This window comes from Limnohabitans sp. JirII-29, from assembly GCF_003063395.1.
In the GTDB taxonomy this organism is placed as follows: Bacteria; Pseudomonadota; Gammaproteobacteria; order Burkholderiales; family Burkholderiaceae_C; genus Limnohabitans.
This window is the reverse complement of the sequence record NZ_NESB01000008.1, coordinates 1-188,526: the sequence shown is the minus strand read 5'-3', so window position 1 is coordinate 188,526 and position 188,526 is coordinate 1. Positions and strand designations below refer to the sequence as shown.

The following is a 188,526-nucleotide window of genomic DNA, read 5'->3' as shown; positions in this document are numbered from 1 at the left end:
GTGTTGGCTCGCATCCACAGCCACCCAAATGCCCGCATCGAAGAGTTACTTCCGCACTGCTGGAAGCCCGCAAGTCCGACCGTGTGAACACTCGCCCACAAAATAGGTGGGAAGACCGGACGCTCACGATAAAAGCACACAGTGATGCAGGAAAGAAGTGATATCAAGTTTCGTGGTCAATCGCTGCGCGATTCAACCACGATGGATTTCTGTTTGACAAAGGTGGAAAGCCCTTGTAGTTTGACATGAGCGGCAGACGCCGGCTTGCCGGTGGCTGTCCGCTCGATGGAAGGGTTAGGCCCCAATCGCGTCACGTTACTTCGGCAATGAACTGCGCGCTCGTTCGACAAGATTTGCAGCCCTTTCCAGTGCCGTTAGGTCCAGACTCGTCGGCTCAGGCTGAGTAAACGCGTTTGTCCCGGTAATATTCCAGTGTTCAAACGCTTCCTTCACTTGCCCCCAGTCAGCTGCGGCGCCGTACGACTCCAAATAGAACTTGCCAAAGTTGATTGCATGCCGTCGGTCCGCGTTCTTTAAGGCCTCCTGCATGTAGGACCTGCTGAACAGAAACGCATACTTTGCTAGCCCAGCAAGTAGTGCGGCCACGATGAAGCCCTTGAGTGCTGAAAAGACTATGAACTCCCAAGTAACTTGCGTCGGCATTGTGATTGCTGTGCTGAAGGTTAGATAACCCAGAAATCCAATTGCGGCAACAAGACCGAGCGCTCCAACGACGCTCCATCGTTTCGAAATCGAGTGAAACTCAGTCTCCTTATTTGCAAGAGTTTGTAGGGCGTCAGCAACATAGTCCTTGGAAGTCTTCTCGATTTTCTTACGGCTCTCCTCGTTGTATCTCTCTTTCTCTTGAGTGAGATTCACCATCGCGGCGTGAAGTTGGGCTTCGCGTTCTGCAATCTCGCGTTGCAGGCGATCTCTTAGAGCCTCCGTTTCGATTTGCCGGCGAGTCAGGTGATCTTCGAACTCTCTCTGTCTTGCCATGAGTTTCTTTTCGCGCTCAGCAAACATGTGCTCCCGTTGTTCCAGCTCTTGGCGGAAGCTCACTTCGCGCTTGAGCTGTTCTTCCTGGGTTCGCTTGCGATACTCATCGAACTCCTTCTGCTGCATCTCGATCAGTTCTCGATACTCCAGCAGCTCTCTCTCTCGAGCGAAAAAGCGTTCCCGTTCTTCCTGAACGCTCATGCGGTGCTTCGATTCTTCGATCCGGTCTTGCATGGAGTCTCCTGTGGGGCCTAACGTTCGAGGTAACCGGGCACCAACGGTGGGACGCCAGCGCACGGGCGGTGAAAATGTAGCGCGTACCACCGGGCGGGCACTGGTGGCCCGCCGTTGGTGCTCCGATTGAGAGAGGGGTTAGGTGTCATCGCGGCAGCGCGGCTTCCGCGTTCGCAAGAAATACTATTGCTGCGGCGGTCTGGTGCAGCGCAAAGGCCACGAAGTGCTGCGGAACCGTCACGACTTCAGGACCTTGGCCATGTCCACCAAGTCGGTTCCTCGCTGTCGGCACACCGCTTTCGAGCATTCCGCGCAAGCCCGAGAAGTGCTGAGACCATAGCTGTGGAATCAGCTGCTTTTCAAACATGAGATCAAGCAGCGGCTTCGCGGTGGCGTGTGGGTCATGCTTCCACTTTCGATGAGCCGCAACTGCCTTCATCGTGCTTTCCAACGACTTCAAACAATCGGCTAACGCTTCTTTTGTCCTGCCATGGCGATGGTGTTCAAAGGCTTTGTGAAATTCCGCCTCCGCTCCCCTGTACTTCGTGTCGTGTAGAAGTGCCAGCGCAGGTTTCACTACTTCTGCATGCACTACTTCCGAATCGATCCGAATGATGTTTCCGGTTTCGAAGCGGAATCCAAAGCCATGCTGCTGAAATCGGGCGTTCAATTCAGCAAGTGCTGCATCAGCTTCATCAGCTGCGTCCTGACGGTGCCTGTATTCCCACTTTCTTGAGTGGACATCAATAATCCGGCTACCCAGTTCAACGGCGTCAAGTACCCTTTCGGTGCTTTTCTCACTGAGCACGAAGTTGAACAACTCGGTGACGTAATCTCTGTCCCCATATTCTCTCGCGCTGGGGAGTTTGAAGATGCCGTACTCGCGGCAGAGAGTATTGACAATGAACTCGTAGGCACCGGACACAAGGCCGTTGCGTCTATATACCTCAGTCTCGTTACCAAGGTAGTCTTTGAATATGTGGACCACCTGTACGCGCAGTTCCTGTGGCATCTTGTCGTATACGAATACGTCTGGCACTTCGCCGCGAAGCTTTGCTTGACGCTTAGAGAAGAGGTCAGTGATTCGCATGCTGATGGGGGTGGGTTATGACGCCTAACGTGGAGGTCACCGGCGCCGCACGGCTTTATCGCACAGCGTCCGGTGGACCGCAGAGTTAGGCTTCATGTGTGCCACAGCTACTTGAAAATGCCTTTCAGCATTTTTGATATTTCTTCTTTAGCGTATTCGGCTGTAACTGCCTTTCCTTCCTCGACCGCGACATCCATCAAAGAGTCATAGTCATTTAGCTCGCCACATTCTTGGCACTTGAGCATGTCTCCTGATTCGTATTTTTTCTCCGTATCGCCCTTCAAGTTGCAACCACAGAATAGGCACTTCAGAGTGATATGAAGTTCTCTGTCTTCCATTACTTAACCCCAAAAAACTTAGAAGCAAACGTGGCGAGGGCGACAAGGAAACCGAGGACCACAAATAAGCCTTTGTGATCTTCAATGTAGTCGGATGCCTTCTTAAGCCAGGTACGTGATGCCTTGATTTCTTCGGCTCTTGCTCTTGAGCGTGCAGCTCCAACGCCCCTTGTGGTGATGCCGAGATACTTGTATTTCTCGCCTAATGATCGATGATCCATCCACTCATTTGCGATACACCTATCTACCGCCTTTTCCAGATCGCTGACGGAATAGCTTGTCCCGTATTTTGAATTGATGTGGTCAGCGAACTGTTCGTCCACGGCGAAGGTCACTACCTTTGCGGTAACGCCATCGGCCTCCATGAAGTCAATGATATTGGCAAGAATCTTAAATTCAGGCACAAGTGCTCCTTGAACCTAACGTAGACCTAACCGGCGCTGCGCGGCTTTATCGAGCAGCGTCCAGCGACCGACGGGAGCGAGGTCGACCGCCATGTCAGGGGTTATGACCATACTGACCTGCGATTTTTAGCCGGTCACTTGGCACCCACGCGACTATGTCATTGCCGTTCTTGGCGATGAGCATGACGTTGGACCAACGCATGTGTTGTTTGTACATAGTGAGCGTGTTACCAGGCACTGCAAACGCTCCCTTGATTTTGCAACGGGCATTAGGAGCGCTGTAAAAGTAAAGCTCTTTCGTCCCAATGACCTTCACCTCAAGAGGTGGGCGAAAGTTATCCTCGGGGCCTTCCACGTCGGCGGCGTGCGAGGAGCAGGAAGGTTCGGCCGCAAACGCGGCATTGGTTGCGAAGGTGACCACCAGAACGACAAGAGTACGGATCACTAGAGAGCCTTAACTTTGATGTAGCCGACAAATCAACCAAAATGGCCGCTCAGCGGACAAAAAAACGATTGACATCATTGGCTTACCCTTTGGTACTGTGTTTATGTAAAGGCATAACAAATCTAAGAAAGTCGCCGTGCCACCTTTGGCTTCGAAGCGCCTGCTCGATCAGATGCACGAACGCATTCGTTACCTTCACTATAGTTTCAAAATAGAGAATTTCCACCTTTATTTGGTGAGTTTTTTTGTACTTTGGAATTCAAAACAAGGCAGCATGCGGCACCCCAAGGAAATGAGATCGGCAAGCGGCACGGCCAGCCCTTTGAATGCCTTGCTCAGCGTTTGAGCAAGGCGTCAAACGTCACAAGCGCACAGGAATGCCACGCTCACGCATGCGTTGCTTGGCTTGTTGCACGGTGTATTCGCCGTAGTGAAAAATACTGGCCGCCAGCACCGCATCGGCACCGCCTTGCTGCACACCATCGGCCAAGTGGTCCAGGTTGCCCACCCCACCCGAGGCAATGACAGGCACCGACACGGCATCGGCCACAGCGCGGGTCAAGGCCAAGTCAAAGCCAGACTTGGTGCCGTCACGGTCCATGCTGGTGAGCAAAATTTCGCCAGCCCCGTGCTCGGCCATTTGGGTGGCCCAAGCCACCGCATCCAAGCCCACATTTTTGCGCCCGCCATGGCTGAACACATCCCAACCGGGGCCCATCGGCAAACCGTTGGCGCCCATACGTTGTTCTTCTTCAGGGTTGCGGCGCTTGGCATCAATGGCCACCACGATGCACTGGGCACCGTATTTGGCTGAGGCATCACGAATCACTTGGGGGTTGGCAATGGCGGCTGAGTTGAAGCTCACCTTGTCGGCGCCGGCGTTGAGCAAGCGGCGCACATCGTCCACCGTGCGCACGCCACCGCCCACTGTGAGCGGAATGAACACTTGGCTGGCCACGGCTTCGATGATGTGCAAGATGACGTCACGCGCATCGCTGGTGGCCGTGATGTCCAAAAACGTCAACTCATCGGCGCCTTGCTCGTTGTAGCGTGCGGCAATCTCCACCGGATCTCCCGCATCACGCAGCTCCACAAAGTTGACGCCTTTGACCACGCGACCACCGGTCACGTCAAGGCAAGGAATGATGCGTTTAGCGAGCATAGGGGTCCAGCAGGTAAGTTCTCAAGAAACAGTCAAACGTTGCCAGCCCAGCCATTGGCCAGCGGCAGGCACAGCGATGGGCTCGTACACCTGAGCCGCCTCCACGCACAGCATGTGCGCGAAACCGTCAGGGGGCATGTCCGCCAGTGTGGCGCATTTCTCGGGGCCGGGGTTCCAAACCACCGATTGGCCCCAGGAAGGGCTTTGCTCGATGCACAGCACGCCACTGCCATCTTGCACGCGCAACGGGCCAGGCGCGGCGGCGTACACACGGTCAAACTCGCCATCAAAGTACAGGGCCTCATCGGCCACGCCATGCACATCGGCCACGGCATCCCATTCGGCTTGCCCCTGCAAACCGGTCACATCGGTCAAATCAATGTCATCCACCGCTAGGTAGGTGTGCAAAGCACCGGTGAAGCTCAGGGGCTGGGTGTCGGTGTTGTGCACTGACAAGTGCAACATCAGTTGCCCCGGCTGCAACGCAACACGCAGTTGGACCTGGAATTGATGGGGCCACAGGGCTTGTGTGTGCGCGTTGGCTTTCAGCACGAGCTCGATGTGGGCCTGCGCGTCATCGACACGTGAACCCGCCAACGCCCACGCCATGGTGCGGGCAAAGCCATGCTTGGGCAAGGTGCCGCGCTGGTTGAATTGTGGAAAGCACACCGGTACGCCACCACGGATGGCCGACTGACCACCCCACAGATTGGCAGGGCTCAGAAACAAACGCTCACGCCCCTGGCTGACCCACGACAGCACGTGTGCACCGTGCAAGGCCACCAACACGCTGTCGCCGCAGGGCAGCGTCAGGCGATGGCAATCCAGGCCTTGAAAAACTTCAGGAGTAGCGGTCAACATGCGGGGGCTTCAGGCGTAGGCAGCGCAACCCGCGCAGGTGTGCTTAGCCATTGAGCTCGTCAGCGCGGGCTTGGGCTTGTTCAAAATCCAAATCGCCGCTGTAAATGGCACGACCACAAATCACGCCTTCCACGCCTTCGTCTTCCACGGCGCACAACTGGTCAATGTCGGCCATGTTGGACAAACCGCCGGAGGCGATGACGGGAATGGTCAGGGCCTGTGCCAGTTTGACGGTGGCTTCGATGTTGATGCCGCTGAGCATGCCGTCACGCCCAATATCGGTGTAGATGATGGACTCCACACCGTAGTCTTCAAACTTCTTGCCCAGATCTGCCACTTCGTGGCCGGTCAGTTTGCTCCAGCCATCGGTGGCGACTTTGCCGTCTTTGGCATCTAGCCCGACGATGATGTGGCCGCCAAACGCACTGCATGCATCGCGCAAGAAACCTGGGTTTTTCACCGCAGCCGTGCCAATGATGACGTAGCGCAAACCCGCGTCGATGTATTTTTCAATCGTGTCCAAGTCACGGATGCCACCCCCGAGCTGCACCGGAATGTCCTGGCCCACGGCTTTCAAAATGGCTTTGATGGCCAGGTTGTTTTGCGGTTTACCCGCGAACGCGCCGTTCAAGTCCACCAGGTGCAAACGTCGCGCACCTTTGGCCACCCAGTTCAACGCCATTTGCGCGGGGTCTTCGCCAAACGTGGTGGCCTGGTCCATGTCGCCTTGTTTGAGGCGCACGCAATGTCCGTCTTTGAGGTCAATCGCAGGAATAAGTAGCATGGTGACAAAGGGCTTCAAGCAGGCCCGGTGAGGTGAAAGATCAGGGTGTCCAGTGCAGAAAATTGCGGTACAGGGTCAAACCATGTGTCGCACTTTTTTCTGGGTGAAATTGTGTCGCAAAAATATTATCGCGTGACACGGCGCAGGTGAACAAATCACCGTAGTCCGTTTGCGCGGCGCAATGGGCCAAGTCTTTGGGGCGTGCATAAAAGCTGTGCACGAAATAGAAGTAACTGTTGTCGGGCACGTCTTGCCACATGGGGTGGGCTCGGGTTTGCAACACCTGGTTCCAGCCCATCTGCGGCACTTTGAAGCGGCTGCCATCGGCCTGGGTGCGCCCGGCCAAATCAAACTTCACCACCTCACCCGGAATCAACCCCAGGCCTGGGGTGTCGCCTTCTGCGCTGTGGTCGAGCAGCATTTGCATGCCCACGCACACGCCAAACAAAGGCTTCTTGTGCGCAGCATCCAGCACGGCGTCCATCAAGCCCGACTCGCGCAACTCGCGCATGCAATCGGGCATGGCACCTTGGCCCGGCAAGACCACACGGTGTGCATCGCGCACCACCTGTGGGTCGGATGTGACCACCACCTCGGCATGGTCCACCACCGAAGCGGCGTGCATCACTGCCTGCGCCACCGAGCGCAGGTTGCCCATGCCGTAATCCACGACTGCGACTTTGTTGTTCAAAGCGAACCCTTGGTGGATGGAATCATGCCCACCGAGCGGGGGTCCAGCTCCAAGGCTGCACGCAAGGCACGGGCAAACGCTTTGAAGACTGTCTCGGCCTGGTGGTGCGCGTTCTCACCACGCAAGTTGTCAATGTGCAAGGTAACGAACGCGTGGTTCACAAAGCCCTGGAAGAACTCAAACGCCAGCTGGCTGTCGAAGTTGCCAATCATGCCGCTCTTGAACGGCACATGCATCACCAAGCCAGGACGGCCTGAAAAGTCCACCACCACGCGGCTCAGGGCTTCATCGAGCGGCACGTAGGCATGGCCATAGCGGCGAATGCCTTTTTTGTCGCCCACGGCTTTGGCAAACGCCTGGCCCAAGGTGATGCCCACGTCTTCCACCGTGTGGTGACCATCGATGTGCAAATCACCTTCGGCATGGATGTCCAAATCGATCAAGCCATGACGCGCAATTTGGTCCAGCATGTGGTCAAAAAAACCAATGCCAGTGGACAGCTTGGACTGACCCGTGCCATCCAGGTTGACCTTGACGGTGATGCGGGTCTCGGCAGTGTTGCGGCTGACTTCAGCGGTGCGGGCGGTCATGCGGGGCTTTCAAGAAAGGGCAGAGGTCAAGGCGGACAGGAGCTGTGCGTTTTCATCCGGCGTTCCCACCGTCAGGCGCAGGCAGTTGGCCAGCAATGGATGCATTTTAGAAACGTTCTTGACCAACACGTGGCGTGCTTTGAGCGCGGCAAACACGTGGCTGGCGGCGCTGTCTGTGTCGCCCTGTGGCGCTGCAAAACGCACCAGCATCATGTTGGCGTCACTGGCATAGGCTGTGACACCCGGCAACTGCTGCAAGGCTTTGAACAAATGCTCGCGCTCCGCGCGGATGGTGGCAGCCTGCACCGCAAACACATCGGCATGCTCCAGCGCAAACAAAGCGCACTCGGCGTTGAGCACGCTCACGTTGTACGGCGGACGCAGTTTGTCGACTTCATGCACCAGCGCCGTGGGGCCCACCATGTAGCCCAAGCGGATGCCGGCCAAACCGAACTTGGACAAGGTGCGCATCAACAACACATGCGCATTGGCCGCTGGGTGCTGGCGGATTTCATCCAACCAGCTGCGGCTCGAAAACGGCTGGTAAGCCTCGTCCATGACCACCAGGCCACCGTACGCGCCGACTTGGGCAATGAGGCGACGAATCACCGCGTCATCCCACAAATTGGCCGTGGGGTTGTTCGGGTAGGCCAGGTACACGATGGCCGGCTCGTGCTGCGCAATCGCGCGCGACATGGCCACTTCGTCCAACTCAAAGTCGACGGTCAAAGGCACACCGATGTAGGACAAGCCTTGCAACTGTGCACTCATGGCATACATCACAAAGCCTGGTTCTGGGGCCAAAATTTTGGCGCCTGGCACATCGCAGGCCATGGCCAAGAGCGAGATCAACTCGTCCGAGCCGTTGCCCAGCATCAAACTGTGACCATGGGGTAATCCCACATAACTGGTCAGAGCCGTCTTCAGGTCGTCGATGCGGGCCCCGGGGTAACGGTTGATCGCCACCTGCCCCAAGCGCTGGCCCAACTCGGCCTGCAAGGCGGGCGACAAGGAAAACGGGTTTTCCATCGCATCGAGTTTGACCATGCCCACCGAGTGCTGGATGGCATAGGCGTGCATGGACTGCACATCTTGGCGGATGAAACGCAATGGCGTGCTCATGCTCAATCTTTCTTCAAACGAAACTCGGCGGCCATGGCGTGGGCTTGCAAGCCTTCGCCATACGCCAACACGGCGGCAATCTTGCCCAGCGTCTGCGCACCCTGCTCGCTCACCTCAATCAGGCTGCTGCGCTTTTGAAAGTCGTACACCCCCAACGGCGAGCTGAAACGCGCGGTGCCGCTGGTGGGCAACACATGGTTGGGGCCCGCACAGTAGTCGCCCAGGCTCTCGCTGGTGTAGGCCCCCAAGAAGATGGCCCCCGCGTGCTTGAGCAACGGCTCCCAGCGGTGCGGTTCATGGCTCGACACTTCCAAGTGCTCGGGCGCAATGCGGTTGCTGATGGCACAGGCCTCTTCCATGCTGCGGGTGTGGATCAACACCCCACGGCCATTGAGCGATTTCTCGATGATGTCGCGTCGTGGCATCTGTGGCAGCAAACGCTCGATCTCGGCTTGCACACGGTCAATGTAGGCCGCGTCGGGGCACAGCAGCACGCTTTGCGCCAGCTCGTCGTGCTCGGCCTGGCTGAACAAATCCATCGCCACCCAATCAGGCGGGGTGGAACCATCGGCCAGCACCAAAATTTCGCTGGGACCCGCAATCATGTCGATGCCCACGGTGCCAAACACACGGCGTTTGGCAGCCGCCACATAAGCGTTGCCAGGGCCGGTGATTTTGTCCACCGCTGGCACCGTGGCTGTGCCGTAAGCCAGCGCCGCCACCGCTTGCGCGCCGCCAATGGTGAAGGCACGACTGACCCCCGCCACATAGGCCGCGGCCAGCACCAGAGGGTTGCGTTCGCCCTGCGCAGCATTGGCTGCATGTTTGTCGCGGGCGGGCGTGGGCACCACCATGATGATTTCGCCCACCCCGGCCACGTGGGCGGGAATGGCGTTCATCAACACGCTCGAGGGGTAGGCGGCTTTGCCGCCCGGCACGTAAATGCCCACGCGGTCGAGCGGCGTGACTTTTTGACCCAGCAAGGTGCCATCGGCATCGCGGTAGCTCCAGCTCTCGCCACTGGCTTTGCGCTGTGCCTCGTGGTAGCTGCGCACCCGGGCCGCCGCTGCCTGCAAGGCGTCACGCTGCTCGTTGGGCAAACCGTCGAAAGCGGCTTTGAGCTCGGCCTGCGTCAACTCCAGCGCGGCCATGTTCTGGGCCTTCAAACCATCGAAGCGCTCGGTGTATTCCAGCACCGCGGCATCGCCTCGAGCGCGCACATCGGCCAAGATGTCGGCTACACGTTGCTCAATGGCGGCGTCGGTGTCGGCAGACCAATGCAGGCGCGCTTTGAAATCGGCTTCAAAGGTGGGGCTTGCGGTCGAGAGACGGAGCGGTTGTGCCATGGCAGGTGGGTGTCAGAAGTTGAGGGTTAACGGGCGGTAGGCAAGGCGGCTTCGAACGCATCGATGATGCGGCGAATGGCAGCTTGCTTCAATTTAAGGGCGGCTTGGTTGACCACCAAGCGCGAGCTGATGTCCATGATGCGCTCCACCTCTACCAAGTGGTTGGCCTTGAGCGTGTTGCCGGTCGACACCAAGTCGACGATGGCATCGGCCAATCCGGTGAGCGGCGCCAACTCCATCGAGCCATACAGCTTGACCATGTCCACATGCACACCCTTGGAGGCAAAAAAGTCACGCGCAATCGCGGTGTATTTGGTGGCCACTTTCAGACGTGCGCCTTGCTTGACCTGGGCCGCGTAGTCAAAGTCAGCCCGCACGGCCACACTCATGCGGCACTTGGCAATTTGCAAGTCCAGTGGCTGGTACAGGCCCGTGGCCGCCACGCCGTTGGCATAACCACCGCCGTGTTCGATCAGGGTATCCAAACCGGTCACGCCCAAGTCGGCACCACCGTATTGCACGTAGGTGGGCACATCAGAGGCACGCACCAGCACCACACGCACGTTGGCGTGGTTGGTGGGCAAGATCAGCTTGCGCGATTTTTCAGGGTCTTCCAACACCTCAATGCCTGCGGCTTGGAGCAGCGGCATGGTTTCGTCAAAGATGCGGCCTTTGGAGAGCGCGAGTGTGATCATGTCGTTTGCTTTCATGGCGTAGGGGCCATTATTTGACTCGTTCAATGTCAGCGCCAATGGCGCGCAGCTTGGCTTCCATCTTGTCGTAGCCACGGTCGAGGTGGTAGATGCGATCCACCAAGGTTTCCCCCTCGGCCACCAAGCCGGCAATCACCAACGAGGCCGAGGCCCGCAAGTCGGTGGCCATGACGGTGGCACCCGACAACTGGGGCACGCCTTCGAGCACCGCCACCTTGCCGTCGATCTGGATGTGCGCGCCCAGGCGTACCAACTCGTTGACGTGCATGAAGCGGTTTTCAAAAATGGTTTCGGTCACCTTCGATGCGCCCCGTGCAATGGCATTGAGCACCATGAACTGGGCTTGCATGTCGGTGGGAAAACCGGGGTATTCGGTGGTGCGAAAGTTTTGCGCCTTGAGGTGCGCAAACGCGGGGGCTGCGCCTTGAATGCGAATGCCCTCAGGGGTGGCAGTGACGGTGGCCCCTGCATCGCGCAGTTTGTCGATCACCGCATCCAAATGGTCGGCACGGGCATGGCGCAACAACACATCGCCCCCCGTGGCCGCCACCGCACACAAAAAGGTGCCAGCTTCAATGCGGTCGGCCACCACCTGGCGGTGGCAGCCGTTCAAACGTTCGACACCTTGAATGTGGATACGGCTGGTGCCATGGCCTTCAATCTTGGCGCCCATGGCGATCAGCATTTCGGCCAAGTCCGGAATTTCGGGCTCTTGGGCCGCGTTTTCCAACACCGTCTCACCATCGGCCAAAGCAGCGGCCATCAGGAAGTTTTCGGTGCCCGTGACCGTCACCATGTCGGTGGCAATGCGTGCGCCTTTCAGGCGTGTCAAACCCGGCTTGAGCTTGGCCAACATGTAGCCATGTGCCACCTCAATGTCGGCCCCCATGGCTTGCAAGCCCTTGATGTGCTGATCCACAGGACGCGACCCAATGGCACAACCACCAGGCAGCGACACCTTGGCGTGGCCAAAACGTGCCAGCAAAGGCCCCAGAGTCAACACCGAGGCACGCATGGTTTTGACCAACTCATACGGGGCTTCGGGGTTGTTCAAACTTCCTGCATTCAAATGCACCGCGCCTGCGTCATCGCGCTCAGCCGTGACGCCCATGTTGCGAATCAGCTTGAGCATGGTGGCCACGTCTTGCAGTTGCGGCACATTGCCCAGCAGCACGGGCTGATCGGTCAGCAAGGCCGCGCACAGCTCAGGCAAAGCAGCGTTTTTGGCACCCGAAATCAGCACTTCGCCGTTCAAGGTGCGACCACCGCGAATCAATAATTTGTCCATACAGTTGGGGGCTCAGGCGCGGTCGGCAGCAGGCAGGGCTTGCCACTCGGCGGGGGTGTAGGTCTTCATCGACAAGGCATGCACCTCATCGGTGTGCATTTTTTGGCCCAGCGTGGCATACACCCGCTGGTGGCGTTGAATCAGGCGCTTGCCCTCAAACTCTGCCGACACCAAGGTGGCGTACCAATGGCGACCATCGCCATCAACACGCAGATGTTCGCAGGGCAGGTTGGCAGCAATCAATGCCTGAAGTTCTTGTGCGTTCATGTGCTTGTTAGCCTCGAATTTTGTAGCCCTTGCGCAGCAAATGCAGCGCCACGCCCGAGACCAGAATCAGGCATGTCAGCACCAGCCCTAGGCTCAACCATGGCGAGACATCGCTTTGGCCAAAAAAGCCGTAACGGAAACCGTCGATCATGTAGAAGAAGGGGTTGAGGTGGCTCACGCTTTGCCAGAAGCTGGGCAAGGAATGGATGGAATAAAACACACCGCTCAAAAACGTCATCGGCATGATGACGAAGTTTTGAAACGCGGCCATTTGGTCGAACTTGTCGGCCCACAAGCCCGCAATCAAGCCCAGGCAACCGAGCATGGCAGCGCCGCAAGCGGCAAACACCAAAGCCCACAGCGGATAAGCAGGCAGCAACGAAGCGCTAACAACGGTGGACTGCCAGACAAACACGCTGGTCACCAGCAACACGCCCAAGCCCACCACCAAGCCACGCACCATGGCCGACAAGGTGTAGGCAAAGAACCAGCTCCAGTGCGACAGTGGCGTGAGCAACAAGAACACCAAGTTGCCCATGATCTTGCTTTGCACCAAGGACGATGAGCTGTTGGCAAACGCGTTTTGCAACACACTCATCATGACCAAGCCAGGAATCAAGAACGCGGTGTAGCTCACGCCGCTGTAGACCTGCACACGGTCTTCCAGCACATGGCCAAAGATCAGCAGGTACAGCACCGCCGTCAGCACAGGTGCCGCCACGGTTTGGAAACCCACCTTCCAAAAGCGCAGCACTTCTTTGTAAAACAGAGCGGTCCAGCCGGTCATACGCGCACCTCGTCGGAATGTGCAGCCATCACGTCCAAGAACACGTCTTCCAAATCGGCTTTGCGGATTTCGATGTCTTCGGCCACCAAGCCCGCTTCACGCACCGCAGCCAAGTAGCGCTCAATCTCCAAGGCATCATTGGCGGGCAGTTGCACGATGCGGCCGGTGACACGCGCCTTGGTCGCCAATGCAGCGGGCAACTCGGCATCGAGCTTGAAGCGCAACACATTGCTGGACGCGGCCTTGAGCAACTCGCTGGTGCTCTCCAGCGCCACCACCTTGCCCTGCTTGAGCATGGCAATGCGGCTGCACAAGGCTTCGGCCTCTTCCAGGTAGTGCGTGGTCAGCAACACGGTGTGACCTTGCTTGTTGAGCTTGGCAATGAATTGCCACAAGGTTTGGCGCAACTCCACGTCCACACCAGCGGTCGGCTCGTCGAGCACGATGACCGGCGGTTTGTGCACCAGCGCCTGCGCCACCAAAACGCGACGCTTCATACCGCCCGAGAGTTGGCGCATGTTGTGGTGGGCTTTGTCGGCCAGGCCAAGGCTATGCAATAACTCGTCAATCCAGTCGTCGTTGTGCTTGACGCCAAAGTAGCCCGACTGAAAGCGCAAGGTCTCGCGCACATTGAAAAAAGGGTCAAAGACCAACTCTTGGGGCACCACGCCCAATTGGCGTCGCGCCTGAGCGGCTTGGGTGTTGACATCAAAACCATGCACGGTCACGGCACCTGCCGTGGCTTTGCCTAAACCGGCAAGGATGCTGATCAAGGTGGTTTTGCCTGCGCCATTGGGGCCGAGCAAGCCGAAAAACTCGCCGGGCTCGATGTCAAAGCGCACACCATCGAGGGCCTGGAACGGTCCTCGGGCGGTGACATAGGTTTTGGAAACGGATTGGAAAGAGATAGCTGGCATGGGAAGCCTTAGATTTTAAGGCTTTGCCAGTACCCTTCGGGCGGCAACGCTCAGTTGAGCAAATCGGTCACGCCATAGACGCGCGCCAAGGCCTGCGCACGCTCGGGCAAGCCCTGAACTTGAAGCTGTCCGCCCTGCGCCAACACGGCACGACGGCAAGCCAACACCACGGCCAGGGCCGACGAATCGAACTGCGTCAGCGCCGACGCATCGACCACCGCTTGGCCTCCTTGCGCCAAGTTGGCCAGCAAAGTTTTCACCAAACCGTCGGCGACTGACTGCGCTTGCGCCTGGGTCAAGACAGCAGGCAGTGCCACGGGCAAGACAGCAGCGGCAGTCATGGCTTACTTGGCGTCTGCTTTGCGCAGGCTGTTGGATTTGTTGCGCTCGACCAGGCTAGCGATCAAACCATCCACACCTTTGGCATTGATTTCCTGAGCGAACTGGGTACGGTAGTTGTCGACCAACCACACGCCCATCACATTCAGGTTGTAAATGCGCCAACCCGAGGGGGCTTCGGGTGCTTTCTCGACCCGGTAGTCCAGTTGAATCGGGTCACCTTTGCCACGCACTTCGGTGCGCACAATCACCTCTTTGTCGTCGGGTGCTGAGCGCAAAGGTTTGACCACGATGGACTGGTCACTCACTTGGTTGACCGCGCCCGCATAGGTCCGTACCAGCAAAGCCTTGAACTCTTCTTGCAAACGCTTTTGTTGCTCAGGGCTTGCTTGACGCCAGCCAGGCCCAACCGCAGATGCCGTCATGCGCTGGAAATTCAAATGCGGCATGACACGCTGATCAACCAGGACTGAAATTTTGTTGATGTCGCCAGACAGGATCGTCTTGTCGGCTTTGACGGTGTCGAGCAAATCAGTAGACAAACGTTTGATAAAGGCGTCGGCGGTGTCGTCTGCAGCGAAAGCCGCGGGGCTGACGCCACAAACCAAGCCCAGGATCAGCGCAGCGAATGCGCGTGTCCAACTGCGGCGGGTGATGGAGGAGCAGGTCATTGGTATGAATCCATGAAAGGGGTGAGTGGTTAACGGCTGAGCGCGTTATTTGGCTGACGCCGGGGGTTCCGCGCTGTAGTCGGGCTCGTCCTCGTCGGGCGGGTTGCCATCGTAAATTTGCGAACGACGGTATTGCAAATACGCATCACGTGTGAAGCTGTATTTGTCCAACGAGGCTTCTTCCAGCAAATTGCCTGCATTCAACAAACTGGCCCGTTTTTCAACAATGCGTAAAGCCATCGCGCTGTTGCGTGTAGGAATATGTTCTACCTGACGAACCGCATCCGCCGATGTGTCAAACGGCAAGCCCGCCGTGTCACGCACGGTGGATGGGCCCAGCAATGGCAACACCAAGTACGGACCATTCGGAACACCCCAGTAACCCAAGGTTTGACCAAAGTCTTCCAGATGCCGTTGCAACTTGATCTCGGTCGCCACGTCAAAGATGCCGTAAACACCAAACACAGTGTTCACCACCACGCGCATGAACGACTCGGCGGTGTCACGCCCCTTGAGCTGCAACCCACTGTTGACGGTTGACCACATGTCCGACAAGTTGTTGAACACATTGCGCACGCCTTTTTGTACCAGCTCTGGCGTGACATCACGGTAGCCGGTGGCGACGGGCTTGAGCACGTTGTCATCCAGGCTGTCGTTGAAACGCGTGATGCTGCGGTTCATCGGCTCCAGCGGGTCTTTCGGATTGGCGTTAGGGCCTGTGGCACAGCCGCCCAGAAACACCAGCGCACTGGCACACACCAGTGCGCGTGCCCAATGCTTGACAGAACGCACGCTCATTTGGCAGCGCCTTGGGCCGGGGCCGGGTCGGCCGCTTTGTTGTAGAGGAATTGGCTGATCAGGTTCTCCAGCACCACCGCAGATTGGGTGGACTGGATGCGGTCGCCATTGGCCAAGTTCTCGGCCTCAGAGCCGGCTTCAATGCCAATGTATTGCTCGCCCAGCAAACCGCTGGTCAAAATTTTCAAAGAACTGTCTTTGGGAAATTTGTAGCGACTCTCCATGGCCATGGTCACTGTGGCTTGAAAGGTTTTGTCGTCAAACGTGACCGACTCCACCCGCCCCACCACCACGCCTGAGCTTTTGACAGCGGCTTGGCGCTTCAGCCCACCGATGTTGTCAAAACGCGCTGTCACCGCGTAGGTGGACTGAAAATTCAGGCTCAACAAATTGGCCGACTTGAGAGCCAAAAACAAAATAGCTGCCGCCCCCAACAGGACAAACAAACCCACCCACAGATCATTTTTAGAGCGTTGCATTGCGTCGCCTCGAATTTAAATACTGAACATCATGGCGGTCAGAACAAAGTCCAACGCCAACACCGCCAAAGAAGCCACCACCACCGTGCGGGTGGTTGCACGCGACACGCCCTCGGGCGTGGGCTGCGCTTCGTAGCCTTGCAGCAACGCCACAAAGGTCACGGTGACACCAAAGACAAAACTTTTCACCACGCCGTTGCCCACGTCTTTCCAAACGTCAACACCGCCTTGCATCTGGCTCCAAAACGACCCTGCGTCGACACCGATCATGAGCACGCCGACCATCCAGCCACCCAGCACGCCCACGGCGCTGAACACAGCCGCCAGCAAAGGCATGGTGATGATGCCGCCCCAAAAGCGCGGACCCAAAATGCGACGCACCGGATCCACGGCCATCAAGTCCATGGCGCTGAGTTGTTCGCCCGCTTTCATCAGACCGATCTCGGCCGTCAACGAAGTACCGGCACGGCCCGCGAACAACAAGGCACTGACCACCGGGCCCAACTCGCGCACCAGGCTCAGGGCCACCAGCAAGCCCAGTGCCTCGGACGAGCCATAGCGCTGCAAGGTGTAGTAGCCCTGCAAGCTGAGCACAAAGCCCACAAACAAACCCGACACGGCAATGATGGCCAGCGAGTAGTTGCCCAAGAAATGGATTTGGTCACGCACCAAGCCAAAGCGACGCATGTTGTCGCCAAACAAGCTGACCAAGCGCACGAACAAACGTGTGCCCTGCCCCAAGTCGGCCAAGTAGCTGCGAATGGCGAAGCCGACATTGGCGATGAACTTCATAGCGAACCTCCCACGCCAAAATCTTGCGCCACGGAGGGGCCGGGGTAATGAAAGCGCACCGGCCCTTCAGGCGCTGCGCTGACAAACTGATGCACCAAGGGGTCGGTGCTGTGACGCACTTCGTCGGGCGTGCCCTGTGCCGCGATCTTGCCGTTGGCCAGCACGATCACCTGATCGGCAATGTGGAAGGTCTCGTCCAAGTCGTGCGACACGATGACACTGGTCAACCCCAAGGTGTCGTTGAGCTGGCGAATCAAACGCGCAGCGGTGCCTAAGGAAATCGGGTCCAAGCCCGCAAAAGGCTCGTCATACATCACCAGCTGCGGGTCCAAGGCCATGGCACGGGCTAAGGCGACACGACGTGCCATGCCACCCGACACCTCAGACGGCATCAGATCGCGCGCACCGCGCAAGCCCACGGCTTCGAGCTTCATCAGCACAATGTCGCGCACCATGGATTCGCTCAAGTCGGTGTGCTCACGCAAGGGAAACGCCACGTTGTCAAACACGCTCAAGTCGGTGAACAAAGCGCCAAACTGAAACAGCATGCCCATGCGACGGCGCACGGCATACAAGCCCGCTTGGTCGAGGGTGGAGATTTCTTGGCCGTCAAATGTCAAGCTGCCCGACTGGGCGCGGTACTGCCCGCCGATGAGGCGCAAGACCGTGGTTTTGCCGCCACCTGAAGCGCCCATCAAGGCCGTGACCTTGCCACGTGGCACGGTCAAGCTGATGCCATCCAAGATGACGCGCTCGCCATAGCCAAAGCGGATGTCGCGCAGTTCGACCAAAGCGGAGGAGTCGGTGGGGGTAGTTGGGATGGAGGTCATAGAAAACAAAAGCCGGTGAGTGCCGGCTTTTGCAATTTTAAAACCAAGTCGTTAAAGACTTGTAAAGATGGGTATTGGTCAACGGGGCAAGTCGCTTGCGCCCATCAAGAACTCATCCACCGAGCGTGCGGCCTGACGGCCTTCGCGAATAGCCCACACCACCAAAGATTGACCACGGCGAATGTCGCCCGCCGCAAACACCTTGGGAACGTTGGTGGCATAACCCCCCGTCACTTCGGTGCTGGCCTTGGCATTGCCACGTGCATCTTTGTCCACGCCAAAGGCGTCAAGCACGGTGGCCACAGGATTGACAAAACCCATGGCCAGCAGCACGAGGTCTGCCTTGATGATTTCTTCGCTGCCTGCCACTTCGACCATCTTGCCGTCTTTCCATTCGACGCGAACGGTTTTGACACCGGTGACTTTGCCGTTTTCGCCCACAAACTCTTTGGTCGAAATTGCAAACTCACGCTTGAGCAAACCTTTTTCAGCGCTCTCGTCGTGGCTGGAGCTGGTGCGCAGCTTCAGGGGCCAATAAGGCCAAACCAGAGGCTTGTTCTCTTGCTCGGGTGGCATGGGCATGACTTCGAACTGCACCACACCTGCGGCGCCGTGGCGTGTGCTGGTGCCCACGCAATCGCTGCCCGTATCGCCACCACCGATCACCACCACGTGTTTGCCATCGGCGCGCAACTGGTCTTTCAACTTGTCGCCTGCATTGACCTTGTTTTGCTGGGGCAAGAACTCCATCGCGAAATGAATGCCTGCCAAGTCACGGCCCGGGGCGGGCAAATCGCGTGACTGCTCGGAACCACCCGTCAAGAGCACCGCGTCGAAGTCTTTCTTGAGCTGCTCGGGGCTGATGGTCTCGACCGCCCAATTGGTGACTTTGGAACCTTTGGGCAACTCACCCACCATCACGCCGGTGCGGATGGTCACGCCTTCGGCTTCGAGCTGTTTGGCACGGCGGTCGATGTGTGACTTTTCCATCTTGAAGTCTGGAATGCCATAGCGCAGCAAACCACCGATGCGGTCGTTCTTTTCGAACAAGGTCACGTCGTGGCCCACGCGTGCCAACTGCTGTGCAGCGGCCATGCCTGCGGGGCCAGAGCCCACCACGGCCACTTTTTTGCCAGTCTTGTGCTTAGGCGCTTGGGGCGTGACCCAGCCTTCGGCCCAAGCTTTGTCAATGATGGCGTGCTCGATGGACTTGATGCCCACTGCGTCGCCATTGACGTTCAAGGTGCACGCTGCCTCGCAAGGTGCGGGGCAAATGCGGCCAGTGAACTCGGGGAAGTTGTTGGTGCTGTGCAGCACCTCAATCGCGTTTTTCCAATCGCCCTGGTACACCAAGTCGTTGAAATCCGGAATGATGTTGTTGACCGGGCAACCGTTGTTGCAAAACGGCGTGCCGCAGTCCATGCAACGCGCGCTTTGGTCTTTGGCTTGTTTGTCATCCAAGCCGATGACGAACTCTTTGTAATGCTTCAGGCGCTCAGGCACGGGCTTGTAGCCCTCCTCGATGCGATCAATTTCCATGAAGCCGGTGACTTTTCCCATGATGTATGTCCTTTTGCTCTAACGTGCTGAATGGCTTATTTGGCGGCAACGGCTTTTTTAGCCTTGGCCACGGATGCCTTCACTTCCTTGGCAGCATGAAGCTCGCCCAAGGCACGCTTGTATTCGTTGGGGAAGACTTTGACGAACTTGCCACGTGACTCAGCCCAGGTGTCCAGCAAGTCGCGGGCACGCTTGGAGCCGGTCCAGCGGTGGTGGTCTTCAAGCAGCTTTTTGAGCTGGGCTTCGTCGGTTTGGTCACGGTGCCAAATGGCACGTGGCAAAGCGGCTTCTTGCTCAGCAGCGGTCAGCACCTTTTCCAAAGACACCATGGCCGTGTTGCAGCGTTTGCTGAACTGACCGTCTTCGTCGTACACATAGGCCACGCCACCGCTCATACCAGCCGCAAAGTTGCGTCCCGTTTTGCCCAGCACAGCCACGGTGCCACCGGTCATGTATTCGCACCCGTGGTCGCCCGTGCCTTCCACCACCGCGGTGGCGCCCGACAGACGGACTGCAAAGCGCTCGCCGGCAACGCCAGCGAAGAAGGCTTCGCCGCGTGTGGCTCCAATCATCACGGTGTTGCCCACGATGATGTTGTTGACCGCTTCGCCTCGGAAATCGAGGCTCGGGCGAACCACCACACGACCACCCGACAAACCTTTGCCGGTGTAGTCGTTGGCGTCACCAATCAAGTACAAGGTGATGCCGTTGCACAAGAACGCGCCGAACGATTGACCGCCCGTGCCTTCGAGTTGGATGCGGATGGAGTCGTCAGGCAAGCCCTCTGGGTGTACCTTGGTCACCGCGCCAGACAGCATGGCACCGACCGAGCGGTTGACGTTGCGAGTCACGTCCATGAACTGCACTTTTTCGCCACGCTCGATGGCGGGCTTGGATTTCTCGATCAGTTTTTGGTCGAGTGCTTTTTCCAAACCGTGGTCTTGGGTGGACACATGCAAACGCGGCACATCGGCACCCACTTGCGGCACGGCCAGCAAACGGCTGAAGTCCAGGCCACTGGCTTTCCAGTGCTCGATGCCTTGGCGCATGTCGAGCAAATCGGCACGGCCAATCATGTCGTCGAACTTGCGGATACCCAGTTGGGCCATGATCTGGCGCACTTCTTCGGCGATGAAGAAGAAGTAATTCACCACATGCTCGGGCTTGCCGGTGAATTTCTTGCGCAGCTCAGGGTCTTGTGTGGCCACACCCACCGGGCAGGTGTTCAGGTGGCACTTGCGCATCATGATGCAGCCTTCCACCACCAGCGGTGCGGTGGCAAAGCCGAACTCGTCAGCACCCAACAAAGCACCCACGGCCACGTCACGACCCGTCTTCATTTGGCCGTCGGCTTGCACGCGGATACGACCCCGCAAACCGTTGAGCACCAAGGTTTGTTGGGTTTCGGCCAAACCGATTTCCCAAGGGCTGCCTGCGTGTTTGATGGACGACCAAGGCGATGCGCCCGTGCCACCGTCGTGCCCGGCGATCACCACGTGATCGGCCTTGCACTTGGCCACGCCGGCAGCGATGGTGCCCACACCAATTTCAGACACCAACTTGACGCTGATGTCGGCATGTGGTGCCACGTTCTTCAAATCGTGGATCAGCTGAGCCAAGTCTTCGATGGAGTAAATGTCGTGGTGCGGCGGGGGCGAAATCAGGCCCACGCCTGGCACGCTGTAGCGCAGCTTGCCGATGTACTCAGACACTTTGGCACCTGGCAGCTGACCGCCTTCACCAGGCTTGGCACCTTGGGCCATCTTGATCTGAATTTGGTCTGACGACGACAGGTATTCGGCGGTGACACCAAAGCGGCCCGAGGCCACTTGCTTGATGCGCGAGCGCAGGCTGTCGCCCGCTTGCAGCGGCATGTCGACTTCCACCACATCGTCACCGATCACGCTCTTCAAGGTCTCGCCCAGTTTGATGGGGATGCCTTTGAGTTCGTTGCGGTAACGCGCAGGGTCTTCACCGCCTTCGCCGGTGTTGCTTTTTCCCCCGATGCGGTTCATCGCCACAGCCAGGGTGGCGTGGGCTTCGGTGCTGATCGAGCCCAAAGACATGGCACCCGTGGCAAAGCGTTTGACGATCTCGGTGGCCGGTTCGACCTCGTCCACCGAAATGGCTTTGGCTGGGTCAATCTTGAACTCGAACAAGCCACGCAAAGTCAGGTGGCGCTTGTTTTGGTCGTTGACGATCTGGGCGTACTCTTTGTACGTGTTGAAGTTGTTCGAACGTGTGCTGTGCTGCAACTTGGCAATCGCATCAGGTGTCCACATGTGCTCTTCGCCACGGGCACGCCAAGCGTATTCACCGCCGGTGTCGAGCATGTTGGCCAAGATGGGGCTGTCGCCAAACGCAGCTTTGTGCATGCGAATGGCTTCTTCCGCCATTTCAAAAATACCAATCCCTTCCACCCGCGTGGGTGTTCCGGTGAAGTACTTGTGGACGGTTTCGGTGTTGATGCCGATGGCTTCGAACAGCTGTGCGCCGCAATAGGACATGTAGGTCGACACGCCCATCTTGGACATGATCTTGGACAGACCTTTGCCAATGGCTTTGACGTAGTTGTAAATCGCTTTGTCGGTCGACAAATCGGCTGGCAAGTCTTTGTGCATGGCAGCCAAGGTTTGCATGGCGAGGTAGGGATGCACGGCTTCGGCACCATAACCGGCCAACACAGCAAAGTGATGCACCTCACGGGCGCTGCCCGTCTCCACCACCAAGCCAGCGGTGGTGCGCAAACCTTCGCGCACCAAGTGCTGGTGAATGGCAGACAGTGCTAACGCCGCGGGGATGGCCACCTGGGTGGCGCTCACGCCACGGTCGCTGATGATCAAAATGTTTTTGCCACCTTTGATCGCATCCACCGCTTCGGCACACAAGGAAGCCAATTTGGCTTCCACACCGTCATGGCCCCAAGCCAAGGGGTAGGCGATGTTGAGGGTTGCGCTCTTGAACTTGCCTTGGGTGTGTCGCTCAATGTCGCGCAACTTGGCCATGTCGGTGAAATCGAGCACCGGCTGGCTCACTTCCAAACGCATGGGCGGGTTGACTTGGTTGATGTCAAGCAGGTTGGGCTTGGGTCCAATGAAAGACACCAAGGACATGACGATGGCTTCGCGGATCGGATCGATTGGCGGGTTGGTCACCTGAGCAAACAACTGCTTGAAGTAGTTGTAGAGCGGTTTGTTTTTGCTGGACAAAACAGCCAAGGGGCTGTCATTGCCCATCGAGCCAATGCCCTCTTCGCCATTGATGGCCATGGGGGCCATCAAGAACTTGATGTCTTCTTGTGTGTAGCCAAACGCTTGTTGCAAATCCAACAGTTCGGGGCTGGCATCTTCCAGCCCCACACCATGGGGCTCGGAGGCGTCCACGGGCAACTCTTGACTGCCCTCACCGGCCACAGGATGCTCCACATCGTCCAAGCGGATGCGGACGTTCTCGATCCACTGCTTGTACGGTTTGGTGTTGGTCAAGCCCGCTTTGAGCTCTTCGTCGTCGATCATGCGGCCTTGTTCCAAATCGATCAGGAACATCTTGCCGGGCTGCAAACGCCATTTGCGCACGATCTTGCTTTCGGCCACGGGCAACACGCCGGATTCTGAGCCCATGATCACCATGTCGTCATCGGTGATGCAGTAACGCGATGGACGCAAGCCGTTGCGGTCGAGCGTGGCACCGATCTGGCGACCATCGGTGAACACGATGGAAGCTGGGCCATCCCAGGGCTCCAACATCGCGGCGTGGTATTCGTAGAAGGCCTTGCGACGCTCGTCCATGGTGGTGTGCTGTTCCCAGGGTTCGGGAATCATCATCATCACGGCCTGGCTGATGGGGTAGCCCGACATCGTCAACAACTCCAAACAGTTGTCAAACGTGGCGGTATCTGATTGGTCGGCAAAGCTGATGGGGTAGAGCTTTTTCAAGTCGTCGCCCAGCACGGGTGACGACATGACGCCCTCACGAGCCTTCATCCAGTTGTAGTTGCCCTTGACGGTGTTGATCTCGCCGTTGTGCGCCACATAGCGATACGGGTGAGCCAGCGGCCACTCGGGGAAGGTGTTGGTTGAGAAACGTTGGTGCACCAGGCCCAAGGCCGAGACGCAGCGTTCGTCAGACAAGTCTTTGAAATACGTGCCCACTTGGTCTGCCAACAACAAGCCCTTGTAGATGACCGTGCGGCTGGACATGCTGGGCACGTAATATTCTTTGCTGTGCTTGAGGTTCAACCTCTGAATCGCTGCGCTGGCGGTTTTACGAATCACATACAGCTTGCGCTCCAAGGCGTCTTGCACGATCACGTTGTTGCCGCGACCAATGAAGATCTGGCGCATGATCGGTTCCTTGGCGCGCACCGTGGGCGACATGGGCATGTCAAGGTTGACGGGCACATCGCGCCAGCCCAGCAGCACCTGGCCTTCGGCCAGCACCGCACGCTCCAACTCTTGCTCACAGGCCAGACGGGATGCATGCTCTTTGGGCAAGAACACCATGCCCACACCGTATTCGCCCATGGTCGGCAAGGTCACGCCTTGTTTGGCCATCTCTTCCCGGTACAGCGCATCGGGCAGCTGAATCAAGATGCCTGCGCCGTCGCCCATCAAGGCATCTGCGCCCACCGCACCCCGGTGGTCCAGGTTTTCCAGAATCTTCAAAGCCTGGCCCACGATGGCGTGACTCTTGACCCCTTTGATGTGGGCCACAAAACCCACGCCGCAGGCGTCATGTTCGTTCGAAGGGTCGTACAAACCCTGATGTTGCAGTTGTGCTTTTTGGGCAGCCGTGGTCATGGCGCGTTCCTCTAAATATTCAGCGGGGGTGAGAGGATACTGCACTGCACCATCTATGCCAAGCAAATTAATTGGGGTCAGAACCCAATTAATTGACGCACCGAAACGACAAGAAATTAATTGGGGACAGGTTTATCGCCCTTGGAAAAAGGCCGTCCCGCCTTGGTTTTGCTCAAACGGCGTTCTGTTTGTACCTGCAAACTGGCCTTGAAGCGGTCGTCACCCAGCGCCCAACCACTGAGCGTGGCATCGGTCAATGCACCCTGTTGGTCCGCGCTGATACCGGCTCGCACCAATTCGGCGTACGCCGCCTCGCGGGCAAATGGGGTGTTACCCAAAGCCCAATACAAGGCATGGGGCGTGACCAAGCGGTCGCTGCGCCGCCCGATGTAATGCGCATGGCTGGACCACACATAGTCTTCGGGCTGCGCCACCATGTGGGCGCGCACAGGGTTGAGGTCGATGTAGGCCATGCAAGCCAGCAAATAACGGTCGGTTTGAATCAGCGTGGAGCGGTAACGCCCTTCCCACAGCGTGCCCGTGCGGCCATGGACTTTGTTGAACACCTGCACATAGCTGCGGCCCACCGCTTGCATCATCTTGGGCAAAGCTTGGTCTAGTTGGGGCGTGACCAGCAGGTGCAGGTGGTTGCTCATCAGCACATAGGCGTGAATGTCCACACCCTGCACTTTGCTGTGCTCGGCCAACAAATCAAGCATGCGCTGGTAATCGGCGGTGGCTTTGAAAATATCTTGCCGGTTGTTGCCACGCAAGATGACGTGGTGCGGATAGCCGGTGACGGTGAGACGGGGAAGGCGAGCCATGACACCATGTTAATTGGGTTCTGACCCCTATTAAATTTTGAAGCGCGTCTGAGCCAGTTCTTGCAAGCCAAATTCTTCCAACAGGGACTGCAAACGCTCCGCAGAACTGCGTTTTTTCTGGCCAGTGTACTTGGCCAGGATGAGTTCGTTTTTCATGCTGTGCTCCCAACCCACCAGCTCGGTGACGGTGACTTGGTAGCCCTGCGCCTCCAGGTACAAGCAGCGCAACACGTTGGTGAGTTGGCTGCCCATCTCGCGGGTGTGCAACGGATGACGCCACAGCTCCGCCAAGGGTGTGCGCTGCAAGTTCAGGGCTTTGTGCTGGTTGAGCACGCGCGCCAGCTCGGCCTGGCAGCAAGGCACCAGCACCATGTACTGGGCTGTCTTTTGCAGGCCAAACGCAATGGCGTCGTCAGTGGCGGTGTCGCAGGCGTGCAGCGCAGTGACCACATCGATGTGCGCGGGCAGCGCATCACTGTGCGCCGACTCGGCCACACTGAGGTTGAGAAACTGCATGCGCTCAAACCCCAAACGCTGCGCCAGCGCCTGAGAGGAGGCCACCAATTCAGCCCGAGTTTCAATGCCGTAAATGTGGCCCCGCCCCAGCGCCTTGAAAAACAGGTCGTAAATGATGAAACCTAAATACGACTTGCCTGCCCCGTGGTCGGCCAAGGTGGGCCCACTCTCGCTGACGGGCAGCTCTTTCAACAGCTTGTCGATGAACTGAAACAGGTGATAGACCTGCTTGAGTTTGCGCCGCGAATCTTGGTTGAGCTTGCCCTCGCGCGTGAGGATGTGCAGCTCTTTGAGCAGCTCAATGGATTGGCCGGGGCGCAGGTCGAGGTCGAGCAGTTTGGGGGCTGCGGCTGGTTTGTGTTTGGACATATTGCTTTTAACTGTTGCTTTGATTTTGTTCGGTCACCCAGCGGATGGCGGTCATCACATCCACCACTTCAATGCCCTCTTTCATGGGGTAAGTTTGCGCAACAGGCGCCACCAACAATTTGCGTGCTGGCCCTAAGTCTGTGGCAGCTTGATAAAAGCCTCTAGACACGCTGGGCGCACTGGAGCGTTTGATTTCAATCGTCCATGTTTCTTGATTTCGAAATGTCAGCACCAAGTCCACCTCGGCGCCGTTGCTGGTGCGGTAAAAGCTGGCCTCGGCTTGCGACGCTGCGTTGATCAACTGCTCCACCACAAACCCCTCCCAGCTTAAGCCCGCCACGGGGTGTCCCAGCACAGCATCGAGACTCGATAAACCCAACAAGGCATGCACCAAGCCACTGTCGCGCACATAGACCTTAGGCGCGCGAATCAAACGCTTGCCCACATTGCCATGCCATGCGGGCAGGCGGCGCACCAGCATCAAGTCGCACAGCAAGTCGATGTACCGGCTTACGGTCTGACCACTGATTGCCAACGCAGCGGCCAACTTGGACTGATCCAACAACTCGCCTTGGTGGTGCGCCAGCATGGTCCACAAACGCCGCAAGGTGGTGGCGGGTATGCGGGGGCCGAGGGCAGGAATGTCTTTTTCCAAATAGGTGGCAATGAACACCTCGCGCCAGGTCATGCTGTCTGCATCGGTTTTCGCCAACCATGACAAAGGAAAACCGCCACGCACCCACAATGCATTGAGGTCTGCCACGCTGTGAGTGCCCGTGAAAATTTCGGTCGCTTGAAGCGGCGGCAGTTCCACATAGGCCACGCGACCAGCCAAGCTTTCACTGGACTGTTGCAACAACACCCCAGTGGCCGAACCCAACAACAAGAACTGCCCGCTGGCTTGACCCATGCGGCGACGCTGATCAATCACACCACGCAAAACACCAAACAACTCGGGCATGCGTTGCACCTCATCCAAAATGACCAACTGCTGCGCATGTGCCATTAAGAAGGCTTCGGTGTCATCCAACTGCCTCTGTGCGGAAGGCAGCTCAAGATCCAAATAGAGCGCATCTGGATACAGCGCCTTCTGGGCAAAAGCCAACGTGGTTTTGCCCACCTGACGCGGCCCAAGCAAGCCTACGGCAGGAAACTGCTGCAAGAGTTGAATGAGTTTTTGCTGGGATTGGCGTTGATACATCCATGTATTTTATCTATTCGACAGAGAAAATACATGGTTATTTTCCATTTACTCCCGACAGTGCGCCCGCAACACCTTGATCGAGGCCGTCAAGTGGAACCATAATGGTTTCATTATGGATGGAGAGTGCTGTGCCCACCACTTTGACACTGAAGAATATTCCTGAAGCCGTGTATGACCGCCTCAAGCTTGCAGCAGAAATGCACCGCCGGAGCCTGAACAGTGAGGCTATCGTGTGCCTAGAGTCGGTACTGATGCCGACAAAGATGATGCCCAGCGAACGCATTGCCCGTGCACGGGAATTACGGGCAACCTTAGCCGCCGGCAAATTCCGCGCGCGTGACATTGATGCCGCAAAGCGCGAGGACCGCCCATGATCGTGGTCGATTCCAACGTGTTGGCGTATTTGTATTTGCCTGGTGAGTACACAGCCGCCGCCGAAGCGCTACTTGAGCATGATTCGGACTGGGCTGCGCCCATTCTCTGGCGCAGCGAGTTCCGCAACATTCTGGCGGGATACATGCGACGCAAAGCCATCACCTTTGAACAGGCGAACAGTCTCCAACGAGAAGCGGAGAGCCTGCTTGAGGGCGCGGAGTTCGAGCTTGAATCTGTTGCTGTTCTTGAACTCGTGCGCGACAGTGACTGCTCCGCATACGACTGCGAATTCATTGCCCTTGCGATGAAGCTCGACACGAAATTGGTCACCATGGACAAGAAGCTCCTACGAGCGTTTCCGAAGCGCGCCATTGCTCTTTCTACGGGCTAACGCCCAAGTTATCCGGCGTCCACGTTGAACCGACAGATCCCTGACGCGAGGCAGTTCCGATCGCGATGTTGCGCTCTCCCTGAGATAGAAATCAGCGCCTGGCCCACGCATCGACACAAAACTGACCCGCAACCCAAGCCGGGGTGGAGGCCTTCGCGTCCAAATGCAGCGGCGTCACCACACTTGATCCGCAAAGCCCATCGCTGGACCACGTCTACTCCTGCACGGGCTCGAAAATGCATCAGCCGCCCCCATATTGGAATAGCGTGAAATATCCGGGCTAGCCCTTGACACACCACAGCAGCTACCTAGCCACCCGCGCCCTCACCCCCAACGCCTGCCACCCCTCATGCCCCAGCGTGTTCAGCACCTCGATGTTGCGCTCAAAGATGAGCGACGCATCCGGGTAGGCCGCCACTGCCTTGTCGATGCTCGACTCGCGCAACAAGTGCAGCGTGGGGTACGGCGTGCGGTTGGTGAAGTTGCTGATGTCGTCCACATCCGTGCCGCCAAATTGGTAGCGCGGGTGAAAGTCGGCCACTTGCAGCACGCCGTCTAGCGCCAGGTCTTGCAACACAGCGTCGCAGTCGCTCAAGAAGTCGTTGAAGTCCAAAAAATCGGGCAAGGCATGGGGCGCAATCAGCAAGGTGGTGTCGAGTTGCTCCGGGTCTGCCTCAGCCAAGTGTTGCAACTCGTCGCGCAGCATGGCCAACAGGTCGGCAGGCTCGGCAGAGGAGCACACGCGGTAACGCACCCTGTCTTTGACCACCACGGCTTTGGCAAACGGGCACAAGTTCAAACCCACCACGGCTTGCATCAACCAGGTTTGGGTGTCTTCGATGGCGGTGCGTTCGGAGTCGGTCATGACAGGCCTTGTCCCGCACGCGGGGCCACCACACGCAGCGCACGGTCAATGGCCACGGCCAAGCCCATGCCCACCAGGCAACAACTGCCCGTGACCGCCCAGGTCCATTGCCAACCGCCCATGCTGGCCGCGACCCAAGCCACCACAGGCGGACCAAAGAACTGCCCGGTAGCCGACCACTGCTGCATCCACCCCACGGTGGTCGACAGCGTGTCAGGGCTCGGTGCCAAGCGCATGGCCAGCGCAAACAAGGTGCCGGGGATCAAGCCGCCGACCGCCGACAGCAAGATGACCGACACATAGCGCCCGGCCATGGGCAAGCCCCAACCCTGCCATTCGCCAAACGCGCCGACAGCCCCCAAGGCCATGCTGCCAAAACCAATGAACAACAGTTGACGTCCCTGCCAACCACGTTGCAACAAGCGCCCCGACGCCAAGTTGCCACCCATATTGGCCAGGGCCACACCCGCCGTGAGCAAACCCGACAAACCCTCGGCCACACCCAAGCCCGCATAGACCGTGGGCAAGAAGCCAATCACCGCCAACCACTGCGCGGCATAGACGCCAAAGGTGAGCGACAACAACCAAGGGCCGCGTGCGCGCAAGGTCTGGCGCAGACGTTGTCGCCAACCCTCGCTCGCGGCCACTCGGGCAGAGGGTGCACGGGGTACATCGGGCGCAATGCCGGTCCACACCATCCACCACGCCAGGGCCGACACACCGCTCAGGCACCACCACCAGACGGGCCAGCGCCACACCGACAGCACCCACGAGCCCACCAACAAAGCGGTGGCGGTGCCCAAGGGCATGTAAGCACTCCACTGACCCATGCGAGCGTTGAGCTGAGCCGCCGACACACAGCGGCGAATCAAAGCAGGCGCAGGCATGACCACCCACAAAAAGCCAAAACCCTCCATCGCACGCAAGACCAGCAAGGCGTCGATGCCCGTGGCAAAACCACCCAAGGCACTGGCCAGCGTGAGCAGCCCCAAACCTGCCAACATGCTGCGGCGCAAGCCGACGCTGTCCACACTCAAGCCCACCACCAAGCCCAGCGTCATGCCAGCCAGTTGCACCATCGAGAGCAAAAAGCCTGCTTGCACCAGGCTCAACGACAAAGCCGCTTGCAGCACCGGCAACGCGGGCGGAATTTTGCCCACATGCAAGGCCGCGCACACGCCAGCGAGCACCACCACCCAGGACGGGTGAATCCAAGAACGAGTGGAGGTCATGTGGTCAAGCGTGTGTGTTCGCGGGTGGCAAAACGGTCAGTCATGCCCGACAGGTAGTCGGCCACAGCACGCGGCACGTCCGGGCGCTGGGCGTAAGCAGCAGGCATTTCGTGGGGCTTGGCCAAGTAGGCGGCAAACAACTCGCGCACCACGCCACGAGCCCAGTCGGTGGTCTGCATCACCTGCGGGTGACGGTAGAGATTACGAAACAAAAACGACTTCAGCGCCTTGGACTGTGCCCGCATCTCGTCGCTGAACTGCATCAACGGTGGGCAGGCACGCGCCGCATCGGCACTGGCCGGGGCGTGCTGCGCCAGCGCAGCCTGGGTGGCGGCCACAACGTCATACACCTGATCGCTGAGCATGCGGCGGATGGTTTCGTACAGCACACGGCGACCTTGCAGTTGCGGGTATTCGGCCAAGGTCTGTTCGCAGTAGCGTGCGAACAGCGGCACCTCGTGCATTTGCTCCAAAGTCAGCAGCCCTGAGCGCACGCCGTCGTCGATGTCGTGCGCGTTGTAGGCAATCTCGTCGGCCAGATTGCACAGTTGGGCTTCCAGGCTGGGTTGCGTGCCGTTCAAAAAACGGGTGGCCACACCGTCGGGCTCTTGCGCCTCGATCAACTCGGCGTTGCGCCGCGCGCAGTGCTTCAAGATGCCTTCGCGGGTTTCAAAGCTCAGGTTCAAGCCGTTGAAGGCCGGATAGCGCTCTTCGAGTTCATCCACCACACGCAGGCTTTGCAGGTTGTGCTCAAAGCCGCCATAGGGCGCCATGCATTCGTTGAGCGCGTCTTGGCCGGCATGGCCAAACGGTGTGTGGCCCAGGTCATGGGCCAAGGCCACGGCCTCGACCAAGTCTTCGTTCAAACGCAAGGCGCGTGCAATGGAGCGCCCCAGTTGCGCCACCTCCAGCGAGTGCGTCATGCGGGTGCGAAACAAATCGCCTTCGTGGTTCAAGAACACCTGGGTCTTGTAGACCAAGCGCCGAAATGCGGTGGAGTGGACGATGCGGTCGCGGTCGCGCTGGTGCGGGTTGCGCACGTTGGGCGCGAGCAGGTGCGCTTCGACTTCGGTGTGTCGGCGTCCGCGCGATTGCGCCGGATCGCAGGCAAACACGGCGAGGCTTGAGGTGTTCATCCTTGGCAGCACGCGGTGATGACCTCGGCCACCACCGCATCGGGGGCACCACGCACCACGGCGCTGCCGGGCGGGTGGATCAGCACAAAACGGATATCGCCGGCTTCGGCTTTTTTGTCCACCCGCATGTGGTGCAGGTAAACGTCGGTGCCCAGTTGTGGCCCCACCGTGGGCAAGCCCGCACGCGCCAGCAAGGCCGTGAAGCGGCTGACAAACGCCGCATCGACCAGCCCCAGGCGTTGCGACAAGTTGGCGGCCATCACCATGCCGCAACCCACGGCCTCACCGTGCAACCAGACCCCAAAGCCCAAACCCGCTTCGATGGCGTGGCCAAAGGTGTGGCCAAAGTTGAGGATGGCGCGCAGGCCCGACTCGCGTTCGTCCTGCCCCACCACCCAGGCCTTGATTTCACAGCTGCGTTGCACGGCGTGTGCCAGTGCTTTCGGGTCACGTGCCATCAGGGCATCGAGGTGGGCGTCGATCCAGTCGAGGAATGCCATGTCGGCAATCGGGCCGTACTTGATGATCTCGGCCAAGCCTGCGCTCATCTCGCGTGCGGGCAAAGTTTGCAGGGTGTCCAAATCGCACACCACGCGCTGGGGTTGGTAGAAGGCACCCACCATGTTCTTGCCCAGCGGATGGTTGATGGCAGTTTTGCCTCCGACCGACGAGTCCACCTGGGCCAGCAAGGTGGTGGGCACTTGCACAAAAGGCACACCGCGCATGTAACAGGCGGCAGCAAACCCCGTCATGTCGCCCACCACACCGCCGCCCAAGGCAAACAGAACGGTTTTGCGGTCGCAACCTTGGGCCAGCAACAGGTCAAAAATTTGGTTCAGAGTTGGCCAGTCTTTGTGGCTTTCCCCATCTGGCAGCACCACGGTGTGGATGTGCGGGTACTGACCTGCCAAAGCCGCTTGCAAGCGCGCCACATAGAGCGGCCCCACGATGTCGTTGGTGACGATCACAGCGCTGCTGGCCCGTGGCAAATCAGCCCAGGTGCTAGGCTCATCAAGCAGTTGCGGGCCAATCAGGATGGGGTAGCTGCGCTCGCCCAAATCAATCGACACAGACACAGGAGCGAGGGGAGAAGCAGACATGGCAGACGCCTTTGAAATTTCAAGCAACAGAAGAAGACGGCGGGGGTGCCGTGACCGCGTCGAGCTGGCCTGCCAACTCCAGCTGCGACACGATCATGTTGACCAACGAGGCCACGGTGGGTCGCCCGGTTTCAATCACGTAATGCGAGGCTTCGCGGTACAGCGGATCGCGCATGGCGAACAACTCGCGCAAGCGCCCAAGTGGGTCGGCCACTTGCAGCAGCGGGCGGTTTTGATCATGGCGCAAGCGGCGAAACACTTCTTCGGGGCTAGAGCGCAAATAAAACACCTGACCGCGTTGACGCAAACGCTCGCGGTTTTCAGGGCGCAACACAGACCCGCCCCCGGTGGAGAGCACGCCATGTGGACGCTGGCTCAACTCGTCGAGCACCTCAGCTTCTACGTCACGAAAGCGGTCTTCCCCTTCGCGCTCGAAAAAATCGCGAATCGAGCAGCCCAGGCGCTGCTCAATCGCATGATCCGAATCAACGAAAGGGATATTGAGCCGTCGGGCAAGTTGTCGCCCCACGGTAGATTTGCCAGAACCCGGCAGACCAACCAAAACCAACAAGGTGTGCTTTCTTAACGTGCGGATGCACTTTGGTCGAGCATTTTAGGGGTTATGAACACCAGCAACTCTTGCTTGGAGGTGCTGCGGCGGCGGTTTTTGAACAGATAGCCCAGCACCGGCAAATCACCAAAGAACGGCACTTTGTACTCGTCGTCTTGTTCGCTGCTCTCGAAAATGCCACCAATCATCACCGTGCCACCGTTGTCCACACGCACTTGGGTGGCCACGTGTTTCGTATCAATCGCAAACCCAGCAGAAGTGGATTGGCCCACGCTGTCTTTGTGCACATCCAGGTCGAGCACGATGCCGCCTTCAGGGGTGATTTGCGGCGTGACCTCCAGCTTGAGGTTGGCCTTGCGAAAAGCAATCGACGTCGCCCCGCTGGCCGCAGCCACTTGGTAGGGCAATTCGGTGCCTTGTTCGATGATGGCTTTGGTTTGGTCTGCGGTGACCACGCGCGGGCTCGACACCACCTTGCCTTTGCCATCGGCCTCTAAAGCAGACAGCTCTAAATTCAAAAACTTGTTTTTGGACGCATTGAAGATCGACACCGCAAAGCTGGCCGAATCAAAGCCATTGATCGCAGCGGCTGGCAAGTTGACGAACTGCCCCGTGGTGTTGAGGGCTTTGTCGGCGATGTTGAAGCTGGTGCCTTGCAAGGCGGTGGGGTTGGCGTTGGCCAAGGCATTGGTGCTGGTGGGGCCCACCACGGTTTGAGAGCCGACTTGCCCCAAGCCACCCAAACGCACGCCCAAGGTTTGGCCAAAGGTGTCAGAGGCTTGCACAATGCGCGCCTCAATCATCACCTGGCGCAGCGGCACATCCATCTTGGCGATCATCTCGGCCACCTGGTCCAAGCGTGTGGGAATGTCAGTGACAAACAATTGGTTGGTGCGTGGCTCGGCCATGGCGCTGCCACGCACGCTCAAGATGCGCGCAGCGTTGCTGGTCGCACCACCCAGCGCCGCCGCACTGAACGCGGGATTGGCAAAACTGTTGCTGCCCGTGTTGCTGCCCCAGCCTGCAAATGAAGACGGCATAGGAGCAGAGCCTGTGCCTTGAATTTGAGCCACCACATCGACCGCCTTGGCGTAATTGAGCACAAAGCTGCGGGTCTGCAAGGGCTCTAGGTTTTGCAGAGCAAGGCGGCTTTCAAACTCCAGCTTGTCACGCGCAGCCACCTCGGCGCGGGGTGCCACCCAAATCACATTGCCTTGACGGCGCTGGCTCAGGCCTTTGGCCTGGGTGATGATGTCGAGCACCTGATCCCACGGCACTTGCTGCAAGCGCAAGGTCAAGGAGCCCGTGACACTGTCAGAGGTGACGATGTTGAGCCCGGTGAAGTCGGCCACGATTTGCAAAGCGGTGCGCACCTCGATGGTTTGAAAATTCATCGACATGGGCTGGCCGCTGTACGCAGGTGCGGGGTCTTGCGCCTTGGCTGAAGGCAAAAGCAAGAACCAAGCGCACACACTCAAGCACGCACAGTGCAAGAGGACACGGCAACGTGAACACAGTGTGTAGGTCAAGGCAAGGTCTCCATGAAAGGCAAACTCACCGAGCGGGTTTGCCAAGTGCCGCTGGCGTCACGCACCAGTTCTCGCACGCGCAGTTGCTGGGCATCCATCGCCTCCACCCGGCCAAAGTCTTGTCCGAGGTAGGCGCCCACAGCCACCGTGTGGACTTGGGTTTGCGTGGTCTGCCCAGGCTCGACCACGCGTACCACCGCCAGCATGCGTCCCGCCTGGGCAATGTGGCCGATGTAGCGCAAGTGCTCGCGCGCAAACCCCTCCAGAGGTTGACGCGGCCGGTTCAGCTCCGTGGCCATCCAAGGCGCAAAACTTGGATGCTGCTGTGCCTGTGGGAGCGGGCTGGCGGACAACGTGGCGCTCAACCGTTGGGGCAAGGCCATCGACAGTTGCGCGCTGACAGCACCGTCTGGGCGCACCTTGAGGTCGAGCACAGACAGGCTTGCGCCTGGCAACACATCCGGCCAGCGCGACACCCAAGCAAGCCAGTCTGTCCACGCCCCATGCAGGGCAAAAGTCACTGGGAGTTGTTGCCACGCCACGTTGTTTGTGCGTAGCACACGCACCGGCTTGCCAACGCTCAGCGCAGACAGTTGCAAGTGCTGTTCACGCGCGCCCTCGCTCAAGCGGGTCACGCCATCTGGCACCACGTTGAACCCAGGCGTGACGGCCATGCCGTCCTGCTGCTGCGCATTGTTTTTCGCCAACTGCTCCAAGTCATGTTGTTGCGCCGCCTGTTGATCGCGCGCTTCTTGAACGTCCCCCCATGTTTGCAGTGTCAGCACCGTCCAAGGCGACACCCACGCAGCGCCCAAGCACACGGCGGCCAGCCACGACGCTTTGGGGTGGGCGCAATGCCAAGCCCACAACTGACGCCACGCACCAGACCAAAGCTGAAGGGCCTCCAACATCAGTGGGCACCTTTCAAATCAGCTTCGATGCGAAAGTGCCAGACCCATGCACCTGCGCCTGAGGTTGAGCGCATGAACTGCAATTGGTGCAGCTCGGGCGCACGTTGCCACACAGACAAGGCCGTCAGTTGTTCCAACCACTGCTGAACGTGCGCAACCTCTGGGGCTTCGCCTTGAACCACCCAATGGGCATCTTGTTGTTGCACATGCGTCACCCGCAACGAGGTGCCTGCATGACCCAAGGCCGCATGCCACTCGAGGGTTTGCTGCTGCTGGCGTTGCTGGGTTTGGAGCCACTGGCGCTGTGCGTCCAATTGCCGCTGCGCCAGCGCAACATTTTGCTGGGTGCTGCGGGCATCGGCCAGAGCCTGCGTCAGTGTGGCTGGGTCACGCAGCAGGTGTTGTTGCGCCTGCGTGGCGGCACGAAGCGCTGCCGTCAGCACCAAGCTCAACACAGCACTGACCCCCATCACCCCCACCCATTGCTGAGCCCACGCACGCTGGCGGCGTTGCCGTGCCCAGCGGCGGTGGGGTAAAAAATTCAATCCTGTTTCTGCCCAAGCCGCCAGCGCCAAACCTAACGCCACGTGGGCCGAGGGCGATGCGGCCTCACCCATCCAACCCTGTGCCATGGGATGCACCTGCGCACGTTGGGTGGCCTCGGATCGGGGCTCGACGACCCAAGCCCGCACCCTTGCCGCCTTGGCCATGGCTTGCAAACGTGCCACCGGGTCCGGCGCCAAAAAGCCCAGCGCGTAAGACACCTGGGCAGCGCTCGCGTCAGGCCCTGCGGGTGTCACCACTTGGTAAGTCCAGCAGACTTGCGCAGGATCGACGTTTTGGGTGTGTGCCAACTCGGCAGCCAACTGGAACGCCACATCGCGGTCAGACAACTGCGCAGACAAGGTCACTGTTTGCCGCGTGAGCCAGGTGTCATCCAGCGCCAAACACACACCTTGGGGCTGCCAGCCATGATCGCTGAACCAAACCTGGAGCCACTGACCCAGGGCCAATGGATCCATCACATACGCACCCTGCACCAGCCCGTCGGGCAACACCAGCGGTTCAACACAACAGCAATGCTGCGCGGCCTCCAAGCTTCCTTCCAGGACCACCACCCAAGCCCCATCCACACCGAAGGCCAAACCGGCCACGCATTGGCGCTGTGGGCGGCGTGGCAAAAACCACAGAGGCAGGTGCATGAAATCTCCTGGGCGGGTCAAAGTCGCAGGATTTTGAGCACCAAAGGTGTAGGCTACGCGCGTGCCCCACTCAGGGATTTTGTGATCACAGCACGGTTTTTATAATCCCCTCTACTTATGGCCCACAAGCACCCCCCTGAAAGTTCGAAAGAACAAGCCGCTGCCCCCGCAGCGCCCCGCTCACTGGCTGGCCAATTGTTGCTGTGGGCCTTCGGCATTGCCGCTGCAGGTTTGCTGATGGTGGCCTTGTTGGTGGGGCTAGCCCTGGCCATGGCCTACCCGCAACTGCCGGATGTGTCTGATCTGTCGGACTACCGCCCCAAACTGTCCATGCGCGTGTACTCGGTCGAGGGCACACAGATCGGTGAGTTTGGCGAAGAGCGCCGCAACCTCACGCCGTTCAAAGACATTCCCAAGGTCATGAAAGACGCGGTATTGGCCATTGAAGACGCCCGCTTTTACCAACACGGTGGCGTGGACTACATCGGCTTGCTGCGCGCGAGCTTGGCCAACTTGGGACGTGCCAAAAGCCAAGGCGCTTCCACCATCACCATGCAGGTGGCACGCAATGTGTACCTGTCGTCGGAAAAAACCTTCACCCGCAAAATTTACGAAATCTTGCTGACCACCAAGCTGGAGCACATGCTCAGCAAGGACCAGATTTTTGAGATCTACCTGAACCAAATTTATTTGGGCAACCGCGCCTATGGTTTTGCGGCGGCCTCTGAGGCGTACTTTGGCAAGCCCCTGAAAAACATCACCATCGCGGAAGCCGCCATGTTGGCGGGTTTGCCCAAAGCGCCGTCGGCCTACAACCCGATCGCCAACCCCAAGCGGGCACGTTCACGCCAGCTCTACATCATTGAGCGCATGGAAGAGCATGGCTTCATCAGCAAAGCAGAAGCCGTTGCCGCCAAGCAAGAAGAGTTGAAAATTCGCACCGCCACCAGCAGCCTCAACACCCACGCCGAGTACGTGGCCGAGATGGCGCGCCAGCTGATGTTTGCGCAGTACGGCCCCGAGATTTACACCCGTGGTCTGAACGTGTACACCACCATCCGCGCCAGCGACCAGCAAGCGGCTTACTACGCACTGCGCCGCGGCATCATGGACTACGAACGCCGCCAGCACTACCGCGGCCCCGAGAAATTCATCACCTTGCCCACCAACCCGGCGGAGCAAGAAGATGCGATCGACGACGCCTTGATTGAACAAGGCGACAAGGGCGACTTGTTAGCCGCCGTGGTGCTGGAAGCCGGACCGAAAAAAGTGCGTGCTGTGCGCCAAAACAGCGAGGTGCTGGAGATCACTGGCGAAGGCTTGCAACCTGTGCAGTCGGGCTTGTCTGACAAAGCACCGCCCAACATCCGTTTGCGCCCAGGTGCGCTGATTCGCGTCACCAAGACCGCCAAAGGGGCGTGGGAGATCACCCAACTGCCCGAGGTGGAGGGCGCATTCGTGTCGGTGGACCCTCGCGATGGGGCCATCCACGCGCTGGTGGGCGGCTTTGACTTTGACAAAAACAAGTTCAACCACGTGACCCAAGCGTGGCGTCAACCGGGCTCCAGCTTCAAGCCATTCATTTACTCTGCGGCCCTGGAAAAAGGCTTCACACCCGCCACCGTGGTCAACGATGCGCCGCTGTTTTTTGACGCCAGCGTGACCGGTGGCCAACCGTGGGAGCCCAAAAACTACGACGGCACATTCGATGGCCCCATGACCTTGCGCAAAGGCTTGGCCAAGTCGAAGAACATGATCTCGATTCGCGTGCTGCAAGCCGTGGGCGCACAAAACGCGCAGCAGTGGATTACCCACTTTGGCTTTGAAGCCGACAAACACCCGCCCTACCTGACCATGGCCTTGGGCGCGGGCTCGGTCACCCCCATGCAAATGGCCACGGGCTATTCGGTGTTTGCCAATGGCGGCTACCGCATCAACCCTTATCTGATCACCAAAGTCACCGACCAAACAGGCAAGGTGTTGTCTGAATTCACGCCCCCCGAGTTGGACGAGTCCGTGCGTGGCATCGATGCGCGCAACGCGTTTGTGATGACCAGTTTGTTGCAAGAGGTCACCCGCTCAGGCACCGCCGCGCGCGCCCAAGCCACTTTGAAGCGCCCTGACATTTACGGCAAGACAGGCACCACCAACGACTCCATGGACGCCTGGTTCGCAGGCTATCAACCGACCCTCACGGCGGTGACGTGGATTGGCTACGACACCCCGCGCAAACTGGGTGACCGCGAAACAGGTGGTGGCTTGAGCTTGCCGGTGTGGATCAGCTACATGCAGCACGCCCTGCAAAACGTGCCCATCACAGAGCCCACGCCACCTGCTGGCCTCACCCATGAAGGCGGCGAATGGTTCTACAGCGAATACAGCCGTGGCGGCGGTGTGAGCAGCTTGGGGCTGGAGGGCCGGTCAGCGCCCAGCGAGTTGCCTGCCAATGACGAGAAAAAACGCATCCTCGATTTGTTCAAAAACTAAGGGGCTTCGCGCCGCCCTGGCGCGAGACCTCACGCCACAAGCCCCGTCGTCTTAAGCCGTGAAAACGAGCGTCATGCCCGATTGGGTGGTGGCGTCTTGCGTCAAACGCTGAAAAAACTCACCTTGTCCTTTGGTGTCGGCCCATTGCTGGCCGTCAAAGCGAAAGTGATAACCCCCTGAGCGCGCGGCCAACCACACTTCGTGCAGAGGCTTTTGCAGGTTGATGATGATTTGGCTGCGGTTGGCAAAGGTCAGTGTGATCATGCCGCCGGTACGCTGGTTGTCGATGTCGGCATCGCTCTCATCGTTGATGCGGTCACACGCCAGCTCCACCGCGCGCAGGAGTTGTTCAGCGTGGTCCAAGAATTCAAGATCGGTCATTACAATTTGCGCCATGGGTATTGAGCAAAAGATTCTAGTCAGGGCCAGTGCCCTTGGTGGCCGTGTGGCCGTCTATGCAAGCGCTGTGGTGTTGATGGCGGCGTGCGGTCAAAAAGGGCCGCTGCAACTGCCCAATGACCCCGAGTTTCAACAACGCGCCACCTTGCCCGACATCGTGCGCCGCCAATTGCCTGGCGGCAATGCAACACCCAACGCCCCATCCCCCATACCTGCCGCCTCGGCACCGGTCAGCCCCGCGTCGTCGGGTCGCTGATTTTTCTGTCCTCCTTCACGAGCTGTTCGATGTCACACCCCACGCTTGCTGGTGCGCCCTTCGTGGCCACCCAACACAACGCCCTCTACCTCGAAGGCGTGAAACTGGCCGACCTAGCTGCGCAGCACGGCACGCCTTTGTTTGTGTACTCCAAAGCCGCCATGCTGAGCGCACTGGCCGCTTACCAACGCGGCTTTGCTGGACGCAAGGCCCGCATCTGCTACGCCATGAAAGCCAATTCATCCTTGGGCGTGCTGCAAGTGTTTGCGCAAGCGGGATGCGGCTTTGACATCGTCTCGGGCGGCGAGTTGGAACGCGTCATCGCCGCAGGTGGCGACCCGAAAAAAGTGATTTTTTCTGGCGTTGGCAAAACCCGCGCCGAAATGCGCCAAGCCTTGCAAGCAGGCATCGCCTGCTTCAACGTGGAAAGCGATGCCGAGCTGGAAGTGCTGAGCGAGGTAGCACAAGTCATGGGCCTGCGTGCTCCGGTGAGCATTCGCGTCAACCCCAACGTGGACGCCAAGACCCATCCCTATATCTCCACCGGCCTCAAGGGCAACAAATTTGGCGTGGCCCACGAGCAAGCCTTGCGCACCTACCAGCGCGCCGCGTCGCTGCCAGGTTTGCAAGTGGTGGGCATTGACTGCCACATCGGCTCGCAAATCACAGAGGCCACGCCTTACCTTGATGCGATGGACCGTGTGCTCGATTTAGTAGACGCCATCGAAGCCGCAGGCATTGCCATTGCTCACATCGACTTTGGCGGTGGCTTGGGCATCAACTACAACGGCGACACCCCACCCGCCGCCGATGCGCTGTGGGCACAACTGCTGGCCAAGCTCGATGCACGTGGCTACGGTCAGCGCCAACTGATGATCGAACCCGGTCGCTCCTTGGTGGGCAATGCCGGCGTGTGCCTGACCGAGGTGCTCTACCTCAAGCCGGGCGAGCAAAAAAACTTTTGCATCGTCGACGCCGCCATGAACGACTTGCCCCGCCCCGCCATGTACGAGGCCTTCCACCAAATCGTGCCACTCGCACCCCGAACGGGTGACAGCGTGTGCTACGACGTGGTGGGCCCGATTTGCGAGAGTGGTGACTGGCTTGGTCGTGACCGCCAGTTGGTGGTGCAAGCAGGCGATGTGTTGGCCGTGCTCTCCACCGGTGCCTATTGCATGGCCATGGCCAGCAACTACAACACCCGTGGACGTGCCGCTGAAGTGTTGGTCGACGGCACCCAGGCCCATGTGATTCGCCGCCGCGAGTCAGCCGCTGAGCAAATGGCTCTGGAGTGCTTGGTCGGTCAGGTCAAAAACCTCACTGACTGAATGCGTTTGTGGATTGTTTGGCGTCGCCAAGCGAACCGCGTCGCTCAATCTCGTTGGAGCCTTTGCTTGATGGAAGTGGGGTTCTGGCGACAGTCGAGTACGCGCCAAACTTGAACCTCCGCTACACCGACACGGTAGTAGATCGCGTAGGGAAACCGTTTAGAGAGCGTGCGGTGGTAGCCAAACACCTTCTGGTGAACGCCTGCGTACAACAGCAACGAATCAATGTCTGAGAACAGCGCGTCAAGAAAATAGTCACCAAGCCCCGTTTGCTGGCTTTCATAAAAGCGGGAACCTGCGCGAAGATCGTCAATTGCGAGGGAAAGTAGGCGAATTTTCACGCTTGTTTACGAGCACGCAGATGATCTTTGGCTTGGTCCCAGTCAACCATAGTCGCCACACCCGCAGCCAGTTCCTGTTCGGCGTCCTTCAAGGCCTGCTCATGCCATGCGGGGGATTCAAAATCACCTTCCGAACTCACGCAGAGGGAGTCCCAAAGCGCCTCCATCAGCTTGAGCTTTTCTGATGCAGGCATCGTTGCAATATCAATGGTCGTCATAAATTCCTCGTTCTTGCAAACAGTAGGCTTATGGATACTAGCAAAAATAGCCGCTCACAGCCTGAAGTGTGACGCATCTCGTGACTGCGCCCGAGCTTGGTTGACTTCAAATCTTTAAGTGGTGCGCTTGAATCTGCGCACCAAGCGCCAGCCCAACAATCCAGCTAGCACGCCGCCATACACCCACACCTCGGCAAAGTTGTGCTTGCCCGCGCGCATCCAGTAAAAGTGCAACACCGCCAAGCCAGCCACCAGGTACACCGCCTTGTGCAAGCTTTGCCAACGCTTCGCGCCTAAACGGCGAATGGCCGCATTGAACGACGTGGCAGCCAACGGCGTGAGCAACACAAAGGCTGAAAAGCCCACCCAGATGAATGGGCGCTTGGCAATGTCGTGGGCGATGTCGCCCCACTCAAAGCCCATGTCGAGCCAGCTGTAACACAGCAAGTGCAGCACCCCGTAGCCATACACCGTGAGCCCCAGCATGCGGCGAAAACGCGCCAGCTCGGGCCATCCCAAGCTCACACGCAAGGGGGTCACGGCGAGTGCCAGGCACAAAGCACGCAAGGTCCAGTCGCCCGTGGCGCGGATGAGGTATTCAGCGGGGTTGGCCCCCAGTGCATCGTTGAACGCACCCCACAGCAGCCACGCAAAGGGCAGCAACACCAAGGCACACAGCACAGGCTTGGCGGCCGGATGGCGCAAGACAGCGCGCAATGTCACAGCGAGCGTCGTCTTTAGAAGAACTTGCTCAGGTCCATGCCCTTGTAGAGCTGGCCCACTTGCGCTTCGTAACCATTGAACATCAAGGTTTTGCGCTTCTTGGCGAACAAGCCGTCTTCGCCAATGCGTCGCTCGGTGGCTTGGCTCCAGCGTGGGTGGTCCACATTCGGATTGACGTTGGAATAAAACCCGTATTCCTGAGGCGCTGAGCGGCCCCACGAGTTGATGGGCTGCTTGTCGACAAAACGAATCTTGACCAAGCTCTTGGCGCTCTTGAAGCCATATTTCCAAGGCACCACCAGGCGCACAGGCGCGCCATTTTGGTTGGGCAGCACTTCGCCGTACATGCCAAAACTCAGCAGGGTCAACGGGTGCATGGCTTCGTCCAGACGCAAGCCTTCAACATACGGCCAATCGAGCACGCGCGAACCCACACCCGGCATGGTTTTGGGATCGGCCAGTGTGATGAACTCGACATACTTGGCGCTGCCCAAGGGTTCCACGCGTTTGATCAACTCGGACAAGGAGTACCCCACCCAAGGGATGACCATCGACCAGCCTTCCACACAACGCAGGCGATAAATGCGCTCTTCCATGGGGCTGAGTTTGAGCAAGTCGTCCAGATCGATGGGGCCCGGTTTTTTGACCAGACCTTCGATCTCGACACGCCAGGGCTGCGTCTTGAGGGTGTGGGCGTATTTAGCGGGATCGGCTTTGTCGGTGCCGAACTCGTAGTAATTGTTGTAACTGCTGGCGTCGGCGTAAGGCGTGACCTTCTCCATCGTATTGGCACCGGCTTGGCGACTCACAGCGCCCACCAGAGGGCTGAGTTTACCGGGCTTGGCGACAGCGGATTGGGCCCAGGCTTCACGCCCCGCCCAAGCGGCCAGTGCAACACCACCCGCACCCGCAGCGAGTTGCTTCAACCAGTCACGCCGTTGCACATACGCTGTCTGTGGCGTGATCTCACTGCTGTGGGGGTGAATAAATCCTGAATCACTGTGGGCTGAAAAGAGGTTGCGCGGCACGGTATCTCCTGGTGAGTAATGGGTGACATTGTGCGGTGGTTGATGCCGACGTGCAAAACCAGACCTCAAAGGCCAAGCCTGTGCCAAGGAGGTTAGTGCAAATTCGAGGCCAAAAAAAAGCTGGCACTGAGCCAGCTTTTCGAACGCGAGGCGTCAGATCAACGCAGACCAGCCATGTAGTCGGCCACAGCCTTGATTTCACGGTCGTTGAGCTTGGCGGCCACTTGGGCCATTTGCACGCTGTTTTTGCGCACGCCGTCACGGAAAGCCGTCAACTGCGCGGCGGTGTATTCGGCGTGCTGGCCCGACAGGCGGGGGTACTGCGAAGGAATGCCTGCGCCATTGGGCGTGTGACAACCGGCGCAAGCGGCAATTTGACGGTCGGCAATGCCGCCGCGGTAAATGCGCTCACCCAAGGTGACCAACTCTTTGTCTTTGGCGAAGCCAGTTTTGGCTTTCTTGGAGCCTACCCAAGCCGCGATGTTTTTCATGTCATCGTCGCTCAGCGTGGCGGCCATGCCGCTCATCACCGCATTGGCACGCTTGCCCGATTTGAACTCTTGCAATTGCTTGACGATGTAGTCAGGGTGCTGCTGGGCCAACTTGGGGTTGACCGGGGTGCCCGAATTGCCATCGGCACCGTGGCAAGCCGCGCACACAGCGGTGAAGCTGGCTTCGCCTTTGGCCAAGTCAGGCTTGGCAGCTTTAGCGGGTTCGTTGGCGTGTGCAGACACAACAGGAGCCACCAAGGCGGCAGCGATCAGCAAAGAGGCAAACAATTTCATAGATGTGCTTTGGTTAATGACGCGCAAAGACGCTGAAAAACTCGGCAGATTCTACAATGCTGTATGAATCAGCCAGACACACAAGCCACACCCTCCCCTGCCGACACCCCGGAGGAACCCGCGCTCACGGTCTCGGTTGCGCCTTCGCCCGCATCGTCCCCCCTGAGTCCAGCCGAACAAGCCAAGCACGCCATGGGCTGGTTGCACACCGCCCGGTTCTTGACCACCGCCGCTCAGCTGCACCACTTGCCCGCCTACGAATTGCCTGAAATCGCCTTTGTGGGGCGCTCCAACGCCGGCAAGTCCACCTGCATCAACGTGCTGACGCAGCAAAAGCGCTTGGCCTATGCCTCCAAAACGCCTGGCCGCACCCAGCACATCAACTTGTTTGCGTTGGGTCGTCAAGGCCAGACCGATGCGGTGCTGGCCGACTTGCCGGGTTATGGCTACGCCGCCGTGCCCAAGCAGGACAAGATTCGCTGGCAACAAGTGATGGCCAACTATTTGTTGACCCGCGAGAACCTGCGTGCCGTGGTGCTGCTGTGCGACCCACGCCATGGCTTGACCGAGTTGGATGACATCTTGCTGGACGTGATTCGTCCCCGTGTCGAAGAGGGCCTGAAGTTCTTGGTGCTGCTGACCAAGGCCGACAAGCTCAACCGCACCGAGGGTGCCAAAGCGCTGTCCATTGCCAAGTTGCAAGCCGGTGGCGGTCAGGTCAAACTGTTTTCCGCCCTCAAAAAACAGGGGGTCGACGAGGTGGCCACCCTGCTCTACGACTGGATGCATCCGTGATTCAAACACTCACCCACACCCTGCCGCACGGCATGGCCTTGAGTTGCAGGGTGAGCGGTGAGCCTGGACGACCCGTGCTGATGTTTTTGCACGGATTTCCTGAAGCGGCCTTTGTGTGGGACGCGCTGTTGACCTACTTCGCACAACCCGAGCATGGCGGCTACCGTTGCGTGGCCCCTAACCTGCGCGGCTACGAGCATTCCAGCGCCCCCACCGAGGTCAACGACTACCGCGCCAAACACTTGGTGCAAGACGTGCAGGCCTTGGCCGCCATCGAAAGCCCCGAAGCACCTTTGGCTGGCTTGGTGGCGCATGACTGGGGCGGTGCAATCGCATGGAACTTCGCCAACCAGCATTCAACCCAGCTGCGGCGTTTGGTCATCCTCAACGCACCACATCCCGGCACCTTGCTGCGCGAACTGCAAAACAACCCGGCCCAACAAGCCGCCAGTGCGTACATGAATTTTTTGATTCGCCCCGACGCCCAGGCGCTGCTGGCGGAAGACAACTACCGCCGCCTGTGGGAATTTTTCACCAGCATGGGCGCGGCCCATGGCAAGCACGCGTGGTTGACCGAGGCGATGAAAGCCCAATACCGCGCCATTTGGGACCAGGGTTTGAACGGTGCGCTGAACTACTACCGCGCATCGCCCATGCGGCCACCACGCTTGGGCGACCCGGCGGCATCGGCCCTGCATCTGTCACAAGACATGTTGACGGTGAACGTCCCCACTTGCGTGATCTGGGGCATGCAAGACAGTGCCTTACTGCCCGGCTTGATCGACGGTTTAGCCGACTACGTGCCCAAGCTGACCTTGCACCGCATCAAAAACGCCACGCATTGGCTGCTGCACGAACAACCCGAACGGGTGACGCAACTGGTGGCTGATTTTTTGGCTGAAGACAAAGCCGGTCGCACCGTGGGTGAACGCACGCAGCGCATCAGCGCACGCACACACGACAAGCATCAATAGAGCTCAGGCGCGCCGGGCGGGCGTGTTTTGAAACGTTTGTGCACCCAGAAGTATTGGGCGGGCATGGTGTCGATGAAGCCTTGCAAACGCAGGTTCATGGTGGCGGTGTCAACAGACACATCGTCGGTGGGAAAGTCAGGCCATGCCGGGTGTACCGTCACCTCATACCCCATCGGGGTCATGCGCGTGGTCACCGGCACCACACGGGCACGACCCAGTTTGGCAAAACGTGACAACGAGGGCACCGTGGCCGCTGGCTCACCATAGAACGGCACAAAGATGGACTCGCTCGGACCAAAGTTCATGTCGGGCAACAGGTAAAGCAATTGGTGTTGCCGCAGCGCGCTGACGATGGGCTTGACGCCGTCTTCGCGACGGAACAAGCGCACATGACCAAAGCGCTGACGCCCTTGCGCCACCCAGGCGTCCACCGTGGCGTTGGACTGCGGCGTGAAGATGGTGGTGAAGTGAAGGGGCAAACTCAAGGTCAACGCGGTCCACCCCACATCCAGCCCCACAAAGTGCGGCGCGAACAACACAGTGGGTTGTGCCTGCGACAAACCAGCCACATCGCCCATGAGCTGCACACGCGACTGAATGCACGCAGGCGAACGGTGCCACAACCAACTGCGGTCCAACCAAGCCTGCGCAAAGTGCACAAAGCTCTGCCGCGCCAAAGCCGCACGCGCCTGCAGACTCAGCGCAGGAAAGCAAATGCGCAAGTTGGTGAGCACCACATGCCGTCGATCAGCCACCACGGCATACAGCAACAAGCCCAAAGCAGCCCCCAAAGCTCGAAGGACAGGCAAAGGCAAATAGCCCACACCACGCAGCAGCCAGAGTCCCAGTGCAGAGAACATGACTTAGCCCTCGGCCCGTGGTTGCTTGTCACGGGCATAGCCCCACAAGTACTGACCAGGGGCCGCACGTACCAACATCTCCACACCTCGGTTCACCGCAGCGGCAGCCAGCTCAGGAGGGCAGGTGGGGTCTTTCAATTCGGGCGCATTCAAAGGCCGCATGTGCATGCAAAAGCCCTGTCCCGGTGCCAAACGCTCGCACCAAGTCAAGACCACCGTCGCACCGGTTTGTTGAGCCAACTTGGACAACAAAGTCATGGTGTACACCTCACGACCGAAAAATGGGGCCCACACACCTTGCCCTGAGGGAGGCACTTGGTCGGGCAAGATGGCGGTGTAGCCACCGGCACGCAAGGTGCGAATCAAGGTGCGCACGCCCGCCAACGATGTGGGCGCAGACGCCAGATAGGGGCGTGTGCGCGCTTGTGCCACCAAAGGCTCTAGCCAAGCTTTGCGGGCCGGTCGATAGAGCGCAACCAGCGGGCCAAAGCGAGGACCAAATTTTTCAGCAATGGCTTGCGCACCGATTTCCCAACACCCTAGGTGAGGCGACATCACAATGGCACCCTTGCCTGCTTGCAAGGCCGCTTCAAAGTGTTCGGCACCGTCCCAACGCACCACATTGCCCAAGGGCTGTGAGGTCGAACGCATCCACACCCACGGCAATTCGGCCAACATGGTGCCGATGGCGGCAATGGCGGGGCGTGCTGCGCTCCACGGCACACCCGCCGCTTGCACGTTGGCTTTGAAATGCCGGCGGTAACTCGGTGAAGACCACCACACCACCCAACCCAGCAACGCACCCACACGCTGCATCCATGACAGCGGGACACGCGATAACCAAAGGAACAGACGGGTGACAGGGGCCATGAGGCTGATTGAAACGATAAAAGTTGAAATAGAATATCGATTGTCGCTGAGTTAACAGAGCAACTTGCAGAGCGACAACCCCACCTTGGTGGGTCCTGGTTTGGTCAACACCGAACCATCTGCTAAAGCGTTCGCCGGGCTCCTTCGGGGTTGGCAACGCCAACTTATCAACCGAATGGAGTTTTTTTCATGTCTCTCGACTATCTCTTCACCTCCGAATCCGTTTCGGAAGGCCACCCCGACAAAGTGGCAGACCAAATCTCGGACGCGATTCTGGATGCCATCTTCACCCAAGACCCGCGTTCGCGCGTGGCCGCTGAGACCCTGACCAACACCGGTCTGGTGGTGTTGGCCGGTGAGATCACCACCCAAGCCAACGTGGACTACATCCAAGTGGCGCGCGACACCATCAAACGCATCGGCTACGACAACACCGAGTACGGCATTGACTACAAAGGCTGCGCCGTGTTGGTCGCGTACGACAAGCAATCCAACGACATCGCCCAGGGCGTGGACCATGCGTCGGACGACCACCTCAACATCGGCGCTGGCGACCAAGGCTTGATGTTTGGCTATGCCTGCAGCGAAACCCCTGAGCTGATGCCAGCCCCCATCCACTACGCCCACCGTTTGGTGGAGCGCCAAGCCCAGTTGCGCAAAGACGGCCGCTTGCCTTTCTTGCGCCCTGACGCCAAGAGCCAAGTGACCATGCGTTATGTCGATGGCAAGCCCCACAGCATTGACACCGTGGTGCTGTCGACCCAACACAGCCCGGACCAAAGCGAATCGGCCACCAAGATGAAGGCCAGCTTCACTGAGGCCATCATCGAAGAAATCATCAAGCCCGTGCTGCCCAAAGAGTGGCTCAAAGACACCAAGTACCTGATCAACCCCACCGGTCGTTTCGTCATCGGCGGCCCACAAGGCGACTGCGGCTTGACTGGCCGCAAGATCATTGTGGACACCTACGGCGGCGCTTGCCCCCACGGTGGTGGCGCTTTCTCGGGCAAAGACCCGTCCAAGGTCGACCGTTCTGCCGCCTACGCTGCACGCTATGTAGCCAAGAACATCGTGGCCGCCGGTTTGGCCAGCAAGTGCCAAATCCAAGTGGCGTACGCGATTGGCGTGGCCCGTCCAATGAACATCACGGTCAACACCGAAGGCACCGGCGTGATCAGCGACGAGAAAATCGCCGCCTTGGTGGCCGAGCACTTTGACCTGCGCCCCAAGGGCATCATTCAAATGCTCGACTTGCTGCGTCCTATTTACAGCAAGACCGCGGCCTATGGCCACTTCGGTCGCGAAGAGCCCGAGTTCACGTGGGAGCGCACCGACAAAGCGGCTGCATTGAAGGCAGCGGCTGGTTTGAAGTAAACGCCTTTTGGGTTTGCTTTGAAGGCCTCTCGTTGCTGACGGGGGGCCTTTTTTGTTGGTGTCGTTGATCCGCATCCTTACGCCGTCGATCCTCTTGCGCTTCGTCTTCCTCGCCCTCGGGGATGCGGATTGGAGGAGGCCGCTGCGGCTTACATCGCTGCGCGACGAATGGCGCCGCATCGGCCTCCCCCAACCCGCATGTTGTTGTGCGAAGAATTTCAGGCGAGAAGCGAAAGACGAAAGACGAAAGACGAAAGACGAAAGACGAAAGACGGAAAGCTAAAAGCGAAAAGCGGCAGGCTTAGGCCATAGCGCCAAGGCGCAAAGTTTCAGGTAGCAGAGGTCTCGGTAGCCTTCACCACCATGGAGGCCTTGAAGTTGTCCGGTCGCCCCAAGAAGCATGGGTGGTGTACCCCAATAAGGCGCCATTCATCGCGCAGCGATGTAAGCCGTTTGGGGTGCACCACCCGTGCTTCGGAGCACCGTCAAACGCAAAAACGAATGAGCGAAAACAGCAACGACAAAAGCGTCAAACCTCCGACGATTGCTGTAACGCCCACATCTGCGCATACCGCCCATTGAGCGCCAACAAAGCCGCGTGCGATCCGCGCTCCACAATACGCCCCGCGTCCAGCACCAAAATCTCGTGGGCATCGACCACCGTGGACAAACGGTGTGCAATCACCAAGGTGGTTTTGTTGTGCGCAGCACTCTGCAACTCCCCTTGAATGGCGCGCTCGTTGGCACTGTCCAAGGCTGATGTGGCTTCGTCAAAAATCACAATTGGTGGATTTTTGAGCAAGGTGCGCGCAATCGCCACGCGCTGCTTCTCACCGCCCGAGAGCTTCAAGCCCCGCTCACCCACCATGGTGTCGTAACCCTTGGGCGTGGCGACGATGAAGTCATGGATGTGGGCGGCACGGGCTGCTTGCTCCACCTCATGCGCGGAGGCATCGGTGCGACCGTAGGCGATGTTGTAACGCACGGTGTCGTTGAACAGCACCGTGTCTTGCGGCACGATGCCCAGGGCACGGCGCACGCTGTGCTGCGTGACGCGGCGAATATCTTGGCCGTCGATGGTGATGTGGCCACTGCCCACGTCATAAAACCTGAACAACAAACGCGCCAGCGTGGACTTGCCCGAACCCGAGGGCCCCACCACCGCGACGGTTTTGCCAGCCGGGATTTCAAAGCTGATGCCATGCAAAATTTCACGCGCAGGCTCATAGGCAAACACCACCGACTCAAAGCGCACCGTGGGCGGGCCGCTCACTTGCAAGTCGGGTGCACCTGGGTCGTCGGCCACTTCGCGCTCTTTCTCCAGCAAGCTGAACATGCGGTCCAAGTCGGTCAGGCTTTGCTTGATTTCGCGGTAGAGCACGCCCAAGAAATTGAGGGGGATGTAGAGCTGGATCATGAAGGCATTGATCATCACCAAGTCGCCCAAAGTCATGCGTCCCTCCACCACGCCCACGGTGGCGCGCCACAGCATGGTGACCAAGGCGATGGCGATGATGAGTTGCTGGCCGGTGTTGAGCAGCGACAGCGAGGTTTGCGACTTCAGGCGCGCACGACGCAGCTGGTCCAAGCTGGTGTCGTAGCGCTGGGCTTCAAAGCCTTCGTTGCTGAAGTATTTGACGGTTTCGTAGTTCAACAACGAATCCACCGCCTTGGTGTGGGCGGCTGAGTCAAACTCGTTGGCCTGACGGCGAAAGTGGGTGCGCCACTCGGTGACGCTGACCGTGAACACGATGTAAATGGCCAAGGCCAACAAAGTGATGCCCGCAAACCACACGTCAAACTTCACGGCCAAGATGGACAACACCAAGGCCACCTCAATCAAGGTGGGCACGATGCTGTAGAGCGAGTAAGAAATCAAGGACTCAATGCCGCGCACGCCCCGCTCGATGTCGCGCGTCATGCCACCGGTTTGACGCTCCAGGTGAAAGCGCAAACTCAAACCATGCAAGTGCTGAAAGGTTTCCAGCGCAATTTGCCGTGCCGCGCCTTGGGTGGCTTTGGCAAACACCAACTCACGCAATTCGGTGAAGGCCGACGCCGACAAACGCAACACGCCATAGACCAGCAACAAGGACACAGGCACTACCAGCACCGCTGTGGGGTCACTGGGTTTGAAAGACATGGTGTCGATCAGCTCTTTGAGCAACAAGGGCACGCCCACGTTGGCCAACTTGGCACCCACCATGAACAGCAAAGCCGCCATGACGCGCCACTTGTATTGCCACAGGTACGGGAAAAGGCGCTTGAGCGTGGCGCTGTCGGAGCGCGGGGTGCCGGCGTTGGCAGGGGATGGTGGAGTTGAAGGTGCGTGATGACGCATATTGCACAATGCCAAATAGTTAACCGTTGATTGTGCCTATGACTTCCAATTCCTCCGCCTCTGTGGTGACACTCCCAACCGACCAAGAGCTGGTGCTCAAGGTCATCCCCATGCCCGCGGACTGCAACGCCAACGGCGATATTTTTGGCGGCTGGGTCATGGCTCAGGTCGACTTGGCAGGGGCCGTGTTACCCGCCCGTTATGTGCGCGGCCGTATGGCCACTGTGGCGGTGAACGAGTTCATCTTCAAACAAGCAGTGAAAGTGGGCGACATCTTGAGCTTTTTTGCCAAGGTGCAACGCATCGGCCACACATCCATCAGTGTGGCGGTAGAGGTGTACGCCGAGCGTTTCAGCCGTCAGGGTGAATACATCAAGGTCACGCATGCCACCTTGACCTATGTGGCGATTGATGACCAGGGCAAGCCACGCCCCATTCCCAAAGACTGAGCTCAAGAGACGATGTAGGCCCCGCTACCTGCCGCCATCAACTGGCCATCGGGGCCGAAAAACTCCATCCGCGTTGACCCCACCCGAGAGCCCAAACGCAACACCTCGGCACGCATGTCAAAGTGCGTGCCAATGCCTTGGCGCAGGTAGTCAATGCGTAAATCGATGGTGCCAATTTTGAGGAAAAAGTCCAAGCGTTGTGTCGGCGTCTGATCCATGTGACGCGCTGCTTTGGCCACCAGACAAGCCAGTCCGCCCAAAGCATCCAATGACGCACTGATGACGCCGCCGTGCACACGGTTGTAGGCAAAGTGCCCGACCAGATCGGGCTTCATCTCCAAACGCGCTTTGACGACCGTGGGTGTGATCTCGCTCAGCTTGAGACCCAAGACTTGGTTGAAGACAATTTTTTCTTCAAAGATGGCACGCACGCCTTCGACGAACTCGGGCTCAAAGTGACCATCGGGTGACAGGCGCTTCATCAAAACAAGGCTTTCAGAGTTTGGAAAAATCAGGGCGACGCTTTTCCATGAAGGCACCAAACGCTTCTCGCGCAGCAGGCTCTTGCAGCATGCGACCAAAGCTGGCGGCCTCGGCCTCTATCTGCGCCATGATCTGTGCAGACTGGCCGCTCTTCATGAGCCGCTTGGTCTCCACCAAAGAACTCAGGGGTTTGGCCGCCAGTTTGCGCGCTTGCGCCTGGGCATAACTGTTGACCTCGGTGGGGGGCACCACGCGGTTGACCAAGCCCACCTCTTGCGCTGCCTCTGCCATGAAAGGCTCGCCCATGAGCAAGGCCTCTGCGGCACGGTGGTGGCCCATCATCTGCGGCACCAAGATGCTTGAGCCTGCTTCTGGACACAGACCCAAATTGACAAAAGGCATCGAGAAGGCGGCGTTGTCACCGGCGTACACCAAGTCGCAGTGGAACAAGAGCGTGGTGCCAATGCCCACCGCAGGCCCAGCCACAGCGGCCAGCAAAGGTTTGCTGAACCCGGCAATGGCCCGTAAAAAGCGAAACACCGGGGCGTCGTGACCTGACGGTGGATGGTTCAAAAAGTCAGCAATGTCGTTGCCTGCGCTGAAGATGGTTTCATGCCCTTGAATGAGCACCACACGCACCTCGGTGTTGGCTTGAGCATTTTCGATGGCATCGGCCAAGCTGGCGTACATGGCGGCCGTGATGGAGTTCTTTTTGTCCAAGCGGTTGAAGGTCAGCGTCATCACGCCTTGGTCGATGTGTTGCAGGATGTCGGTCATGACAAATCTCGGTTGGGTTTATTGAATACGCTGCCAAATTTGGGTGCGGTAAAAAGGGCCGATGTAGCCACGCAGTTGCAAGCGTTTGCCGCCGTCGAGCGGCACCATGCGCACGGTGTATTCCTTGCCGTTTTCCGGGTCGAGGATTTTGCCGCCACCGCCCCAGCGTTTGTCATCGGGCTCGTAGCGCACGCCACGGATGATCTCCATGCCCACAATGGCTTGGCCCTTGCGGTCGTCTTTGCAGTCATCACAGGTTTTGACGGCCTTGGGGTCTGGGTCCAGCGACTTAGCCACACGGCCAAACAACACCCCTTGGCGCTCAACGATGTCAATCTCGGCACGGGCCTCGCCGGTGTCGTCATCGATGGTGCGCCACAGGCCCACAGGCGTCATCTGCGCGTGTGCGGCGAGCACTGCGCCAGACATCACGCTTGCCACAAAAAAAGCACGCCAACTCAACATAGCCACTCCTTGAAATTGCTCAGTATTGTCGCTGGTCAACCTCAGGCAAACACCGCATCGGTGTCCATCAGCACCGCAGACCCCGCGCGTGCGGTTTGCATCAGAGAAGCCGTTTCAGGGAACAACTTGGCAAAGTAAAAGCGGGCGGTTTGTAGCTTGGCTTGGTAGAACGGATCACGGTCACCCGCAGCGATGCGCTGCAAGGCGACTTGCGCCATACGAGCCCAAAAATAGCCGAATACCAAGTGCCCGGCCACGCGCAGATAGTCCACCGCCGCGGCGCCCACCTCGTCGGCGTTTTGCAGAGCTTTGTAGCCGATCTCTCCCGTGAACTGGGTCATTTGCTGGCCCAACTTGGCCAAAGGTTGGATGAACTCAGCCATGTCCTCGTTACCCTGCTCAGCCATCACCAAGGCGGTAATCTGTGCGCCAAACTTTTTGAGCGAAGCACCTTGATTGCCCAAGACCTTGCGCCCCAGCAAGTCCAAGCTTTGGATGGTGTTGGTACCTTCATAAATCATGTTGATGCGGGCATCGCGTACGTACTGCTCCATGCCCCATTCACGGATGAAGCCGTGTCCGCCCAGCACCTGCATACAGGCCGAAGTGGCGATCCAAGCGTTGTCTGTGATGAAGGCTTTGACGATGGGGGTGAGCAAGGCCACTTGTTCGGCGGCCTCGGCACGCACGGCAGGGTCAGGATGGCTCAATTCTTGGTCCACCAACAAGGCGCAGTGCAAGCTCAGGGCGCGACCACCCTCGGCATAGGCTTTGGCGGTGAGCAGCATCTTGCGCACATCGGGATGCACCAAGATGCTGTCGGCGGGCTGATTGGGTGACTTCACACCGGTCAAACTGCGCGACTGGATGCGCTCTTTGGCGTAAGCCAATGCATTTTGGTAGGCCACTTCGGTCAAACCCAAAGATTGCATGCCCACACCGATGCGCGCCACGTTCATCATGACAAACATGGCCGCCAAGCCTTTGTGGGGCTGACCGACCAAGGTACCCAAGGCACCATCGAGCACCATCTGGCAGGTGGCGTTGCCGTGGATGCCCATCTTGTGTTCCAGGCCACCACAGTAGATCCCGTTACGTTCGCCCAAGCTGCCATCATCAAGCACCAAAAACTTCGGCACGGCAAACAGGCTGATGCCTTTGCTGCCCGCAGGCGCGTCGGGCAAACGGGCCAACACCAAATGCACGATGTTGCTGACCATGTCGTGCTCACCCGCACTGATGAAAATTTTGTTGCCTGTGATGCGATAAGTTCCATCAGCTTGCGGCTCGGCCTTGGTGCGCAGCAACCCAAGGTCGGTGCCGCAATGGGGCTCGGTCAGACACATGGTGCCGGTCCATTCACCGCTGGTGAGTTTGGGCAGATAGCACTGCTTTTGTGCTTCGGTGCCATGGGCATGTAACGCTTCGTAAGCGCCGTGCGTGAGACCGGGGTACATGGTCCACGCCTGGTTGGCGCTGTTGAGCATTTCGTACAAGCACTGATTCACCACAATGGGCAAGCCTTGTCCGCCATAGGCTGGGTCACAACTCAGCGATGGCCACCCCCCTTGCACGTACTGCGCATAGGCGGCTTTGAAACCATCGGGGGTTTTGACTTCGTGCGTGCGTGTATCCAGCTGGCAACCTTGTTCATCGCCGACTTGGTTGAGGGGAAAGATCACCTCAGAGGCAAATTTGCCCCCCTCCTCCAGCACAGCGGTCAAGGTGTCTGCATCCATCTCTGCATGGGGTGGCATGGCGTGCAATGCCTCGGTGACATGCAAAACTTCATGCAATAAAAACTGCATGTCGCGCAACGGGGGGGTATAGCTGGGCATCAGAAGCTCCTTACTTTTTGACAGATTTTTTTATCGTCGAACGCGGGGTTGGCACCGACGGCACGGCCGCGCCATAGCGCGCCAGAATGTTTTCAAACCCCACAGCAGTGTGCTGCAACGATTTGGCCGAGCGCAGAAAACGGGCTTCGTATTGCAGCGCCAAGATCAGACCGTGAATCTCGAACACCATTTGTTCAGCATCCATGTCGGCAGACAAATGCCCTTCATCGCGGGCCTGCACCACCGAGCGATGAACGGCAGCCAACCAGGTTTTGACCGAGCTGGCCAAGGCGTCACGCACGGGGCCGGGGCGGTCATCGAACTCAGCCGCACCGCTGATGTACAGACAACCTGAGTCAATCTCAGCAGAGGTGCGTTGGGTCCAGTTGGCAAACAGCTGACGCAATCTGGGCAAACCTCGCTCGGCCTGCAAGGCGGGGTAGAACACCTCAGCCTCAAAGCGCTCGTGGTACTCACGCACCACCGACAGCTGCAACTCTTCACGCGAACCGAAGTGGGCAAACACGCCCGACTTGCTCATGCGCGCCACCTCGGCCAATGCGCCAATACTCAAACCCTCCAAGCCAATTTGCGTGGCCAAGCCCAGGGCTGCATCCACGATGGCCGCTTTGGTTTGCTGCCCTTTGTGAGCGGCACGGCTTTCGGATGCGGGCGATTTTTGGGAACCGGTCATGAACCACCTAAAAAGAACGATCGTGCTATTTTGCATGAAAACGCCGAGGGCTTATTCCACTTCTAAACTCTGTCCCCATGCAAGCAACACGAATTTTGGCCATCCGTCATGGTGAAACCGCATGGAATGTGGACACCCGCATCCAAGGACAGCTCGACATTGGGCTCAATGACACGGGGGTGTGGCAAGCACAACGCGTGGGTCAGGCCTTACGTGACGAAGACATTCACGCCATTTACAGCAGCGACTTGGGGCGTGCCTTTCAGACCGCGCATGCCATTGCGCAAGCCGACACACGCACGCAGCCTGTGCCCCTGATACCCACCGCAGCTTTACGCGAACGCCACTTTGGCCATTTGCAAGGCCACACCTGGGCCGCCATTGAAGCCGACTGGCCCGCCGACGCCAAACTGTGGCGCACACGCGACCCACATTGGTCCCCGCTGGGGGGTGAGTCGTTGCTGGTGTTGCGCGAACGCATTGCACGCTGCGTGGACGCGTTGGCCAGTCAACACTTGGGCGAACAAATTGTGTTGGTGGCCCACGGGGGGGTGATGGATGTGCTGTATCGCCTAGCCACGCAGCAAGACATCCAGGCCCCGCGCACTTGGCATCTGGGCAACGCCGCCATCAACCGCTTGTTGTGGACGCCTCAAGGCTTGAGTTTGGTGGGCTGGGGTGATGTGTCGCACTTCGAGCGCACATCACGCGACGAATCAAGCGTCTGACAACAAGTCGCCGTTGGCGCTGGGTGGCGTCACCCCCAAGTGGCGGTAGGCCGCCAAGGTGGCAATGCGCCCACGGGGCGTGCGCTGCAAATAGCCTTGCTGGATCAGATAGGGCTCGATCACGTCTTCGATGGTGTCGCGCTCTTCGCCAATGCTGGCGGCGATGTTGTCCAAGCCCACAGGGCCGCCATCAAAGCGGTGGATCACCGCCTCTAGCAGTTTGCGGTCCATCAAGTCAAAGCCTTGCGGGTCCACGTCCAGCATGGCCAAGGCCTTGTGCGCCATCTCTTGTGTGATGCGCCCCGAGCCTTTGACTTCAGCGTAGTCACGCACCCGGCGTAACAAGCGGTTGGCAATGCGTGGTGTGCCGCGTGAACGACGCGCAATTTCAAAGCCACCTTCCACATCGGTGGGCGTGTTGAGCAAGCCGGCACTGCGCATGACGATGCGTTGCAACTCATCGGCGGTGTAGAACTCCAGGCGCGACACAATGCCAAAGCGATCGCGCAGCGGGTTGGTCAACATGCCCGCGCGGGTGGTGGCGCCCACCAGGGTGAAAGGCTGCAAGTCGAGCTTGATGCTGCGCGCAGCAGGGCCTTCGCCAATCATGATGTCGATTTGGTAGTCCTCCAGCGCGGGGTACAAAATCTCTTCGACCACAGGCGAGAGACGGTGGATTTCGTCGATGAACAGCACATCGTTTTTCTCTAAGCCCGTGAGCAATGCGGCCAGGTCTTTGGGCTTTTCCAGCACCGGCCCGCTGGTTTGACGCAGGTTCACGCCCAGCTCTTGGGCAATGATGTGGCTCAGGGTGGTTTTGCCCAGGCCCGGTGGTCCAAACAACAGCACGTGGTCAAGTGCCTCGCCGCGCTTTTTGGCCGCACCGATGAAGATTTCAAGTTGCTCACGTACCTTGACCTGGCCCACGTACTCTTGCAAGAGCTTGGGGCGCAACGCACGTTCAATGGCTTCTTCGTGAGGCGACACGGGGGCAGCAGACACCACACGCGGGGTGGGCACAAAGCCCTCGCCAAAACTGTCCGTTTGAATGCTCATGGATGCGCTGCCTTACTTGGCCAAAGCCTTCAAGGCCAGCTTGATGCCCTCGCTCACGCCGACATCCGCAGGCAAGGCTTTGAGTGACAGGGCTGCTTCTTTGTCGCTGTACCCCAGGGCCAGCAAGGCTTGCAAGATGTCGCTGTGGTGGTCGCTGTGCCCCGCTGTGCTGGGGGCCAGATCGGCGCCGAGCTTGCCTTTGAGTTCAAGCAACAAACGTTCTGCGGTTTTCTTGCCAATGCCAGGCACCTTGGTCAGACGACCCGCTTCTTGCTCAGCCACGGCACGGGCCAATTCATCAGCACTCATGCCACTGAGCACGCCCAGTGCGGTGCGCGGGCCCACGCCAGAAATTTTGATCAGCAAGCGAAAGGTGGCGCGCTCGCTGGCGGTACCAAAGCCATACAAGATTTGTGCGTCTTCACGCACTACAAAATGTGTCAGCAAGGTCACGCGCTCACCCGTGGCGGGCAGGTTGTAGAAGGTGCTCATGGGCACGTCCACTTCATAGCCCACGCCATTGCAGTCCACCAACACTTGGGGAGGATTTTTCTCGCTGAGGATGCCGCTTAATCTGCCAATCACATCTTGCCTATCATTGGGTAACCTTTTGCGAGATTATCGACTTGATTCTGCGACACACCTTCTCCCCACTGAACAACACGCGCCTGTCACATCTGTGTGGGCCACTCGACGAGCATTTGCGCACCATTGAGATGGCGCTGAACGTCAAGATCGCGCACCGCCATGAACAGTTCAAGGTAGACGGCCACAAAGCCAAAGCCACGCGTGCACTGGAGGTTCTGCAAGCGCTGTACGAACGCGCCGCACGCACGATTCCTGCCGAACAGGTGCAACTGATGTTGGCCGGCGATACAGGCGTGAGCGAAGCCGAAGACGGCAGCATGAGCTTGCACACGCGCCGCACCGACCTGCGCGCGCGCACGCCCAACCAAAGTGTGTACCTAGAGAACATTGCCAACCACGACATCACGTTTGGCATTGGCCCAGCAGGCACGGGCAAAACCTATTTGGCCGTGGCCTGTGCCGTGGACGCGCTCGAGCGCAGCGCGGTACAACGCATTGTGTTGACCCGCCCAGCAGTAGAAGCGGGCGAAAAACTAGGCTTCTTGCCCGGCGATTTGGGCCAAAAGGTCGACCCGTATTTGCGCCCGCTGTACGACGCGCTGTATGACCTGATGGGCTTTGACCGGGTGCAAAAAGCGTTTGAGCGCAATGCGATTGAAATTGCACCACTGGCGTTCATGCGCGGGCGTACCTTGAACAACGCCTTCGTCATCTTGGATGAAGCACAAAACACCACGCCCGAGCAAATGAAAATGTTTTTGACCCGCATTGGCTTTGGCGCCAAAGCGGTGGTCACAGGCGACGTGAGCCAAATCGATTTGCCCAAAGGCCAGTTGAGCGGCTTGATCGATGCCGAACGTGTACTGCGCCGTGTCAAGGGGATTGCGATTTGCCATTTCACCAGCGCCGATGTGGTGCGCCATCCCTTGGTGGCGCGCATCGTGGATGCGTACGACGCCAAGCGCAGCAGCGACACACCGGCCGTGTCACGCAAACGCACGTAAACCGAACCCTGTCACGCCATGCCCCTTCAAAAGCTCCAACTTTCTCTGCAATTTGGTGAGGTGCCGTATGCCGCGCGCCACCGCGCTGCGCTGCCGCGCCACAAAGTGGCACGCTGGATTCGTCACGCGCTGGCCCTGGACGCAGAGATCACGGTGCGCATCGTGGGTGAAGGCGAGGGCCGTGCGCTCAATCTGAGCTACCGCAAAAAAGACTACGCCACCAACGTGCTGACCTTTGATTACACACAAGCGCCCGTGGTGGTGGCCGACTTGGTGCTGTGTGCGCCAGTGGTGGCACGCGAGGCGAAAGAACAAGGCAAAACCTTAGAAGCGCACTATGCCCACCTGTTGGTGCATGGCACCTTACATGCACAAGGCTGGGACCATGAAACCAGCACCCAAGATGCCCAAGAGATGGAGGCCTACGAGATCGACATCTTGGCGGAGCTGGGGCTGCCCAACCCTTACTGAAGGCTCTTGGGAATTGGTGTGCTTGCCTGCGCGCATGGCGCATGGCGCATGGCTGTTTCAGCGACCTGCCGTGTCTTCCAGCAAACGCACTTTCACGGTTTTGCCTTTGACGCGACCCGCGCTCAAGCGTTGAACGGCCTCACGCGCGATGTCACGCGAGACCGCCACATAGGTGGAGAACTCGTTGACGTTGATCTTGCCCACCTGGTCTTTGGAAAACCCCGCCTCACCGGTGAGCGCGCCCAACACGTCACCAGCGCGGATTTTTTCTTTGCGCCCGCCCACAATTTGCAAGGTGGCCATGGGGGGTTGCAATAGGCCGCCTGCGGCGGGGGTCAAGCTGCTCAAGGGCTGCCACACCGATTCGCGACCTTGCAGTTGTTCGATCTTGCCCACAGAACCCATCTCGTCCATGCTCGCCAAAGTGAGGGCCAGGCCTTCGGCATCCCCTCGCCCCGTGCGCCCAATGCGGTGGATGTGCACCTCAGGATCGGGCGTCACATCCACATTGATCACGGCTTCCAACTGCGCCACATCCAAGCCACGCGCTGCCACATCGGTGGCCACCAGCACCGAGCAACTGCGGTTGGCAAACTGCACCAACACTTGGTCACGCTCGCGTTGTTCCAGCTCGCCATATAGGGCCAGCGCGCTGAACCCTTGGGCCTGCAACACCGCCACCAAGTCGCGACATTGCTGCTTGGTGTTGCAAAACGCCAAACTGGACTCGGGGCGGAAGTGGTTGAGCAGCAAAGACACGGCGTGCAAGCGCTCATGATCATTCACTTCGTAGCAAATTTGCTTGATTTTTTGCGCGTCATGCTGGGCTTGCACTTTGACGCTTTGCGGCTCGCGCATGAACTGAGCGGCCAGTTTGTCGATGCCCTCGGGATAGGTGGCCGAGAACAGCAGGGTTTGGCGCTGCGCCGGGCACTGACGCGCCACCTTGGCAATGTCATCAAAAAAGCCCATGTCGAGCATGCGGTCGGCTTCGTCCAACACCAGCATGCGCACGCCTTGCAAACGCAAGGAACCACGCTCCAGATGATCCAAGATGCGGCCGGGGGTTCCGACCACCACGTGGGCGCCATGCTCCAGGCTCACCGTCTGACCACGCAGCGCCACGCCACCGCACAGGGTGACGACTTTGATGTTGCCCACCGCACGCGCGAGGCGACGAATTTCTTGCGTCACTTGGTCAGCCAATTCACGCGTAGGGCACAGCACCAAGGCTTGGGCGTCGAATTGCGCGGGATCGAGTTTCTCCACCAAGGGCAGTCCAAAGGCTGCGGTCTTGCCGCTGCCCGTGCTGGCCTGCGCCAGCAGGTCGCGTCCCGCCAGGGTGAGCGGCAGGCTGGCCGCCTGAATCGGCGTCATGGCCGTGTAACCCAACTGGGTCAAGTTGCTCAGCGTGGCTGCCGACAAAGGCAGGGTGTCAAAAGTGGAGGTAGGTGCAGTCATGCACCGATTATCGTGAGCGGGATGGTGACGGGGCCGTCGTTGACCAAATGAACTTTCATGTCCGCACCAAACACACCCGTTTGCACCAGCGCATGGCGCTCGCGTGCTTGCACCACAAAGTGCTCGTACAAGCGACGGCCTTCATCGGCGGGTGCCGCGCTGGTGAAGCTGGGACGGGTGCCACTGCGGGTGTCGGCGGCCAGTGTGAATTGGCTCACCACCAACAACCCACCCGCCACGTCTTGCACGCTGTGGTTCATCTTGCCCGCATCGTCGTAGAACACGCGCAGCTTCAAAATTTTGTCGAGCATTTTTTGCCCCACGGCCTCGGTATCGCCACGCTCGGCGCACAAAAGCACCAACAAGCCTTGGGCAATTTCCCCCACGGTCTCACCGTCGACCATCACACGGGCTTCACTGACCCGCTGCAAAACGGCTTTCACAAGATGTCTCGACCGTCGTCGATGTGCGCTTCCACATCGCTGGGCAGGAGTTGGATGGTGGCGCGCAAGCCGGGCACATCGCTCATCAGCGCTTGCTCCACCGTGGTACGCAGGGCTGCTGCACGCCCGAGCGACCATGCCGCAGGCATGTGCATGTGCAAATCGACAAAGCGCCGCTGACCCGCCTTGCGGCTGGTGACATGGTCAAACCGAATGATGTGGTGCTCGCCGCGCTGATGCTCGAAACCTGCCAGGGTGGTTTGAATTTGCGCCATCACCTCGGGCTCAACGGCTTCGTCCATCAAGCCTTGCGAAGCGCGCCACACCAAATGAAAGCCTTCTTTCAAAATGTTCAAGGCCACGCCAATGGCCACCACAGCATCCAGCCACAACCAGCCTGTGACACCGACCAAGCCAATGCCAAAGACCACGCCCACCGACGTCCAGACATCGGTCACCAAGTGACGGGCATCGGCCTCCAGGGCAATGGATCGGTGTGTTTTGGCGGCACGAAACATCACCCAGGCCAACAAGCCATTGAGTGCAGAACTGACCACGGACAAAGCCAGGCCAATGCCAACTTGCTCAATCGGTTGCGGATCGAAAATGCGATGGCTGGCCGCCCACACAATGCCCAAAGCCGCCACCACGATCAAGATGCCCTCGAAGCCGCTTGAGAAATACTCGGCTTTATGGTGGCCATACGGATGGTCGTCGTCAGCCGGTCGCGCCGCCACGGTGACCATCATGAGCCCGAAGATGGCGCTGGCCAAGTTGACCAGCGACTCCATGGCGTCAGACAGCAAGCCCACCGAATCGGTGAGCCACCAAGCGAGGGTTTTCAAGGCGATGGTGACCACGGCCACGGCCACAGAAGTCAACAGCAAGCCTTGGGGAGAGAGCCATTTGGCCACGGTGGCTTTGTTCATGCGCGACGTCGTTTCTTTCAACATTAAGCCAAGGTGACGCGCGCGAACTTGCGCTTGCCCACTTGCACCACGTAGCTGCCAGCATCCAGCTTGAGGCCTTTGTCACTGATGACCACCGAATCCACGCGCACGCCACCACCATCAATCAAACGGTTGGCCTCACTGGAGGAGGGTGCCAAGCCCGCCGATTTGAGCAACGCCCCGATGCCCATAGGCGCACCGAGCAGCGCAACATCCGGAATGTCATCCGGCACGCCACCTTTGCTGCGGTTGATGAAGTCTTGCTCAGCAGCATCTGCAGCCGACGCACCGTGAAAACGAGCCGTGATTTCTTTGGCCAAGGCGACTTTGGCGTCTTTCGGGTTACGACCGTTGGCAACTTCTTGCTTGAGCAACTCAATCTGAGCTTCTGACTGGAAAGACAGCAAGGTGTACCAACGCCACATCAAGGTGTCTGAGATCGACAGTACCTTGGCAAACATGGTGTTGGGTTCTTCACTGATGCCGATGTAGTTGTTCTTGGACTTGGACATCTTTTCCACACCGTCCAAACCTTCGAGCAATGGCATGGTCAAGATGCACTGCGCTTCTTGACCGTATTCGACTTGGAGATGACGCCCCATGAGCAAGTTGAATTTTTGGTCGGTACCCCCCAACTCCAAGTCCGACTTCAAGGCCACCGAGTCGTAGCCCTGCATGAGTGGGTACAAGAACTCGTGCACGCTGATGGGCGTGCCGGCCTTGAACCGGTCGTGAAAATCGTTACGCTCCATCATGCGCGCCACGGTGTACTTGGCGGCCAGTTGAATCATGCCCATCGAGCCCAGCGGCAGACACCACTCGCTGTTGTAGCGGATCTCGGTTTTTTCGGGATCGAGCACCAAGGAAGCTTGCTTGTAATAGGTCTCGGCGTTGGACTTGATTTGTTCTGGCGTCAAAGGGGGGCGGGTGTTGTTGCGCCCGGATGGGTCACCGATCAGGCTGGTGAAGTCACCAATCAGAAAGATGACTTGGTGCCCCAGGTTTTGCAACTGACGCATTTTGTTGAGCACCACGGTGTGCCCAATGTGGATGTCTGGTGCGGTCGGATCCAGGCCCAGCTTGATGCGCAAAGGTTGCCCCGTCGCCTCAGATCGGGCCAGTTTTTTGACCCACTCATCCTCTGGAATCAGCTCTTCGCAGCCGCGCTTAGAAACAGCCAACGCTTCGCGCACGCGATCGGTGATGGGGTGAATAGGTAAAGATGCTTGATTCATAAGGATTTTTCGGTGGCTCGGCTATACTCCACCTTTTGTGTGATGGGCCAATTTTAGTTGGCCCCAGCACGCTGGGATGTGAGGGAGCCAAGCCCTGCCCACACCTTCTGCCGGAGAGCCCCCTTGCAGCAACACCTCGACGCGTTGGCCTTGCGCCTACAAACCCTGTGGACCACCCACCCCCGCCGCATCATGGCTGGCGTAGCCGTGGGCTTGTCGGTGATGGGTGGCGGCGCGTTCGCCGTGGCCAATTTGGGCCCAGACGCCAGCCAATTGCCATTGCGTGAAGTGGTGGAGAACGTGAGCGCAGCCCTTCCCATCTCCAGCACCAACAGCGCCCCCATGGTGTTGTTTCGCTCCGATGTCACCCGCTCCAACGACACCGCCGACAGCCTGCTGAGTCGTTTGGGTGTGAGCGACGAAGAAGCCGCCAGCTTTTTACGCAACGCCCCATTGGCGCGCCAGCAACTGCTGGGACGTGCCGGGCGCTGGGTCAGTGTCGAAGGCGATGAAGCACGCCGCTTAACACGCTTGACCGCGCGCTGGAGCACGGACAAATCAGACCAATTCACCCGTTGGGTGGTGGAGCGCAAGGCCGACGGCCTGACGCAGCGGCTGGAAAATGCCCCCTTGAGCGTGAGCACGCGCATGGCCAGTGGCGTGATCCAAAGCTCGCTGTTTGCCGCCACCGACGACGCCAATATTCCCGACAGCGTGGCCAACCAATTGGCCAATATTTTCTCGGGTGACATCGACTTTCATCGCTCACTGCGCAAAGGAGATCGCTTTTCGGTCGTCTATGAGTCGCTCGAAGCCGATGGTGAAACCATGCGCGCAGGCCGTGTGTTGTCAGCCGAGTTTGTCAACAATGGCAAAACACACCAAGCCATTTGGTTCAAAGAACCCCAGACTGCGGAGGGCGGCTACTTCTCCCCCGAAGGTGTGAGCCTGCGCCGCGCCTACTTGGCTTCGCCGTTGACGTTTTCACGCGTGACCAGTGGCTTCAAGATGCGCTTTCACCCCATCTTGCAAACCTGGCGCGCCCATTTGGGCGTGGACTATGCAGCAGCCACCGGAACCGACGTACACAGCGTCGGCCAGGGCATTGTTGACTTTGCAGGCACACAAGGCGGCTTTGGTAACGTGGTGTTTGTCAAACATGCCAATGGCCACACCACGGTGTATGCCCACTTGAGCCGCATCATGGTCAAACGCGGCCAAAGCGTCGCCCAAGGGCAAACACTGGGCGAAGTGGGTGCCACCGGATGGGCCACAGGCCCTCACTTGCACTTTGAATTTCGCGTCAACGGTCAGCACCAAGATCCCATCACGATGGCACGCCAAAGTGTGGCCACAGAAATTTCTGCCGCTGCACGTGACGCCTTCAAACGCCAAGTGACCAACGCCAAGCTCGAATTGACCGCCGCCGCCAGCGTGCAACAAAGCCGCGCTGAATAAATGCCATCGCTCTACATCGGCTTGATGTCGGGCACTTCGCTAGATGGCGTCGACGGCGTTCTGGTGAACTTTGAGACGCAGCGCCCCGAGGTTCTGAGTCACCAAACCCTGCCATTTGATGCGTCGCTCAAACACAGCTTGTTGGCCCTCAACACACCCGCCGACAACGAACTGCACCACGCGGCGTTGGCCGCCAATCAGTTGGTACGCGTGTATGCCCAAACCGTACACGCCTTGCAGCAAGCCAGCGGACACTCGGCCCATGACATACAAGCCATTGGCGCCCACGGTCAAACCGTACGCCACCAGCCGGGTGCATTTGATGGCACGGGCTACACCCTGCAACTCAACAACCCATCTCTGCTGGCAGAACTCACCGGGATAGATGTCGTGGCAGACTTTCGCAGCCGGGATGTTGCTGCGGGAGGGCAAGGTGCCCCCTTGGTGCCACTGTTTCACCACCACATGTTTGCGCACGATAGGCACACCGTGGGCGTCCTCAACTTAGGCGGGATTGCCAACCTCAGCGTGCTGTCCCCCTCAGGTGATGTGCAAGGCTTTGATTGCGGCCCTGGCAACGCCTTGCTCGATCATTGGTGCCAACAACACACCGGTCAGCCCTTTGACGACGACGGTGCTTGGGCGCGCACAGGTCAGGTGATTGCGCCCTTGTTGCAAGCTTTGTTGAATGAACCGTTTTTGCATCAAGCACCGCCCAAGAGCACGGGCCGTGACTTGTTCAACCCAATCTGGCTAGCGCAACAGCTTGAAGGCTTGGCGTTGGCAACGCCCGCCGATGTGCAAGCCACGCTGACAGAATTCACTGCACGGGCCTGTGTGAACGATGTCCTGCGTTATGCACCCCAAGCCACCGAGTTGATGGTGTGCGGTGGCGGTGCTTTAAATGGTTGGCTGATGACACGTTTGCAAAGCGGGTTGCCGCAACTCAAAGTCGTGTCCACCGCTGAGCGCGGGTTGCCGCCTTTGCAAGTTGAAGCCACGGCCTTTGCATGGCTCGCCCGCCAAACCATGTTGCGCCTGCCGGGCAACTCCCCAAAAGTAACGGGCGCACAAGGCGCCCGTATCTTGGGTGGTGTGTTTCCGGCCTAGAGGTCTGGAAACGATTCGTCCGTGAGGGACGGCGTGTTAAACCGAGAACGAAGAACCGCAACCACAGGTGGTTGTGGCGTTGGGGTTCTTGATGACGAACTGAGCGCCCTGCAAGTCTTCTTTGTAGTCAATCTCAGCACCCAACAGGTACTGGTAACTCATGGCATCGATCAACAAAGACACATTGTTTTTGGTCATGGTGGTGTCGTCTTCGTTGACCACTTCATCGAAGGTGAAACCGTACTGAAAACCTGAGCATCCGCCACCCTGCACAAATACGCGCAGCTTGAGATCAGGATTGCCCTCTTCCGCAATCAAATCTGCCACTTTGGCAGCAGCGCTGTCCGTGAAGACGATCGGGGTGGGCATTTCGGTTTGAATGTTTTCAGCAACTGCGCTCATGGGGACTCTCCAAATTCAAGGTTTAAAGTATAGCGCTTTAGTCGGGAATACCGATCACATTCTGAAGTAACTCGGTACTTGATGGGGGCTTTCGGTGCGTCATGCCTTGCCAACAAAAAAGCCGCAGCGGCGAACCGGTGCGGCTTTTGGGCACAACAGAAAGCGGATTAACGCTTGCTGAACTGCTTGCGACGACGAGCAGAGTGCAAGCCGACCTTTTTACGTTCCACTTCGCGGGCATCGCGGGTCACATAGCCTGCGGCTGACAACACAGGCTTCAAGGCTGCGTCATAGTCGATCAGGGCGCGGGTGATACCGTGACGCACTGCACCTGCTTGACCCGACTCACCACCGCCGTGCACGTTGACTTGAATGTCAAATGCTTCGCCGTTGTTGGTCAACATCAGGGGTTGCTTGGAAATCATGATCGAGGTTTGACGGCCGAAATATGCGGCGATGTCTTTGCCATTGATCGTGATCTTGCCAGAGCCTTTTTTCAGAAACACACGAGCGACGCTCGATTTGCGACGGCCAGTGCCGTTGTTCCATTCACCAATCATGTCAGCTCCTTAGATGTCCAGCACTTTAGGCTGTTGCGCGGTGTGGGGATGCTCAGCACCGCCGTACACCTTGAGCTTTTTGATCATGGCGTAACCGAGTGGGCCTTTAGGCAACATGCCCTTGACGGCCTTCTCGATGGCGCGGCCAGGGTGCTTGGCTTGCATGTCGCGGAAGTTGGTGGCTGTGATACCACCGGGGTAACCGGAGTGACGGTAGTACACCTTGTCCAAAGATTTGGTGCCCGTGACCTTGATCTTGGATGCGTTGATGATGACGATGAAGTCACCGGTATCGACGTGAGGCGTATAAATGGCTTTGTGTTTGCCGCGCAAACGGAGGGCAACTTCGCTGGCTACCCGTCCGAGCACCTTATCGGTGGCGTCAATCACAAACCACTCATGCACCACGTCAGCGGGTTTTGCGCTGAATGTAGACATAGTTAAATCCTAAAAGGAGAGTTGGTTTGCAGGGCCCTTTTCCACGGTCGGCGTTCTTCTGATGAGAACCTCTTAGGTGGGATGTGCTTTTTTCAAAGCCTCTGCCGCGGGACCACTCGTTCGCTGCAGAGCCAGAAATTATACGCAAAATCAAGGACTTGGCGCAAGTCAATCACTCCAAGAGCAGAAACGGCGGGTTACCATCCCTGCCTATGTTCAGTTACCGCCACGCTTTTCACGCCGGAAACCACGCCGACGTTCTCAAACACCTGACCCTGATTGCCACCTTGCGCCACTTGATGCACAAGGACGCAGGCATTCAATTGGTCGACACCCACGCGGGCGCAGGTCTGTATCGCCTAGATGGCGACTACGCGGAAAAAAGTGGCGAGGCCGCCGATGGGGTACTCAAGCTCAAGGGCTTGCCCGCAGATGAACAGGTCGAGGCCTTGAAAGACTACCTCAGCATCGTGGCCAGTTTCAACGACAAGGGCAGCTCGCGGGTCTACCCTGGATCGCCCTTCATCATCCAGCGCTTGATGCGCCATGAAGCACGCGATCGGCTCAAGCTGTTTGAACTCCACCCCACCGACCACAAATCGCTGACTGGCAATATCCAACAACTCGAGGCCGGCCGCACCATCAGTGTGGCACGACAAGACGGGTTTGAGGCTCTGAAAGCCTTGCTCCCTCCCCCGGTGTCATCCAGCGGTTCACGCCGCTCCATGGTGCTGATCGACCCCAGCTACGAACTCAAAACCGACTACTACCGCGTGTTGGAATGCATCCAGGATTGCCTGAAGCGCTTTGCCACCGGCACGTATTTGGTGTGGTATCCCATCATTCCTCGCCCTGAAGCGCACGATTTACCGCGCAAACTCAAAACCATGTGCAGCCAATTGAAAAAGCCCTGGCTGCATGCCACCCTGGCCATTGGACGCGCCACCGGCGGAGACGACACAGGTTTGAGCGCGAGCGGTATGTTTTTGATCAACCCGCCCTACACCCTCAAACCCCAGCTCAACGAGGCCTTGCCCGTTGTGGAGAAAGCCCTGGGTCGCGGCCCAGGACAGGGCTGGAGCGTCGAGTCGGGCGGCTAACCCCCTCAGGAAAACCACTAGGCATTGCGCCCAATTAACCGACCAATCGGTCGGTTAATTTCTTATACTGCCCTCCGGCGCCCCATTTGACCGGCGCAGGAGTGGTTCATGTACACCCAATCATTCAACGTTCCGGACAAGACGGACGAAACCCCTGGCGCCGCACTCAAAGCGGTGGCCACACCTTTGCACACCAACGACGCCGCATTGCAAGCGGCATTCGATGCACGCATAGATGCTGATGGTCGCATCGAGCCACAAGACTGGATGCCCGAGGCCTATCGCAAAACCTTGGTGCGGCAAATCAGCCAGCACGCGCACAGCGAAATTGTGGGCATGCTGCCCGAGGGCAATTGGATCAGCCGCGCGCCCAGCTTGAAGCGCAAAGCAATTCTGATTGCCAAGGTGCAAGACGAGGGCGGACATGGCCTCTATCTCTACAGCGCAGCCGAAACCTTGGGCACCAGCCGCGACCAAATGCTCGATGCCCTGCACAGTGGACGCGCCAAGTACAGCTCCATCTTCAACTACCCCACGCTCACTTGGGCCGATGTGGGCGTGATCGGTTGGCTGGTTGACGGTGCGGCGATCATGAACCAAATCCCACTCTGCCGTTGCTCCTACGGGCCTTATGCCCGTGCCATGGTGCGCGTGTGCAAAGAGGAGTCGTTCCACCAGCGTCAAGGCTACGAGGCTTTGCTGGTGATGATGACGGGCACACCCGAACAAAAGGCCATGGTGCAAGACGCGGTGAACCGCTGGTGGTGGAAATGCTTGGCCATGTTTGGCCCGCCCGATGCCGACAGCCCCAACAGCGCACAAGGCATGCGCTGGGGCATCAAGCGCATCAGCAACGACGACTTGCGTCAAAAGTTCGTCGACGCCACCGTGCCCCAGGCCAAGGTCTTGGGCGTCACATTGCCTGACCCTGATTTGAAGTGGAACGAAGAACGCCAGCACCACGACTACGGTGCCATCGATTGGGACGAGTTTTGGGCCACCGTCAATGGCGACGGCCCTTGCAATAAAGAGCGCTTGGGCACCCGTGTGAAAGCATGGCACGAAGGCCAATGGGTACGCGATGCAGCCCTGGCCCACGCCCGAAAACAACAAGCCAAACAGATGAAGGAGGCGGCATGACCACCACCCCAAACACCAAGGCCCTGAGCGAGTGGCCGCTGTGGGAAGTTTTCATTCGCAGCAAACAAGGCCTGGAGCACAAACACTGCGGCAGCCTGCATGCCAGTGATGCAGAGCACGCCCTGCAAATGGCACGCGACGTGTACACCCGCCGCCAAGAAGGGGTGAGCATTTGGGTGGTGCCCTCCAACACCATCACCGCCAGCGCACCCGATGACAAAGCCGAGCTGTTCGACCCCGCCGGTGACAAGATCTACCGCCACCCCACGTTCTATGAGATTCCCGACGAAGTGGGGCACATGTGATGCAGGTTACGGCCTCCACCGACTACCTCTTGCATTTGGCAGACAACGCCTTGGTGCTGGGCCAGCGCAATGCCGAATGGTGTGGGCATGGCCCCATCCTGGAAGAAGACATTGCCATGTCCAACATCAGCCTGGACCTGATTGGTCAGGCGCGACTGCTTTACCAGCACGTGGCGACGCTCAAAAACGACGGTAGCACCGAAGACCGTTTGGCCTACTTCCGCGATGCGGCTGAATTTCGCAACTACACCCTGGTGGAGTTGCCCCACCACGGACCGTTGGTGGGCTACGCGATCGACAACCGCGACTACGCCACCACCATCGTGCGTAACTTTTTGTACAGCGCTTTGATGGCTTTGGTGTGGGAGCAGTTGCAACACGCCCACGACACGCAATTGGCGGCCATTGCCAGCAAGTCACTCAAAGAAGTGCGCTACCACTTGCGCCACGCACGCGATTGGCTGATCCGCATGGGCGACGGCACGGATTTATCGCAACGCAAAGCTCAAGACGCCCTAGACCACTTGATGCCTTACACCCAGGAGTTTTGGCGGGCCTCTGACTTTGAAACACAAGCCGTCCAAAACAGCTGCGGCGTCGACATGACAGCCCTGCAACAAAACTGGATGACCTTGCTTCAAGAGGCCACCACAGAGGCCTGCCTCGATCTACCCAGTGACGCAGGCTTTGTGACCACCGGGAAACAAGGCGTGCACTCTGAACATCTGAGCTTCTTGCTGGCCGAGATGCAAAGCTTGGCACGCGCGCACCCACAGGGCGTCTGGTGAACACAGCGACGACAGCCCCCACGCTGGACCAGGTGTGGGCGGCACTTGACGCCCTCACCGACCCGGAAATTCCAGTGGTGACCTTGCGCGAGATGGGCATCTTGCGCGACGTGCGCCTGGGGGCAGACGGACACACGGTCGAGGTGGTCATCACGCCCACCTACAGTGGCTGCCCGGCGATGGAACAAATTGAAGACGATGTGCGTGCCAGCGTGACTGCACTGGGCCTTCAGGCTCGCGTGATCAGCCAACTGGCCCCCGCGTGGACCACCGACTGGATGAGTGAGGTGGCACGCCAAAAATTGCGTGACTACGGCATCGCTCCTCCATCCGCCTGTGGTCAGCCCACACAGGTGGTTCAGTTTGCCCGCCATCGCGCTGCGCCTGATGTGGTGCCCTGCCCACGTTGCGGCTCGCACGACACCACCGAAACCTCACACTTTGGCTCCACCGCCTGCAAAGCACTCTACAAATGCCTGCACTGCATGGAACCGTTTGACTATTTCAAACCCTATTGATTCACAGGCAACACACCATGTCGGCAACCTCTCGCTTTCATGAACTCACGGTGTCTCGCATCGACCCCGAAGCCGCCCGAGCGGTGGCCATCACGCTCGACGTCCCCCCGGCATTGCGCGAGCGCTTTGCCTTCCAACCCGGTCAGTTCCTGACCTTGCGTGCCACGATCAACGGGGCCGATGTGCGCCGCAGCTACTCGATTTGCTCCACGCCCAGCGTGTTGACACAACACGGACAATTGCAGGTGGGTATTCGCGCGGTGGATGGCGGCGTGTTCTCCACCTGGGCCACCACCCAACTCGCAGTCGGCGCGACCCTGAGCGTCATGCCACCCGAGGGACGCTTCACCGTTCACCGTCCACGGGCCTTGCACCGCGTGGGCTTTGCAGCGGGCTCTGGCATCACACCCATTTTGTCGATCATGGCCAGCAGCATGGAGGCGCAACCCGAATCCAAATTCACCTTGGTCTACGGCAACCGACGCATGGACAGTGTCATGTTCAACGAAGCGCTGCAAGACCTCAAAGACCGCTACCCCAGCCGACTGACCCTGATCCACATCCTGTCTCGTCAGGCGCAAGAGGTGCCCCTGCTGGAGGGCCGCATCGATGGCGACAAAGTGCACGCCATCATCCAAGCCTTCTTGCCCGTGAAAAGTATGGACGAGGTGTTTGTGTGCGGCCCCGAGGCCATGATTGATGCCACCGAAGCGGCGTTGTTGCAAGCGGGCGTACCGGCCAAACAGGTACACACCGAACGCTTCACCGCCAGCACGCCCGCAGCCCCACGTGTCAGCACACACACCACCGACACCAATCCCAAGCACGCCATACAGCTTCGTATCGTGCTCGACGGCAAACCCCATGAGCTGAGCATGCAGCCCCATGAACATGTGCTGGACGTAGCCTTGAATGCGGGACTCGATTTGCCTTACTCCTGCAAAGGGGGGGTGTGCTGCACCTGCCGCGCCAAAGTCATGGAGGGCAGTGTGCGCATGAGCAAGAACTTCACCCTGGAGCCCTGGGAAATGCAACAAGGCTTTGTGCTCAGTTGCCAGGCTTGCCCCACCAGTGAGACGTTGGTGGTGAGCTTCGATGAGCGTTAAAACGCACGTCTGAGCAGGTACAAAAAAGCCGCGCACCAAGCGCGGCTTTTTCATGGTGAACGAGGCGATCAGAAGCGGTAGCCGACGCCAACGCCGACCAATAAAGGATCAAGCTTCAAAGTGCCTGCGTTTGCACCGGCAGAACTGTAAACATCCGTCTTTAAGTTCACCTTCTTGACATCCAAGTTCACAGACCATTTTTTGTCGAGTGGCACATCTACACCCACCTGAAAAGCAGTGCCGAAGCTGTGGTTGTCCAGTTGATAACCCTGCAAGCTAACGCTTGAAATTTTGGTGTAGTTGATACCGGCACCGATATAAGGCTTGTATCCGCCCAAATCAGTGAAGTGGTATTGCAGTGTCAATGTGGGGGGTAGATGCTTAAACGTCCCCAAATAAGCGCCATTGTTTGTGACGGTCTGTGACTGGGGAACAGTCAAAATCAATTCAGCAGCAACGTTCTTGTTGAAGAAATAAGAAATGTCCACTTCTGGAATTGTTTTGTTGTCAACAGCCAAACCGAAACCAGCATTGGTCAGACTTGCGGAATTGTCATTGGCCATCTGAAGATTGACCGCACGGGCACGAACCAACCAAGGGCTTTCTTGCGCGGCCACATGACCGACAACCAACATACCAACTGCTGCTGCGATGAGAATTTTTTTCATGATGTTTCCTTGAGCTCTACTCGGGGCTATTCCCGTGGTGTCTATTGCACCGCAATGGTTGTGTGCGCAACTTGATGCGCATCAAACCCGACGCGGCGAAAAGATGACTTAGATCAAGAAAACAAGTTTTGCGAATCAAAGCGGGACGTACTGCAAGCCCACACGGAAATCGCTCAAGCGCGTCAGAAGCGATAGCCCAAACCCAGACTCACAACACGTGAATTGATTTTGGTGTCCACCGTTTGCCCAAACGCAGAAATATCGGACCGAAAGTTAGATCGCTTCACATCCAAGTTCAAAGAAAAGCGGTCATCGAGCGGCACATCCAACCCAACTTGCACAGCAGGTCCCCAAGTGTGGTTGTTCATCAAAATATCTTGATAGCCCGGTGCCGTGAACGTCAAGGTGGAGCTCTTGGTGTAGGTGATCCCTGCGCCGACATAGGGCTTGAAAATCGACCAACTGTCAGCGTGGTACTGGAGCATCAATGTCGGAGGTAACTTTTGAAAGGTTCCAACAGATGTCCCATTCGCATACACCGACTGATTTTTCAGCGCCGTGTAGCCAACCTCCAGCGCCACGCGCGGCGTAAAGAAATAGCTGACATCCACCTCAGGCATAGCTTTTTGATCCACCGACATTTGGATGTCATTGGGCACATAGCTCAACTTAGGTTGCACTGCGCGCACACGCAGCACCCAAGGGCTGTTTTGGGCCCAAGCGGTAACAAAAGATGCCGAAAAGATCACTAAAGCAACAAAAACTTTAAGCATATAACTCCAGTTATATTAATTGTAAGAATTGTTAAATTCTATATTAATATTTCTTTAGTTGTATTTTTATCATTATTTGTTGATTAATGGCGTCTTATGAACATCGGATATGCGCTCAAACTACCAGACCTAAATTGCGACAAATGGCCAAGGTCGCAGCGCTCTGGTTCATGCTGTAAAAGTGCAGTCCAGGCGCCCCCGCGCTGCGTAATTGATCGCACAAATCAGTCACAACATCCAAGCCAAATGCCTTGATCGAGGCCAAATCATCCCCAAAGCCCTGCAAGCGCAAACGAATCCAGCGCGGAATTTCGGCCCCACAGGCATCCGAGAAACGCAGCAATTGCGAAGAACTGGTGATGGGCATGATGCCGGGCACGATGGGCACATCCACGCCGAGTTTTTGCACGTCTTCGACAAAACGGAAATACGCATCACTGTTGTAAAAATATTGGGTGATGGCCGAGTCCGCGCCTGCTTTGACCTTGGTGGCAAAAGCTTGCAAGTCGGCCTCAGCCGACTTAGCTTGCGGGTGAATCTCAGGGTACGCCGCCACTTCAATGGCAAAGTCCTGCCCGGTTTCCGCACGAATGAATGCCACCAAATCGCTGGCGTACTGAAACTCGCCGCTGCCGCCATAGCCACTGGGTAAATCACCACGCAAGGCCACCAAGCGGCGAATGCCCATGGCCTTGAAATCGGCCAGTTGTTGACGCACGCTGTCACGCGTGGCGCCGATGCATGAAAAGTGCGACGCAGCAGGCACGCCCTCAGCCAAGATTTCATTCAAGGTCGACAACGTACCCGCCTGGGTCGAACCACCGGCGCCATAGGTGACCGAGCAAAACTGGGGCTTCAAGACATACAAGGCTTGGCGCACAGCACGCAACTTCTCGGCACCCTCAGCCGTCTTGGGTGGAAAAAACTCAATGCTCAGACTGTTGTTCGTCACGACGCGCTCCTATCCAAAATTCTTTGTTGCCATCGCCTCCGGCAATGGCGCTGGGCCAGTAGCCCAACACGTTCAATCCAAGGTCTGCGCACGCCTTGCGCAAGCGCGCTTCCACCTTGGGGTAACTGGCAGGGTCTTTGACCAAACCGCCTTTGCCGATATCACCAGGCTGCAATTCAAACTGCGGCTTGACCAACATCAGCACATACCCCGCAGGCTGGAGCATAGGCAACAGGGCTGGCAGCACCAAGGTCAGCGAGATGAACGACAAGTCGCCCACAATCAGATCAAAGCCTTGCACTGCCTCGGGGATTCGCTCGTCAGGAAACGCTAACTCGCGCGCATTGATGCGCTCAACACACACCACACGGGGGTCGCTGCGCAAACTCGGGTGCAATTGGCCGTGACCAACGTCTAGCCCGACAACTTGCGCCGCTTCATGTTGCAGCAAGCAATCCGTGAAACCTCCGGTGCTTTGTCCCACATCCAGGCAACGCATGCCGCTGACAGACAAGCCGCTGTCACGCAAAGCGCCTTCGAGCTTCAAGCCACCGCGCGAGACATAACGCGACTCCGCGTTATCCAGCAACTGCACCTCGCACCCTGGCGGCAACACATCGCCATTTTTGGCCACGCGTTGCCAGGCTGTCGCGCCCACGCGCCATTGAACGCCCGAGGTAATCAACCGCTGCGCCTGAGAGCGCGACGCGGCCAAGCCCCGGTCTACCAATAACTGGTCAGCGCGCACCGCAGATCAATAGCGGTAGGCGTCAGGCTTGTAAGGGCCTTGCTTGGGCACGCCGATGTATTCGGCCTGCTCATCGCTGAGTTCGGTCAGCATGGCGCCGACTTTCTTCAGGTGCAAGCGAGCGACCTTCTCGTCCAAGTGCTTGGGCAACACATAGACCTTGCCCACGTCGTAACCTTCGGGATGGCAGAACAGCTCAATCTGCGCAATGGTTTGGTTGGCAAACGAGCTGCTCATCACAAAGCTGGGGTGGCCGGTGGCACAACCCAGGTTCACCAAGCGGCCTTTGGCCAGCAAGATGATCTTTTTGCCGTCGGGGAACACCACGTGATCGACTTGGGGCTTGATCTCGTCCCAGGTCAACTTCTCCAGAGACGCCACATCGATCTCGTTGTCAAAGTGACCGATGTTGCAGACGATGGCTTCGTCTTTCATGGCGGCCATGTGCTCGTAACGGATCACGTTTTTGTTGCCGGTGGCCGACACAAAAATGTCGGCCTTGTCTGCCGCGTATTCCATGGTGACCACTTTGTAGCCTTCCATCGCGGCTTGCAATGCGTTGATCGGGTCAATCTCTGTCACCCACACTTGGGCGCTCAAAGCACGCAAAGCCTGAGCACTGCCCTTGCCAACGTCGCCATAACCAGCGACCACGGCCACTTTGCCCGCAATCATCACATCGGTCGCGCGCTTGATGGAGTCCACCAAGGATTCGCGGCAGCCATAGAGGTTGTCGAACTTGCTCTTGGTCACCGAGTCGTTGACGTTGATGGCGCGGAACATCAGCGTGCCCTTGGCCGACATTTCTTTCAGGCGGTGCACGCCTGTGGTGGTCTCTTCGGTCACGCCCAAAATCTCGGCGCTCTTGCGGCTGTACCAAGTGGGGTCCTGAGCCAGCTTGGCCTTGATGGCGGCAAACAAACAGGTTTCTTCTTCGCTGCTGGGGTTGTTCAACAACGACGCATCGCGCTCGGCGCGCTTGCCCAGGTGCATGAGCAAGGTGGCATCGCCACCGTCGTCCAAGATCATGTTGGGGCCTTCGCCAGCCGTGTTGGCGGCGCCAAAGTCAAAGATACGGTGGGTGTAGTCCCAGTACTCGGTCAATGTCTCGCCCTTGGTGGCAAACACAGGGGTGCCTTCGGCCACCAAAGCGGCAGCCGCATGGTCTTGTGTCGAGAAGATATTGCACGAAGCCCAGCGCACTTGGGCACCCAAGGCTTGCAAGGTTTCCACCAGCACGGCCGTTTGAATGGTCATGTGCAAGCTGCCCGTGATGCGTGCGCCTTTGAGCGGTTGCGCTTTGGCGAACTCTTGACGAATGGCCATCAAACCGGGCATTTCGGTTTCGGCAATCTTGATTTCTTTGCGGCCCCAGGCGGCCAAGGACATATCGGCCACGACGTAGTCGGTGGCTTGGGTGGGTTTGAGAACAGCGTTCATGGTCAGGCTCCAAAAGGTTCAGGGCCACTGACGCGTACAAACTAAGCACAAGGGATTTGTCCGAGGTGCTCACCTCACGTTGTCAGTGGGTGAGCGCGGTTGGGAATTAGGGTCCGAGCCTCACTGAATCTAGATCGACTCAGCTGCAGCGCTCCTCGGTGCAAATATTTTAGTGCAGTCTGGCAATACCAAAACCGCAAATACTGGTTGCATTTTTGTTTTAACAAAAAATTCAAAAGTAATATTAAAATTATCAAATGATCAATCGGCCGTTACTTTTGTTTATAAAACGTCAGCTCCCTCGGGAACGGCGCAACAGCTTTGACGTCTATTACGTGTTTTTTTCGTTCACCGCCGCCGTGGGGACCACGTTGATGGCGCTCGTGATGCTCTGGCTTGAACAATCGCGTATTGCCACTTCGGCCTGGATCGGAACACTGGTGCTGATTGGAACCCTGGTTTGGTGGACCCAGGGCCTGTCCGATTTTTGGGCTCAGACCATTTTTGAGAGCACGCTCATGTGGTTGGTGATTTACAACTCATGGCACACGGGCGGCGTCACATCGCCGAGCATGATTTTTTTAGGCACAGTCCCCGTTCTTCCCTTGTTTTTCTCTAGCTCGCGCCGTTTTGTCTTCTTTTGGCTGTTCGTGTCGCTCGTGGGCATGCTGCTGACTCTCACCCTACAACTCAACCACCTCATCCCCATGCGCGCGGATCAAACTTGGCAAGACCTGGTGTTCAGCGCCACGATGTATGCCTTTTTGGCCTATACGCAATGGAGTTTGATAGATGCCGTGGAGTCCACCAACACCTTCACACTGCGGAAAATCAATCGGTCGAACCAACGCCTACAGCGCTTGTCACACGACTTGCAGCGCGCCAACTCACACAAAGACCAGTTCTTAGCCATTGTGAGCCACGAAATGCGCACACCTTTGAACGCCGTCATGGGCTTTTTGAACCTCATGGACACCGACGAACGCATCAACCATCAAGCCAAAGAATTCGTCATAGGCGCACAAAACGCTGCGGCACACCTACTCACGGTGATCAATGACTTGTTGGATTACTCGCAAATTCAAAACGGCAAAATCACACTCAACCCACAGACCTTCAACCTGCACACCATGCTGCACAACACGCATGGGTCGTTGATGCCACGGGCAATTGACTTCGGGCTTTCCTATAACCTCTACATCGATCCTCAGGTCCCCGAATGGATCAAGGCAGACCAGCACCGCTTGACCCAAGTCCTGATCAATCTTCTTGGCAATGCCCTGAAGTTCACCGACAAGGGCCATGTCAACACCCAGGTGTATTTCGAGCCATCCGAAAAAACGCCGCAAAGCGGGACCCTGTGCGTTGATGTCACAGACAGCGGGCCTGGCATTGCACTGGCTGAACAAGCCCGCATCTTCGAACCCTTCGTTCAACTCACACGCATCGACACACGCGCCAACGCACGAGACGCCCTGCGCGGCAACGGGTTGGGTTTGAGCATCACCGACACGCTGGTCAAAAGCCACGGCGGACAACTCACCGTGCGCAGCGCCGTCGGCCAAGGTTCGACGTTCTCATTTCGTATCCCCGTTCACATCGCGCCTGCCCCGCACAAGCCATTGCCAACCCTTGACCGTGTGGACACCAGCGCCTTCAAACTGCTCATCGTGGATGACCATGCCGTCAATCGCTTGGTCGCCAAAGCCACACTGCAACGCGCCATGCCAAACGCGCACATTGAAGAAGCCGAAAACGGCCTCACAGGCTTTGCCAAGATGTGCGACACCCAGTACGACGTTGTGCTGCTGGACTTGGTGATGCCAGACATCGACGGCATTGAAGTGATGCGTCGTGTGCGCAACACTTTGCCATCGCCACTCAACACAGTCCATGTAATTGCACTCACAGCCAACGTGGCCAACGAAGCGCTCATTGCCTGCAAAGAAGTCGGAATGGATGAAGTCATGTCAAAACCATTTGACCGACACACATTGGTCAACCGTGTCTTGCACTACTGCCTCAAAAACCAATGATCACACGCCCTCTACTCGTCGCCATCAAGCGCGTGCTGCCTCATAAACGACGCAGCACGCTAGACATTTATTACGTTTTCTTCTCTCTGTCCGCACAAATTGCGTTGCTGATATTTGGTCCCTTGTTTTACAGCCTCGGCGAGACCGGCATCGCCATCGTCAGCATGATTGGGTTGGGTTGTATCGCCGCGAGCTTTGCTTTGTGGCTCAAAGGATTGCCCCGCTTTTGGGCGCAATCGATCGATCAGGCCACCATGATGGGGATGATTTTTTACGTTGCTTGCACAGACGGCGGTATGCGCTCTGCTGCCATGGTGTGGCTGGTGATCGTGCCCATCTTGCCCTTGTTTTCATCCAACTCACGCAAAGTGGTGAGCTTTTGGTTGTCTGTATCTTTCGGCTGCGTGGTCACCATTTTGGTTTTGCAACTCACCGGCACGATCCAATTAATCGGTCCACAGAGCTGGGGGCTGATGATCAAAGATGCCTTGATGTACTCCCTTTTGCTTTACGCGCAGTGGAGCTTGATTGATGCGGTCGACTCCATGAATGCCACCTCCTTGCGACACACCACACGCGCCAACGAAAGCCTGAAACGGCTGTCGCAAGATTTGCGACAAGCCAACGCGCACAAAGACCAGTTTCTGGCCATCGTCAGCCACGAAATGCGCACGCCCTTGAACGCTGTGATGGGCTACTTGAGCTTGATGAGTACCGACGAACGCATGAACCGCGAATCCAAAGAGTTCGTCACCGGCGCTCAAAACTCTGCGGCACACCTGCTGACTGTGATCAACGACTTGCTCGATTACTCTCAAATTCAAAACGGCAAGATCACCATGAACCCGCAGGTGTTCAACCTGCACACCATGTTGCGCACCACCCACAGCACACTGAGCCCAAGGGCCATTGATCTTGGGCTGGACTACCGCTTACACATCGCGCCGAACGTCCCTGAGTGGATCAGTGCAGACCAACACCGTCTGACCCAAGTGCTGATCAACCTGCTCGGCAATGCGCTGAAATTTACCGACACCGGCCATGTCCATATGCGAGTGTCATTCACACCGTCAAACAGCACATCGCAAAGCGGCGAACTGTCGGTCGAGGTGGAAGACACGGGGCCCGGCATCGCGCCCGAAGCACAAGCACGCATCTTCGAACCATTTGTTCAACTGACACGAACACATATTTCTGCGTCTCGGCGCGACGCACTGCGCGGCAACGGACTAGGTTTGAGCATCAGCGATACCCTGATCAAAAGTCACGGTGGCGAACTCACACTGCGCAGTGAGGTGGGCCAAGGATCGACATTTGCTTTTCACATTCCCGTGCTCTTGGCGCCCGCGCCTCAAAAAGCAGCCCCTGTCTTAGAGCGCATCGACACCACGCCCCTCAAGCTATTGATCGTGGACGACCACGCGGTCAACCGCTTGGTCGCCAAAGCCACCATACAACGCGCCTTGCCCAACGCACAAATCGAAGAGGCTGAAAACGGCACCATCGGTCTGTCCATGATGAGCGCCAATCGGTATGACTTGGTGCTACTGGACTTGGTGATGCCAGATTTGGACGGCATCGAGGTCATGCGCCGTGTGCGCAACACCCTCCCATCGCCCTTCAAAGATGTGCACGTCATTGCGTTGACGGCCAACGTGGCAGACGACGCGCTCAAGGCCTGCAAAGACGTGGGTATGGACGAAGTCATGCCCAAACCCTTTGACCGACACACCTTGGTCAACCGCGTATTGCACTACTGCACGCCAAGCGGCTCAGAGGTCACGGCATGAGCGTGTCGCGCCTCTGAGCAGAGGCACACAACAACTCGGGCGTCTATGATCCTGGGTTGATTGCTGCTCCCACCCCATGACCACTTACTTGAATGAAGTGCGCCGCCGGCGCACCTTTGCCATCATTTCCCACCCCGACGCGGGCAAAACCACGCTGACAGAGAAACTGTTGCTGTTCTCGGGCGCGATTCAAATCGCGGGCTCGGTCAAGGCCCGCAAAGCCAGCCGCCACGCCACCAGCGACTGGATGGAAATTGAAAAGCAACGCGGCATCTCGGTGGCGTCATCGGTCATGCAAATGCTCTACCGTGACCACGTCATCAACCTGCTCGACACCCCCGGCCACAAAGACTTCAGCGAAGACACCTACCGCGTGCTCACCGCCGTGGACTCGGCGTTGATGGTCATCGACGCGGCCAACGGTGTGGAAGCCCAAACCCGTCGTTTGATCGAGGTGTGCCGTCAACGCGATACCCCCATCATCACCTTCGTCAACAAGATGGACCGTGAGGTGCGCGACCCGCTCGACATCCTGGACGAAGTGGAACGCGAACTCGGCATGCCCTGCGTACCCATGACCTGGCCCGTCGGCCAAGGCAAATCATTTGGCGGCATCATCAACTTGCGCACGCAAGCCATGACCGTGTTTGACTCCGGCAGCGAACGCTTGCCGCAAGACTTTGAAACACACCCGCTGTCGCAACAAGACCAACTGGCCCAACGCTTTGGCAGCGACTGGGCTGCGGCCATGGAAAGCATGGAACTGGCCACAGGGGCTTCACCGAGTTTTGACAAAGAAGCTTTCTTGGCCGGCAAACAAACCCCGGTCTTCTTTGGCTCCGGCGTGAACAACTTTGGTGTGATGGAAGTGCTCGACGCCCTGGTCGACCTGGCCCCCTCTCCACGCCCCCGCATGAGCCACCTGGTGGTCAACAAACAAACGGTGGACAAAACCATCCAGCCTGAAGACGCAGGTTTTTCTGGCGTGGTGTTCAAAGTGCAAGCCAACATGGATGCCAACCACCGCGACCGCATTGCCTTTGTTCGCGTGGCCTCGGGCCAATACAAGCCAGGCATGAAACTCAAGGTGCAACGCACCGCCAAAGAACTGCGCCCCACCTCGGTGGTGACATTTCTGAGCCAACGCCGTGAAGCGGTGGACGAAGCCTTTGCAGGCGACATCATCGGCTTCACCACCCACGGCGGCGTGCAGTTGGGCGACACCATCACCGATGGCGCCGCCTTGCAGTTCACCGGCCTGCCCTTCTTTGCGCCCGAGTTGTTCATGACGGTGATTCTGAAAAACCCGCTGCGCACCAAACAACTGCAAACCGGCTTGGAACAGTTGGGCGAAGAAGGCGCCATTCAGGTCTTCAAGCCCGAAGTGGGCGGCGCCATGTTGCTCGGGGCCATTGGTCAATTGCAATTCGAAGTGGTGCAACACCGACTCAAAACCGAGTACGACTGCGATGTGCGCTTGGAAAACAGCAGCTACACCGGTGCTCGGTGGATCACCGCCGACACCCCCGCCGAGTTGCGCGAATTCACCCACGCTTACCCACAGCGCATGGCCTTGGACGCGGCCAACACCTTGGCCTATTTGTGCACGTCCCCGTACGACGTGCGCTTGGCACAAGAACGTTTTCCAAAGATTCACTTCCACCCGCTGCGTGAGCATGCGGGGTTGGCGTTGTCTTCGGCGGGTTGATATTTACTTCTTTGGCGTGTCGCGAAGATAGGCTCAGGGGCATTGCCCTAGGCTCCTCTTCGCTGCGCTCAGAATGTCGCTACGGGCAACGCCCCTGAGCCACTCTTAACTAGGATATTGAGTCGATTGGTTAATACCTCACGTATACAAGCAGCAATAAAAGTCGCAAAAATATCTTCATAAATTTAAATTTTTCCTTTAAATACATATACTTAAAGGAAATGAAAAAGTCGCAAACATTTCAGCTCTATGACGATCCATCGCAGATGGAGCCTATGCTGCCCGGCGAGCACCGCCTTGGCCCGTCGCTAGAGCGCGCGCATGACCTCATACGCAAAGCAGAGCGTTTGAGTGGCTGGTATCCCTCAGGGGCATTGCCAGGCTTGCGCCAGCTACTGAGGTCGATGAACTCGTATTACTCCAACCGCATCGAAGGTCAGCACACGCTACCGATGGAGATCGAACAGGCACTGCGCAACGATTACGCGCAAGACCTCGACAAGGCACGCCGCCAGCGCTTGGCCTTGGCACATATGGCCACCGAAGCCCAACTCGAAACCCTCTGGCCACAGTGGTCAGGCGCGCAGGTATGGTCCCCACAAACCGTGCAAGACATTCACCAAGATTTGTTTGCACGCTTGCCAGATGACGACCGCAAGCAAAACGCGCAAGGGCAGGTGCTTGTTCCTGGTGGGCTGCGCACACAACAGGTCAGTGTCGGCAAACATGCTGCACCCGACGCAACCCAACTGCCTGCATTCTTGGCGCGTTGGTCTCAGGTGTACAGCCACACCCGCCGTGGCGAAATGCAGTTGATGGCCATGGCTGCTGCCCATCACCGTCTGGCCTGGATTCACCCCTTTCTAGACGGCAACGGACGTGTGGCTCGGCTACACAGCCATCTGGTGCTGGGTCACATGGGCTTGACCAATGGCCTGTGGTCGCCGCTGCGTGGTTTTGCTCGCACACAAGACGCCTATTACGCCCACCTGGCTGCTGCCGATGAGCCCCGCGCAGGCGATCTCGACGGGCGCGGCAGCCTGAGCGAAAACGCATTGCTCAGTTGGATCGACTACGTCATCGAAATTTGTATCGATCAGGTGGAGTTCATGAGTCGTCTGCTATCGCTACACGACATGAAAAACCGCATCACTGCATGCTTGACGTACGAAGAACACGTGGTGCGCCAAGGCGTGCGCACTGAAGCCTTGCGCGCTTTGCATTACTTGTTTGCCACGCAGGCCGAACTGGATCGCGCCGACTTCAAAGCCATGCTGGGTTTAGGCGAACGTTTGGCCACCGCACAAATTTCAGCGCTGATCAAACGAGGCTTGTTACAAAGCGACACACCCTACGGCAAAGTCCGTTTTGGCGTGCCGCAGCATGCACTGCGGTTTTACTTTCCCAAACTGTGGCCGGAAGCAGAGAGCCAGAGCCACGATTCGCTGTAAGGCCTAGCGCGCCAACACCGGCCTCAACGCCACCCCCGTGTGCGTGCCCAGCTTCACCACGGCCTCGGGCGTATCCGCTGCCACGATCAAACCGCCGCCGTCGCCTCCTTCTGGCCCCAAGTCGATGATCCAGTCGGCCTCGGCAATCACATCCAGGTCGTGCTCAATCACCACCACGCTGTGACCGCCATCCACCAAACGGTGCAACACGCGAATCAGCTTGTCCACATCGGCCATGTGCAGGCCCACGGTGGGCTCGTCCAACACGTACAGCGTGTGCGGGGCTTTGTTGCCGCGCCGGGTCACGTCGTCGCGTACCTTGCTCAACTCGGTCACCAGCTTGATGCGCTGCGCCTCACCGCCACTCAAGGTGGGTGAGGGCTGGCCCAAGGTCAGGTAGCCCAGGCCCACGTCTTTGAGCAATTGCAGCGGATGGCTGATGTTGGGCATGGTGGCAAAGAAGTCCACCGCCTCGTCCACCTCCATTTGCAGCACCTCGCCAATGCTTTTGCCGCGCCAGCTCACCGCCAAGGTCTCGGGGTTGAAGCGTGCGCCGTGGCAGGTCTCACACGGCACTTTCACGTCGGGCAAAAAGCTCATCTCGATAGTGCGCAAGCCTTGTCCCTCACAGGTGTGGCAACGCCCCTCGCCCGTGTTGAAGCTGAAGCGCCCGGGGCCATAGCCACGCGCTTTGGCTTCCAGCGTTTCAGCAAACAACTTGCGGATGGTGTCCCAAAACCCAATATAGGTGGCAGGGCAACTGCGCGGTGTTTTGCCAATGGGGGTTTGATCGACTTCCAGCACACGGTCAATGCCCGAGTAGCCCGACACGTCGGTGCAGCCCACCCAGGCGGGGTGCTTGCCCTCGTCGTCGGCTTTGCGACCCGCTTGGGTGGTGCGCTGCGCCACCGCAGCGGCCACGTTGTGCAACAACACATCGCGGGCCAAGGTGGACTTGCCCGAGCCCGACACGCCTGTGACGGCCACCAAGCGTTTGAGTGGAATGTCCACACTCACCTCGCTCAGGTTGTGCAAGGATGCGCCTTCCAGGCTCAAAAACGTCAATGCCTCGGCATCCATGGCCCGTCGCGCTTGCAGGGGGTGGCGCATGGCGTTCAGCAAGTAGCGCCCGGTTTGTGAATCGGCTTGGTCGGTGATGTTTTTCACCGAACCTTCGGCCATCAAACGCCCGCCCCGTTTGCCCGCGCTTGGACCAATGTCGATGATGTGGTCGGCGCGGCGAATCGTGTCTTCGTCGTGCTCCACCACCACCAAGGTGTTGCCCTTGTCGCTGAGCACGTGCAGCGCGTTCAACAAGATTTGGTTGTCGCGGGCATGCAGGCCAATGGTGGGTTCGTCCAGCACGTAGCACACGCCTTGCAAGTTGCTGCCCAGCTGCGCGGCCAGTCGAATGCGCTGCGCTTCGCCGCCACTCAAGGTGGGTGCACCACGGTCCAGAGTGAGGTAGCCCAAGCCCACTTGCTCCAAAAACTCCAAGCGGCTTTTGATCTCGGGCAACAGGTCGCGCGCAATGTCAGCGTCGCGTCCGTGCAAGCCCACCGTCTCGGCCCAGCGACGCACGTCGGTCACGCTCAAGCGGGCGATCTCGGTGATGCCCACCCCTGCAAACTTCACCGCACGTGCGGTGGCGTTCAGGCGCGTGCCTTCACAGGTGGGGCAGGCGGTGTCGACCAAGTCGTCCACATCGGGCTCGGCAAAGGTTTGCTCACGGCCTTTGTCTTTGTCGTCGCGCACCGAGTCGTCCAGCACCTTGCGCTGGTCTTTGTTGAGCTTGACCCCCGTGCCCACGCAGTCGGTACACCAGCCGTGCTTGCTGTTGTAAGAGAACAAGCGCGGATCCAACTCGGCATACGAGGTGTCACACACCGGGCAAGCGCGTTTGGTGGAGTACGCGTCCAAGCGGCCAATGCTGTTGGTCTCGGCACCCGCCAGCATGGCTTCGCGCAAACCGTCCAACTGGCTCAGCACGTGCACCACGCCTTTGCCGTGCTCCAAGGCCGTGGCCAAGGCCTGGCGTAACTGCGCTTCGTTTTGGGCCGACACCACCAGGCTTGCCACGGGCAGTTCAATGGTGTGCTCTTTGAAGCGGTCAATGCGCGGAAAGCCCGTGGTCGGCAAAAAGTGCCCGTCCACCCGCAGGTGGGTGTAGCCACGCGGGCGGGCCCAGTCGGCCAGTTCGGTGTAGACGCCTTTGCGGTTCATCACCAAGGGACTGAGCAAGCCGATGTGCTGGCCTTTGAACTCACGCATCAGCTGCGCCGCAATGCGGTCAGGCGTTTGCGGCTGCACCGCCGCGCCATCATGCGTGCAATGCTGGGTGCCGAGTTTGACAAACAGCAAGCGCAAAAAGTGCCACACCTCGGTGGTGGTGCCCACGGTGGATTTGCGCCCGCCGCGAGACAGCCGCTGCTCAATCGCCACCGTGGGCGGAATGCCATACACCGCGTCCACCTCGGGGCGCCCTGCGGGCTGCACAATGCTGCGCGCATAGGCGTTGAGGCTTTCCAAATAGCGCCGCTGGCCTTCGTTGAACAAGATGTCAAACGCCAGCGTGGACTTGCCCGAACCCGACACACCCGTGATGACGTTGAACTTGCCGCGCGGGATGTTGACGCTCAAGCTCTTGAGGTTGTGTTCTTTGGCGTTGATGATTTGAATGCTGCCCTCATCAGAAGAGGATCCGCCCACACCCGCTGCCGAAGTCGTCGGTGTGCCGGGCAACGATTTTGAGCGTGCGTAGGAGGCGCCCGGCATACCGGCTGCTGCGGCAGCAGCGAAGCGAAGCGCGCCTTCGGCGGCCAGCAAGCCAGCAGAGGGCTTGGCCACTTCGTACACCACACCCATGGTTTGGGCATAGTCACGCAAGGCCTTGCCGGTGTGCGAGGTGGGGTGCAAACGCACTTCCTCTGGCGTGCCCTCGGCTACCAACAAGCCACCGGCCTCGCCACCTTCAGGCCCCAGGTCAATCAGCCAGTCACTGGCGCGAATCACGTCGAGGTTGTGCTCAATCACGATCAACGAGTTACCGTCTTCCAACAGGCGGCGCATGGCGCGCATCAGTTTGGCAATGTCGTCAAAGTGCAGGCCGGTGGTGGGTTCGTCAAACAAGAACAGCACGCCTTTTTTGGCGGTGGCTTGGCGACTTGCTGTTTTGCTTTTGGCGGCCTCGGCCAAGAAGCCGGCCAGCTTGAGGCGTTGGGCTTCACCGCCGCTGAGGGTGGGCACGGGTTGGCCCAGTTTGACGTAGTCCAAGCCCACATCGACGATGGGTTGCAGGGCACGCACGACGTCACGGTCGTTGGCAAACAGCTCTAGGGCTTCGCCGACGGTGAGGTCCAACACATCGGCCACGTTCAGTGATCTTCGCGTCGTGACTGCGGGCGCACCGTCTTGCTCCTCTTCGCTTCGCTCAGAATGTCGCTGCGTCGGCACGCCCACAGCCCCGCCACGAAGTTCGCGCTCGAGGGTGATTTCTAGAATTTCGGGTCGGTAGCGTTTGCCGTTGCAATCTTGGCAGCGCAAATACACGTCGCTCAAGAACTGCATTTCCACATGCTCAAAGCCCGAGCCACCGCAGGTGGGGCAACGGCCATCGCCGCTGTTGAAGCTGAACTTGGACGCGGTGTAGCCGCGCTGCTTGGACATGGGCAGCACCGCAAACAACTCACGCACCGCGTCCCACGCGCCCACGTAGCTGGCGGGGTTGGAGCGTGCGGTTTTGCCAATGGGGGACTGGTCCACAAACACCACATCGCTGAGGTGGTCGGCGCCCAACAAGCGGTCGTGTGCGCCTGGGGTTTCGGTGGCGCGGCCAAAGTGGCGCATCAAGGCCGGCGTCAGCACGTCTTGAATCAGGGTGGATTTGCCGGAGCCACTCACGCCCGTCACACAGACCAGGCGTTGCAGCGGGAACTCAATGGCCAAGTTTTGCAGGTTGTGCTCGCGCGCGCCCTCCAAAATCAAACGCGGGGTGCTGTCGGTGACCAAGCGCTTGAGCCCTAGGCCAATGGTTTTGCGCGCACCCAGGTAAGCGCCGGTCAAGGTGTCGGCCGCCTTCAAGGCTTCGGGCGTGCCATCGAACACAATGCTGCCGCCGCGCACACCGGGGCCGGGGCCCATGTCCAAGATGCGGTCGGCGCACAGCATCACCGCCGGGTCGTGCTCCACCACCACCAAGGTGTTGCCTGCATCGCGCAAGCGCAGCATGGCTAGGTTGATGCGGTGCATGTCGCGCGGGTGCAAGCCAATGCTGGGCTCGTCGAGCACAAACAAGGTGTTGACCAAGGAGGTGCCCAAGGCCGTGGTCAGATTGATGCGCTGTACCTCACCGCCACTCAGGGTGCGGCTTTGTCGGTCCAGCGTGAGGTAGCCAATGCCTACCTCGCTGAGGTATTTCAAACGGGTGCGGATTTCTTCCACCAGCAAATGCAGCGCTTGCGCATCGGTGCCTGCCGCGTCCACCTGCACGGCATGGAAGAACTGGTGCAGTTTGTCGATGGGCATCAACATCAGGTCGTGCAAACACAGTCCCGGCATGGCTTCGAGTTGCTCGCGCGTCCAGGTCACGCCCTGGGGCATGAAGCGTTTGTCGGGTTTCATCACCGCATCGGCGTTGTCTTTGCTGCCAATGCGCCACAACAGGCTGTCGGTTTTCAGGCGCGCGCCACCGCACACGCCGCATGGGGTGTAGCTGCGGTATTTGGAGAGCAACACACGGATGTGCATCTTGTACGACTTGCTCTCCAGGTATTCAAAGAAGCGCTTGATGCCGTACCACTGGTGGTTCCACTTGCCCTTCCACAAGGGCGAGCCTTGAATCACCCAGTTCTTTTGGGCCTCACTCAGCTTGGACCAGGGCGTGTCACGCGGAATGCCTTCGGCCTCGGCGTGACGCATCAGGTCGTCCTGGCATTCTTTCCAGGCGGGCGTCTGAATGGTTTTGATGGCACCAGAGCGCAAGGTGAGCTTGTCGTTGGGAATGACCAAGCCGTAGTCGACCCCAATCACACGACCAAAGCCACGGCAGGTTTCACAGGCACCGACCGCCGAGTTGAACGAAAACATCGACGGGATCGGATCGCTGTACCGCACATCGCTGTCTGGGCAATGCAAGCCGGTGGAGAAGCGCCACAAAGAGACATCGGTGCCCTCCCCCCAATACACATTCAGTCGCCCACTGCCGCGTTTGATGGCCAGCTCAATGGCCTCCACCACCCGGGCCTGCTCGGTGTTGCCGAGCCGGAAGCGGTCAGCCACCACATCCAGCAGCTTGCGTGGGCCGGTGGGCGTGGCCACTTCGCGCTCGGCATGCACGCGCGTGAAGCCACTGGCGCTGAGCCACTGCGTCACCTCGTCGGCGGTGGTGTTGGCCGGCAACTCGACCGGAAAGGTCAAGATCAAGCGCGGGTCTTGCGGGAGCGCCGCGCAGCGCCGTTGCAGTTCGGCGTAAATGGTTTGTGGCGTGTCGTGCTGAACGGGCTGCGCGGTTTGGCGGTCAAACAACTGACCGGCGCGGGCGATGAACAACTTCAGGTGGTCGTTCAGCTCGGTCATGGTGCCCACCGTAGAGCGAGAGCTGCGCACGGGGTTGGTTTGGTCAATCGCGATCGCGGGCGGCACACCGTCGACCTTGTCGACAGCTGGGCGGTCCATGCGGTCTAAAAACTGTCGTGCGTAGGCGCTGAACGTCTCCACATAGCGGCGCTGGCCTTCGGCATACAGGGTGTCAAAGACCAGACTCGATTTGCCCGACCCGCTGGGGCCGGTAACCACCGTCAGCTCGCCGGTGCGGATATCGAGGTCAAGATTTTTAAGGTTGTGCTGGCGTGCGCCACGGATGCGAATGGAGCCTGACATGGGGCGGGGTCTTTCTAATGTGCCCAAGCATTCTAGGTAGCCCCACCTCACCCAGCGCGCACCCAGGGCATTGCTTTGCCCCATAAAAAACGCCGCAGCAAAGCTACGGCGTTTGCACAAAGCATCAGGCCCTGCGTTACTTGGCAGCAGAGGCCTCGGCCACCGGGGCAGACGCCGCACCAGACGCGGCCTCAGCAGGCGCATGCACAGCATCTTCACCATGCTTTTCGCCGCCCATGTCCAAACTGTTGCCACCTTTCATGATGACAAAAATGGCCAGCGCCGCAAAGATGATGAAGCCAATGAGAATTTTCAACATAGTCAATCTCCGAAATCAGTAAAAAGCCCTCCACCAGGGAGGGCTCGAATGTAGCAGCCGGGTCACCCCGGTGTGCTGACAAAAGTCCGATCAATCGTGCTCGTAAATGTCCACGTCTTTGGTTTCTTTCACAAACAGCATGCCGATGACAAAGGTCATACCGGCCACGATGATCGGATACCACAGGCCGTTGTACATGTTGCCGGTCTGCGCCACGATGGCAAACGCCGTGGTGGGCAACAAGCCGCCAAACCAACCGTTGCCGATGTGGTAGGGCAAAGACATCGAGGTGTAGCGAATGCGGGTGGGGAACATCTCGACCAACATGGCGGCAATCGGACCGTACACCATGGTCACCAAGATCACCAAGTAGGTGAGGATGATGGTCACTTTCACGCTGTCCACGCGAGCGGGGTCTGCCTTGGTGGGGTAGCCAGCGGCTTTGAGGTCATCGGCCACTGCCTTCTTGAACTCAGCATCTTTGGCCTTGGCTTCATCCGCAGGCAAGCCCTTGGAGCTGTAGCTCGGGATCTCGGTTTCACCAATTTTGATGGAGGCCACAGAGCCTGGTGCACCCACGGCGTTTTCATAGCTCACCGAAGCAGCGGCCAACACTTGTTTGGCGATGTCGCACGAGCTGGTGAACTTCACCGTGCCTGTGGGGTTGAACTGGAACGAGCACTCGGCAGGGTCTGCCGTGACCAACACGCGGTTCTTCTGCTGGGCCTCGTACAACGCTGGGTTGGCAGCCTTGGTGAGGGCTTCAAACACGGGGAAGTAAGTCAACACGGCCAACAAGCAACCCAACATGATGATGGGCTTGCGACCGATCTTGTCCGACAAAGAGCCGAAGATGATGAAGAACGGGGTACCGATCAACAGCGACACAGCCACAAAGATGTTGGCCGTTGCACCGTCCACCTTGAGCGCCTGGGTCAAGAAGAACAAGGCGTAGAACTGACCCGAATACCAAACCACGGCTTGACCTGCAGTCAAACCGATCAAGGCCAGAATCACGATCTTGAGGTTTTTCCATTGCCCAAACGACTCGGTCAACGGTGCCTTGGAGGTCTTGCCTTCTGCCTTCATTTTCTGGAATGCAGGCGATTCGTTCATCGACAAACGGATGTAGACCGACACGGCCAACAAAGCGATTGACACGATGAACGGCACACGCCAACCCCATTCGGCAAACGCAGCCTCACCCACAATCGTGCGGGTGCCCAAAATCACCATCAGGGACAAGAACAAGCCCAAGGTGGCGGTGGTTTGGATCCATGAGGTGTAGGCGCCACGCTTGTCGTGTGGTGCATGCTCAGCCACATACGTGGCCGCGCCACCGTACTCGCCGCCCAAGGCCAAGCCTTGCAGCAAACGCAAGCAAATCAGGATGACGGGAGCCGCCACACCAATGCTGGCGTAGTTCGGCAAGATGCCCACGATGAAGGTGGACAAGCCCATGATCAGAATGGTCACCAAGAAGGTGTACTTGCGTCCAATCATGTCGCCCAAGCGGCCAAAGAAGATGGCACCAAACGGACGCACGATGAAGCCAGCAGCAAACGCCAGCAGCGCAAAGATGAATGCAGAACCAGCGTCTAGGCCGCTGAAGAATTGTTTGGCGATGATGGCCGCCAACGAACCGTACAAATAAAAGTCGTACCACTCGAAAACAGTGCCCAACGAAGAGGCGAAGATCACCTTCTTCTCTTCGGCTGTCATGGGACGATCGACGTCTAGTGTTGCCATGTGTTGTGTCTCCTCAGACTTATAGGTCCAGCCCCCGATCCGGGCGCTGTGCCGCGCAACTATCTGAGCCTTCACTGACCGGATTCTGACGCCGCTCACTCGCCTCATTCGGGGCATAACCCCTTCAAACAACAAACCGCGTACTAACCCTGTGTGTATTTTTTTACATACGAAATATTCAACTCATTAGCCCATCAAAATAAAAAGTGAGCAAGGAATAGCACCAGGGTTTTCACTAGGGTAAAAAAGATGCATCTATATGTGTGCCACGCTCTCGCTCTACAGAGACCCCAAAAAGCGTAAGGACTTGGTCAGTCCCTCTCTTGAGAATCGCGCAGCCAGAGAAAGGCCACGTCGTTGGCCTGTCTGCTCACCTCTCTAAAAAGGAAATTCAAATGAGTGATCCAGTGGTCGACAAGATCCAGAAGCACCCGAAATACCAAGAGTTGCGCGCCAAGCGCAATGGGTTCGGCTGGTTTCTAACCCTGCTGATGTTGGTCGTGTACTACGGCTACATCGCCTTGATTGCATTCAACAAGCCCTTCTTGGCCCAGCCCATTGGTGCAGGCGTCACGACCTTGGGCATTCCCATTGGCATGGGTGTGATCGTGTTCACCATCGTGATCACGGGCATTTATGTGCGTCGCGCCAACAGCGAGTACGACACGCTGACCAAAGAAATCTTGAAGGACGCCACCAAATGAAAAAGTTTTCGACTCTTCTAACCGCGCTGCTGGGCCTGCTGGCCTGCGGTGCTGCCATAGCCGCCGGTGGCGATGTGGGCGAAACCGCCAAACAAAGCACCAACTGGACCGCCATTGGCATGTTCGCCGCCTTCGTGGCTGGTACTTTGTGGATCACCAAATGGGCCGCCTCTAAAACGCGCTCAGCGGCTGACTTCTACACCGCCGGTGGCGGCATCACGGGCTTTCAAAACGGCTTGGCGATTGCGGGCGACTACATGTCTGCCGCATCGTTCCTCGGCATTTCTGCTGCGGTGATGGCCAGTGGCTATGACGGCCTGATTTACTCCATCGGCTTTCTGGTCGGCTGGCCCGTCATCACCTTCTTGATGGCTGAGCGTCTGCGCAACCTGGGCAAGTTCACCTTTGCCGACGTGGCAGGTTACCGCTTCAAGCAGACACCGATTCGCGCTTTTGCAGCTTCGGGCACTTTGGTGGTGGTGGCGTTCTATCTGATTGCGCAGATGGTGGGCGCTGGCCAGTTGATCAAGCTGCTGTTTGGCCTGGAGTACTGGATGGCCGTGGTCATCGTCGGTGCGCTGATGATGGTTTATGTGTTGTTCGGCGGCATGACCGCCACCACCTGGGTGCAAATCATCAAGGCGTGCATGCTGCTCGCTGGCGTGACCTTCATGGCCGTGATGGTGCTGGCACAGTTTGGCTTCAGCCCTGAGGCCTTGTTTGCCAAAGGTGTGCTGGTGAAATCCATGATCGCCGCCAACGCCAAGGAAGCAGCCATGGCCGCGGCCACGGCGTCGGCTGCCATGGCGACCACGCCTGAAGCCCAAGCCGCAGCTTCCGCAGCGTTGGCAACAGCCACCGCGCTTGACCCAGACAAAGCTGGCTTGTCCATCATGGGCCCAGGCGGCTTCATCAAAGACCCCATTTCTGCCATCAGCTTCGGCATGGCCTTGATGTTCGGAACCGCTGGTTTGCCACACATCCTGATGCGCTTCTTCACGGTGCCTGACGCCAAAGAAGCCCGCAAATCGGTGCTGTGGGCCACCACCTGGATTGGCTACTTCTATGTGCTGATTTTCATCATCGGTTTCGGCGCCATCACTTTGGTGCTCACCAACCCTGAGATGTCAGACGTTGCCAAAGGCATCATCAAAGGCGGTGCAGGCACGGCCAACATGGCCGCTGTGCTGGTGGCTAAAACGGTGGGTGGCGACGTGTTCTACGGCTTCATCTCTGCCGTGGCCTTCGCCACCATCTTGGCGGTGGTGGCTGGCTTGACGCTGTCTGGTGCCTCTGCGGTGTCGCACGACTTGTACGCCACGGTGTTCAAGAAAGGCAATGCCGACAGCGCCGCTGAATTGCGCGTGTCACGCATCACCACGGTGGCACTGGGCGTGATTGCCGTGGTCTTGGGCATCGCGTTTGAGAAGCAAAATATCGCCTTCATGGTGGCCCTGGCCTTCGCGATTGCTGCATCGGCCAACTTCCCCGTGCTGTTCATGTCGGTGTTGTGGAAAGACTGCACCACCAAGGGCGCTGTGATTGGTGGCTTCTTGGGCCTGATCTCGTCGGTCGCCTTGACCGTGGTGTCGCCCTCAGTGTGGGAAGCCACGTTGGGCAATGCCAAAGGTTCGGCCTTGTTCCCCTATGCCTCCCCTGCCTTGTTCTCGATGACCATTGGCTTCGTGGGCATCTGGTTGTTCTCTATCCTGGACAACAGCGACGATGCGAAGAACGAACGCGCTGCGTTTGCTGCGCAGCAAGTGCGCTCAGAAACTGGCTTCGGTGCCTCGGGCGCTTCGGGTCACTGATCGACCTCATGCCAGAGCGCTTCGCGCGCTCTGCACACACCGGGCAAGCTTCACGGCTTGTCCGGTTTTTTTATGGCGCGTCGCCTCGCAATTGCCGCAGCTTGATGAAGGCCAGCGCCGCCATCACCGCGTCATTGAGCGCGTCGTGTGCCTCACGCACCGGCAAATCCAAATCGGCCATCAAGGTGACAAAACGCAAATCAATGTTCGGATTGGTCTGCTGCTCGTAAGGCAACATGTGTCGAAACTTATGCTCGTAATACATGGCCGACACTTCGATTTTTTCTTGCGGCAGGCCCTGCCCCAACAACGGCCAGATGGCACGGTTGAGCATGGCCACATCGAACTCCAGGTAATAGCCCACCAAAGGACGTGCGCCGATGAAACGCATCAATTGCTTCATGGCCTCGTCAATGGGTAGCCCCTGCGCCACATCCTGCTCTCGCAAACGGTGGATGCGCACACTCTCAGGCGACACCCCTCGCTCAGGACGTACCAGCAGCTCCAACCGCTCGCTGGTCATGATGCGGTTGCCCACAATGCGCACCGCACCGATGGAGATGATTTCGTCGCTGCCCACGTTCAAGCCGGTGGTCTCGCAATCGAGCGCCACCCATTCGTGGGGCGGCGGCGACTCAAACATGAAGCGAAACTCGGGCAGCCCCAAGTGGTAAATCAACCATTCGCGCTTGAGCGCTTGCCACCAACGGCGGGGATTGAAGACAGAGGTCATCACAAGGTGTCGAGTTTGAAGCGGTAACGCATCAAGGCCTTGAATTGCTTGACCGCACCGAGTGCGTCTTTCAGCAAATCACGCTCAAGGCTAGAGAGCTTGGCCACGTCCACCACCCCAGAGACGGGGCGTTGCGTTTCAAGGTCCATCAAGCCGGCTTTCAATTTGAGGCCCATCAAAAACTGCAAGCTCTGCGTGAGGTCGGCAGCCAAGGCAGGCGACAACACGCCACGCACCACCAAGGCCTCCACACGTGCCACCGTGCTGGTTTCGCTCAGGTGCTCGGCCAAAGCCAAGCTGCGCACGCCATGCACCAAGGGGAACAAGCCTTCTTTTTTGACATGCAAGCCCGTGTTTTCTTCCAAGCCCAACAAACGGTTCCACCAACCCTGGCTGTTGCCAAACGCATCGATGGCAGCCGCAAAGCGCGCCAGCATGGCGTCGTTGTCGGTGGCCAAACGCATCAGGGCTTGGCGGGCGTGGTCGAGCAGCCCCACATCGCCGCACACCGCATGGGCGTCTAAAAAGATGGCCAGGTTCATCAAGCTGTCGGGGTCTGGCATCAGCAGCCACTGCTGCACCATCTGCGCAAACTCGGTTGCGCTTTTGCGCCACATCGGGTTGCTCACCATGATGTGCCCGGGACACTCGGGGTAACCAAATGTCCCCAACGCTTGCGAGAAGGTGTGACAAATGGCATCCAGGTCGTCAGGCGGGGTGTAGCCATCGCGCAAGATCAAGCCGTTGTCCTGGTCGGTCTTGAGCAGTTGCTCGCCACGGCCTTCACTGCCCATCACAAACAGACAACTGTTGGCCCACAAGTCGGGGGGCGCAATGAGTTGCCAAGCGCGCTCAAACAAACGCGCATTGAGGTCTTGCACCAAGCGTGCAATCAAACTCACGCGCGTGCCGCTGCGGTACAGCGTGGTGACCATGCGGGTGATTTGTGCGGCAGCCTGCGCCAGCGACTCGATGTCGGTCGCGGCCTCCACCTGCACCGTGATCAGGTGTGAGTGGTTGGACAAAAAGCTGAACACGTCCAGCGCTTCGAGCACGCCAATGATGTGGTCACCTTCGGCCACCACGACACGGTGCACCCGGTGTTTGAGCATCATGGCTAAGGCATCGCCCACCTGGTCGGAGGGGCGCACCGTGATGAGTGAATAGCGGGCCAAGGTGCCCACGGCTTGTTGCGTCAAAGGTGTACCCGACAAGATGGCTCGCTGTAAACCCGTGGCCGTGAAGATGCCCAAGCGCGGCGGCACGCTGTGCGTGTCGCGCACCAACACATTGGAGGTGCGGTGTTCTTGAAACATGCGCACCACGGTCAGCAAGTCGGTGTCGGCATCTACCGTGTGGGCAGGTCGCACAAAAGCCTCGTCCACCCGAGACAAGGTGAGCGACTGCAACTCGTTCTGGCTTTGACGCTGTGACAACGCGCTGAGTTTGTTGCTCAGGTCAGAGAACAGCAAGGCCCCAAAAGTGGCGTTGTCGGCAATCAAGTCGGTCACGGTCTGGCGCGCCAGCTGGTAAGCCACCACCTCTTCCACCGCCACAAAACGGCTGCTGGTTTTGCCCGCCACCAAGCCTCGGCCATCGAAGGTGTCATCAGGGCCGTAAGTGGTGATGACTTCGTCACCCTCGTACTGGGTGACATAGCCCTTGATGATGACAAACAAGTGGGTGGGCGCCGCGCCCACCTCCAGAATGGTCTGGCCTTCGGGGTAATACGCCACGTCCACGCTGTCGCGCACCAGGCGTTGCTCTTGGAGCGTCAGGCAGTCAAAGGGAGAGGCTGAAAAATTAAATGCGTTGGGCATGGGTCAGGGCCAAGTGTGGACCCTGATTCAACGCTTCACGCCTTGCGCCACGCTTGCGGCGCTGACCCACGGCCCCTCAAACCAAGCGTCGCCATCGAGGTAAGCGCGCAGCATGGGCAAGGCATCGAGCCCCCAAAACACATAGCCATCCACCTCAAAGGTCGGCACGCCAAACACGCCATGTCGAATAGCCGCTTCGGTGTGGGCTTTGAGTTGGTCCTTCACCTCGGCGGCATCGGGCGCGCGGGCTGGTGACAACTGGGTGGTGAGCGCGCTCAAACGCGCCGCATCGTCAGCGGCAGCGCCATCGCAGCACCAGACATGGCGAAACACGGTGTCACACACATAACGATTGGGCTCACCGTGGCGGTCACACGCCACAGCCAAACGCAACAAAGGCAAGGGGTTGAATGGGTGGCTGGCGGGCATCTGCAAGGGCACGCCCAGTTGACGCGCTTGCCACAACACCTGGCGATACGTCCACTCGCGCTTGCCCGCAATTTCTGCCGGGCCCAACTGACCGTGGTGCTTGAGCAAGGCGGCAAACAAAATGGGCCGGTACACCACCTGGTAACTGGTGCCCATCAGCGCTTGCGGCAAGGCCTCAAAGGCCAAATACGCGTAAGGCGAAATGAAGTCCAGGTAACAGGTGATGGTTTTCATCAGGCACGTCCTCAGCTGGTGTGGGCGGTGATGCGTTGTGCAATGCGCGACCACACCAAGCGCTTGCTCTCATTGCTGGTTTGGCCCCAGCCGCCAATCTCGTCCAGGCTGCGCCAGCAGCCTTCGCACCAACCCGTGTCAGTGGACATGTGGCACACAGAGATACAAGGCGATGGCACCGTGGCACTGGGCGACGCTTGCTGCGCACCCAAGGCCACGCGCTGCGCCTGCTTGAGCAGCAACAAGGCCGACGCAGACAGGCCGGTTGGTTTGGGTTTGAGTTCGCTTCCACACATGGCTGGCATTGTCGGCTAGAGCGCGTCTTCAGGCAGTGCGTTTGTTCAAAACCGCCGTGGCGACACGTGAATTGGGTGGACGGCCCAAGGCTTGGCTGATGAACGCCCCCGCATCCACCAAGCGGTCCAAGTGAATGCCCGTCTCAATGCCCAGACCGTGCAGCAGGTACACCAGGTCTTCGGTGGCCACATTGCCCGTGGCACCTTTGGCATACGGGCAACCGCCCAAGCCCGCCACCGACGACTGGAAGTTCCACACGCCCATCTGCAAAGCTGCCAAGGTGTTGGCCAAGGCTTGGCCATAGGTGTCGTGGAAATGGCCCGACACCTCAGCCAGCGCGAAATGCTGGAGCGTGGCCTCTAGGGCTGCTTGCACCTTGCGCGGCGTGCCCACGCCGATGGTGTCGGCCACGTCCACGCGCTGCACGCCAATGTCTTTCATCAAGCCCGCCAAATAGGCGACGCGCTCAGGCGCAATGTCGCCCTCGTACGGACAACCCACGGTGCAGCTCATGGCACCACGCACCGCGATGCCCGCCGCGCGTGCCGCTTGCACCACGGGCGCAAAGCGCTCGATGCTCTGGGCGATGGAGCAGTTGATGTTCTTTTGGCTGAAGGCTTCGCTGGCCGCACCAAACACCACCATCTCATCAGGCTGGCTTTTCAATGCAACCTCAAAGCCTTGCAGATTGGGTGTGAGCACCGAGTAACGCACGCCGGGCAAACGGGTGATGCCGGCCATCACCTCGGCGTTGTCAGCCATTTGCGGCACCCATTTGGGCGAGACAAAACTGGTGACCTCAATCTCTTTCAAACCCGCTGCTTGCAGGCGCTGGACCAGTTCAATCTTGATGGCAGCGGGCACCGGTTGCTTTTCGTTTTGCAGGCCATCGCGGGGGCCCACGTCGATGAGGTGGACGCGTGAGGGAAGGTTCATCTGCGGCTTTCTGTGTGCGCGGTGTTCAGTCGAGTTTGAGCAATTCTGCCCCTTCGGCCACTTGGTCGCCTGCGGCATACAGCAGCTCTTGCACCGTGCCGTCTTTGGGGGCGGCAATGGTGTGCTCCATCTTCATGGCCTCCATGATGGCCAGGGTTTGGCCGGCCTTCACCACATCGCCCACCTTGACGGCAAACGACACCACCTTACCGGGCATGGGGGCGGTCAAACGGCCGCCCTTGACTTCCACCTCGCCCGCATGGGCCAAGGGGTCGCTCCAGGTGATGCGGGTGGCGCCTTCGGGCGTGAACACGTGGGCCACCTCACCTTGCCAGTGCAACACGCTGTGGGTGCGTTGGCCATTGAAGCTGACCCACAGGCCCGCCTCTGTGGCTTGCTCTGCCTCGACCTGTGCACTGAACTGCAACAGGCCAGACGCATCCGCATCAAGGGACAGATTCGTCACTGGCAACGCACCCGCAGGCGACACCCGCAAATGCAAACCGCCATCGTGTAAGTAACTCAGCTGCGCATGCAGCGTGTCGTCCCCCAACACACAGGTGAACGCACGGGTGCGCACGCCATAGGCCTGCCACCCATCACGCTGGCTGAACGGGTCTGTGCCTGCCAAGCGACGCTCGGCATGCAAGGTGTGCGCCACCACCGCCGCCACGGCGCGCACCGCACCCACTGGCTCTTGGTGGAACAACACCGCCGCTTCACGCGGGATGAGGGCCGTGTCGAGTTGCGCCTTGGCAAACGATGGGCTGCGCACCACCTGGCGCAAGAACTGCACGTTGGTGGCCAGCCCCACGATGTGGGTCTGTGCCAAAGCGGCATCCAAACGCGCCAAGGCTTGAGCGCGGGTGTCGCCGTGCACGATGAGTTTGGCCACCATGGAGTCGTAATACGGGCTGATGGTGTCGCCCTCGCGCACGCCGTCGTCCACGCGCACCGCACCGGCAGCCACCGCAAAGCTGGTGCACACGGGCTTGCGGTACACCTGCAAGGTGCCGGTGGCGGGCAGAAAGTTGTTGTCGGGGTTCTCGGCACAAATGCGCGCTTCAATGGCATGCCCCTGAATGCGCAACTGGTCTTGACGCAGAGGCAAAGGCTCGCCACTGGCCACACGCAGCTGCCACTCCACCAAGTCGAGCCCGGTGATGGCTTCGGTCACCGGGTGCTCTACCTGCAAGCGGGTGTTCATCTCCATGAAAAAAAACTTCATGGCCTCGGGCTGGTCGTAACTTGCTTGCTCAACGATGAACTCCACCGTGCCCGCGCCCACATAGTTCACCGCCTGGGCCGCCGCCACTGCCGCTGCGCCCATTTGCGCGCGCAAGGCCTCGGTCATGCCGGGGGCCGGCGCTTCTTCCAGTACTTTTTGGTGACGGCGCTGCACCGAGCAATCGCGCTCGAACAAGTAGACGCAGTTGCCGTGCGTATCGCCAAACACCTGAATCTCGATGTGGCGCGGGCGCTGCACATATTTTTCAATCAACACGGCGTCGCTGCCAAAGCTGTGCATGGCCTCGCGTTGGCAACTGGCCAAGGCCTCGGCGAAATCTGCTGCCTTATCCACCGCACGCATGCCCTTGCCGCCGCCGCCTGCGCTGGCCTTGATCAACACGGGGTAGCCAATGCGATCGGCCTCGCGTTGCAACAAGGCCGGATCTTGATCGGCCCCATGGTAGCCAGGCACCAAGGGCACGCCAGCTTTTTCCATCAGCTGCTTGGATTCGGCTTTCAAGCCCATGGCTTGGATGGCCGAAGGCGATGGCCCAATGAACACCAGCCCCGCCGCCGCACAGGCTTTGGCAAAGTCTTCGTTCTCGCTCAAAAAGCCATAGCCCGGGTGCACGGCTTGTGCACCCGTGTCTTGTGCGGCTTGCAAGATGCGCTCCCAGCGCAGGTAGCTGTCTTGGGGTGCGCTGCCGCCGATGTGCACCGCCTCGTCACAGGCCAGCACGTGCTTGGCGTTCGCGTCGGCGTCGGAATACACCGCCACGGTTTTGACACCCAAGCGGCGTGCAGTGGCCGCCACACGGCAAGCAATTTCGCCACGGTTGGCGATGAGAATTTTTTGAAACATGAGGATCTTTCAGTTCAAGCGATGCCGTGTTCACACCAGCCAATTGGGTTTGCGTTTTTGCAGAAACGACTGCACGCCTTCTTTGCCTTGGGCACTGGCGCGGATGTCGGCAATGCCCTCTACGGTGCGGTCCACCAAGGCATCGTCGATGTCCCGCCCTGCCACGTCGTGCAACAGGTGTTTGCATGCCTTGAGCGCGTCGGGGCTGGCCGCTACCAAGGTTTGGGTGAGCACGCTCACCTGTGCGTCCAGCGCGTCAGCGCTGACCACCGCATGCACCAGGCCCACGCGGTGTGCCTCGGCGGCACTGAAACGCTCGGCCGTTAAAAAGTAACGGTGCGCTGCCCGTGCGCCCATGGCACGGATGACATACGGGCTGATGGTGGCGGGGATGAGGCCAATCTTGACTTCGCTCAAACAGTAATGCGCGGTGTCCACGCTGACCGCCATGTCGCACGCGGCCACCAGCCCCAAGCCACCGGCGTACACATCGCCCTGCACCCGCGCCAGCGTAGGCTTGGCACAGGTGTAGATGGCGCGCAGCATGGCGGCCAACTGCGCCGCATCGGCCAGGTTTTGGTCACGCGTGTAGTCGGCCATGCGGCGCATCCAGTTCAGATCTGCCCCTGCGCAAAACGCCGGGCCCTCTGCCGCCAGCACCACGCAGCGCACACCGGGCGCTTGGCCTGCGGCTTCAAAGGCGGCCTTGAGTTCGGCAATCACCTCGTCGTTGAAGGCGTTGCGTACCTCGGGGCGCGACAGGGTGATGGTGCGCACACCGTGTTGCGTGACGATGTTCAATGCGGCCATGTGTCTAAGCCCCCCAGTGTTTTGAGCGATTCAAAGTCTGCGTCACGGTGCAGCAGCACATGACCGTGCGTCATGCAGAAGCTTGCCAGCAGCATGTCCACCGGGCTGTGCACGGTGCGACCTTGCTCACGCAGACGGCGGTACAGGCTGGCGGCCATCAGGGCGTTGTCGAGTCCACCGATTTCCACCACCTGCAGCGCCAACAAAAGATCGCGTGCTCTGGCCTGCGCCTGGGTCGTAGAGAAGCCGCGCATCACCTCGAACACCACCAAGTCGGCCACGCCGATATCAGGCGGTCCGTCTTGGCCCGACAGCCATCGCCTGAGCTGCTCGGTCTGAGCATTGCTGGTGCCCCGAAAGTGATCGATCAAAACACTGGCGTCTACCAAAATCATTTGGACTTGCTCCGCGCCCCAGACTTCGTGCTCGGTTCAGCGACCTTAGACTTTCGGCCCTTAGACGCCGGCTTGACGGCATAACCGATGGTTGGTTCCTGGACAACGGCCTCAAGTCGTTCGCGCTCCTGTCTTGCTTTGGCCCAGGCCTCGTCAGAATCATCCCAAAACAAGGTGCCGCGCGCGGCCAGCAACGCTGCATAGGCCTTTTTGCGTTGAAGCAAGCGCAAGCCCTCTTCTACGGCCTCACGCTTGGTCTTGAAGTCGCCCGCCTTCATAGCAGCGGCCATCAAGTCGTCGTCGATATCTATGTTGGTACGCACATGAAACCTCTTTGATGTGTATGAAATTTAAAAATCATACACATTACATGCGAAAAAGTCCAAAGGTGGTGTCGGCAATCGGCGCATTGAGCGAAGCGCTCAAACCCAGCGCCAACACGCGCCGCGTATCGGCCGGGTCGATCACGCCGTCGTCCCACAAACGCGCGGTGGCGAAGTAGGGGTGGCCCTGGGTTTCGTATTGGCTTTTGATGGGGGCTTTGAAGGCTTCCTCCTCCTCCATGCTCCACTGCCCGCCTTTGCCTTCAATGCCATCGCGCTTGACCGTGGCCAGCACGCTGGCCGCTTGCTCGCCGCCCATCACCGAGATGCGGGCGTTGGGCCACATCCACAAAAAGCGGGGCGCAAACGCGCGGCCACACATGCCGTAGTTGCCCGCGCCAAAACTGCCGCCAATGATGACGGTGAACTTCGGGACAGCGGCTGTAGCCACCGCCGTGACCATCTTGGCACCGTTGCGGGCAATGCCTTCGTTCTCGTACTTGCGGCCCACCATGAAACCGGTGATGTTCTGCAAAAACACCAAAGGGGTTTTGCGCTGGCAACACAGTTCGATGAAATGCGCCCCTTTGAGCGCCGACTCAGAAAACAAAATGCCGTTGTTGGCAATGATGCCCACCGGCATGCCCTCGATGCGCGCAAAGCCGCAGACCAAGGTGGTGCCAAAGCGGGCCTTGAATTCGTCGAATTCGCTGCCATCGACGATGCGGGCAATGATCTCGCGCACATCAAACGGTTTGCGGGTGTCGGTGGGAATGACGCCGTACAGCTCTTGCGCGTCGTACTTGGGCGGCACAGGGGCGTGGGTGGCGATGTTGGGTTGTTTGCGCGCATTGAGGTTTTTCACGGCTTGGCGTGCCAGCGCCAGTGCATGCACATCGTTGTGTGCCAAGTGGTCCGCCACGCCGGAGAGGCGGGTGTGCACATCGCCACCGCCCAAGTCCTCGGCGCTGACCACTTCACCGGTGGCCGCTTTGACCAAGGGCGGGCCGCCCAAGAAGATGGTGCCCTGGTTGTTGACGATGATGGTCTCGTCACTCATGGCGGGCACATAAGCGCCGCCTGCCGTGCAGCTGCCCATGACGACAGCAATTTGCGCAATGCCTTGCGCGCTCATATTGGCTTGGTTGAAGAAGATGCGGCCAAAGTGGTCACGGTCTGGGAACACCTCGTCCTGGTTGGGCAAATTGGCGCCACCTGAATCGACCAAGTAAATACAAGGCAGGCGGTTTTGCTGCGCCACCTCTTGGGCACGCAAATGCTTTTTCACGGTGAGCGGGTAGTAGGTGCCGCCTTTGACGGTGGCGTCGTTGCACACGATCATGCAGTCGACACCGCTGACGCGGCCAACGCCCGCAATCAAACCAGCGCTCGGGGCATCGTTGCTGTACATGTTGAGCGCAGCCAGAGGAGCCAATTCCAAAAACGGCGTGCCAGGGTCGAGCAGCGTCTGCACCCGGTCCCGCGGCAACAGCTTGCCCCGCGCCACGTGTTTGGCGCGCGCCGCCTCGCCGCCCCCTTGCTGGGCCTGCTGCACCTGAAGGTTCAGGTCATCGACCAAGGCGCGCATGGCTTGCGCGTTGGCAGCAAAGTCCGCAGCGCGTGGGTTGAGTTGGGTGTGTAACTGCGACATGGGCGACGACCTTCTTTCAAATCAACCCACAGGGTAGGCGCAAGGAGCGTACGGGATGCGCCAGGATGGTTGCAAATCCTGCCACAATAAATGCAATCTATGCCAGCCGAACCGCGCCCCAAAACAACGCCCGCGCAGACGGCCACACGCGGCCGCGCCGAGACGCCCATTGCCTTTGTGCAAGCCATTGCAGCGGCTTACGCAGCACGCGGCATGGACCCAGCAGCAGCCCTGCTGGCAGCACAAATCGAGCCAAAACTTTTACGCAAACCCCATGCACGCATCACCGCCACACAAATGGAGGTGGTGTCAGGCGCAGCCATGCAAGAACTCGACGACGAGGGCCTGGGCTGGTTCAGCCGTCGCTTGCCCTGGGGCAGCTACGGCATGCTGGTGAGGGCCTCAATCACAGCACCCAACCTGGGTGTGGCGCTGAAACGCTGGTGCCGTCACCACCACTTATTGACCGACGACATTGCGGTGCAAGTGAGCGTGCAAGACGGCGTGGCGCAGCTGCAATTGCATGAAGCGCGAGACCTGGGCGGCTACCGCGAGTTCTGTGTGGTGTCGGTGCTGCGCAATGCCCTGGGCGTGGCGTGCTGGTTGACCGATTCGCGCATTCCTTTGCTGCGGACCACCTTGCAATTTGCAGCGCCTGCACACCGCGCCAGCTACCGCGTGCTGTTTGACGGGCCCACCGCGTTTGACGCACCCATCCACAGCTTGCAGTTTGACGCCGGGTATTTGAGCCTGCCTGTGCGCCGCGACGAAGCCGCCTTGCAGCGCATGTTGCAACGCGCCTTGTTGCTCACCGTACGCCCCTACCGACGCGACCGTTTGTTGGTGGAAAAGGTGCGCCACACCTTGGCCCAACACCCCGAACACAGCCGCAACGCCGACGACTTGGCCACCTGGCTCAACCTGTCCACCCGCACGCTGCACCGCCAGCTCAAAGAAGAAGGTGCGTCCTTGCAACAGCTCAAAGACGCGGTGCGGCGCGACTTGGCCATCGACCTGCTCCACCGCAGCCAACGTCCGCTCAAGCAGATTGCCCAAGCAGCGGGGTTTCAGAACGAAAAGAGTTTCATCCGAGCCTTCAAGGGCTGGACGGGTCAGACGCCGGATGCGTTCAGGCGCTGCTGAGTTTCTGCCACACACCGCCTCGCGGCAGCAACGAGCACTGGCACAAACGCATGCCCGGCTCGCAAGGCGCTTGTCAGCACAGCCAAGTCCTCAATGTATTCATGCACCATCTGATTTCTCAGTTGGCGCATTTCCACCCAAACATCGGCAGACACAATCAGGCCTAATTTCTCGGCCTTGTCTAAGTTGTCAATAGCAGCCCCCGTCTTTTCTGCCAACAAAGTCAGCAACGCTGGCAGCAACTTATCGCCTACCGTGTCTTGGAGCCTTGCAAAGCGCGACACAAACGCGTCTAAGCGCTCGGCCAAAACCGGGTCAGCTTCGATTCGTTGTGCATCTTCAATGGTGAACAAATTGCCAAACAAACGACCATCTGTCTCCAACAAATGCCGACACTCTTTTTCGGTGACGCGCACCAGAAATTCGAGACGTACGGCTTGCGACGAAGGAGTTTTCATAAGCGAACTCCTTCTGACAGGGCGATGGTGTGAATCGGTAAAAGTTTCAAATTGGGCGCTTTGATCAACACATCGACCTTTCGGCCATCCATGACACGTGACACTTGTGCCGCGAGTCGCGCTGATAGCTGCGCGGGTTCAGCCACAGCGTCATCCAACTCCAGTAGCAAGTCCACATCCCCACCTCGCGCATCGTCACGCAGGCGTGAGCCGAAAAGCCAGACACGCGCAGCGTCACCCGCCAGCAGAGATGCGCTCGCACGAATGGCTGAGATTTGTTGTGAGGTGATACGCATACGCGAATATTACGCCGTGAGCAGCAGCTCACGCATGTCGTCAAACACATGCGCCGCGCCCGCTTGACGCAATGCGTCCGCTTGTCCATGCACGGCATAGCCCCACACGGTGGCACCGGCGGCAACGCCTGCTGCTACGCCAATAGGCGTGTCTTCGATCGCCAGGCAACGCGCGGGGTCTTGGCCCAAGTGCGCAGCCGCAGCCAAGTACACATCGGGGAAAGGCTTGCTGCGTGGCACTTCATGACCGCTGAAAATGCGCCCGTCAAAAAAATCGAACAAGCCCACTTGCGCCAGCATGAGGTTGATCTTGAAGCGGTCTGCGCCAGACGCGCAGGCAATTTGGCCGTGGTGCACGGCATGCAGATGCTGCACTGCTTGGTGCACATGGGGGATGGCGGTGATTTCGTTTTCCAGCCGCACATTGCGGCGCTGGTAAAAGGTTTGCAACCAGTCTTCGGTGAAGGGCTGGCCGGTGTGGGCCTCGATCAGGTCTTTGCGGGTGCGCACGGTGTGCCCCACAAAGTGGGCCATGCACTCTTGCAGCGTGAGCTGCCAGCCCAACTCTTCAAACATATCGCGCAACACACCGCAGGTGATGGCTTCGCTGTCTACCAGCACGCCATCGCAATCAAACAACACAGCATCGAATTTCATGGTGCGATTATCGATGCCCGTCGGTCGCTAACGCTGGTCACCGTCCACGTAATACCAGCGCCCGTCTTCGCGCACAAAGCGGCTGCGCTCGTGCAAACGCACCGCGCGGCCCTCCACGCGGTAACGCGCCACAAACTCGACCTCTGCCGTGTCGGCACCCTTGGCTTGGTGCGCGCGCACGTCGAGGCCCAACCATTTGGCAGACGGTTCAAAGTCGAGTGACGCAGGACGCGTGCTGGCGTGCCAGGTGGCGAGCAAGTAGGCCGCGTCTTGCAACACAAACGCGCTGTAGCGCGAGCGCATCAAGGCCTCGGCGGTGGGCGCGGGCGTGGTGTCAAAAGCGGTGATGAAACGCCCGCAACACAGGGGATAGCCCAGCACGCGTTGCTTGGCGTCGCGCTGGCCACACGGGCAGGCTGCGCCGGTGGGCAAAGCGTGTGTCCGCATCACGCGAGTGCGCGTTGGATGATGATTTTTTGCACGTCGCTGGTGCCTTCGTAGATTTGGCACACGCGCACGTCGCGGTAAATGCGCTCGACGGGGAAGTCGCCCACCACGCCATAGCCACCCAAGGTTTGAATGGCGGCACTGCACACGCGTTCGGCGGTTTCGCTGGCAAACAACTTGGCCATGGCGGCCTCTTTCAAACACGGCAAGCCCGCGTCGCGCAAACTGGCCGCGTGGTACATGAGTTGACGCGCCGCTTCGAGTTGCGTGGCGCAATCGGCCAAGCGAAAGCCCACCGCCTGGTGGTTGAAGATGGCGGTGCCAAAACTCTCGCGGTCTTTGCTGTACTGCAAGGCCACCTCGAAGGCGCTGCGCGCCATGCCAATGCTTTGCGCCGCAATGCCAATGCGTCCGCCTTCCAGGGCCGAGAGGGCAATCTTGTAGCCCTCGCCTTCGGCACCAATCAAGTTCTCGGCCGGAATGCGGCAGTTGTCAAAGTTGATTTGCGCGGTGTCGCTGCTGTGCTGGCCCAGTTTGTCTTCCAAGCGCGCCACGTGGTAGCCCGACGTGTGGGTGGGCACGATGAACGCGCTCATGCCTTTTTTGCCCGCCCCCTTGTCGGTGACGGCAATGACGATGGCCACATGGCCGTTCTTGCCACTGGTGATGAACTGCTTGACGCCGTTGATCACATAGGCGTCCCCCTCTTTGGTGGCGGTGGTTCTGAGCGCCGAGGCATCCGAGCCCACATGCGGCTCGGTCAAACAAAACGCACCCAGCATTTGGCCTTGCGCCAGCGGCGTCAGCCATTGTTTCTTTTGCACAGCGTTGCCATAGCGCATGAGGATGGCATTGACCGGGCAGTTGGTGACGCTGATGGCGGTGCTGGTGCCGCCGTCGCCTGCCGCAATTTCTTCCAGCACCACGGCCAGACTCAGGTAGTCCAGTCCCGCACCACCCAAGTCTTCGGGCACGCAAATGCCATAGGCGCCAAGCGCCGCCAAGCCCTGGTGCACACCCACGGGAAAGTGGTGCTCTTTGTCCCAGCGCGCAGCGTTGGGACACAGCTCTTGTTGGGCAAAGTCACGCACGGCGTCACGGATCATGAGTTGATCGGAGTTGAGGATCATGATGGATACAAAAATAAAAATGAAACCATTAAAGGCGGAACTCAAGCCTCGTATCTGTTTGCGTGAAATGGGCCAAGAGAGGAGAGGTTTTATGCACCGCCAACATATTCATGCCCAAATTAAAGGTTTGGTACCCCAAGTCGCTTAGCAAAGCCAGCAATGCAACTTGGTCGCACTTAATTTGCTCGATGTGCAAGATTGGGAGGCATCGTTCAATTGTTTGACGAGCCCCCTCCAGAGCCTCAATCTCCATGCCTTCAATGTCAAGCTTGAAAAAATCCAGGCGAGTCAGTGAGAGCGCATCCACCGTGGTCATAGGCACTTCAACCATATCTTCTTTTTTGTAAGAGATAGCCTGCCCAACATATTCATTGCTTGACGCTTGTCGCAACTCTAAACTGCCAAAGCTTGCCGGCTGGTGATAATCTGGCTGGGGTATTTCTAGTGTCCCAACTTGACGGCCCAAGGCAGCCAAATGAACTCGCGCATTCATACAGTTATTCAATGCAATATTGCCCGCCAAAGCGTAATAAACACGCTCTTGGGCTTCATAGGCCCTCACACAACCCCAACCTTGCATGTGGCGCGCCCAAGCCAAGGTATGCGCGCCGATGTTAGCGCCGCCATCTAGAACAACAACACCATCGCCGCCGTAACGTCGACACAGGGTCAATAGATTCGATGAAAAAGCAATTTCTTGTGAATCGAACTGGGATGTGTTGAGCAATTGATGCCCAACGCCATAAGCTTGGTTTTCATCGACTATTCGATAGTCATGTCGATTCACAATCATGCTTCCATAGTGGGTGGCCGCCAATACAAACGCGATCGGTTTAGGGGTGAACATATAGCAATTACTTATGAAAATTTATCTGTTACGGCGAATGATGCTAAACATAAATATTATAATATTTAATTAAAAATTAAATTAATTGTCCAACCTTCGCACTCACCAGGGAAGCAGGTGACCGTCGTAAGACAAAAATTGCCCGCGTTGTGCGGGGCTGAGGTGCGCCAGGGTGTGGCGCAGGTGGCGTGCGCTGTCGCTCGCGCTCAGAGGGGCTTGGCTGCCGCCCATTTCGGTTTGCACCCAACCCGGATGCAGCGCCACCATGTGGGCGCGCGGGTACTCGGGCTGGGCGGTGCGCATGACCATGTTGAGCGCCGCCTTGCTGATGCGGTAGAGCGCCGCATCCCCCGATTGGGTGTTTTGCAAGCTGCCCATTTGGCTGCTGATGAAAGCCAGCACGCCTCCCGCGGCTTCTACCGCAGGGGCGACTTGCGGCACGCTCATCATGGCGCCCATGACGTTGGCGTGCATCACGCGGTCAAACGCGTCTTGGGTGGGCGGGGTGCTGGCACGGGTGCGGTCCATCACGCCGGCCACATAGAGGGCCACATCGATGGACTCGCCATCGAGCTGCCAAGCCAAGGACGACACACTGGCCGGGTTGGCCACGTCGACGCGCCAGCAGGTGGCCCCGGCAGCCAACAGGCGGTCGCGCCCCGCGTCGTCACGCGCGGTGCCAATGACACGCCAGCCGTCAGCCACATACTGCTGGGCCAACGTGAGGCCAATGCCGCGTGACGCGCCAAGAATCAAAGCTGTTTTTTGCATAGGTGGCAGCGCTTACAGCACTTCCAGCGCCACGGCGGTGGCTTCGCCACCCCCGATGCACAAGGTGGCCAAGCCTTTGCGCAAGCCACGCGCTTTGAGCGCGTGAATCAGCGTGACCATGATGCGCGCGCCCGACGCGCCAATGGGGTGCCCCAAGGCACAGGCGCCGCCGTTGACGTTGACCTTGTCGTGCGGCACGTGCAGATCCGCCATCAAGGCCATGGGCACCACGGCAAAGGCCTCGTTGACTTCCCACAGGTCCACATCGCCCACCGACCAACCGGCTTTGGCCAAGGCCTTTTGGGTGGCGCCCACGGGTGCTGTGGCAAACCACTCGGGCTCTTGCGCGTGGGTGGCATGGCTGACAATGCGTGCCAATGGCGTGCAGCGCAATTTCTTCGCGGTGCTCTCGCGCATCATCACCAGCGCAGCCGCGCCGTCGTTGATGGATGAGCTCGAAGCGGCCGTGATGGTGCCGTCTTTTTTGAAAGCGGGTTTGAGGCTGGCAATTTTGTCGAGCTTGACTTTGCCGGGGCCTTCGTCGATTGAGATGACGGTTTCGCCCGTGCGGCCCTTGACGGTGACGGGTGCAATTTCGGCAGCAAACGCGCCCGAGGCGGTGGCGGCTTTGGCACGCTCCACGCTGGCGGTGGCAAAGGCGTCTTGCTGGGCGCGGGTGAAGCTGTATTTGGCGGCGCAGTCTTCGCCAAAGGTGCCCATGCTGCGGCCAGGCTCATACGCGTCTTCCAAGCCGTCGAGCATCATGTGGTCAAAGATACGGTCGTGGCCAATGCGATAACCACCGCGCGCCTTGGGTAGCAGGTAAGGCGCATTGGTCATGCTCTCCATGCCCCCGGCCACCAGCACGTCGTGCGAACCTGCCACCAGCATGTCGTGCGCAAACATGGCCGCGCGCATGCCAGAGCCGCACATCTTGGACAGCGTGACCGCACCTGCACTTTTGGGCAAGCCACCTTTGAATGCCGCTTGACGTGCCGGGGCCTGGCCTTGACCGGCCATCAAGCAGTTGCCAAACAACACCTCGGTCACCAACTCGGGAGAGATGCCTGCACGGGCGACGGCAGCGGCAATGGCGACACCGCCCAAGTCGTGTGCGGCCAGCGACGCGAAGTCGCTTTGAAAACTGCCCATGGGGGTGCGCGCTGCACCGACGATGACGATGGGGTCTGACATACAAAAATCTCCTAGAAGTTCAAAGTTCAAAGTTCAAAAAAGTTGGATGCCAACGCCTGGGTCAGCCCACCACACCGCCCCGTGGGTAGCGTTTGAAGGCGTTGCGAAACACGTTCACCACTTCGTGCGCGCCGGTCATGCTGACTCCCAGGTCTTTGACCAAGCCGTTGTCCAAACCGTAAATCCAGCCGTGCACGGTGATGTGTTGGCCACGGCTCCAGGCGTCTTGCATGACGTTGGAGAGCGCCACATTGCCCACTTGTTCGATCACATTCATCTCGCACATGACGCGCTCTAGCTCGTCTTGCGGCAAGTGGTTGAGGCGCTGGCGATGGCGCAAGCGCACGTCTTGCACATGGCGCAACCAGTTGTCGGCCAAGCCCACACGGGTGCCTCGGGTTGCAGCCAACACGCCGCCGCAGCCGTAGTGGCCCACCACCATGATGTGCTCGACCTTGAGCGCGTCCACCGCGTACTGAATCACCGACAAGGCATTCAAGTCGGAGTGCACCACCACATTGGCCACGTTGCGGTGGACAAACACCTCACCAGGATCTAAGCCCGTGATCTGGTTGGCGGGCACACGGCTGTCGGAGCAGCCAATCCACAGGTACTTGGGGTTTTGCTGGTTGGCCAGGCGACTGAAATACGCCGGGTCCTGCTGGACCATGCTGTGCGCCCAGGCGCGGTTGTTGTCAAAAAGGTGTTGGAGTGAAGATGTCATCTTGGAGAGTTGGTCTATTTAAAAGCGACTCAATGCGCCTTGTTGGCGGTCAAGCCCATGGTCTGCGCCACATGGTGCAAACGCTTGTCTCGCGTCCAAAGCCGTGCATGCGGCGTCAAGCGGGTGGAGGCCAGCAAGGCCACATCGACATAACCCAAGCCTTTGGCAAACAATTTTTCAGCCTCTACCAAGGTCATCACCTCATGCGGCGACGCCACCACAGCCTGCGGCAAACCTTGCAAGGCCTGCAAAACTTGCGCTCTATTCTTCAAACTGCCCAAAGCAATTTCGCCAACGACCCAAGGGTGGGCCAACACTTGGGTGGCCTGCAAAGCTTGTCGCAGCAAAGCGTCGTCATCGCGCAAATGATCGATCCAGACCGAGGTGTCCACCAACCACATCATGCGGTCTTTTCTCTGCGCCTGGGTGCCGCATCCAGATTCGGCTCGCTGCCGCCCAGCAGCGCCAAGCGCTTGGCACTTTCACGCGCGACCAGGGCGCGCAAGGCCTCTTTCAACAAGGCGGTTCTGTCGAGTTCAGACAGATAGCTTTGCGCTTGTTGTAGCAGCTCATCGTCCAAGGCAAGGGTTGTGCGCATCTGCGTCCTTTCTGTCTTCAAGCATTCAAACTCAAGGCATTCATATTAGCATCACTTGATGATCATAAAAATGCCTAACTTGTCTTGTTTTGCCCCCCGAAAGCAGGCTCAGCAGGTCTCGGCAAACAATTCACGCCCAATCAGCATGCGGCGAATTTCGCTGGTGCCTGCGCCAATTTCGTACAGCTTGGCATCGCGCCACAAGCGACCCAAAGGGTAGTCGTTGATGTAGCCGTTGCCGCCAAAAATCTGCACGCCCTCACCGGCCATCCAGGTGGCTTTTTCGGCGCACCACAAAATGACCGAGGCGCAGTCTTTGCGCACTTGGCGCACGTGGTCCGTGCCCAGCAGGTCGAGGTTTTTGGCGACCGTGTAGGCAAACGAGCGCCCCGCTTGCAGCACGGTGTACATGTCGGCCACTTTGCCTTGGATGAGCTGGAACTCGCCGATGCTTTGGCCAAACTGCTTGCGGTCGTGGATGTAGGGAATCACGTTGTCCATCACCGATTGCATGATGCCCAAGGGTCCGCCGGTGAGCACGGCGCGCTCGTAGTCGAGCCCACTCATGAGTACTTTGGCGCCATTGTTCAAGCCCCCCAAGATGTTCTCGGCGGGCACTTCAACGTTGTGAAACACCAGCTCGCCGGTGTGGCTGCCACGCATGCCCAGCTTGTCGAGTTTTTGCGCGATGGAAAAACCCGTCATACCTTTCTCAATCAAGAAGGCAGTGACGCCACGCGCGCCCAACTCGGGTTCACTCTTGGCGTAGACCACCAGGGTGTCGGCGTCGGGGCCGTTGGTGATCCACATCTTGCTGCCATTCAACAGGTAGTAGCCGCCTTTGTCCTCGGCTTTGAGCTTCATGCTGATCACATCACTGCCCGCGCCCGGCTCGGACATGGCCAGCGCGCCCACATGCTCGCCGCTGATGAGTTGGGGCAAGTACTTTTGGCGCTGCGCTTCGGTGCCGTTGCGCTTGATCTGGTTGACACACAAGTTGCTGTGCGCGCCATAGCTCAGGCCCACGCTGGCGGAAGCACGCGAGATTTCTTCCATGGCAATCATGTGCGCCAGATAGCCCATGTTGGCACCGCCATATTCTTCGCCCACGGTGATGCCCAGCACGCCCAAATCGCCCATCTTGCGCCACAGGTCCATGGGGAATTGGTCGTTGCGGTCAATCTCGGCCGCGCGTGGGGCGATCTCTGCTTGGGCAAAGTCGCGCACCGCGTCGCGCAGGGCGTCGATGTCGTCGCCAAGTTGAAAGTTCAGGCCGGGTAAGTTGTGCATGGGGTGTCTCCTGCAATGAAATCAATAGGTTTGTTTAACCACCGCGAGGGTTTGCTGCATCAAGGCGCAGGGCGACTCGGAGCCATCGGCATCGAGGTGCACCACTTCGGCGGTGGTGATGATGAGCCGCTTGCCCGCCCGCACCACATGGCCACGGGCGCGCAGTTCACCGTCTTTGAAGGCGGCCAAGAAGTTGATTTTGTATTCCACCGTGGCGACTTCCATGCCCTCGGACGCGCAGGTGAGCCCCGCATAGCCCGCCGCGATGTCGGCCAAAGCGCCCATGGCGCCCCCGTGGTAGCCGCCTTGTTGCTGGGTCACGCGCTCGGAGTAAGGCAAGGCGACTTCCACTTCGCCGGGAGCCACCGACACAATGCGTGCGCCCAAGTGCTGCATCAGGCCCTGGCGCACAAAGCTAGATTCAATGCGGTGGTGCAACGCGGCCTGGGTGCTGGGGTGAGGTTGCGTCATGGTCGTGCCTTGCTCACTTTGGGCGTCTTGATGGCTTTGACTGGCTTGGCGACATGGGCCACGGCCTGCTTGGCCAACAGGTTACGAGCTTCTTTTTCATGCACCTTGACTTCGTCAAGATTGGCCTCCAGCTCAGCCATCTGCGCTTCGAGTTGTTGCCGATGCTCTGCGAGCACGACCAAAAACTTTTGCAACTGGGGCCCGGTGTCGCGCGGGCTGTCGTACATGTCGATCAGGTCTTTGGCTTCCGTCAACGACAGGCCCAAACGCTTGGCACGCAAGGTGAGCTTCAAGCGCGTGCGGTCACGGTGGCTGTACACGCGGTTGCGCCCGCCGGGGCCCGAGCGTTCGGGCTGGAGCAGGCCCATGTCTTCGTAAAAGCGGATGGCGCGCGTGGTGAGGTCGAACTCACGCGCCAGGTCGCTGATGGAATAGGTGGTGGCCATGGCTGGACTGCTCCGTTGACGTTTACGTAAACGTCAATTATGACGGGAAATTCAGTGGCCTAAAAATTCATTGCCAGGGGGGCAGCAATTCGTCCTTGAGCACACGCCGACGTTGCGCGTAGTCGGGCATGACGCTGTGCACGGTGTCCCAAAAGCGCGGGCTGTGGTCCATCACGCGCAGGTGGCTGAGCTCGTGGGCCACCACGTAATCGATCACGGCCAGCTTGTGGTGCAACAAGCGCCAGTTGAGTCGTATGGCGCCATTGGCACTGGCACTGCCCCAGCGGGTGGCCGCACTGCTGAGCGACAAGCGCTGCCACTGCACCCCCAGCTGCGGCGCAAAGTGGTTGAGCCGTTCGGTGAACAAGGCTTTGGCCTGACGCATGAGCCAGGCCTGCACCGCGTCGCGAATTTGTTCTGGCGTGGCATGGTGTGGCAATCCCAGACGCAGGGTGTGCAGAGGACGGCCCTCTTCAAACTGGGCACTGTTTTTTTTCAGGGTGGCGCTGGAGTCGAGCAACACCTGGAGTTGATCGCCCAGGTAAGGCAACACCACGCCGTCACGCCAGTCGATGCGTGCTGCACCGAGCTGTTGTTGACGTTCGCCCATCTCGACCAGCTTGCGACCAATCCAGTCGGCTTTTTCACGTAACGCCGATTCGACCTCGCCCAAGGTGACCCAGCGTGGCGCACTGACTTCGAGGCCATCGGGCCCCACCGCCATGCCAATGGTGCGGCGCTTGCTGCGGCGAAACGCATAAGCCACGTCGGTATGCCCCAGTTGGATGCGCCGTGTGGCACGCGGATGGGTGAATTGCGCATGCGGCAGAACTTGCGCCAAAGGTTCGCCCAGGACAGTGATCTGTTGGACCGTGGTGTCAGACGGCGCGCCTTTGCCTTGGGCGGGACCGTGCGGCGGGTTCGTTGGTAACTTGGGGGCAGGTGGCGCGCTGTCAAACAAGTCGAGCACGAGTTGCAAGAAGCGGCTCATGCGTGGGCGCTCAAGATTTGGCGGCGTAGGCCTCGGGGTCGAGGCGGTGCATTTCGGACTCGATCCACTGCTCGACTTCACGCATCAACTCATCGGCTTCGCGGCCCACACTCGGGATGGGCTTGCCAATCGAGACATCGACCACCCCTGGGTGCTTGATGAAGGCGCGACGCGGCCAGCATTTGGCCGAGGTGATGGCAATGGGAATGACGGGCGCTCCGGTGGCCACGGCCAAGCGTGTGCCACCGCTTTTGTATTGGCCGCGTTGGCCACGCGGGATGCGCGTGCCCTCGGGAAACATGATGACCCACACGCCTTTGGCCAGCAAGGCTTGGCCCTGCTCCACCACTTTGGCGAAGGCTTTGGCGCGCTGGCTGCGGTCGATGTGAATCATGTCGAGCTTGCCAATGGCCCAGCCAAAGAACGGCACGTAGAGCAGCTCTTTTTTGAACACATAGGCCAAGGGATGCGGCATGATGGCCGGCATCAAAAAGGTCTCGTAGGTGGACTGGTGTTTGACCAGCAAGATGGCCGGGCTGGTCTCGCCATCAGGCAAATTTTCTTGACCTTGAATTTGGTAGCGAATGCCCATGATGACGCGGGCGGCCTCAATGCTCAGGCGCAACCAACGCGCGGCCCAAACATACAAGGTGTCGCCGCGTGCGCCACACACCGACGCGACCACGATGAGCAAGGCGTAAGGGATGACCGTGCAAAACATGAAGGCCATGTGCAAGACCGAGCGCAGGAAGGCCATCATGCGCGGCTCCCCGACTTTGACGCGGCTTTGCCCACGGTTTTGCTGGCGGGCTCGGGTTGCTGCAACAACCAGTCGGCAAAAGCGGACACATCGTTGTGTACCAACGTGCCTGCGGGGTAGTCCTGGGGCAGTGGTTTGCCGCGGAGCTTTTCGCCTTTGCCCGTGAGCACCAGATGCGGCGTGCAGCCCACCGCAGCACCGGCTTGCAAGTCACGCAAGGTGTCGCCCACGCAGGGCACGCGGGTGAGTTCCATGCCATAGCGTTCGGCAATTTGTTCGAACAAACCGGGCGCAGGCTTGCGGCAGTTGCAATGGTCGTCAGGGCTGTGCGGGCAGTAAAACACCGCGTCGATGCGGCCACCGGCAGCCGCCAGCAACTTGTGCATCTTGGCGTGCATGGCATTGAGGGCAGCCATGTCGTACAGACCACGCCCCAACCCTGATTGGTTGGTGGCCACCACCACATGCCAGCCGGCGTGGTTGAGGCGGGCAATGGCGTCGAGCACGCCGGGCATGGGGATCCACTCGTCGGCCGATTTGACGTAGTCGTCACGGTCTTGGTTGATGGTGCCGTCGCGGTCGAAGATGACGAGTTTGGTCTGCATGGTGGCTCGATGGTTGCGGGAACGTTGCGTGCGTTAGCTGGCCAAGCACGACAAATCGGCCACGCGGTTCATGGCCAGGTGCAAGCTCTTGAGCAAGCCTTGGCGGTTGAGGCGCAAGTCCATTTGCTCGGCGTTGACCATGACGCCATCGAAGAAGGCGTCTACGGGCTCGCGCAAGGCGGCCAGAGTTTTGAGCGAGGCGGTGTAGTCCCCGGCTTCGAACTGGGTCTGCGCCAGCGGCGCGATGCGTTGCATCACTGCGTAGAGGGCTTTCTCGGCGGGCTCTTGCAACAAAATTTCGCTGACATGACCGTCGACTTCTTGCGCTTTTTTCAAGATGTTGCCAATGCGTTTGTTGGCGGCCGCCAGGGCCTGGCTCTCGGGCAAGGCGGCAAAGGCGCGCACGGCGGTGAGGCGGTGGCTGACGTCACTCAAGCGCTGTGGGTGCAGGGCCAACACGGCTTCCACTTCTTGCGCGCTGTAGCCTTGCTCGCGCAGGCTGCCAGAGAGGCGGTCGTAAATGAAGGCGGTCAAGGCCACGGTGGGATCGGTGATGTGCGCGCCAAAGGCCGGTACAGCCTGAGCGATGACATCGTGCAGACCCAACGACACATTGGCGTCACTGAGCATGCGCACGATGCCCAAAGCATGGCGGCGCAGCGCGAACGGGTCTTTGTCACCCGTGGGCAGGTTGCCAATGCCAAACATGCCCAGCAGGGTTTCGAGTTTGTCGGCCAAGGCCACCACCAGACCGACGCGGTTGCGTGGCAACTCGTCACCCGCAAAGCGGGGTTTGTAGTGGTCTTCAATGGCTTGGGCCACATCGTCGCCCAAGCCATCGTGACGGGCGTAGTAGCCACCCATGATGCCTTGCAACTCGGGGAACTCGCCGACCATGTCGGTCAGTAAGTCGGTCTTGGCCAACAGGGCTGCGGTATCGACGGCCTGGATGAAGGCCTCGCCGCCCAAGGCCACGTTGGTTTGAGTCAGCCATTGCGCAATGCCGCCTGCGATGGCGCGCACGCGCTCGGTGCGCTCGCCTTGGGTGCCAAGTTTGTTGTGATAGACCACTTTGCCCAAACCTTCGACGCGGGAGGCCAGTGTTTTTTTGCGGTCTTGGTCAAAGAAGAATTTGGCATCGGCCAAGCGGGGACGCACCACGCGTTCGTTGCCACCGATCACCGCGCTGGCGTCATCTGGACTGATGTTGCTGACCACCAAAAACTGGTGGGTCAACTTGCCCGAAGCGTCGAGCAGCGGAAAGTATTTTTGGTTGGCCTTCATGGTCAAGATGAGGCACTCTTGCGGCACGTCGAGGAACTGCTTCTCGAATTCGCAGATGAGCACGTTGGGGCGCTCGACCAAGGCCGTGACTTCGTCCAGCAAGGCTGCGTCTTCAATGGCGTGCACGCCACCGCCCACTTGGGCCGCTGCGGCTTGGAGTTGGCGTGCAATGTCGGCACGACGCTCGACAAAGCTGGCGATGACGGCCCCATCTTGCGCCAAGGTGGCTGCGTAATGGTCGGCATCTTGGAACACCACGGGAGACACCCGGGCTTCAAAGCGGTGACCCTGGGTGGTGTTGCCAGCCGTCAAGCCCAAGGCTTTGACAGGAACCACGGTGCTGCCATGCAAGGCCACCAGGCTGTGGGCAGGGCGCACAAATTTGACGCTGCTCCAGCCCGGCAGTTCACAGTCAGACTCCAGTTGGTAGCTCATGACTTTGGGGATGGGCAGTTTGGCGATGGCTTCGTCCAGGGCTTTCTGCAAGCCTTGGGCCAGGCTGGCACCGTGGGCCACGCTGTCGTAGAACAGGGCCTCGGCTTTGCCGTCAGGCGCACGCTTGAGTTGCGCCACAGCTTCGGGGCCTGCACCGATGGCCTGCAATTTTTTAAGCAAAGCGGGGGTGGGGTTGCCATTCGCGTCCAAGCCCACACTGACGGGCATGAGCTTTTGTTGCACGGCACGGTCTGCGGCTTGCGCCACCACGTGGGTGATGTGCGCGGCCAAGCGACGCGGCGAGGCAAAGGGGGTAACGATGGACTCGGCCGAGGCTAGGCCTTGTGCTTTGAGCTGCTCCAGCAAGACGGTTGAAAACGCATCGCCAAGTTTTTGCAAGGCTTTGGGCGGCAGCTCTTCGACGAAGAGTTCGATCAGGAGGTTGTGGGTGCTCATGGTCAGGCGGCTTTCTTAGGCATGTGGGCCACCCATTCGCGCGGGGCCATGGGAAAGCCCAGGCGCTCGCGGCTGTCGTAATAGCTTTGCGCCACGGCGCGGGCCAGGTTGCGGATGCGACCGATGTAGGCCGCACGCTCGGTGACGCTGATGGCGCCCCGGGCATCAAGCAGGTTGAAGGTGTGGGCGGCTTTGAGGACTTGCTCGTAAGCAGGCAAGGCGAGTTGTTCAGTCATCAGGTGTTGGGCTTGCTTTTCGTGGGCACCGAAGGCGGTGAACAAGAACTCGGCGTCGCTGTGTTCGAAGTTGTAGGTGGACTGCTCAACTTCGTTTTGTTTGTAAACGTCGCCATAGCTCAAGCCATCGGTCCAGGTGAGGTTATAGACGTTGTCTACGCCTTGCAGGTACATGGCCAGGCGTTCCAGGCCGTAGGTGATTTCGCCGGTGATGGGTTGGCAGTCAATGCCACCGACTTGCTGGAAGTAGGTGAACTGGGTGACTTCCATGCCATTGAGCCAGACCTCCCAGCCCAAGCCCCAAGCCCCAAGGGTTGGGTTTTCCCAATCGTCTTCAACGAAGCGGATGTCGTTTTTCTTCAAGTCAAAGCCGAGGGCTTCGAGTGACCCCAGGTACAGCTCCAAGATGTTGCTGGGCGCAGGCTTTAAGACCACTTGGTATTGGTAGTAGTGCTGCAAGCGGTTGGGGTTCTCACCATAGCGACCATCTTTGGGGCGGCGGCTGGGCTGCACATAGGCGGCTTTCCAAGGCTCGGGGCCGAGGGCACGCAAGAAGGTGGCGGTGTGCGAGGTGCCGGCACCGACTTCCATGTCGTAGGGTTGCAGCAAGGCGCAGCCTTGGTCGGCCCAGTAGGTCTGGAGCTTGAGGATGATCTGTTGAAAAGTCAGCATGCAACAAAAGCCGACCGTGGGTCGGCAAGTTAGGGGTGCAGGTCAAAACGCCTGCCAACCCTTGATTTTACGGGGCGAAGCGGCGCTTTTTGCGGCTGTGTCAGTGGCTATTGCTTGCTACTTACGTGGCGACTTGCGGAGCGCTCGCCAAGCCACGGCAGACAAGACCAACCCGGCCCACACAACCAAGGGCCACAGACCCCAGGCAGACACCCAGCGGGCATAGGGGGTGGCGGGACCATCGACCCCGAGCACCTGTGCCGTGAGCGCGCCTTTGACGCCGCTGGGCAGTCGGTGTGTGACCACGCCTTGGGCGTTGATGATGGCGGTGGCGCCGGTGTTGGTGGCGCGCAGCATGGGGCGGCCCAGTTCGAGGGTGCGCATGCGCGAGATGTGCAAGTGCTGGTCAATGGCCACGGTGTCGCCAAACCAGGCGATGTTGCTGAGGTTGAGCAGCAGGGTGGGGGATGTCTCCGGGTTGGCAAAGTTTTGCGCCAGCTCTTCGCCAAACAAGTCTTCAAAGCAAATGTTGGGTGCGATGCGCTCGCCATGCCACAGCAAAGGCAGTTGCACCACTTGGCCACGGGAGAAGTCGCCCAGCGGAATGTGCATGAGTTGGACGAACCAACGGAACATGGGAGGTACGAATTCACCAAAGGGGACGAGGTGGTGTTTGTCGTAGCGGTAGGCGTCTGCCGCGGCGCCGGGTAACAAGGCCAGCGCTGAGTTGGTGTAGCGGTGCACGCCTGTGTCGTCTGGCGCACTGAGCGGCAGGCCGATCAAGGCCGCTTGCTGGCCCTGGGCGTAGCGCTGTTGCAAGAGTGGCCAGTACCCATCGGGCAAGTAGTCGCGCAACAAGGGCACGGCTGTTTCGGGCGTGACGATGAGGTCTGACGTGTTGTGCAGCAAGGCTTCGCGGTAGTCGTGCAAGGCTAGCCCTACGCCTTCGCCAAACTTGAGGTCTTGCGGCACATTGCCCTGCAACAAGGTGATGGTGAGTGCCGGTTTGCGTTGGTTTGATTCAATGCCGGAATGTCGCAAGGGCGAGGCCACCCAGGTCCCCACCAACGCGCAACCTATCGTCAGCCACCAGGTGACGCTGCGCCATGTGGGACGGGCCCCACGGGGGCCATGCCATGAAGCGGCCAGCAGCATGGCCAACCAAGCGCTGATGGCACTCAAGCCATACACACCCACCCAGGGGGCCCATTCGCGCAAGACGCTGTCCACGTGGGCATAGCCCGCTGCAGCCCAGGGGAAACCAGTCCACAAGGTGCCGCGCGTGAGTTCGGCCAATAGCCATAAGGCAGAGAATGTCAACGCGCGCGACATAACGCCGGCCTCTGCGGCGCACAGGCGGTGGTATGCCCAACTGGCGGCGGCGTAAAAGAGCGCCAAGCCAGCCGCCAACAAGAAAACGGCCAGCGCCGCCAGGCCGCCAGGCATGCCGCCGTACACGTGCATGGAGATGTAAAGCCACCAAATGCTGCCACCCAGCCAAGCACAGGCAAACCACCAACCGCACCCAAACGCTTGCTTGGCGGTATCGCTACGTTGCAGCAGCATGGCAAAACCACTCAGGCTGAGCAGTTGCAACCAGCCTGAGGAGTGCCCTTGCCAAGCGCCGGGAAATGGCCATGCCATGGCGAAAGCTTGGGCAACACCCAAAACAAGCAAGAACACAACGCGACCAAGCCGCTGCGGGGTGTGGCGCGAGCTGGCGTGCATGCGGTTCAGGGCTTGGATTCTTTGAGAGCGACGGGGTAGACCTTGAACCACTTCACGGCGCCGGCTTTGGTGTGCAAGACCTCAAAGCGCAACTGCATCCAGTCAAAGTGCTCGCCACGGCGTGGCACATGGCCCATGGCATGGGCGATGAAGCCCCCGATGGTATCGAACTTGTTGTCCTCGGCAGCGTCTTCATCTTGACGCGTGGGCACTAGGTCAAAGGCTTCGGTGACACGTTCGATGGAGGTGTCACCGCTGACGCGGTAGGTGCGGTCTGCCAAGGCAAAGATGTCGCCAGCATCTTCGGCCTGGTCGAACTCGTCTTCGATGTCACCCACGATTTGCTCCAACACGTCTTCGATGGTGATGAGGCCTGCGATACGTCCAAATTCATCGACCACCAAGGCCATGTGGTTACGGGTGTTGCGGAATTCGCGCAACAGGTCGTTGAGGCCTTTGCTCTCTGGCACAAAGACGGGGGGGCGCAACAGGGTGCGCAGATTCAAGGTCGGGGAGCGCTGGAGTTTGAGCAGGTCCTTGGCCAGCAAGATGCCCACCATGTTGTCGCGTTCGTTTTCGAACACGGGAAAGCGTGAGTGGCCGGTGTCGATGACTTGGTGCAAGGTGTCATCTAGCGAGGCCTCGATGTCGATCAGGTCCATGCGCGGGGCAGCGACCATGACGTCACCAGCGGTCAGGTCGGCCATGCGCAGCACGCCTTCGAGCATGGCGCGGCTTTCAGCGCCAATCACGCGGTTGTCTTCGGCATCGGACAGGGCGTCGAGCAGCTCTTCGCGCGAATCGGGACCTGGATGGATGAATTCAATCAGTCGCTGCCAGTAACTGCGTTTGTCGGCTGGCTCACTGTCTCGGTAATGCGGATCGGTCACTGTGGTGCGGCTGACAGCCGCGAGAGTCGGTAGGGCTCAAGCATAGCCCAAGGAGGGGTGGCGTTATTCCGCCGACTGGTGACGGCCGGCGCGCACGCCTTGGCGAATTTCTTGCACTTTGGACAAGAAGTCCCAAAACCTTTTGGCATCTTCTTTGATGCTGTAGTTGGCTTTGGCGTATTGGTCGACCACGAGTTCGGTGACACGGCTGTCCAGATCGCGTTTGGGCAAGCGCAGGTAGGCTTCGGTCTCAGACCCGTCTCGCTCAAGGGTAGCCCCGCTTTTGCGCGTGATCCGAATCATGGGCGCGTTTTCGCTCAAGGCATGGATGTAGATTTGCGACACTTTCTCGTTGCGTGCGTGCATGACGGCACGCTCAAAGAGACGCGCACCATAACCTCTGCCACGCGCATAGGCCAGAACGGAAACACCAAATTCGGCACTGGAGGGACGACCAGGCGTTTGCATCAGGGCCAAGTGAGCCATCGCCACAATGTCGAGGTTGCGGTTGAAGATGCCGTAGATTTCGTCTCGGTCAAAGTTCAGCCCCTCGATGTAACGCGTGATGTGTTCGTCGTTGGCCGCATAGCCAAAACGCAAATAACGATCATGCGCGGACAAGGCCAATAAATGGGCCTTGATTTTGGGCAAGTGCTCTGGGTTCAAAGGACAAATTGGTATCAACACACCCTCCGTATCCGACTTGAGTCCTTGTGGGACACCCGTTATGCGCATCAGTTGGCGACCCGCTTCTACGGTCGTGCGGGCCAATGTGTGTACAAGAGTCATCCCTGAATTGTACGGGTTTTCCCTAATCTTTGCATGAATCTGACACGGTAATCGCTGTGGGGTCACTCCCGATAAGGTGTGTCCGTTTCGACATCCACAATACGCCATCAAGGAGAGCGCAATGGATAAACCGTGGTTCAAGGCCTACCCACAAGGGGTTCCCCATACGGTGCGACCAGAGGAGTATCACTCGGTGGCGCATTTGTTGGAAGAGTCTTTCAAGAAAAATGCCTCGTCACGTTTTTCTGTCTGCATGGACCAATGGATGACGTACGCAGAGCTCGACCATGCGTCAGCAGCTTTTGGCGCGTGGCTTCAAGGGCTTGCGCTCGATCCCGGCTCACGGGTGGCCATCATGTTGCCCAATATTCCCCAATTCGCGGTGGTAATGGCGGCTGTGCTGCGCGCGGGGTATACGTGTGTAAATGTGAACCCGCTGTATACAGCGCGTGAACTCGCCCACCAGCTGAACGATTCTGGCGCAACCACGATTGTGATTTTGGAGAATTTTGCTCGAACGCTGGAAGAGGTGATTGACGCCACACCCATTCAAAACGTGGTGATTGCGTCGATGGGTGACATGCTGGGTTTCTGGTTCGGTCGCTGGATCACGTTTGCGGTGCGTCACTTAGCGCGCATGGTGCCCGCCTTCAAATTGCCGCGTCAAGACAAGCAAGGACATGCACGGCATATCGTGTCGTTCAAGCAAGCTCTGAGTGAAGGAATGCAACGCACGCTGAAAGCGAGTGGACGCGATTTGGATTCAACGGCATTCCTTCAATACACAGGCGGGACTACGGGCTTGTCCAAAGGTGCGGTGCTGACTGATCGCAACATCGTGGCAGCTATTTTGCAAGCGGACGCTTGGTTCTCACCTGCCACGGCACGCGTAGGCGATGTGCGAAATATCAACTGCATTGCGGCCTTGCCCCTGTATCACATCTTCGCGCTCACACTGTGTTTGCTATCGATTCGTTGGGGCGCACAGATCACGTTGATTCCGAATCCGCGCGACATCGACAAGTTTGTGGACGTGCTTAAAAAACGCCCATTTCACTTGCTGCCTGCCGTGAACACCTTGTTCAACGCGTTGCTGTTGCATCCGCATTTTCAGTCACTTGATTTTTCAAGTTTGTGCGTGTCTCAAGCAGGAGGGATGGCGGCATCAGAGGGTACGGCAAAACGTTGGCAAGAGGTGACGGGCTGCGCGATGGTGGAAGGCTGGGGGATGAGCGAGACCTGTGCCATTGGCACCAACAACCCGGTCACAGCAACGCATTTCAGTGGCTCAATCGGACTGCCTTTGCCGGGCATTGAGATTGCCATCAAAGGTGATGACGGCGCCAGTTTGGCCATCGGGTCAACCGGAGAGATTTGCATCAAAGGTCCCAATGTGATGACCGGCTACTACCAGCAAGAGGAAGAAACTGCGAGAGCGTTTACCTCGGATGGTTTCATGCGAACGGGTGATATCGGCGTGATGGATGAGAAAGGCTTCACACGCATTGTTGATCGCAAAAAGGACATGATTTTGGTCAGCGGTTTCAATGTGTTTCCCAATGAATTAGAGAACGTGATTTCTCTGTGTCCAGGCGTGGTGGAGTGTGCGGCAATTGGCGTTCCGGATGAGAAACAAGGTGAAGCCATCAAGGTGTTCGTTGTCCGCAGCGATGTCACGTTGACTGAAGAGGATGTGGCCGATTTTTGTCGTCAAAATTTCACCGGATACAAAATTCCAAAACACATCGAATTTCGCGATGAGTTGCCCAAATCAAATGTCGGAAAAGTACTGCGTCGTGAACTCAGAACAAATAAATAAATCAAATCTCACCTTACCGCCAGGACTGAATTTTTTTCAACGAGGCTGGCTGTCATCCAACAATGTGCTGCTTAGGGACAGCGAACAAGCTGTCTTAGTCGACACAGGCTATTGGACACACAGCGCACAGACGCTGGACTTGGTTCAGCGTTGTCTGGCAACACAACCTCTGACTCGCATCATCAACACACATTTACACAGTGACCACTGCGGCGGGAACGCAGCGCTGCAAGAGGCCTATCCTGCGGCAGAAACATTCGTGCCTCCAGGTCACGCCAATTTTGTATTTGATTGGGATCCCGCGGCGCTGACCTATACGCCCACTGGTCAGCATTGCCCAAAATTTTTAGCCCGAGACGTGATTCGCCCTGGTGAGCGTTTCAGCGTATCGGATCAAGAGTGGTTGGCATTGGCTGCGCCAGGCCATGATCCGCATTCCATTGTTCTTTTTTGCGAAGAAACTGGTGTTTTGATCTCGGCTGACGCGCTCTGGGAAAATGGTTTTGGAGTGGTATTTCCAGAAATAGAAGGCATCGAAGCTTTTGAAGATGTCGCGAAGACTTTGGATTTGATTGCGTCACTTCAAGTGACGGTTGTGCTGCCCGGTCACGGTGAGCCATTTACAAACGTGCAATTGGCATTGGTCAATGCAAGAAAACGATTGGCCAGCTTTCGCGATGACCCAGAAAAACATGCCAACTACGCAGCCAAGGTACTGCTTAAATTCAAACTACTTGAACTTCAGACCGTTGAGCAAGCGAATTTTGAGCAGTGGGCAATGGACTGCGATTATTTGAAGCTGTTACAGCAACGCTATGCAAATAATCTTTCGTTTGGTAACTGGTTTCGAGGCCTACTGCTGAGTCTCGAAAAAAACGGCGCTTTGATTTGCGCAAGCGGTAAGCTTATTAACCGCTAAAAAACAAAACCCCCCACTCACTGAGTGGGGGGTTCTGAGGGCTGTAATAGCCTGACGATGTCCTACTTTCACACGGGAACCCGCACTATCATCGGCGCTAAGTCGTTTCACTGTCCTGTTCGGGATGGGAAGGAGTGGTACCAACTTGCTATGGTCATCAGGCATAACTTGTTGTCACCTTGACTAGGTCAAGGCAACGAATTCATAGAGTTTGGAATTAGCTTGTGGTCTTTCGACCATTTTTGAATGCGTCACTTGGCATAACTTCCTTGATCATTTCTGAATCAAAGTTATAGGGTCAAGTCGCACGAGCAATTAGTATCAGTTAGCTTAACGCATTACTGCGCTTCCACACCTGACCTATCAACGTCCTGGTCTTGAACGACTCTTTAGGGGGCTCAAGGCCCCGGCAGATCTCATCTTGAAACGAGTTTCCCGCTTAGATGCTTTCAGCGGTTATCTCTTCCACACATAGCTACTCGGCAATGCCACTGGCGTGACAACCGATACACCAGAGGTGTGTCCACTCCGGTCCTCTCGTACTAGGAGCAGGCTTCCTCAAATCTGCAGCGCCCACGGAAGATAGGGACCAAACTGTCTCACGACGTTTTAAACCCAGCTCACGTACCTCTTTAAATGGCGAACAGCCATACCCTTGGGACCGGCTACAGCCCCAGGATGAGATGAGCCGACATCGAGGTGCCAAACACCGCCGTCGATATGAACTCTTGGGCGGTATCAGCCTGTTATCCCCAGAGTACCTTTTATCCGTTGAGCGATGGCCCTTCCATACAGAACCACCGGATCACTATGTCCTACTTTCGTATCTGCTCGACTTGTCAGTCTCGCAGTTAAGCACGCTTATGCCATTGCACTATTAGCACGATGTCCGACCGTACCTAGCGTACCTTCGAACTCCTCCGTTACGCTTTGGGAGGAGACCGCCCCAGTCAAACTGCCTACCATGCACTGTCCCCGATCCCGATAAGGGACCTAGGTTAGAACCTCAAACACACCAGGGTGGTATTTCAACGTTGGCTCCACGCAGTCTAGCGACCACGCTTCAAAGCCTCCCACCTATCCTACACAGATCTGTTCAAAGTCCAATACAAAGCTACAGTAAAGGTTCATGGGGTCTTTCCGTCTTTCCGCGGGGAGATTGCATCATCACAAACATTTCAACTTCGCTGAGTCTCAGGAGGAGACAGTGTGGCCATCGTTACGCCATTCGTGCAGGTCGGAACTTACCCGACAAGGAATTTCGCTACCTTAGGACCGTTATAGTTACGGCCGCCGTTTACTGGGACTTCAATCAAGAGCTTGCACCCCATCATTTAATCTTCCAGCACCGGGCAGGCGTCACACCCTATACGTCCACTTTCGTGTTTGCAGAGTGCTGTGTTTTTATTAAACAGTCGCAGCCACCGATTCTCTGAGGCCTCATTCTGCTCCCCTTGTACAGGTTCACATACTAAAGGCACACCTTCTTCCGAAGTTACGGTGTCAATTTGCCGAGTTCCTTCTCCTGAGTTCTCTCAAGCGCCTTAGAATACTCATCTCGCGCACCAGTGTCGGTTTGCGGTACGGTCGTGTGTAGCTGAAGCTTAGTGGCTTTTCCTGGAAGCAGGGTATCACTCACTTCGGAAGCAAGCTTCCTCGTTATCACCCCTCATCTAAGCCCGGCGGATTTACCTACCAGGCACGACTACAGGCTTGAACAGACATATCCAACAGTCTGCTGAGCTAACCTTCTCCGTCCCCACATCGCACTACACATCGGTACAGGAATATTGACCTGTTTCCCATCAACTACGCATCTCTGCCTCGCCTTAGGGGCCGACTCACTCTACGCCGATGAACGTTGCGTAGAAAACCTTGCGCTTACGGCGAGGGGGCTTTTCACCCCCTTTAACGCTACTCATGTCAGCATTCGCACTTCTGATACCTCCAGCACGCTTTACAACGCACCTTCACAGGCTTACAGAACGCTCTCCTACCACTTGCAATAAATTGCAAATCCGCAGCTTCGGTAACTGGCTTAGCCCCGTTACATCTTCCGCGCAGGACGACTCGATCAGTGAGCTATTACGCTTTCTTTAAATGATGGCTGCTTCTAAGCCAACATCCTGACTGTTTTAGCCTTCCCACTTCGTTTCCCACTTAGCCAATTTTAGGGACCTTAGCTGGCGGTCTGGGTTGTTTCCCTCTTGAGTCCGGACGTTAGCACCCGGTGCTCTGTCTCCCAAGCTGTACTCTGCGGTATTCGGAGTTTGCCTTGGTTTGGTAAGTCGCCATGACCCCCTAGCCAAAACAGTGCTCTACCCCCGCAGGTAATACTTGAGGCACTACCTAAATAGTTTTCGGAGAGAACCAGCTATTTCCAAGTTTGTTTAGCCTTTCACCCCTATCCACAGGTCATCCGCTAATTTTGCAACATTAGTCGGTTCGGACCTCCAGTACCTGTTACGGCACCTTCATCCTGCCCATGGATAGATCACTTGGTTTCGGGTCTACACCCAGCGACTAATTCGCCCTATTCGGACTCGATTTCTCTACGGCTTCCCTATTCGGTTAACCTTGCCACTGAATGTAAGTCGCTGACCCATTATACAAAAGGTACGCAGTCACCCTTGCGGGCTCCTACTTTTTGTAAGCATACGGTTTCAGGATCTATTTCACTCCCCTCCCGGGGTTCTTTTCGCCTTTCCCTCACGGTACTAGTTCACTATCGGTCGATGATGAGTATTTAGCCTTGGAGGATGGTCCCCCCATATTCAGACAGGATTACACGTGTCCCGCCCTACTTGTCGTTAGCTTAGTACCACACAGGTCTTTTCACGTACGGGGCTATCACCCTCTATAGCTGACCTTTCCAGGTCATTCCGTTAAGTCTTGTGCTATCACTAACAGGCTTCTCCGATTTCGCTCGCCACTACTTTCGGAATCTCGGTTGATGTCTTTTCCTCGAGCTACTGAGATGTTTCAGTTCACCCGGTTCGCCTCGCACAGCTATGTATTCACTATGCGATACCCTCTGCAGGGTAGGTTTCCCCATTCAGAAATCTCCGGATCAAAGCTAATTTGCCAGCTCCCCGAAGCTTATCGCAGGCTATCACGTCTTTCGTCGCCTATCATCGCCAAGGCATCCACCATATGCTCTTAGTCACTTGACCCTATAACTTTGACACCTCTTTCGAGATCAAAATTGTTTCAAGGACTGATTTGACAGGTCTCTCACCTGTCGCGTTATGCCGTAATGTGAATAATCCTTCGATATTTCTATCGAGAGAACAATTCGTCATTACTGAATTTCAAAATGTTTTTCAACACAATTGAATATTCGTTTTGACGCAATCAAAAAATGTCGCTGGCGGCACGGTCTGTACTAAACCTTTACGAATGTACAGTTTCCGCCAGCAACGCTAATTCGACTCTATGAATTTTTAAAGAACAGCCTAGTTAATCGATCAATACCGATCAACAACAAAATAGCCTCAACGAAGCCACTTTGTTGTTGAATTTAATGGTGGAGGATGACGGGATCGAACCGACGACCCCCTGCTTGCAAAGCAGGTGCTCTCCCAGCTGAGCTAATCCCCCATTGATTCACTAAGAAGTGATGGTGGGTCTGGTTGGAATCGAACCAACGACCCCCGCCTTATCAAGACGGTGCTCTAACCAACTGAGCTACAGACCCAAGCCGGTCGCGATTTACCCGGCAATTTCCGAGATCAATCGACGACAACCCTCTAACAACCGATAAGTGTGGACGTTCAATTTAGATTGCAGTTTCCAGAAAGGAGGTGATCCAGCCGCACCTTCCGATACGGCTACCTTGTTACGACTTCACCCCAGTCACGAACCCTGCCGTGGTAATCGCCCTCCTTACGGTTAGGCTAACTACTTCTGGCAGAACCCGCTCCCATGGTGTGACGGGCGGTGTGTACAAGACCCGGGAACGTATTCACCGTGACATTCTGATCCACGATTACTAGCGATTCCGACTTCACGCAGTCGAGTTGCAGACTGCGATCCGGACTACGACTGGTTTTACGGGATTAGCTCCCCCTCGCGGGTTGGCAACCCTTTGTACCAGCCATTGTATGACGTGTGTAGCCCCACCTATAAGGGCCATGAGGACTTGACGTCATCCCCACCTTCCTCCGGTTTGTCACCGGCAGTCTCATTAGAGTGCCCAACTAAATGTAGCAACTAATGACAAGGGTTGCGCTCGTTGCGGGACTTAACCCAACATCTCACGACACGAGCTGACGACAGCCATGCAGCACCTGTGTTACGGCTCTCTTTCGAGCACTCCTCTATCTCTAAAGGATTCCGTACATGTCAAAGGTGGGTAAGGTTTTTCGCGTTGCATCGAATTAAACCACATCATCCACCGCTTGTGCGGGTCCCCGTCAATTCCTTTGAGTTTCAACCTTGCGGCCGTACTCCCCAGGCGGTCAACTTCACGCGTTAGCTTCGTTACTGAGTCAGTGAAGACCCAACAACCAGTTGACATCGTTTAGGGCGTGGACTACCAGGGTATCTAATCCTGTTTGCTCCCCACGCTTTCGTGCATGAGCGTCAGTACAGGCCCAGGGGATTGCCTTCGCCATCGGTGTTCCTCCGCATATCTACGCATTTCACTGCTACACGCGGAATTCCATCCCCCTCTGCCGTACTCCAGCTATACAGTCACAAATGCAGTTCCCAGGTTGAGCCCGGGGATTTCACATCTGTCTTATATAACCGCCTGCGCACGCTTTACGCCCAGTAATTCCGATTAACGCTTGCACCCTACGTATTACCGCGGCTGCTGGCACGTAGTTAGCCGGTGCTTATTCTTACGGTACCGTCATGAGCCCCTCGTATTAAGAGAAACCTTTTCGTTCCGTACAAAAGCAGTTTACAACCCGAAGGCCTTCGTCCTGCACGCGGAATGGCTGGATCAGACTTGCGTCCATTGTCCAAAATTCCCCACTGCTGCCTCCCGTAGGAGTCTGGACCGTGTCTCAGTTCCAGTGTGGCTGGTCGTCCTCTCAGACCAGCTACAGATCGTTGGCTTGGTGAGCCTTTACCCCACCAACTACCTAATCTGATATCGGCCGCTCCAATCGCGCGAGGTCTTGCGATCCCCCGCTTTCATCCATAGATCGTATGCGGTATTAGCGTAATTTTCACTACGTTATCCCCCACGACTGGGCACGTTCCGATATATTACTCACCCGTTCGCCACTCGCCACCAAGGTTACCCTCGTGCTGCCGTTCGACTTGCATGTGTAAAGCATTCCGCCAGCGTTCAATCTGAGCCAGGATCAAACTCTATAGTTCGATCTTGATTTTTTTCGCTCTTTCGAGCAACTCATAAAAACGGAATTGAAGTGAACTTCACTTCTATTCTCATGAGCGTTTGTAAGCCAATTAAGACTTAGTTCCGAAGAACTTGGCAATCGCCATCAAACGCCCACGCTTATCGGCTGTATTTTTTTAAGGATCTAACTCAACTTCTTGAGTAACTTAGCTGCGATCAGCGAAGCCTTGCAGTATACAACGATTTTTTGTCGTTGCACAACTGTTTGGGAAATTAACTTAAATAAAAATTACTTTCCAAACACGCCCGCAATCAAATTGTGGGTACTGGTGACAAAACCCCCCACTCACTGAGTGGGGGGTTCTGAGGGCTGTAATAGCCTGACGATGTCCTACTTTCACACGGGAACCCGCACTATCATCGGCGCTAAGTCGTTTCACTGTCCTGTTCGGGATGGGAAGGAGTGGTACCAACTTGCTATGGTCATCAGGCATAACTTGTTGTCACCTTGACTAGGTCAAGGCAACGAATTCATAGAGTTTGGAATTAGCTTGTGGTCTTTCGACCATTTTTGAATGCGTCACTTGGCATAACTTCCTTGATCATTTCTGAATCAAAGTTATAGGGTCAAGTCGCACGAGCAATTAGTATCAGTTAGCTTAACGCATTACTGCGCTTCCACACCTGACCTATCAACGTCCTGGTCTTGAACGACTCTTTAGGGGGCTCAAGGCCCCGGCAGATCTCATCTTGAAACGAGTTTCCCGCTTAGATGCTTTCAGCGGTTATCTCTTCCACACATAGCTACTCGGCAATGCCACTGGCGTGACAACCGATACACCAGAGGTGTGTCCACTCCGGTCCTCTCGTACTAGGAGCAGGCTTCCTCAAATCTGCAGCGCCCACGGAAGATAGGGACCAAACTGTCTCACGACGTTTTAAACCCAGCTCACGTACCTCTTTAAATGGCGAACAGCCATACCCTTGGGACCGGCTACAGCCCCAGGATGAGATGAGCCGACATCGAGGTGCCAAACACCGCCGTCGATATGAACTCTTGGGCGGTATCAGCCTGTTATCCCCAGAGTACCTTTTATCCGTTGAGCGATGGCCCTTCCATACAGAACCACCGGATCACTATGTCCTACTTTCGTATCTGCTCGACTTGTCAGTCTCGCAGTTAAGCACGCTTATGCCATTGCACTATTAGCACGATGTCCGACCGTACCTAGCGTACCTTCGAACTCCTCCGTTACGCTTTGGGAGGAGACCGCCCCAGTCAAACTGCCTACCATGCACTGTCCCCGATCCCGATAAGGGACCTAGGTTAGAACCTCAAACACACCAGGGTGGTATTTCAACGTTGGCTCCACGCAGTCTAGCGACCACGCTTCAAAGCCTCCCACCTATCCTACACAGATCTGTTCAAAGTCCAATACAAAGCTACAGTAAAGGTTCATGGGGTCTTTCCGTCTTTCCGCGGGGAGATTGCATCATCACAAACATTTCAACTTCGCTGAGTCTCAGGAGGAGACAGTGTGGCCATCGTTACGCCATTCGTGCAGGTCGGAACTTACCCGACAAGGAATTTCGCTACCTTAGGACCGTTATAGTTACGGCCGCCGTTTACTGGGACTTCAATCAAGAGCTTGCACCCCATCATTTAATCTTCCAGCACCGGGCAGGCGTCACACCCTATACGTCCACTTTCGTGTTTGCAGAGTGCTGTGTTTTTATTAAACAGTCGCAGCCACCGATTCTCTGAGGCCTCATTCTGCTCCCCTTGTACAGGTTCACATACTAAAGGCACACCTTCTTCCGAAGTTACGGTGTCAATTTGCCGAGTTCCTTCTCCTGAGTTCTCTCAAGCGCCTTAGAATACTCATCTCGCGCACCAGTGTCGGTTTGCGGTACGGTCGTGTGTAGCTGAAGCTTAGTGGCTTTTCCTGGAAGCAGGGTATCACTCACTTCGGAAGCAAGCTTCCTCGTTATCACCCCTCATCTAAGCCCGGCGGATTTACCTACCAGGCACGACTACAGGCTTGAACAGACATATCCAACAGTCTGCTGAGCTAACCTTCTCCGTCCCCACATCGCACTACACATCGGTACAGGAATATTGACCTGTTTCCCATCAACTACGCATCTCTGCCTCGCCTTAGGGGCCGACTCACTCTACGCCGATGAACGTTGCGTAGAAAACCTTGCGCTTACGGCGAGGGGGCTTTTCACCCCCTTTAACGCTACTCATGTCAGCATTCGCACTTCTGATACCTCCAGCACGCTTTACAACGCACCTTCACAGGCTTACAGAACGCTCTCCTACCACTTGCAATAAATTGCAAATCCGCAGCTTCGGTAACTGGCTTAGCCCCGTTACATCTTCCGCGCAGGACGACTCGATCAGTGAGCTATTACGCTTTCTTTAAATGATGGCTGCTTCTAAGCCAACATCCTGACTGTTTTAGCCTTCCCACTTCGTTTCCCACTTAGCCAATTTTAGGGACCTTAGCTGGCGGTCTGGGTTGTTTCCCTCTTGAGTCCGGACGTTAGCACCCGGTGCTCTGTCTCCCAAGCTGTACTCTGCGGTATTCGGAGTTTGCCTTGGTTTGGTAAGTCGCCATGACCCCCTAGCCAAAACAGTGCTCTACCCCCGCAGGTAATACTTGAGGCACTACCTAAATAGTTTTCGGAGAGAACCAGCTATTTCCAAGTTTGTTTAGCCTTTCACCCCTATCCACAGGTCATCCGCTAATTTTGCAACATTAGTCGGTTCGGACCTCCAGTACCTGTTACGGCACCTTCATCCTGCCCATGGATAGATCACTTGGTTTCGGGTCTACACCCAGCGACTAATTCGCCCTATTCGGACTCGATTTCTCTACGGCTTCCCTATTCGGTTAACCTTGCCACTGAATGTAAGTCGCTGACCCATTATACAAAAGGTACGCAGTCACCCTTGCGGGCTCCTACTTTTTGTAAGCATACGGTTTCAGGATCTATTTCACTCCCCTCCCGGGGTTCTTTTCGCCTTTCCCTCACGGTACTAGTTCACTATCGGTCGATGATGAGTATTTAGCCTTGGAGGATGGTCCCCCCATATTCAGACAGGATTACACGTGTCCCGCCCTACTTGTCGTTAGCTTAGTACCACACAGGTCTTTTCACGTACGGGGCTATCACCCTCTATAGCTGACCTTTCCAGGTCATTCCGTTAAGTCTTGTGCTATCACTAACAGGCTTCTCCGATTTCGCTCGCCACTACTTTCGGAATCTCGGTTGATGTCTTTTCCTCGAGCTACTGAGATGTTTCAGTTCACCCGGTTCGCCTCGCACAGCTATGTATTCACTATGCGATACCCTCTGCAGGGTAGGTTTCCCCATTCAGAAATCTCCGGATCAAAGCTAATTTGCCAGCTCCCCGAAGCTTATCGCAGGCTATCACGTCTTTCGTCGCCTATCATCGCCAAGGCATCCACCATATGCTCTTAGTCACTTGACCCTATAACTTTGACACCTCTTTCGAGATCAAAATTGTTTCAAGGACTGATTTGACAGGTCTCTCACCTGTCGCGTTATGCCGTAATGTGAATAATCCTTCGATATTTCTATCGAGAGAACAATTCGTCATTACTGAATTTCAAAATGTTTTTCAACACAATTGAATATTCGTTTTGACGCAATCAAAAAATGTCGCTGGCGGCACGGTCTGTACTAAACCTTTACGAATGTACAGTTTCCGCCAGCAACGCTAATTCGACTCTATGAATTTTTAAAGAACAGCCTAGTTAATCGATCAATACCGATCAACAACAAAATAGCCTCAACGAAGCCACTTTGTTGTTGAATTTAATGGTGGAGGATGACGGGATCGAACCGACGACCCCCTGCTTGCAAAGCAGGTGCTCTCCCAGCTGAGCTAATCCCCCATTGATTCACTAAGAAGTGATGGTGGGTCTGGTTGGAATCGAACCAACGACCCCCGCCTTATCAAGACGGTGCTCTAACCAACTGAGCTACAGACCCAAGCCGGTCGCGATTTACCCGGCAATTTCCGAGATCAATCGACGACAACCCTCTAACAACCGATAAGTGTGGACGTTCAATTTAGATTGCAGTTTCCAGAAAGGAGGTGATCCAGCCGCACCTTCCGATACGGCTACCTTGTTACGACTTCACCCCAGTCACGAACCCTGCCGTGGTAATCGCCCTCCTTACGGTTAGGCTAACTACTTCTGGCAGAACCCGCTCCCATGGTGTGACGGGCGGTGTGTACAAGACCCGGGAACGTATTCACCGTGACATTCTGATCCACGATTACTAGCGATTCCGACTTCACGCAGTCGAGTTGCAGACTGCGATCCGGACTACGACTGGTTTTACGGGATTAGCTCCCCCTCGCGGGTTGGCAACCCTTTGTACCAGCCATTGTATGACGTGTGTAGCCCCACCTATAAGGGCCATGAGGACTTGACGTCATCCCCACCTTCCTCCGGTTTGTCACCGGCAGTCTCATTAGAGTGCCCAACTAAATGTAGCAACTAATGACAAGGGTTGCGCTCGTTGCGGGACTTAACCCAACATCTCACGACACGAGCTGACGACAGCCATGCAGCACCTGTGTTACGGCTCTCTTTCGAGCACTCCTCTATCTCTAAAGGATTCCGTACATGTCAAAGGTGGGTAAGGTTTTTCGCGTTGCATCGAATTAAACCACATCATCCACCGCTTGTGCGGGTCCCCGTCAATTCCTTTGAGTTTCAACCTTGCGGCCGTACTCCCCAGGCGGTCAACTTCACGCGTTAGCTTCGTTACTGAGTCAGTGAAGACCCAACAACCAGTTGACATCGTTTAGGGCGTGGACTACCAGGGTATCTAATCCTGTTTGCTCCCCACGCTTTCGTGCATGAGCGTCAGTACAGGCCCAGGGGATTGCCTTCGCCATCGGTGTTCCCCCGCATATCTACGCATTTCACTGCTACCCGCGGAATTCCATCCCCCTCTGCCGTACTCCACCTATACAGTCACACATGCAGTTCCCAGGTTGAGCCCGGCGATTTCACATCTGTCTTATATAACCGCCTGCGCACGCTTTACGCCCAGTAATTCCGATTAACGCTTGCACCCTACGTATTACCGCGGCTGCTGGCACGTAGTTAGCCGGTGCTTATTCTTACGGTACCGTCATGAGCCCCTCGTATTAAGAGAAACCTTTTCGTTCCGTACAAAAGCAGTTTACAACCCGAAGGCCTTCGTCCTGCACGCGGAATGGCTGGATCAGACTTGCGTCCATTGTCCAAAATTCCCCACTGCTGCCTCCCGTAGGAGTCTGGACCGTGTCTCAGTTCCAGTGTGGCTGGTCGTCCTCTCAGACCAGCTACAGATCGTTGGCTTGGTGAGCCTTTACCCCACCAACTACCTAATCTGATATCGGCCGCTCCAATCGCGCGAGGTCTTGCGATCCCCCGCTTTCATCCATAGATCGTATGCGGTATTAGCGTAATTTTCACTACGTTATCCCCCACGACTGGGCACGTTCCGATATATTACTCACCCGTTCGCCACTCGCCACCAAGGTTACCCTCGTGCTGCCGTTCGACTTGCATGTGTAAAGCATTCCGCCAGCGTTCAATCTGAGCCAGGATCAAACTCTATAGTTCGATCTTGATTTTTTTCGCTCTTTCGAGCAACTCATAAAAACGGAATTGAAGTGAACTTCACTTCTATTCTCATGAGCGTTTGTAAGCCAATTAAGACTTAGTTCCGAAGAACTTGGCAATCGCCATCAAACGCCCACGCTTATCGGCTGTATTTTTTTAAGGATCTAACTCAACTTCTTGAGTAACTTAGCTGCGATCAGCGAAGCCTTGCAGTATACAACGATTTTTTGTCGTTGCGTAAAAATTTTTGAAAATTTTTACATCCATCTGACTCTTGGCTACCGGGTTAACCCTTTGCCATTGTTATCAGCGGAGCCCGTCAGTATAGCACCACTTTTACAAACAACACAAGGGAATCCATTTATTTTCTAACTTGCGTAGAACACCCAAGTAATTTTGAGGACGCGTTACTTACTCTAGGGAATGAAACCACACTTGAAGCGACACCGATAATCAATCATGTCTCTAATTACTTTACAACAAGCCCAACTATCCTTTGGGCACGTCGCACTGCTTGATCACGCAGAGTTTTCACTGGAGCCGCTAGAACGCGTTGGTCTCATTGGCCGTAACGGCGCAGGAAAGTCATCGCTGCTGCGCATACTCGCAGGCATGGAGAAGCCTGATGATGGCGACATGCGTGTTCAGCAAGGGCTACGCGTCACTTATGTGGCCCAAGAGCCGTTACTTGACGGTGAACACTCTGTCTTTGACGCCGTCAGCTCTGGCCTTGCTCGTGTGATTGCACTCATTGAGCAGTACTCCATTGGCGAGGGGGACCTGAACGCGATACAAAACGAAATTGAAGTCTTCGACGGCTGGAATTGGGAGCAACGTGTGTATGAGACCCTACATCGCTTGCACCTAGACCCTCACGCACGAATCAGCGCACTCTCTGGCGGGACAGCGAAACGCGTGGCACTGGCTCAGGCACTCGTGACAGCACCCGATGTATTGCTACTAGACGAGCCGACGAACCACCTAGACCTCGATAGCATTGAGTGGCTAGAAGGTATGCTGATCGACTTCAAAGGCAGCGTGATCACCATCACGCACGATCGAACTTTCCTAGATCGTGTGGCAACACGCATTGTTGAGTTAGACCGTGGCCACTTGCTGTCTTATCCAGGCAACTTCGCCCAATACCAAGTTCAAAAAGAAGAACAGCTCAACCAAGAGGCTGTTATCAACGCCAAGGCAGACAAGCTCTTGGCAGGCGAAGAGGTTTGGATTCGCAAAGGCGTGGAGGCACGCCGCACCCGCAGCCAAAGTCGCATTGCTCGTCTAGAGGCATTGCGCGCAAGCCGAGAAGCCAGGCGTGACGCCGTAGGTAGAGTCAAGCTTGACCTAGCCAGTGGCGCACAAAGCGGCAAGATCGTTGCAGAGCTGACCGAGGTCAACAAAGCGTTCGGCGACAAAGTGATTGCCAAGAACTTTTCTGCCACCTTCTTGCGTGGAGACAAAATTGGCTTGATTGGACCCAATGGTGTTGGCAAAAGCACGTTGCTGAAAATGATCTTGGGCGAACTCCAACCGGACAGCGGGAAAGTTCGCCAAGGAGCCAACTTACAAGTGGCCTATTTCGACCAAATGCGTAACGCACTCGACATGAATGCAACGCTGGAGGACTTCATCAGCCCTGGTAGCGAATGGATCGAAATCGGAGACCAGAGAAAACACGTCAAAAGCTACCTCGACGACTTTTTGTTCTCACCGGCACGCGCCACCTCGCCTGTGCGCTCCTTGTCAGGAGGTGAGCGCAACCGGCTGCTGTTGGCACGTCTTTTTGCCAGGCCCGCCAACGTGCTCGTCTTGGACGAACCCACCAACGACTTGGACATCGACACGCTGGAGTTACTTGAAGAACTGCTGCAAACCTACAAAGGCACTGTGTTCATCGTCAGCCACGATCGCTCGTTCCTCGACAACGTCGCCACCAGCACACTAGTGTTTGAAGGCACGCCAGAGAATCCCGGCTTTTGGCGCGAATACGAAGGCAGCGTGCAAGACTGGTTGATTCAATCGGCCCGCACACGCAGCTTGAACATAACCAACACCAACGGAACGAAGCAAGCCGCAAGTGCACAAACCGCAACTGCATCCAAAACAGCTGCCACGCCCACGACAAAGCCGCGCAAACTCAGTTACAAAGAACAACGTGAACTCGACGCGTTGCCAGATTTGATCAGTTCCCTCGAAACCGAGCAAAAAGAAACACGGGCAGCCCTGGCAGACCCCAAGGTGTATGCCGACGACCCGGCTCACGTGGCCAAGTTACATGCCCGGGATACAGAAATCGAAACCGCACTCATGCACGCGTTGGAACGCTGGGAAGTGCTCTCCTCACCCACTTGATTCAACACCCCCATGGGACAGCTCTACCTCGTGCGACACGGCCAAGCCTCTTTGGGCGCCGACGACTATGACCAACTCAGTCCATTGGGGGCGCGCCAAGCCCAGCGCTTAGGCGAACATTGGCAGACCCAAGGATTGAAATTCGATGCCGTCTTCACTGGCACCCTCAAACGCCACAGACAAACCTTGGAAGGCATACAACTTGGCCTGGGTTTGTCACAGGACACGACCCTGTGGCCTGGCTTGAACGAATACGACAGTGAAGCCGTCATTCGCGGCGTGCATGCCGGGCCGTTGAACAAGCCTAGCAGCCCCGAAGGCTATCGCGAGCACTTTCGCCTGCTGCGCCGAGGCTTGAAAGCGTGGATGACGGGGCAGGCACGTCCCGAAGGCATGCCAGACCATGCTGAGTTTTTACAAGGCATCACAAGTGCCCTAGACCACATCCGTCAACAGCATGATGGCAACGTGCTCCTGGTCTCCAGCGGAGGGCCCATCTCCATGGCTGTGGGTCATGTGTTGAATCTGGAAGTAGACGGCGTCATTGAGCTCAATTTGCGCCTGCGTAACAGCGCGGTGTGCGAATTCAGCTTCAACCCCAAGCGCCACAGTCTGGTGTCATTCAACACCATCCCGCATTTGGAAACACCCAGCCACAAAGATTGGATCACCTACGCCTGAAGCTAGGCATCCACAGTTGACAAAGGCAAGGCCATGAACTCTTGCAGCAACTGCGCCAGTTGCTCACCGGCGCTCGTAACCAAGGCCTGTCCTTTGGCCGCTGTCGCGGCCGCCGCGTTCCCCGCCGCCCCCTGCGGGTTGTAGTCTTGCATGTGCCAACCCAGCTTGGCACTTTTGCCATTGCCCAAAACAGGGCACTGCGCAGCGCGTGTACGAGATGTGGAGTCAAAGTTTTGTGCCAAGGCCATGTTCACGGTTTCGGGTGCCAGCGCCAACATCATCGACGTCTCCATATCGCCCGCATGCACCCCAAAACGCTGCTCATCGGCTGAAAACGACTGCATTGCCGCCGCATCCAAAGGCAAGTTGTACCAACTGCTGCTGTACACCAGCAAACCATGCTGGCCACGCAACTCGCGCGCCACCACATCCATCAACCCCACATTGCCACCATGCGCGTTGAACAACAACAATTTCTTCACGCCTGCGCGGGCCACCGACGCGCCGATGTCACACCACAACTGAATCACCGTCTGAGGTGACAAGGTCAATGTGCCCGCAAAAGCCGTGTGTTCGGTGCTCAGGCCCAGGCTTTGTGTGGGCAACACCCAGACCGGATCTTGTTCGGACAAATGGGTCAAAGCAGCATTGACCACGCCGTTCACCAGCACCGTATCTACCGACAACGGCAAATGAGGACCATGTTGCTCGGTCGCACCCAGCGGGAGCACCGCCACCGCACGCGCAGGATCGAATCTGGCAAATGTCGAGGAGGTCAGATCAGCCCAGCGGTGCGAGGCCATCGCGGCAGAGTCAAAAGTAGGGGAAGTAGCGTCCATGCCCGCATCTTATCGGCTGCCTCGTTACCATTCCCAGATGCTCGACATCTCTCGCGGTCTTTACCTCTGCACCCTCGGCCAACTCTGGCGTTTGATACGCCTCACCCTCCTTCTGCTGTGCGGGCTGGGCGCCAGCGCAATAGCCTGGTCACAAAGCGCGGTGGTCACCACAGCGCAAGTGCGCGCCGAATTGGTGGCACACGCGCCCAACGGCGTGCAAGCGGGCCAAGCCCTCTGGGTCGGCTTGCAACTGCAACACCAACCCGAGTGGCACACCTACTGGCGCAACCCCGGCGACTCGGGCCTGCCCACACAACTGGAATGGAACCTCCCCGCAGGCGTTCAGGCCGGCCCCATCGCGTGGCCGCTGCCAAGTAAGTTACGCGCGGGCAGTCTGACCAACTACGGCTACGACCAACAGGTTTTGCTCGTGGTGCCTTTGACACTGTCACGTGAGTTCAAAGCCAGCCCCACCTTAGACATTCGGTTACACGCCAACTGGCTGGTTTGTCGGCTCGAATGCATTCCGCAAGAGGGTGACTTCCAGCTGCGCATTCCCACCCACAGCAGCCATGCGCCACTGACCCCTACGTTTGAAGCCGTCATAGCCCAACAACCCCGCACGGTCACGCCAACCCAGACGGAAACGCAGTTTGACGTTAAAGACCAAACGCAGTTCATCACACTACGCATCAGCAGCTTGCCTGCCGCACTGCAAGGCCATCGCTTGGCGGTATTTCCTGAAACACCCGAAATTTTGGAGTCCGCCACAGAACAACACCCCATGGCCAACCAGTCATGGCAAGGCGCTGTGTGGACAGCCAAACTGCCCTTGAGCAGCCTGCGACAAACCAGCCCGTCCACACTTCCCTTGTTGCTGGTAGACGGTCAAGGCGCGCAACGGCAAGGCTTCTCCATTGACCTGCCTCTCACACACGCTTGGCCCCCCCTGCCCGACGGGCCTATCGCGCCCCCCACGAATACACCCCGACCCCCCCAGACCGTCGAGGTTGGCCTCTGGGGTTTTGCGTTGGCGTTGGCGGGCGCCTTCATCGGTGGCCTGATCCTCAACCTCATGCCCTGTGTACTACCGATTTTGGCCATCAAAGTACTGAGCTTTGCCCAGCACAGCCGCCAGCACCGCGCCCACCGTATCGCCGGATTGGCCTACACAGCCGGTGTGGTGCTGAGCTTCTTGCTGCTCGGTGCAGGCGTGCTGGCGCTGCGCGCGGCTGGGGAACAACTTGGTTGGGGCTTTCAGTTGCAGTCCCCAATGGTGGTCAGCGCCTTGGCTGTGTTGTTCACTCTGATTGCACTCAACCTGTGGGGGCTGTTTGAGTTGGGACACGTGCTGCCCTCCGCCTGGCTTTCCTTTCAAGCGCGTCACCCAGTGAGCGACGCCTTGCTCTCAGGCGTACTTGCCGTCGCCGTCGCCTCCCCCTGCACGGCGCCCTTCATGGGCGCATCCTTGGGTCTGGCCATGACCCTGCCCATACCCCAGGCTCTGGCCATCTTCGCCAGCATGGGCTTGGGCTTGGCCTTGCCCTATTTGGCCGCCAGCTGGTGGCCTGCTGTGGCACGCCGCTTGCCTCATCCCGGGCCGTGGATGGTGATGCTGCGCCAACTGTTGGCTTTCCCCATGCTCGCCACCGTGGTGTGGCTGCTGTGGGTACTTGGGCAACAAACCAGCCTCGATGCCTCCACCTTGCTGCTGGCTTGGCTACTGGGTTTGTCCGCGCTGGTGTGGAGCACGCGCTTTCGCACCCACAGTGGCCGCTTATTGCAACTCATCTTTGTCTTGGCCTTGGGTTTAGCCGGGGCATCTTGGCTGCCGTGGCTCAACGATGCGCCCGACTCCGCACCCAACACCCGTGCAGACAGCTCAACATCCGCCAGCAGCACTTGGCAAGACTGGTCAGAGGCTGAGGTGGCGCAATCTTTGGCACGGAACCAACCGGTGTTTGTGGACTTCACCGCCGCCTGGTGTGTGACTTGCCAAATCAACAAGAAAACCACACTGGGCAACCCCGCTGTCTTGAGCGACTTTCAAGCGCACCAAGTCCGTCTATTGCGCGCCGACTGGACGCGACGCGACCCAGCCATCACCGCAGCACTCAACGCCTTGGGTCGAAGCGGTGTACCCGTCTATGTGCTCTATGCCCCAGGTCGAGCACCTTTGGTACTGTCTGAGTTGCTCAGCACCAGCCAAATTCATGAGGCACTGGCAGCACTGCCATCAACCCAGGAAACACCCATCACAGCTAAACCCTTGCCCAACCGATGACATCCGAAGATACCGCCATCGAGCGCAGCCTCTCCCAGTGCCATACCATTGCCGTAGTGGGCCTCTCGCCCAAACCACACCGCGACAGCTACCGTGTATCACAGTACATGCAAGCGCAGGGCTACCGCATCATTCCAGTCAATCCATTGGCCAAAGAAGTGCTGGGTGAACGCGCTTACGCCTCCTTGAGCGAAGCCGCACAACATGTCGCCATTGACATGGTGAACTGCTTTCGCAACGCACAAGACATACCCCCCATCGCCGACGAGGCCATCGCCCTGGGCGCCAAAGCCCTGTGGCTGCAAATTGGCATTGCCCATGACGGTGCCGCAGCATTGGCAACGCAGGCAGGTCTGTGGGTGGTACAAGACCGCTGCCTCATGGTGGAGCACGCACGCTGGGCACGGCAACACCGCTGAACGTCAAGCCGCCTACCGCAGGCAAGCGCCCGGTGCACACGACGCTGACTCCACTGGCTCGGCGACAATGCGGGCATGTTTGCACCACTCCAAAACGACTCCTTTTTACGCGCTTGCCTGCGCCAAGCCACCGACCACACGCCCATCTGGCTGATGCGCCAAGCAGGTCGTTACTTACCTGAGTACTGCGCCACCCGTGCCAAAGCGGGCAGCTTCATGGGCTTGGCCACCAACACCAACTTCGCCACCGAAGTCACCTTACAGCCGCTGGAGCGCTACCCACTGGACGCCGCCATTTTGTTCAGTGACATCTTGACCGTGCCAGACGCCATGGGCTTAGGCTTGAGCTTTGCCCAGGGCGAAGGCCCCAAGTTCGCCAAAAACGTCCGTGACGAAGCCGCGGTGTCTCAGCTGGCGATTCCAGACATGAACAAGCTGCGCTATGTGTTTGACGCCGTCACCTCCATCCGCAAAGCATTGAATGGGCGTGTGCCCCTGATTGGTTTTTCAGGCAGTCCTTGGACCTTGGCCTGCTACATGGTCGAAGGCGGTGGCTCAGACGACTACCGCCAAGTCAAAAGCCTGATGTACAGCCGTCCTGACTTGATGCACCGCATCTTGGCGGTCAACGCCGACGCTGTGGCCTTGTACCTCAACACCCAAATCGAAGCCGGCGCCCAAGCCGTGATGATTTTCGACAGCTGGGGCGGTGTACTGGCCGATGGCATGTTCCAACAGTTCAGCCTGGCCTACACCAAACGCGTGCTCTCGCAACTCAAACGTTCACACGACGGCGCCATCATTCCCCGCTTGGTGTTCACCAAAGGCGGCGGCTTGTGGTTACCCGAGATGGCAGAACTCGACTGCGAAGTTCTTGGTGTGGACTGGACGGTCAATTTGGGCCATGCCCGCGCACAAGTGGGTGGTAGCGTGGGCGGTCCAGGCAAAGCACTGCAAGGCAACATGGACCCCAATGCCCTGTTTGCACCCGCCGAACAACTGGCAGCCGAAGCGCGTCGGGTATTAGATGCGTTTGGCCAACCGCACACCGACACCAGCACCAACGGTCCAACTCACATCTTTAATTTGGGCCATGGTATCAGCCAATACACCCCCCCAGAAAGCGTCGCCGTCTTAGTGGATGCTGTACATCAACACTCGCGCAAACTCAGAAACTCATAACCCAAAAAGCGAGCGATTCATGTCAACAAATGCAAAAAAACCACTTCGGCCTGCGACTTATGCACAAAAAAGTGAATGCACTGCACCAAGAAGCGGTTTTCTTACATGGTCGATCAAAAGTTCTGCATTTTCTGTAAGTTATTGATTTGTATAGGCTTAACAGACTGCTTTTTTTTCGTGCAGTTTGATCAAAGCCTTGTTTTTCGGGCCTTTGGCAAGACTCAAGCAGAGATATCAACAAAGTTATCCACACAAAAGTTGAGTTAACCATGAAAACCATTTAAATCAACAACTTAAGCGCCTTTTTCAAAAATCACCTGAATAAAACCTCCCAACTGAGCGCTTGACATGTCGCATCCAATCTCCGTCATGGTTCACACACCTGCACACAGCGGTTTGGGTGGTGCGCTGACTTACAGCAGCGACATCCCAGTGGATCCCGGCGCCTTGGTGCGCGTCCCACTGGGCTCACGTGAATTGTTGGGGGTGGTGTGGGATGACACCACGCAGGAAGAGCACGTACCAGGCATCGTGCTGCGTCCTATCGCCTGTGTGCTGGAAGGTCTTGCGCCATTGAGCCCTCACTGGCGCCAGCTGGTGCAGTTTGCAGCCCACTACTACCAACGCAGCATCGGTGAAGTGGCGCTAGCCGCCTTGCCGAACCAGCTGCGCGAACTCAGCGCTGAGCAATGGAACAGACGTCTCAAGCGAAAAGCGAAGGCGCTCTCCCCTAGCGAACGTCATACGCCCGACATTCCAGTGGCTACGCAAGAACAAGCTCAGGTTTTGGACCAGATCGCAGCACACAAAGGCCCATTCCTGCTGTTTGGCAACACCGGCAGCGGCAAAACCGAGGTCTATTTACGGGCAGCGCAAGATGTGTTGACAGGCGATCCGCGCGCGCAAATTTTGGTCATGGTGCCCGAGATCAACCTGACACCCCAGCTCGAAGCACGCTTTCGCGAGCGCTTTGCGCCGCAATGGGGAGAGCAATGCCTGGTCACCATGCACAGTGGCCTCACCCCAGCGCAACGCTTGAACCACTGGCTGGCCGCACACAACGGCCAAGCACGTATCGTGTTGGGCACGCGCATGGCTGTTTTTGCGTCCATGCCTCAATTGCAATTGATCGTGGTAGACGAAGAACACGACCCTAGCTACAAACAACAAGAGGGCGCGCGCTATTCAGCACGTGACTTGGCGGTTTACCGAGGACAGCTGGAGCACGCCAAAGTAATTTTGGGCTCGGCCACACCCTCGCTGGAAAGCTGGCACCACAGCCGCCCTGCGACTGACACAGATCCCGCAGGACGTTACTTGCGGTTGCACATGCCATCACGGGTGGGGCAGGGTGCGCTGCCGCTGGTGCGCAGGGTGGACATGAATCGCCAGCCTTACAAAACTGTGTTTTCCAGCCACCTGCTCGACGCCATGCGTGAGCGCATCGCACGTGACGAGCAAATCCTGGTTTTGCTCAATCGCAGAGGCTATGCGCCTGTGCTGCACTGCACCGATTGCGGCTGGAAAAGCGAATGCCCACATTGCAGCGCTTATCGCGTATTTCACAAACTCGACCGCACCTTGCGGTGTCACCACTGCGGTTACACCCAGGCTGTGCCACGTGCCTGCCCTAGCTGTGGCAATCAAGACATCAGTCCGTTGGGTCGTGGCACCGAGCAACTGGAAGAACACCTGGGTGAATTGCTGGCCGATGTGCGTCGCCCCGATGGCACTGCGCTGCGCATTGCCCGTATTGACGCCGACAGTACGCGCCTCAAAGGCGAGCTTGAGCGTCAACTCGCAGAGGTGCATGCGGGGGCCATCGACATTCTGGTGGGTACACAGATGATTGCCAAAGGTCATGATTTCCGGCGCGTCACCCTGGTCGCTGCACTCAACCCGGATGGTGCCTTGTTCTCCAGCGACTTTCGTGCACCGGAACGCTTATTCAGTTTGCTGATGCAAGCCGCCGGACGGGCCGGACGTGACGCCAGCATGAGCTTGGCCCACGCTTGCGAGATGTGGGTGCAGTCATTTCACCCACAGCACCCACTTTTTGAAGCCCTCAAACAACACGACTACCCGGCCTTTGCGGACCAACAACTCAAAGAACGACTAGAAGCCAATTTGCCCCCCTTCAGCTTTCAGGCTCTGGTGCGCGCTGAAGCTCGCAGCCAGCAAGCGGCACAAGACTTTTTGTCCGCAGCGCGCGATGCTGGCACTGCGTGGGCAGACGACGCCCTGGTAGACATCTATCCTGCAGTCCCCATGTCAATTCAGCGGGTGGCCAATATCGAGCGTGCGCAAATGTTGCTTGAATGCACCTCACGCAAAGCGCTACAAGGATTTTTGAGCCATTGGCAAGCGCAGTTGCACACATTGCGCGGCCATCACAAACAAGTGATTCGTTGGGCCATTGACGTCGACCCACTGGCGATCTAGATCGCCCGCCTGACGTCATGACTCACGGATCGACGGTGCGCGCTCATGCGTGTAGCAAGGCCACCGCACCAGAGAAGGTGAAAAATGCCGCCGCCGTGGTCACCAAAATAATTCGTGCCACGCGTCCCGTGTCTGCATCAAATCGCTCCGTCAACAACGCCACGTTGCTGGCACTGGGCAACGCTGCCACCAAGACCACCACCACCATGGTGAAGCGGTCCATCGCAAAACCCATCTGAATGACGGTCGACAACACCAAAAGCACCAGCACAGGGTGCAAAAAAAGCTTGAAACAGGCGATTGGCAAATAGTCACGCAGCATGATGGGGGCGTGGTCACTTTCTCGAGTTAGCTGCTGAGAACGCGCCAGCACAGCCCCAATGGTGAATAGTGCGACCGGAGAAGCCGAGTCGGCCAGCAACCCCACTGTCTTAGCAAGAGGCCCCACCAACTCATACGACATGGCAGAAGACAGCACACCAAGAATGATCGCCCACGGCATGGGGTTGGCCAACACGGCCTTCAACGCATTCTTTGCAGCGCGTGCAGCGCCATGCTCATCGGCGCCATCCAGACGCGACAGGGCCACACACAACGAGGTGGTGATCACCAAGTCCACCACGATGGTCACAATGGCAGGACCAGCAGCGCCCTCACCCAAGAGGGCCACCAGCAAAGGGACACCCATAAAGCCCGTGTTTGGAAATGCGGCCACCAAGGCACCAAAAGCCGCATCGTTCCAACGAATCCGGGCATTCAAGCTCATTGCCACAGAGAAACCCACCATCAACAAGGCACACAAGAGGTAAGCCAAAAACAAGGTGGGGTCCAACAGTTGTGAAATCGGGGAGCCAGCCCCAAAACGGTAGAGCATGCAAGGCAATGCGAAATACAACACAAAGCCGTTCAGTCCGCCGATGGCGTCGCGGGGCAACAGGCCACGCTGGATGGCAACAAAACCAGCCAGAACCAATGCAAAGAAAGGGAAGGTCACAAAAAGAATGTTCAGCACCCAGGTATTTTGCCTGCGAAGTGCCCCGGTATCATTGCCCGCTTTGCCTTCTCACACACACGCATGTCTGCTGGTCTCAATCTCGCGCAACAAGAAGCCGTGAATTTCTTGCACGGTCCTTGTCTGGTGCTGGCAGGCGCAGGTTCAGGCAAAACGCGTGTGATCACCCACAAAATCGGCCGCCTCATTCAAGCCGGACTTGAACCACAGCGCATCGCCGCCATCACCTTCACCAACAAAGCCGCCACCGAAATGCGTGAACGCGCCAAGGGCTTGATTGGCAAAGCGGCCAAAGATGTGGTGATCTGCACATTCCATGCGCTGGGCGTGCGCATGCTGCGCCAAGACGGTGGCGTCATGGGGCTCAAACCACAGTTCAGCATCATGGACAGCGCCGACGTCACTGGTATCTTGAAAGACGCCGGAGGCACCACCGATGCGGCTACCGCACGCCAATGGCAATGGACCATCAGCCTGTGGAAAAACATGGGGCTCAATGCCACCCAAGCCGAGGCGATCGCCAAAGATGACAACGAACGCACCATCGCCAAAATCATGGCGCGTTATGAAGAGCGCCTCACTGCTTACCAAAGCGTCGACTTTGACGATCTGATTGGCTTGCCCCTGAAACTGCTGCAAGACCACGAAGAAGTTCGCCTCAAATGGCAAGCCCAACTCGGCCATGTGCTGGTGGACGAATACCAAGACACCAACGCCACCCAATACGAAGTACTCAAGTGCCTGGTGGGCAACAACGCACGCTTCACGGCGGTGGGTGATGATGACCAGTCCATTTACGGCTGGCGCGGTGCCACGCTCGACAACCTCAAGCGCTTGCCACAAGACTTCCCCGCACTCAAAGTCATCAAGCTGGAGCAAAACTACCGATCCACCAGCGCCATCTTGCGTGCTGCCAACAACGTCATCGAACCCAACCCAAAGCTCTTTCCCAAAACCTTGTTCTCTGAACTTGGCGAGGGCGAGCCCGTGCGTGTGGTCGATGCCGACAACGAAGAGCACGAAGCCGAGCGCGTGGTGGCGCGCATCCAGTCGCTGCGCGCTGGCCATGAAGTGGCAGGCGAGGGCGCGCAGCACCGAGAACTCAAAGACTTCGCCGTGCTCTACCGTGCCAACCACCAAGCGCGCATCTTTGAGAAAGCCCTGCGCAAAGCGCAAATTCCGTACAAGGTGTCAGGCGGACAAAGTTTTTTTGACCGTGCTGAAATTCGAGACCTGTGCTCTTGGCTGCGACTGTGGGTCAACAACGATGACGACCCCGCGTTCTTGCGCTCGGTCACCACCCCCAAACGTGGCATTGGCCACCAAACCCTGCAAAGCCTGGGCGTGTTCGCAAGCCAATACAAGCTCAGCTTGTTTGAAGCCTTGTTCAGCAGCAGCTTGTCGTCGGTGCTCAATGCACGTGCATTGGGCAGCCTGCACGAGTTTGGCCGCTATGTGAACGACCTCGAATTTCGTGCGCGCCACACCAACGGCGCAGAAGCCGCACGCACTTTTTTGACCGATTGGCTCAAAGACATCGACTACGAAAAACACCTCTACGATGCCGAAGACAGCGAGCAGGTTGCCGCATCACGTTGGACCAACGTGATGGAGTTTTGTGACTGGATGGCGCAACGCTGTGGCGGCGAGATCGACGACACCGCGGGCGTCACCACCAGCGGTGAAACCAAAAACCTGTTGGAAGTGGCCCAAACCATTGCCCTGTTGTCCACACTGACCGAACGGGAAAAAGACCAAAACGTTGTCACCCTTTCTACCCTGCATGCAGCCAAAGGCTTGGAGTGGCCACACGTGATGCTGGTGGGCGTGACAGAGGGGATGTTGCCGTTTCGGCTGGACGACGAGCCAGGCACCGAACACACCAACGAAAACATCGCGCTGCGTCTGCAAGAAGAACGCCGCCTCATGTATGTGGGCATCACACGGGCCCAGCGCACCCTGGCAGTGAGCTGGACGCGACGCCGCAAAAAAGGCCGCGACATGATTGCGGCACAACCCAGCCGCTTCATCGCAGAAATGGGACTGGATAAAACCACCGTCAAAGAAGACCCACGCGAAAAGCTCAAAGCCTTGCGCGCCGAGTTTGCCAAACGTGCCTCCGATGCCTCCGCAGAAACTGCTGCTGCCAACACACGCAGTTGAAACTTGGCGCCAAGCCCATGCGCCAAAATGATGTGGGTTATCACTGAAATTTGTTTGCCACGCCTAAGGGGGCTCTATAAATTCAGGCATCACTCAATCACATTAGGAGACATCACGTGCAAGGAAAAATTGGCCTAGAAGAACACTTTGCGATTCCTGAAACCCTGCAAGACTCGGCGGGCTTTCTCGCCGATGAAAGCTGGACCGAACTCAGCGCCCGACTGATCGACATACAAGAACGCAGACTGCGTGAAATGGATGACAACGGCATGGAGATGATGATCCTGTCGCTCAACGCGCCCGCCATTCAGGCCATCCCCAACCGTGCCAAAGCCATCGAGATGGCCAAGCGAGCCAACGACTTTTTGGCGGAACAAGTGGCCTTGCGTCCCAACCGCTTCCAAGGCTTTGCCGCTTTACCGATGCAAGACCCAGACGCAGCCACCCAAGAGCTTGAGCGTTGCATGAAAGACTATGGCTTTCGTGGTGCATTGGTGAATGGTTTTTCACAAATCGACACACCTGAGAACGTGGTCTATTACGACGCACCCCAGTACGAAGACTTCTGGGCCAAGGCTGAACAACTCGACGCCCCGTTCTATCTGCACCCACGCAACCCCATTCAGTCCTGGGCTCAGATCTACAACGGGCACCCCTGGCTCATGGGCCCCACCTGGGCCTTTGCGCAAGAAACTGCGGTCCACGCCTTGCGTTTGATGGCCAGTGGTTTGTTTGACCGTCATCCAGGCTTGAAGATTGTTCTCGGTCACCTTGGCGAAGGCCTGCCGTTCAACATGTGGCGTGTGGACAACCGAAATGGCTGGGTCAAGGCCCCCAAGAGCTACCCGGCTAAAAAGCCACTGACCGACTACTTCCAGCAAAACTTCTGGCTCACCACCTCTGGCAACTTCCGCACACAGACCTTGATTGATGCCATGATGGAAATTGGTGCGGACCGTATCCTGTTCTCCACCGACTGGCCATTTGAAAATGTGGACCATGCCTGCACATGGTTTGACGCCACCAGCATCAGCGAAGCAGACCGCCTCAAAATTGGTCGCACCAACGCTGTCGACCTGTTCAAGTTGAAGATCTGATTCACCTTCAACCACCCCGTGCCCGCTTCAAGTCCCGGTGACTTTGGCGGGCATCTTTTTGCCCACCACAAGACATCAATCTCGGTGATTGAGCATGTCCATGTTGTCGTAAATACGCGCCAAGAACCCACGCAAGGTATTCGCCTCGTCCGCGCTCAGCCCTGCCAACGCCACCCGTTCATACAGTTGCGCCAGCGGAATCACCCGGTCCACCAACGCCTCGCCCTTGGGGGTGAGATGCAAAGAGCGCGCGCGTGCATCCGCACTGTCTCGTTCACGCACCACCAACTTGCGCTTGATCATCGCGTCGATCAAACGCGACAAGGTCGATGCGTCGATTGATGTGTGATGGGCCACCTCACCAATGCGCTGTGACGGTTGATGCCGCAGCGTCGCACAGACGCGCCATTCGTTGAGCGAGAGGTCAAACGGCTTCAACTCCACCGTGAACGCCTGCCCTGTCCTGATACCTGCTCTTGCAAGTAAATAGGGGATGGATTCCTGCAGGTCGTGGCTCATGTCTTTGAGGGTATTAAGGTGAAAAATTTATCCAATACAAGGCAAGTCTAGCGAATCACTCTTAAGGGTAAGTCCTCGATTAATTTATATGCATTCGCATATTTAATTCGTTCATGCAGGGTGTGTGCACATCCGCTCCACTTCAGCACAGGAGACCTCACATGAACCGAGATCCATTGCCCCCGCTCACCGCCTTTCCTCCCGTTCCGTTTGATGCGCCAGGTCGCACATCGCCCGTGGCGGGTGCCCCGACCCTGAGCCAATTGGGTGATGCGGCGCGGGCCATGGTGCCCTACCTGCGTGAGCAAGCGCGCAACACCGAGTTAGAGCGACGGGTGTCCCAAAAGTCAACCGACATGTTCCGTGAGGCCGGTTTTTTCAAGCTCATGCAACCCGCACGTTTTGGCGGTTACGAATACGGCTTCACCGCGTTCATTGAAATCATCAGCGAGCTGGCCCGGGGTTGCGCCTCCTCAGCTTGGGGCTGTTCTTTGGGCGCTATCCACCAATGGGCCGTGAGCACCTTCCCCGAGCAAGCCCAGCAAGATGTCTGGGGCGAGAACCCCTACGCCATCATGTGCGGCTCTTATGCGCCTGCAGGTAAAGCAGAAAAAGTGGACGGTGGCTACACCGTCCAGGGCGAATGGCACTGGGCCTCCAACGTCGACAACTCCGAGTGGGCGTTGCTGGGCGTGGTGTTTCCGCCCAACGAGGACGGCACCTCACCTGGCGCGGGCTTTGTCTTGGTGCCACGCAAAGATTGGCGCATTGAAGACAACTGGCATGTGGTCGGTCAAGCAGGCACCGGCTCCAAAACGGTGGCCATTGACCAACCCGTCTTTGTGCCCGCGCACCGTCGCCTGACGTTTGCCGAGGCCTCGTCCAACAACCCGCCGGGTGCCAGCGTCAACACCAACCCCATCTATCGCATCCCCTTCTTGTCTGCCGTACCGGTGTGTTTGGCTTCCCCCATGTTGGGCAATGCACAAGGCGCGATCGAAGTGTTTGAAGAACTCTGTGGCAGCCGCGTCACCCGTGGCGCCGTGGCAGGGGGCGGCAATCGCTTGAGTCAATTCTTTCCTGTGCAGTCACGTCTGGCCGAGGCCTATGCATCGGTTGACGCCGCGCGACTGCTGCTGTACCGCGACACCACGGAGGTGGAGAAAATGGCAGCGTCGCACACCATCATCGATGTGCCCACACGCATCCGCAATCGGCGCGACCATGCGTTTTCAACACGGCTGTGCCACCAAGCCGTCGAAGGTTTGTTCTCCAGCGTCGGCGGTGCCGGACTGTCGCTGGACCAACCCTTGCAACGCATGTGGCGCGACGCCAACATGATGGCGCGCCACATCAGCCTGAACTGGGATGCGGTGTCGTCGATGGTGGGCCAATACCACTTGGGCCTCGAACCCAAAGGCCAGTATTGAGACCCGTGGGAGTCCACACCATCGACTTGAATTTGTTTCTGGTGTTCCATGCCATCTACGCCACACGCAGCGTCACCCTGGCAGGCGAACAGTTGAACATCACGCAGTCCGCCGTGAGCAACTCGCTCAAGCGCTTGCGTGAACGCTTCAACGATGCGCTGTTCGTGCGCACCATGGATGGCATGGTGCCCACCCCACTGGCCGAACGCCTGATTGGCCCAGCCACGGCGGGCTTGAGTCAGTTCAACCAAGCCATCGACATGGGGCGTCACTTTGACGTCGAGAAATCTAAGCGACTGTTTCGCATTGCCATCAACGAGGTCGGGCATTTGGTGATGATGCCGCGCTTGTTCAACAGCATGCGTGAGTTGGCACCCCACATCAAAATTGAAACTGTGGCGTTGTCGCCTGCCGAAACCCGCAACGGCTTACTCAATGGGCACATTGAACTGGCGATTGGCAGTTGGAGTGGCATGGGGCCAGCGTTCTACCAGCAACGTTTGTTCTATGAATCCTTCGTCGTGGTCATGAGCCACAACAATCCACTGGCGCAAACAGGGCTCACCCTGAGCGACTACCTTCAGGCCGAACACCTCTCCTTCAGACCACACGGCTCGACCGACCTAGAGCTTGAATCCATGCTGCAACGCGCAGGCGTACCCGACCAACGCAACATCGTTTATGCCGCGGCACACGCGCAAGGGTTTGTGGAAATTATCAAAGACTCCAACTTGTTGGTCACACTGCCAAGCCGTCTGGCTCAGGCAATTGCAAGTCATCACTCGGCACTGACCGTAGTTGACGTGCCGTTTCCGGTGCAACCGTTTCAGATACGTCAGCAGTGGCATGAGCGTGTGCATCAAGACCCGGGACACCGCTGGTTGCGTGAGTTGGCTTTTGCACTCTTCAATGACTTCTCCACTGTCACGGGCCTGTCCTCTGCCCATGCGGAGTTGCCTTCAGATACCGACTGATTAGGTGTATTCCCGCATGCAAATTCATCCCGCAAATACACGCTATCGATGATCCAAATCACCCACCGACATACCCAATTCCTAGAATGAGACATGACTGATCACGCCCTCAAAAGTTCGACAGAAGATGATGCACACGCATCAGAACACCACCATCCTTCGCCTGAATTTCATCGGCTGCTTGACCGCCTTGAGCGCTTCTCGGGGGTTATTTTTATTCTGGTTGTATTACTGAACTTTGCCAGTGCGACAGGGCGTTATGTGGCGGGCACCCCCATCATGGGTGCGGACGAAGTTCAAGTCTTCACCATGATCTGGCTGATCTTTCTGGGCGCAGCCATGGCGGCTTTGCGGCGTATGCACCTGCGTATGGATGTGCTCACCATGAACCTGAGCCCACGCTGGGCTTGGTGGCGTCATCTCGCAGAAGCACTGCTCACGATGAACGTATGCGCAGTGATGGTGTGGGTGTCATCCGACTTCACTTACCAAATCTACGGTATGGAGCAAAAAAGCGATGCTGCAGAAATTCCGATGTGGATACCGCACATCAGCGTCGTGGTCGGCTTCACCGGTATGTTGCTGTGCAGTCTTATCGAACTCAAAGCACTGCTGCAACAGCGTGTGCGTAATCACTTCACGTCATGACTTACTCTTTAGCGTTGCTTCCTGTGGTCTTGCTGCTCATGGGCATGCCGATTTTTTTGGTTTTGTTGAGCGCTTCGGCCGTCACCGTCTTATTTGTGATGAGCGTTCCCCCTGCCGCCTTGCACCAAACCCTCTTTGGTGCGGTCGACAGCTTTGCACTGCTGTCGGTGCCCTTCTTCATTTTCGCGGGTGAGTTGATGGGGCATGGCAGCGTAGCCAAACGGATTGTGGATATTCTTCAGTCTGGCATCGGCTCAATGCGTGGCAGTCTGCCGTTGACCACGGTGGGAACCTCCGCGATCTTTGGAGCGATGTCAGGCGCCAGTGCAGCCACGGTCGCCACCGTTGGCCAGCTCATGTTGCCACCGCTGAAAGAACGCGGTTATCCCGATACATTCCGCGCGGGCCTGATCACGGCTGTGGGCGCCATCGACATCATCATTCCACCCTCAGTCCCACTGATCATATATGCGGCTGCAGCTTCAGAATCTGTCCCTAAGTTGTATGCCGCTGGCGTGATTCCTGGCTTGGTGATTGCTGCCATCTTGGCGGTGTACGTCGTCTGGATTGCGCGCAAGCTCAACATCTCTGACGGTCAACCCTTCTCCATGCCAGTGTTCTTGCATGCACTGGCCAGCGGTACGTGGGCGCTGGGGGCCCCGTTCATCATCTTGGGGGGAATCTACGGCGGGTTTGTCTCGCCCACGGAGTCTGCCGCGTTGGCTTGCGTGTATGCAGCGTTCGTCGCACGCTACATCTACCAAGATATGAGTTGGTCACAAATCGTGGGCTGTGCCTCACGCACGGTCACACTGACCGCACAAATTTTGGTGATCGTGGCTTGCGCGAATGTGTTTGGCTGGTTGCTCACCGTCAACCAAATACCCGCCACATTGGTGGAAGTGGTGAGCGGTTGGCAGCTCACACCCTGGATGATTTTGTTGGCGCTCAATGTGCTGTTTCTCATCGTGGGCTGTTTCATTGATCCTTTGTCTGCCATCCTCGTGCTTACCCCCTTATTGATGCCTTTGGTCAAAGCCGCAGGCATCGACCCGGTGCATTTCGGCATCGTCATCACCACCAACTTGGCCATTGGCATGTTTCATCCGCCCTTTGGGTTGAACATCTTTGTGACCCAATCGTTATTCCGCTTTCCGCTTCCCGTGATTTACCGGGGCATCGTGCCGTTCATCTACCTCTATCTGATCGCATTGGCGCTGATCACTTACATCCCATGGCTGTCACTGGCCATGGTGCGTTGGATTTATTGACCCACTTTCCCTCATCACAACAGGAGACAACCATGAACACATACATCTCACGCCGCAATTTGATGTCACTGGCAGCGAGCACGGTCGCCGCAGGCCCGTTGCTGCAAGTCAATGCGCAAAACCAAATCGTGATGAAAATCGCTGCAGCCACCATCAACGATGTGCAGCATTTTTGGATGAAATCTTTTCAGGCCGCGATCGAAAACCGAACAGGGGGGCGTATCAAGGTTGAGCTTTATCCTGCCAGCCAGTTGGGCGCCATTCCACGCATGGTCGAGGGCACAGCCATGGGCACCATCGAGTGCTTTGCTACGGCATCCAGTTTTCTCACCAGCTTAGACCCTCGCTTCGAGGTATTTGATGTGCCAGGCGTCATCCATGACACCCCACACGCGGTCAAGGCCTTCCAAGACCCTGAAATGCGCAAGCTGATTTTTAGCTTTGGTGGCAACCGCGGTTTGGAAAGCATTTCTGTTTTCATGCACAGCCCGCAGAACTTGGTGTCGCGCAAACCCATCCGAACATTGGCTGATTTGAATGGTCAAAAAATTCGGGTGCTGAGTACGCCCTTGCAGATGGAGCCCATCAAAAAACTCGGTGGTGCACCTGTGCCCATGCCACTGTCTGAAGTCATGCCCGCATTGCAAAACGGCGCCATTGACGGGTTCATCGCGGCCAGTACCGTGTTCTCCGCACTCAAGTTCTACGACGCGGCCAAGTACCAAACCCAGTTGCCCCAGTGGCCACTCATTGTGGTTATTGCTTGCAACAAAGCCTGGTTGACCAAGCTCCCAGCCGATCTGCGCGCTATCGTGCAGGAAGAAGCAGCAAAATCCGAAGCTGCAGCCAATGAATTTGGCGTGCAAGACATCACACGTGCACGTGATGTCTGGACACAAAACGGTGGCCAATTGGTCAGCTTGTCCACAGATGAAGCGGCCACGTTCTCCAAGGTGGTCAACCAAACAGCCACCGAGATCATCAACAAAAACACAGCTGCGAAGGGGGCTTTTGAGACATACGCCAACATCGCACGCAAGTACAAGTGACGGGACAAAGAAAAACCCCGTAGCAACTTGCGTTACTACGGGGTGAATCTGGTGGCCTGGGGCAGAATCGAACTGCCGACACGCGGATTTTCAATCTCGTATCAATTCATTTCGTAACAAGCTCTTAAGCGGTTTTTACTTCTACAAACTGCTGCGATTTTTTAGAGTTGCTTCACGCGTGTATGCTTAAGCGATCGCAGATTTGTAGAAGACGTCATGGCACGGTCAAGCAGCAATACCAAAGGCAAAAGTTCGGGAGATGCCACAGCATCCTTAAATGAATTGGAGAAGGTCACTGCACGTGTTGACTTTCTTGCTCACCAACACGACGAAGAGCTGGAAAGTAAGCCAGCTCGATCCAACCAGCCAGGTCGATTCAAGAATCCTCCCGAGGAGCATTTGGGGGAACGACTTAAAGAGATGCGTGAGTCAAAGCACATAACCCAAGGAGAACTTGCTGCTCTGACTTTAAGTTTGGACTCAGAAGGAAAAGGTATATCCAGAGCGGTGATTTCACTTTACGAAAAGGGAACCAATAGGCCCTCACCAAAGGAAATTCGACTTCTTTGCGAAGCACTGAAAGTTACACCCAACTATCTGATTTACGGAGATGAGCAGCCATTCACGCCAATATCTGATTACTCGCGTCTTGGCACTATTTCTCGGAGGAATGATCCGGAGGGATATGCGTGGGTAGCCTATGTAATGTCCATCATCCATCACAACCACTACGATGCTGTAATGAAGTTAATTCTTGATTTAGCGCGCGGTTGGGACAAGGGTTTTGACCAAGGACTTCAGGAAAAGGCTAACGCTGAGTTCTTGCGCCAATCCCAGGCACTTCAAGAGCGGCTTCGCGTCCGAGAATCGGCAACTAAGGTTAAGTTACCCAAAAAATAATTTTTCGTTGCATGCTTGCAATTTAAAATTACATGGTTTATTGTTCGCTTAGTGCGCAACTTTCCGTTGCACACACTAAACGTTACATTGAAAGACGACCATGACAATTGACTTTTCCCAACTGGCACTATCCCCCAACGAGTCTCGTGCCGCTCGTAACTTCCTCGGCCTCAGCCAAGCGCAAGCAGCCGAAAAATCCAACCTCCCAGGGCACAAGCTCAAACGCTTTGAAACCGGCAACTATGTGCCTGATGGCCAGTTTCTTCAGGACTTGCGCGAGTTCTTTGAGGGTGAGGGCTACAACTTCCACGATGAAGACGCACCCGGCGCCAAGGCCCGTGCCAAAGGGGATGTTTTCCCAGCTGGCGTAGTTGGTGAAACTGGCAGTTCTTCCAGTGAAACCACTGGTTTTTCCTCAGGAAAACCAACGCGCCCACAGCAAGCAAACCTACAGTTCATGCGCATCACGCCAGCACTCGAGGGCGATCAAATCGACCGCATCTTTGACTGCATTGAAGACAACGAGTCGAGCATTTCCAGCATCTGCGCTAAAGCGATCAGCATTGGTTTCATGAGTGAAAGCCCTTCAGCTGCGAGCCAAGCCGCTGCAATCGCCATTCAACGCCGCCTGGCTGAAAACGGCCTGTTGTTCGCCCGTCTGATGGGGCGCGAGCTGTTTCCAACAGACGCAACCGACAACGCAACCAAGGCAGTAAAAGCGAAAACGGTGGGTGAACTGATGCGCTTGGCCATGTCAGACGTACAGCGCGCCGTCATCGACGGCGACAAAGAGGCTCAGGCGCGCCGCAAAGGTCGCGCCGAGCCCACGGAGGTGTTGCAAGCGCTGGTCGGCTGAGAGGACGGTTGCGTGAAGCATCCTGATCAACAGACGGCAGTAGCGCGCCCACCCGCAGCTTTGACGGGGCGCCACCAGGCGCCGACCGGGGCACCCGCGCACACGTCAGTGTGCGTGGGGGGGGAGGGAACCACGTCATGCGAGGTTATGGCGTGCAAGGCTGTTTCAGCCCGGAGGGCAGACCTATGAAGCTGCCCACCCTTCACTTTCGAACCATTTGGAACGACACACAAGGTGGCGTGATCTCTTGTTGCACCACCAAAGAGGGTTTGTTTCTTTTCGTGTGGCCATTTGAGCTTGCACTTTTGTGGCCAGGAGTAGAGATATGAACAAAGTCATTGCCGCCTACTGGCTCTCCCCCACCCAACGTGCTTTGCGCGCACAGGTCGTAACACCGGCCGCAAAGCCTCAGCGTCGCCCTTTCTCACCGCCCAAAGTCCACCACCAACCCGGTTCGGAATTGGCTTTGAAAACGGCTCGAATTTTTCACTTCACGGGCAGTAACACCCCGTATGAGTCTCATGAGTGAGACAACAACAAGCGAAGCGCAGTACCTCATGGGACTCGATACGGTCAGATTAAAGACACCCTATATGGCACGCTCAATCGTCGACAAGATCAAGGCTCAAGGTGAAAGCTATTGCCGAGTCTGCAATGAAACCGGTGAGCGCATCTGGGAAATCACTCGCACCAATCTTCGCGCCTCACACGATGCTCGGATCATGGTCAAGCCGATGTACGAGGACTGCACCAAGTCTCGCAGCGGCAAGCCTGAATGGCACCCCAGTGAGCCTTATCTCATCGTTGAATGCTCTGTAGCCAAAGCGTTTCACGGCCACAACGTGTACGGCGTAATCGATGACCTTCAAACAGCAAGCGAACACCTGCGAGACCTTCTGCAACAACTGCTGGGCACGGCATTGCCACACACCCGCAATTGGACGGTACAGCGTGTGGACTGGGCAGAAAACTTCCAGCTCCCATACCTGGCAGTACAGGAGTATTTCGAGGGCATCTATCACGTGGCCTTCCCGCGCCGAAAGATGCAAAAGTACAGCAACGAGTCGATCTTTGTTCCAGGTACGACAACCACGATCAAGATTTATCACAAAGGCCCTGAGTTCCAAAAGAACGACCGCAAGCGACTTGCCTTTGTACTGCGAAGCCAGTTTCAACAAAATCGCCCACCAAAGGCCCCACCGGAATGGGCGTACCAACAAGCGTCACGCCAAGTAGCAGCACTGCAACGACTCGCCAACAACCGGCTCCGTGCCGAGGTTGAGATTCATGCAGAGAAGCTGGACTACGACTTTGACAAAAAGCCCAAGGTTCACGAAGTAACCACGGAATACCTGCAAGCGGTATTCGACAAAGAGATGCGCCGACTTTTGCGAGAGGGGCAAGAGGGCGTGCGCATTGTCCGTACCAGTCTTGCAGTTCGCGATCGCCTAGAAGCACGGTACTCACAGGAACTAGCAGGCTTACTGCATGGTTTTTGGTTGGGTCTCGCAACTCACGGCGAAGACGACATGAAGCACAGGCAAACCAGAGCGACTTTCTATCGCCGCCGCAAGCAACTTGTCGATGCAGGTGTGTCATGGCTGGCCACCGATCAACAACTCATTGAGCGTCAGGGGCAAATGCTACCCACTGACTTCTCCCCAGTTCGTGCAAACCCAAGGCGATGTGAAAGCCTTGTGCGCGAAAGACCTGCGTTCAATTACGAACGTGGATTACTCCAACTGGCCGCATGAGGCCACTGACCGAAAGGCAAATCATCATGAGCGAAACCGTACTTATCCTCCGCGCCTCCAAGTGGGAAATGACCGATGAAAAAACGGGCGAAGTCCGCAAAGGCTGCACGGTTCATTACATCAACGACTACCAAGTGGAAACAGCAAATGCCGTTGGGGATGCTCCCATGAAAGTGGCTGCAACCGACGAAGTGTTCACCGAAGTGAAGAAATACAAGGCACCTGGCGTTTACGAAATCAACACGCGCACCAAGCCGGGCAAAGAAGGCCAAGCGACTGTGGTGATGACGCAAGCCAATTTCGTCAGCGCATTCACATTGGCTCAAGCACGATAAAAAAAGCGCTCACGTGCAGCAACACATGAGCGCCCACCATCGACACATTCAGTAACTTATCAACGGCCTCGAAAGCTTAACTCAAAAGGTTTTCGAGGTCACTCCAGCGAGGCTCTTATGTTCAAGGCATCCAAGTCAATCTACGGCATCAATTTGTTTGTCTTGTTCATGGGTGAATTTGGTGGCCCCGCGGAGGTATGTAAACACCTAGGCGTTACGGAACGAACCGTAAAAAGCTGGATATCCAAAGGCAAAGTACCTCGCATGGCCGTACTCGCACTTTTCTGGGAGTCAAAGTACGGACGTTCAGAAATATTTACGGATCAAGTTAACGAGATTAGATGGCTCTACCGTCGAGTGTGCCTGCTCCAAGAACAGTACACAAAGGCCAAGGATGTTGTTGCCGGAGTGAAGCGCTTGCACTCAGGCGCTGAGAACGAAGCTTTCTTTGATGAATTGCCGACCATAAATGATTTGCCCAAAGAACGGTATTCAGAGTCGTTGGCCAACACCCGTGTTGAAGCGATCCCCAGTGGCACGATGCTCTCACCACGGACAAAAAATGCCTTGTCCTCATTCGAAGATAGACGCTCGTCGGTAGCCAAACAGAAGAAGGCTTAACTGTGGACTCCAACCTCTTTCTTACCTGCGAAGAGCTGGCCATGTTGACCGGTTTCAAAACACCTGCTCGACAGGTTGGCTGGTTGCGCACCAAAAGTTGGAGATTTGAAATCAACGGCAACAGAAGGCCCATCGTGGCGCGTAAATATGCAGAGAAGATGCTCGGCTGCGGGATACCCGAAGAATCGCCGTACAGGCCCAATTTCGCGGCATTGCAGGGGGCTTGATGGGCAGACGTAGACAGTCAAATCACGATGACCCACCGCGCTTTCATCGCAAGGGAAATGTTTGGTATCACGTGAGCGGCACACAGCCTCGGGTTTGGACCAAGCTGTCCAATGACCGCGCCGAAGCTTTGCGACTATGGGCACAACGAGAGGGCGTGCGAGAAGACGACTCGACCAAGTTGTTCTCGGTCATCGCCAAACGCTATGTGCGTGAGGTGTACCCCACCAAGGCCGTGCGCACACGTAAGGACAACGACAAAGAGTTGGTTCACCTACTACGCGTCTTTGGACACATGCCCATTGATGCCATTGCACCGATGCATATTCGCGAGTACCTGGACATTCGAGGGGTTGTAGCCAAAGTGCGTGCAAACCGCGAGAAGGCGCTTTTTTCGCACATCTTCAACAAGGCCCGGGAGTGGGGTTACACCATGGGCCAGAACCCATGCCAAGGTGTCAAAGGCTTCAAAGAAACTGGGCGTACACGCTACGTCACGGACGATGAGTTTGAGCGCGTCAAAGAGTTTGCTCATGCCACGGTTGTTGACGCCATGGACTTGGCACTGCTGACAGGTCAACGTCCCGCCGATGTGCTGAAAATCCAACGCGCAGATATTCGCGATGGTGCGCTGTGGATCGTTCAAAACAAGACGGGCGCACGCTTGGGCATTGAGATCACCGGAGAGCTGGCCACCGTGCTTGACCGTATCTACAGTCGCCCACGAAAGGCGATCAGCCCCTACCTGATTCAAGACGACAACGGACAGCCACTCAGCCAAATCGCTTTGCGCTCACGCTTTGACAAAGCGCGCACGCTGGCCAAGGTTGAGTTTCAGTTTCGAGACATTCGGGCCAAGGCTGCAACAGACACTGGTGATCTTGCGCACTCGCAAAAACTACTGGCCCACAAGAACCGGGATATGACGGAGCACTACGTTAAGGCGCGGATGGGGGAACGGGTGAAACCCCTAAGATAAGATATATCGAATATACTGTATATAATTACAGTAAAATCTTATCTCTTGTGCGAGACAATTGACAAACATGAATAAAACCTCACTCTTTGATGAACGTAGGGCAGCTCAAGCTGCTGCGTTCCTGCTTCATAAAGCAGGAGGTGGCTTGCCGCTCATTAAGCTTGTGAAACTCATGTACCTAGCAGAGCGCTTGTCCCTACAACGTTATGGCGAACCTTTGACTGGTGATCAGCTTGTCTCTATGCAACATGGGCCCGTGCTATCACAAACTTATAGCTGCATAAATGGAGCTACTCAATCGTTAGAGGGTGGATGGGAAACATGGGTCGCTGATCGAGCAGGCCATAACGTGGGGTTGAGAGACCCAAGCATGATTCGCTCACCAGAGCTAGATTTACTATCACTAAGTGACTCTGATCTTGAAGTTTTATCAGAGACATGGACAGAGTTTGGACATTGGAATCGCTGGGACCTTGTGCAGTACACACACGAACATTGTCCAGAATGGAAAGACCCAGACGGATCAATGATTCCAATTTCCCACTTGACGCTTTTCAATAAACTTGGCTATACGCCTGAACAGGCACTTGCACTTTCATCAAGACTTGCTACTCAAGAGCAACTGAAAGCAGCATTCTTCTAATAAACGATGGCATCGACTGGGCAAACGGCTTTAATACCGTCTGGTCCAGACGGAAGTCATCTATTTTTTTTGATACTCGGGCCCGCTCAACTAGTTGGTTACGGAAGCACTCCACAAATAATCCTAGTTAGCTTGTGCAGCGTTCACGATGGAGTGCCATACGATCCTGCCTGTGTACTAGAAGCAGGAGATCACCCTTTTATTCAGCGCAAGAGCTACATTGCATATCGTCACATGCGCGTCGATTCTGAAGCACATGTAGACGCCATGCTGGAAAAAGGAGTTTGGCAAAGTCACGTTGACTGCACCCCTTCAGTGATGCAGCAGATTATCGGTAATGTATGCGCATCAAAATTAGCACCCCGGGAATTCAAGCGCCTTTTTGGATGCAGCTAACGTATTTGTAGAAATGAATCTTTAAATGTAGAAACGCCCCAGAACCCTTTCGGGCGCTGGGGCGCATCATTACTGGTGGCCTGGGGCAGAATCGAACTGCCGACACGCGGATTTTCAATCCGCTGCTCTACCAACTGAGCTACCGGGCCAAGACGGCAATTGTAGCACTGTCAAATGGCCAATTTTGCAAGCTCAAAGTTGAGCCACTGAACGCAAGTTTTCAGCCGTGGTGGTTGGAAAACCAAAATATTCCAGATAGGCAGGAATTTGTTCAAACAGCATGTCCGCCCCTACTTGAACACGACAACCACGTGCTTGAGCAGCCGCTAGAAATGCGGTGATTTCTGACCGCATCACCACCTCACCCACAAAAGTATCTGGCGACAAACGCGAAACATCCATGGGCAGGGGGTCGCCTTCGCTCATCCCCATCGGCGTGGCATTGACCACCAAATCAAAACCTGCTGGATCGTTTGACCCTGTGCTGACATCGATGCCAGGATAGTTTTTCTTCAAACGCTGCCCTAATGCCTCAGCAGAGGTCGTGTTCACATCAAACAAGCTGATGGCAGCAATACCAGCACCGGCCAAGGATGCCGCTATTGCACAACCCACGCCCCCACTGCCCACCACCAACACGCGCGCGCCCTGTAAGTTCAAGCCCTTGCGTTGCACCCCACGGACAAAACCCGCGCCGTCGAACATATCACCCACTAGACGGCCATCCGGAGTGCGCTTGACGGCATTGCATGCGCCCGCCACTTTGACAGTGGCGGTGACTTCATCCAACAAACCCACAGTGGTCACCTTGTGCGGCATCGTGATCAAGGCACCACGGATGTTGGTCAATGCAAAAACAGATTTCAAAAACGCGGGGTAGTCCGGCGTCTGACATCCCATGGGGACAACCACAGCATTGATCCCGGCCTGTTCGAAGTACGGGTTGTAAATCATCGGGGACTTGAAGCTATGCGTCGGATAACCGATGTGGGCAATGATTTCAGTGTTGCCGTTGATCATGGGCTTATTTTTTCTTTGCGTTTTTCGCAGCTGTCACGCCAGCGCGCAAGGCCAACAAATAGCTGTCTTCGCCAAAACCGCAGATTTGACCTTTGACGATTTCGCCAAACACCGAGTGATGACGAAACTCTTCGCGCGCATGGATGTTAGACATGTGCAGCTCAACAATAGGACAGGTCAGAATGGCCAGCGCGTCGCGTATGCCATAGCTGTAGTGAGTCCAGGCACCTGCATTGATCAACACCGCATCGACGTTGTCGACAAAGCCTTGATGAATGCGCTCACACATATCACCTTCGTTGTTGGTCTGAAAGCACTCAACCTCAACGCCCAACTCAGCGGCAAGCTTTTTCATGCTGGCGTTGATCTCATCCAACGTGATGGTGCCGTATTGGGCTGGGTCACGTTTACCGAACATATTGAGGTTGATTCCATTGAGCATCAAAATTTTCATGGCTATCTTTGTTTCAGATTAAAAAAGGCAGCGGGCAATGGCTGCCCCGCTGCAACATCAAGCGACAGATTACTTGCGCATCTTGGCCAGCTCGGCCTGAACTTCCGCAACGATCGGGCCCACAGCAGCACTGTGTTTGTCGATGACAGGTTTCATTTTTTCACGCAGCTTGGCCACTTCAGCAGGCGTGAATTGCGAAACCATCATGCCGTTTTTCTTGAGCAACTCTAAGTTGGCAGCCAAAGCAGCGCGCGACTGCGTACGTTGGTTTTTCGCAGCAGCATCGGCTGAGTCGTCGATGATTTTTTTCTCTGTAGGGCTCAAAGAGTCCCACACTTTTTTGCTAAAAATCACCGATTGCGGGTTGTACTGGTGATTGGTCAATGTCACATACTTTTGCACTTCCCAGAACTTGTTGGCAGCGATCACGGAGACGGGATTTTCTTGACCGTCAATCGCTTTTTGCTCCATGGCGGCATACACCTCAGGGAAAGGCAGCGGGGTGGGGTTGGCGCCCAGGGCTTTGACCCAGTCCACGTTGATGGCGTTAGGAATCACGCGCAGCTTCAGGCCTTCGATGTCTTCAACTTTGTTCAACGCACGTTTGCTGTTGGTGATGCTGCGAAAACCCAGTTCCCAATAAGACAAGCCGACAATACCCTTGTCTTGCAGCTGCGCATGCATCTTTTGGCCAATCGGTCCGTCAGCAATAGCGTCAGCTTCTTTCTCGTTGGCGAACAAGAAGGGGAAGTCAAACACTTCCAAAGCCTTGACTTCACTGGCCAGAATGCCAGAGTTCATGACCGCCATCTCAATGGTGCCGCCTTTGAGAGAGGAGACGACCGCTTGGTCGCTACCGAGTGCACCGTTCAAAAACAGTTGCACCTTGATCTTGCCGCCAGACTTAGCTGCCACCGATTCAGCAAACGCCTTCATACCGGCCACAGCAGGGTGCCCCTCTGGACCATTCAAACCAAACTTGAGGGTGCGCTCTTTGATGTCTTGCGCGCTTGCGAAGCCAACAGCAGCCATGGCCACAGTAGCCAGCACAGATTTGATGAAAAAGCGTTTCATGACAAAGTCTCCAAAATTAAGTTGAGGTCGTACGCATCAAAAATTTCTGACGCCGCCTGGCGTACCCGTGCAGGCGGCATTCAAGAGTTTCAATAGAACCAGCGAGCCGGCACCATCACGATGGAAGGGAACAACACCATCAAGAACATAACGATGAACTGAACCGCCATGAAAGGCAACACACCACGCATCACCTCGTCCATGCGCATGCGGCCTACCCCAGCCACGACGTTCAAGACCGTGCCAACAGGTGGTGTGACCAAGCCAATGGAGTTGTTGATGATGAACAAAACACCAAAGTAGACCGGGTCAATGCCTGCGGCTTTGACAATCGGCATCAACACAGGTGTCAAGATCAAAATCGTTGGGGTCATGTCCATGGCCGTGCCCACCACCATGCACAGCACCATGATGGCGATCATCAACAGGGTTGGGCTACTCAGCAATGGCTCAAGCAAGGACACCACTTGTGACGGCAAATTGGCCACTGTGATCAACCACGCCGATACCATGGCAGCGGCAACCAAGAACATGATCACTGCGGTTGTTTTAGCCGCTGTTTGAAACACGTGGAATAACTGACCCCAGGTCAACTCTCGGTAAATCACACCCGCCACAAACAACGCGTACACAGCAGCCACCACCGCAGCTTCTGTGGGCGTGAACACACCCATGCGCAAGCCCACCAAGATGATCAGCGGCAACATCAAGGCCCAGCCTGCACTGCGCATGGCTGCAAAAACCTCTGCGCTTGATTTGCGCGGTGGAGGCGTCAGCACTTCGCGACGGGTCAACCACCACCAAGTCGCCCACAAGCCTGCAGCCAACACGATGCCGGGGAAAATCCCTGCCAAAAACAATTTGCTGATGGACACGTTGGCAGCAACGCCAAAAATCACAAAACCAATGGAAGGCGGAATGATCGGACCGATCACGCCACAAGCAGCGATCAAACCACCGCTGCGGGCTTTGTCGTGGCCCGCCTTGACCATCATGGGCAACAACAAGGCCGTGAGTGCCGCAGCATCAGCCACCGCAGAGCCTGACAGTGCAGACAGCAAACAGGCAGCAACAATCGTCACATAGCCCAGGCCGCCACGGATGTGCCCCACTAAGGCCATCGCAAAGTCAACGATGCGTCGTGACAAGCCCCCTGTATTCATCACCTCACCAGCCAGCATGAAAAATGGCACCGCCAGCAAAGGAAAGCTGTTGGAGCCCTCGATCACGTTTTGCGCCAATATTTGTGCGTCAAACATGTCCATGTGAAACATGAGTGCAGCACCACACAAGAGCAACGAAAAAGCAATTGGCACACCCAAAGCCATCGCAGCCAACAAGGAGCCCAAAAATACGGCAATCGTCATGATGATTTCCTTGCTGTTTATTTCAAAGGTGCTGGTGCGTCGACAGGCTCTTCTTCAGATTCCCGCACACCAATCAATTCGCTGTTTTCCAACTTGCCCAGCATCAAGCGCAACAGTCGGTCTACCAAGATCAAAGCGCCGGACACGGCGAGCACCATGCCACAGGCATAGAAGTACCCCATCGAGACTTCCATCACTGGACTGGTCGAGTCCCAGTTGATGATGGCTTGGTTTAATGATCCGACAAATAACAGCCAGCAGATGAACAGCATCAAGACATGGCCAATCACCAAGAAGACTTTTTGTCCTGTCACCGACAACTTTGAAACCAAGGTGTCTGAACCTAAATGTGCACCGTCCTTCATGGCGACGATGGCACCTAAGAACGTCATCCATACAAATAACTACCGCGACAATTCTTCCGACAACGTGAGACCTGAGTTGAAGGCGTAACGCAAGATCACGTTGCCAAACACCAGAACAACCATCACGGCCAAAGCAATCGCAATCACGACTTCAAGCAGTCGGCAATAAATAGAAATAAATTTTGTCAGCATGTGACATGCCTCCGAAAAAAAGCGATCCAGTAATGTACGAACTGGATAGTTTTATGGTTATTGGTGAAAACCCTTAAGCCCAGGGAGTTACTGGCGCACAAAGCGCGAAACCATATCGACGATGTTTTTTCGCCTCAGGGCAATGGCGGCAGCAGAAGCTTTCCCGCGCTTGAAGATCAACCCAAAAGTATGCTTATTAGAGACATTGAAAAAGGTCAACGCCGAAATGGATGCATGGATATCCACCGGATCTAGACCGGGCCGAAAGACCCCTGCCGCCACACCACGGTCATACAGACGCCGGATAGCCTCAATGGCGGGCACATTCAGTTGCTGGATGATTTTGCTTTGCCCCAGATATTGGCCGCGCTGGATATTCTCATTCATCACCAAGCGCACGTAATACTCGTTGCTGGAATGATGATCAAACGTGAATCCAACCAATCGCTCCAGCGCCTCTTGTGGAGACAAGTCATCCAGATGCAAAGAGCTCTCGATCTGGCGCATACGACGGTATGCCTCTTCCAAGACCGCCACGTACAGACCTTCTTTGCTTCCGAAGTAGTAATAAATCATGCGCTTGCTGGTGCGTGTGGCCGCAGCAATCTCATCAATACGCGCCCCACTCAAGCCTTTGTCAGCAAACTCTGAGGTTGCGACTTCTAAAATTTCAGCCATGGTTCTGGCTGGGTCATTCGTGCGTGTAGGCTTTGGGCGCTTTTGTACGATCTCGTTCATTCGGCCAGTATAAATCTCGTACATTGGACGGTGGAGGGGCCTGAAGCGCCGCAAAGGGCCCGTAATTTTTTGGTCTCAACGAACGACGACATGAGTCACAACACATCGACAGAATTCCACTACACGCTGTTTGTCTTGGCTGTTTTGGGTGGCGCTGTTTTTTGCGGTGCCCACTTGCTCAATGGATGGTTACTGGCAAATTTTGAGGTGACAAGCAACATCAGTTTCATCTACCTGCCTAGTTTTTTGCGATTGGCGAATGTGCTGGTCTTGGGCATGTTTTGGGGAACCGCAGCAACTGCCATAGGTGGGGTGATGCTCATGTGGTGGTCAACTGACAGCTGGCTGCTGGATTTGTGCCACACCGTCATCTCAGCCGGCGTTGCTGGTTTGTCGATTTTTGCGATGCAAATTCTGTTGCAACGCCGTTTGTCCATCAGCAAACTGTCTGACTTACTCAAACTTGCCTTGTTTTACGCTTTGTTGAATGCCTTGGCTCACCATTTGGTGTGGAGCTTTCTTGACCCGTCAAAGTTGGTAGATCCAAACCAAGTGCTCTACATGGTGATTGGCGATATCAATGGCGCCGTTTTAGGCGCCTTGGGATTGCGCTGGATGGCGCAACACACGCCGTTGATAAATTTCGCACGACGCAAAGCGATGACGGATGACGAGCTCATAGACAGCACAAACTAAGCGCTGCATAACGACCTTTCAAGCGAGACGCTTGGCCTTGGACAGGTCAACGCCCAACTGCTTGAGCTTGCGATACAAGTGAGTGCGCTCAAGGCCTGTTTTTTCAGCCACACGCGTCATAGAGCCGTTTTCTTGGCCCAGATGGAATTCAAAGTAAGCACGCTCAAATGCATCACGCGCATCGCGCAGTGGCAGATCCAACTCAAAACTCTGGTGGGTGGGTGGCAGCACGACGGCTTGCGTCACCGCTACCGAAACTGCCGCAGCATCATGCCCCACAGTGATCGCGCTCTGTTTAGATGCCACGCCAGCGACAGGCTTGCGTGCCAAGCCATGCTCAACCGCTTTGAGCAACTTTTGCAGGGTGATGGGTTTCTCTAAAAATGCCTGAGCCCCAATACGCGTGGCTTCGACCGCGGTGTCGATGGTGGCATGACCACTCATCATGATCACGGGCATGTTCAACAAACCTGCACTGGCCCACTCTTTGAGTAATGTGACGCCATCCATATCGGGCATCCAAATATCAAGCAGCACCAAGTCAGGCCGTGCGGCCTGACGGGCGGCTCGCGCTGCAGCCGCGTTTTCGGCCACCTCAACAACATGCCCTTCGTCGTTGAGAATTTCAGACAAGAGGTCACGAATGCCCAACTCGTCATCAACCACCAAAATATTTGCCATGAATGAACGTGTTTCGCTGAATTAGAGCAAGGAGTGTTGCTGCTCGACAACTGGGAATGATAACGACACTTGAGCCCCCACCACGACACCAGATAGTTCGCGATTTTTCAAGTCAATACGGGCCCCATGCTCATCAGCAATTTTCTTCACAACGGCCAAGCCCAATCCAGTGCCACGGGCTTTCGTTGACACATAAGGCTCAAAGGCGCGTTTGAGGATTTTCGCGGGAAATCCAGGGCCGTTGTCACGCACGACAAGGCGGACACGCCCAGATGAGGACACCCACTGGGTGGCAATAGAGACTTCTGGCTGAGAAGAACCCTCGGTGGCATCCTGTGCGTTTTGTAACAGGTTGTGCACCACTTGACGCAACTGCTGTGCATCCCCTTGAATTGCTGGACACGCCACATCCAACTCCACGCGAACTGGAACCAACGCGTTCTCGTTGCCGTACAGCTGCAACACATCTTGAACCAACGCATTGAGATCCAACGAATGTAATTCCGCCAAGGGTAAACGGGCGTAATCACGAAACTCATTGACCAGTCGTTTCATCGCATCCACTTGGTCAACGATGGTTTTAACTGACTTGTTCAGCACCAGTCTTTCTGGATCTGCCAGCTTGCCATCTAATTTCATGGCCAATCGCTCAGCCGAGAGTTGGATGGGGGTGAGTGGGTTTTTGATCTCATGCGCCAACCGACGCGCGACCTCACCCCAAGCTTGAGCACGCTGGGCCGACACAATTTCAGAGATATCGTCAAACACCAATAAACGTGCATTGTTGGGCAGCACCGCGCCACGTGCAAGCAAGGTGATGTGCTGTCGGGTGTCGTCCACCATTTCAACCGCAGGACTCATCAAGGTCGCATGCAACTCGAACGACTGTTGCCAATGATCAAGACCGTGCTGGCTGCGTTCCCCGAGAAAGCCCTCAAACTCTTGCTGCACGTGTCGTGCAAACTCGGACATGCCTTCAATATCTCCCAGCACTCGCCCTTCCCAGGCCGCTAGGGGGACACGCAAAATGCGCGTGGCACCGGGATTCGATGACTGAATCACCCCCCGCTCATCCAGCACGATCACACCCGCCGTCAGGTTATCCAAAATGGTTTGCAAATTGGCGCGCGCATGGCTGACCTGCCCCATGCTGCGGTCCACCGCAGCACGTGCTTCAGACAATTGCTGGGTCATCTGCGCAAACGAACGCGTCAAGCCGCCCAATTCATCGCGCCCTTGCAACGCAGGCTTGGGGCTCAAGTCACCGGCAGCCACATCACGCACACCCTGCGCCAACATCAAGAGCGGGCGCGCCAGTTGATTGCCAAGTAAAACCGCCAATAAAACCGCACCAAACACGGCCAAAAACAAACTCAGGGTCAAGGTTCCGATGTACATGCTGCGCAGCCCATCACGACCTAAGGCGCGCTCTTGGTATTCCCGGTAGGCTTCTTCAACAGCCAGTGCGTTGCTGACCAAGGTAGGCGCAATGCTCTTGGTGACTTGCAACACACGCGGCTCGGCCAACAAGCCCAAACCAGACGCGGGCACCAGGACCAAGGCCCGTATCTTGGCTTGTGCATTACCTTTGAGCTGGGCATCGTCCAAACCATCAATCGAGGTGACCCAGCCCTGTGTTTTGGTTTGCCGCAGCTCGGCGACAGAAGGTCGGTCTGGATTGATTTTGAAACGTGAGGTCCCCGCACTGGCGACGGCCTGCCCACTGGTGTTCCACAAAATCACATCGTCCGCCGCTAATTGATCGCGCAAGCGCTCCAAGGTCAGTCCGACAGAAGCGTCCGGCAAATCCACAATTTGGCTGGTCGCTGAGCGTGTTTTCTGCCCCAAGTCACTGGCCAAGCTATCTAATGTGGCACGCCCCAGACTCAGGCCAGCATCCAAGGCGCCCTCGACTTTGACATCAAACCAACTCTCGATCGAACGCGACACAAACTGGTACGACACGCTGTAAATCAACAAGCCTGGCAACAGCCCCACCAACGCGAAAGTGGCTGCAATCTTGAGCAACAAACGGCTGCCAAATTTGCCTTGTTTCAAACGCAGCATCAAACGCAGCGAAAGCCACACAATGACCAGCATCAACAGCGTGGCCACCACCACATTCAAAGCAAACAGTTGTCGGTAGTTGCGCTCGTAGAGCTCGCGATTGTCAGTGGCTTGCGTCAATAGAAACAACAGCACGAGCCCCAGCCCCAGCACCACGGCAGCGCTGACCACCATCAACCAACGCATCTGAAAACCAGTCAACTTCACGCTTTCTGGCGCGTGGATTTTCATGGGCCCGGCTCCAAAACAAGTCGCTGGGATTTACTCAACCGGATGTTCCAGTCACTCTGACCTGCAGCCCCCATTTGCAAAGGACGAGGCAGTTGGTTCAAGTCGAGTCGGAAACTGAATTCAATGCTCTGGCGCACATCCGTCTCCACATCACCCGCATTGGCAATGCGCCACTGGACAATGCGTCGCACAGACACCAACGCCTCATCCAGCGTGTCGTAACTTTGCCCTAGGCTTACCCCCAATCCACTGACACCGAAGGGCTGGGGTGAAACGCTGACACGCCAGCGTCGCGTCAATGGCATGTAACTCAAGCGCACATGCCGCTCCGCATGGGCCACACGTTGTTCATAAAAATACCAACGCTCGCGCGAAATATCGATTTCCGTGACGAAGTACAAGGACACGCCCTTGTACATGGCCTCTTCCAACACGGCTGGCATATCAAACTGCAAGTTGGCCGAAACATACACGCCTTGCTCTAGGCGCTGAATCTTCAAACCTTGTAAATCGACTGGCGTGATGGCCCATGCCGCAGTCATGCCCCAAAGACACAGCATCGACACACCCAGACGACGCATGGCGAAGACGCAGTGACGCCAAAACGACTCAAGGCGCCAATTTTTTTTCCAACAGTGCGTAATAAAAGCCATCGTGGTCACCGAATAGATTGTCGGCGAGGGCTGTGCTCATCGCGATGGTTTGGGGTCTTAAATGCCCCAGAGAAGGCAGCAATTGGGCATCAGTGTTGTGTCCAACAAACGTTTTGACCTGCTCATCCCCCTCGGCCTTGAAAACCGAGCAGGTGCAGTACAACAAACGACCACCTGGGCGCACCAAGGGCCACAGGGTGTTGAGCAGGTTTTTTTGGATCGCGGCCAGTTGAGCCACGTCTGTTTCGCGCCGCAACCAGCGAACGTCCGGATGCCGACGCACGATGCCCGAAGCTGTACAAGGCGCGTCCAACAACACGGCATCAAATAACTGACCGTCCCACCATGTCTGGGGACGGGCGGCATCCGCAGCCAACACCTGCGCATTCAGGCCCATGCGCTGTAGGTTTTGACCGATGCGCTCGCAACGCAATGGGTCAATGTCTAACGCAATGACGTGGTCTTCTGGGTCCAGCAGCTCCAGCAGATGTGCCGTCTTGCCTCCTGGCGCGGCACAAGCATCCAACACGCGCAAGTTTTTACCCTGAGGGCGGCTGAGTCCGGACAGCAATAACGGTGCCGCGCACTGCGCCGCAGAATCTTGCACTGAGCAGAGTCCTTCATCAAAGCCAGGAGTCTCTCGCACGGCACGGGCTTGCCCCAGTACCAAGCCTTGTTCGCCCACCGGATCCGAAGCAATACCTGCCTCATGCCAGCGCAGCTGCAGCGCCTCTCGTGAGATGCGCTGGGTGTTCACACGCCACGTCATCGGTGCCGCTTGGTTGTTGGCTTGCAAAATGCTTTGCCAATGCAAGGGATGGTCTTTTTGCAAGCGCTGAATCCACCAGGCCGGGTGATTCCATTGGGCTTGGGTGTCTTGATCTGTCGCCTGCACCAAGGCATCACGCTCACGCAAAAAGCGTCGCAGACACGCATTGAGGAAGTTGGCTTGCCCTTGCAAAGCCCGGGTCTTCTTCGCAGCCTCAACGGCTTGATTGACCAAAGTATGTGGTTCATAGGGCGCATGGTCAGCGTCCCAGGCCAACGCCAACGCGCTACACAACAAAGCATCTGGCAACAGGGCTGGGGCACGGGGTGCCAGCTGCGCACGCAAAGCCTGAGCACGCCCAAGCTGCCGCAACACTTGAAACAGCAAAGCCTGTACGCCCGGCCGCAGCGCTGACGGCACAGCGTCTAAAGCGGCTGTGCCAGAAACTCCACGTCGCACTTGGGCCAATGCTTGCGCCACGGCTTGCAACTGCTGCCAAAGCGCAACAGGCGCACCAGAACTTGCATTCATTCGAGTCGGCGTCCTGGTTTGTATTTGAAAACTCGCGCCAATAGGTTGGCAGGGAACATGGCAATGGCCTCGTTGTAGTTCTGTACCGCCTGGTTGAAGCGCTGCACATCGGGCTGAATGGAAATGCTCAACTCCGCCCAACGCTGTGTCAATTCATCAGGCACGCTGACGTAATACACGTCTGGATGCGTTAACGCCCCCCAGGCATCTTGTAAATCACGGCTGGTAGCCACCAACGCAATGGCAGACGAAGGCTCCAGCGGATGCTCTTGCATGCGCGCCAATGCCATGGCGGACAAATTGGCGGCCACTTGTAAGCGTGTCCAATGACTCGCGCCCAACTCAGGCGCCACGGCTGTGTGCCACCCAGAAGGCGAGGTCACCGCTGCGGTGGTGGCGTCTTGCACCAGCCCCTGGTAGCGCAGCATCAGCTCTTCAAGCACCGCAAACTGTTTGTTCACCAACGTACGCAGCTTGACCAGGCGCTGGTAGGCACCGACGGCCCAAAACACGCACACCGCGACCAAGATCCAAAACCACCAAGCATCCAACATGCCGCTCCCTTTCGTCTTGCATTGCCACGCGCACCCCATCAACAACAAAGGCCCTTGCGGGCCTTTGTTGTGGGGTCACTTTACGCTTCCTCGCCAGCGCCTTCGTCGGCGTGGGCCTCTCCCGAGGCCTCCGCCAACTCAGCAGCTTCGGCTTCGGCAATGGCACGGCGCTCGGCGTCGTCCATGGCGTCTTTGACCTTGCGGGCTTTGTGATACGCCATGCCGGTACCTGCTGGAATCAGGCGACCCACAATGACGTTTTCCTTCAAGCCACGCAACTCGTCGCGCTTGCCCATGATGGCCGCTTCGGTCAACACGCGGGTGGTTTCCTGGAAGGAAGCAGCCGAGATGAACGAATCGGTCGACAACGATGCCTTGGTGATACCCAGCAACAAGTTGCTGAATGTCGCTGGGATCTTGCCGTCTTTTTGCAGTGCTTCGTTGGTGTTGAGAATTTCGGAACGCTCCACTTGCTCACCGGCGATGTAGTTGGAGTCGCCCACGTTTTCAACGACCACACGACGCAGCATCTGACGCACGATCACTTCAATGTGCTTGTCGTTGATCTTCACGCCCTGCAAGCGGTACACGTCTTGCACTTCGTCGACGATGTAACGAGCCAGCTCTTCCATACCGAGCAAACGCAAGATGTCTTGTGGATCGGCTGGGCCGTCCACCACGCTCTCGCCCTTGTTGACCACTTGGCCTTCGTGGACCAAGATGTTCTTCTCTTTGGGAATGAGCTCGTCCCACACTTTGCCTTCTGGGTCAGTGATCTGCAAACGAACCTTGCCTTTGGTCTCTTTGCCGAACGACACGGTACCGGTCATCTCGGCCAGCATGCCCTTGTCTTTCGGGCTGCGGGCTTCGAACAACTCGGCCACACGCGGCAAACCGCCGGTGATGTCGCGGGTCTTTTGACCTTCGACAGGGATACGGGCCAGCACTTCGCCTGGGCCCACATCTTGACCATCACGCACCTGAATCAGCGCGCCAATTTGGAAGCCAATCGTCACGGCGTGGTCGGTGCCAGGAATCTTGACTTCTTTGCCAGCGGCATCGATCAGCTTGACCTGTGGACGCACCACCTTGGTCGAACCGCGACGCTTGGGATCGATCACCACCAAGGTGGACAGACCCGTCACTTCATCCAATTGCTTGGCAACCGTCAGACCTTCTTCCACGTTCTCGAACAACACCTTGCCGGCGAATTCGGTAATGATGGGTCGGGTCAATGGGTCCCAGTTGGCCAAGATCACACCCGCCTTGAGCGACTGGTCGGCCTTGACCGACAAGATCGCACCGTAGGGCACTTTGTGACGCTCACGCTCACGGCCATGTTCGTCGCTGATGATGATTTCGCCTGAGCGAGAAATCACCACCAACTCACCTTTGCTGTTGGTCACATAGCGCATCGTGGCATTGAAGCCGATCACGCCATTGGACTTGGCTTCCACGCTCGAAGCGATGGCTGCACGCGATGCGGCACCACCGATGTGGAAGGTACGCATGGTCAGCTGGGTACCTGGTTCACCGATGGACTGCGCAGCAATCACGCCCACCGCTTCACCGTTGTTGACCAAACCACCGCGACCCAGGTCACGGCCATAGCACTTGGCGCACAAACCAAAGCGGGTTTCGCAGTTGAGTGCGGTGCGCACTTTCACTTCGTCCACACCTTCGGCTTCGAAGACGTCGATCAAGTCTTCGTCCAACATCTCACCAGCCTTGGCCAGCACCGCACGGGTTTCGGGATGTACCACGTCTTCAGCCGCGGTGCGACCCAAGATACGGTCACGCAGTGATTCGATGACCTCACCGCCTTCGACGATGGCGCGCATCAACTGACCGTTGGAGGTGCCGCAATCCAACTCGGTCACGACCAAGTCTTGCGTCACGTCAACCAAACGACGGGTCAGATAACCCGAGTTGGCGGTCTTCAACGCCGTATCGGCCAAGCCTTTACGTGCACCGTGTGTCGAGATGAAGTACTGCAACACGTTCAGACCTTCACGGAAGTTCGCCGTGATGGGGGTCTCGATGATCGAGCCGTCAGGCTTGGCCATCAAACCACGCATACCCGCCAACTGGCGAATCTGAGCGGCAGAACCGCGCGCACCTGAGTCAGCCATCATGTAGATGGAGTTGAACGACTCTTGCTCGACTTCGTTGCCATGGCGGTCAATGGTCTTCTCTTTGCGGAGTTGGTCCATCATCACCTTGGACACAGCGTCACCCGCCTTGCCCCAGATGTCCACCACTTTGTTGTAGCGCTCGCCAGACGTCACCAGACCCGACACATATTGCTGTTCGATGTCTTTGACTTCTTTTTCCGACGCGGCAATGATGGCGTGCTTTTCAGTCGGCACCAACATGTCGTCAATGGCAATCGAAATACCCGCGCGGGTGGCCAGACGGAAACCGTTTTGCAACAGCTTGTCGGCAAACACCACGGTCTCTTTCAAACCGCACTTGCGGAATGCCGTGTTGATGAGCTTGGAAATTTCTTTCTTCTTCAACGCTTTGTTGAGGTTGGAGAAAGGCAAGCCTTTGGGCAGGATTTCCGACAACAGGGCACGACCGACGGTGGTGTCGACCAAGCTGGTTGAGGGAATGAATTCACCCGACTCTTTGTCTTTGGTCCACTCGGTCATGCGCACGCTGACCTTGGCGGTCAACTCGACAGCACCAGCATCCAAAGCGCGCTGCACTTCGCCGACGTTGGAGAAGATCAAGCCTTCACCTTTGCCGTTGATGCGATCGCGGGTGGCGTAGTACAAGCCCAACACCACGTCTTGCGACGGCACGATGGAGGGTTCGCCGTTGGCAGGGAACAAGATGTTGTTAGAAGCCAGCATCAAGGTACGGGCTTCCATCTGCGCTTCCACAGACAAAGGCACGTGAACGGCCATTTGGTCACCATCGAAGTCGGCGTTGAAGGCCGAGCAAACGAGGGGGTGCAACTGAATGGCTTTGCCTTCGATCAAGATCGGCTCGAACGCTTGAATGCCCAAACGGTGCAAAGTTGGCGCACGGTTCAACATCACGGGGTGCTCTTTGATCACCTCTTCCAAGATGTCCCACACCACGGCGGAGCCGGATTCAACTTCTTTCTTGGCAGCCTTGATGGTGGTCGCAATGCCCATGGCTTCGAGACGCGAGAAGATGAAAGGCTTGAACAGTTCGAGCGCCATCAACTTGGGCAAACCGCACTGGTGCAGCTTGAGGGTTGGGCCTACGGTGATCACCGAACGACCCGAGTAGTCGACGCGCTTGCCCAGCAAGTTTTGGCGGAAACGACCGCTCTTGCCTTTGATCATGTCTGCCAGTGACTTCAAAGCGCGCTTGTTGGCGCCTGTCATGGCCTTGCCGCGACGGCCGTTGTCCAGCAGTGAATCCACCGCTTCTTGCAGCATGCGCTTCTCATTGCGCGCGATGATTTCAGGCGCTTTGAGTTCGAGCAAACGACGCAGACGGCTGTTGCGGTTGATGACGCGACGGTACAAGTCGTTCAAGTCTGAGGTGGCGAAACGGCCACCGTCCAGTGGCACCAACGGACGCAGGTCAGGTGGCAACACAGGCAGCACGGTCAGGACCATCCACTCAGGCTTGATGCCCGACTTCTTGAACGCTTCCATCAGTTTCAAACGCTTGGCGTTTTTCTTGATCTTCAGTTCAGAACCCGTCAGGTCGTTGCGCAGCTTCTCGATTTCAACGTCGAGATCCAACACTTCGAGCAAGTCTTTGATGCCTTCAGCGCCCATCTTGGCAGTGAATTCATCGCCGTATTCAGCAACTTTGGCGTCGTAGTCGTCTTCGGTCATGATCGCGAATTTCTTCAACGGGGTCATGCCGGGATCGGTCACCACATATGCTTCAAAGTACAGCACGCGTTCGATGTCACGCAGTGTCATGTCGAGCACCAAGCCCAAACGGGAAGGCAGCGACTTCAAGAACCAGATGTGGGCGCAAGGTGCAGCCAAATCGATGTGGCCCATGCGCTCGCGACGCACTTTGGTCTGTGTGACTTCAACGCCGCACTTCTCGCAGATCACACCACGGTGCTTGAGGCGTTTGTACTTGCCGCACAAACACTCGTAGTCTTTGATGGGACCAAAAATCTTGGCGCAGAACAAACCGTCACGTTCAGGCTTGAAAGTGCGGTAGTTGATGGTCTCAGGCTTCTTGACTTCACCGAAAGACCACGAACGGATCTTCTCGGGCGAAGCCATGCCGATTTTGATGGCATCGAAATGCTCGTCGGGCGTGAACTGTTTGAACAGGTCGAGTAATGATTTCATGATTTATAAATCCTTTCGAGCCTTGAATTAAGAACGTTCGAGTTCGATGTCGATACCGAGCGAACGAATTTCCTTGACCAACACGTTGAACGACTCGGGCATGCCCGCTTCGATGGCGTGTTCGCCTTTGACGATGCTCTCGTACACCTTGGTACGGCCTTGCACGTCGTCGGACTTGACCGTGAGCATTTCTTGCAGCGTGTAAGAGGCGCCGTAAGCTTCCAAAGCCCACACCTCCATCTCGCCGAAACGCTGACCACCAAACTGTGCCTTGCCGCCCAGCGGTTGCTGGGTGACCAAGCTGTAAGGACCGGTCGAACGGGCGTGCATCTTGTCGTCCACCAAGTGGTGCAACTTCAAGAAGTGCATGTAACCGATGGTGGTCGGACGCTCAAAGGCGTCGCCAGTACGGCCATCAAACAAGTTGGCTTGGGTACGCGTCGCGGTCAGTCCTTTGACTTTGGCGATGTCGTCTGGGTAGGCCAACTTCAACATGGTGCGAATCTCTTCTTCACCTGCGCCGTCAAACACGGGAGTAGCGAAAGGCACACCGTTGGTCAGATTGCCTGCCATCTCGACCACTTGTTCGTCCGACAACTTGCTCAGGTCTTCTTTGCGACCCGTGCCGTTGTAGAGCTCTTCCAAGAAAGTGCGCAGTTCTGCGGCTTTGGCTTCTGCTTGCAACATGTTGCCAATGCGCTGACCAATGCCTTTACCGGCCCAGCCCAAGTGCACTTCCAGCACCTGACCCACGTTCATGCGCGAAGGCACGCCCAGCGGGTTGAGCACGATGTCGCACGGGGTGCCATCGGCCATGAACGGCATGTCTTCGACCGGCACGATCTTGGAGACCACACCTTTGTTACCGTGGCGACCGGCCATCTTGTCACCTGGCTGCAAGCGACGCTTGACCGCCAAGTACACCTTGACCATTTTGAGCACGCCTGCGGGCAACTCATCGCCTTGCGTGAGCTTTTTGCGCTTTTCTTCAAAGGCCAAGTCAAAGCTGTGACGGGTTTGTTCCATCGCATTTTTGATGCTCTCGAGCTGGCTCGCCACTTCGTCGTCCGCAGGACGGATATCAAACCAGTGGAACTTCTCAACAGAAGACATGTAGGCTTTGTCGATCTTGCTGCCTTTGGCCAGTTTGTTCGGGCCCCCGTTGGCGGTTTTACCGTTCAACAATTTCTCGATACGGTCAAACGCATCAGCTTCCACAATGCGCAGCTGGTCGTTCAAGTCCAAGCGGAAACGCTTGAGTTCGTCATCAATGATCTGCTGAGCGCGCTTGTCACGCACGATGCCTTCACGGGTGAAGACCTGCACGTCGATCACAGTACCTTGCGAGCCTTGGCTCACGCGCAGGGACGTGTCTTTCACGTCGCTGGCTTTTTCACCAAAGATGGCGCGCAGCAGTTTCTCTTCTGGCGTCAAAGTGGTTTCGCCTTTTGGCGTGACCTTGCCCACCAGCGTATCGCCAGGTTGCACTTCTGCACCCACGTAAATGATGCCGGAGTCGTCCAAACGGTTGAGTTGTTGCTCGGCCAGGTTGGGAATGTCACGCGTGATTTCTTCGGCACCCAGCTTGGTGTCACGAGCCATCACCACGAGTTCTTCGATGTGGATCGAGGTGTAGCGGTCTTCAGCCACCACGCGCTCGCTGATCAAAATCGAGTCTTCGAAGTTGTAACCGTTCCAAGGCATGAAGGCGATCAACATGTTTTGACCGATGGCGATCTCGCCCAGGTCTGTCGATGCGCCGTCAGCAATCACGTCACCCTTGGCAATCTTGTCGCCGCGTTTGACGATGGGACGCTGATGGATGTTGGTGTTTTGGTTCGAACGCTGGTACTTGATGAGGTTGTAGATGTCCACACCCACTTCACCTGCCAAGGCTTCGGCGTCGTTCACACGCACCACCACACGGGTGGCATCGACGTAGTCGACGACACCGCCACGGCTTGCTGTGACCACGGTGCCAGAGTCGATGGCGGCGACGCGCTCGATACCGGTACCGACCATGGGTTTTTCAGGACGCAACACAGGCACGGCTTGACGTGACATGTTGGCACCCATCAACGCACGGTTGGCGTCATCGTGCTCCAGGAACGGCACCAAAGAAGCCGCCACAGACACGATCTGCGCTGGCGACACGTCCATGTACTGGATACGCTCTGCGCCGCACAAAATAGATTCACCGTTGGCACGGGCAGACACCAGTTCACCGATGAGTTGACCGTCTTTGTCCAGCGTAGCGTTGGCCTGGGCGATGACGTATTTACCTTCTTCGATGGCCGACAAGTAGTCGATGTCCATCGTCACCTTGCCGTCGACCACGCGACGGTAGGGGGTTTCAATGAAACCGTACTCGTTCAAGCGAGCGTATAGCGCCAGTGAGTTGATCAAACCAATGTTTGGACCTTCAGGCGTTTCAATCGGGCACACGCGACCATAGTGGGTCACGTGCACGTCACGCACTTCAAAGCCTGCACGTTCGCGGGTCAAACCACCTGGGCCCAAGGCCGACACGCGGCGCTTGTGGGTGATCTCGGCCAGCGGGTTGGTCTGGTCCATGAACTGTGACAACTGCGATGCGCCAAAGAATTCTTTGAGTGCGGCAGAGATGGGCTTGGAGTTGATCAAGTCGTGGGGCATGAGCGGCTCTTGCTCAGCTTGGCCCAAACGCTCTTTCACGGCTTTTTCGATACGTGCCAAACCTGTGCGGTATTGGTTTTCAGCCAATTCGCCCACGCAACGCACGCGGCGGTTGCCCAAGTGGTCGATGTCATCGACTTCACCGCGGCCGTTGCGCAAGTCCACCAGAATCTTCACCACCGACAAGATGTCGTCGTTGGTCAAGACCATCGGACCCGTCGATTCGGGAGTGCCCACTTTGGCGTTGAACTTCATGCGACCGACGCGCGACAAATCGTAGGTGTCGGGGTTGTAGAACAAGCGCTGGAACAGGGCTTGCACGGCATCTTCGGTCGGTGGCTCGCCAGGGCGCATCATGCGGTAGATGGCCACACGTGCAGCGAACTCGTCCACGGTCTCGTCAATGCGCAGCGTCTGCGACATGTACGTGCCTTGGTCTAATTCGTTGGTGTAGATGCACTGCAAATCTTGCACGCCAGCTTCACGCAATTTTTTGAGCAACGCTTCGGTCAATTCGTCATTGGCGCGGGCAATCAATTCACCCGTGTCACTGTCGATGATGTTCTTGGCCACCACACGGCCAATCAAGAAGTCTTCTGGCACGCTGATGTGCGTGGTGTTACTTTGCTCCAACTCGCGGGTGTGACGTGCCGTCACGCGCTTGTCTTTAGCCACAATCACTTGGCCCGATTTGTCGGTGATGTCAAAGCGCGCCACTTCGCCGCGCAGACGCTCGGCCACAAATTCCATTTGTGCGCCGGTATCCATCAGGCGGAAGTTATCGTTCACGAAGAAGTTGGCCAGAATGGTTTCAGGCGTCAGGCCAATGGCCTTCAACAAAATCGTGACCGGCATCTTGCGGCGACGGTCGACACGGAAGTACAGCAAGTCTTTGGGATCGAATTCGAAGTCGAGCCACGAACCGCGGTAAGGGATGATCCGCGCGCTGAACAAGAGCTTGCCCGAGCTGTGGGTCTTGCCCTTGTCGTGTTCAAAGAATACGCCAGGCGAACGGTGCAACTGAGACACGATCACGCGCTCGGTGCCGTTGATGATGAAGGAGCCTTTGTCGGTCATCAAAGGCACTTCGCCCATGTAGACCTCTTGCTCTTTGACTTCTTTGACCACTTTGGATTGAGGGGTCGACGACTCACGGTCGTAAATGATCAGTTGCACGCGAGCGCGCACGGCCGACGAAAACGTCAGACCACGCGTCTGGCATTCGCGCACATCAAATGCGGGCTTGGCCAAGTTGTACTCGAGATACTTCATCTCGACAAAACCGTTGTGCGAGACGATGGGGAAAGCCGCTTCAAAAGCAGCTTGCAAACCCTCTTGGGTGCGCTTCTTAGGCGCAACGTCGGCTTGCAAAAACGCGGTGTACGCGTCTTTTTGCATTTGCAACAAATAAGGAACTTCCAGCACGCTGTCGCGGCTGCCGAAACTCTTGCGGATGCGCTTGCGTTCGGTGTATGAGTAGGCCATGAGATCTCCGGGCTTGATCTTTCAGAACTGTTTGCTGCACGAAACACATCAGGGCTTCGTGCAACAGGCTTGGCGGCTGGCCTCTACCAGCGTTGGCGGACGGTTACGCATTGCACGCAACCCGAACCAAGGCATCTTCTGCAGTTGGGGTCAGAAGACACTCAAAAGTTTGCGGGTAATTTCCACTGACTTTTGGGTGTGCTCTGTAAGCACCAAAGGCTGGAGGCCCTTGCGGAGCACTCCAGCCTTGAAAGGGAACCGAATTACTTCAGTTCAACCTTAGCGCCGGCTTCTTCCAGCTTCTTCTTAGCAGCTTCAGCGTCAGCCTTAGGCGCGCCTTCTTTCACCGCCTTGGGAGCGCCGTCAACCAGGTCTTTGGCTTCTTTCAAGCCCAGACCGGTCAGTTCACGCACCGCTTTAATCACGGACACTTTGTTCGCGCCGGCTTCGAGCAAGATGACGTTGAAGTCAGTCTTCTCTTCAGCCGCAGCAGCACCGCCACCGCCAGCAGCAGCAGGAGCGGCCATAGCGGCAGCGCTCACACCAAATTTCTCTTCGATGGCTTTCACCAAGTCGTTGAGTTCCATGACCGTCATGCTGTCGAGCGCGGTCAAAAATGCGTCTTTATCGAATGCCATTTTTAATTCCTAACAATTGGTTAATACAGAAAAGCTGGCCTTATGCGGCAACAGCTTCGCCTTCGCCTTTTTTGGCCGCCAAAGCGCCCAACACCACTGCGGTGCGAGACATAGGCGACATCAACAAGCCACACAACTGGGCCAGCAACACTTCTTTCGAAGGAATGCTTGCGAGTTGCTTCACGCCATCGACGTCCAGGGCCTTACCTGCAAATGCACCAGCGCGAATCACCAACTTGTCGTTGGTCTTCGCGAAGTCAGCCACCACCTTAGCGGCAGCCACAGCATCCACAGAGAAGCCATAGATCAGCGGACCGGTCATCTGGTCGGCGACAATTTCAAACTGGCTACCAGCCACAGCACGGCGTGCCAGCGTGTTTTTCAACACGCTCAAGGTCACACCTGTGCTGCGCGCTTTGCTGCGCAGTTGGGTCATGTCTGCCACCGAGATGCCGCGGTATTCCGCCATCACCAGCGTTTGAGCTTGAGCGGCGAGCGTGGTCACTTCAGAAACGACCGCTTCTTTCTCACTGCGATTCAGACTCAAGGTCTACTCCTTTAAATGTGTCATTGAGCTTTTGCTCTTTGACACGCCACTTTTGCAGCGACCTAACTGTCAGGAAAAATCCATTTCAGCGGGATCGCCATCTGCGTTGGCGGTTCAATTAAGTGCAATCACGTTGCACACCAACGGTCTTGGATGACCTGACGCAACACCGAAGTACCGCATCAGCCCACCACCCTGAGCCCTGCTTGCACATGGCTCAGATTTTTGAACGCTGCTTAGGCGTTCAAAGATTGCGTATCTACGCGAACACCAACGCCCATGGTGGACGACACAGCGAGCTTGCGCAGATAAATACCCTTGCTCGAAGCGGGCTTGGACTTGTTCAAGGCCTCCACCAAAGCAGTCAAGTTGCCTTGGAGCTTGTCGGTGTCGAATGAACGACGACCGATGGTGGCATGCACGATACCGGCCTTGTCCACGCGGAACTGCACTTGACCTGCTTTGGCGTTTTTCACAGCCGTTGCAACGTCAGGCGTCACGGTGCCGACCTTGGGGTTAGGCATCAAGCCACGTGGGCCCAGAATTTGACCCAAGGTACCCACCACGCGCATGGCGTCAGGCGCAGCGATCACCACGTCAAACGGCATATCGCCAGCCTTGACCATGGCAGCCAAGTCATCCATACCCACAATGTCAGCACCAGCAGCTTTGGCTTCTTCAGCCTTGGCACCTTGTGCAAACACAGCGACGCGAGCAGTTTTGCCAGTGCCATTGGGCAACACGACAGCGCCACGCACCACCTGGTCAGACTTCTTGGCATCAATGCCAAGCTGGACGGCCACGTCAATGGATTCATCGAACTTTGCAGTTGCGCACTCTTTGACGATGCCAATAGCTGCGCTCAGGGGGTACAGCTTGTTGCTGTCAACCTTGCCTTCGAAGGCTTTTTGTTTTTTGGTCAATTTAGACATTTACACGCCCTCCACAGTCACGCCCATCGAGCGGGCAGAACCGGCGATGATGCGCACGGCGGCGTCCAAGTCGGCGGCGGTCAAGTCGCTCATCTTGGCTTTGGCAATTTCTTCAAGCTGTGCACGGGTGATCTTGCCCACTTTGTCGACGTGTGGCTTCGCAGAACCCTTGTCGAGCTTGATGGCCTTCTTGATCAAGGTGGTCGCTGGAGGCGTCTTGATGATGAAGGTGAAGGACTTGTCTGCAAACGCAGTGATCACCACTGGCAATGGCAGGCCTGGCTCAACGCCCTGGGTCTGGGCGTTGAACGCCTTGCAGAATTCCATGATGTTCAAACCGCGTTGGCCCAATGCGGGACCAATAGGCGGCGATGGATTGGCTTTACCAGCTGGCACTTGCAGCTTGATGAAGCCGACGATTTTTTTCGCCATGCTTTTCTCCTTGCGGGTACATACGCCTGAGGTCCTTCGACCTTGGGCTCCCCGGGGTTAACGACTCACTTCAAAAACTTGGTGCCGAGTCGGGAAGCACCAAGCCAAACCTCAAAAATCCAATCAGGTTTTCTCAACCTGGCCGAATTCCAATTCCACAGGTGTGGCGCGACCAAAAATGGTCACAGACACACGCACTTTGTTTTTCTCGTAATTGACTTCTTCAACCGAGCCATTGAAGTCGGTGAAAGGGCCGTCCTTGACGCGCACCAACTCACCCACCATGAATTCAACTTTGTGACGCGGCTTGTCCACACCATCTTGCATTTGGCTCACGATTTTCTGGACTTCCGCCTCAGAAATAGGTGCAGGGCGGTTTTTTGCACCACCCACAAAACCCGTCACCTTGTTGGTGTGCTTGACCAAATGCCACGACTCGTCATCCATCACCATCTCAACGAACACATAGCCAGGGAAGAATTTACGCTCAGCGGTACGACGCTGACCGTTCTTCATCTCCACCACCTCTTCCGTGGGGACCAAGATGCGGCCAAACTTGTTGTCCATGCCCGCACGCGCAATGCTTTCGCGGATGTTGCGTTCCACAGCCTTTTCCATGCCCGAATAGGCATGCACCACATACCAACGCAAATCAGGATTGGCAGGTGCAGCAGGCGCTGGCACTGCTGAGGTATCGATAAGGTCGGTCATTATTTTTTCCAGCCCAGAATCAGGTCGTAAAACACCCATTCGAGGGTCTTGTCGGTGAGCCACAGAAACAAAGCCATGATCACCACGAAGGCAAACACATACAAAGTCATCTGCGTCGACTCTTTGCGCGTCGGCCACACCACCTTCTTGACTTCACGCCAAGCATCTCCGCCAAAAGCCACCAACTGGCGCCCAGGCAAAGACAACACAAACATCACCACAGCCGCAATCAAACCAGCCAGCAACGCCAACCACTGAATGATCACACCCTGAGGTGCCAAGGCATAAAACCCAGCAACCGCAGCCACGACCAACACCGCCACCAAGGCCAATTTGGCCTTGTCAGCAGTGGTCGATACAGTTTCAATATTTGCAGCAGACATGGATCAAGGATTTCTTAGCGATTGACACGCATTACTCAGAAGACAGAGAAGCCCGCCGGAGTGGCGGGCTTGGCAGCCACCTGCTTTTCAACGCTGCGTGGCAGGGGCGGAGGGAATCGAACCCCCATCGACGGTTTTGGAAACCGCTACTTTACCACTAAGCTACGCCCCTATATTGACGAATTAAGCAATGATCTTGGCAACCACACCGGCACCAACCGTCTTGCCACCTTCACGGATAGCAAAGCGCAAGCCCTCTTCCATCGCAATCGGGTGGATCAACTTCACCGTGATCGACACGTTGTCACCTGGCATCACCATCTCTT

The 188,526-nt window shown here is 57.3% G+C and carries 173 protein-coding genes, 6 tRNA genes, 6 rRNA genes, 1 pseudogene and 1 riboswitch; of the genes and pseudogenes, 52 read left to right on the top strand and 134 right to left on the bottom strand.

Annotation, left to right across the window (positions count from 1 at the left end; all coding sequences use genetic code 11):
- Window positions 1–315: 315 nt before the first annotated feature.
- From B9Z39_RS13695 to B9Z39_RS13675, 4 genes are all read right to left on the bottom strand, one after another.
- Complete coding sequence (locus B9Z39_RS13695; protein WP_108302072.1) at window positions 316–1,233, bottom strand: hypothetical protein; 918 nt, start codon at window positions 1,231–1,233, stop codon at window positions 316–318.
- Window positions 1,234–1,378: 145 nt separating this feature from the next.
- Window positions 1,379–2,323 carry an STM4504/CBY_0614 family protein gene (locus tag B9Z39_RS13690; RefSeq protein ID WP_108302071.1) on the bottom strand — a complete coding sequence of 315 codons (945 nt, stop codon included), beginning with the start codon at window positions 2,321–2,323 and terminating at the stop codon, window positions 1,379–1,381.
- Between the two features lie 337 nt (window positions 2,324–2,660).
- The gene (locus tag B9Z39_RS13680; protein ID WP_108302069.1) at window positions 2,661–3,065 is read right to left on the bottom strand and encodes a hypothetical protein; all 405 of its coding nucleotides are present in this window, start codon (window positions 3,063–3,065) and stop codon (window positions 2,661–2,663) included.
- 94 nt (window positions 3,066–3,159) lie between these two features.
- A complete protein-coding gene (locus tag B9Z39_RS13675; RefSeq protein WP_108302068.1) occupies window positions 3,160–3,510 on the bottom strand; it encodes a hypothetical protein in 351 nt (116 codons plus the stop codon).
- 136 nt (window positions 3,511–3,646) lie between these two features.
- Here B9Z39_RS13675 and B9Z39_RS16920 point away from each other — a divergent pair, with 136 nt between their 5' ends.
- Entirely contained in the window at window positions 3,647–3,856 is a 210-nt protein-coding gene (locus B9Z39_RS16920) for an integrase (RefSeq protein WP_146183336.1), read from the top strand.
- 15 nt (window positions 3,857–3,871) lie between these two features.
- Here B9Z39_RS16920 and hisF read toward each other — a convergent pair whose 3' ends face one another.
- From hisF to B9Z39_RS13560, 23 genes are all read right to left on the bottom strand, one after another.
- Complete coding sequence (hisF, locus tag B9Z39_RS13670) at window positions 3,872–4,672, bottom strand: imidazole glycerol phosphate synthase subunit HisF (RefSeq protein WP_108302067.1); 801 nt, start codon at window positions 4,670–4,672, stop codon at window positions 3,872–3,874.
- 21 nt (window positions 4,673–4,693) lie between these two features.
- A complete protein-coding gene (locus tag B9Z39_RS13665; protein WP_108302066.1) occupies window positions 4,694–5,533 on the bottom strand; it encodes a D-hexose-6-phosphate mutarotase in 840 nt (279 codons plus the stop codon).
- A 43-nt stretch (window positions 5,534–5,576) separates the two neighbouring features.
- Window positions 5,577–6,317 (bottom strand): 1-(5-phosphoribosyl)-5-[(5-phosphoribosylamino)methylideneamino]imidazole-4-carboxamide isomerase, encoded by a 741-nt coding sequence (gene hisA, locus B9Z39_RS13660; protein ID WP_108302080.1) that lies wholly within the window; start codon window positions 6,315–6,317, stop codon window positions 5,577–5,579.
- A 40-nt stretch (window positions 6,318–6,357) separates the two neighbouring features.
- Entirely contained in the window at window positions 6,358–7,008 is a 651-nt protein-coding gene (gene hisH / locus B9Z39_RS13655) for an imidazole glycerol phosphate synthase subunit HisH (RefSeq protein WP_108302065.1), read from the bottom strand.
- Entirely contained in the window at window positions 7,005–7,598 is a 594-nt protein-coding gene (hisB, locus tag B9Z39_RS13650; protein WP_108302064.1) for an imidazoleglycerol-phosphate dehydratase HisB, read from the bottom strand. Before hisB ends, hisH begins: the two co-directional genes overlap by 4 nt.
- Window positions 7,599–7,607: 9 nt before the next feature.
- Window positions 7,608–8,720 carry a histidinol-phosphate transaminase gene (gene hisC / locus B9Z39_RS13645; protein WP_108302063.1) on the bottom strand — a complete coding sequence of 371 codons (1,113 nt, stop codon included), beginning with the start codon at window positions 8,718–8,720 and terminating at the stop codon, window positions 7,608–7,610.
- Between the two features lie 2 nt (window positions 8,721–8,722).
- Window positions 8,723–10,066 (bottom strand): histidinol dehydrogenase, encoded by a 1,344-nt coding sequence (gene hisD / locus B9Z39_RS13640; protein ID WP_108302062.1) that lies wholly within the window; start codon window positions 10,064–10,066, stop codon window positions 8,723–8,725.
- Between the two features lie 26 nt (window positions 10,067–10,092).
- Window positions 10,093–10,761, bottom strand: coding sequence for an ATP phosphoribosyltransferase (gene hisG, locus B9Z39_RS13635; RefSeq protein WP_100147243.1), 669 nt, complete (start codon window positions 10,759–10,761; stop codon window positions 10,093–10,095).
- Window positions 10,762–10,789: 28 nt separating this feature from the next.
- Window positions 10,790–12,067, bottom strand: a complete 1,278-nt coding sequence (murA, locus tag B9Z39_RS13630) for a UDP-N-acetylglucosamine 1-carboxyvinyltransferase (protein WP_108302061.1) — start codon at window positions 12,065–12,067, stop codon at window positions 10,790–10,792.
- Between the two features lie 12 nt (window positions 12,068–12,079).
- A complete protein-coding gene (locus tag B9Z39_RS13625; RefSeq protein WP_100147110.1) occupies window positions 12,080–12,334 on the bottom strand; it encodes a BolA family protein in 255 nt (84 codons plus the stop codon).
- A 7-nt stretch (window positions 12,335–12,341) separates the two neighbouring features.
- Window positions 12,342–13,121 (bottom strand): ABC transporter permease, encoded by a 780-nt coding sequence (locus tag B9Z39_RS13620; protein WP_108302060.1) that lies wholly within the window; start codon window positions 13,119–13,121, stop codon window positions 12,342–12,344.
- On the bottom strand, window positions 13,118–14,038 hold the full coding sequence (locus tag B9Z39_RS13615) for an ABC transporter ATP-binding protein (RefSeq protein WP_100147112.1): 921 nt from the start codon (window positions 14,036–14,038) through the stop codon (window positions 13,118–13,120). Before B9Z39_RS13615 ends, B9Z39_RS13620 begins: the two co-directional genes overlap by 4 nt.
- Window positions 14,039–14,088: 50 nt before the next feature.
- Window positions 14,089–14,379, bottom strand: a complete 291-nt coding sequence (locus B9Z39_RS13610) for a lipid asymmetry maintenance protein MlaB (protein ID WP_108302059.1) — start codon at window positions 14,377–14,379, stop codon at window positions 14,089–14,091.
- Between the two features lie 3 nt (window positions 14,380–14,382).
- Window positions 14,383–15,048 carry a phospholipid-binding protein MlaC gene (locus B9Z39_RS13605; protein WP_108302058.1) on the bottom strand — a complete coding sequence of 222 codons (666 nt, stop codon included), beginning with the start codon at window positions 15,046–15,048 and terminating at the stop codon, window positions 14,383–14,385.
- A gap of 45 nt (window positions 15,049–15,093) precedes the next feature.
- The gene (locus tag B9Z39_RS13600; protein WP_100147115.1) at window positions 15,094–15,846 is read right to left on the bottom strand and encodes a VacJ family lipoprotein; all 753 of its coding nucleotides are present in this window, start codon (window positions 15,844–15,846) and stop codon (window positions 15,094–15,096) included.
- Window positions 15,843–16,325 carry an outer membrane lipid asymmetry maintenance protein MlaD gene (mlaD, locus tag B9Z39_RS13595; protein WP_108302057.1) on the bottom strand — a complete coding sequence of 161 codons (483 nt, stop codon included), beginning with the start codon at window positions 16,323–16,325 and terminating at the stop codon, window positions 15,843–15,845. The genes B9Z39_RS13600 and mlaD overlap by 4 nt, the downstream gene beginning before the upstream one ends.
- A gap of 15 nt (window positions 16,326–16,340) precedes the next feature.
- The gene (gene mlaE, locus B9Z39_RS13590; RefSeq protein ID WP_100147117.1) at window positions 16,341–17,117 is read right to left on the bottom strand and encodes a lipid asymmetry maintenance ABC transporter permease subunit MlaE; all 777 of its coding nucleotides are present in this window, start codon (window positions 17,115–17,117) and stop codon (window positions 16,341–16,343) included.
- Window positions 17,114–17,947 carry an ABC transporter ATP-binding protein gene (locus B9Z39_RS13585; RefSeq protein WP_108302056.1) on the bottom strand — a complete coding sequence of 278 codons (834 nt, stop codon included), beginning with the start codon at window positions 17,945–17,947 and terminating at the stop codon, window positions 17,114–17,116. The genes mlaE and B9Z39_RS13585 overlap by 4 nt, the downstream gene beginning before the upstream one ends.
- Before the next feature lie 78 nt (window positions 17,948–18,025).
- Window positions 18,026–19,507: a glutamate synthase subunit beta gene (locus tag B9Z39_RS13580; RefSeq protein WP_108302055.1), complete on the bottom strand. Its 1,482-nt coding sequence runs from the start codon at window positions 19,505–19,507 to the stop codon at window positions 18,026–18,028.
- Between the two features lie 35 nt (window positions 19,508–19,542).
- On the bottom strand, window positions 19,543–24,306 hold the full coding sequence (locus tag B9Z39_RS13575; protein ID WP_108302054.1) for a glutamate synthase-related protein: 4,764 nt from the start codon (window positions 24,304–24,306) through the stop codon (window positions 19,543–19,545).
- A 116-nt stretch (window positions 24,307–24,422) separates the two neighbouring features.
- Window positions 24,423–25,130 carry a transposase gene (locus B9Z39_RS13570; RefSeq protein ID WP_108302053.1) on the bottom strand — a complete coding sequence of 236 codons (708 nt, stop codon included), beginning with the start codon at window positions 25,128–25,130 and terminating at the stop codon, window positions 24,423–24,425.
- A gap of 30 nt (window positions 25,131–25,160) precedes the next feature.
- Window positions 25,161–26,015: an SAM-dependent methyltransferase gene (locus B9Z39_RS13565; protein WP_108302052.1), complete on the bottom strand. Its 855-nt coding sequence runs from the start codon at window positions 26,013–26,015 to the stop codon at window positions 25,161–25,163.
- 7 nt (window positions 26,016–26,022) lie between these two features.
- A complete protein-coding gene (locus B9Z39_RS13560; protein ID WP_108302051.1) occupies window positions 26,023–27,216 on the bottom strand; it encodes an ATP-binding protein in 1,194 nt (397 codons plus the stop codon).
- Between the two features lie 131 nt (window positions 27,217–27,347).
- On the opposite strand from B9Z39_RS13560, the gene B9Z39_RS13555 reads away from it, so the two are divergent.
- Window positions 27,348–27,593, top strand: coding sequence for an Arc family DNA-binding protein (locus tag B9Z39_RS13555; RefSeq protein ID WP_100147244.1), 246 nt, complete (start codon window positions 27,348–27,350; stop codon window positions 27,591–27,593).
- Entirely contained in the window at window positions 27,590–27,985 is a 396-nt protein-coding gene (locus B9Z39_RS13550; RefSeq protein ID WP_100147125.1) for a type II toxin-antitoxin system VapC family toxin, read from the top strand. Before B9Z39_RS13555 ends, B9Z39_RS13550 begins: the two co-directional genes overlap by 4 nt.
- Window positions 27,986–28,289: 304 nt before the next feature.
- Here the strand turns inward: B9Z39_RS13550 and B9Z39_RS13545 are convergent, their stop codons facing one another.
- From B9Z39_RS13545 to B9Z39_RS13510, 8 genes are read right to left on the bottom strand one after another with little or no spacing between them, the layout of a single operon-like run.
- A complete protein-coding gene (locus tag B9Z39_RS13545) occupies window positions 28,290–28,850 on the bottom strand; it encodes a DUF1415 domain-containing protein (RefSeq protein ID WP_108302050.1) in 561 nt (186 codons plus the stop codon).
- Window positions 28,847–30,082 carry a CynX/NimT family MFS transporter gene (locus tag B9Z39_RS13540; protein WP_108302049.1) on the bottom strand — a complete coding sequence of 412 codons (1,236 nt, stop codon included), beginning with the start codon at window positions 30,080–30,082 and terminating at the stop codon, window positions 28,847–28,849. The genes B9Z39_RS13545 and B9Z39_RS13540 overlap by 4 nt, the downstream gene beginning before the upstream one ends.
- A complete protein-coding gene (locus B9Z39_RS13535) occupies window positions 30,079–31,218 on the bottom strand; it encodes a deoxyguanosinetriphosphate triphosphohydrolase (RefSeq protein ID WP_108302048.1) in 1,140 nt (379 codons plus the stop codon). The genes B9Z39_RS13540 and B9Z39_RS13535 overlap by 4 nt, the downstream gene beginning before the upstream one ends.
- Window positions 31,215–32,318, bottom strand: a complete 1,104-nt coding sequence (gene aroB, locus B9Z39_RS13530) for a 3-dehydroquinate synthase (protein ID WP_108302047.1) — start codon at window positions 32,316–32,318, stop codon at window positions 31,215–31,217. The genes B9Z39_RS13535 and aroB overlap by 4 nt, the downstream gene beginning before the upstream one ends.
- Window positions 32,319–32,337: 19 nt before the next feature.
- The gene (locus B9Z39_RS13525; protein WP_108302046.1) at window positions 32,338–32,889 is read right to left on the bottom strand and encodes a shikimate kinase; all 552 of its coding nucleotides are present in this window, start codon (window positions 32,887–32,889) and stop codon (window positions 32,338–32,340) included.
- A gap of 11 nt (window positions 32,890–32,900) precedes the next feature.
- A complete protein-coding gene (locus B9Z39_RS13520) occupies window positions 32,901–34,418 on the bottom strand; it encodes a type IV pilus secretin PilQ (RefSeq protein WP_369908133.1) in 1,518 nt (505 codons plus the stop codon).
- Window positions 34,415–35,329, bottom strand: coding sequence for a pilus assembly protein PilP (locus B9Z39_RS13515; protein ID WP_100147131.1), 915 nt, complete (start codon window positions 35,327–35,329; stop codon window positions 34,415–34,417). The genes B9Z39_RS13520 and B9Z39_RS13515 overlap by 4 nt, the downstream gene beginning before the upstream one ends.
- On the bottom strand, window positions 35,329–36,531 hold the full coding sequence (locus tag B9Z39_RS13510) for a hypothetical protein (RefSeq protein ID WP_100147132.1): 1,203 nt from the start codon (window positions 36,529–36,531) through the stop codon (window positions 35,329–35,331). The genes B9Z39_RS13515 and B9Z39_RS13510 overlap by 1 nt, the downstream gene beginning before the upstream one ends.
- A gap of 117 nt (window positions 36,532–36,648) precedes the next feature.
- Here B9Z39_RS13510 and B9Z39_RS13505 point away from each other — a divergent pair, with 117 nt between their 5' ends.
- Window positions 36,649–39,018 (top strand): penicillin-binding protein 1A, encoded by a 2,370-nt coding sequence (locus tag B9Z39_RS13505; RefSeq protein ID WP_108302045.1) that lies wholly within the window; start codon window positions 36,649–36,651, stop codon window positions 39,016–39,018.
- A gap of 51 nt (window positions 39,019–39,069) precedes the next feature.
- On the opposite strand, the gene cyaY is transcribed toward B9Z39_RS13505, so the two are convergent.
- Window positions 39,070–39,399, bottom strand: a complete 330-nt coding sequence (gene cyaY, locus B9Z39_RS13500) for an iron donor protein CyaY (protein ID WP_100147246.1) — start codon at window positions 39,397–39,399, stop codon at window positions 39,070–39,072.
- Window positions 39,400–39,412: 13 nt separating this feature from the next.
- Between cyaY and B9Z39_RS13495 the strand changes: the two genes are divergently transcribed.
- Together B9Z39_RS13495 and lysA are read left to right on the top strand one after the other, a co-directional pair.
- Window positions 39,413–39,673 carry a lipoprotein gene (locus tag B9Z39_RS13495; protein WP_100147134.1) on the top strand — a complete coding sequence of 87 codons (261 nt, stop codon included), beginning with the start codon at window positions 39,413–39,415 and terminating at the stop codon, window positions 39,671–39,673.
- A gap of 29 nt (window positions 39,674–39,702) precedes the next feature.
- Window positions 39,703–41,001: a diaminopimelate decarboxylase gene (gene lysA / locus B9Z39_RS13490; protein WP_108302044.1), complete on the top strand. Its 1,299-nt coding sequence runs from the start codon at window positions 39,703–39,705 to the stop codon at window positions 40,999–41,001.
- A gap of 44 nt (window positions 41,002–41,045) precedes the next feature.
- Here lysA and B9Z39_RS13485 read toward each other — a convergent pair whose 3' ends face one another.
- The 5 genes from B9Z39_RS13485 to B9Z39_RS13465 all read right to left on the bottom strand — a co-directional run bounded on the left by B9Z39_RS13485 (window position 41,046) and on the right by B9Z39_RS13465 (window position 44,096).
- Window positions 41,046–41,342: a type II toxin-antitoxin system RelE/ParE family toxin gene (locus B9Z39_RS13485; RefSeq protein WP_108302043.1), complete on the bottom strand. Its 297-nt coding sequence runs from the start codon at window positions 41,340–41,342 to the stop codon at window positions 41,046–41,048.
- Entirely contained in the window at window positions 41,339–41,560 is a 222-nt protein-coding gene (locus tag B9Z39_RS13480) for an addiction module protein (protein WP_108302042.1), read from the bottom strand. The genes B9Z39_RS13485 and B9Z39_RS13480 overlap by 4 nt, the downstream gene beginning before the upstream one ends.
- A gap of 114 nt (window positions 41,561–41,674) precedes the next feature.
- Complete coding sequence (locus tag B9Z39_RS13475) at window positions 41,675–42,277, bottom strand: sulfite oxidase heme-binding subunit YedZ (protein ID WP_100147247.1); 603 nt, start codon at window positions 42,275–42,277, stop codon at window positions 41,675–41,677.
- Window positions 42,278–42,297: 20 nt separating this feature from the next.
- Entirely contained in the window at window positions 42,298–43,311 is a 1,014-nt protein-coding gene (gene msrP / locus B9Z39_RS13470; RefSeq protein ID WP_108302078.1) for a protein-methionine-sulfoxide reductase catalytic subunit MsrP, read from the bottom strand.
- Window positions 43,312–43,469: 158 nt separating this feature from the next.
- Window positions 43,470–44,096, bottom strand: coding sequence for a c-type cytochrome (locus tag B9Z39_RS13465; RefSeq protein ID WP_100147139.1), 627 nt, complete (start codon window positions 44,094–44,096; stop codon window positions 43,470–43,472).
- 192 nt (window positions 44,097–44,288) lie between these two features.
- Between B9Z39_RS13465 and yihA the strand changes: the two genes are divergently transcribed.
- Complete coding sequence (gene yihA, locus B9Z39_RS13460; protein ID WP_100147248.1) at window positions 44,289–44,891, top strand: ribosome biogenesis GTP-binding protein YihA/YsxC; 603 nt, start codon at window positions 44,289–44,291, stop codon at window positions 44,889–44,891.
- Window positions 44,888–45,865, top strand: coding sequence for an alpha/beta fold hydrolase (locus B9Z39_RS13455; protein ID WP_108302041.1), 978 nt, complete (start codon window positions 44,888–44,890; stop codon window positions 45,863–45,865). Before yihA ends, B9Z39_RS13455 begins: the two co-directional genes overlap by 4 nt.
- Here B9Z39_RS13455 and B9Z39_RS13450 read toward each other — a convergent pair.
- Complete coding sequence (locus B9Z39_RS13450; protein ID WP_108302040.1) at window positions 45,859–46,725, bottom strand: lysophospholipid acyltransferase family protein; 867 nt, start codon at window positions 46,723–46,725, stop codon at window positions 45,859–45,861. The two genes, B9Z39_RS13455 and B9Z39_RS13450, sit on opposite strands and share 7 nt — an antisense overlap.
- A 3-nt stretch (window positions 46,726–46,728) precedes the next feature.
- Window positions 46,729–47,595 (bottom strand): lysophospholipid acyltransferase family protein, encoded by an 867-nt coding sequence (locus B9Z39_RS13445; RefSeq protein ID WP_108302039.1) that lies wholly within the window; start codon window positions 47,593–47,595, stop codon window positions 46,729–46,731.
- A gap of 189 nt (window positions 47,596–47,784) precedes the next feature.
- Here B9Z39_RS13445 and metK point away from each other — a divergent pair, with 189 nt between their 5' ends.
- Window positions 47,785–48,969 (top strand): methionine adenosyltransferase, encoded by a 1,185-nt coding sequence (metK, locus tag B9Z39_RS13440; protein ID WP_100147143.1) that lies wholly within the window; start codon window positions 47,785–47,787, stop codon window positions 48,967–48,969.
- A gap of 529 nt (window positions 48,970–49,498) precedes the next feature.
- Here metK and B9Z39_RS13435 read toward each other — a convergent pair.
- Complete coding sequence (locus tag B9Z39_RS13435) at window positions 49,499–51,310, bottom strand: ABC transporter ATP-binding protein/permease (RefSeq protein WP_108302038.1); 1,812 nt, start codon at window positions 51,308–51,310, stop codon at window positions 49,499–49,501.
- 38 nt (window positions 51,311–51,348) lie between these two features.
- Here B9Z39_RS13435 and B9Z39_RS13430 point away from each other — a divergent pair, with 38 nt between their 5' ends.
- A complete protein-coding gene (locus B9Z39_RS13430) occupies window positions 51,349–51,759 on the top strand; it encodes an acyl-CoA thioesterase (RefSeq protein ID WP_100147145.1) in 411 nt (136 codons plus the stop codon).
- Between the two features lie 2 nt (window positions 51,760–51,761).
- On the opposite strand, the gene B9Z39_RS13425 is transcribed toward B9Z39_RS13430, so the two are convergent.
- The 5 genes from B9Z39_RS13425 to B9Z39_RS13405 are packed head-to-tail and all read right to left on the bottom strand — an operon-like array spanning window position 51,762 to window position 56,016.
- Complete coding sequence (locus B9Z39_RS13425) at window positions 51,762–52,241, bottom strand: thioesterase family protein (RefSeq protein ID WP_108302037.1); 480 nt, start codon at window positions 52,239–52,241, stop codon at window positions 51,762–51,764.
- A 13-nt stretch (window positions 52,242–52,254) separates the two neighbouring features.
- On the bottom strand, window positions 52,255–53,019 hold the full coding sequence (locus B9Z39_RS13420; protein ID WP_108302036.1) for an enoyl-CoA hydratase: 765 nt from the start codon (window positions 53,017–53,019) through the stop codon (window positions 52,255–52,257).
- Window positions 53,020–53,037: 18 nt separating this feature from the next.
- Window positions 53,038–53,484 (bottom strand): DUF2147 domain-containing protein, encoded by a 447-nt coding sequence (locus tag B9Z39_RS13415; protein WP_100147148.1) that lies wholly within the window; start codon window positions 53,482–53,484, stop codon window positions 53,038–53,040.
- Window positions 53,485–53,525: 41 nt separating this feature from the next.
- Window positions 53,526–55,322: an acyl-CoA dehydrogenase C-terminal domain-containing protein gene (locus B9Z39_RS13410; protein WP_108302035.1), complete on the bottom strand. Its 1,797-nt coding sequence runs from the start codon at window positions 55,320–55,322 to the stop codon at window positions 53,526–53,528.
- 10 nt (window positions 55,323–55,332) lie between these two features.
- Window positions 55,333–56,016 carry a TetR/AcrR family transcriptional regulator gene (locus B9Z39_RS13405; protein WP_108302034.1) on the bottom strand — a complete coding sequence of 228 codons (684 nt, stop codon included), beginning with the start codon at window positions 56,014–56,016 and terminating at the stop codon, window positions 55,333–55,335.
- A gap of 77 nt (window positions 56,017–56,093) precedes the next feature.
- Between B9Z39_RS13405 and B9Z39_RS13400 the strand changes: the two genes are divergently transcribed.
- The gene (locus B9Z39_RS13400) at window positions 56,094–56,744 is read left to right on the top strand and encodes a histidine phosphatase family protein (RefSeq protein ID WP_108302033.1); all 651 of its coding nucleotides are present in this window, start codon (window positions 56,094–56,096) and stop codon (window positions 56,742–56,744) included.
- Here the strand turns inward: B9Z39_RS13400 and ruvB are convergent.
- Both ruvB and ruvA read right to left on the bottom strand, forming a co-directional pair.
- Window positions 56,733–57,800, bottom strand: a complete 1,068-nt coding sequence (gene ruvB / locus B9Z39_RS13395; RefSeq protein WP_100147152.1) for a Holliday junction branch migration DNA helicase RuvB — start codon at window positions 57,798–57,800, stop codon at window positions 56,733–56,735. The two genes, B9Z39_RS13400 and ruvB, sit on opposite strands and share 12 nt — an antisense overlap.
- 12 nt (window positions 57,801–57,812) lie before the next feature.
- Window positions 57,813–58,385: a Holliday junction branch migration protein RuvA gene (gene ruvA, locus B9Z39_RS13390; RefSeq protein WP_108302032.1), complete on the bottom strand. Its 573-nt coding sequence runs from the start codon at window positions 58,383–58,385 to the stop codon at window positions 57,813–57,815.
- A gap of 41 nt (window positions 58,386–58,426) precedes the next feature.
- Between ruvA and B9Z39_RS13385 the strand changes: the two genes are divergently transcribed.
- Both B9Z39_RS13385 and ybeY read left to right on the top strand, forming a co-directional pair.
- The gene (locus B9Z39_RS13385; RefSeq protein ID WP_108302031.1) at window positions 58,427–59,392 is read left to right on the top strand and encodes a PhoH family protein; all 966 of its coding nucleotides are present in this window, start codon (window positions 58,427–58,429) and stop codon (window positions 59,390–59,392) included.
- Window positions 59,393–59,410: 18 nt separating this feature from the next.
- Window positions 59,411–59,863, top strand: coding sequence for an rRNA maturation RNase YbeY (ybeY, locus tag B9Z39_RS13380; protein WP_108302030.1), 453 nt, complete (start codon window positions 59,411–59,413; stop codon window positions 59,861–59,863).
- 57 nt (window positions 59,864–59,920) lie between these two features.
- On the opposite strand, the gene dbpA is transcribed toward ybeY, so the two are convergent.
- The 4 genes from dbpA to tyrS are packed head-to-tail and all read right to left on the bottom strand — an operon-like array spanning window position 59,921 to window position 63,952.
- Window positions 59,921–61,324, bottom strand: coding sequence for an ATP-dependent RNA helicase DbpA (dbpA, locus tag B9Z39_RS13375; protein WP_108302029.1), 1,404 nt, complete (start codon window positions 61,322–61,324; stop codon window positions 59,921–59,923).
- On the bottom strand, window positions 61,321–61,767 hold the full coding sequence (dtd, locus tag B9Z39_RS13370) for a D-aminoacyl-tRNA deacylase (protein WP_108302028.1): 447 nt from the start codon (window positions 61,765–61,767) through the stop codon (window positions 61,321–61,323). Before dtd ends, dbpA begins: the two co-directional genes overlap by 4 nt.
- Window positions 61,764–62,696 (bottom strand): cation diffusion facilitator family transporter, encoded by a 933-nt coding sequence (locus B9Z39_RS13365; protein ID WP_108302077.1) that lies wholly within the window; start codon window positions 62,694–62,696, stop codon window positions 61,764–61,766. The genes dtd and B9Z39_RS13365 overlap by 4 nt, the downstream gene beginning before the upstream one ends.
- Window positions 62,697–62,719: 23 nt before the next feature.
- The gene (gene tyrS / locus B9Z39_RS13360) at window positions 62,720–63,952 is read right to left on the bottom strand and encodes a tyrosine--tRNA ligase (RefSeq protein WP_108302027.1); all 1,233 of its coding nucleotides are present in this window, start codon (window positions 63,950–63,952) and stop codon (window positions 62,720–62,722) included.
- A gap of 123 nt (window positions 63,953–64,075) precedes the next feature.
- On the opposite strand from tyrS, the gene B9Z39_RS13355 reads away from it, so the two are divergent.
- Together B9Z39_RS13355 and B9Z39_RS13350 are read left to right on the top strand one after the other, a co-directional pair.
- The gene (locus B9Z39_RS13355) at window positions 64,076–65,410 is read left to right on the top strand and encodes a M23 family metallopeptidase (RefSeq protein WP_233202645.1); all 1,335 of its coding nucleotides are present in this window, start codon (window positions 64,076–64,078) and stop codon (window positions 65,408–65,410) included.
- A complete protein-coding gene (locus B9Z39_RS13350; RefSeq protein WP_108302026.1) occupies window positions 65,411–66,520 on the top strand; it encodes an anhydro-N-acetylmuramic acid kinase in 1,110 nt (369 codons plus the stop codon).
- 36 nt (window positions 66,521–66,556) lie between these two features.
- Here the strand turns inward: B9Z39_RS13350 and erpA are convergent, their stop codons facing one another.
- The 3 genes from erpA to rplM all read right to left on the bottom strand — a co-directional run bounded on the left by erpA (window position 66,557) and on the right by rplM (window position 67,920).
- The gene (gene erpA / locus B9Z39_RS13345) at window positions 66,557–66,922 is read right to left on the bottom strand and encodes an iron-sulfur cluster insertion protein ErpA (protein ID WP_100147160.1); all 366 of its coding nucleotides are present in this window, start codon (window positions 66,920–66,922) and stop codon (window positions 66,557–66,559) included.
- Window positions 66,923–67,089: 167 nt separating this feature from the next.
- Window positions 67,090–67,482: a 30S ribosomal protein S9 gene (gene rpsI, locus B9Z39_RS13340; protein ID WP_100147161.1), complete on the bottom strand. Its 393-nt coding sequence runs from the start codon at window positions 67,480–67,482 to the stop codon at window positions 67,090–67,092.
- Window positions 67,483–67,491: 9 nt separating this feature from the next.
- Window positions 67,492–67,920: a 50S ribosomal protein L13 gene (gene rplM, locus B9Z39_RS13335; protein WP_100147162.1), complete on the bottom strand. Its 429-nt coding sequence runs from the start codon at window positions 67,918–67,920 to the stop codon at window positions 67,492–67,494.
- Between the two features lie 212 nt (window positions 67,921–68,132).
- On the opposite strand from rplM, the gene B9Z39_RS13330 reads away from it, so the two are divergent.
- From B9Z39_RS13330 to paaE, 6 genes are all read left to right on the top strand, one after another.
- Window positions 68,133–69,020, top strand: a complete 888-nt coding sequence (locus tag B9Z39_RS13330) for a 23S rRNA (adenine(2030)-N(6))-methyltransferase RlmJ (RefSeq protein WP_100147163.1) — start codon at window positions 68,133–68,135, stop codon at window positions 69,018–69,020.
- A gap of 108 nt (window positions 69,021–69,128) precedes the next feature.
- A complete protein-coding gene (paaA, locus tag B9Z39_RS13325) occupies window positions 69,129–70,160 on the top strand; it encodes a 1,2-phenylacetyl-CoA epoxidase subunit PaaA (RefSeq protein WP_108302025.1) in 1,032 nt (343 codons plus the stop codon).
- Window positions 70,157–70,465, top strand: a complete 309-nt coding sequence (gene paaB / locus B9Z39_RS13320) for a 1,2-phenylacetyl-CoA epoxidase subunit PaaB (protein WP_100147165.1) — start codon at window positions 70,157–70,159, stop codon at window positions 70,463–70,465. The genes paaA and paaB overlap by 4 nt, the downstream gene beginning before the upstream one ends.
- Window positions 70,465–71,253 carry a 1,2-phenylacetyl-CoA epoxidase subunit PaaC gene (paaC, locus tag B9Z39_RS13315; RefSeq protein ID WP_108302024.1) on the top strand — a complete coding sequence of 263 codons (789 nt, stop codon included), beginning with the start codon at window positions 70,465–70,467 and terminating at the stop codon, window positions 71,251–71,253. The genes paaB and paaC overlap by 1 nt, the downstream gene beginning before the upstream one ends.
- Window positions 71,250–71,771: a 1,2-phenylacetyl-CoA epoxidase subunit PaaD gene (gene paaD, locus B9Z39_RS13310; protein ID WP_108302023.1), complete on the top strand. Its 522-nt coding sequence runs from the start codon at window positions 71,250–71,252 to the stop codon at window positions 71,769–71,771. The genes paaC and paaD overlap by 4 nt, the downstream gene beginning before the upstream one ends.
- A 17-nt stretch (window positions 71,772–71,788) precedes the next feature.
- Entirely contained in the window at window positions 71,789–72,877 is a 1,089-nt protein-coding gene (gene paaE, locus B9Z39_RS13305; RefSeq protein ID WP_108302022.1) for a 1,2-phenylacetyl-CoA epoxidase subunit PaaE, read from the top strand.
- 68 nt (window positions 72,878–72,945) lie between these two features.
- On the opposite strand, the gene B9Z39_RS13300 is transcribed toward paaE, so the two are convergent.
- The 5 genes from B9Z39_RS13300 to ahcY all read right to left on the bottom strand — a co-directional run bounded on the left by B9Z39_RS13300 (window position 72,946) and on the right by ahcY (window position 77,458).
- Entirely contained in the window at window positions 72,946–73,545 is a 600-nt protein-coding gene (locus B9Z39_RS13300) for an OmpW family protein (RefSeq protein ID WP_100147169.1), read from the bottom strand.
- A gap of 182 nt (window positions 73,546–73,727) precedes the next feature.
- Entirely contained in the window at window positions 73,728–74,318 is a 591-nt protein-coding gene (locus B9Z39_RS13295) for an OmpW family protein (protein WP_100147170.1), read from the bottom strand.
- Between the two features lie 115 nt (window positions 74,319–74,433).
- Window positions 74,434–75,270 (bottom strand): methylenetetrahydrofolate reductase [NAD(P)H], encoded by an 837-nt coding sequence (gene metF / locus B9Z39_RS13290; RefSeq protein ID WP_100147171.1) that lies wholly within the window; start codon window positions 75,268–75,270, stop codon window positions 74,434–74,436.
- Complete coding sequence (locus B9Z39_RS13285) at window positions 75,245–76,018, bottom strand: TlyA family RNA methyltransferase (protein ID WP_100147172.1); 774 nt, start codon at window positions 76,016–76,018, stop codon at window positions 75,245–75,247. Before B9Z39_RS13285 ends, metF begins: the two co-directional genes overlap by 26 nt.
- A 6-nt stretch (window positions 76,019–76,024) precedes the next feature.
- On the bottom strand, window positions 76,025–77,458 hold the full coding sequence (gene ahcY / locus B9Z39_RS13280; RefSeq protein WP_108302021.1) for an adenosylhomocysteinase: 1,434 nt from the start codon (window positions 77,456–77,458) through the stop codon (window positions 76,025–76,027).
- A gap of 84 nt (window positions 77,459–77,542) precedes the next feature.
- Window positions 77,543–77,621, bottom strand: a riboswitch (S-adenosyl-L-homocysteine riboswitch).
- A gap of 223 nt (window positions 77,622–77,844) precedes the next feature.
- On the opposite strand from ahcY, the gene B9Z39_RS13275 reads away from it, so the two are divergent.
- The 4 genes from B9Z39_RS13275 to B9Z39_RS13260 all read left to right on the top strand — a co-directional run bounded on the left by B9Z39_RS13275 (window position 77,845) and on the right by B9Z39_RS13260 (window position 84,443).
- Window positions 77,845–79,494, top strand: a complete 1,650-nt coding sequence (locus B9Z39_RS13275; RefSeq protein ID WP_158269503.1) for an ATP-binding protein — start codon at window positions 77,845–77,847, stop codon at window positions 79,492–79,494.
- The gene (locus B9Z39_RS13270) at window positions 79,491–81,284 is read left to right on the top strand and encodes an ATP-binding protein (RefSeq protein ID WP_100147175.1); all 1,794 of its coding nucleotides are present in this window, start codon (window positions 79,491–79,493) and stop codon (window positions 81,282–81,284) included. The genes B9Z39_RS13275 and B9Z39_RS13270 overlap by 4 nt, the downstream gene beginning before the upstream one ends.
- 76 nt (window positions 81,285–81,360) lie before the next feature.
- Window positions 81,361–82,992, top strand: a complete 1,632-nt coding sequence (locus B9Z39_RS13265) for a peptide chain release factor 3 (RefSeq protein ID WP_108302019.1) — start codon at window positions 81,361–81,363, stop codon at window positions 82,990–82,992.
- A 221-nt stretch (window positions 82,993–83,213) separates the two neighbouring features.
- Complete coding sequence (locus B9Z39_RS13260; protein WP_108302018.1) at window positions 83,214–84,443, top strand: Fic family protein; 1,230 nt, start codon at window positions 83,214–83,216, stop codon at window positions 84,441–84,443.
- Window positions 84,444–84,446: 3 nt separating this feature from the next.
- Here B9Z39_RS13260 and B9Z39_RS13255 read toward each other — a convergent pair whose 3' ends face one another.
- From B9Z39_RS13255 to B9Z39_RS13245, 3 genes are all read right to left on the bottom strand, one after another.
- Entirely contained in the window at window positions 84,447–90,320 is a 5,874-nt protein-coding gene (locus tag B9Z39_RS13255; protein ID WP_108302076.1) for an excinuclease ABC subunit UvrA, read from the bottom strand.
- A gap of 136 nt (window positions 90,321–90,456) precedes the next feature.
- A complete protein-coding gene (locus B9Z39_RS13250) occupies window positions 90,457–90,639 on the bottom strand; it encodes a hypothetical protein (RefSeq protein WP_100147178.1) in 183 nt (60 codons plus the stop codon).
- 90 nt (window positions 90,640–90,729) lie between these two features.
- Window positions 90,730–92,388 (bottom strand): MFS transporter, encoded by a 1,659-nt coding sequence (locus B9Z39_RS13245; protein WP_100147179.1) that lies wholly within the window; start codon window positions 92,386–92,388, stop codon window positions 90,730–90,732.
- Window positions 92,389–92,783: 395 nt separating this feature from the next.
- Between B9Z39_RS13245 and B9Z39_RS13240 the strand changes: the two genes are divergently transcribed.
- Together B9Z39_RS13240 and B9Z39_RS13235 are read left to right on the top strand one after the other, a co-directional pair.
- Window positions 92,784–93,092, top strand: a complete 309-nt coding sequence (locus tag B9Z39_RS13240) for a DUF485 domain-containing protein (RefSeq protein ID WP_108302017.1) — start codon at window positions 92,784–92,786, stop codon at window positions 93,090–93,092.
- Window positions 93,089–94,903: a cation acetate symporter gene (locus B9Z39_RS13235; RefSeq protein ID WP_108302016.1), complete on the top strand. Its 1,815-nt coding sequence runs from the start codon at window positions 93,089–93,091 to the stop codon at window positions 94,901–94,903. The genes B9Z39_RS13240 and B9Z39_RS13235 overlap by 4 nt, the downstream gene beginning before the upstream one ends.
- A gap of 70 nt (window positions 94,904–94,973) precedes the next feature.
- On the opposite strand, the gene B9Z39_RS13230 is transcribed toward B9Z39_RS13235, so the two are convergent.
- Genes B9Z39_RS13230 through B9Z39_RS13185 form a run of 10 tightly spaced genes read right to left on the bottom strand, consistent with a single transcriptional unit; the run spans window position 94,974 to window position 104,623 of the window.
- Entirely contained in the window at window positions 94,974–95,636 is a 663-nt protein-coding gene (locus B9Z39_RS13230) for a 3'-5' exonuclease (protein WP_108302015.1), read from the bottom strand.
- A complete protein-coding gene (locus tag B9Z39_RS13225) occupies window positions 95,636–97,456 on the bottom strand; it encodes a DUF294 nucleotidyltransferase-like domain-containing protein (RefSeq protein ID WP_100147183.1) in 1,821 nt (606 codons plus the stop codon). Before B9Z39_RS13225 ends, B9Z39_RS13230 begins: the two co-directional genes overlap by 1 nt.
- Window positions 97,457–97,483: 27 nt before the next feature.
- Window positions 97,484–98,119 carry a 2-hydroxychromene-2-carboxylate isomerase gene (locus tag B9Z39_RS13220; RefSeq protein WP_100147184.1) on the bottom strand — a complete coding sequence of 212 codons (636 nt, stop codon included), beginning with the start codon at window positions 98,117–98,119 and terminating at the stop codon, window positions 97,484–97,486.
- An 11-nt stretch (window positions 98,120–98,130) separates the two neighbouring features.
- Entirely contained in the window at window positions 98,131–98,415 is a 285-nt protein-coding gene (locus tag B9Z39_RS13215) for a DUF1289 domain-containing protein (protein WP_100147252.1), read from the bottom strand.
- 28 nt (window positions 98,416–98,443) lie between these two features.
- Window positions 98,444–99,352, bottom strand: coding sequence for a hydroxymethylglutaryl-CoA lyase (locus B9Z39_RS13210; RefSeq protein WP_108302014.1), 909 nt, complete (start codon window positions 99,350–99,352; stop codon window positions 98,444–98,446).
- Between the two features lie 25 nt (window positions 99,353–99,377).
- Window positions 99,378–101,444: an acetyl/propionyl/methylcrotonyl-CoA carboxylase subunit alpha gene (locus B9Z39_RS13205; protein ID WP_108302013.1), complete on the bottom strand. Its 2,067-nt coding sequence runs from the start codon at window positions 101,442–101,444 to the stop codon at window positions 99,378–99,380.
- Window positions 101,445–101,474: 30 nt separating this feature from the next.
- The gene (locus B9Z39_RS13200) at window positions 101,475–102,254 is read right to left on the bottom strand and encodes an enoyl-CoA hydratase/isomerase family protein (RefSeq protein ID WP_108302012.1); all 780 of its coding nucleotides are present in this window, start codon (window positions 102,252–102,254) and stop codon (window positions 101,475–101,477) included.
- Entirely contained in the window at window positions 102,242–102,649 is a 408-nt protein-coding gene (locus B9Z39_RS13195; RefSeq protein ID WP_108302011.1) for a PIN domain-containing protein, read from the bottom strand. Before B9Z39_RS13195 ends, B9Z39_RS13200 begins: the two co-directional genes overlap by 13 nt.
- Window positions 102,646–102,972, bottom strand: coding sequence for a type II toxin-antitoxin system VapB family antitoxin (locus B9Z39_RS13190; protein WP_108302010.1), 327 nt, complete (start codon window positions 102,970–102,972; stop codon window positions 102,646–102,648). Before B9Z39_RS13190 ends, B9Z39_RS13195 begins: the two co-directional genes overlap by 4 nt.
- Before the next feature lie 43 nt (window positions 102,973–103,015).
- The gene (locus B9Z39_RS13185) at window positions 103,016–104,623 is read right to left on the bottom strand and encodes a carboxyl transferase domain-containing protein (RefSeq protein WP_108302009.1); all 1,608 of its coding nucleotides are present in this window, start codon (window positions 104,621–104,623) and stop codon (window positions 103,016–103,018) included.
- A gap of 99 nt (window positions 104,624–104,722) precedes the next feature.
- Between B9Z39_RS13185 and B9Z39_RS13180 the strand changes: the two genes are divergently transcribed.
- A complete protein-coding gene (locus tag B9Z39_RS13180; RefSeq protein WP_108302008.1) occupies window positions 104,723–105,766 on the top strand; it encodes an AraC family transcriptional regulator in 1,044 nt (347 codons plus the stop codon).
- Here B9Z39_RS13180 and B9Z39_RS13175 read toward each other — a convergent pair.
- The 22 genes from B9Z39_RS13175 to B9Z39_RS13070 form a co-directional block, all read right to left on the bottom strand.
- Window positions 105,736–106,224 (bottom strand): hypothetical protein, encoded by a 489-nt coding sequence (locus tag B9Z39_RS13175; protein ID WP_100147189.1) that lies wholly within the window; start codon window positions 106,222–106,224, stop codon window positions 105,736–105,738. The two genes, B9Z39_RS13180 and B9Z39_RS13175, sit on opposite strands and share 31 nt — an antisense overlap.
- The gene (locus B9Z39_RS13170) at window positions 106,221–106,520 is read right to left on the bottom strand and encodes a nucleotidyltransferase domain-containing protein (protein WP_100147190.1); all 300 of its coding nucleotides are present in this window, start codon (window positions 106,518–106,520) and stop codon (window positions 106,221–106,223) included. The genes B9Z39_RS13175 and B9Z39_RS13170 overlap by 4 nt, the downstream gene beginning before the upstream one ends.
- Window positions 106,521–106,529: 9 nt before the next feature.
- Window positions 106,530–107,177 (bottom strand): HAD family phosphatase, encoded by a 648-nt coding sequence (locus B9Z39_RS13165; protein ID WP_100147191.1) that lies wholly within the window; start codon window positions 107,175–107,177, stop codon window positions 106,530–106,532.
- Window positions 107,178–107,204: 27 nt separating this feature from the next.
- Entirely contained in the window at window positions 107,205–107,624 is a 420-nt protein-coding gene (locus tag B9Z39_RS13160; RefSeq protein ID WP_158236169.1) for a YchJ family protein, read from the bottom strand.
- Window positions 107,624–108,754: an acyl-CoA dehydrogenase family protein gene (locus tag B9Z39_RS13155; protein ID WP_108302007.1), complete on the bottom strand. Its 1,131-nt coding sequence runs from the start codon at window positions 108,752–108,754 to the stop codon at window positions 107,624–107,626. Before B9Z39_RS13155 ends, B9Z39_RS13160 begins: the two co-directional genes overlap by 1 nt.
- A 28-nt stretch (window positions 108,755–108,782) precedes the next feature.
- Window positions 108,783–109,601, bottom strand: a complete 819-nt coding sequence (locus B9Z39_RS13150; protein WP_100147193.1) for an FkbM family methyltransferase — start codon at window positions 109,599–109,601, stop codon at window positions 108,783–108,785.
- A 102-nt stretch (window positions 109,602–109,703) separates the two neighbouring features.
- Complete coding sequence (locus tag B9Z39_RS13145) at window positions 109,704–110,372, bottom strand: SDR family oxidoreductase (RefSeq protein WP_100147194.1); 669 nt, start codon at window positions 110,370–110,372, stop codon at window positions 109,704–109,706.
- A 12-nt stretch (window positions 110,373–110,384) separates the two neighbouring features.
- Window positions 110,385–111,566, bottom strand: coding sequence for an acetyl-CoA C-acyltransferase (locus tag B9Z39_RS13140; RefSeq protein WP_100147195.1), 1,182 nt, complete (start codon window positions 111,564–111,566; stop codon window positions 110,385–110,387).
- 61 nt (window positions 111,567–111,627) lie between these two features.
- Window positions 111,628–112,290, bottom strand: coding sequence for a carbonate dehydratase (gene can, locus B9Z39_RS13135; RefSeq protein ID WP_100147196.1), 663 nt, complete (start codon window positions 112,288–112,290; stop codon window positions 111,628–111,630).
- A gap of 29 nt (window positions 112,291–112,319) precedes the next feature.
- Window positions 112,320–112,691, bottom strand: coding sequence for a type II toxin-antitoxin system VapC family toxin (locus B9Z39_RS13130; protein WP_100147255.1), 372 nt, complete (start codon window positions 112,689–112,691; stop codon window positions 112,320–112,322).
- A complete protein-coding gene (locus B9Z39_RS13125; RefSeq protein ID WP_100147197.1) occupies window positions 112,691–112,888 on the bottom strand; it encodes a type II toxin-antitoxin system VapB family antitoxin in 198 nt (65 codons plus the stop codon). Before B9Z39_RS13125 ends, B9Z39_RS13130 begins: the two co-directional genes overlap by 1 nt.
- Window positions 112,889–112,996: 108 nt before the next feature.
- Complete coding sequence (locus tag B9Z39_RS13120) at window positions 112,997–114,178, bottom strand: isovaleryl-CoA dehydrogenase (RefSeq protein ID WP_108302006.1); 1,182 nt, start codon at window positions 114,176–114,178, stop codon at window positions 112,997–112,999.
- A 21-nt stretch (window positions 114,179–114,199) separates the two neighbouring features.
- Window positions 114,200–114,649, bottom strand: a complete 450-nt coding sequence (locus tag B9Z39_RS13115; RefSeq protein WP_233202647.1) for a PaaI family thioesterase — start codon at window positions 114,647–114,649, stop codon at window positions 114,200–114,202.
- Window positions 114,646–115,095: a MerR family DNA-binding transcriptional regulator gene (locus B9Z39_RS13110; protein ID WP_108302005.1), complete on the bottom strand. Its 450-nt coding sequence runs from the start codon at window positions 115,093–115,095 to the stop codon at window positions 114,646–114,648. Before B9Z39_RS13110 ends, B9Z39_RS13115 begins: the two co-directional genes overlap by 4 nt.
- A 67-nt stretch (window positions 115,096–115,162) precedes the next feature.
- The gene (locus tag B9Z39_RS13105) at window positions 115,163–116,086 is read right to left on the bottom strand and encodes a M48 family metallopeptidase (protein ID WP_108302004.1); all 924 of its coding nucleotides are present in this window, start codon (window positions 116,084–116,086) and stop codon (window positions 115,163–115,165) included.
- A gap of 10 nt (window positions 116,087–116,096) precedes the next feature.
- On the bottom strand, window positions 116,097–116,843 hold the full coding sequence (locus B9Z39_RS13100; RefSeq protein WP_108302075.1) for a 1-acyl-sn-glycerol-3-phosphate acyltransferase: 747 nt from the start codon (window positions 116,841–116,843) through the stop codon (window positions 116,097–116,099).
- A complete protein-coding gene (gene gmhB / locus B9Z39_RS13095) occupies window positions 116,843–117,451 on the bottom strand; it encodes a D-glycero-beta-D-manno-heptose 1,7-bisphosphate 7-phosphatase (protein WP_108302003.1) in 609 nt (202 codons plus the stop codon). The genes B9Z39_RS13100 and gmhB overlap by 1 nt, the downstream gene beginning before the upstream one ends.
- Before the next feature lie 33 nt (window positions 117,452–117,484).
- The gene (gene glyS, locus B9Z39_RS13090; protein WP_108302002.1) at window positions 117,485–119,626 is read right to left on the bottom strand and encodes a glycine--tRNA ligase subunit beta; all 2,142 of its coding nucleotides are present in this window, start codon (window positions 119,624–119,626) and stop codon (window positions 117,485–117,487) included.
- 2 nt (window positions 119,627–119,628) lie between these two features.
- Window positions 119,629–120,534, bottom strand: a complete 906-nt coding sequence (gene glyQ / locus B9Z39_RS13085; RefSeq protein ID WP_108302001.1) for a glycine--tRNA ligase subunit alpha — start codon at window positions 120,532–120,534, stop codon at window positions 119,629–119,631.
- A 117-nt stretch (window positions 120,535–120,651) separates the two neighbouring features.
- Window positions 120,652–122,262 (bottom strand): apolipoprotein N-acyltransferase, encoded by a 1,611-nt coding sequence (lnt, locus tag B9Z39_RS13080; protein ID WP_108302000.1) that lies wholly within the window; start codon window positions 122,260–122,262, stop codon window positions 120,652–120,654.
- A 5-nt stretch (window positions 122,263–122,267) separates the two neighbouring features.
- Window positions 122,268–123,152 (bottom strand): HlyC/CorC family transporter, encoded by an 885-nt coding sequence (locus B9Z39_RS13075; protein ID WP_100147205.1) that lies wholly within the window; start codon window positions 123,150–123,152, stop codon window positions 122,268–122,270.
- A 63-nt stretch (window positions 123,153–123,215) separates the two neighbouring features.
- The gene (locus B9Z39_RS13070) at window positions 123,216–123,887 is read right to left on the bottom strand and encodes a GNAT family N-acetyltransferase (RefSeq protein ID WP_108302074.1); all 672 of its coding nucleotides are present in this window, start codon (window positions 123,885–123,887) and stop codon (window positions 123,216–123,218) included.
- A gap of 175 nt (window positions 123,888–124,062) precedes the next feature.
- On the opposite strand from B9Z39_RS13070, the gene B9Z39_RS13065 reads away from it, so the two are divergent.
- Entirely contained in the window at window positions 124,063–125,760 is a 1,698-nt protein-coding gene (locus B9Z39_RS13065; protein ID WP_108301999.1) for an AMP-binding protein, read from the top strand.
- Window positions 125,738–126,679 carry an MBL fold metallo-hydrolase gene (locus B9Z39_RS13060; RefSeq protein ID WP_233202649.1) on the top strand — a complete coding sequence of 314 codons (942 nt, stop codon included), beginning with the start codon at window positions 125,738–125,740 and terminating at the stop codon, window positions 126,677–126,679. Before B9Z39_RS13065 ends, B9Z39_RS13060 begins: the two co-directional genes overlap by 23 nt.
- A 49-nt stretch (window positions 126,680–126,728) precedes the next feature.
- Here B9Z39_RS13060 and rrf (B9Z39_RS13055) read toward each other — a convergent pair.
- The 10 genes from rrf (B9Z39_RS13055) to B9Z39_RS13010 form a co-directional block, all read right to left on the bottom strand.
- A 5S ribosomal RNA gene (rrf, locus tag B9Z39_RS13055) occupies window positions 126,729–126,841 on the bottom strand.
- Between the two features lie 132 nt (window positions 126,842–126,973).
- Window positions 126,974–129,852 (bottom strand): 23S ribosomal RNA (locus B9Z39_RS13050).
- A 351-nt stretch (window positions 129,853–130,203) separates the two neighbouring features.
- Window positions 130,204–130,279 (bottom strand) — tRNA-Ala (locus B9Z39_RS13045).
- A 20-nt stretch (window positions 130,280–130,299) separates the two neighbouring features.
- A tRNA-Ile gene (locus B9Z39_RS13040) sits at window positions 130,300–130,376 on the bottom strand.
- A 99-nt stretch (window positions 130,377–130,475) separates the two neighbouring features.
- Window positions 130,476–132,010: ribosomal RNA gene (locus B9Z39_RS13035) — 16S ribosomal RNA — on the bottom strand.
- A gap of 358 nt (window positions 132,011–132,368) precedes the next feature.
- Window positions 132,369–132,481, bottom strand: a 5S ribosomal RNA gene (rrf, locus tag B9Z39_RS13030).
- Between the two features lie 132 nt (window positions 132,482–132,613).
- Window positions 132,614–135,492 (bottom strand): 23S ribosomal RNA (locus B9Z39_RS13025).
- A 351-nt stretch (window positions 135,493–135,843) separates the two neighbouring features.
- Window positions 135,844–135,919, bottom strand: a tRNA-Ala gene (locus tag B9Z39_RS13020).
- 20 nt (window positions 135,920–135,939) lie between these two features.
- Window positions 135,940–136,016: transfer RNA gene (locus B9Z39_RS13015), tRNA-Ile, on the bottom strand.
- A 99-nt stretch (window positions 136,017–136,115) separates the two neighbouring features.
- A 16S ribosomal RNA gene (locus B9Z39_RS13010) occupies window positions 136,116–137,650 on the bottom strand.
- The 16S, 23S and 5S rRNA genes sit together here with 4 tRNA genes alongside, the layout of an rRNA operon.
- A gap of 459 nt (window positions 137,651–138,109) precedes the next feature.
- Between B9Z39_RS13010 and B9Z39_RS13005 the strand changes: the two genes are divergently transcribed.
- Both B9Z39_RS13005 and B9Z39_RS13000 read left to right on the top strand, forming a co-directional pair.
- Entirely contained in the window at window positions 138,110–140,005 is a 1,896-nt protein-coding gene (locus tag B9Z39_RS13005) for an ATP-binding cassette domain-containing protein (RefSeq protein WP_100147208.1), read from the top strand.
- Window positions 140,006–140,017: 12 nt separating this feature from the next.
- On the top strand, window positions 140,018–140,686 hold the full coding sequence (locus tag B9Z39_RS13000; protein WP_100147209.1) for a histidine phosphatase family protein: 669 nt from the start codon (window positions 140,018–140,020) through the stop codon (window positions 140,684–140,686).
- A gap of 2 nt (window positions 140,687–140,688) precedes the next feature.
- Here the strand turns inward: B9Z39_RS13000 and B9Z39_RS12995 are convergent, their stop codons facing one another.
- The gene (locus B9Z39_RS12995) at window positions 140,689–141,525 is read right to left on the bottom strand and encodes a creatininase family protein (protein ID WP_233249007.1); all 837 of its coding nucleotides are present in this window, start codon (window positions 141,523–141,525) and stop codon (window positions 140,689–140,691) included.
- Here B9Z39_RS12995 and B9Z39_RS12990 point away from each other — a divergent pair.
- The 4 genes from B9Z39_RS12990 (at window position 141,524) to priA (ending at window position 147,852) form a co-directional block, all read left to right on the top strand.
- A complete protein-coding gene (locus B9Z39_RS12990; RefSeq protein WP_233249006.1) occupies window positions 141,524–143,809 on the top strand; it encodes a protein-disulfide reductase DsbD in 2,286 nt (761 codons plus the stop codon). The two genes, B9Z39_RS12995 and B9Z39_RS12990, sit on opposite strands and share 2 nt — an antisense overlap.
- Complete coding sequence (locus B9Z39_RS12985) at window positions 143,806–144,228, top strand: CoA-binding protein (RefSeq protein WP_100147212.1); 423 nt, start codon at window positions 143,806–143,808, stop codon at window positions 144,226–144,228. Before B9Z39_RS12990 ends, B9Z39_RS12985 begins: the two co-directional genes overlap by 4 nt.
- A 75-nt stretch (window positions 144,229–144,303) precedes the next feature.
- Window positions 144,304–145,410, top strand: coding sequence for a uroporphyrinogen decarboxylase (gene hemE / locus B9Z39_RS12980; RefSeq protein WP_100147213.1), 1,107 nt, complete (start codon window positions 144,304–144,306; stop codon window positions 145,408–145,410).
- A gap of 348 nt (window positions 145,411–145,758) precedes the next feature.
- Window positions 145,759–147,852 carry a primosomal protein N' gene (gene priA, locus B9Z39_RS12975; protein WP_108301997.1) on the top strand — a complete coding sequence of 698 codons (2,094 nt, stop codon included), beginning with the start codon at window positions 145,759–145,761 and terminating at the stop codon, window positions 147,850–147,852.
- Window positions 147,853–147,895: 43 nt separating this feature from the next.
- On the opposite strand, the gene B9Z39_RS12970 is transcribed toward priA, so the two are convergent.
- Window positions 147,896–148,864, bottom strand: coding sequence for an AEC family transporter (locus tag B9Z39_RS12970; protein WP_108301996.1), 969 nt, complete (start codon window positions 148,862–148,864; stop codon window positions 147,896–147,898).
- Window positions 148,865–148,927: 63 nt separating this feature from the next.
- Between B9Z39_RS12970 and B9Z39_RS12965 the strand changes: the two genes are divergently transcribed.
- Both B9Z39_RS12965 and B9Z39_RS12960 read left to right on the top strand, forming a co-directional pair.
- The gene (locus B9Z39_RS12965; protein WP_100147216.1) at window positions 148,928–151,027 is read left to right on the top strand and encodes an ATP-dependent helicase; all 2,100 of its coding nucleotides are present in this window, start codon (window positions 148,928–148,930) and stop codon (window positions 151,025–151,027) included.
- 116 nt (window positions 151,028–151,143) lie between these two features.
- Window positions 151,144–152,124, top strand: coding sequence for an amidohydrolase family protein (locus tag B9Z39_RS12960; RefSeq protein ID WP_100147217.1), 981 nt, complete (start codon window positions 151,144–151,146; stop codon window positions 152,122–152,124).
- A gap of 75 nt (window positions 152,125–152,199) precedes the next feature.
- On the opposite strand, the gene B9Z39_RS12955 is transcribed toward B9Z39_RS12960, so the two are convergent.
- Window positions 152,200–152,643 (bottom strand): MarR family winged helix-turn-helix transcriptional regulator, encoded by a 444-nt coding sequence (locus B9Z39_RS12955; RefSeq protein WP_108301995.1) that lies wholly within the window; start codon window positions 152,641–152,643, stop codon window positions 152,200–152,202.
- A 161-nt stretch (window positions 152,644–152,804) separates the two neighbouring features.
- Here B9Z39_RS12955 and B9Z39_RS12950 point away from each other — a divergent pair, with 161 nt between their 5' ends.
- The 13 genes from B9Z39_RS12950 (at window position 152,805) to B9Z39_RS12885 (ending at window position 164,328) form a co-directional block, all read left to right on the top strand.
- The gene (locus tag B9Z39_RS12950; protein ID WP_108301994.1) at window positions 152,805–154,073 is read left to right on the top strand and encodes an acyl-CoA dehydrogenase family protein; all 1,269 of its coding nucleotides are present in this window, start codon (window positions 152,805–152,807) and stop codon (window positions 154,071–154,073) included.
- Between the two features lie 5 nt (window positions 154,074–154,078).
- Window positions 154,079–155,047, top strand: coding sequence for a LysR family transcriptional regulator (locus tag B9Z39_RS12945; protein ID WP_108301993.1), 969 nt, complete (start codon window positions 154,079–154,081; stop codon window positions 155,045–155,047).
- 93 nt (window positions 155,048–155,140) lie between these two features.
- Window positions 155,141–155,695, top strand: coding sequence for a TRAP transporter small permease (locus tag B9Z39_RS12940; RefSeq protein ID WP_108301992.1), 555 nt, complete (start codon window positions 155,141–155,143; stop codon window positions 155,693–155,695).
- Window positions 155,692–156,966 carry a TRAP transporter large permease gene (locus B9Z39_RS12935; protein WP_100147222.1) on the top strand — a complete coding sequence of 425 codons (1,275 nt, stop codon included), beginning with the start codon at window positions 155,692–155,694 and terminating at the stop codon, window positions 156,964–156,966. Before B9Z39_RS12940 ends, B9Z39_RS12935 begins: the two co-directional genes overlap by 4 nt.
- A 32-nt stretch (window positions 156,967–156,998) precedes the next feature.
- Window positions 156,999–158,015, top strand: a complete 1,017-nt coding sequence (locus B9Z39_RS12930; protein WP_158269502.1) for a TRAP transporter substrate-binding protein — start codon at window positions 156,999–157,001, stop codon at window positions 158,013–158,015.
- 216 nt (window positions 158,016–158,231) lie between these two features.
- Complete coding sequence (locus B9Z39_RS12925) at window positions 158,232–158,915, top strand: helix-turn-helix domain-containing protein (protein ID WP_108301990.1); 684 nt, start codon at window positions 158,232–158,234, stop codon at window positions 158,913–158,915.
- A 100-nt stretch (window positions 158,916–159,015) separates the two neighbouring features.
- Window positions 159,016–159,771: a helix-turn-helix transcriptional regulator gene (locus tag B9Z39_RS12920; RefSeq protein WP_108301989.1), complete on the top strand. Its 756-nt coding sequence runs from the start codon at window positions 159,016–159,018 to the stop codon at window positions 159,769–159,771.
- A gap of 593 nt (window positions 159,772–160,364) precedes the next feature.
- Window positions 160,365–161,525, top strand: a complete 1,161-nt coding sequence (locus B9Z39_RS12910; protein ID WP_158269501.1) for a phage/plasmid replication protein, II/X family — start codon at window positions 160,365–160,367, stop codon at window positions 161,523–161,525.
- Between the two features lie 26 nt (window positions 161,526–161,551).
- Window positions 161,552–161,860 carry a hypothetical protein gene (locus B9Z39_RS12905; protein ID WP_146183333.1) on the top strand — a complete coding sequence of 103 codons (309 nt, stop codon included), beginning with the start codon at window positions 161,552–161,554 and terminating at the stop codon, window positions 161,858–161,860.
- A gap of 117 nt (window positions 161,861–161,977) precedes the next feature.
- Window positions 161,978–162,481, top strand: coding sequence for a DNA-binding protein (locus B9Z39_RS12900; protein ID WP_108301985.1), 504 nt, complete (start codon window positions 161,978–161,980; stop codon window positions 162,479–162,481).
- A 2-nt stretch (window positions 162,482–162,483) separates the two neighbouring features.
- Window positions 162,484–162,708, top strand: a complete 225-nt coding sequence (locus B9Z39_RS12895; RefSeq protein WP_255416824.1) for a DUF4224 domain-containing protein — start codon at window positions 162,484–162,486, stop codon at window positions 162,706–162,708.
- Window positions 162,709–162,779: 71 nt separating this feature from the next.
- Window positions 162,780–163,685 (top strand): tyrosine-type recombinase/integrase, encoded by a 906-nt coding sequence (locus tag B9Z39_RS12890; protein ID WP_233249005.1) that lies wholly within the window; start codon window positions 162,780–162,782, stop codon window positions 163,683–163,685.
- A gap of 67 nt (window positions 163,686–163,752) precedes the next feature.
- Entirely contained in the window at window positions 163,753–164,328 is a 576-nt protein-coding gene (locus B9Z39_RS12885) for a Panacea domain-containing protein (protein WP_108301982.1), read from the top strand.
- 469 nt (window positions 164,329–164,797) lie between these two features.
- Here the strand turns inward: B9Z39_RS12885 and B9Z39_RS12880 are convergent.
- From B9Z39_RS12880 to B9Z39_RS12850, 8 genes are all read right to left on the bottom strand, one after another.
- Window positions 164,798–164,873 (bottom strand) — tRNA-Phe (locus B9Z39_RS12880).
- Window positions 164,874–164,916: 43 nt separating this feature from the next.
- On the bottom strand, window positions 164,917–165,744 hold the full coding sequence (locus tag B9Z39_RS12875; RefSeq protein WP_100147224.1) for a shikimate dehydrogenase: 828 nt from the start codon (window positions 165,742–165,744) through the stop codon (window positions 164,917–164,919).
- 4 nt (window positions 165,745–165,748) lie between these two features.
- Window positions 165,749–166,198 carry a type II 3-dehydroquinate dehydratase gene (aroQ, locus tag B9Z39_RS12870; protein WP_108301981.1) on the bottom strand — a complete coding sequence of 150 codons (450 nt, stop codon included), beginning with the start codon at window positions 166,196–166,198 and terminating at the stop codon, window positions 165,749–165,751.
- Between the two features lie 69 nt (window positions 166,199–166,267).
- Window positions 166,268–167,272, bottom strand: a complete 1,005-nt coding sequence (locus tag B9Z39_RS12865) for a TRAP transporter substrate-binding protein (protein ID WP_108301980.1) — start codon at window positions 167,270–167,272, stop codon at window positions 166,268–166,270.
- Window positions 167,273–167,361: 89 nt separating this feature from the next.
- Entirely contained in the window at window positions 167,362–168,639 is a 1,278-nt protein-coding gene (locus tag B9Z39_RS12860) for a TRAP transporter large permease subunit (protein WP_108301979.1), read from the bottom strand.
- A 17-nt stretch (window positions 168,640–168,656) separates the two neighbouring features.
- Entirely contained in the window at window positions 168,657–169,031 is a 375-nt protein-coding gene (locus B9Z39_RS12855) for a TRAP transporter small permease (protein WP_369908132.1), read from the bottom strand.
- Window positions 169,032–169,043: 12 nt separating this feature from the next.
- A complete protein-coding gene (locus B9Z39_RS17285; protein ID WP_369908131.1) occupies window positions 169,044–169,196 on the bottom strand; it encodes a hypothetical protein in 153 nt (50 codons plus the stop codon).
- Window positions 169,197–169,283: 87 nt separating this feature from the next.
- Complete coding sequence (locus tag B9Z39_RS12850) at window positions 169,284–169,958, bottom strand: TetR/AcrR family transcriptional regulator (RefSeq protein WP_369823325.1); 675 nt, start codon at window positions 169,956–169,958, stop codon at window positions 169,284–169,286.
- 66 nt (window positions 169,959–170,024) lie between these two features.
- On the opposite strand from B9Z39_RS12850, the gene B9Z39_RS12845 reads away from it, so the two are divergent.
- Window positions 170,025–170,630 carry a hypothetical protein gene (locus tag B9Z39_RS12845; RefSeq protein WP_108301978.1) on the top strand — a complete coding sequence of 202 codons (606 nt, stop codon included), beginning with the start codon at window positions 170,025–170,027 and terminating at the stop codon, window positions 170,628–170,630.
- A gap of 18 nt (window positions 170,631–170,648) precedes the next feature.
- On the opposite strand, the gene B9Z39_RS12840 is transcribed toward B9Z39_RS12845, so the two are convergent.
- From B9Z39_RS12840 to B9Z39_RS12770, 15 genes and pseudogenes are all read right to left on the bottom strand, one after another.
- Complete coding sequence (locus B9Z39_RS12840) at window positions 170,649–171,311, bottom strand: response regulator (RefSeq protein WP_100147230.1); 663 nt, start codon at window positions 171,309–171,311, stop codon at window positions 170,649–170,651.
- Between the two features lie 21 nt (window positions 171,312–171,332).
- Complete coding sequence (locus tag B9Z39_RS12835) at window positions 171,333–173,609, bottom strand: ATP-binding protein (RefSeq protein WP_100147231.1); 2,277 nt, start codon at window positions 173,607–173,609, stop codon at window positions 171,333–171,335.
- On the bottom strand, window positions 173,606–174,190 hold the full coding sequence (locus B9Z39_RS12830) for a DUF4390 domain-containing protein (protein WP_233202651.1): 585 nt from the start codon (window positions 174,188–174,190) through the stop codon (window positions 173,606–173,608). Before B9Z39_RS12830 ends, B9Z39_RS12835 begins: the two co-directional genes overlap by 4 nt.
- 28 nt (window positions 174,191–174,218) lie before the next feature.
- Window positions 174,219–175,562 carry a 16S rRNA (cytosine(967)-C(5))-methyltransferase RsmB gene (gene rsmB / locus B9Z39_RS12825; RefSeq protein WP_100147232.1) on the bottom strand — a complete coding sequence of 448 codons (1,344 nt, stop codon included), beginning with the start codon at window positions 175,560–175,562 and terminating at the stop codon, window positions 174,219–174,221.
- On the bottom strand, window positions 175,559–176,116 hold the full coding sequence (locus B9Z39_RS12820) for a LemA family protein (protein WP_158236171.1): 558 nt from the start codon (window positions 176,114–176,116) through the stop codon (window positions 175,559–175,561). The genes rsmB and B9Z39_RS12820 overlap by 4 nt, the downstream gene beginning before the upstream one ends.
- 80 nt (window positions 176,117–176,196) lie before the next feature.
- Complete coding sequence (gene rpoC, locus B9Z39_RS12815) at window positions 176,197–180,417, bottom strand: DNA-directed RNA polymerase subunit beta' (protein WP_100147234.1); 4,221 nt, start codon at window positions 180,415–180,417, stop codon at window positions 176,197–176,199.
- A gap of 27 nt (window positions 180,418–180,444) precedes the next feature.
- Complete coding sequence (rpoB, locus tag B9Z39_RS12810) at window positions 180,445–184,557, bottom strand: DNA-directed RNA polymerase subunit beta (RefSeq protein WP_100147235.1); 4,113 nt, start codon at window positions 184,555–184,557, stop codon at window positions 180,445–180,447.
- A gap of 263 nt (window positions 184,558–184,820) precedes the next feature.
- The gene (rplL, locus tag B9Z39_RS12805) at window positions 184,821–185,195 is read right to left on the bottom strand and encodes a 50S ribosomal protein L7/L12 (protein WP_100147236.1); all 375 of its coding nucleotides are present in this window, start codon (window positions 185,193–185,195) and stop codon (window positions 184,821–184,823) included.
- Window positions 185,196–185,235: 40 nt separating this feature from the next.
- Complete coding sequence (rplJ, locus tag B9Z39_RS12800) at window positions 185,236–185,742, bottom strand: 50S ribosomal protein L10 (RefSeq protein WP_100147237.1); 507 nt, start codon at window positions 185,740–185,742, stop codon at window positions 185,236–185,238.
- Between the two features lie 236 nt (window positions 185,743–185,978).
- A complete protein-coding gene (gene rplA, locus B9Z39_RS12795; protein WP_100147238.1) occupies window positions 185,979–186,674 on the bottom strand; it encodes a 50S ribosomal protein L1 in 696 nt (231 codons plus the stop codon).
- The gene (rplK, locus tag B9Z39_RS12790) at window positions 186,675–187,106 is read right to left on the bottom strand and encodes a 50S ribosomal protein L11 (RefSeq protein ID WP_100147239.1); all 432 of its coding nucleotides are present in this window, start codon (window positions 187,104–187,106) and stop codon (window positions 186,675–186,677) included. It abuts the gene before it with no gap.
- 123 nt (window positions 187,107–187,229) lie between these two features.
- The gene (gene nusG / locus B9Z39_RS12785) at window positions 187,230–187,817 is read right to left on the bottom strand and encodes a transcription termination/antitermination protein NusG (protein WP_100147240.1); all 588 of its coding nucleotides are present in this window, start codon (window positions 187,815–187,817) and stop codon (window positions 187,230–187,232) included.
- On the bottom strand, window positions 187,817–188,200 hold the full coding sequence (gene secE, locus B9Z39_RS12780; protein WP_100147241.1) for a preprotein translocase subunit SecE: 384 nt from the start codon (window positions 188,198–188,200) through the stop codon (window positions 187,817–187,819). Before secE ends, nusG begins: the two co-directional genes overlap by 1 nt.
- A gap of 98 nt (window positions 188,201–188,298) precedes the next feature.
- Window positions 188,299–188,372: transfer RNA gene (locus B9Z39_RS12775), tRNA-Trp, on the bottom strand.
- 11 nt (window positions 188,373–188,383) lie between these two features.
- Window positions 188,384–188,526 (bottom strand): annotated as a pseudogene (locus B9Z39_RS12770) (elongation factor Tu); the annotation flags it as partial.

Coding starts and splice junctions, on each gene's coding strand:
- gmhB (WP_108302003.1), bottom strand. CDS start 117,451: ATGCAGACCAAACTCGTCATCTTCGACCGCGACGGCACCATCAACCAA.
- B9Z39_RS13210 (WP_108302014.1), bottom strand. CDS start 99,352: ATGAACCTTCCCTCACGCGTCCACCTCATCGACGTGGGCCCCCGCGAT.
- B9Z39_RS13575 (WP_108302054.1), bottom strand. CDS start 24,306: ATGACCACGGCTGCCCAAAAAGCACAACTGCAACATCAGGGTTTGTAC.
- B9Z39_RS13105 (WP_108302004.1), bottom strand. CDS start 116,086: ATGAGCCGCTTCTTGCAACTCGTGCTCGACTTGTTTGACAGCGCGCCA.
- B9Z39_RS13100 (WP_108302075.1), bottom strand. CDS start 116,843: ATGGCCTTCCTGCGCTCGGTCTTGCACATGGCCTTCATGTTTTGCACG.
- B9Z39_RS12935 (WP_100147222.1), top strand. CDS start 155,692: ATGACTTACTCTTTAGCGTTGCTTCCTGTGGTCTTGCTGCTCATGGGC.
- B9Z39_RS13565 (WP_108302052.1), bottom strand. CDS start 26,015: ATGTCCAAACACAAACCAGCCGCAGCCCCCAAACTGCTCGACCTCGAC.
- B9Z39_RS13545 (WP_108302050.1), bottom strand. CDS start 28,850: ATGACCGACTCCGAACGCACCGCCATCGAAGACACCCAAACCTGGTTG.
- B9Z39_RS13170 (WP_100147190.1), bottom strand. CDS start 106,520: ATGCGTATCACCTCACAACAAATCTCAGCCATTCGTGCGAGCGCATCT.
- hisC (WP_108302063.1), bottom strand. CDS start 8,720: ATGAGCACGCCATTGCGTTTCATCCGCCAAGATGTGCAGTCCATGCAC.
- B9Z39_RS13580 (WP_108302055.1), bottom strand. CDS start 19,507: ATGGGAAAAGTCACCGGCTTCATGGAAATTGATCGCATCGAGGAGGGC.
- B9Z39_RS12830 (WP_233202651.1), bottom strand. CDS start 174,190: ATGCGTCGTCTGGGTGTGTCGATGCTGTGTCTTTGGGGCATGACTGCG.
- priA (WP_108301997.1), top strand. CDS start 145,759: ATGTCGCATCCAATCTCCGTCATGGTTCACACACCTGCACACAGCGGT.
- B9Z39_RS12950 (WP_108301994.1), top strand. CDS start 152,805: ATGAACCGAGATCCATTGCCCCCGCTCACCGCCTTTCCTCCCGTTCCG.
- B9Z39_RS12930 (WP_158269502.1), top strand. CDS start 156,999: ATGAACACATACATCTCACGCCGCAATTTGATGTCACTGGCAGCGAGC.
- B9Z39_RS13230 (WP_108302015.1), bottom strand. CDS start 95,636: ATGACCTCTGTCTTCAATCCCCGCCGTTGGTGGCAAGCGCTCAAGCGC.
- B9Z39_RS13620 (WP_108302060.1), bottom strand. CDS start 13,121: ATGACCGGCTGGACCGCTCTGTTTTACAAAGAAGTGCTGCGCTTTTGG.
- B9Z39_RS12855 (WP_369908132.1), bottom strand. CDS start 169,031: ATGACGTTCTTAGGTGCCATCGTCGCCATGAAGGACGGTGCACATTTA.
- B9Z39_RS12985 (WP_100147212.1), top strand. CDS start 143,806: ATGACATCCGAAGATACCGCCATCGAGCGCAGCCTCTCCCAGTGCCAT.
- B9Z39_RS13065 (WP_108301999.1), top strand. CDS start 124,063: ATGGATAAACCGTGGTTCAAGGCCTACCCACAAGGGGTTCCCCATACG.
- B9Z39_RS12860 (WP_108301979.1), bottom strand. CDS start 168,639: ATGACGATTGCCGTATTTTTGGGCTCCTTGTTGGCTGCGATGGCTTTG.
- B9Z39_RS12845 (WP_108301978.1), top strand. CDS start 170,025: ATGAGTCACAACACATCGACAGAATTCCACTACACGCTGTTTGTCTTG.
- secE (WP_100147241.1), bottom strand. CDS start 188,200: ATGTCTGCTGCAAATATTGAAACTGTATCGACCACTGCTGACAAGGCC.
- B9Z39_RS13175 (WP_100147189.1), bottom strand. CDS start 106,224: ATGAAAACTCCTTCGTCGCAAGCCGTACGTCTCGAATTTCTGGTGCGC.
- paaA (WP_108302025.1), top strand. CDS start 69,129: ATGTACACCCAATCATTCAACGTTCCGGACAAGACGGACGAAACCCCT.
- B9Z39_RS12840 (WP_100147230.1), bottom strand. CDS start 171,311: ATGGCAAATATTTTGGTGGTTGATGACGAGTTGGGCATTCGTGACCTC.
- B9Z39_RS13480 (WP_108302042.1), bottom strand. CDS start 41,560: ATGACGACCATTGATATTGCAACGATGCCTGCATCAGAAAAGCTCAAG.
- B9Z39_RS13215 (WP_100147252.1), bottom strand. CDS start 98,415: ATGTGTGGAAGCGAACTCAAACCCAAACCAACCGGCCTGTCTGCGTCG.
- B9Z39_RS13000 (WP_100147209.1), top strand. CDS start 140,018: ATGGGACAGCTCTACCTCGTGCGACACGGCCAAGCCTCTTTGGGCGCC.
- ruvB (WP_100147152.1), bottom strand. CDS start 57,800: ATGAGCATTCAAACGGACAGTTTTGGCGAGGGCTTTGTGCCCACCCCG.
- B9Z39_RS12900 (WP_108301985.1), top strand. CDS start 161,978: ATGTTCAAGGCATCCAAGTCAATCTACGGCATCAATTTGTTTGTCTTG.
- B9Z39_RS13405 (WP_108302034.1), bottom strand. CDS start 56,016: ATGACCGGTTCCCAAAAATCGCCCGCATCCGAAAGCCGTGCCGCTCAC.
- B9Z39_RS12995 (WP_233249007.1), bottom strand. CDS start 141,525: ATGGACGCTACTTCCCCTACTTTTGACTCTGCCGCGATGGCCTCGCAC.
- B9Z39_RS13180 (WP_108302008.1), top strand. CDS start 104,723: ATGCCAGCCGAACCGCGCCCCAAAACAACGCCCGCGCAGACGGCCACA.
- B9Z39_RS13115 (WP_233202647.1), bottom strand. CDS start 114,649: ATGACGCAACCTCACCCCAGCACCCAGGCCGCGTTGCACCACCGCATT.
- can (WP_100147196.1), bottom strand. CDS start 112,290: ATGACATCTTCACTCCAACACCTTTTTGACAACAACCGCGCCTGGGCG.
- B9Z39_RS13505 (WP_108302045.1), top strand. CDS start 36,649: ATGGCCCACAAGCACCCCCCTGAAAGTTCGAAAGAACAAGCCGCTGCC.
- dbpA (WP_108302029.1), bottom strand. CDS start 61,324: ATGACTGCACCTACCTCCACTTTTGACACCCTGCCTTTGTCGGCAGCC.
- B9Z39_RS13145 (WP_100147194.1), bottom strand. CDS start 110,372: ATGCAAAAAACAGCTTTGATTCTTGGCGCGTCACGCGGCATTGGCCTC.
- hemE (WP_100147213.1), top strand. CDS start 144,304: ATGTTTGCACCACTCCAAAACGACTCCTTTTTACGCGCTTGCCTGCGC.
- cyaY (WP_100147246.1), bottom strand. CDS start 39,399: ATGACCGATCTTGAATTCTTGGACCACGCTGAACAACTCCTGCGCGCG.
- B9Z39_RS13425 (WP_108302037.1), bottom strand. CDS start 52,241: ATGAAGCGCCTGTCACCCGATGGTCACTTTGAGCCCGAGTTCGTCGAA.
- B9Z39_RS13260 (WP_108302018.1), top strand. CDS start 83,214: ATGAAAAAGTCGCAAACATTTCAGCTCTATGACGATCCATCGCAGATG.
- B9Z39_RS13415 (WP_100147148.1), bottom strand. CDS start 53,484: ATGTTGAGTTGGCGTGCTTTTTTTGTGGCAAGCGTGATGTCTGGCGCA.
- B9Z39_RS13300 (WP_100147169.1), bottom strand. CDS start 73,545: ATGAAAAAAATTCTCATCGCAGCAGCAGTTGGTATGTTGGTTGTCGGT.
- B9Z39_RS13535 (WP_108302048.1), bottom strand. CDS start 31,218: ATGAACACCTCAAGCCTCGCCGTGTTTGCCTGCGATCCGGCGCAATCG.
- B9Z39_RS13160 (WP_158236169.1), bottom strand. CDS start 107,624: ATGCGGACACACGCTTTGCCCACCGGCGCAGCCTGCCCGTGTGGCCAG.
- B9Z39_RS13140 (WP_100147195.1), bottom strand. CDS start 111,566: ATGTCAGACCCCATCGTCATCGTCGGTGCAGCGCGCACCCCCATGGGC.
- B9Z39_RS13120 (WP_108302006.1), bottom strand. CDS start 114,178: ATGCACAACTTACCCGGCCTGAACTTTCAACTTGGCGACGACATCGAC.
- B9Z39_RS12920 (WP_108301989.1), top strand. CDS start 159,016: ATGACAATTGACTTTTCCCAACTGGCACTATCCCCCAACGAGTCTCGT.
- B9Z39_RS13550 (WP_100147125.1), top strand. CDS start 27,590: ATGATCGTGGTCGATTCCAACGTGTTGGCGTATTTGTATTTGCCTGGT.
- rplL (WP_100147236.1), bottom strand. CDS start 185,195: ATGGCATTCGATAAAGACGCATTTTTGACCGCGCTCGACAGCATGACG.
- metK (WP_100147143.1), top strand. CDS start 47,785: ATGTCTCTCGACTATCTCTTCACCTCCGAATCCGTTTCGGAAGGCCAC.
- B9Z39_RS12865 (WP_108301980.1), bottom strand. CDS start 167,272: ATGAAACGCTTTTTCATCAAATCTGTGCTGGCTACTGTGGCCATGGCT.
- B9Z39_RS13240 (WP_108302017.1), top strand. CDS start 92,784: ATGAGTGATCCAGTGGTCGACAAGATCCAGAAGCACCCGAAATACCAA.
- paaC (WP_108302024.1), top strand. CDS start 70,465: ATGCAGGTTACGGCCTCCACCGACTACCTCTTGCATTTGGCAGACAAC.
- B9Z39_RS13610 (WP_108302059.1), bottom strand. CDS start 14,379: ATGACTGCCGCTGCTGTCTTGCCCGTGGCACTGCCTGCTGTCTTGACC.
- B9Z39_RS17285 (WP_369908131.1), bottom strand. CDS start 169,196: ATGCTGACAAAATTTATTTCTATTTATTGCCGACTGCTTGAAGTCGTG.
- hisB (WP_108302064.1), bottom strand. CDS start 7,598: ATGACCGCCCGCACCGCTGAAGTCAGCCGCAACACTGCCGAGACCCGC.
- paaE (WP_108302022.1), top strand. CDS start 71,789: ATGTCGGCAACCTCTCGCTTTCATGAACTCACGGTGTCTCGCATCGAC.
- B9Z39_RS13605 (WP_108302058.1), bottom strand. CDS start 15,048: ATGACCTGCTCCTCCATCACCCGCCGCAGTTGGACACGCGCATTCGCT.
- B9Z39_RS13435 (WP_108302038.1), bottom strand. CDS start 51,310: ATGCGTCATCACGCACCTTCAACTCCACCATCCCCTGCCAACGCCGGC.
- mlaE (WP_100147117.1), bottom strand. CDS start 17,117: ATGAAGTTCATCGCCAATGTCGGCTTCGCCATTCGCAGCTACTTGGCC.
- mlaD (WP_108302057.1), bottom strand. CDS start 16,325: ATGCAACGCTCTAAAAATGATCTGTGGGTGGGTTTGTTTGTCCTGTTG.
- B9Z39_RS13130 (WP_100147255.1), bottom strand. CDS start 112,691: ATGTGGTTGGTGGACACCTCGGTCTGGATCGATCATTTGCGCGATGAC.
- hisG (WP_100147243.1), bottom strand. CDS start 10,761: ATGATCACACTCGCGCTCTCCAAAGGCCGCATCTTTGACGAAACCATG.
- glyQ (WP_108302001.1), bottom strand. CDS start 120,534: ATGCTGACTTTTCAACAGATCATCCTCAAGCTCCAGACCTACTGGGCC.
- rpoB (WP_100147235.1), bottom strand. CDS start 184,557: ATGGCCTACTCATACACCGAACGCAAGCGCATCCGCAAGAGTTTCGGC.
- B9Z39_RS13235 (WP_108302016.1), top strand. CDS start 93,089: ATGAAAAAGTTTTCGACTCTTCTAACCGCGCTGCTGGGCCTGCTGGCC.
- B9Z39_RS13200 (WP_108302012.1), bottom strand. CDS start 102,254: ATGGCCGCATTGAACATCGTCACGCAACACGGTGTGCGCACCATCACC.
- tyrS (WP_108302027.1), bottom strand. CDS start 63,952: ATGAATCAAGCATCTTTACCTATTCACCCCATCACCGATCGCGTGCGC.
- B9Z39_RS13110 (WP_108302005.1), bottom strand. CDS start 115,095: ATGGCCACCACCTATTCCATCAGCGACCTGGCGCGTGAGTTCGACCTC.
- rplA (WP_100147238.1), bottom strand. CDS start 186,674: ATGTCTAAATTGACCAAAAAACAAAAAGCCTTCGAAGGCAAGGTTGAC.
- B9Z39_RS12820 (WP_158236171.1), bottom strand. CDS start 176,116: ATGTTGGATGCTTGGTGGTTTTGGATCTTGGTCGCGGTGTGCGTGTTT.
- B9Z39_RS13270 (WP_100147175.1), top strand. CDS start 79,491: ATGATCACACGCCCTCTACTCGTCGCCATCAAGCGCGTGCTGCCTCAT.
- B9Z39_RS12910 (WP_158269501.1), top strand. CDS start 160,365: ATGGCACGCTCAATCGTCGACAAGATCAAGGCTCAAGGTGAAAGCTAT.
- B9Z39_RS13265 (WP_108302019.1), top strand. CDS start 81,361: ATGACCACTTACTTGAATGAAGTGCGCCGCCGGCGCACCTTTGCCATC.
- B9Z39_RS13600 (WP_100147115.1), bottom strand. CDS start 15,846: ATGAGCGTGCGTTCTGTCAAGCATTGGGCACGCGCACTGGTGTGTGCC.
- B9Z39_RS13410 (WP_108302035.1), bottom strand. CDS start 55,322: ATGCCCAGCTATACCCCCCCGTTGCGCGACATGCAGTTTTTATTGCAT.
- B9Z39_RS13465 (WP_100147139.1), bottom strand. CDS start 44,096: ATGAAATTGTTTGCCTCTTTGCTGATCGCTGCCGCCTTGGTGGCTCCT.
- B9Z39_RS12905 (WP_146183333.1), top strand. CDS start 161,552: ATGAGCGAAACCGTACTTATCCTCCGCGCCTCCAAGTGGGAAATGACC.
- nusG (WP_100147240.1), bottom strand. CDS start 187,817: ATGACCGACCTTATCGATACCTCAGCAGTGCCAGCGCCTGCTGCACCT.
- B9Z39_RS13430 (WP_100147145.1), top strand. CDS start 51,349: ATGACTTCCAATTCCTCCGCCTCTGTGGTGACACTCCCAACCGACCAA.
- rpoC (WP_100147234.1), bottom strand. CDS start 180,417: ATGAAATCATTACTCGACCTGTTCAAACAGTTCACGCCCGACGAGCAT.
- B9Z39_RS12925 (WP_108301990.1), top strand. CDS start 158,232: ATGGCACGGTCAAGCAGCAATACCAAAGGCAAAAGTTCGGGAGATGCC.
- B9Z39_RS12940 (WP_108301992.1), top strand. CDS start 155,141: ATGACTGATCACGCCCTCAAAAGTTCGACAGAAGATGATGCACACGCA.
- aroB (WP_108302047.1), bottom strand. CDS start 32,318: ATGTCTGCTTCTCCCCTCGCTCCTGTGTCTGTGTCGATTGATTTGGGC.
- rplM (WP_100147162.1), bottom strand. CDS start 67,920: ATGTCTACATTCAGCGCAAAACCCGCTGACGTGGTGCATGAGTGGTTT.
- B9Z39_RS13665 (WP_108302066.1), bottom strand. CDS start 5,533: ATGTTGACCGCTACTCCTGAAGTTTTTCAAGGCCTGGATTGCCATCGC.
- B9Z39_RS12875 (WP_100147224.1), bottom strand. CDS start 165,744: ATGATCAACGGCAACACTGAAATCATTGCCCACATCGGTTATCCGACG.
- B9Z39_RS13615 (WP_100147112.1), bottom strand. CDS start 14,038: ATGCCAGCTATCTCTTTCCAATCCGTTTCCAAAACCTATGTCACCGCC.
- B9Z39_RS12955 (WP_108301995.1), bottom strand. CDS start 152,643: ATGAGCCACGACCTGCAGGAATCCATCCCCTATTTACTTGCAAGAGCA.
- B9Z39_RS13125 (WP_100147197.1), bottom strand. CDS start 112,888: ATGCGCACAACCCTTGCCTTGGACGATGAGCTGCTACAACAAGCGCAA.
- B9Z39_RS12850 (WP_369823325.1), bottom strand. CDS start 169,958: ATGTACGAGATTTATACTGGCCGAATGAACGAGATCGTACAAAAGCGC.
- yihA (WP_100147248.1), top strand. CDS start 44,289: ATGGGCTGGTTGCACACCGCCCGGTTCTTGACCACCGCCGCTCAGCTG.
- lnt (WP_108302000.1), bottom strand. CDS start 122,262: ATGCACGCCAGCTCGCGCCACACCCCGCAGCGGCTTGGTCGCGTTGTG.
- B9Z39_RS13515 (WP_100147131.1), bottom strand. CDS start 35,329: ATGTTGGAGGCCCTTCAGCTTTGGTCTGGTGCGTGGCGTCAGTTGTGG.
- B9Z39_RS12885 (WP_108301982.1), top strand. CDS start 163,753: ATGAATAAAACCTCACTCTTTGATGAACGTAGGGCAGCTCAAGCTGCT.
- B9Z39_RS13205 (WP_108302013.1), bottom strand. CDS start 101,444: ATGTTTCAAAAAATTCTCATCGCCAACCGTGGCGAAATTGCTTGCCGT.
- B9Z39_RS13540 (WP_108302049.1), bottom strand. CDS start 30,082: ATGACCTCCACTCGTTCTTGGATTCACCCGTCCTGGGTGGTGGTGCTC.
- B9Z39_RS13350 (WP_108302026.1), top strand. CDS start 65,411: ATGCCATCGCTCTACATCGGCTTGATGTCGGGCACTTCGCTAGATGGC.
- erpA (WP_100147160.1), bottom strand. CDS start 66,922: ATGAGCGCAGTTGCTGAAAACATTCAAACCGAAATGCCCACCCCGATC.
- aroQ (WP_108301981.1), bottom strand. CDS start 166,198: ATGAAAATTTTGATGCTCAATGGAATCAACCTCAATATGTTCGGTAAA.
- B9Z39_RS13400 (WP_108302033.1), top strand. CDS start 56,094: ATGCAAGCAACACGAATTTTGGCCATCCGTCATGGTGAAACCGCATGG.
- B9Z39_RS13245 (WP_100147179.1), bottom strand. CDS start 92,388: ATGGCAACACTAGACGTCGATCGTCCCATGACAGCCGAAGAGAAGAAG.
- B9Z39_RS13275 (WP_158269503.1), top strand. CDS start 77,845: ATGCTCTGGCTTGAACAATCGCGTATTGCCACTTCGGCCTGGATCGGA.
- glyS (WP_108302002.1), bottom strand. CDS start 119,626: ATGAGCACCCACAACCTCCTGATCGAACTCTTCGTCGAAGAGCTGCCG.
- B9Z39_RS13695 (WP_108302072.1), bottom strand. CDS start 1,233: ATGCAAGACCGGATCGAAGAATCGAAGCACCGCATGAGCGTTCAGGAA.
- murA (WP_108302061.1), bottom strand. CDS start 12,067: ATGGACAAATTATTGATTCGCGGTGGTCGCACCTTGAACGGCGAAGTG.
- B9Z39_RS13445 (WP_108302039.1), bottom strand. CDS start 47,595: ATGGCCCCTGTCACCCGTCTGTTCCTTTGGTTATCGCGTGTCCCGCTG.
- B9Z39_RS13070 (WP_108302074.1), bottom strand. CDS start 123,887: ATGCGCATAACGGGTGTCCCACAAGGACTCAAGTCGGATACGGAGGGT.
- B9Z39_RS13420 (WP_108302036.1), bottom strand. CDS start 53,019: ATGACCGACATCCTGCAACACATCGACCAAGGCGTGATGACGCTGACC.
- B9Z39_RS13625 (WP_100147110.1), bottom strand. CDS start 12,334: ATGAACGCACAAGAACTTCAGGCATTGATTGCTGCCAACCTGCCCTGC.
- B9Z39_RS13005 (WP_100147208.1), top strand. CDS start 138,110: ATGTCTCTAATTACTTTACAACAAGCCCAACTATCCTTTGGGCACGTC.
- B9Z39_RS13195 (WP_108302011.1), bottom strand. CDS start 102,649: ATGATTTTGGTAGACGCCAGTGTTTTGATCGATCACTTTCGGGGCACC.
- B9Z39_RS13250 (WP_100147178.1), bottom strand. CDS start 90,639: ATGTTGAAAATTCTCATTGGCTTCATCATCTTTGCGGCGCTGGCCATT.
- B9Z39_RS13330 (WP_100147163.1), top strand. CDS start 68,133: ATGTTCAGTTACCGCCACGCTTTTCACGCCGGAAACCACGCCGACGTT.
- B9Z39_RS13450 (WP_108302040.1), bottom strand. CDS start 46,725: ATGTTCTCTGCACTGGGACTCTGGCTGCTGCGTGGTGTGGGCTATTTG.
- B9Z39_RS12990 (WP_233249006.1), top strand. CDS start 141,524: ATGCCCGCATCTTATCGGCTGCCTCGTTACCATTCCCAGATGCTCGAC.
- B9Z39_RS13255 (WP_108302076.1), bottom strand. CDS start 90,320: ATGTCAGGCTCCATTCGCATCCGTGGCGCACGCCAGCACAACCTTAAA.
- B9Z39_RS13690 (WP_108302071.1), bottom strand. CDS start 2,323: ATGCGAATCACTGACCTCTTCTCTAAGCGTCAAGCAAAGCTTCGCGGC.
- B9Z39_RS13510 (WP_100147132.1), bottom strand. CDS start 36,531: ATGCACCTGCCTCTGTGGTTTTTGCCACGCCGCCCACAGCGCCAATGC.
- rpsI (WP_100147161.1), bottom strand. CDS start 67,482: ATGATTGGTGAATGGAACAACGGCACTGGCCGTCGCAAATCGAGCGTC.
- B9Z39_RS12835 (WP_100147231.1), bottom strand. CDS start 173,609: ATGAAAATCCACGCGCCAGAAAGCGTGAAGTTGACTGGTTTTCAGATG.
- B9Z39_RS13165 (WP_100147191.1), bottom strand. CDS start 107,177: ATGAAATTCGATGCTGTGTTGTTTGATTGCGATGGCGTGCTGGTAGAC.
- rplK (WP_100147239.1), bottom strand. CDS start 187,106: ATGGCGAAAAAAATCGTCGGCTTCATCAAGCTGCAAGTGCCAGCTGGT.
- hisF (WP_108302067.1), bottom strand. CDS start 4,672: ATGCTCGCTAAACGCATCATTCCTTGCCTTGACGTGACCGGTGGTCGC.
- rsmB (WP_100147232.1), bottom strand. CDS start 175,562: ATGAATGCAAGTTCTGGTGCGCCTGTTGCGCTTTGGCAGCAGTTGCAA.
- ybeY (WP_108302030.1), top strand. CDS start 59,411: ATGCCCCTTCAAAAGCTCCAACTTTCTCTGCAATTTGGTGAGGTGCCG.
- B9Z39_RS13585 (WP_108302056.1), bottom strand. CDS start 17,947: ATGACCTCCATCCCAACTACCCCCACCGACTCCTCCGCTTTGGTCGAA.
- B9Z39_RS13295 (WP_100147170.1), bottom strand. CDS start 74,318: ATGCTTAAAGTTTTTGTTGCTTTAGTGATCTTTTCGGCATCTTTTGTT.
- B9Z39_RS13225 (WP_100147183.1), bottom strand. CDS start 97,456: ATGCCCAACGCATTTAATTTTTCAGCCTCTCCCTTTGACTGCCTGACG.
- B9Z39_RS13185 (WP_108302009.1), bottom strand. CDS start 104,623: ATGTCGCAGTTACACACCCAACTCAACCCACGCGCTGCGGACTTTGCT.
- B9Z39_RS13150 (WP_100147193.1), bottom strand. CDS start 109,601: ATGTTCACCCCTAAACCGATCGCGTTTGTATTGGCGGCCACCCACTAT.
- B9Z39_RS13570 (WP_108302053.1), bottom strand. CDS start 25,130: ATGGCTCGCCTTCCCCGTCTCACCGTCACCGGCTATCCGCACCACGTC.
- B9Z39_RS12965 (WP_100147216.1), top strand. CDS start 148,928: ATGTCTGCTGGTCTCAATCTCGCGCAACAAGAAGCCGTGAATTTCTTG.
- ahcY (WP_108302021.1), bottom strand. CDS start 77,458: ATGAACGCTGTTCTCAAACCCACCCAAGCCACCGACTACGTCGTGGCC.
- B9Z39_RS13560 (WP_108302051.1), bottom strand. CDS start 27,216: ATGTATCAACGCCAATCCCAGCAAAAACTCATTCAACTCTTGCAGCAG.
- hisA (WP_108302080.1), bottom strand. CDS start 6,317: ATGCTACTTATTCCTGCGATTGACCTCAAAGACGGACATTGCGTGCGC.
- B9Z39_RS13365 (WP_108302077.1), bottom strand. CDS start 62,696: ATGAACAAAGCCACCGTGGCCAAATGGCTCTCTCCCCAAGGCTTGCTG.
- B9Z39_RS13220 (WP_100147184.1), bottom strand. CDS start 98,119: ATGAAAACCATCACCTGTTACCTGGACTTCATTTCGCCTTACGCGTAT.
- B9Z39_RS13155 (WP_108302007.1), bottom strand. CDS start 108,754: ATGATCCTCAACTCCGATCAACTCATGATCCGTGACGCCGTGCGTGAC.
- hisD (WP_108302062.1), bottom strand. CDS start 10,066: ATGGCACAACCGCTCCGTCTCTCGACCGCAAGCCCCACCTTTGAAGCC.
- B9Z39_RS13495 (WP_100147134.1), top strand. CDS start 39,413: ATGGGTATTGAGCAAAAGATTCTAGTCAGGGCCAGTGCCCTTGGTGGC.
- lysA (WP_108302044.1), top strand. CDS start 39,703: ATGTCACACCCCACGCTTGCTGGTGCGCCCTTCGTGGCCACCCAACAC.
- paaB (WP_100147165.1), top strand. CDS start 70,157: ATGACCACCACCCCAAACACCAAGGCCCTGAGCGAGTGGCCGCTGTGG.